Origin of the sequence: Burkholderia sp. AU38729, assembly GCF_020419725.1 — a bacterium.
GTDB lineage: Bacteria > Pseudomonadota > Gammaproteobacteria > Burkholderiales > Burkholderiaceae > Burkholderia.
Map to the genome: position 1 here is coordinate 56,681 of NZ_JAIZQO010000006.1, position 227,389 is coordinate 284,069.

Annotated in this window: 212 protein-coding genes, 3 pseudogenes and 1 other annotated feature; of the genes and pseudogenes, 132 read left to right on the forward strand and 83 right to left on the reverse strand. The window is 67.6% G+C overall.

Annotation, left to right across the window (positions count from 1 at the left end; genetic code table 11):
* Positions 1-149 precede the first annotated feature (149 nt).
* The 13 genes and pseudogenes from LGM56_RS17105 to LGM56_RS17165 form a co-directional block, all read left to right on the forward strand.
* Entirely contained in the window at positions 150-2,444 is a 2,295-nt protein-coding gene (locus tag LGM56_RS17105; protein ID WP_226205913.1) for a TonB-dependent siderophore receptor, read from the forward strand.
* Between the two features lie 107 nt (positions 2,445-2,551).
* Complete coding sequence (locus LGM56_RS36960; protein WP_226205915.1) at positions 2,552-3,217, forward strand: energy transducer TonB; 666 nt, start codon at positions 2,552-2,554, stop codon at positions 3,215-3,217.
* 30 nt (positions 3,218-3,247) lie between these two features.
* Positions 3,248-3,973, forward strand: a complete 726-nt coding sequence (locus LGM56_RS17115) for a MotA/TolQ/ExbB proton channel family protein (RefSeq protein ID WP_319000770.1) — start codon at positions 3,248-3,250, stop codon at positions 3,971-3,973.
* A 1-nt stretch (position 3,974) separates the two neighbouring features.
* A complete protein-coding gene (locus LGM56_RS17120) occupies positions 3,975-4,385 on the forward strand; it encodes an ExbD/TolR family protein (protein ID WP_089498276.1) in 411 nt (136 codons plus the stop codon).
* 17 nt (positions 4,386-4,402) lie between these two features.
* Positions 4,403-5,713: a thioredoxin family protein gene (locus LGM56_RS17125; RefSeq protein ID WP_226205917.1), complete on the forward strand. Its 1,311-nt coding sequence runs from the start codon at positions 4,403-4,405 to the stop codon at positions 5,711-5,713.
* A 25-nt stretch (positions 5,714-5,738) separates the two neighbouring features.
* Complete coding sequence (tldD, locus tag LGM56_RS17130) at positions 5,739-7,205, forward strand: metalloprotease TldD (RefSeq protein ID WP_226205919.1); 1,467 nt, start codon at positions 5,739-5,741, stop codon at positions 7,203-7,205.
* A 62-nt stretch (positions 7,206-7,267) separates the two neighbouring features.
* Complete coding sequence (locus tag LGM56_RS17135) at positions 7,268-9,034, forward strand: ABC transporter ATP-binding protein/permease (protein WP_226205921.1); 1,767 nt, start codon at positions 7,268-7,270, stop codon at positions 9,032-9,034.
* Positions 9,035-9,087: 53 nt separating this feature from the next.
* The gene (locus LGM56_RS17140) at positions 9,088-10,902 is read left to right on the forward strand and encodes an aminopeptidase P family protein (RefSeq protein ID WP_226205923.1); all 1,815 of its coding nucleotides are present in this window, start codon (positions 9,088-9,090) and stop codon (positions 10,900-10,902) included.
* 90 nt (positions 10,903-10,992) lie between these two features.
* Entirely contained in the window at positions 10,993-12,363 is a 1,371-nt protein-coding gene (locus LGM56_RS17145) for a metallopeptidase TldD-related protein (protein ID WP_226205924.1), read from the forward strand.
* 185 nt (positions 12,364-12,548) lie between these two features.
* The gene (locus LGM56_RS17150; protein WP_226205926.1) at positions 12,549-12,911 is read left to right on the forward strand and encodes a Fis family transcriptional regulator; all 363 of its coding nucleotides are present in this window, start codon (positions 12,549-12,551) and stop codon (positions 12,909-12,911) included.
* Between the two features lie 80 nt (positions 12,912-12,991).
* On the forward strand, positions 12,992-14,260 hold the full coding sequence (locus tag LGM56_RS17155) for an NHL repeat-containing protein (RefSeq protein WP_226205928.1): 1,269 nt from the start codon (positions 12,992-12,994) through the stop codon (positions 14,258-14,260).
* 9 nt (positions 14,261-14,269) lie between these two features.
* Positions 14,270-14,488 carry a hypothetical protein gene (locus LGM56_RS17160; protein WP_143060042.1) on the forward strand — a complete coding sequence of 73 codons (219 nt, stop codon included), beginning with the start codon at positions 14,270-14,272 and terminating at the stop codon, positions 14,486-14,488.
* 244 nt (positions 14,489-14,732) lie between these two features.
* Positions 14,733-14,927, forward strand: a pseudogene (locus LGM56_RS17165) (IS5/IS1182 family transposase); the annotation flags it as partial.
* A 1-nt stretch (position 14,928) separates the two neighbouring features.
* Here the strand turns inward: LGM56_RS17165 and LGM56_RS17170 are convergent.
* The 3 genes and pseudogenes from LGM56_RS17170 to LGM56_RS17180 form a co-directional block, all read right to left on the reverse strand.
* Positions 14,929-15,183, reverse strand: a pseudogene (locus tag LGM56_RS17170) (transposase); the annotation flags it as partial.
* Positions 15,164-16,398 (reverse strand): IS3 family transposase gene (locus tag LGM56_RS17175; protein ID WP_226205929.1). Its coding sequence is split into 2 segments (ribosomal slippage): positions 15,164-16,107 and positions 16,107-16,398, totalling 1,236 coding nucleotides; the frame shifts between segments, so codons are not numbered across the junction. The gene LGM56_RS17175 and the pseudogene LGM56_RS17170, both read right to left, overlap by 20 nt.
* Positions 16,001-16,117 (reverse strand) — a sequence feature (AL1L pseudoknot). (Overlaps the previous gene by 117 nt.)
* Before the next feature lie 217 nt (positions 16,399-16,615).
* The gene (locus LGM56_RS17180; protein WP_226205930.1) at positions 16,616-17,842 is read right to left on the reverse strand and encodes an AAA family ATPase; all 1,227 of its coding nucleotides are present in this window, start codon (positions 17,840-17,842) and stop codon (positions 16,616-16,618) included.
* Positions 17,843-18,675: 833 nt separating this feature from the next.
* On the opposite strand from LGM56_RS17180, the gene LGM56_RS17185 reads away from it, so the two are divergent.
* The 6 genes from LGM56_RS17185 (at position 18,676) to LGM56_RS17210 (ending at position 22,393) form a co-directional block, all read left to right on the forward strand.
* Complete coding sequence (locus LGM56_RS17185; RefSeq protein ID WP_264170935.1) at positions 18,676-19,218, forward strand: chorismate mutase; 543 nt, start codon at positions 18,676-18,678, stop codon at positions 19,216-19,218.
* On the forward strand, positions 19,199-19,417 hold the full coding sequence (locus LGM56_RS17190; RefSeq protein WP_179254957.1) for a hypothetical protein: 219 nt from the start codon (positions 19,199-19,201) through the stop codon (positions 19,415-19,417). The genes LGM56_RS17185 and LGM56_RS17190 overlap by 20 nt, the downstream gene beginning before the upstream one ends.
* Entirely contained in the window at positions 19,414-19,959 is a 546-nt protein-coding gene (locus tag LGM56_RS17195; RefSeq protein WP_089498286.1) for a thioesterase family protein, read from the forward strand. Before LGM56_RS17190 ends, LGM56_RS17195 begins: the two co-directional genes overlap by 4 nt.
* A gap of 368 nt (positions 19,960-20,327) precedes the next feature.
* Positions 20,328-20,921, forward strand: coding sequence for a cytochrome b/b6 domain-containing protein (locus LGM56_RS17200; protein ID WP_226206388.1), 594 nt, complete (start codon positions 20,328-20,330; stop codon positions 20,919-20,921).
* 2 nt (positions 20,922-20,923) lie between these two features.
* Entirely contained in the window at positions 20,924-21,715 is a 792-nt protein-coding gene (locus LGM56_RS17205) for a molybdopterin-dependent oxidoreductase (RefSeq protein ID WP_226205932.1), read from the forward strand.
* Positions 21,716-21,778: 63 nt separating this feature from the next.
* Complete coding sequence (locus LGM56_RS17210; RefSeq protein ID WP_089459821.1) at positions 21,779-22,393, forward strand: hypothetical protein; 615 nt, start codon at positions 21,779-21,781, stop codon at positions 22,391-22,393.
* 87 nt (positions 22,394-22,480) lie between these two features.
* On the opposite strand, the gene LGM56_RS17215 is transcribed toward LGM56_RS17210, so the two are convergent.
* Positions 22,481-23,311, reverse strand: coding sequence for an oxidoreductase (locus tag LGM56_RS17215; protein WP_226205933.1), 831 nt, complete (start codon positions 23,309-23,311; stop codon positions 22,481-22,483).
* Positions 23,312-23,414: 103 nt separating this feature from the next.
* Complete coding sequence (locus tag LGM56_RS17220; RefSeq protein WP_226205934.1) at positions 23,415-24,161, reverse strand: glucose 1-dehydrogenase; 747 nt, start codon at positions 24,159-24,161, stop codon at positions 23,415-23,417.
* A gap of 137 nt (positions 24,162-24,298) precedes the next feature.
* Here LGM56_RS17220 and LGM56_RS17225 point away from each other — a divergent pair, with 137 nt between their 5' ends.
* Complete coding sequence (locus LGM56_RS17225) at positions 24,299-25,168, forward strand: LysR family transcriptional regulator (protein WP_089498292.1); 870 nt, start codon at positions 24,299-24,301, stop codon at positions 25,166-25,168.
* Positions 25,169-25,255: 87 nt separating this feature from the next.
* The gene (locus LGM56_RS17230; RefSeq protein WP_089498293.1) at positions 25,256-25,681 is read left to right on the forward strand and encodes a RidA family protein; all 426 of its coding nucleotides are present in this window, start codon (positions 25,256-25,258) and stop codon (positions 25,679-25,681) included.
* Here LGM56_RS17230 and LGM56_RS17235 read toward each other — a convergent pair.
* Positions 25,667-25,861, reverse strand: coding sequence for a hypothetical protein (locus LGM56_RS17235; RefSeq protein WP_089498294.1), 195 nt, complete (start codon positions 25,859-25,861; stop codon positions 25,667-25,669). The genes LGM56_RS17230 and LGM56_RS17235 overlap by 15 nt on opposite strands.
* 190 nt (positions 25,862-26,051) lie before the next feature.
* Between LGM56_RS17235 and LGM56_RS17240 the strand changes: the two genes are divergently transcribed.
* Entirely contained in the window at positions 26,052-27,257 is a 1,206-nt protein-coding gene (locus tag LGM56_RS17240; RefSeq protein WP_226205935.1) for a zinc-dependent alcohol dehydrogenase, read from the forward strand.
* Positions 27,258-27,286: 29 nt separating this feature from the next.
* On the forward strand, positions 27,287-27,610 hold the full coding sequence (locus LGM56_RS17245) for a four-helix bundle copper-binding protein (RefSeq protein ID WP_226205937.1): 324 nt from the start codon (positions 27,287-27,289) through the stop codon (positions 27,608-27,610).
* Positions 27,611-27,619: 9 nt separating this feature from the next.
* On the opposite strand, the gene LGM56_RS17250 is transcribed toward LGM56_RS17245, so the two are convergent.
* Positions 27,620-29,212: an ATP-binding protein gene (locus tag LGM56_RS17250; protein WP_226205939.1), complete on the reverse strand. Its 1,593-nt coding sequence runs from the start codon at positions 29,210-29,212 to the stop codon at positions 27,620-27,622.
* Positions 29,213-29,488: 276 nt separating this feature from the next.
* Here LGM56_RS17250 and LGM56_RS17255 point away from each other — a divergent pair, with 276 nt between their 5' ends.
* The 11 genes and pseudogenes from LGM56_RS17255 (at position 29,489) to LGM56_RS17305 (ending at position 39,340) form a co-directional block, all read left to right on the forward strand.
* The gene (locus LGM56_RS17255) at positions 29,489-29,857 is read left to right on the forward strand and encodes a chemotaxis protein (RefSeq protein WP_226205941.1); all 369 of its coding nucleotides are present in this window, start codon (positions 29,489-29,491) and stop codon (positions 29,855-29,857) included.
* A 187-nt stretch (positions 29,858-30,044) separates the two neighbouring features.
* A complete protein-coding gene (locus LGM56_RS17260; protein ID WP_089498298.1) occupies positions 30,045-30,923 on the forward strand; it encodes a BON domain-containing protein in 879 nt (292 codons plus the stop codon).
* Between the two features lie 191 nt (positions 30,924-31,114).
* Positions 31,115-31,363 (forward strand): annotated as a pseudogene (locus LGM56_RS17265) (response regulator); the annotation flags it as partial.
* On the forward strand, positions 31,317-31,832 hold the full coding sequence (locus LGM56_RS17270) for a hypothetical protein (protein WP_089498299.1): 516 nt from the start codon (positions 31,317-31,319) through the stop codon (positions 31,830-31,832). The pseudogene LGM56_RS17265 and the gene LGM56_RS17270, both read left to right, overlap by 47 nt.
* Positions 31,833-31,987: 155 nt before the next feature.
* A complete protein-coding gene (locus LGM56_RS17275; protein WP_226205943.1) occupies positions 31,988-32,770 on the forward strand; it encodes an SDR family oxidoreductase in 783 nt (260 codons plus the stop codon).
* Entirely contained in the window at positions 32,761-33,372 is a 612-nt protein-coding gene (locus LGM56_RS17280; protein WP_226205945.1) for a D-glycero-alpha-D-manno-heptose-1,7-bisphosphate 7-phosphatase, read from the forward strand. The genes LGM56_RS17275 and LGM56_RS17280 overlap by 10 nt, the downstream gene beginning before the upstream one ends.
* Positions 33,369-34,571 carry a glycosyltransferase family 9 protein gene (locus tag LGM56_RS17285; protein WP_226205948.1) on the forward strand — a complete coding sequence of 401 codons (1,203 nt, stop codon included), beginning with the start codon at positions 33,369-33,371 and terminating at the stop codon, positions 34,569-34,571. Before LGM56_RS17280 ends, LGM56_RS17285 begins: the two co-directional genes overlap by 4 nt.
* Before the next feature lie 3 nt (positions 34,572-34,574).
* Positions 34,575-36,320, forward strand: coding sequence for a carbamoyltransferase (locus LGM56_RS17290; RefSeq protein WP_226205950.1), 1,746 nt, complete (start codon positions 34,575-34,577; stop codon positions 36,318-36,320).
* Complete coding sequence (locus tag LGM56_RS17295) at positions 36,317-37,318, forward strand: glycosyltransferase family 2 protein (RefSeq protein ID WP_226205952.1); 1,002 nt, start codon at positions 36,317-36,319, stop codon at positions 37,316-37,318. Before LGM56_RS17290 ends, LGM56_RS17295 begins: the two co-directional genes overlap by 4 nt.
* Positions 37,315-38,400: a glycosyltransferase family 9 protein gene (locus tag LGM56_RS17300; protein ID WP_226205954.1), complete on the forward strand. Its 1,086-nt coding sequence runs from the start codon at positions 37,315-37,317 to the stop codon at positions 38,398-38,400. Before LGM56_RS17295 ends, LGM56_RS17300 begins: the two co-directional genes overlap by 4 nt.
* Positions 38,390-39,340: a glycosyltransferase gene (locus tag LGM56_RS17305; protein ID WP_226205956.1), complete on the forward strand. Its 951-nt coding sequence runs from the start codon at positions 38,390-38,392 to the stop codon at positions 39,338-39,340. The genes LGM56_RS17300 and LGM56_RS17305 overlap by 11 nt, the downstream gene beginning before the upstream one ends.
* 22 nt (positions 39,341-39,362) lie before the next feature.
* Here LGM56_RS17305 and LGM56_RS17310 read toward each other — a convergent pair whose 3' ends face one another.
* Positions 39,363-40,376 (reverse strand): sigma-54 interaction domain-containing protein, encoded by a 1,014-nt coding sequence (locus LGM56_RS17310; protein WP_226205959.1) that lies wholly within the window; start codon positions 40,374-40,376, stop codon positions 39,363-39,365.
* A 345-nt stretch (positions 40,377-40,721) separates the two neighbouring features.
* On the opposite strand from LGM56_RS17310, the gene LGM56_RS17315 reads away from it, so the two are divergent.
* On the forward strand, positions 40,722-42,089 hold the full coding sequence (locus tag LGM56_RS17315) for a sigma-54-dependent transcriptional regulator (protein ID WP_226205961.1): 1,368 nt from the start codon (positions 40,722-40,724) through the stop codon (positions 42,087-42,089).
* Between the two features lie 14 nt (positions 42,090-42,103).
* On the opposite strand, the gene LGM56_RS17320 is transcribed toward LGM56_RS17315, so the two are convergent.
* Positions 42,104-43,027 (reverse strand): glycosyltransferase family 2 protein, encoded by a 924-nt coding sequence (locus tag LGM56_RS17320; protein ID WP_226205963.1) that lies wholly within the window; start codon positions 43,025-43,027, stop codon positions 42,104-42,106.
* A complete protein-coding gene (locus tag LGM56_RS17325) occupies positions 43,006-43,716 on the reverse strand; it encodes a PIG-L family deacetylase (protein ID WP_226205965.1) in 711 nt (236 codons plus the stop codon). Before LGM56_RS17325 ends, LGM56_RS17320 begins: the two co-directional genes overlap by 22 nt.
* 92 nt (positions 43,717-43,808) lie before the next feature.
* Here LGM56_RS17325 and LGM56_RS17330 point away from each other — a divergent pair, with 92 nt between their 5' ends.
* Entirely contained in the window at positions 43,809-46,139 is a 2,331-nt protein-coding gene (locus tag LGM56_RS17330; RefSeq protein ID WP_413226782.1) for an ATP-binding protein, read from the forward strand.
* A gap of 31 nt (positions 46,140-46,170) precedes the next feature.
* Here LGM56_RS17330 and LGM56_RS17335 read toward each other — a convergent pair whose 3' ends face one another.
* Together LGM56_RS17335 and LGM56_RS17340 are read right to left on the reverse strand one after the other, a co-directional pair.
* The gene (locus tag LGM56_RS17335) at positions 46,171-47,217 is read right to left on the reverse strand and encodes a UDP-glucuronic acid decarboxylase family protein (protein WP_226206390.1); all 1,047 of its coding nucleotides are present in this window, start codon (positions 47,215-47,217) and stop codon (positions 46,171-46,173) included.
* Positions 47,217-48,536 carry a glycosyltransferase family 4 protein gene (locus tag LGM56_RS17340; protein WP_226205969.1) on the reverse strand — a complete coding sequence of 440 codons (1,320 nt, stop codon included), beginning with the start codon at positions 48,534-48,536 and terminating at the stop codon, positions 47,217-47,219. The genes LGM56_RS17335 and LGM56_RS17340 overlap by 1 nt, the downstream gene beginning before the upstream one ends.
* Positions 48,537-48,789: 253 nt before the next feature.
* On the opposite strand from LGM56_RS17340, the gene LGM56_RS17345 reads away from it, so the two are divergent.
* From LGM56_RS17345 to LGM56_RS17375, 7 genes are all read left to right on the forward strand, one after another.
* Positions 48,790-49,203, forward strand: a complete 414-nt coding sequence (locus LGM56_RS17345; RefSeq protein ID WP_226205971.1) for a BON domain-containing protein — start codon at positions 48,790-48,792, stop codon at positions 49,201-49,203.
* A 30-nt stretch (positions 49,204-49,233) separates the two neighbouring features.
* Positions 49,234-50,262, forward strand: a complete 1,029-nt coding sequence (locus LGM56_RS17350; RefSeq protein WP_089434096.1) for an SDR family oxidoreductase — start codon at positions 49,234-49,236, stop codon at positions 50,260-50,262.
* Positions 50,263-50,288: 26 nt separating this feature from the next.
* A complete protein-coding gene (locus LGM56_RS17355; protein WP_069250315.1) occupies positions 50,289-50,588 on the forward strand; it encodes a DUF2795 domain-containing protein in 300 nt (99 codons plus the stop codon).
* A gap of 64 nt (positions 50,589-50,652) precedes the next feature.
* Entirely contained in the window at positions 50,653-51,222 is a 570-nt protein-coding gene (locus LGM56_RS17360; RefSeq protein ID WP_226205973.1) for a hypothetical protein, read from the forward strand.
* A 104-nt stretch (positions 51,223-51,326) separates the two neighbouring features.
* Positions 51,327-52,184, forward strand: coding sequence for an SDR family oxidoreductase (locus LGM56_RS17365; RefSeq protein ID WP_089443837.1), 858 nt, complete (start codon positions 51,327-51,329; stop codon positions 52,182-52,184).
* A gap of 34 nt (positions 52,185-52,218) precedes the next feature.
* Positions 52,219-52,824: a DUF4142 domain-containing protein gene (locus LGM56_RS17370; RefSeq protein ID WP_226205975.1), complete on the forward strand. Its 606-nt coding sequence runs from the start codon at positions 52,219-52,221 to the stop codon at positions 52,822-52,824.
* A gap of 57 nt (positions 52,825-52,881) precedes the next feature.
* Positions 52,882-53,490: a DUF892 family protein gene (locus LGM56_RS17375; RefSeq protein WP_089459846.1), complete on the forward strand. Its 609-nt coding sequence runs from the start codon at positions 52,882-52,884 to the stop codon at positions 53,488-53,490.
* An 86-nt stretch (positions 53,491-53,576) separates the two neighbouring features.
* Here the strand turns inward: LGM56_RS17375 and LGM56_RS17380 are convergent, their stop codons facing one another.
* Positions 53,577-54,857: an NRAMP family divalent metal transporter gene (locus LGM56_RS17380; protein ID WP_226205977.1), complete on the reverse strand. Its 1,281-nt coding sequence runs from the start codon at positions 54,855-54,857 to the stop codon at positions 53,577-53,579.
* On the reverse strand, positions 54,854-55,519 hold the full coding sequence (locus LGM56_RS17385; RefSeq protein WP_226205979.1) for a UdgX family uracil-DNA binding protein: 666 nt from the start codon (positions 55,517-55,519) through the stop codon (positions 54,854-54,856). The genes LGM56_RS17380 and LGM56_RS17385 overlap by 4 nt, the downstream gene beginning before the upstream one ends.
* Before the next feature lie 194 nt (positions 55,520-55,713).
* Between LGM56_RS17385 and LGM56_RS17390 the strand changes: the two genes are divergently transcribed.
* Positions 55,714-56,190: a response regulator gene (locus LGM56_RS17390; RefSeq protein WP_089498318.1), complete on the forward strand. Its 477-nt coding sequence runs from the start codon at positions 55,714-55,716 to the stop codon at positions 56,188-56,190.
* 30 nt (positions 56,191-56,220) lie between these two features.
* Here the strand turns inward: LGM56_RS17390 and LGM56_RS17395 are convergent, their stop codons facing one another.
* Complete coding sequence (locus LGM56_RS17395; protein WP_226205982.1) at positions 56,221-57,432, reverse strand: MFS transporter; 1,212 nt, start codon at positions 57,430-57,432, stop codon at positions 56,221-56,223.
* Positions 57,433-57,470: 38 nt separating this feature from the next.
* A complete protein-coding gene (locus LGM56_RS17400; RefSeq protein WP_226205984.1) occupies positions 57,471-57,740 on the reverse strand; it encodes a DUF4148 domain-containing protein in 270 nt (89 codons plus the stop codon).
* 194 nt (positions 57,741-57,934) lie between these two features.
* Between LGM56_RS17400 and LGM56_RS17405 the strand changes: the two genes are divergently transcribed.
* Entirely contained in the window at positions 57,935-58,828 is an 894-nt protein-coding gene (locus tag LGM56_RS17405; RefSeq protein WP_089498321.1) for a LysR family transcriptional regulator, read from the forward strand.
* Positions 58,829-58,945: 117 nt separating this feature from the next.
* On the opposite strand, the gene LGM56_RS17410 is transcribed toward LGM56_RS17405, so the two are convergent.
* From LGM56_RS17410 to LGM56_RS17420, 3 genes are all read right to left on the reverse strand, one after another.
* Positions 58,946-59,428 (reverse strand): PRC-barrel domain-containing protein, encoded by a 483-nt coding sequence (locus LGM56_RS17410; protein ID WP_089429293.1) that lies wholly within the window; start codon positions 59,426-59,428, stop codon positions 58,946-58,948.
* Positions 59,429-59,519: 91 nt separating this feature from the next.
* Positions 59,520-59,951, reverse strand: coding sequence for a CBS domain-containing protein (locus LGM56_RS17415; RefSeq protein WP_089459853.1), 432 nt, complete (start codon positions 59,949-59,951; stop codon positions 59,520-59,522).
* Positions 59,952-60,030: 79 nt separating this feature from the next.
* Positions 60,031-60,285, reverse strand: a complete 255-nt coding sequence (locus tag LGM56_RS17420) for a hypothetical protein (RefSeq protein ID WP_089498322.1) — start codon at positions 60,283-60,285, stop codon at positions 60,031-60,033.
* A gap of 195 nt (positions 60,286-60,480) precedes the next feature.
* On the opposite strand from LGM56_RS17420, the gene LGM56_RS17425 reads away from it, so the two are divergent.
* The 13 genes from LGM56_RS17425 (at position 60,481) to LGM56_RS17485 (ending at position 70,901) form a co-directional block, all read left to right on the forward strand.
* Entirely contained in the window at positions 60,481-60,786 is a 306-nt protein-coding gene (locus LGM56_RS17425; protein ID WP_226205986.1) for a hypothetical protein, read from the forward strand.
* 184 nt (positions 60,787-60,970) lie between these two features.
* Positions 60,971-61,198 (forward strand): hypothetical protein, encoded by a 228-nt coding sequence (locus LGM56_RS17430; protein ID WP_226205988.1) that lies wholly within the window; start codon positions 60,971-60,973, stop codon positions 61,196-61,198.
* Positions 61,195-61,506 (forward strand): hypothetical protein, encoded by a 312-nt coding sequence (locus LGM56_RS17435; RefSeq protein WP_226205991.1) that lies wholly within the window; start codon positions 61,195-61,197, stop codon positions 61,504-61,506. Before LGM56_RS17430 ends, LGM56_RS17435 begins: the two co-directional genes overlap by 4 nt.
* Positions 61,507-61,531: 25 nt before the next feature.
* Positions 61,532-61,840 carry a hypothetical protein gene (locus LGM56_RS17440; RefSeq protein WP_089498326.1) on the forward strand — a complete coding sequence of 103 codons (309 nt, stop codon included), beginning with the start codon at positions 61,532-61,534 and terminating at the stop codon, positions 61,838-61,840.
* 112 nt (positions 61,841-61,952) lie between these two features.
* The gene (locus LGM56_RS17445; RefSeq protein WP_226205993.1) at positions 61,953-62,462 is read left to right on the forward strand and encodes a DUF892 family protein; all 510 of its coding nucleotides are present in this window, start codon (positions 61,953-61,955) and stop codon (positions 62,460-62,462) included.
* 406 nt (positions 62,463-62,868) lie between these two features.
* Positions 62,869-63,057 carry a DUF3008 family protein gene (locus tag LGM56_RS17450; RefSeq protein WP_039371381.1) on the forward strand — a complete coding sequence of 63 codons (189 nt, stop codon included), beginning with the start codon at positions 62,869-62,871 and terminating at the stop codon, positions 63,055-63,057.
* Positions 63,058-63,103: 46 nt separating this feature from the next.
* On the forward strand, positions 63,104-63,265 hold the full coding sequence (locus tag LGM56_RS17455; RefSeq protein ID WP_006767422.1) for a DUF1328 family protein: 162 nt from the start codon (positions 63,104-63,106) through the stop codon (positions 63,263-63,265).
* Positions 63,262-63,648 carry a DUF3022 domain-containing protein gene (locus tag LGM56_RS17460; protein WP_226205996.1) on the forward strand — a complete coding sequence of 129 codons (387 nt, stop codon included), beginning with the start codon at positions 63,262-63,264 and terminating at the stop codon, positions 63,646-63,648. The genes LGM56_RS17455 and LGM56_RS17460 overlap by 4 nt, the downstream gene beginning before the upstream one ends.
* A 133-nt stretch (positions 63,649-63,781) precedes the next feature.
* Complete coding sequence (gene katE / locus LGM56_RS17465) at positions 63,782-65,887, forward strand: catalase HPII (protein ID WP_413226783.1); 2,106 nt, start codon at positions 63,782-63,784, stop codon at positions 65,885-65,887.
* A gap of 12 nt (positions 65,888-65,899) precedes the next feature.
* Positions 65,900-66,403, forward strand: a complete 504-nt coding sequence (locus LGM56_RS17470) for a DUF421 domain-containing protein (RefSeq protein WP_089498330.1) — start codon at positions 65,900-65,902, stop codon at positions 66,401-66,403.
* A gap of 39 nt (positions 66,404-66,442) precedes the next feature.
* Positions 66,443-67,456 (forward strand): Ku protein, encoded by a 1,014-nt coding sequence (locus tag LGM56_RS17475; protein WP_226205998.1) that lies wholly within the window; start codon positions 66,443-66,445, stop codon positions 67,454-67,456.
* A gap of 24 nt (positions 67,457-67,480) precedes the next feature.
* The gene (gene ligD / locus LGM56_RS17480; RefSeq protein WP_226206000.1) at positions 67,481-70,237 is read left to right on the forward strand and encodes a DNA ligase D; all 2,757 of its coding nucleotides are present in this window, start codon (positions 67,481-67,483) and stop codon (positions 70,235-70,237) included.
* Positions 70,238-70,352: 115 nt separating this feature from the next.
* Positions 70,353-70,901 carry a type 1 glutamine amidotransferase domain-containing protein gene (locus tag LGM56_RS17485; RefSeq protein WP_226206002.1) on the forward strand — a complete coding sequence of 183 codons (549 nt, stop codon included), beginning with the start codon at positions 70,353-70,355 and terminating at the stop codon, positions 70,899-70,901.
* A gap of 134 nt (positions 70,902-71,035) precedes the next feature.
* Here LGM56_RS17485 and LGM56_RS17490 read toward each other — a convergent pair whose 3' ends face one another.
* The gene (locus LGM56_RS17490) at positions 71,036-72,286 is read right to left on the reverse strand and encodes a phosphatidylserine decarboxylase family protein (RefSeq protein WP_226206004.1); all 1,251 of its coding nucleotides are present in this window, start codon (positions 72,284-72,286) and stop codon (positions 71,036-71,038) included.
* 375 nt (positions 72,287-72,661) lie between these two features.
* On the opposite strand from LGM56_RS17490, the gene LGM56_RS17495 reads away from it, so the two are divergent.
* Positions 72,662-73,237, forward strand: a complete 576-nt coding sequence (locus LGM56_RS17495; protein ID WP_226206392.1) for a YbhB/YbcL family Raf kinase inhibitor-like protein — start codon at positions 72,662-72,664, stop codon at positions 73,235-73,237.
* Positions 73,238-73,392: 155 nt separating this feature from the next.
* Here the strand turns inward: LGM56_RS17495 and LGM56_RS17500 are convergent, their stop codons facing one another.
* The 5 genes from LGM56_RS17500 to LGM56_RS17520 all read right to left on the reverse strand — a co-directional run bounded on the left by LGM56_RS17500 (position 73,393) and on the right by LGM56_RS17520 (position 78,444).
* A complete protein-coding gene (locus tag LGM56_RS17500; protein ID WP_226206006.1) occupies positions 73,393-74,049 on the reverse strand; it encodes a hypothetical protein in 657 nt (218 codons plus the stop codon).
* A gap of 174 nt (positions 74,050-74,223) precedes the next feature.
* Entirely contained in the window at positions 74,224-75,123 is a 900-nt protein-coding gene (locus LGM56_RS17505) for a lysozyme inhibitor LprI family protein (RefSeq protein WP_226206007.1), read from the reverse strand.
* Between the two features lie 21 nt (positions 75,124-75,144).
* Positions 75,145-77,016 (reverse strand): hypothetical protein, encoded by a 1,872-nt coding sequence (locus tag LGM56_RS17510; RefSeq protein ID WP_226206009.1) that lies wholly within the window; start codon positions 77,014-77,016, stop codon positions 75,145-75,147.
* 172 nt (positions 77,017-77,188) lie between these two features.
* Positions 77,189-78,019: a hypothetical protein gene (locus LGM56_RS17515; RefSeq protein ID WP_226206011.1), complete on the reverse strand. Its 831-nt coding sequence runs from the start codon at positions 78,017-78,019 to the stop codon at positions 77,189-77,191.
* Positions 78,010-78,444 (reverse strand): hypothetical protein, encoded by a 435-nt coding sequence (locus tag LGM56_RS17520; RefSeq protein WP_226206014.1) that lies wholly within the window; start codon positions 78,442-78,444, stop codon positions 78,010-78,012. Before LGM56_RS17520 ends, LGM56_RS17515 begins: the two co-directional genes overlap by 10 nt.
* Before the next feature lie 112 nt (positions 78,445-78,556).
* Here LGM56_RS17520 and LGM56_RS17525 point away from each other — a divergent pair, with 112 nt between their 5' ends.
* From LGM56_RS17525 to LGM56_RS17535, 3 genes are all read left to right on the forward strand, one after another.
* A complete protein-coding gene (locus LGM56_RS17525) occupies positions 78,557-78,928 on the forward strand; it encodes a hypothetical protein (RefSeq protein ID WP_226206016.1) in 372 nt (123 codons plus the stop codon).
* 113 nt (positions 78,929-79,041) lie between these two features.
* Positions 79,042-79,875 (forward strand): hypothetical protein, encoded by an 834-nt coding sequence (locus LGM56_RS17530; RefSeq protein ID WP_226206018.1) that lies wholly within the window; start codon positions 79,042-79,044, stop codon positions 79,873-79,875.
* A 225-nt stretch (positions 79,876-80,100) separates the two neighbouring features.
* Positions 80,101-80,703: a TetR/AcrR family transcriptional regulator gene (locus LGM56_RS17535; protein ID WP_089434126.1), complete on the forward strand. Its 603-nt coding sequence runs from the start codon at positions 80,101-80,103 to the stop codon at positions 80,701-80,703.
* A 196-nt stretch (positions 80,704-80,899) separates the two neighbouring features.
* On the opposite strand, the gene LGM56_RS17540 is transcribed toward LGM56_RS17535, so the two are convergent.
* On the reverse strand, positions 80,900-81,502 hold the full coding sequence (locus LGM56_RS17540; protein WP_226206020.1) for a LysE family translocator: 603 nt from the start codon (positions 81,500-81,502) through the stop codon (positions 80,900-80,902).
* Positions 81,503-82,248: 746 nt separating this feature from the next.
* On the opposite strand from LGM56_RS17540, the gene LGM56_RS17545 reads away from it, so the two are divergent.
* Genes LGM56_RS17545 through LGM56_RS17560 form a run of 4 tightly spaced genes read left to right on the forward strand, consistent with a single transcriptional unit; the run spans position 82,249 to position 87,851 of the window.
* A complete protein-coding gene (locus tag LGM56_RS17545) occupies positions 82,249-83,862 on the forward strand; it encodes a tryptophan halogenase family protein (RefSeq protein ID WP_226206022.1) in 1,614 nt (537 codons plus the stop codon).
* On the forward strand, positions 83,862-84,947 hold the full coding sequence (locus LGM56_RS17550) for a monodechloroaminopyrrolnitrin synthase PrnB family protein (protein WP_226206024.1): 1,086 nt from the start codon (positions 83,862-83,864) through the stop codon (positions 84,945-84,947). Before LGM56_RS17545 ends, LGM56_RS17550 begins: the two co-directional genes overlap by 1 nt.
* A 58-nt stretch (positions 84,948-85,005) precedes the next feature.
* Positions 85,006-86,706, forward strand: coding sequence for an NAD(P)/FAD-dependent oxidoreductase (locus LGM56_RS17555; protein ID WP_089498344.1), 1,701 nt, complete (start codon positions 85,006-85,008; stop codon positions 86,704-86,706).
* A 23-nt stretch (positions 86,707-86,729) separates the two neighbouring features.
* The gene (locus LGM56_RS17560) at positions 86,730-87,851 is read left to right on the forward strand and encodes a Rieske 2Fe-2S domain-containing protein (RefSeq protein ID WP_226206026.1); all 1,122 of its coding nucleotides are present in this window, start codon (positions 86,730-86,732) and stop codon (positions 87,849-87,851) included.
* Positions 87,852-87,892: 41 nt separating this feature from the next.
* Here the strand turns inward: LGM56_RS17560 and LGM56_RS17565 are convergent, their stop codons facing one another.
* The 14 genes from LGM56_RS17565 to LGM56_RS17630 form a co-directional block, all read right to left on the reverse strand.
* Entirely contained in the window at positions 87,893-89,908 is a 2,016-nt protein-coding gene (locus LGM56_RS17565; protein WP_226206028.1) for a glycoside hydrolase family 3 protein, read from the reverse strand.
* Positions 89,909-90,040: 132 nt separating this feature from the next.
* Positions 90,041-90,967 carry a LysR substrate-binding domain-containing protein gene (locus LGM56_RS17570; RefSeq protein ID WP_226206030.1) on the reverse strand — a complete coding sequence of 309 codons (927 nt, stop codon included), beginning with the start codon at positions 90,965-90,967 and terminating at the stop codon, positions 90,041-90,043.
* Between the two features lie 50 nt (positions 90,968-91,017).
* Positions 91,018-91,743 carry an amino acid ABC transporter ATP-binding protein gene (locus tag LGM56_RS17575; protein ID WP_226206032.1) on the reverse strand — a complete coding sequence of 242 codons (726 nt, stop codon included), beginning with the start codon at positions 91,741-91,743 and terminating at the stop codon, positions 91,018-91,020.
* A 40-nt stretch (positions 91,744-91,783) separates the two neighbouring features.
* Entirely contained in the window at positions 91,784-92,440 is a 657-nt protein-coding gene (locus LGM56_RS17580; protein WP_089498349.1) for an amino acid ABC transporter permease, read from the reverse strand.
* Entirely contained in the window at positions 92,437-93,201 is a 765-nt protein-coding gene (locus tag LGM56_RS17585) for an amino acid ABC transporter permease (RefSeq protein WP_089498350.1), read from the reverse strand. Before LGM56_RS17585 ends, LGM56_RS17580 begins: the two co-directional genes overlap by 4 nt.
* Before the next feature lie 43 nt (positions 93,202-93,244).
* Complete coding sequence (locus tag LGM56_RS17590; protein WP_089498351.1) at positions 93,245-94,069, reverse strand: transporter substrate-binding domain-containing protein; 825 nt, start codon at positions 94,067-94,069, stop codon at positions 93,245-93,247.
* A 49-nt stretch (positions 94,070-94,118) separates the two neighbouring features.
* The gene (locus LGM56_RS17595; RefSeq protein WP_226206033.1) at positions 94,119-95,189 is read right to left on the reverse strand and encodes an ABC transporter ATP-binding protein; all 1,071 of its coding nucleotides are present in this window, start codon (positions 95,187-95,189) and stop codon (positions 94,119-94,121) included.
* Positions 95,190-95,229: 40 nt separating this feature from the next.
* Positions 95,230-96,072: an ABC transporter permease gene (locus LGM56_RS17600; protein WP_226206035.1), complete on the reverse strand. Its 843-nt coding sequence runs from the start codon at positions 96,070-96,072 to the stop codon at positions 95,230-95,232.
* Positions 96,069-96,992, reverse strand: coding sequence for an ABC transporter permease (locus tag LGM56_RS17605; protein ID WP_226206037.1), 924 nt, complete (start codon positions 96,990-96,992; stop codon positions 96,069-96,071). The genes LGM56_RS17600 and LGM56_RS17605 overlap by 4 nt, the downstream gene beginning before the upstream one ends.
* 4 nt (positions 96,993-96,996) lie before the next feature.
* Complete coding sequence (locus LGM56_RS17610; protein ID WP_089434133.1) at positions 96,997-98,094, reverse strand: ABC transporter substrate-binding protein; 1,098 nt, start codon at positions 98,092-98,094, stop codon at positions 96,997-96,999.
* Positions 98,095-98,242: 148 nt separating this feature from the next.
* Positions 98,243-99,715: an aldehyde dehydrogenase family protein gene (locus LGM56_RS17615; RefSeq protein WP_226206039.1), complete on the reverse strand. Its 1,473-nt coding sequence runs from the start codon at positions 99,713-99,715 to the stop codon at positions 98,243-98,245.
* The gene (locus LGM56_RS17620) at positions 99,712-101,406 is read right to left on the reverse strand and encodes a 5-guanidino-2-oxopentanoate decarboxylase (protein WP_226206041.1); all 1,695 of its coding nucleotides are present in this window, start codon (positions 101,404-101,406) and stop codon (positions 99,712-99,714) included. Before LGM56_RS17620 ends, LGM56_RS17615 begins: the two co-directional genes overlap by 4 nt.
* A 624-nt stretch (positions 101,407-102,030) precedes the next feature.
* A complete protein-coding gene (locus LGM56_RS17625) occupies positions 102,031-103,119 on the reverse strand; it encodes an aldose epimerase family protein (RefSeq protein WP_226206044.1) in 1,089 nt (362 codons plus the stop codon).
* Between the two features lie 27 nt (positions 103,120-103,146).
* On the reverse strand, positions 103,147-104,340 hold the full coding sequence (locus LGM56_RS17630; protein WP_226206046.1) for a XylR family transcriptional regulator: 1,194 nt from the start codon (positions 104,338-104,340) through the stop codon (positions 103,147-103,149).
* A gap of 266 nt (positions 104,341-104,606) precedes the next feature.
* Here LGM56_RS17630 and xylA point away from each other — a divergent pair, with 266 nt between their 5' ends.
* The 12 genes from xylA to LGM56_RS17690 all read left to right on the forward strand — a co-directional run bounded on the left by xylA (position 104,607) and on the right by LGM56_RS17690 (position 119,236).
* On the forward strand, positions 104,607-105,929 hold the full coding sequence (gene xylA, locus LGM56_RS17635) for a xylose isomerase (protein ID WP_226206048.1): 1,323 nt from the start codon (positions 104,607-104,609) through the stop codon (positions 105,927-105,929).
* A 4-nt stretch (positions 105,930-105,933) separates the two neighbouring features.
* Positions 105,934-107,412: a xylulokinase gene (xylB, locus tag LGM56_RS17640; RefSeq protein ID WP_226206050.1), complete on the forward strand. Its 1,479-nt coding sequence runs from the start codon at positions 105,934-105,936 to the stop codon at positions 107,410-107,412.
* 125 nt (positions 107,413-107,537) lie between these two features.
* The gene (xylF, locus tag LGM56_RS17645; RefSeq protein WP_089498362.1) at positions 107,538-108,566 is read left to right on the forward strand and encodes a D-xylose ABC transporter substrate-binding protein; all 1,029 of its coding nucleotides are present in this window, start codon (positions 107,538-107,540) and stop codon (positions 108,564-108,566) included.
* 65 nt (positions 108,567-108,631) lie between these two features.
* On the forward strand, positions 108,632-110,191 hold the full coding sequence (gene xylG, locus LGM56_RS17650) for a D-xylose ABC transporter ATP-binding protein (RefSeq protein ID WP_226206051.1): 1,560 nt from the start codon (positions 108,632-108,634) through the stop codon (positions 110,189-110,191).
* Positions 110,188-111,399, forward strand: coding sequence for a sugar ABC transporter permease (locus LGM56_RS17655; RefSeq protein ID WP_226206053.1), 1,212 nt, complete (start codon positions 110,188-110,190; stop codon positions 111,397-111,399). The genes xylG and LGM56_RS17655 overlap by 4 nt, the downstream gene beginning before the upstream one ends.
* A 37-nt stretch (positions 111,400-111,436) precedes the next feature.
* Positions 111,437-111,754: a hypothetical protein gene (locus LGM56_RS17660; RefSeq protein ID WP_226206055.1), complete on the forward strand. Its 318-nt coding sequence runs from the start codon at positions 111,437-111,439 to the stop codon at positions 111,752-111,754.
* A gap of 490 nt (positions 111,755-112,244) precedes the next feature.
* Positions 112,245-113,735, forward strand: a complete 1,491-nt coding sequence (locus tag LGM56_RS17665; RefSeq protein WP_226206057.1) for a sensor histidine kinase — start codon at positions 112,245-112,247, stop codon at positions 113,733-113,735.
* Entirely contained in the window at positions 113,717-115,093 is a 1,377-nt protein-coding gene (locus tag LGM56_RS17670; protein ID WP_226206059.1) for a sigma-54-dependent transcriptional regulator, read from the forward strand. The genes LGM56_RS17665 and LGM56_RS17670 overlap by 19 nt, the downstream gene beginning before the upstream one ends.
* A gap of 377 nt (positions 115,094-115,470) precedes the next feature.
* Complete coding sequence (locus tag LGM56_RS17675) at positions 115,471-116,043, forward strand: hypothetical protein (protein ID WP_226206060.1); 573 nt, start codon at positions 115,471-115,473, stop codon at positions 116,041-116,043.
* 42 nt (positions 116,044-116,085) lie between these two features.
* Positions 116,086-116,634, forward strand: coding sequence for a hypothetical protein (locus LGM56_RS17680; protein ID WP_089498368.1), 549 nt, complete (start codon positions 116,086-116,088; stop codon positions 116,632-116,634).
* A 21-nt stretch (positions 116,635-116,655) separates the two neighbouring features.
* Positions 116,656-117,945 carry an MFS transporter gene (locus LGM56_RS17685; protein WP_226206061.1) on the forward strand — a complete coding sequence of 430 codons (1,290 nt, stop codon included), beginning with the start codon at positions 116,656-116,658 and terminating at the stop codon, positions 117,943-117,945.
* A 37-nt stretch (positions 117,946-117,982) separates the two neighbouring features.
* The gene (locus LGM56_RS17690) at positions 117,983-119,236 is read left to right on the forward strand and encodes an arsenic transporter (protein WP_226206062.1); all 1,254 of its coding nucleotides are present in this window, start codon (positions 117,983-117,985) and stop codon (positions 119,234-119,236) included.
* A 36-nt stretch (positions 119,237-119,272) separates the two neighbouring features.
* Here LGM56_RS17690 and LGM56_RS17695 read toward each other — a convergent pair whose 3' ends face one another.
* Both LGM56_RS17695 and LGM56_RS17700 read right to left on the reverse strand, forming a co-directional pair.
* Positions 119,273-121,378: a TonB-dependent siderophore receptor gene (locus LGM56_RS17695; protein ID WP_226206063.1), complete on the reverse strand. Its 2,106-nt coding sequence runs from the start codon at positions 121,376-121,378 to the stop codon at positions 119,273-119,275.
* Positions 121,379-121,804: 426 nt separating this feature from the next.
* Positions 121,805-122,506: a FadR/GntR family transcriptional regulator gene (locus LGM56_RS17700; protein ID WP_226206064.1), complete on the reverse strand. Its 702-nt coding sequence runs from the start codon at positions 122,504-122,506 to the stop codon at positions 121,805-121,807.
* A 233-nt stretch (positions 122,507-122,739) separates the two neighbouring features.
* Here LGM56_RS17700 and LGM56_RS17705 point away from each other — a divergent pair, with 233 nt between their 5' ends.
* From LGM56_RS17705 to LGM56_RS17750, 10 genes are read left to right on the forward strand one after another with little or no spacing between them, the layout of a single operon-like run.
* On the forward strand, positions 122,740-124,284 hold the full coding sequence (locus tag LGM56_RS17705) for a sugar ABC transporter ATP-binding protein (RefSeq protein WP_226206065.1): 1,545 nt from the start codon (positions 122,740-122,742) through the stop codon (positions 124,282-124,284).
* On the forward strand, positions 124,277-125,308 hold the full coding sequence (locus LGM56_RS17710; protein WP_011549867.1) for an ABC transporter permease: 1,032 nt from the start codon (positions 124,277-124,279) through the stop codon (positions 125,306-125,308). Before LGM56_RS17705 ends, LGM56_RS17710 begins: the two co-directional genes overlap by 8 nt.
* A 42-nt stretch (positions 125,309-125,350) precedes the next feature.
* Positions 125,351-126,298: an ABC transporter substrate-binding protein gene (locus LGM56_RS17715; RefSeq protein ID WP_059587348.1), complete on the forward strand. Its 948-nt coding sequence runs from the start codon at positions 125,351-125,353 to the stop codon at positions 126,296-126,298.
* Positions 126,299-126,325: 27 nt separating this feature from the next.
* Positions 126,326-127,342, forward strand: a complete 1,017-nt coding sequence (locus LGM56_RS17720; protein WP_226206067.1) for an aldo/keto reductase — start codon at positions 126,326-126,328, stop codon at positions 127,340-127,342.
* Positions 127,339-128,214 carry an amidohydrolase family protein gene (locus LGM56_RS17725; protein ID WP_226206069.1) on the forward strand — a complete coding sequence of 292 codons (876 nt, stop codon included), beginning with the start codon at positions 127,339-127,341 and terminating at the stop codon, positions 128,212-128,214. The genes LGM56_RS17720 and LGM56_RS17725 overlap by 4 nt, the downstream gene beginning before the upstream one ends.
* 22 nt (positions 128,215-128,236) lie before the next feature.
* A complete protein-coding gene (locus tag LGM56_RS17730; protein ID WP_226206070.1) occupies positions 128,237-129,247 on the forward strand; it encodes a zinc-binding alcohol dehydrogenase family protein in 1,011 nt (336 codons plus the stop codon).
* Positions 129,248-129,281: 34 nt separating this feature from the next.
* A complete protein-coding gene (locus LGM56_RS17735) occupies positions 129,282-130,463 on the forward strand; it encodes a mannitol dehydrogenase family protein (RefSeq protein ID WP_226206393.1) in 1,182 nt (393 codons plus the stop codon).
* Positions 130,460-131,983: a UxaA family hydrolase gene (locus LGM56_RS17740; protein ID WP_226206071.1), complete on the forward strand. Its 1,524-nt coding sequence runs from the start codon at positions 130,460-130,462 to the stop codon at positions 131,981-131,983. Before LGM56_RS17735 ends, LGM56_RS17740 begins: the two co-directional genes overlap by 4 nt.
* A gap of 55 nt (positions 131,984-132,038) precedes the next feature.
* Positions 132,039-132,320 carry a hypothetical protein gene (locus tag LGM56_RS17745; RefSeq protein WP_226206072.1) on the forward strand — a complete coding sequence of 94 codons (282 nt, stop codon included), beginning with the start codon at positions 132,039-132,041 and terminating at the stop codon, positions 132,318-132,320.
* A 40-nt stretch (positions 132,321-132,360) separates the two neighbouring features.
* On the forward strand, positions 132,361-132,540 hold the full coding sequence (locus LGM56_RS17750) for a hypothetical protein (RefSeq protein WP_226206073.1): 180 nt from the start codon (positions 132,361-132,363) through the stop codon (positions 132,538-132,540).
* Here the strand turns inward: LGM56_RS17750 and LGM56_RS17755 are convergent.
* The 3 genes from LGM56_RS17755 to LGM56_RS17765 all read right to left on the reverse strand — a co-directional run bounded on the left by LGM56_RS17755 (position 132,498) and on the right by LGM56_RS17765 (position 137,898).
* On the reverse strand, positions 132,498-134,459 hold the full coding sequence (locus tag LGM56_RS17755) for a phosphatase PAP2 family protein (RefSeq protein ID WP_226206074.1): 1,962 nt from the start codon (positions 134,457-134,459) through the stop codon (positions 132,498-132,500). The genes LGM56_RS17750 and LGM56_RS17755 overlap by 43 nt on opposite strands.
* Positions 134,460-134,644: 185 nt before the next feature.
* Positions 134,645-136,231, reverse strand: a complete 1,587-nt coding sequence (locus LGM56_RS17760) for a methyl-accepting chemotaxis protein (RefSeq protein WP_226206075.1) — start codon at positions 136,229-136,231, stop codon at positions 134,645-134,647.
* Positions 136,232-136,377: 146 nt separating this feature from the next.
* Entirely contained in the window at positions 136,378-137,898 is a 1,521-nt protein-coding gene (locus LGM56_RS17765) for a sensor domain-containing diguanylate cyclase (protein WP_226206077.1), read from the reverse strand.
* A gap of 360 nt (positions 137,899-138,258) precedes the next feature.
* Between LGM56_RS17765 and LGM56_RS17770 the strand changes: the two genes are divergently transcribed.
* Together LGM56_RS17770 and LGM56_RS17775 are read left to right on the forward strand one after the other, a co-directional pair.
* Positions 138,259-139,554: an MFS transporter gene (locus tag LGM56_RS17770; RefSeq protein WP_089498383.1), complete on the forward strand. Its 1,296-nt coding sequence runs from the start codon at positions 138,259-138,261 to the stop codon at positions 139,552-139,554.
* 62 nt (positions 139,555-139,616) lie between these two features.
* Positions 139,617-140,399: a substrate-binding domain-containing protein gene (locus LGM56_RS17775; protein WP_089499037.1), complete on the forward strand. Its 783-nt coding sequence runs from the start codon at positions 139,617-139,619 to the stop codon at positions 140,397-140,399.
* A gap of 24 nt (positions 140,400-140,423) precedes the next feature.
* Here LGM56_RS17775 and dctA read toward each other — a convergent pair whose 3' ends face one another.
* From dctA to LGM56_RS17800, 5 genes are all read right to left on the reverse strand, one after another.
* Positions 140,424-141,758 carry a C4-dicarboxylate transporter DctA gene (gene dctA / locus LGM56_RS17780; protein WP_226206079.1) on the reverse strand — a complete coding sequence of 445 codons (1,335 nt, stop codon included), beginning with the start codon at positions 141,756-141,758 and terminating at the stop codon, positions 140,424-140,426.
* A 34-nt stretch (positions 141,759-141,792) separates the two neighbouring features.
* The gene (locus LGM56_RS17785; protein WP_089443889.1) at positions 141,793-142,716 is read right to left on the reverse strand and encodes a LysR family transcriptional regulator; all 924 of its coding nucleotides are present in this window, start codon (positions 142,714-142,716) and stop codon (positions 141,793-141,795) included.
* Between the two features lie 171 nt (positions 142,717-142,887).
* Complete coding sequence (locus LGM56_RS17790; RefSeq protein ID WP_226206081.1) at positions 142,888-144,069, reverse strand: fumarylacetoacetate hydrolase family protein; 1,182 nt, start codon at positions 144,067-144,069, stop codon at positions 142,888-142,890.
* A 33-nt stretch (positions 144,070-144,102) separates the two neighbouring features.
* Positions 144,103-145,884 carry an IlvD/Edd family dehydratase gene (locus LGM56_RS17795; RefSeq protein ID WP_226206082.1) on the reverse strand — a complete coding sequence of 594 codons (1,782 nt, stop codon included), beginning with the start codon at positions 145,882-145,884 and terminating at the stop codon, positions 144,103-144,105.
* A gap of 332 nt (positions 145,885-146,216) precedes the next feature.
* The gene (locus tag LGM56_RS17800) at positions 146,217-147,254 is read right to left on the reverse strand and encodes a LacI family DNA-binding transcriptional regulator (protein ID WP_185634173.1); all 1,038 of its coding nucleotides are present in this window, start codon (positions 147,252-147,254) and stop codon (positions 146,217-146,219) included.
* Between the two features lie 297 nt (positions 147,255-147,551).
* On the opposite strand from LGM56_RS17800, the gene LGM56_RS17805 reads away from it, so the two are divergent.
* Positions 147,552-148,898, forward strand: coding sequence for an MFS transporter (locus LGM56_RS17805; RefSeq protein WP_226206084.1), 1,347 nt, complete (start codon positions 147,552-147,554; stop codon positions 148,896-148,898).
* Between the two features lie 188 nt (positions 148,899-149,086).
* Here the strand turns inward: LGM56_RS17805 and LGM56_RS17810 are convergent, their stop codons facing one another.
* Positions 149,087-150,253: a pyridoxal phosphate-dependent aminotransferase gene (locus tag LGM56_RS17810; protein ID WP_226206086.1), complete on the reverse strand. Its 1,167-nt coding sequence runs from the start codon at positions 150,251-150,253 to the stop codon at positions 149,087-149,089.
* Positions 150,254-150,306: 53 nt separating this feature from the next.
* Here LGM56_RS17810 and LGM56_RS17815 point away from each other — a divergent pair, with 53 nt between their 5' ends.
* From LGM56_RS17815 to LGM56_RS17825, 3 genes are all read left to right on the forward strand, one after another.
* Positions 150,307-150,957, forward strand: coding sequence for a GntR family transcriptional regulator (locus LGM56_RS17815; RefSeq protein WP_226206088.1), 651 nt, complete (start codon positions 150,307-150,309; stop codon positions 150,955-150,957).
* 495 nt (positions 150,958-151,452) lie between these two features.
* Positions 151,453-151,875, forward strand: coding sequence for a TadE/TadG family type IV pilus assembly protein (locus tag LGM56_RS17820; protein ID WP_226206090.1), 423 nt, complete (start codon positions 151,453-151,455; stop codon positions 151,873-151,875).
* 118 nt (positions 151,876-151,993) lie between these two features.
* On the forward strand, positions 151,994-153,094 hold the full coding sequence (locus LGM56_RS17825; RefSeq protein WP_226206394.1) for a pilus assembly protein TadG-related protein: 1,101 nt from the start codon (positions 151,994-151,996) through the stop codon (positions 153,092-153,094).
* A 185-nt stretch (positions 153,095-153,279) separates the two neighbouring features.
* On the opposite strand, the gene LGM56_RS17830 is transcribed toward LGM56_RS17825, so the two are convergent.
* A complete protein-coding gene (locus LGM56_RS17830; RefSeq protein WP_143330899.1) occupies positions 153,280-153,570 on the reverse strand; it encodes a hypothetical protein in 291 nt (96 codons plus the stop codon).
* A gap of 280 nt (positions 153,571-153,850) precedes the next feature.
* The gene (locus tag LGM56_RS17835; protein WP_226206395.1) at positions 153,851-154,426 is read right to left on the reverse strand and encodes a DUF308 domain-containing protein; all 576 of its coding nucleotides are present in this window, start codon (positions 154,424-154,426) and stop codon (positions 153,851-153,853) included.
* A 286-nt stretch (positions 154,427-154,712) separates the two neighbouring features.
* On the opposite strand from LGM56_RS17835, the gene LGM56_RS17840 reads away from it, so the two are divergent.
* Positions 154,713-156,188: an HD domain-containing phosphohydrolase gene (locus LGM56_RS17840; protein WP_226206092.1), complete on the forward strand. Its 1,476-nt coding sequence runs from the start codon at positions 154,713-154,715 to the stop codon at positions 156,186-156,188.
* 228 nt (positions 156,189-156,416) lie between these two features.
* Here the strand turns inward: LGM56_RS17840 and LGM56_RS17845 are convergent, their stop codons facing one another.
* The 8 genes from LGM56_RS17845 to LGM56_RS17880 form a co-directional block, all read right to left on the reverse strand.
* Positions 156,417-156,725: an EthD family reductase gene (locus LGM56_RS17845; protein ID WP_089498393.1), complete on the reverse strand. Its 309-nt coding sequence runs from the start codon at positions 156,723-156,725 to the stop codon at positions 156,417-156,419.
* 60 nt (positions 156,726-156,785) lie between these two features.
* A complete protein-coding gene (locus LGM56_RS17850; RefSeq protein WP_226206094.1) occupies positions 156,786-158,267 on the reverse strand; it encodes an MFS transporter in 1,482 nt (493 codons plus the stop codon).
* Between the two features lie 50 nt (positions 158,268-158,317).
* The gene (locus LGM56_RS17855) at positions 158,318-158,914 is read right to left on the reverse strand and encodes a TetR/AcrR family transcriptional regulator (protein ID WP_089498395.1); all 597 of its coding nucleotides are present in this window, start codon (positions 158,912-158,914) and stop codon (positions 158,318-158,320) included.
* A gap of 132 nt (positions 158,915-159,046) precedes the next feature.
* A complete protein-coding gene (locus LGM56_RS17860) occupies positions 159,047-160,519 on the reverse strand; it encodes an NAD-dependent succinate-semialdehyde dehydrogenase (protein WP_226206096.1) in 1,473 nt (490 codons plus the stop codon).
* Between the two features lie 106 nt (positions 160,520-160,625).
* Positions 160,626-161,117 carry an Lrp/AsnC family transcriptional regulator gene (locus LGM56_RS17865; RefSeq protein WP_006749694.1) on the reverse strand — a complete coding sequence of 164 codons (492 nt, stop codon included), beginning with the start codon at positions 161,115-161,117 and terminating at the stop codon, positions 160,626-160,628.
* Between the two features lie 91 nt (positions 161,118-161,208).
* Positions 161,209-162,609, reverse strand: coding sequence for an aspartate aminotransferase family protein (locus tag LGM56_RS17870; protein WP_226206098.1), 1,401 nt, complete (start codon positions 162,607-162,609; stop codon positions 161,209-161,211).
* A 160-nt stretch (positions 162,610-162,769) separates the two neighbouring features.
* On the reverse strand, positions 162,770-163,696 hold the full coding sequence (locus LGM56_RS17875) for a 2-hydroxyacid dehydrogenase (RefSeq protein ID WP_226206100.1): 927 nt from the start codon (positions 163,694-163,696) through the stop codon (positions 162,770-162,772).
* 12 nt (positions 163,697-163,708) lie between these two features.
* The gene (locus LGM56_RS17880; protein WP_089498399.1) at positions 163,709-164,569 is read right to left on the reverse strand and encodes a GNAT family N-acetyltransferase; all 861 of its coding nucleotides are present in this window, start codon (positions 164,567-164,569) and stop codon (positions 163,709-163,711) included.
* 471 nt (positions 164,570-165,040) lie between these two features.
* Between LGM56_RS17880 and LGM56_RS17885 the strand changes: the two genes are divergently transcribed.
* The 14 genes from LGM56_RS17885 (at position 165,041) to LGM56_RS17950 (ending at position 182,881) form a co-directional block, all read left to right on the forward strand.
* Positions 165,041-165,709 (forward strand): haloacid dehalogenase type II, encoded by a 669-nt coding sequence (locus LGM56_RS17885; protein WP_226206101.1) that lies wholly within the window; start codon positions 165,041-165,043, stop codon positions 165,707-165,709.
* A 178-nt stretch (positions 165,710-165,887) separates the two neighbouring features.
* Positions 165,888-167,426, forward strand: a complete 1,539-nt coding sequence (locus tag LGM56_RS17890) for a methyl-accepting chemotaxis protein (protein WP_226206102.1) — start codon at positions 165,888-165,890, stop codon at positions 167,424-167,426.
* Positions 167,427-168,163: 737 nt separating this feature from the next.
* Positions 168,164-169,747 (forward strand): ABC transporter substrate-binding protein, encoded by a 1,584-nt coding sequence (locus tag LGM56_RS17895; protein WP_226206103.1) that lies wholly within the window; start codon positions 168,164-168,166, stop codon positions 169,745-169,747.
* A 79-nt stretch (positions 169,748-169,826) separates the two neighbouring features.
* Positions 169,827-170,780, forward strand: coding sequence for an ABC transporter permease (locus LGM56_RS17900; protein ID WP_226206104.1), 954 nt, complete (start codon positions 169,827-169,829; stop codon positions 170,778-170,780).
* A gap of 30 nt (positions 170,781-170,810) precedes the next feature.
* Positions 170,811-171,767 (forward strand): ABC transporter permease, encoded by a 957-nt coding sequence (locus tag LGM56_RS17905; protein ID WP_089498403.1) that lies wholly within the window; start codon positions 170,811-170,813, stop codon positions 171,765-171,767.
* Positions 171,767-173,653, forward strand: a complete 1,887-nt coding sequence (locus LGM56_RS17910; protein ID WP_226206105.1) for an ABC transporter ATP-binding protein — start codon at positions 171,767-171,769, stop codon at positions 173,651-173,653. Before LGM56_RS17905 ends, LGM56_RS17910 begins: the two co-directional genes overlap by 1 nt.
* Before the next feature lie 199 nt (positions 173,654-173,852).
* Positions 173,853-175,130, forward strand: a complete 1,278-nt coding sequence (locus LGM56_RS17915) for an NAD(P)/FAD-dependent oxidoreductase (RefSeq protein WP_226206106.1) — start codon at positions 173,853-173,855, stop codon at positions 175,128-175,130.
* A gap of 24 nt (positions 175,131-175,154) precedes the next feature.
* Positions 175,155-175,604 carry a helix-turn-helix domain-containing protein gene (locus LGM56_RS17920; RefSeq protein WP_226206107.1) on the forward strand — a complete coding sequence of 150 codons (450 nt, stop codon included), beginning with the start codon at positions 175,155-175,157 and terminating at the stop codon, positions 175,602-175,604.
* 120 nt (positions 175,605-175,724) lie between these two features.
* Positions 175,725-176,459: a cupin domain-containing protein gene (locus LGM56_RS17925; RefSeq protein WP_089498407.1), complete on the forward strand. Its 735-nt coding sequence runs from the start codon at positions 175,725-175,727 to the stop codon at positions 176,457-176,459.
* Between the two features lie 2 nt (positions 176,460-176,461).
* Positions 176,462-177,787 (forward strand): NAD(P)/FAD-dependent oxidoreductase, encoded by a 1,326-nt coding sequence (locus LGM56_RS17930; RefSeq protein WP_226206108.1) that lies wholly within the window; start codon positions 176,462-176,464, stop codon positions 177,785-177,787.
* Positions 177,788-177,920: 133 nt separating this feature from the next.
* Positions 177,921-179,198 carry an NAD(P)/FAD-dependent oxidoreductase gene (locus tag LGM56_RS17935; protein WP_226206110.1) on the forward strand — a complete coding sequence of 426 codons (1,278 nt, stop codon included), beginning with the start codon at positions 177,921-177,923 and terminating at the stop codon, positions 179,196-179,198.
* Positions 179,195-180,652 carry an aldehyde dehydrogenase family protein gene (locus tag LGM56_RS17940; protein ID WP_226206112.1) on the forward strand — a complete coding sequence of 486 codons (1,458 nt, stop codon included), beginning with the start codon at positions 179,195-179,197 and terminating at the stop codon, positions 180,650-180,652. Before LGM56_RS17935 ends, LGM56_RS17940 begins: the two co-directional genes overlap by 4 nt.
* A gap of 75 nt (positions 180,653-180,727) precedes the next feature.
* Positions 180,728-181,915 carry a M20 aminoacylase family protein gene (locus tag LGM56_RS17945; RefSeq protein ID WP_226206396.1) on the forward strand — a complete coding sequence of 396 codons (1,188 nt, stop codon included), beginning with the start codon at positions 180,728-180,730 and terminating at the stop codon, positions 181,913-181,915.
* Positions 181,916-181,996: 81 nt separating this feature from the next.
* Positions 181,997-182,881 carry a GNAT family N-acetyltransferase gene (locus LGM56_RS17950; protein WP_226206114.1) on the forward strand — a complete coding sequence of 295 codons (885 nt, stop codon included), beginning with the start codon at positions 181,997-181,999 and terminating at the stop codon, positions 182,879-182,881.
* Between the two features lie 70 nt (positions 182,882-182,951).
* Here LGM56_RS17950 and LGM56_RS17955 read toward each other — a convergent pair whose 3' ends face one another.
* From LGM56_RS17955 to LGM56_RS17975, 5 genes are all read right to left on the reverse strand, one after another.
* A complete protein-coding gene (locus LGM56_RS17955; RefSeq protein WP_089429382.1) occupies positions 182,952-183,356 on the reverse strand; it encodes a cupin domain-containing protein in 405 nt (134 codons plus the stop codon).
* Between the two features lie 4 nt (positions 183,357-183,360).
* Complete coding sequence (locus LGM56_RS17960) at positions 183,361-183,840, reverse strand: carboxymuconolactone decarboxylase family protein (protein WP_046546535.1); 480 nt, start codon at positions 183,838-183,840, stop codon at positions 183,361-183,363.
* A gap of 199 nt (positions 183,841-184,039) precedes the next feature.
* Positions 184,040-185,041 carry a bestrophin family protein gene (locus LGM56_RS17965; RefSeq protein WP_226206116.1) on the reverse strand — a complete coding sequence of 334 codons (1,002 nt, stop codon included), beginning with the start codon at positions 185,039-185,041 and terminating at the stop codon, positions 184,040-184,042.
* 104 nt (positions 185,042-185,145) lie between these two features.
* The gene (locus LGM56_RS17970; protein ID WP_226206118.1) at positions 185,146-185,646 is read right to left on the reverse strand and encodes an Ohr family peroxiredoxin; all 501 of its coding nucleotides are present in this window, start codon (positions 185,644-185,646) and stop codon (positions 185,146-185,148) included.
* A gap of 301 nt (positions 185,647-185,947) precedes the next feature.
* Positions 185,948-187,513, reverse strand: coding sequence for a PLP-dependent aminotransferase family protein (locus LGM56_RS17975; RefSeq protein WP_226206120.1), 1,566 nt, complete (start codon positions 187,511-187,513; stop codon positions 185,948-185,950).
* Between the two features lie 205 nt (positions 187,514-187,718).
* On the opposite strand from LGM56_RS17975, the gene LGM56_RS17980 reads away from it, so the two are divergent.
* From LGM56_RS17980 to LGM56_RS17995, 4 genes are all read left to right on the forward strand, one after another.
* Entirely contained in the window at positions 187,719-188,462 is a 744-nt protein-coding gene (locus LGM56_RS17980) for an SDR family oxidoreductase (protein ID WP_089498415.1), read from the forward strand.
* Between the two features lie 80 nt (positions 188,463-188,542).
* A complete protein-coding gene (locus LGM56_RS17985; RefSeq protein WP_089498416.1) occupies positions 188,543-189,580 on the forward strand; it encodes a LysR family transcriptional regulator in 1,038 nt (345 codons plus the stop codon).
* A 478-nt stretch (positions 189,581-190,058) separates the two neighbouring features.
* Positions 190,059-190,769, forward strand: coding sequence for a lytic polysaccharide monooxygenase (locus LGM56_RS17990; RefSeq protein ID WP_413226784.1), 711 nt, complete (start codon positions 190,059-190,061; stop codon positions 190,767-190,769).
* Positions 190,770-191,293: 524 nt separating this feature from the next.
* Positions 191,294-192,424, forward strand: coding sequence for a chitinase (locus tag LGM56_RS17995; RefSeq protein WP_319000771.1), 1,131 nt, complete (start codon positions 191,294-191,296; stop codon positions 192,422-192,424).
* 156 nt (positions 192,425-192,580) lie between these two features.
* Here the strand turns inward: LGM56_RS17995 and LGM56_RS18000 are convergent, their stop codons facing one another.
* From LGM56_RS18000 to LGM56_RS18010, 3 genes are all read right to left on the reverse strand, one after another.
* Positions 192,581-193,582 (reverse strand): fatty acid desaturase family protein, encoded by a 1,002-nt coding sequence (locus LGM56_RS18000; protein ID WP_226206122.1) that lies wholly within the window; start codon positions 193,580-193,582, stop codon positions 192,581-192,583.
* A gap of 56 nt (positions 193,583-193,638) precedes the next feature.
* Positions 193,639-194,442, reverse strand: a complete 804-nt coding sequence (locus LGM56_RS18005) for a hypothetical protein (protein ID WP_226206124.1) — start codon at positions 194,440-194,442, stop codon at positions 193,639-193,641.
* A gap of 530 nt (positions 194,443-194,972) precedes the next feature.
* Positions 194,973-195,263, reverse strand: a complete 291-nt coding sequence (locus LGM56_RS18010; RefSeq protein ID WP_226206126.1) for a hypothetical protein — start codon at positions 195,261-195,263, stop codon at positions 194,973-194,975.
* Between the two features lie 107 nt (positions 195,264-195,370).
* On the opposite strand from LGM56_RS18010, the gene LGM56_RS18015 reads away from it, so the two are divergent.
* The 7 genes from LGM56_RS18015 to LGM56_RS18045 all read left to right on the forward strand — a co-directional run bounded on the left by LGM56_RS18015 (position 195,371) and on the right by LGM56_RS18045 (position 199,836).
* On the forward strand, positions 195,371-196,252 hold the full coding sequence (locus LGM56_RS18015; protein ID WP_226206128.1) for an endo alpha-1,4 polygalactosaminidase: 882 nt from the start codon (positions 195,371-195,373) through the stop codon (positions 196,250-196,252).
* A gap of 328 nt (positions 196,253-196,580) precedes the next feature.
* A complete protein-coding gene (locus LGM56_RS18020) occupies positions 196,581-197,054 on the forward strand; it encodes a hypothetical protein (protein ID WP_089498421.1) in 474 nt (157 codons plus the stop codon).
* A 143-nt stretch (positions 197,055-197,197) separates the two neighbouring features.
* Positions 197,198-197,668 carry a universal stress protein gene (locus LGM56_RS18025; RefSeq protein ID WP_226206130.1) on the forward strand — a complete coding sequence of 157 codons (471 nt, stop codon included), beginning with the start codon at positions 197,198-197,200 and terminating at the stop codon, positions 197,666-197,668.
* A gap of 66 nt (positions 197,669-197,734) precedes the next feature.
* The gene (locus LGM56_RS18030; protein WP_226206132.1) at positions 197,735-198,010 is read left to right on the forward strand and encodes a DUF1488 domain-containing protein; all 276 of its coding nucleotides are present in this window, start codon (positions 197,735-197,737) and stop codon (positions 198,008-198,010) included.
* A 180-nt stretch (positions 198,011-198,190) separates the two neighbouring features.
* Entirely contained in the window at positions 198,191-198,625 is a 435-nt protein-coding gene (locus tag LGM56_RS18035) for an Hsp20/alpha crystallin family protein (RefSeq protein WP_226206402.1), read from the forward strand.
* A gap of 257 nt (positions 198,626-198,882) precedes the next feature.
* On the forward strand, positions 198,883-199,533 hold the full coding sequence (locus tag LGM56_RS18040) for a BON domain-containing protein (protein ID WP_089443923.1): 651 nt from the start codon (positions 198,883-198,885) through the stop codon (positions 199,531-199,533).
* A 63-nt stretch (positions 199,534-199,596) separates the two neighbouring features.
* A complete protein-coding gene (locus LGM56_RS18045; protein WP_226206134.1) occupies positions 199,597-199,836 on the forward strand; it encodes a hypothetical protein in 240 nt (79 codons plus the stop codon).
* A 109-nt stretch (positions 199,837-199,945) separates the two neighbouring features.
* Here LGM56_RS18045 and LGM56_RS18050 read toward each other — a convergent pair whose 3' ends face one another.
* The 3 genes from LGM56_RS18050 to LGM56_RS18060 are packed head-to-tail and all read right to left on the reverse strand — an operon-like array spanning position 199,946 to position 202,370.
* On the reverse strand, positions 199,946-200,965 hold the full coding sequence (locus tag LGM56_RS18050) for a TIGR00730 family Rossman fold protein (protein ID WP_226206136.1): 1,020 nt from the start codon (positions 200,963-200,965) through the stop codon (positions 199,946-199,948).
* A gap of 22 nt (positions 200,966-200,987) precedes the next feature.
* Complete coding sequence (locus tag LGM56_RS18055) at positions 200,988-201,323, reverse strand: c-type cytochrome (protein WP_226206138.1); 336 nt, start codon at positions 201,321-201,323, stop codon at positions 200,988-200,990.
* Between the two features lie 45 nt (positions 201,324-201,368).
* On the reverse strand, positions 201,369-202,370 hold the full coding sequence (locus tag LGM56_RS18060) for an Acg family FMN-binding oxidoreductase (protein WP_226206140.1): 1,002 nt from the start codon (positions 202,368-202,370) through the stop codon (positions 201,369-201,371).
* 174 nt (positions 202,371-202,544) lie between these two features.
* On the opposite strand from LGM56_RS18060, the gene LGM56_RS18065 reads away from it, so the two are divergent.
* Positions 202,545-203,534 carry a zinc-dependent alcohol dehydrogenase family protein gene (locus LGM56_RS18065; protein ID WP_226206142.1) on the forward strand — a complete coding sequence of 330 codons (990 nt, stop codon included), beginning with the start codon at positions 202,545-202,547 and terminating at the stop codon, positions 203,532-203,534.
* A gap of 32 nt (positions 203,535-203,566) precedes the next feature.
* Here LGM56_RS18065 and fnr read toward each other — a convergent pair whose 3' ends face one another.
* A complete protein-coding gene (gene fnr / locus LGM56_RS18070) occupies positions 203,567-204,340 on the reverse strand; it encodes a fumarate/nitrate reduction transcriptional regulator Fnr (protein WP_089498428.1) in 774 nt (257 codons plus the stop codon).
* A 337-nt stretch (positions 204,341-204,677) separates the two neighbouring features.
* Positions 204,678-205,325 carry a response regulator transcription factor gene (locus LGM56_RS18075; RefSeq protein WP_089499043.1) on the reverse strand — a complete coding sequence of 216 codons (648 nt, stop codon included), beginning with the start codon at positions 205,323-205,325 and terminating at the stop codon, positions 204,678-204,680.
* 322 nt (positions 205,326-205,647) lie between these two features.
* Between LGM56_RS18075 and LGM56_RS18080 the strand changes: the two genes are divergently transcribed.
* Complete coding sequence (locus tag LGM56_RS18080) at positions 205,648-206,118, forward strand: universal stress protein (RefSeq protein WP_226206144.1); 471 nt, start codon at positions 205,648-205,650, stop codon at positions 206,116-206,118.
* A gap of 48 nt (positions 206,119-206,166) precedes the next feature.
* Here the strand turns inward: LGM56_RS18080 and LGM56_RS18085 are convergent, their stop codons facing one another.
* The 3 genes from LGM56_RS18085 to LGM56_RS18095 all read right to left on the reverse strand — a co-directional run bounded on the left by LGM56_RS18085 (position 206,167) and on the right by LGM56_RS18095 (position 208,553).
* Positions 206,167-207,000, reverse strand: a complete 834-nt coding sequence (locus LGM56_RS18085; protein ID WP_226206146.1) for a universal stress protein — start codon at positions 206,998-207,000, stop codon at positions 206,167-206,169.
* Positions 206,997-207,500 (reverse strand): universal stress protein, encoded by a 504-nt coding sequence (locus LGM56_RS18090; protein WP_226206148.1) that lies wholly within the window; start codon positions 207,498-207,500, stop codon positions 206,997-206,999. Before LGM56_RS18090 ends, LGM56_RS18085 begins: the two co-directional genes overlap by 4 nt.
* 213 nt (positions 207,501-207,713) lie before the next feature.
* On the reverse strand, positions 207,714-208,553 hold the full coding sequence (locus tag LGM56_RS18095; protein ID WP_226206150.1) for a universal stress protein: 840 nt from the start codon (positions 208,551-208,553) through the stop codon (positions 207,714-207,716).
* Between the two features lie 497 nt (positions 208,554-209,050).
* Between LGM56_RS18095 and LGM56_RS18100 the strand changes: the two genes are divergently transcribed.
* Positions 209,051-210,091, forward strand: a complete 1,041-nt coding sequence (locus LGM56_RS18100) for a zinc-dependent alcohol dehydrogenase family protein (RefSeq protein WP_089498433.1) — start codon at positions 209,051-209,053, stop codon at positions 210,089-210,091.
* 70 nt (positions 210,092-210,161) lie between these two features.
* Here LGM56_RS18100 and LGM56_RS18105 read toward each other — a convergent pair whose 3' ends face one another.
* Together LGM56_RS18105 and LGM56_RS18110 are read right to left on the reverse strand one after the other, a co-directional pair.
* Positions 210,162-211,565 carry an MBL fold metallo-hydrolase RNA specificity domain-containing protein gene (locus tag LGM56_RS18105; RefSeq protein WP_089498434.1) on the reverse strand — a complete coding sequence of 468 codons (1,404 nt, stop codon included), beginning with the start codon at positions 211,563-211,565 and terminating at the stop codon, positions 210,162-210,164.
* 348 nt (positions 211,566-211,913) lie between these two features.
* On the reverse strand, positions 211,914-212,102 hold the full coding sequence (locus LGM56_RS18110) for a DUF2964 family protein (RefSeq protein WP_089444038.1): 189 nt from the start codon (positions 212,100-212,102) through the stop codon (positions 211,914-211,916).
* Positions 212,103-212,381: 279 nt separating this feature from the next.
* Here LGM56_RS18110 and LGM56_RS18115 point away from each other — a divergent pair, with 279 nt between their 5' ends.
* The 9 genes from LGM56_RS18115 (at position 212,382) to hutC (ending at position 222,314) form a co-directional block, all read left to right on the forward strand.
* Positions 212,382-213,029: a BON domain-containing protein gene (locus LGM56_RS18115; RefSeq protein ID WP_226206152.1), complete on the forward strand. Its 648-nt coding sequence runs from the start codon at positions 212,382-212,384 to the stop codon at positions 213,027-213,029.
* Positions 213,030-213,072: 43 nt separating this feature from the next.
* A complete protein-coding gene (gene ftsH, locus LGM56_RS18120) occupies positions 213,073-214,986 on the forward strand; it encodes an ATP-dependent zinc metalloprotease FtsH (RefSeq protein WP_226206154.1) in 1,914 nt (637 codons plus the stop codon).
* Positions 214,987-215,221: 235 nt separating this feature from the next.
* Entirely contained in the window at positions 215,222-216,385 is a 1,164-nt protein-coding gene (locus LGM56_RS18125; protein ID WP_226206156.1) for a TIGR03364 family FAD-dependent oxidoreductase, read from the forward strand.
* Between the two features lie 362 nt (positions 216,386-216,747).
* Positions 216,748-217,608, forward strand: coding sequence for a transporter substrate-binding domain-containing protein (locus LGM56_RS18130; RefSeq protein ID WP_039353370.1), 861 nt, complete (start codon positions 216,748-216,750; stop codon positions 217,606-217,608).
* A gap of 92 nt (positions 217,609-217,700) precedes the next feature.
* Complete coding sequence (locus tag LGM56_RS18135) at positions 217,701-218,423, forward strand: ABC transporter permease (protein WP_039353368.1); 723 nt, start codon at positions 217,701-217,703, stop codon at positions 218,421-218,423.
* A 12-nt stretch (positions 218,424-218,435) separates the two neighbouring features.
* Positions 218,436-219,182 carry an ABC transporter permease gene (locus LGM56_RS18140; protein WP_089498439.1) on the forward strand — a complete coding sequence of 249 codons (747 nt, stop codon included), beginning with the start codon at positions 218,436-218,438 and terminating at the stop codon, positions 219,180-219,182.
* A 27-nt stretch (positions 219,183-219,209) separates the two neighbouring features.
* Entirely contained in the window at positions 219,210-220,001 is a 792-nt protein-coding gene (locus tag LGM56_RS18145) for an ABC transporter ATP-binding protein (RefSeq protein WP_089443946.1), read from the forward strand.
* 7 nt (positions 220,002-220,008) lie between these two features.
* Entirely contained in the window at positions 220,009-221,502 is a 1,494-nt protein-coding gene (locus LGM56_RS18150; RefSeq protein WP_226206157.1) for an HAL/PAL/TAL family ammonia-lyase, read from the forward strand.
* Positions 221,503-221,558: 56 nt separating this feature from the next.
* A complete protein-coding gene (gene hutC / locus LGM56_RS18155; RefSeq protein ID WP_089443948.1) occupies positions 221,559-222,314 on the forward strand; it encodes a histidine utilization repressor in 756 nt (251 codons plus the stop codon).
* A gap of 103 nt (positions 222,315-222,417) precedes the next feature.
* Here the strand turns inward: hutC and LGM56_RS18160 are convergent, their stop codons facing one another.
* The 4 genes from LGM56_RS18160 to LGM56_RS18175 are packed head-to-tail and all read right to left on the reverse strand — an operon-like array spanning position 222,418 to position 227,378.
* A complete protein-coding gene (locus LGM56_RS18160; RefSeq protein ID WP_226206158.1) occupies positions 222,418-223,752 on the reverse strand; it encodes an LLM class flavin-dependent oxidoreductase in 1,335 nt (444 codons plus the stop codon).
* A 29-nt stretch (positions 223,753-223,781) separates the two neighbouring features.
* Positions 223,782-225,470, reverse strand: a complete 1,689-nt coding sequence (locus LGM56_RS18165; RefSeq protein ID WP_226206159.1) for a dipeptide ABC transporter ATP-binding protein — start codon at positions 225,468-225,470, stop codon at positions 223,782-223,784.
* Positions 225,467-226,336, reverse strand: a complete 870-nt coding sequence (locus tag LGM56_RS18170; protein ID WP_089498445.1) for an ABC transporter permease — start codon at positions 226,334-226,336, stop codon at positions 225,467-225,469. The genes LGM56_RS18165 and LGM56_RS18170 overlap by 4 nt, the downstream gene beginning before the upstream one ends.
* A 13-nt stretch (positions 226,337-226,349) precedes the next feature.
* Positions 226,350-227,378 carry an ABC transporter permease gene (locus LGM56_RS18175; protein WP_226206160.1) on the reverse strand — a complete coding sequence of 343 codons (1,029 nt, stop codon included), beginning with the start codon at positions 227,376-227,378 and terminating at the stop codon, positions 226,350-226,352.
* Between the last annotated feature and the right edge of the window lie 11 nt (positions 227,379-227,389).

Here is a 227,389-nt window from a genome sequence, read left to right on the forward strand (position 1 = left end):
ACTCGAAAGCATTTGGCTATCGTCGCGATGAAAAATTTCAATAGCACGCGGCTGGTCTTTTTTGCTCCCTGCGTCGTCTTTAGTGGTGAAGCCTGACCGATAGCAACGTCAAGGCTCAATCACATCTTTGCACTGACAGAGAGGGGACAATGAAGCAATTCAAGCAGCCTGTGGCAAGGGCGTTGGCAAGGCATGTGGCGGCCAGTGTCGTCGGCATGGCGAGCATTTCGTTGTACGCGCAAACGTCGATCAATTTGCCCGCGCAGTCGCTTTCCACGACATTGTCGCAGCTCGCTCGCGAGGCCGGCGTCAATATCCTCGCGCCCGACAACATCGTTGCGGGCCGCGCCGCGCCGGCGGTGTCGGGCATGCTGACCGTGAATGACGCGTTGGCGCGCCTGTTGAACGGCACTGGTCTGCGCGTCGAGCAAGTGGACGCCAAGACTTACGTCATCAAGCGGTCCGACCCACCGCCTTCGCCGGGCGCGTCGAAGTCGGGACAGGATTCAGTACTCCCGACGATTACGGTCAGTGAAACCACCGGCAGCGCCAGCCTCGATAAGGGTTTCGTCGCCGATTCGACCAGCACGGCGACGCGCACCGATACGCCGATTTCGCAGACCGCGCAGTCGATTCAGGTCGTCACGAAGGACCTGCTCGACAGCAAGCAGACTCAAACGGTGTCCGAGGCACTCGCCAACGTGAGCGGTGTCACGGTGCAGGACTGGGGTAACGGTGCTCAAGTCAGTGTGCGGGGCTTCACAGCGGCCACGATGAGCAATGGCCACAACGATACGGGGTCCAGCAATTCGCTGGATATTCCGGTGGCCGGCGTCGAAAGAATCGAAGTGCTCAAAGGTGCCGACTCCATTCTGTCGGGAGCCATGGTTCCGGGGGGCGTGGTCAACATCGTGATCAAAAGACCGACCGCCGAAACCGTTCGGCAGCTGACGCTGCAAACGGGCTCCTACGGCGACTGGATGAGCTCGATCGATCTGGGTGGCGCACTGACGAGCGACAAGTCGCTCCGCTATCGGTTCGTCTTGTCCGCCGAGCGAGCCGGGGAGTCCTTCGGCGGTTACGACGGCCAGAGAAACTTCTACGTCGCGCCGTCGATCGAATGGAAATCGGGTAACACGGACATCGTTCTCGGCTACCAGCATCAGGTGGTCAACCGACCGCCGATACAGCTGACACAGCCTCGGGTCGGAGACGACCCGCTGCCGATCCATTCGCGCAGCACGCCATCCCAGAATTCGCTGAGCCAGATGGATACGCTGTCGGTCGATTTCACACAGCAGCTCGGATCGATCTTCAAGTTTGAAAGCAAGGCGCAATATCAGGCGTCGACTTTTTCCCAGCGTGATTTCTATGATCCGATCGGCATCGGATCCGGGAAGACCGTTTTTTTGGGCTTCAATGACCACTCGCGTTCCTACGGCTTCGACCTGGACAATCATCTGCAGGCGAAGTTTTCTTTGGGCCCGGTCAAGCAAACCGTTCTCGTGGGCGTGAGCAACAGCGTCTATTGGACAGATTTCACCAGTTTGCCCATGAAGTTTCTCGTTGCCCCATTCCCGCTGGCTTCGGCACCGCCCATTACCGGGACGTCGCAATATTCGGGCAGCCCCGTCAAATCGTACTCGTCCACGGTCTACTTTCAGGATCAGATTACCTGGGACAGGTTGCATATCCTCGCGAGCATCGCTCGCGGGACGGTATGGGGCACCAATACGGCCTCTCAATCGCAATGGTCGCCGAACCTCGGCATCCTTTACCAGCTCACGGATAACGTCGCCGTTTATGCAAACGCGTTGCGCAGTTTCTACCCGCAATATGGAACGCTTCTGCTGGATGGCAGTGTGCCGCCTCCACAAATCGGGCGATCGGTCGAGGCAGGCTTCAAGTTCAACTTCTTCGACGATCGCCTGAGCGCAACGGCCGACGTATTCAGAACCGCGCAAAGCAACGTCCTGGTTGGCATTCCCGGCACGAATTTCTCCACGCTCGGCGGCGGCATGGTGGTACGCGGCGCAGAACTGAGCGTCACCGGCCGTCTGTTGCCGGGGTTGAACGTTTTCGCGAACTACACCTTCAGCAATCAGCAGCAAATCACGGACGGTGTGAGCGAAGTGCCGCGTCATAGCGGCACGATCTGGATGACCTACGACCTGCAGGGCGAGCGTTTGCATGGGTGGGGCGTCGGTGCGGGCGTCGAAGCGCGCAGCGGCTATCAAGTGTCGAACTCGCGCCTCGGGGTATTCAAGGCTCCGGGGCAAGCGCAGACCGATGCGAGCGTGTATTACCACGCGAAGCAATGGACGGCGACCCTGGGCGTCAAGAACCTGTTCAACCGCACCCTCTATCAGAACCAGATGACTTCAGCGATCGTCGGCCTGCAGCCGGGCCGACTGATTTACCTGACCGGACGCTATAACTTCTGAGGCATGTCGTGGATAGTTCGATCGTATTGCCGTCAAGGTACGCATCCGGCCCCGCAGCAGCGGGCCGGGAGGTTCGTATCGGTTATGGCCGGCCTGTCGCAATGGGCGTGGCGGTGGCGCTTCATGCGTTGCTGCTGGTCGCGTTCTGGAAGGCCGACGTCCATCTCGACCTGCATGCCGGGAAGCTCGCGTCGGCCGGATCGTCGATCAGCGTGACGCTGGTGAACACGCCGCAACCGACCCCGACGCCCGTTCTGCCGCGGCCACCCGTCAAGCCGGTGACGCGCAAGCCGCCCGTGCCGCACCGCGCGCCCGTGCTCGCCACGCATCACGACGCACCGCGTGCGGCCCAGGCGGCGACCCCGCAAGCGCATGAACCGGAACCGCCGGTGCCTACGCCGCCACCCGTCCAACCCGTCGAGACAAGCGCAAAGAGCGCCCCGTCGGCGCAGCCGGCAGCCGCGCAGATGATGGCGCTCGCCGGCGGGCAGGACGCCAAGAGCGTGGCGCACGTTTCATGCGACATCGAGCGGCCGCCGTATCCCGCGCTTGCACGCCGGCTGAATCACGAAGGCAAGGTGGTGCTGCGCGTGACGATCGGCATCGACGGCCGCATCACGGAGGCGACGACCACCGAATCGAGCGGTTTCGAAGAACTCGATACGGCCGCGCGTGCCGCGATGCTCGCCGGGCGTTGCAAGCCGTACCTGGAGAACGGGACGCCGATCGTCGTTCGCGCGCTTCAACCACTTGAATTCAGATTGGACAACTGAGCTGCAAGCAGCTCGTCGAGGAGTACAGCAATGAACTACGGAATCGCAGACATCGTAAATCGTGGCGACACGATCAGTCACGCCATCGCGCTGGTCCTGGTCGTCATGTCGCTGACGTCGTGGGCGGTCATGCTCTACAAGGGCGCGCAACTGATCCGCATGAGAAGGCAGAGTAAAGCCGCCGAGCGCAAATTCTGGCAGGCGGGTTCGATCGAGGAAGGGTGTGCGGCACTGGGTCGCTTCGACCACAGCAACCCATACCAGAATCTCGCGGAGGCCGCGCGTGAAGCATCGGAGCGACATAACGATACGCACCTGAAGGAAGTGCTCTCGCCGGACGACTGGCTGCAGCGCTGCCTGAGCGTGGCGCTCGAAGAGCAGGTTGCCCGAATGGCGAGCGGCCTTGGGGCGCTTGCATCAGTCGGCAGCACGGCGCCGTTTGTCGGCCTGTTCGGCACTGTCTGGGGGATCTATCACGCGCTGCTCGGCATCAGCGAGGCGGGGCAGAGCAGTCTCGCGCAAGTGGCCGGGCCCGTCGGCGAATCGCTGGTCATGACCGCGTTCGGCCTGTTTGTCGCGATCCCGGCCGTGCTCGGCTACAACGCGGTGTCCCGCGGCAATCGCATGATCGTCCACAAGCTCGCGCGCTTCCGCCACGAGTTGCACGCGTATCTGATGAACTCGGACCATCATCGCACGGCTTCCGTGCGCGTGAAGATCGAGCAGAAACGCGTCGCGACGGTCGAGGAGAGCTGACATGGCGTTCTTTGACGACAGCCACGACGACGTCATGAGCGACATCAACATGACGCCGCTCATCGACGTGATGCTCGTATTGCTGATTGTGTTCATGGTGACGTTGCCGGTGATCAATCACGCCGTCAAGCTCGACTTGCCGAGTGCGAACAGCAGTCCGAACGATACGCGGCCCGCGCACGTGAGTTTATCGGTCGACGCGAGCGGCACGGTGCTGTGGGACGAGAAGCCCGTTGAAGCCGATGCACTGGATGCCCGGCTGAATCAGGCGGCGGCCCAGCAACCGCAGCCGGAGATCGAGCTGTATGCCGACCGGGCCGCGCGTTATGAATCGGTGGCCAACCTGCTTTCGGCGGCCCAGCGCGCAGGCCTCGTGAAAATCGATTTCGTCACGCAGCCGAAATCAAAATAAATTTAGGAATATGAACGATGTCAATTCTTGATACGACCGCCGCGACGCTGCTCGACGACGTGTCGGGCGAAACAGCCGTACTCGTGGATTTCTGGGCGCCGTGGTGCGGACCTTGCCGCGCGCTCGCGCCTCATCTGGATCGGCTTGCGAAGGACTATGAGGGGCGACTGAAGATCCTGAAGCTGAACATCGACTCCGAGCCGGACGGCGGCAAGAAATTCGGCGTGCGGGCGATTCCGACGCTGATCTTTTATGCGAACGGCAAGGAGCACGACAGGCTGACCGGACCGTCGACCATACGGATGCGCATGACGATGGAGAAATGGTTCGCGCAATGCGGACTGGAGACGCCGGAATCGGCCGCGAGCGAAGCCGGAAGCGACGAGCCGGAAGCCGCCGCGGTCGATGCACCGGCCGCGGCATGGTGCAGCTTCGGCGGGGATGAAGCGCACAAGGATCGATGCATCAGCCGCTATCACGAGCTTTCGGACGAGCAGCGCGGCAGTGAGCGCGTCCAGGAACCGTCGACGCGGCTGGCAGGCGCCCGGGGGCAGTTCGAGGAGGTTGTCGGGGTACCACGGCAGTTCGGGGACCTCGTCGATTCGATCTGGATGTTCCTGAGCCGAGTCAAGGACGGTGCGGAAGAAGCCGATGCGGCTGCGCTGAAGATCTTCCACGCCATTCCGGTGGGCGCGAATCTCGCACGCGCCGCGACCGACGTTCTCCATGAACTCGTTTACCACTCGCGCTGGGAGATCACGCAGTACTTCACGGCCGAAACCGAGCGCGGCATCGTGTTGCGCATCAAGGCAGCGCACGCGCGTGAGCGCGCCGGCGAGAAGATCGCGGCAAAGGAATGGGAGGTGTTGCAGCGCGCGGCCGTGATGCTGGGCGTGGGCGACGGATCGGCCGACCTTGAGGCAAGCCAGATGCTCGAGGGCTTGGCCGGTCCCATGTCGGACTGGTCGGCCAATGGGAAACTCCACATGATCCTGAAGTACGTGAATCGGGAGCTTCGCCGCAAGGCCGATTGGCGTGACGACGAAGAGCAGAAAATCACCGCGATGCTCGAACGCGCTACGGAACAGGTGCACAGCGAGATCGGAAGCGCGCCGCGCGACGACGCCGCAGCGCGGGCGGCATGGGTGTCGGCCTTCATCGAGCGCCGCGGGGCATTCATTCAACAGTGCCGGGAGCAGGACCCGGACCTCTGGAAGCGATACGACGTCGTCAGCATGGATAGCGTGCGGCAAGCCGCAATCGTCTGTGCGGATGTCGCGGAATCCCTGTTGACGTGGCTGAGCGCGAACGCTCCCCGTTCTGTTTGAACCTCTTTCCTTCCTTCGATTATTCATGATCTCTGTTGATCCCTCCTTGCGCAATCTGATCGTCGCAAAGGACATTCTGCTGACGCCCTACGGCGTCGACGAGAGCCTGCTCACGCGCACGATCGCCGACATCTTCACGCATCGCGTCGACTACGCGGACCTGTACTTCCAGGCACGCCGCAGCGAAGCATGGCGCCTCGAGGAAGGCATCGTCAAATCGGGCAGCTTCAGCATCGATCAGGGCGTCGGCGTGCGCGCGGTCGCGGACGACCGCACCGCGTTCGCGTTTTCCGACGACCTCTCGCCCGCGGCGATCGCGCAGGCGGCCGCGGCCACCAAGGCGATCGCGGCGGCCGGCGGCGGCATGCAGAAGGTGACGGCGGACGCTTCGCTGAAGAGCGTGACGGGTCACGACCTGTATCTGCCGTCCGATCCGCTCGCGTCGCTCGACGCGACGGCCAAGGTCAAGCTGCTCGAGCGCATCGAGCAGATGGCGCGCGGCCGCGACCCGCGCGTCACGCAGGTGATGGCGGGCCTCACCGGCGAATACGACGTCGTGCTGGTCGCGCGCAGCGACGGCGCGCTCGCGGCCGACATCCGCCCGCTCGTGCGTGTGTCGGTCACGGTGATCGCCGAGCAGAACGGCCGCCGCGAGAGCGGCTCCGGCGGCGGCGGCGGCCGCTTCGACTACGGTTACTTCACCGACGACGTGCTGTCGCGCTACGTCGATGACGCGGTGCACGCGGCGCTCGTAAACCTCGACGCGCGCCCCGCGCCCGCCGGCACGATGACCGTCGTGCTCGGGGCCGGCTGGCCCGGGATTCTGTTGCACGAAGCGATCGGCCACGGCCTCGAGGGCGACTTCAACCGCAAGGGCTCGTCGGCGTTCGCCGGCCGCATCGGCGAGCGAGTCGCCGCGAAGGGCGTGACGGTGGTCGATGACGGCACGGTGCCGAACCGCCGCGGCTCGCTCAACGTCGACGACGAAGGCAACCCGACGCAGCGCACGACGCTGATCGAGGACGGCATCCTGACGGGCTACATCCAGGACACGCTGAATGCGCGCCTGATGAAGATGTCCGTCACCGGCAATGCGCGGCGCGAGTCGTACGCGGCGCTGCCGATGCCGCGCATGACCAACACGTACATGCTGAACGGCGACACGGATCCGCAGGAAATCATCGCGTCGGTGAAGAACGGCTTGTATGCGGTCAATTTCTCCGGCGGCCAGGTCGACATCACGAGCGGCAAGTTCGTGTTCTCGGCATCCGAGGCGTACATGATCGAGAACGGCAAGATCACCTACCCGGTGAAGGGCGCGACGCTGCTCGGCAGCGGCCCGGAATCGCTGAAGTACGTGAGCATGATCGGCAATGACCTGTCGCTCGACAAGGGTGTCGGCACGTGCAGCAAGGAAGGCCAGGGCGTGCCGGTTGGTGTCGGCCAGCCCACACTGCGGCTGGACGAGGTCACGGTCGGCGGAACGCATTAAGCCAGGATCGATGCGGCTCGCTTCGACGGACTTTCGCGCCCGATCAATGTACGAATAAAGACATGCTCACTGCCACCACGCAAGCGGACCCGAAGGACTACAGTCTCAACGGCCGCTTCTTTCGACGTTTCATCGACATATCCCGCCCCTACTGGACGAGAGCCGGCGCATCGCGCTCATGGCTGGCGCTCGGCATCTTCATCGCGTTCTCGCTGTTCGAGATCCTGCTTGGCGGCAAGGTCTCGATCCTGACCCGGCAGATGAGTGACGCGCTGGTGGGGCGCCACGAGCTGTCTTACTGGCGCCTGTTCCTGCTCGTGACATCGATCGGCCTGGTCATCAACAACGGCATCCTCAGTCAGTTCTTCGATTTCGTCTACACCCGGCTCGCCATCCACTGGCGCGCATGGATGACGAATGACCTGATGTCGCGATATCTGGGGGCCCGAACGTACTACCGGATCGAACAGGATGGCGACGTCGACAACGTCGACCAGCGCATTCAGCAGGAAACGGGGCCGTTCTGCAACATGGCGGCGATGTTGCCGCGCATCGCCATCTACTCGGCCGGCACGTTGGGCATCCAGGGCTTGCTGCTTCGTCAGATTTCCCCGCTCTTGTTCTACGGCGTCATTGCCTACGGCATCGTTTCCGCCGTGGTGACGTGGCTGCTGTACCGGCCGCTCATTCGCCTGAATTTCGACTTGACCGTTTCCGAGGCCGAGCTTCGCTTCGGTATCCTGCATGTCAGGAGCAATGGCGAGACGGTCGCGCTTTACCGCGGCGAATCCGCCGAGGCGCGCAGCGTGGCGCGTCGGCTGGACAAGGTCGTGGACATCGCGAGGGGCACGGCGCGCTACGCCTTCATCATGCGGTCGACCGAGTCGCTGGTCGGTGTCGTCTGGACGCTGTTGCCGGTCGTCATCCTCGTGCCGCTCTACTTCAGCGGCAAGATCAGTTTCGGCGTGGTGACGCAAGGAACGGCGTCGGCAACGCTGCTGCTTCAGGGCATCCAGCGCGTGACGACGTTCATGCCGATATTCGCGTCCGCCGCGCCCCATGTGGTGCGGCTTGCCCAGATCGTCGAAAAGGCGGATGCGGTGAACGCAGCCCGTGCCGATCGCGCGGAAACCATCGCGTATCAGGAAGGCAACGCGATTCAACTGACGCGTCTTACGCTCCAGACGCCTGGCCGCGAGCGCACGCTGCTGCGAGGATTGAGCCTGGCAATCGGCTGGGGCGAGCACTTGCTGATCATGGGGCAAACCGGCGTCGGCAAGAGTTCGTTGCTGCGTGCCGTGGCGGGACTGTGGCGAACGGGCAGCGGAACGATCACGATGCCGCCGCCGCAGGATGTGTTGTTCCTGCCGCAACGTCCGTACATGCTGCTGGGAAGCCTGCGCGAGCAGATCCTGTACCCGGAGACGGAAAGCACGCATACCGATCAACAGCTCCAGGCCTTGCTGGAGCAGGTCAATCTGCCGGATCTCGCCCGCAGGCATGGGGGATTCAATACGGTGATCGATTGGTCGAGAGTGCTGTCGTTGGGAGAGCAGCAGCGGATCGGCTTCGCACGCGCACTGGCTGCGCGCGCCCGTTACGTGTTTCTCGACGAGGCAACGAGCGCTGTCGACCTGGCCACCGAGCAAGCGCTGTATCGGGCACTCGCGCTGGCCGGTGCAACGTACGTCAGCGTCGGCCACCGCGATTCGCTGCTGGCGTACCACCGGAATGTACTCCGGCTTCAGGCGGAGGGCGCGTGGCAATTGCTGACGGCGGAGCAGATGCAACGAGAAACCGATCGCGTGAAGAATGAAGACGCCGCGTGACGGGCGATTCGGCAACCCTTCGCGGGCGCCATTCCAAACACAAACGAACGTTCATGAATCAACCTCTACCTGACATGACGCCGGCGGCGGCTCGCATTGCGCGACTGCGCGGCGCGATGATCCGCGAGGGGACTGCCGCGTATCTCGTGCCGTCCGCCGACCCTCACCTGTCCGAGTACCTGCCCGAACGCTGGCAGGCGCGCCGCTGGCTGTCCGGTTTCACGGGCTCGGTCGGCACGTTGGTCGTCACCGCGGATTTCGCGGGCCTGTGGGTCGACAGCCGCTACTGGGTGCAGGCCGAGGCCGAGCTCGCCGGCACCGGTGTACAGCTGATGAAGATGACGGGCGGTCAGCAAAGCGCGCCGCACGTCGAGTGGCTCGCGCAGAACGTGCCGACCGGCGCGACGGTCGGCGTCGACGGCGCGGTGCTCGTGGTCGCGGCGGCCCGCGCGCTGACGGGGGCGTTGAACGCGCGCGGCATCGCGCTGCGCACCGATCTCGACCTGCTCGATGCGATCTGGCCCGAGCGACCGGGGCTGCCCGGCGACGCGGTATTCGAGCACGTCGCGCCGCAGGCCGACACGGGCCGCGCGAGCAAGCTGGCCGAAGTGCGTCGCGCGATGCGCGCGCAGGGCGCGCAATGGCATTTCGTGTCGACGCTCGACGATCTTGCGTGGCTGTTCAACCTGCGCGGCACCGACGTCGACTTCAACCCCGTGTTCGTCGCGTACGCGATGATCGGCAGCGATCGCGCGACACTGTTCGTCGCCGACGGCAAGATCTCGCCGGCACTGGCCGCGGCACTCGCGCAGGACGGCGTCGAGGTTCGCCCGTACGATGCCGCGCGCGCCGCGCTCGCGGCGCTGCCCGACGGCGCGACGCTGCTGATCGACCCGCGCCGCATGACGTTCGGCACGCTCGAGGCGGTGCCGGCCGGCGTGAAGCTGATCGAGGCCGTGAACCCGTCGACCTTGGCGAAGTCGCGCAAGACGGCCGCCGAGATCGAGTGCGTGCGCGTGACGATGGAACACGACGGCGCCGCGCTCGCCGAATTCTTCGCATGGTTCGAGCAGGCGGTGAACCGCGAGACGATCACCGAGTTGACGATCGACGAGCAGCTCACGGCCGCGCGCGCACGGCGCTCCGGCTACGTGCAGCCGAGCTTCGCGACGATCGCCGGCTTCAATGCGAACGGCGCGATGCCGCACTACCGAGCGACGCCGGCTTCGCACGCGACGATCGCCGGCGACGGCCTGCTGCTTGTCGATTCGGGCGGCCAGTACACGACCGGCACGACCGACATCACGCGTGTCGTGCCGGTCGGCACGATCAGCTACCTGCAGCGCCGCGATTTCACGATCGTGCTGAAGTCGATGATTGCGCTGTCGCGCGCCCGCTTTCCGCGCGGGATCCGCTCGCCGATGCTCGACGCGATCGCGCGTGCGCCGATGTGGGCGGCCGGGCTCGACTACGGTCACGGTACGGGTCACGGCGTCGGCTACTTCCTGAACGTGCACGAGGGCCCGCAAGTCATCTCGCACTCCGCGCCGGCCGAGCCGCATACGGCGATGGAGGAAGGGATGATCACGTCGATCGAGCCGGGCGTGTACCGGCCCGGCAAATGGGGCATCCGGATCGAGAACCTGGTCGTGAACCGCGAGGGCGAGCAGACGGAATTCGGCGATTTCCTCGCATTCGAGACGCTGACGCTGTGCCCGATCGACACGCGCTGCGTGCTGATCGACCTGCTGCACGACGACGAGCGCGCGTGGCTGAACGCATATCACGCGACGGTGCGCGAGTGCGTCGGCGGGCACGTGAGCGGTGACGCGAAGGCATGGCTGGACGCGCGTACGCAGCCTGTCTGACGAAGCCAGCCGGTTCAACACAAGAGGGAGCGTCACGTCACCGACGGTGACGTGTGACGACACGTCGCAATGAACACGAGACAGTGGAACATGGAAGCCAACCTGAACATGCAATCGAATGAATTTCTGCATACGCAAGACGAATTCAACCAATATGCGGCCGACGTCCTGGCGCACGCCAAGGCTATCGGTGCGACCAGTGCGATGACAAGGATCGCGGAAGGCAGCGGCTTCTCCGTATCTGTTCGGCGTGGTGCAACCAATACCATCGAACACAAGCATAGCAAGGGCGCCAGCGTCATCGTCTATGTCGGCAACAAGCAGGGTACGGCAACCACGTCCGATTTGTCCCCGGCTGCCCTGAAAGATGCGGTCGCTGCCGCCTACCATATTGCCAGCGCCACGGCCGAGGATGCGGCAACCGGGCTTGCCGACGACGACCAGCTCGAACATGCGCCGCGCGATCTCGACCTTTACCACCCGTGGCCGCTGTCGATCGACGGAGCGCTGGAGCTCGCGCGCCGGGCCGAGGACGCTGCGTTTTCGGTGAGCCCGCAGATCCAGAATTCGGAGGGGGCGAGCGTCGATACGATGAACGGACACTTCGTGCTCGCCGCGTCGAACGGGTTTCAGGGCGGCTACGCGTCGTCGAATCACTCGATATCATGCAAACCGCTGGCGGGAAGCGGCAGTCATATGCAGATGGAATCCTGGTACACGTCGGAGCGGCGGCCCCAGGATCTGGCGTCGCCCGAATTCGTGGGGCGTTACGCAGCCGAGCGCGCCATTGCGCGTCTGCAGCCGCGCCCCTTCGAGACCAGAAAGGTTCCCGTTCTGGTGGAGGCGCGGTTGGCGGCGGGATTGCTGATGAATTTCGTCCAGGCGGCGAGCGGCAGCGCGCTGTTCGCGAAAGCGTCTTTCCTGGTCGACAGTCTCGGGAAGGAGATCTTCGCGCCGCACATCCGGATCGACGAGGATCCGCATGTACCGGCCGCGATGGGCAGTGCGCCGTTCGATGGCGAGGGTGTGAGAACACGGAAGCGTCGCGTGGTGCACGACGGTGTGATCGAAGGCTACTTCTTGTCGTCATACGCGGCAAGAAAGCTCGGCATGCAAACGACCGGCAACGCGCACGGCCCGCACGGTCTGTCGTTGCGCAGCACGGCAACCCTGCCGGGCGACGATCTCGACGGCATGCTCGAGCGACTCGGGACGGGGCTGCTGCTCACGTCGATGATCGGACAAGGCATCAATTTGGTGACCGGAGACTATTCGCGAGGTGCCGCCGGGTTCTGGGTCGAGAACGGCAAGATCCAGTACCCGGTGGAAGGCATTACGGTCGCCAGCACGCTGCAGCAGATGTTCAGGAACATCGTTGCGGTGGGAAGCGATACGTTCACGGCTGGCGCGTTGAAGTCGGGCTCGGTGTTGATCGAAGAAATGACCGTGGCCGGACGATGAGCGGTTTCGTCGAGATCGCGGCGGCTCGCAGGGCGTTGCATGGACGATTGCAGAATGGCCTTTCCGTGCTGCGTGGAAGGGGGATAGCCTTCGTCCGGCAATTTCCTGGACGGTGAACCATGCGTGACTTCCATAGCCGGGCTCGCCAATCCAGTCTGAGGAAACGCGCTCGAAAGATCGATTGCATGCCGCTTCCCCGGCATGTCAGGGATAGTCTGGCGCTCGAATATCATCTGCAGCTCGAAGCACTGAAGGCGGGCGTTGGGACGTTGACGTCGCTGCAATTGCTGACAAGAGTGGCACTGGCCGCCGAGATGCTGCGATCGTTGGGGTATGGCGCAGCGGAAACGCGGGGGTTCCATGAGTACGAGGCCGCTGCATGGAATGCGCTTCAGGCTGGGCGGGATGGCGAGATCCAGTTCGATGAGGACAGCTATCGGTTATTCGCCGAGCTGGTGACGAGCCATGATGACCAACTGGCTCGCGCGCCCGTGAGCGCGATCGAGGCCGTCGCGAATCGACTGGAATCGGCCTGTAGCCGGGCGTGACACTGCACGGCCGTCTTTTGGAAGTTGACCATGCAGAAGACATTTTCAATAAGAAATAAATTTATATTGGGGATCTCGCGATGGCAAATATAAATCATTGGATTTTTGCTATTTTATGTTCTTTGTTTTTGGTCGGTTGCAATGGAGATGGTCCGGCAGCTGAAAATTCCACATTGTCGACTTCAAATAAGGCAGCTACTGTATTTGCGGGATCTAAACAATATGGTTCGGTTGACAGTTCTGGAGTCGCGGCGTCATTTAATAGCCCGGTCAATTTGGCCGTCGATACAATGGGAAGTCTCTACGTCGCCGATGCCGGCAACAATAAAATCCGGAAGGTTGCGGCGAGTGGCGTTGTAACGACGGTCGCCGGATCAGGGCAACCCGGTTCGACCGATGGTGCGGGTATGGGGGCGACCTTTGACCATCCATCCGGTGTCGCCGTCGATGCAGGAGGTGCTCTGTACGTTGCGGACACAGCCAGCAATAAGATTCGGAAGATTTCTCCAGCAGGTCTCGTGACAACGCTTGCAGGATCTGGGCAATCAGGTTCGACCGATGGTCTTGGGGGGAATGCGTCGTTCAATCATCCGACGGGAATCGCTGTCGATGGAGCCGGTTCACTCTACGTAGCGGACACGGAAAACAACCTGATCCGCAAGATTACTGCAACAGGTCTTGTGACGACTCTTGCCGGATCCGGGCAAAGAGGTTCGACCGATGGTCTCAGTGGGAATGCGTTATTCAACCATCCCATGGGTATCGTCGTCGACGGAGCGGGTTCAATTTACGTGGCGGACACGGAAAACAGCCTGATCCGCAAGATTACGGCAGCAGGTCTTGTAACGACGCTTGTCGGATCTGGGCACACAGGCTCAGCCGATGGCCTCGGGCGGAATGCGTCGTTCAACCATCCCATGGGTATCGCCGCCGACGCAGCCGATATACTGTATGTAGCGGACACGGAAAGCAACCTGATCCGCAGGATTACGGCAGCAGGTCTTGTGACGACGCTTACCGAGTCTGGGCAGTCAGGCTCGACAGATGGTCTCGGAGCGAATGCTTCGTTCAATCATCCCATGGGTATTGCGATTAATTCATCTGGGATTGCCTATATTACTGAATATGATGAAAATATAATCTACTCGATTAATCTTGGAAGGGGGCGCGCCAAAATCAATTCCAAGAGATTTAATTCATTCCAGATTGATTGCCAGCAGGTCAAGCAAAGCTGCATAGCTCAATGCAGCGAAACAGCTTTGCCGACTCCGGATTATGGATTTGCGTTTTGGAATTGCATGACAAGCTGTATGGATGAGAAAGGATTTTTGTATGGGGTTGATTGCTAGGGGTGAACAATGATTGCCGATCTTGAAACTGCCAGAAAGATAAACGAGTTGATGCTTTCGATGGGGGCATCGTTGAATGAATCAGTATTTCTTGTTGTTGATAACTGCTCGGATGATGATGCTAAGAAATACAAGCTGATGATTGGTAATGTCATGAGTGGCTTGTACGACATACTGGCGCAAATTTATATCGATCACCCAACCCTCAAGCCAAAAGGGTTATTATAGGCATGTCGTTATACACAACGTCCTCGTTGTTAGGGAAACTCTGCGCAATTCGCACCCGTCTTGTGCTTGCAGTGAATCGTCGAGCAGGAGAGCATGTAGCGCATGAAACACGCTGACCTTGGGGCATTGTTGCAAAAATCGGGCGAGCCAGCGGCCGGCTGACGTTTACCCACAACAGCCGGTCCGGCACCCCTTTTAACAATTCGGGGTCCTGTGTAGATTCTCGATTTTTGGCTGCGAGAAGATGCGCAGGGAAAAGGGCAAGACGTGCGAGCCGAAGGCGCGCTATCGTGTCAGGAACTGGTCGACCTGCAACGCCGGCCTGATCAACCGAGGTAACGTCACGATGTGGATCGATGCAGCCGCCCTTGCGGGCATACCCGACACCGAGCCGACCCGCGGCCGTCCGCGTCTGTACAGCGACGCACTGATCCAGGCGCGGTCACCCGCGTGAGTTCGGCCTTCAATCGCCGCGCCTCGGCACTCTGGTCTAGTTCCACCTGCCGCACGACATCTGGCTTATCGAACTTCGCTCGCCAGGCATATAGGCTGTGCGTCGTAATGCCCAAACGCTGGGCCACATCTGCAACCGAATGACCACGCTCGGTGACTTGCTTGACTGCTTCGATCTTGAACTCATCTGAACCGCCCCGGGAATCATGGAGGCTGGTTGGTTTAAGTTGATGCGGGTTCAGTGGTAGCTGTTTCAAGTTGCCGATAGTCGTTTGCCTCAGCTTCGGCGGGCGGGATATAGCCGAGGGGTTCCATCAACCGATGACGATTGAACCAAGCCACCCACTGCAGCGTTGCCAGTTCAACGGATTCTCGCGTTTTCCAGGTGCGGCGATGAATCAGTTCAGCCTTGTACAGGCCGTTGATCGTTTCAGCCAGGGCGTTGTCATAGCTGTCGCCCCGGCTGCCGACCGACGATTCGATGCCCGCTTCGGCCAGCCGTTCGCTGTAGCGAATGCTGACGTATTGGGACCCTCTATCCGAATGATGTATCAAGGTTCCGTCGTCGCCCGGGCGCCGCGCGTAAAGCGCCTGTTCAAGTGCATCCAGGACGAAGTCCGTGGTCATCGAACTGCTGATGCGCCAGCCGACGATACGGCGAGCGAACACATCGATCACGAAAGCCATATACAGCCAGCCCTGCCACGTCGAAACGCAGGTGAAAGCCGAAACCCAGAGCGGGTTCGGCCGTGCCGCCTTGAACTGGCGATTGACCCGATCCAGCGGGCGCAGGGCTATGGCATCAGGAACAGTCGTGCGAACACGCTTGCCTCGCATCACGCCGCGCAAACCCAGTTGCTTCATCAACCGTTCGACCGTGCAGCGCGCCACCGCGATACGCTCCCGGTTCATCTGCTTCCAGACTTTATCCGCACCGTAGACCTGCATGTTGGCCTGCCACACACGCTTGATATCCGGCCGCAGACGTTCATTGCGGATTGCGCGAACAGAGCGCCGCGACGGATCACGAAGCTGCGCGGCATGGCGTCGGTAACCCGACGGGGCAATCCGCAAGACCTTGCAGATCGGCTCGACCCCGAAGGGGTCGCGATGCTGATCGATGAATGCCTTCAGGACTTGAAACGGCGGTCGAGCTCCGCCTGGGCGAAAAACGCGCTCGCGACCTTGAGAATCTCGTTGGCACGACGCAACTCCTTGACTTCGCGCTCCAAGGCCTTGAGGCGCTCGCGCTCGTCTGTGGTCACGCCATCGCGCTCACCGTGGTCGACCTGGTCACGCTTGACCCACTCGTGCAGCGTCTGCGGTGTGCAGCCGATCATCGGCGCAATCGATTCGATCGCCGCCCACATCGACGGATGTTCGCTACGCTGCTCGCGTTCCAGGCGCAACGCGCGCTCTCGGACTTCCGGGGAAAACTTACTTGGCTTCTTGTTCATGGCTCCATTCTCTCAAGAGTTGGAGCCTCCACAAAATCCGGGGCGGTTCAGACAGGAGGTTTTCGCTCAGCACGCCCGCCTTGAAAGTCGCGCCGGTTTCATGAAACGATGGACTTCCCGTGATGTTTTCTAGAGCCGATCACCGGCGCGGTTCAGTTTGGCCAACATCCGAATCGGTGCAACAGATCCGACTGACGAGCGCATCGACGGGTGTCTGTTACTTGCCCGAATCCGGCCATCGCCAAACGGGTCGGTCGAGCTTGTGCTGCCCGAGAATCGTCGTCTCAGAGAATGCCTTTTCCAGGGTGATCTGGCTGAACTCCGTGTCCTCTTCAAGCGCTGACGCCAGCCGTGTCGAATGGGAAACGACCCAGATTTGAGAATACATCGCCGCCTGCCGAATGAGTCGGCCCAGCGCGGGAATGAGATCGGGATGAAGGCTCGCCTCGGGTTCATTGAGGACCATCAACTCGGGCGGCCGCGCAGTCAGCAAGGCTGCACACAACAGCAGATATCGCAGCGTGCCATCGGAAAGCTCGGCAGCCTTGAGCGGGCGGAACAGGCCGTCCTGTCGAAACACGAGCGAAAACAATCCGTCCCGCTCCGTTTCAATTTCGACATGCGCGCCGGGAAAGGCATCGGACACTGCATCGTCGAGTGCCTGATGATCACCGACTTCGAGAATCGTCTGCCACGCCGCAGCGAGATCGCGCCCGTCATGATGGAGAACGGGAGTACGGGTTCCCACATGCGACCGCCGTGCCGGCGCATCCACATCAATTCGAAAATGATCGTAGAAGCGCCAGCGGCGCATCACTTCCCTGACTTCGAATACCTCCGGACTGCTCCGATCGTTGCCGATTTGCGAGAAGAGGCTCTCATAACGGGGCAAGCTGTGTGTTACGGTATCCCAACCGTCGTCCGACCGGCGGTGCACGACATTACCGTCCCGATCAATCAGCATGTTCGAGGACCGAAGGAATGCGCCACTCCAAATCGCTTCGCGCTTGAATTCGGGGTCCAGCTTGAACGCCGAAGGCGATTCGGATGATTCCTGGGCAAGACCCATGGACACCGCGTAGCCGAATGTCATGCCGCCGAAGCCCAGCTTCAGGCGCGGCGCGGGCGTTCCTTTGGCCGGTCTTTGCAGCGGGATCTCACCACGTCGCATCGCCCCCGAGCGGTCCTCCGGCCCTGCCCATACGACCGACTGCAAGCCGCCCTCGGAGGCCAACGGCGCCACGATTCCATCCTGCGCTGTGCTGGCGAGCAACCGCAATGCACGATAAAGATTCGATTTGCCGCTGCCATTCGCTCCAGTGATCAAGTTGAGCCTCGACAACGGGATGACGAGTTCCTTGATCGAGCGGTAGTTGTTGATTGCCAGGGTCTCCAGCATGGTCGAGCGCAGTATCCGGTTTGGGTCGAATGCGGGATGGGGCATGACGCCTCGAACGCATTTGATATTGACGGCGTGTCGCGTGCAGGCCTGAGCGAGTTGAGGCGTCTTCGGTCACAGGTGCGCTTGCAAAACAAATCGATCTCGTGGTCTCTAAATTATTTCTCTATCGAAGATCGTCGGTTGCTCTTCGCTGATGTGAGAGGAAGTTTCACGGCTGGTGACGGCCAGCGCTTCCCCGACCCGCATACGGAACAAAGGATTCGTATGACACTAAAGACGAACGAGCGAAGGATTTAGTACCGTCTCTTTTTTATGTATTTTATATATAGGTATGGTTGTTTAAATAGAAAATATAGATCGTTGATGTGCTGACGAGAAACCGCTTGCATCCGCGCTAAATCGGAAGCCCCTGAGCAAGGCGATGTGCTGCGGTGTAGTGAATCATCCAATCGGCGAAAGCATCGAGGGCGATGCCGCACGCCAGACCATTCAGGAATCTGCCTCGACGCCACTTGCAGCAAGAGGGTTATAACTTCTTGCCTGTGCGGAGGCATCGAACGGCGGCCCTCACGAATCGGAAATCCCTTGCACGTTGGGTCGGTCATTTGACCGATGTGCACCGGTCAAATGTTTTGCGATTCTTCAATGACGGAGAAGATGGCGTAGACACTATGACTTGTAGCGTACGGGAAGGGAAAAACGGCGTGGCCGCGACTGCCACCCAGGAATGGGCGCCAAGGGCGCCGCGACCTGACGAAACGAGGGCATATAAATCCAAGGTCGAGCGTTCGACTCCTGCACCCGATGGAATTGCCCGCGGAATGAAGTTCAGATCCTGGAGATCATGTCTTTTGATAAGTTCACTCGCCACTGTCATGTTATCTACATCGCCGTCGGCAGCGGTACCTCCAGGCAATGCGTCGACGTTAAGCGCGCTGTTGGATCTGACGGCGGCACGGCTACGAATTGCGAGGCAGGTCGCACTGAGCAAGTGGGACTCCGGAAAGCCCGTGGAGGATCTTTCGAGAGAGTCTGCGGTGATCGCTGCCGCGGTAAAGGAAGCGCGAGCCAACGGAGTACCGGCCAAGTTGGCAGTCCATTTCTTCACGGATCAAATTGAAGCCAACAAGCTTGTCCAGTATGCGCTGCTGGCTGAATGGCGGCGCTCTGATCACGCCCCGGATGATGCGCGTGCGGATCTCGAGAAAGAAATACGTCCCGAACTCGACCGTCTCAAAGGCGGGTTCATCCAAGTACTCGCACAATCCGGTGAATTTCGGGACCGTACTGACTGCAGCGAGCGCATTTCTCGCGCAACTCACGAGTACATCGCGACGCACTCTTTGAATTCGCTCTATGCACTCGCTATGGATCGCGCGCTTGCTCGGGTTTGCGAGCGTGACGAGCAACGTCCCTGACAAACGCACCGCGAATCGCGTATCTGTTTCGTTTTGTGTCGTCGCCGCCATTGCCTATGAAAAGTCCGCGGAACGCGCAGCAGAAGTGGTCGCTGCACTCGAAAAGCGTGGCCGGCAAGCCGTCGCCTGCTTCCCGTCCGGTATGGATGCCGTGACGCGCGCGCTCTGCGCCGGCACCGTCAAAACCCGCGATTCATGAATCTACTGCTGCGTTTGTGTCTGACGTTCCTGCTGAGCCTGCGTCGTCAGCGACTGCACATTCTCGACACCTGTGTCACGCCGTTTCGCGTGTGGCCAAACGACCTCGATGTGCTGCGCCACATGACCAATGGCCGCTACTTTGGCATTCTCGATCTGGGGCGGGTCGATCTGCTGCTGCGCTCGCGCGTCTGGCAACGCGTCAATGCGCAAGGGTGGTATCCCGTCGTCACGCTCGAGACGATACGATTTCATCGATCGCTGCATCTGTGGGAGCGCTACGACGTCACGACGCGTGTGATCGGTTGGGACGAGAAGCATGTGTTCCTGGAGCAGGGGTTCAGCCGCGGCGGGACGCAGGTCGCGGTCGGCGTCGTGCGAACCCGGTTCCTGAAGCGCGGCGGAGGTACCGTGCCGACCGACGAACTGCTGGCGTGGATCGGCGTGACGCAGCCTCCGCCCGAACTGCCCGAATGGGTCGTGCAATGGAGCCGAGCCGAGGGCGGGATGGCGATGCATGCGGAATCGGTTCTACAGACTTGACGCACCGCGATGGCAGCCGCTCGCGGACATGCCGTCAGCGGTCGCGATGGCCTTCGTCGGCGCCGGAAGTTTTCCGGCGCGGTGACGGCATGTGGCGGGATAAATCCGCCCCCTTCAACGCGCGCGACGGGCGGGACGTGGTCGACGTCGAAGCGAACCTTCGACTGGCCGGCCCGCGCCGACGGGTCGCGTGGCGGACGACCGCCATTGTTCCCGCCAGCCGCCTGACCGTCGGCTCGACAGGCGTCCGACGGGGTCGGTCGTTCGACCGATACCGCTGCGTCGCGGCAATTGCGATCCTTCTCGTCACGCCCCTGTCACCACGGCATGACGCGTGCACCATCCGCAAGATTACGAGGAAGTTCGCTGTGAAACGTTCGACGATTCATCCGCTGTGGGTCCGTCTTCTCCATTGGATCAATGCCGCCGCAGTCATCGCCATGTGCCTGAGCGGCTGGCAGGTCTACAACGCGTCGCCGATTGTCAGGGCGGTCACGTTTCCGCGTTCCACCACGCTTGGAGGCTGGCTGGGCGGTGCGCTCCTCTGGCACTTCGCGGCGATGTGGATCCTGGTCGGCAACCTGTTCGCCTATCTCGTGCTCGGCATGGCGACAGGGCGGTTGCGCAGGAAGCTGTTGCCGCTCGGCATGCGCGCGCTTCTTTCCGACCTCGCCGCCGCGCTGCGCGGAAAGCTGGTTCACGATGATCCCGCGCAGTACAACGCCGTGCAGAAGTTCGCGTATCTCGGCGCGCTCGCCGATATCGTGCTGCTCGTTCTGTCGGGGCTCGCCATCTGGAAACCGGTGCAGTTTGCTTTCCTGAGGACATTGATGGGCGGATTCGACAACGCGCGCATCGTTCATTTCGTCGCGATGAGCGTGCTCGTCGGTTTCCTTGCCGTTCATGTCGTGATGGTCGCGCTCGTTCCGCGCTCATTGCTCACGATGATTCGAGGGCGCTGATCATGAATGAACCCAAACGTTCGTCGCGGGCCGACCGCGTCTCGCAGCTCGATTCGCGTGCGATCGTCAAGGATGCGCGCAACGCGCTCCAGTCGACGCAACGCCGCCTGTTCGGCAAGCGGATCCTCACGCTCGGCGGCCTGATGCTGCTTTCCGGCTGCGACCTGACCGACGACCAATCGGTCAACACGATGCTGCGCCGCGTGTCTTCGTTCAACGACGACGTGCAGGCGTCGCTCTTCGATCCGCGCAAGCTTGCGCCGACGTATCCGGAGTCGATGATCGCGCGGCCCTTTCCATTCAACGCGTACTACGACATCGACCAGGTGCCGGACGTGGATGCGGAGAAATATCGGCTCCAGCTCGGCGGGCTGGTCAAGGGCAGGCGTACGTGGACGCTCGACGAGCTCCATGCGTTGCCGCAGGAAAGCCAGGTTACGCGGCATATCTGCATCGAAGGGTGGAGCGCGATAGGCAAGTGGGGCGGCGTGCGATTTTCCGATTTCCTGTTGCGCGCCGGCGCCGACACCACCGCGAAGTACGTCGCGCTGCATTGCGCCGACAACTACTGGACGAGCATCGACATGCCGACCGCGCTCCATCCGCAAACGCTGCTGACGCTCACCTATGACGGCCGCGTCTTGCCGGCGAAGTACGGCTTCCCGATGAAGCTGCGCATGCCGACCAAGCTCGGATACAAGAATCCCAAACACATCGTCGCCATCACGGTGACCAACGCATTCCCGGGCGGTTATTGGGAAAACCAGGGATACAACTGGTTTGGCGGCTCCTGAGCCCTTGGCCCTGGACACCTCGCCGGTCACATTCTCGATCGCAACCTCATCAAAGGAGCATTCATGTCCATTCGACTCAAACTCGCCGCCTCCGTCGTCGCGGCGACGCTGGCCGGCACCGCGTTCGCGCAATCCGCCGCGGGCAAGCCCGAGCGCATTCGTGGCGACATCGTCTCGTTTTCCGGAGACAGCCTGAAGGTACATCGCCGCAGCGGCGATACCGTGCTCATCAATGTCGCGGCGTCGACCAACGTGAACGCGGTGAAAGCGATTCAGCTTTCCGATATCAAACCGGGTTCCTATGTCGGCGCAGCGGCCACGCCGGGCGAGAACGGCAAGTTGATCGCGAAGGAAGTGCTCGTATTCCCCGAAGCCGCGCGCGGCATGGGTGAAGGCCACTATGCGTGGGATCTCGCGGCGAACAGCTCGATGACGAACGCGAACGTGGATACCATCGTTCAAGGCACGAGCGGGCGCGATCTCAAGCTTTCGTACAAGGGCGGCAGCAACACGATCAACGTGCCGCCCGACGCGCCGGTCGTGACGCTCATCCAGGCGACGCGCGCCGATTTGTCGGCGGGCAAGAAGATTTTCGTCGTGGCTACGCCGGGCAAGGACGGGGGATACGACGGACGCCAGATCGTGGTCGAGAAGGACGGGGTAGCGCCTCCGATGTAAGCCGGCCGCCGGCGGGCGACTTGTCGTTCGCCGGCGTGTCCGCGATTCGTTTTCTTTCGGGCCGACCGTTGCGTCGGCCCGAGACCGTCAATCGAAGTCGGTCGCGATGGAGCGCGCGCGCCATGCGTCGATGTCCCGGCGGAACGCCTTCAGCTTGCGCTCCGCAATGGCATGGGCACTCGGTCCGATCGGCAGGTGCAACGGTGGATCGTCCGAGTCGATCGCCTGGATGATCACCGCGGCGGCTTTGGCGGGATCGCCTGCCTGATGTCCGTCATTGCTGTCGCGGTAGCTGCGCGCGGAGCCGGCGGTTGCCGAATAGTCGCCGATTTGCTGCTTGGCGACCGTGATCGAGCGCCCCAGGAATTCGGTTCGAAACGGACCGGGCTCCACGATGACCACGCGAATGCCCATCGGTTCGACTTCCTGCGCGAGGGCCTCCGACAGGCCTTCGACGGCAAACTTCGTCGCGTTGTAATAGCCGCGGCCCCCGGAGCCGGCGATACCGGCACCGGACGACAGGTTCACGATCCTGCCACCGCCGGTACGTCGCATCAGCGGCAACGCCGCACGCGTCGTCTCGATGAGCCCGAAGACGTTCACATCGAATAACGGCCGGTATTCCTCCGGCGTGCCTTCTTCGATTGCGCCCATGAATCCATGCCCGGCGTTGTTGACCAGCACGTCCAACCTGCCGAACGCTTCGATCGTCAACGCCATGGCCGCGTGTATCGTCTCCGGCTTCGTCACGTCCAGCGCTGCAACACGCAGCGTGTCCGGATAACGCCGTGCCAGATCGCGTAGCGTTTCCGGCGCGCGCGCCGTTGCCACCACGTGGTCGCCGCGCGCGGCCGCCGCGCGTGCGAGATGCAGGCCGAAGCCGCCGGAGCAGCCGGTGATCAACCAGGTTTTGTTCATGCGTTTCTCCTTCCGCTCGATTCTGCTTTTCAATACGCTCGACAGAGCACGTCAATATGCGCGCCGATGCAGGATCGGCGCACGTTCCCGCGAGCATGGCGCGTCAGCGCATGCCGCCCGACGCGAGAATGATCTCGCCCGTCATCCATCCCGAGTCGTCGGACGCGAGAAACGAAACGATCGGCGCGATGTCCCGCACCTGGCCGATGCGGCCGAGCGGCGTCTGGTCCGCGTTCCACGTCTCGAAGTCCGATCCGATGACGCCGGCGGCATGGGTGCCCTCGGTTTCCACCAAGCCGGGGTTCACGGCATTGACCCGGATGCCGCGCGGGCCGAGCTCCCGCGCGAGCACCCCGGTGATGGCGTCGATTGCGCCTTTCGTGCCGCTGTAGATGGCACTCTCGGCCGGAAGGACGCGCGTGACGTTGGAGCTGATGTTGACGATGCTGCTGCCGTTGCCGAGGTGCGGCGCGGCGGCGCCGGCGACCAGCAGCGGACCGAGCACGTTGATGTCGAATTGCTCGCGGTAGCGCGCCTCGGTGGTTTCCTCGATCCTGGCGAACTGGTAGACGCCGGCGTTGTTCACCACGATGTCCAACCGCCCGAAATGGTCGATGGCTGCGTTGACGAGTGCCTCGACCTCCGCCTTGTTCGTCACGTCGGCGCGCACCGCCAATGCCTTCCCGCCGGCGGCCTGAATGTCCCCGACGACCTGTTCGGCACCGCTCGCGCTGGATGCGTAGTTGACGACGACCTGTGCGCCGTCGGCCGCAAGCTGGCGCGCGATGCCTGCGCCGATGCCTTTCGATGCCCCCGTCACGATCGCGACCTTGCCCTTCAACTTGTTCATGTCTTCACACTCCGCAGAGGTTGGCCCCGAGCGGGGCGGTTCGGTAGATGCAAGTCACCATCGTGAGGCTCACACAATTGTTTGTGAATGGTCGTTCTTGTATATTGAATGTACATTTTTGAACGAAGGTTCATCGCATGGAATGGAGTGATGTCCGGGTGTTTCTGGCGGTCAAGCGGGGCGGATCTTTCGGTGCGGCAGCCCGAAGCCTGGGCGTGAGCCATCCAACGATCGGCCGCCGGATCAAGGCGCTGGAGGATGAATCCGGGCAGGCGCTGTTCCGCAGGACCGCGGATGGGCTGGTGCTCACCGACGCCGGCGATACCGTGCTGAGCCTCGCCGAAGCCATGGAAAACGCCGCGCTGGCGATGGAGCGGCGTCTGGCCGGTCATCACGACCGTCTCGAAGGCATCTTGCGGATATCGTGCGCAGAGTGGTTCGCCGGCTACGTTCTCGCGCCGGTTCTGGCGGAACTGGTGCGCCGTCATCCGGCCGTGGTGCCGGAAGTGATCGCGAGCTACCGATTGCTGAGCCTGTCGCGTCGCGAGGCCGACCTGGCCTTCCGGATCGTTCCTTTCACCGAACCGGACATTGTCCAGCGCCGCATGATGAGCGTTCCGTACGGCCTTTACGGCACGGCGGAAACCGCGCGTGCGTTGCGGCGCGATCCTGCTTCAGTGGGATTGATCGTGATGAATACGGCGCAGTCTCACTTCCCCGACGTCGCCTGGCTGCTCGACAGGTTCCCGCGGTCGCGGCGCGTGTTCACCAGCACGAGCCGAGCCGTTCAGGGCCGGATGTGCGCGGCAGGCATGGGCATGGCGGTGCTGCCGCGACCGCTGGGCGACGCGATACCGGCAGTGCAGCGCATCGAAACGCCGGAACCGCCCCCATCCCGAGACATCTGGGTGGGGTACCACCATGACCTTCGGCATATGGATCGCTTGCGCGCGATGCTCGATATCGCCGATACGATGCTGACCGAATCACCGATTGCCGCGCGCTGAATTGAACTTCGTGGGTGCTCTCGGCCAGATACGGTCATCATCCGCGCCGCGGTGAATGACCGCTTCAATCCTTAACGGGTAAGACACATGACCATCCGTGAATTGATCATCCCGCCGACGATGCAACGTATCGTAGAGCGCGCCGGTTATGTACCGGCCGTGAAGGTTGGGTCCATTGTTTTTTGCGCCGGACAGGTCGGGCGTACCGTTGACCTCGAAGTCATCGCCGATCCCGAAGCGCAATTCCTGGCATGCTGGGAAAATTTGCGCGTGGTTCTGGAAGCGGCTGGGTGCACTTTTGAAGATGTTGTCGATATGACGACATACCACGTGCAGATGGGCACGCATATGCCCGTATTTCGCGACGTGAAGAATCGGGTTTTTCCACGCGGCACATGCGCGTGGACTTCGATCGGCGTGACCGAACTCGCGCATCCCGGCTTGCTGGTCGAGATCAAGTGCGTGGCAGTCAAGCGAGATGCCGCTGCGGCGGGAGCGTCAGCCAATCGCTGAAGGGCGGCCGTTTTCCACGCATTCCCAGCGGTAGGGCGCCCGCGCTGGCGACAGCCGCCAGCCGATACAGCGGTGCCGGACGAACGCGTCGGGGTGGCCGGGCGCGCCGTGTTTTTCGATGTAACCGGGCGCGGCCGCCGCGCGTTCGCGTTGCCCGCCGCCCAGCGGCATGGCGATCATGTCCTTCTCGATGCATTGTCCCAGTCGGATCCCGGCATCGAATCCGCGCGACGATGTCGAATTCGTGGTTCGTGACGGATGAATGCTCTCCGCACCGCGGAGAGCATTCAGGTGATGCCCGTCAGGGCCCACTCCTTGCTCAACGTCCTTCTCGGTATTTCCGAGAACGTTCGAACAAGGAGGGCCTGACATGAAAGCAGTCGTATTTCACGGTATCGGCGACATTCGCATCGACACGGTGCCCGATCCCGAAGTCACCGACGCGACCGACGCGGTCGTGCGCCTGACGGCCAGCGCGATCTGCGGCACCGACCTGCACATGGTGCGCGGCACCCTCGGCGGGATGAAGCCGGGCACGATCCTCGGCCACGAGGGTGTCGGCATCGTCGAGACGGTCGGGCGCGACGTGCGCAACCTGCGGCGCGGCGACCGCGTGCTGATTCCGTCGACGATCGCATGCGGCAGTTGCGCGTACTGCCGCGCGGGCTACACCGCGCAATGCGACGTCGCGAACCCGGGCGGCCCGCGTGCGGGTACCGCGTTCTTCGGCGGTCCGGCCGCGAGCGGCGCGTTCGACGGGCTGCAGGCCGAGTACGCGCGCACGCCGCTTGCGCATGCAAGCCTGATTCGGCTGCCGGATGCGATCGACGACGATCGCGCGATCCTGATGTCGGACATTTTTCCCACCGGCTATTTCGGCGCGCAGCTCGCGGAAGTGAGCGCGGGCGACACGGTCGCCGTGTTCGGCGCGGGGCCGGTCGGCCAGTTCGCGATCGCGAGCGCGAAGCTGATGGGCGCCGGGCGCGTGATCGCGATCGACCGCGTGGCGTCGCGTCTCGAGATGGCGTGCGCGCAAGGCGCGGAGATCGTCGATTTCGCGGAGGACGATCCGGTCGAGACGGTGCTGCGGCTGACGGGCGGAATCGGCGTCGATCGCGTGATCGACGCGGTGGGCGTCGACGCGATGCGCGCGACGCACGGGCCGGCCGCGGCCGATCGCGACGCGGCGCATGCATTCGATGCGGAAGTCGAGGCGATCGCGCCGCACCGCAAGCCGGACGGCCGCAACTGGGTGCCGGGCGACGGGCCGTCGCAGGTGCTGCAATGGGCGGTGCGCGCGGTCGCGAAAGCCGGCACGGTGGCGGTGATCGGCGTGTATCCGCCGGCGGCCCGCGTGTTTCCGGTCGGCGATGCGATGAACCGCAACCTGACGATCAAGATGGGCAACTGCAATCACCGAACGGTGACGCCGCCGCTCGTCGAGCTCGTGCGCAGCGGCGCATTCGACCCGCTGTCGGTGCTCACGCGTTGCGAGCCGCTGACGAATGCGATCGAGGCCTATCGCGCGTTCGACACGCGCGAGCCGGGCTGGATGAAGGTGAAGCTGACGCCATGACGATGCCAACCGAAACCGGGAGGACTGCGATGAACGATCCCTATGACAACTGCATGGCCGCTTGCGACGCGTGCGCCCACGCCTGCGATGCCTGTACGGCCGCGTGCCTCGCCGAACGCGACGCGCAGGCGCTGGCCGACTGCATCGCGCTCGACATCGAATGCGCGCAGCTGTGCCGCTTCGCGTCGGGTGCGATGGCGCGCCGCAGTGTGCTCACGCCCAGCGTCTGCGCGCTGTGCGCGCAGGCATGCGACTTGTGTGCAGCCGAATGCCGGCGGCATGCACACGATCATTGCCGCCGCTGCGCGCTCGCGTGTGAAGCATGCGCGGCGATGTGTCGGGCGGTGGCTTGAGCACGGCGGTCACGGCGTGCGGCGAACCCGGCGCGCGACGCGCTGCAGCAGCGCGTCGAGCACGGCTATTTCGACGGGCTTCACGAGGTGCTCGTCGAAGCCTGCGCGTTCGGTGCGCGCCAGGTCCGCCGCGCTGGCATGTCCCGACAGCGCCACGCAGGTCGTGTCGCGCAGCGCGTCGATCGCGCGCAGTTCGTGCAGGAGCGTGAAGCCGTCGACGTCGGGCATCGTGAGGTCGAGGATCATCAGCTGCGGGGCGTAGTCGCGGGCGAGCGCAACGGCGTCGTGCGCGTTGTAGGCGACGCGCGGCGCGTGCCCCTTCACCTGCAGCAGCACGGCGAGCGTGTCGGCCGAATCGCGATTGTCGTCGACGATGACGATGCGGAGCGGCGTCGTGTCCGTCTGCGCGGACTTGACCGGCCCGCGCACGTCGACGCGGGTCGCGCGCGCCATGCGGTCGATCGGTAGCCGCACCGTAAACGTCGCACCGTGACCGGGCCCGGCACTTTCGGCCGAGATGCGCCCGCCGTGCAGTTCGACGAACGTCCGGCAGATCGCGAGCCCCAGCCCGAAGCCTTCGGCCGGCCGCCGGCCCGCTCCGCTTTCCTGCTCGAACAGGTCGAAGATGGTTTCGAGCGCGTCGCGCGCGATGCCGACGCCGCGATCGATCACGCGGATCGCGACGACCGGCCCCTCGATCGTGGCGCCGACGTCGATGCGTCCGCCGAGCGGCGAGAACTTCGACGCATTGTCGAGCAGGTTGTGCAGCACCTGGACGAGCCGCGCATCGTCGCCGTGCAACGGCACGGCATCGGCCGGCAGATCGACGTGGATGTGCTGCCCGCGCGCGGCCAGCTTCGGCTGGATGCTTTCGACGCCGCGGCACACGATGTCGCGCACGGTAATGGGGCGGTCTTCCAGCTCGAGCTTGCCGGCGGTGATGCGCCCGACGTCGAGCAGGTCGTCGACGAGGCGCGTCAGTTGCGTGACCTGACGATGCACGGCGTCGCGGCACTGCGCGAGCGCGGGTGCCGGGTCGGCCAGGCTCTGCAGCACGCCGACCGAATGGCGCAACGGCGCGAGATGGTTGCGCAGCTCGTGCGCGAGCATCGCGATGAACACGCTGAGCCGGTGCGTCGACGCTTCGAGCTCCTCGAGGCGCTTGCGCTCGGTCATGTCGCGCGTGATCTTGATGAAGCCGCAGAGCTGGTTCGAGTGATCGTGCACGGGCGTGATCGTCACGCTCGCCCAGAACTGCGAGCCGTCCTTGCGCACGCGCCAGCCTTCGTCCTCGAAGTGGCCGTTGGCGGCCGCTTCGGCGAGCCCGAGCGACGGCCGGCCGGCCGCGATCGCGTCGGGCGGATAGAAGCGCGAGAAGTGGTGGCCGACGATCTCCGCGGCGCGATAGCCCTTGATGCGCGCGGCCCCCGCGTTCCAGGTCGCGACGTTGCCGTACGGGTCGAGCATGAACACCGCGTAGTCGGTGATCGACTCGACGACCGTCTGGAACCGGAACTCGGCGAAGCGGTGCAACAGGTCGCGCGCGTCGGATTGCCCGAGCGGCGGCGGAGGCGAGCGAGGATTGAGGTCGTCTTTCATCATCCGAGCGGCTTGTCGAAGACGGGCGGGCAAGCGCCGCCCGGCCGCCGTCGGGCGGGCCGGCGGCGGCGGTACGAATCGGATTGGCACCCCCGAAAGCATAAGGGAACTCAATTCGGCTGATCAATGAGCGCGCATCGGTTGTGCCGATCGCCATTCCGGCCGCGCGCAATCGGTTCCGGTGCGCGGGGCGGCACGCCGATTGCACGCGTTTGCATTCCGCCGGTCGTGCCGCGTTGGCCGGCTGCCCGCGGCCGCGAGCCTTGCAAGGAGATCGACATGAACAGCACGCTGAACCCCGACAACGAACCGTCCGAACCGGACGACGACAATGCCGGCCGCGGCCGCGACGGCCGCGCCCTGGGCCCGAGCGACTCGTCCGACAGCGGCAGCGACACGGCCGGCGCGCGGCGTCATCCGTTCGACGTCGATTCGCCGCTCGACGATCACGCGCTCGAACGCGGCGATGCCGCGCTCGACAGCGATACGGACCGTGCGGGCACCGGTGAGCGCGCGTCGGCGGACGGCGATTCGACGCTCGACGAGGGCGCGGACATCAAGCCGGATCGCACCGAGCGGCTGAGCGAGCCCGGTCGCACGACGGAACCGGATGACGGGGACGAAGCGGGCGATGACGGCACGCCGTGACGCCCGGCACGCAAAAACTGCAATCGCATTGCAGATTCTCGCGTCCGGTAGCCGATCGACGTCGCCAGGCGCGCCGGTCTTCCACCGGCCACGCCATCGGCACGCGACTTGCATTCGACCGGAGCGACGCGCGCCGTGACACGGCATGGGGCCGTGCACGGCGCAGGCGCGCTCAAGGAGGGGCACGATGCAACGACGATATCCCGGACGGCACGGCGAACGCGGTGGCCCGCCCGACTGGCAGGAGCGCAACGAACGCGCAGCCCGAGGCGCCGGCGAGCGCGGCATCCCGGACGATCCGGCGCGATGGCCCGACGCGGGCGACGAGTCGGCGTACCGCCGCTTCGCGAGCGAGGACGTCGGCCCGGAAGATTGGGGCAGCGAATGGAGCGAACGCGCGGCGCGGCCGGTCGGCCAGCGGCGCGGCGAGGCCGATGCGGGCTGGCAGGGCGACTTCCCGCGCCAGCCGGCGCGCGAACGCGATCCCGGCTACGGCGAACGCGACTATCACGCGCAGGGCCGCGACTGGCGGGAAAGCCCGTACCGCGGCGTTCCCCCGGAGTTTCGCGGGCATCACCGGATGGGCGGGTACGACCGCGACCGCGCCTATGGCGATCCGCGCGACGATGCGCGCTACCGCGGCGACGCCCCCGACTTGTCGCGATTCGGCAGCGACGCCGAACGCGACGCGCTGCGCAATCGTCGCGGGCCGAAAGGCTATACGCGATCGGATGAGCGGATCCGCGAAGAGGTGTGCGAGCGGCTCGCGCATGCGCTCGACATCGACGTGAGCGACGTCACGGTGCAGGTGCAGGACGGCCGCGTCGAACTGGACGGCACGGTGCCGGCCCGATGGATGAAGCACGGCATCGAGGACCTGGCCGATGGCTGCATGGGCGTGCGCGACGTCGAGAATCGCGTGCGGGTGCGTCGTGACGAGGGCGAGCACGATTCGGGGATGGTGCTGCATCCCGACCAGCGCACCGTGACGCCGACGCAGCCCGCCGTACTCGATCCCGAGCCGGGCACCGTCGGTCGCGACCGCGAGCGCAAACCGCACCACTGAGCGCGCGTGCACGAACCGGCGCGCCCCGAACCGCGTCGCGCACGCATGATCACGGGAACCGACGATATGCCGCTCGGGCAGTGCTCGTGATCGTCATCGGCACGTGCGGCGGCGGCTTCGTCACATTCGCGATCGATGCGGCATGCACGGCCGTGTTTGCGCGCCGGCGGATGCGCTGCCAGCGGCGTGTCATTCGCCAGATGGACGCCGCGCATGATCGAGAAGGCTGCGCTCAGCCTGAGGGCCTGGCGCTGTCCGGCCACGCGCTCGACCGCGACCGCGACCGCACGCGCGCGGTCGAGGCCGGTTTCCACGCTGACCTGACCCAGCCCGCGGCAACGGCCGACCGGATCGCGCCGTTGCGCGCACTCGCATTTCCCTCTGGAGAAACCCATGTCCCACCCGCCACCCGAAGCGCTGACCGGCCGCCGCGCCGGTAGCGCGTTCGTCGACCGCCAGACCGCGGTCGCCGCGGTCGAACTGCTGCTGCCGAGCCTGTCGGCCGCGCTGCAGAGCGACTTCGTCGGCGACAGCGGCTGCCTGCACATCGTGATCATGGATCCCGCGCTCGGGCCTCGCGACGCGGCGTTCGAGGACGCGATCCTGTACGAGTTCTCGTTGCCCGACCCGAAGGACTGGGACGCCGACTACCGGGCGTATGCGCGCGCGAAGGCGCGGCTGTCGTGGGAAACGGGCCGCGACGGCCACGTCGTGCAGGCGCTCGAGCCATACCGGCTGCGCGCGGGCGATACGAACCTGTGGGGCGGCGTCGCGCTCGGCGGGATCGTAGTCGGCGTGTCGGGCGCGCAGCCGTGGTTCGACGAGGCATTCGCGGGATGCATCGCGCACTGCCTGCGTGCGCTCGCGAAGCGCCGCGCGCAGGCGACGCCGGACGCGCTGGCGATCTGAGCGCGGCCGTGCGGGGCGGTTTTTACAGCAGCTTATAAAAAAGCCAGCGAGCGCTTGCCGGCGCGCGAGGCGGCACGCGCGCCGGCAAGCCGGCACGGTTCTCGCTGTATCTCCTGCATCGACGCTTGTCGCGACAAGCGTCACGGCCAGTCCGGATGCGTCCGGACGTTCGCAAGGAGGTGCAGGTGAACGACGTCAAACACGATTCCGCCGGAGTGCCGCTCGCCGGCCGCGTCGCGCTGGTGACCGGCGGCGGCCGCGGGCTCGGCGAGGCCATTTGCGAAGACCTGGCGCGGCACGGCGCGCACGTGGTGGTCGCCGATCTCGACGGCGACCGCGCGGCCGCCGTCGCGCAGCGGCTCGAACGGCACGGCGGGCAGGCGGTCGGCCGGCCGCTCGACGTGCGCGACGAGGCGTCCGTGCTGCAGGTCGTGCACGACGCGCGGGAAGCGCTCGGCGATCTCGACGTGGTCGTCAACAACGCGGCGATCGACGTGACCGCGCCAATCGACGACGTGAGCGTCGACGCGTGGCGGCAGGTGCTGATGACGAACCTGCTCGGCCCCTACCTGATGTGCCACGCGGCCGTGCCGATGATGAAGGCGCGCGGCACCGGGCATATCGTCAACATCGCGTCGACCGCGTCGAAGCGCGCGTGGCCGAATGCATCCGCCTATCACGCGACGAAGTGGGGGCTGCTCGGCCTGTCGCACGCGCTGCATGCCGAACTGCGGCCGGCCGGCGTGAGCGTGTCGGCGATCGTCGCGGGCGGAATGCGCACGCCGTTCCTGCTCGACCGCTTCCCGGACATCGACGCGGGCACGCTGCAGCCGGCCGAGAACGTCGCGGCCGCCGTGCGCTTCGTGCTGATGCAGCCGCCCGGCACGGTGGTGCCGGAAGTGATGGTGCTGCCGATGAAGGAGACGTCATGGCCTTGACGCGCGAACGGGGGCTGCCCGGGGCCGTGCTGATCGACAAGGACGGCACGTTGCTCGACGACGTGCCCTACAACGTCGATCCGGCGCGCATGCGCCTCGCACCGGGCGCGGCACGTGCGCTGCGCACGCTCGGCGCGACCGGCATGCCGCTGGTGGTCGTCTCGAACCAGCCGGGCGTCGCGCTCGGCCGCTTTACCGAAAACGAGCTTGGCGCGGTCCGCCGGTGTCTCGCCGAATTGTTCGAAGCAAACGGCGCGACGCTGGCGGATTTTTTTTACTGCCCGCATCACCCGCGGGGCAGCGTGCCGGCCTATACGGTTGACTGCGTCTGCCGCAAGCCGCGCCCCGGCATGTTGCGTCGCGCGCTGGCCACGCTGGGCGTCGTCCCCGAATGGAGCTGGATGATCGGCGACATCCTCGACGACGTCGCGGCCGGGCGCGCCGCGCGTTGCCGCACGATCCTCGTCGACTGCGGGCACGAGACCGAATGGCGCACCGGCGCCGCGCGATCGCCGCACCACATCGTCGATCGCGTCGACCGCGCGGCCGACATCGTCGCGCGCGAAGCCGTGCGGCGGCACGGCACCTGGGGCCGGCGATGAACGCCGCGTGGCGTCGCGCGCGACGCATCCTCTGCGTGCGGCTCGACAGCGTCGGCGACGTGCTGATGACGACGCCCGCGTTGCGCGCGCTGAAGGAAAGCGGCGAGGGGCGCCGGCTCACGCTGCTGACGTCGCGCACGGGCGCCGCGCTGGCGGCGCACCTGCCGATGGTCGACGACGTGTGGACCTACGATGCGCCGTGGGTCAAGCACCCCGACGTGCACGGCGATCCGGTCGCCGATCTCGACATGATCGACCGGCTGCTGGCCGGCCGTTTCGATGCGGCCGCGGTTTTTACCGTCTACAGCCAGAATCCGCTGCCCGCCGCGATGATGTGCTGGCTGGCGGGCATTCCGCTGCGGCTCGCGCATTGCCGCGAGAACCCGTACGAACTGCTGACCGACCGCGTGCCGGAAAGCGAACCGGAGTCGCACGTGCGGCACGAGGTGGCGCGGCAGCTCGCGCTCGTGCGCGCGATCGGCGCCACGACGTCGAACTGGCGGATGGCGTTCGAGCCGGGCGACGCGGCGCGGCGTGCGGTGAGCGCGCGGTTGCAGGCCACGGTGCAGCGCATCGGCGGCCCGCGCCGGCCGGGCGCGCCATCCGCGCGCTGGCTCGTCGTGCATCCGGGCGCGAGCGCGGCGTCGCGTCGCTGGCCGGCCGAGCGCTTCGGCGAGGTGGCCGCGAGCGTCGCGCCGCTGTTCGACGGCATCGCGGTGACCGGTAGCGAAAGCGAGCGCGCGCTGGTCGACACGGTGTGCGCCCGCGCGGGCCCGCGCGCGGTGCCGTTGGCGGGCGTGCTGTCGCTCGGCGAACTCGGCGCGCTGATCGAGACGGCCGACCTGCTGCTGTCGAACAATTCCGGCCCGGTGCATCTCGCGGCCGCGCTCGGCACGCCGGTGGTCGATCTCTATGCGCTGACCAATCCGCAGCACACGCCGTGGCGGGTGCCGCACCGGGTGCTGAACGTCGACGTGCCATGCCGCAACTGCTACCGCAGCGTGTGCGACCAACCCGGCCATCCGTGCCTGCGGGAGGTGAGCGTCGACGATGCGGTCGCCGCCGTGCACGCGCTGCTGCGCGGCCGTATGCGCCATGCGCGGCGGGCGGCCGTGCGGGCCGCCATGCACGGTGACGGGCCGGTCGACGCGAGCCCGTCGAACGTGATTCCGTTCTCGCCCGCCATCACGAGGAGCTGACGCATGCCCGAACCGATCCATACGCTCGGCATCAATGCCGCCTTTCACGACAGTGCCGCGTGCCTCGTGCGCGACGGCATCGTGATCGCGGCCGCCGAGGACGAACGCTTCACGCACGTGAAGCATGCGAAGCGCCCGGTACCGTTCTCGACCTGGGAGCTGCCCTACCATGCGATCGACTACTGTCTCGCGGAGGCCGGCATCGTGCTCGCGGACGTCGACCACGTCGCGTATTCGTACGACCCGTGGTTCGAGCTCGACCGCGACACGGCCGAGCCGTCGCTGAGCTTGCCGCTTTCGCCGTCGGCCCACGCGCCGCGCAACGGCGGCGCGTCGCCATGGCATCCGCTGTTCCTGTCGTCGATCGTGAACGCGCCGCGCCAGCTCGCGGACGGTGCGCCGCACCACCTGCAGCGGCGTTTTCGCGGTGTCACGCACGACGGGCCGTTCCGCTGGCATTTCGTCGAGCACCATCTCGCGCACGAGGCGAGCGCGTTTCTCGCGGCGCCTTTCGCGCGCTGCGCGGTGATGACGATGGACGGGCGCGGCGAGCGTGCGACGACGAGCTACGGCGCGTTCGACGGCCGGTCGTACCGGCGGCTCGGCCAGGTCAACCTGCCGCATTCGCTCGGGTTGCTGTACGAACGCGTGACGCGCTACCTCGGCTTCCTGCACTCGTCCGACGAGTACAAGGTGATGGCGCTCGCGTCGTACGGCAAGCCGGTGTTCGCCGACGCGATGCGCAAGCTGGTGCGCTACGACGGCGACGGACGCTACGCGATCCTCGACGGCGATCTCGTTGCGATGTTCGGCCCGCCGCGCGAACGCGGCGGCCCGATCGAGCCGCATCACTGCGACATCGCGCATGCGTTGCAGCGCGTGCTGGAAGAAACGGCATTGCAGGCGGTCGACTGGCTGGCCGCCGGCACCGGCGAGCGGCAGCTCGCGATGGCGGGCGGGGTCGCGCTGAACTGCGTGATGAACGCGAAGATCCGCGATCGCGGCCCGTTCGACGACGTGTGGGTGCAGCCGGCCGCCGGTGACGCCGGCACCGCGCTCGGCGCGGCGCTGTGGACCGACTTCCGGATGCGCGGCGAGCGCGGTGCATGGCGGATGGAGCATGCGTATCTCGGGCCGTCATACGGTGACGACGCGATCGAGGCGTTCCTGAAGGACGCGCAACTGCCGTACCGGCGGCTGGCCGACGTCGCCGCGCAAACGGCCGCGCTGCTCGCGGCGAACCGCGTGATCGGCTGGTTCCAGGGGCGCATGGAGTTCGGCCCGCGCGCGCTCGGCGCACGCTCGATCCTCGCGTCGCCGACCGACCCGGACATGCAGCGCAAGCTCAACAAGATCAAGGATCGCGAGGACTTTCGGCCGGTCGCGCCGGTCGTGCTTGAAAGCAAGGCGCATCACTGGTTCCGCGGCGGACGGCGCACGCCGCTGCGCGCGCCGTTCATGCTGTTCGTGTACGACGTCGCGCCCGGCGCGGAGGCGACGATTCCGGCCGTGCGCCATATCGACGGCACCGCGCGCGTGCAGACCGTCGACGAGGCCCAGCATCCGCTGCTGCACGCGTTGCTGACCGAGTTCGACGCGCTCACCGGCGTACCGGTGCTCGTCAACACGTCGTTCAATACACGGGGCGAGCCGATCGTCTGCTCGCCGCGCGACGCGCTCGAATGCTTCTGGACGTCGCCGCTCGACGCGCTCGTGATCGGTTCGTTCCTGCTGGAGAAACCGAGATGAACGCGCGCGACACGCAACGGCCGCCGGTCGTGTCGGTCGTCGTGCCGACCTACCGGCGGCCCGACCTGCTCGAACGCTGCCTCGACGCGCTGTGCGTGCAGGTGTTCGACCCGACGGCCTACGAGATCATCGTGGTCGACGACGACGCCGCCGGCAGCGCGCGGCCCGTCGTCGAGCGGTGCCGTGCGCGCGTGACCGACGTGCCGGCGATCCGCTACATGACCGCGCCCGCCACGCAGGGGCCGGCCGGTGCGCGCAACGTCGGCTGGCGCAGCGCGTGCGGAGCGTTGATCGCGTTCACCGACGACGACACGATTCCCGATCCGGCGTGGCTGCGCCACGGCACGGCCGCGTTGCTGGCCGAACCGTCCGCGTCCGCCGCCGCGGGCCGCATCGACGTGCCGTTGCGGCCGCACCCGACCGACTACGAACGCGACGCGGCCGGCCTCACGCATGCGGAATTCGCAACCGCGAACTGTTTCGTGCGGCGCGTGGCGCTCGAACGGGTCGGCGGCTTCGACGAACGCTTCACGCGCGCCTGGCGCGAGGACGCGGACCTGATGTTCGCGTTGCGCGAACACGCGGGGCCGATCGTCGACGCCGACGCGGCGTGCATCGTGCATCCGGTGCGCCCCGCGCGCTGGGGCGCGAGCATCGGCCAGCAGTCGAAGGTCTATTTCGACGCGCTGCTGTACAAGAAGCACCGCGCGACCTACCGCCGCCATATCCGGCCGGTGCCGCCGTGGCATTACTACGCGGCGGTGCTCGCCGCGCTCGGCGCGCTCGTGTGCTTCGCGGCCGGGTGGCCGGCGCCGGGCGTGGCATGCGCGGCGGCCTGGGCCGTGTTGACGGCGGCGTTCTGCGTGAAGCGCTTGCGCGGCACGCGGCTCACGCCGTCGCACGTGGCCGAGATGATCGTCACGTCCATCGCGATTCCGCCCGTGTCGCTGTACTGGCGCATGCGCGGCGCGCTTCATTTCCGGGTCCTGTTCCTATGACGACCGAACCTGCCGACTTCGAGCGCGTGCGGCGCCCGGCGCGCATCGCGGTGTTCCGTGCGCTGCAGCTCGGCGACATGCTGTGCGCGGTGCCCGCGTTGCGCGCGCTACGGCGCGGCGAACCCGACGCGCGGATCACGCTGATCGGGCTGCCGTGGGCGCGCGAGTTTGCGTCGCGTTTCTCGGACTACCTCGACGGCTTCATCGCATTTCCCGGTGCGCCGGGGCTCGGCGAACAACCGGTGCCCGACGCAGCCGCCCGTGAAGCGTTCATCGCCGAATGCCGCGCGCGGGATTTCGACCTCGCGATCCAGCTGCACGGCAGCGGCACGCACACCAACGCGATCGTCGCGTCGCTCGGGGCCACGCGCACGGCGGGCTTCGTCCCGGCCGACGGTGGCGCGACCCGGCTCGACCACACGCTCGCGTGGCGGGACGACGAGCCGGAAGTCACGCGTTACCTGGCGCTGATGCGCGCGCTCGGCTATGCGGAATGGGGCGACTACCTCGAATTCCCGCTCGGCGGGCTGGATTACGCGTTGTGGCACGTGCTGTGCGACGAGCATGCGCTCGATCCGGGGCGCTACGTGATCGTGCATCCCGGTGCGCGGATGGCGTCGCGGCGCTGGCCGGTCGAGCGCTTTGCGCTCGCCGCACGGCAGCTCGCGGACGACGGCTGGCAGATCGTGTTGACCGGCACGCGCGCGGAACGGGCGCTGGCCGATGCGTTCGCCGAGCATCTCGCGCGGCCCTGCGTGAACCTGTGCGGCCGCACGCCGCTCGGCGCGCTGGCCGCGCTGATCGGACGCGCACGGCTGGTGTTGTGCAACGACACGGGCGTGTCGCACGTCGCGGCGGCGCTCGGCACGCCGAGCGTGGTCGTCGCGTGCGGCAGCGACACGGCCCGCTGGGCGCCGCTCGACCGCGCGCGTCATCGCGTCCTCGCGAACTATCCGGCGTGCCGGCCGTGCATGTTCGACACGTGCCCGTATGGGCACGAATGCGCGATGGCGATCGGCGTCGGCGACGTGGTCGAGCGGGCGGGCGAACTGCTGGCGGAGGAGAGGCGTCATGTCACGTAAGCGGCTGCGCGTGCTGACCTGGCACGTGCATGGCAATTACCTGTATTACCTGTCGCAGGCGCCGCACGAGTTCTTCATCGTGACGAAGCCGCACGATCCGCCCGGCTATGCGGGCCGCGTCGGGCACCTGCCTTGGGGCGACAACGTGCACGAGGTGCCGGCGGAGTGCGTGCGCGACACCGCATTCGACTGCGTGCTGTACCAGCATCAGAAGCATTACGAGCACGACCGCCTGCGGCTGCTGAGCGACGACCAGCGTGCGTTGCCGACCCTGTTCGTCGAGCACGATCCGCCGCGCGGGCATCCGACCGATACGCTGCATCCGGTGCAGGATCCGAACGTGCTGCTGGTGCACGTGACGCCGTTCAACGCGCTGATGTGGGACAACGGCGTGACGCCGACGCGCGTGATCGAGCATGGCGTGCTGATGCCGGACCACGTCGCGTATCACGGGACGTTGCCGAAAGGCGTGACGGTCGTGAACAACCTGGCGCGCCGGGGGCGTCGGCTGGGCGCCGACCTGTTCGAGGCCGCGCGTCACAGCGTGCCGCTCGAACTGGTCGGGATGGGCTCGGCCGAGCTCGGCGGGATCGGCGAGGTGCCGAACCCGGCGCTGCCGCATTTCCTGTCGCACTACCGGTTCTTCTTCAATCCGATCCGCTATACGAGCCTCGGGCTCGCGGTGATCGAGGCGATGATGATCGGGATGCCGATCGTCGCGCTCGCGACGACCGAGATGGCGCTGCTCGTCCGGAGCGGACGCAACGGCATGGCCGATACGCGGCCGGCCGTGCTGATCGATGCGATGCGCATGCTGATCCGCGATCCCGATCTCGCACGCGAGTGGGGCGCCGCCGCGCGACGCGACGCGTGCGAGCGCTTCGGCATCGAGCGGTTCGTGCGCGACTGGGACGCGGCGTTGCACGACGTCGCGACCTGAGCCGCACGCGTGCCGCGCGGGCTCAGGGCGTCGGTGCGTCGGGCGGGTTCGGCACGTTCGACGTGCCGGTTCCGCGAAACGCCTCCCGTTCCTGTTCGGGCAGGAGCGCGAGCCGGTTGTACAGCGTCTTCAGGCTGATGCCGAGCGCTTTTGCGGTGCGCGGCTTGTCGCCGTTGAAATGCCGCAGCGACGCGACGATGAAGCGCTGCTGCGTGTGCGCGAGCGTCGTGCCGATATGCAGCGTGATCGCGTTGTGACGACATTCGTCGCGCGGCGGCGCACGACGCGGCAACTGCAGCTCGATCTGCTCGTCGGCGAGGATGAACGCGCGCTCGAGCGTATTGCGCAGCTCGCGCACGTTACCGGGCCACGTATAGGCGCGCAACGCCTTCATCGCCTGCATGGACAGCCGCTTTCTCGTGCGGTGTCGCGCATTCAGCCGCTCGACGATCTGCAGCGCGATATCGTCGACGTCGTCCTCGCGCTGCCTGAGCGCGGGCACGTGCAGCGCGACCGTCGCGATCCGGTAGAACAGGTCCTCGCGCAGCCGCCCGCTGCGCACGGCCTCGACCGGGTCGTGATGGGTGGCGGCGACGATCCGCACGTCGAGCGGGATCGATTCGTGGCCGCCGACCCGCACGATCGTGTTCGACTCGAGCGTGCGCAGCAGCTTGACCTGCAGCTCGGCCGGCATTTCGGCGATCTCGTCGAGAAACAGCGTGCCGCCGCGCGCGGCCTCGAACATGCCGACGTGCTGCGCGACGGCGCCGGTGAAACTGCCTTTCTCGTGACCGAACAGGTGCGATTCCGCAATGTCGTGAGGAATCGCGCCGCAATTGACGGGAACGAACGGCCCGCGACGGCGTGGGCTCATGTCGTGCAGGAGCCGCGCGACGATGTCCTTGCCCGCGCCGCTTTCGCCGACGATCAGCACGCCGACGCGCGTGACGGCCACACGCGACACCTTCAGCAACAGGGTCTGGATCGTACGCGAGCGGCCGAAAAGCCGCATGCCGTCATCGACGGATTTCGACATGGTGTGATATCGAGTGGGAAGATTTGACCGAATGCGTCGAGACCAGGTGAAAAAATGACGTGGCATGCGTCACCGTTTTCCTATACCGAGAATACCTGTTATGCCGGCGATGAGACATTGAATCTGCAATGCGGGCCGCGCGGCCGGATAGATTTATTCGATAGGCGGAGATTGCACGACACCATTCTTCTATACTGCTAAGCGTTGCATCCCGGGCAGGAGCGCTCGCCCATCCAGTCATGCGCAGCGCGGCGCGTGCCGCCGCGAAACGAGGCGGAGACGGTGCGCTGCGCGTCCGTCGCGGTTCCGGCCATGCAGGGTCGGGCCGCTTCACGAGGAGCCTCGATGCCCTATGTCCTGATCGTCGAAGACGATGCCGATACACGCACCATGCTTGCGACGCTCGCCCGCACCCAGCAGCTTGCCTGCGATACGGCCGCGACGCTCGAGGAAGCGCGCACGCTCGTGTCGACGCATACCCCCGATCTCGTGCTGTGCGATCTCGTGCTGCCGGACGGCAACGGGATGGACCTGTTCGATGCATTGCCGAAGCGCGCGCACTGTGAAATGGTGCTGACCACCGGCCACGCGAGCCTCGAAACCGCGATCGACGCACTGCGGCGCGGCGCGACCGACTACCTGGTGAAGCCGCTGAACATGCAGCGGCTGAACAGCATCTTCGCGCGCGTGCCGCGCACCACCGCGCTGCATGAAGAGATTGCCGAACTGCGCTCCGAACTGCAGCGTCTCGGCCGCTTCGGCCGCATGCTCGGCAGCTCGCCCGCGATGCAGACCGTCTACGACGCGATCGGCCGCGTGGCGCGCACCGAGGCATCGGTGCTGCTGACGGGCGAATCGGGCACCGGCAAGGAGCTGGCCGCGCAGACGGTGCACGACCTGAGCCTGCGCCGCCGCGGCCCGTTCCTCGCGGTGAACTGCGGTGCGATTGCCGCGAACCTCGTCGAGAGCGAGATGTTCGGCCACGACCGCGGCAGCTTCACGGGCGCGGAGCGCCAGCACAAGGGCTTCTTCGAACGCGCGGACGGCGGCACGCTGTTTCTCGACGAGATCACCGAGATGCCGCTCGAGTCGCAGGTCAAGCTGCTGCGCGTGCTCGAGACGGGGCGCCTCACGCGGCTCGGCTCGACGCGCGAGATCGACGTCGACGTGCGCATCGTCGCGGCGACCAACCGCGACCCGGAGGCCGCGATGGCCGACGGCAAGCTGCGGCCCGACCTGTTCCACCGGATCAACGTGTTCCCGATCCCGCTGCCGTCGCTGCGCGAGCGCGGCGACGACATCCCGATGCTCGCCGATGCGTTCCTGCAGCGCTACAACGAGGAAAGCGGCCGTTCATTGCGCTTCTCGCCCGCCGCGCGCGACGCGCTGAAGACTTATGCGTGGCCCGGCAACGTGCGCGAGCTGCGCAACTTCGTGCAGCGCGCGAGCATCTTCAGCGATACGGAACTGATCGATACGCTGCCGCCGCCGATCATGGACGAGTTGTCGAGCATGGTCGATTCGCATGACGATCGCGTCACCGTGCCGTTCGGCACGCCGCTCGAGGAAGTCGACCGCAAGCTGATCCTCGGCACGATCGCGCAATGCGGCGGCGTGAAGGCGCAGGCGGCCGAGGTGCTCGACGTCAGCCTGAAGACGATCTACAACCGGCTCGCGCAACTGGACGACGATGCGGGAAAACCGGAATCCTGATGGCGCCGCCCCGTTCATGCTCCGTCGCACGCATCCGGACGCGCATCGCGCTCGAGCTGGCGGCGCATGCGTTCCACGTGCGGCGGGATCGTCCGGCGCTCACGCAGGATCCACGCCAGGCCCGCGAACGTGCGCGCGAGCATGCGCTCGCGCCACAGGCGCGGCAGCAGCCGCACGGTGTGCCGCAGCGCGGCCGGGGCCGGCCACCTGAGCCAGGCGGTCCATACCGCGTTGCGGGTGGTGACACGGGCACGCGTGCGCACGTCGCGCTGCGGGGACGGGTCATGGTGAACCGTGAGGCGCGGCGCATAGACGAGCCATCCGCCGGCGCGATACAGGTCGAGCGCGAGCAGCGCTTCCTCGCCGCCGAGAAAGTAGCGCGGATGGTAACCGCCTGCCTGCATGAACGCGTCGCGCCGGAACGCCGTCGCGCCGGCCAGCAAGCCGAGGATCGGGTGGCCGGGCAGCGTGACGGGCGCGTCGAGCGGGCTGTCGGCCATCAGGCGGCAGGTCGGGTCTTCGCGCTGGTCAGCGCCGACGAGCACGCGTGCGGTGACGGCCGCGACGTGCGGATACGCGTCGAGCAGGTCCGCCGCTTGCTCCATCGAACCGGGCGCCCACCATGTGTCGTCGTCGCAGAACGCGACGTGGCGCGTGCGGGCGACGGCCACGCCGAGATTGCGGCCGGCCGCGCCGAGATTGACGGGCGCCTGCACGAGTACGACGTGCGGAAAGCGGTGGCGGATCAGCGCGGCGGTGTCGGCTTGCGCGGCATTGTCGACGACGACGATGACGGGCCGGTCGGGCAGCGACGAGAGCCGGGCCAGCGTGTGCGCGAGCCCGGCCGGTCGTCTGAACGTCAGCACGATGGCGGTCACGCGCGGTTCAGGCGGCGGCGCAACGTGGCGCGCGGGGGTTACGCGAACGTGACGTCGCATTCGAGCCGCCAGTATGTTTCGGGTTCCTTGAGATCGGCGCGCATATGAGGATCGAACAACGCAATCTGGCTCGCATACGCGGCGACCGCGTCGGCTTTCGCGGCGATGGCTTCCGCGCGGTCGCAGGCCGGGGCGCCGGCCGGATGGGCGATCCAGCCGCGCTCGCGCCAGCCGCTCACGCGCCGGGCCATCAGCCCCGCGATCCGGCGGTACGGGACGTCCTCGTAGAAGCGCCACGTGCGCGCCGCGTCGGGCGACGCGCGTGCGCGCTCCAGCAGCGACAACGCGGCTTGCTGCACGTGCAGATGATCGCGGTGGAACAGGCCGGCCGGCGCGAGGACACCGAACCCGGCGTGGGCGTCGATCTCCCGCGCCACGCGCGCGGCAATCGCTGCCGATGCGGCGGGCGTGCCGTATTGATCGTCGAGAAAGTCGAGCCAGACCGGCCGCGCGTCGAGCCGTGCGAGCGCGCGCCGGTCTTCGTCGCGGCGCGCGCGCACGGCTTCGCCGGCGCGCTGGAAACCTGCGCGGCGATCCCACGGCGGCGCCAGCGCATCGCGCGGCGGAATCCCGGCGAACACGGTGACGACGATCGAACCGGGCGCTGCCGCAAGCAGGCGCCCGCAACTGAAGACGGCGTCGTCCAGATGCGGCGAGACGACGAGCCAGCGTGTCGGGGCAGGCGTCACGAGATGATCTCCCTGGTGGATGGCCAGCCGGGCGAGCAGGCATCGTGCCCGGCCGTCGTGGCCCCGAGGGCGCCCGGATGCGCGCGACAGGAATGCGTCCGATGATTGAAATGACCCATCCGCGCGCCGGCAATTACGTGATGGCAGCGATGCTGGTCGCGATCGCGACCGTGCTGCAGGCGCTCGCGATCCGTTTCGGCGGCGTGAACCTGCCGTTCGTGCTGTATTACCCGCTGCTCGCGGCCGCGGCATGGGCGACGTCGTTCCTGTTCGGTGTCGTGTCGACCGTGGCCAGCGGCATACTCGTGTGGACGTTGTTCCTCTCGGATCCCGCGGCCTATACGCAGCCGTTGCCCGCTCGGCTCGTCCAGCTCGGCACGTTCATGCTGGTCGGCGTGCTGGTGTGCGCGCTCGCGGCGATGCTGCGCCAGACGCGGCTCACGAACGATCGTGCGCGCCGGCGCGAGGCGGCCGCGCGGCAGCGGCTCGAAGCCGTGTTGCAGGCGCTGCCGCACGGTGTGATCGCGGCCGATGCGAACGGGCGGCTCACCTACCTCAACGCGGCCGCGGCCGCGCTCGTCGGCTGCCGGCCGGAAGACGCGACGGGGCGGCCCGCGCGCGACGTGCTGCGGATCGTCGACCACGCGGGCCGCCGCGTGCCGACGACCCCGCTCGAACGCGCGCTCGGCGGCGCCCATGCGACCTCCGACCGGCACTGGCTGCAGGCGACGGAGGGCGGCGATCCGGTACCGGTCGTCGAGGTCGCGTCGCCGCTCGGTGACGCGCACGGCAACATCGACGGCGCGGTGATGATCGTGCGCGACGCCAGCGCGGACCGCGCGCGGGTCGACGCGTCGCGTCTTCAGCAAGCGGTCGTCGACGCATCGCCCGACGCGATCGTCGGCGTCGACGGCGAGGGCCGCATCGTCAGCTGGAACCCGGCCGCGCAGCGGATTTTCGGCTACGACGAAGACGACGCACGCGGCCGTTTGCTCGATACCCTGGTGGCGATGCGCTGGCTGCGGCGCAGCCCGCTCGCCGAATCGTTCGACGACCTGAGCGACGCGGTCGGGCCCGTCGAACTGCTGTGTGTCCGGCGCGACGGCCGGCGGTTTCGTGCGACCGTGTCGGCGCGCCGGTTGCGCGGCGACGCGGTCGCGACCATTGCGCTGTCACTGACGCTGCACGAGACCGGTGCGCGGCGCCGCCATGATCTGCGCGCGCAGCGGTCGCTGCAGGGGGCGCGCGATGCGCGCGACCAGGCCGATACGTCGAACCGGTTGAAGGACGAACTGCTGGCCACGGTGTCGCACGAACTGCGCACGCCGCTGAACGTGATCTACGGTTGGGTCGAGGTACTGCGCAATTCGGTCGACCACGCGCTGCAGCGTCAGGCGATCGATGCGATCGACCGCAGCGCGCGCTCGCTCACGCGGATGGTCGGCGACATTCTCGATGCGTCGTCGCTCGCAACCGGCAAGCTGCGGCTCGACGCGGCGCCGGTCGACCTCGCGCGGCTGTTCTCCGACTCGGTCGGCACGTTCCAGACAGCCGCGTCGTCGGCCGGCGTCATGCTCGAATTCGCTTGCGGGTCCAGCACGTTCATCGTGTCCGGCGACGCCGAACGGTTGCGGCAGATGCTATCGAACCTCGTGTCGAACGCGCTCAAGTTCACGCCGGGCGGCGGCAGCGTGCATGTCGGGCTGGCGCGCAACGGCACGCACGCGGTGTTGACCGTCGCCGACACGGGGCAGGGGGTCGCGCCCGAGTTCGTGCCGTACGTCTTCGACATGTTCCGTCGCGCGGACGATTCGCCGGCGTCGTCGCGGCGCGGGCTCGGCCTGGGGCTGTCGATCGTGCGGCATATCGCGGAGCTGCACGGCGGCACCGTGACGGCCGAAAGCGCGGGCCGCGATCTCGGCTCGACGTTCACGGTGACGCTGCCGGCCGGCTGGCAGCCGGCCGGCGCGATGGCGTGGGGGCTCGCGCAGGCGGGCGACCGTCAGGCGCCGCTCGGGCTCGCCGCGCAGCGGATCCTGATCGTCGACGACGACGCGACGACGCGCGCGAGCCTGACGGCCGCGCTGACGACGTTCGGCGCGGCCGTCACGGTCGCGTCGTCGGGCCGCGAAGCGCTCGCGATGGCCGCCGGGCTGCAGCCCACCGTCGTGCTGTCCGATCTCGCGATGCCGGACGGAGACGGCTTCTGGCTGCTCGACGCGCTTCGGCGCGGTGCGGGCAATGGCGACGGCGACGGCAACGGCGACACGCGGAACCTGCGCGTGCTTGCCGTCACCGCGCACGCGGGCCCGGCGGATGAGCGCCGAGCCCTCGAGGCCGGCTTCGACGGCTATCTGTGCAAGCCGGTCGACGTGCGCGAACTGGCGCACAAGATCATGCTCGTGACGAAGCGCGACGACTGACGGACGGCGCGCGCCGGATGCGCCGGCGTCGTCACTGCGCCGGTGCCGGGCGGCGCGGCATATCGGCCTGCGCGAGCAGGTGCGACGCGATCTGCGTGCTGCGCACGAGATCGCCCGGTTGGTGAAGCGCGGCCTGCCGGTGAATGAAGTACCGCACGGTACGCGCGAGCCCGGTGGCGAGCGGCGTGGTCGCGCGCCAGTCGAGGCGCCGCTGCGCGGCTTCGAGGTTCGGCCGCCGCTGGCGCGGATCGTCGGACGGCAGCGGCCGGAACTCGATCGCGACCGTCGCGCCGACGATCCGCACGACTTCGCGCGCGATGTCGAGCATCGCGATTTCGGCATCGCTGCCGAGATTGACCGGCTCGCTCGCGTCGCCCGGCTCATTCATCAGCCGGATCAGCGCGTCGACCATGTCGTCCACGTAACAGAACGAGCGCGTCTGCCTGCCGTCGCCATAGACGGTCAGCGGCGCGTCGGCGAGCGCCTGCGTGATGAAGTTCGACACGACGCGGCCGTCGGCCGGATGCATGCGCGGGCCGTACGTGTTGAAGATGCGCGCGATCCGCACGTCGACGCCGTACTGGCGGTGATAGTCCATGAACAGCGTTTCCGCGCAGCGCTTGCCTTCGTCGTAGCAGGCGCGCAGGCCGACCGGGTTCACGCGCCCGCAGTATTGCTCGTGCTGCGGATGGACGTCGGGGTCGCCGTACACCTCGCTCGTGGACGCCTGCAGGATGCGCGCCTTCACGCGCTTCGCGAGACCGAGCAGGTTGATCGCGCCATGCACGCTCGTCTTGGTCGTCTGGACGGGGTCGCGCTGGTAGTGGACGGGCGACGCGGGGCACGCGAGGTTGTAGATCTCGTCGACCTCGACATAGAGCGGAAACGTCACGTCGTGCCGCATCAGTTCGAAGGTCGGCGCGTCGAGCAGATGCGCGATGTTGTCCTTCGCGCCCGTGTAGAAATTGTCGACGCACAGCACGTCGTGGCCGTCCGTCACGAGGCGTTCGCACAGGTGCGAGCCGAGGAAGCCGGCGCCGCCGGCGACGAGCACGCGTTTGCGATCATGGCCCTTCATCATGCGTTCTCCTTGCGATGGGCGAGCGCGCCCGATGTGATCGACACGGGCGTGCGGCGACCGGTGCCGGCCGACGCGCCGGCGCTGCGCGGCCGCGCGACGTCGCGATAGATGTCGACCAGCCGGTCGGCCACGCCTTTCCACGTATAGAAGCGATGCGCGCGCAGGTAGCCGGCGCGTCCCAGCGCCGCGCACAGCTCGGGTTGCGCGCGCAGCTGGACGAGCCGCGCGGCCAGCGCGGCGGGATCGCGCGGCGGCACGAGATAGCCGGTCTTGCCGTCTTCCACCGTCGTGCGGATGCCGCCGACGTGGCTGCCGATCACCGGCGTCGCGCAGGCCATGGCCTCGACCGGCGTGATGCCGAACGGTTCGTACCACGGGGTCGTGACGAACACGTCGGCCGCGCTGTAGTACAGGTGCAGCGTGTCGCGGTCGCGCCGGCCGACGAAGGTCACGCGATTGGCGATCCCCAGGTCGTGCGCCAGCCCGGCGAGGCGGGCGAGTTCCGGGTCGCGGGCCGGGTCGGGCGTGGCCTGGCTGCCGCCGACGACATAAAGGTGGGTCGGCCGGCGCGGGTCGCGCGGCATGCGGGCCAGCGCGTCGATCACCGTGTCGATGCCTTTGCGCGGCACGAGGCGGCCGAGCTGCAGCACGACGAAGGCATCCCGCGGCCAGCCGAGCTGTGCGCGCGCATCGATGCGCGGCGTCGGCCTGAGTTCCCGCACGTCGAAGCCGCACGGCACGATCTCGATGCGCGCGGCGTCGGCGCGATAGTGCGTCGTCAGGTCGAGCGCATCCTGCGGGCATTCGGCGATCACGCGGTCCGAACGGCGCGCGAGCGTGTCCTCGATCGCGAAGCGCGCATCGGGGAAACCGTCGGCGTCGCCCTGATGCAGCCGGCGCACGCGGCCGAGTGCATGGAAGGTCGTGACGAGCGGGATGCCGAGCTGCCGCTTCACGCGCAATGCCGCGTCGCCCGACATGAAGAAGTTCGCGTGCATCACGTCGACCGGGTCGGGCTCGCGCCGCATGCGCGCGGCCATGCCGTCCGCGAACGCGACCATGTACGGCAGTAGCCGCTCCTTGGGTACGTCGGTCGGTGGCCCGGCCGGTACGTGGATCACGCGCATGTGCGTGCCGATCGGCACGACTTCCGGCAGGTGCGGATTGTCGCAGCGCGTATAGACGTCGACGTCGAGGCCGCGCTCGGCCAGTTGCTTCGCGACGTTCGCGACGTAGATGTTCTGCCCGCCGGCATCGACGCCGCCGATCACCCCCAGCGGCGATGCGTGCTCACTGATCAACGCGATTCTTTGCATGGTGTTGCTCCCGGTATCGGGGCCGCGTGGATGGGCCGCCGTTGCCGGTGGTTCGGCAAGCAGCGTACCCGGTGCATTGCCCGCGAAGCCCCCCGTCGGAATACCGAAAAAATTACAACGGGTTGGATGAAAGGGCGTCTGATCGGGCGAACCTGCGGCGGCGGCGCACCGGCACCGCGCCGGCACCGAGGCACGCGACTTGCGCTGTCCCGCTCACCCGCCGGCTATCCCGGCTCGACGAAAGGAGGTCACGATGAAGGCATTCCCGCTGCAAGTCCGTTCCTTGAGGATCCGTCGTCGCAACGCGATGCGCGCCGGCATGGCGATCGCGATCGCCGCCACCACGACGTGCGCGGTGATCGCGCCGAATGCGTTCGCCGCCGGCGACGACAGTGCCGCGTCCACGTCAACGTCAACGACGTCGTCGTCGCATACGACGACCGGCACGAAAATTCGCGATGCCACGATCACGACCAAGGCGAAGGCCGAGCTGGTCGGGACGAACGGCCTGTCGTCCGGCGACATCCACGTGAAGACGCGGCGCGGCGTCGTGACGCTCACCGGCAGCGTGCCCGAGGAGGCGCAGCGCACGCAGGCCGTCAGCGTCGTGAAACAGGTCGACGGCGTGCAGGACGTGCGCGATCAGTTGACGATCCGGGCCAAGTGACCGCGGCCGCGCCGCACAAGGAGTCCAGCCATGAACTGCATGCTCAAACCGGTCGGCGAGCAGACGATCGTGATCACCGGCGCGACGAGCGGCATCGGTCTCGTCACCGCGCGCAAGGCCGCGCGCCGCGGCGCGAAGCTGGTGCTGTTCGCGCGGAACGAAGCCGCGCTCAATACGTTGTGCGAGGAGCTTCGCCAGCATGGCGATCTCGCGGTGGCGGTCGCGGGCGACGTGGGCAATCTCGAGGATCTGCAGCGCGCGGCCGCCAAGGCGGTGGAGACCTACGGCGGTTTCGACACGTGGATCAACAACGCCGGCGTATCGATCTTCGGCCCGGCTTCCGCGGTGCCGCTCGACGACCAGCGCAAGCTGTTCGACACCAACTACTGGGGCGTCGTGCACGGCTCGCTCGTGGCGGCCGACCACTTCCGGCGCAAGGACGACTTTCACGGCGGCGCGATCATCAACATGGGCAGCGAGGCGTCCGACGCGCCGGTGCCGTTGCAGAGCGCGTATGCGGCGTCCAAGCATGCGGTGAAGGGCTTTACCGATTCGCTGCGGCTCGAGATGGAGGGCGACCACCTGCCGGTGTCCGTGACGTTGATCAAGCCGGCCGCGATCGACACGATGTTCGTGATGCACGCGAAAAACTACATGAACGTCGAGGCGAAGCTGCCGCCGCCGATCTACGACCCGGAACTGGTGGCCGACGCGATCCTGTTCGCGGCCGCGCATCCGCGCCGCACGCTGTTCGTGGGCGGCGCGGCGAAGTTCACGTCGGCGAGCGCGTATCACGCGCCGCACCTGTTCGATCGCATCGCGGCCCGGCTGTTCTGGCGCAGCCAGCGCACGGATCGCCCCGCCCGCCCGCGCGACGACAACGCGCTGTACGAGCCGCGCCATGCGCTGCACGAGCGCGAAGGCATGGACGGGCCCGTGCTGCGCGGGTGCGCCTACAACACGGTGGTTCAGCGGCCGAAGGTGGCGGGGGCGGTCGCCCTCGGTGCGGCGGCGCTGGTGGTCGCCGCGCTGGCGCGTGCGCGCCGCGCGTCGACGTGATTTCGTTCATCCCCAAGGAGATTTCCATGACATCCCGACAGCATACGGGCCACGAATACAGCCACTCGCGCGCGCACGAAGGCGAGCGCGTGCAGCAGGACCATGACAAGGGCGGCCATCAGGGCGGCCATGGCAAGGCGCCGAGCCCGATCGACGTGCAGAAGGCGTTGAAGGGCATGGACTATCCGGCCAGCAAGGCGGCGGTCGTCGAGTGCGCGGAACGCTCGCATGCGGATCCCGGCGTGATCGACATGCTCCGCCGCATTCCCGATCGCGAATACGGCACGCCGGCGTCGGTGTCGAAGGAACTCGGGCGGTTGATGTGAGCGCCGCCCCGTCGCGTCGCGTGCGGTGGCACGCGGCGCCACCCCCGTCACGAGGACCACGACCATGGCGATGATCGTCGCAGGCCGCTTCACGACGTTCGACGAAGCGGAAGGTGGGGCACGTCACCTTTACGAGCGCGCGTTCGGTTCGGACGACGTATCGATCTTCTTCCTGAATCCGGACGGACAGCATGCGCGCTTTCCGATCGGCGGCGACGTCTATGCCGATACGGCGGCGAAGCCGGGCGGGCGCGGCGCGATGATCGGCGCGATCCGCGGGGTGCTGATCGGCATCGTCGTGGGGCTCCTCGTCTATGCGATCGGCGTGCGCTACTGGTTCGTTCCGGCCGCCGCCGCGCTGGCCGGCGCGTATCTCGGCGCCTTCGGCGGCGCGCTGGGCCGCATGCGCGGCGAGCAGGCCGAGGGCAAGGGCACGCTCGCGCGGAGCGAATCGGGCGTGATCCTCGCGGTGCGCGTGGCGCCCGACACCGCCCATACCGCGGAAGACGTGTTGCGCGCGACCGGGGCGTCGTCGATCGAGCGTGTCGAGGGCGACTGGCAGGACGGCGAATGGCGCGACTTCGATCCGGTACGCCGGCCCGGCGAGCCTGCATCGAGCGACCATCCACGCTAAATTTTTATGCCCGTTTGTAGCGTTGCGCGCGCAACGAGGTCGCTGCCGTGCGCGGCACGCCGCTTGCGAGCGATTGACGACACCGTTCAGGGAGGAACGCACCCATGACTACCGCACAGACTCCGCCGCCTCAGAAGCAGGACCACCAGCCGGGCACCGAGCGCGACATGCATCCGCAGCCGCGCGACTCGGCGGCCGACTACGTCGGCAGCGGCAAGCTCGCCGGCAAGGTCGCGCTCGTGACGGGCGGCGACAGCGGGATCGGCCGCGCGGTTGCAATCGGCTTCGCGAAGGAAGGGGCCGACGTCGCGATCGTCTACCTGAAGGAATCCGACGACGCCGCGCAGACGAAGCAGTTGATCGAGCAGGCCGGCCGGCGTTGCGAGGCAATCATGTGCGACGTCGGCGATCGCCGGCAGGCGCACGATGCAGTGGCGCGCACGGTCGAGCGGCTCGGGCGGCTCGACGTGCTCGTGAACAACGCGGGCGAACAGCATCCGCGCCCGGGCGTCGAGGACGTGACCGAGGAACAGCTCGAACGCACGTTCCGCACGAACGTGTACGGGATGTTCTTCTGCACGCAGGCGGCGCTGCCGCACATGAAGCACGGCGGACGCATCGTCAACACCGCGTCGGTGACCGCGTATCACGGCAATCCGACGCTGCCCGACTACTCGGCGACCAAGGGCGCGATCGTCGCGTTCACGCGGTCGCTGTCGGCGGAGCTGGCCGAACGCGACATCCGCGTCAACGCGGTCGCGCCCGGGCCGATCTGGACGCCGCTGATTCCATCGACGTTCACGGCCGAGCAGGTCGCGAAGTTCGGCGCGAACGTGCCGCTCAAGCGGCCGGGGCAGCCGGACGAACTGATCGGCTGCTACGTGCTGCTCGCGTCGGAAGGCGCGAGCTACATGACCGGGCAGACGCTGCACCCGAACGGCGGCTCGATCGTCGGCGGCTGACCGCCGTCTCTCGCCAAATGCAAGGAGGAAGCCCATGAAACGACCCCACTGGACGATCGCGACGTTCGCCGCGGCCGTGCTCGCCGCCGGCGGGCCCGCCCGCGCGCAGATGCCGAGCGAGCCGCCCGCATCGAATTCACAGGTGCCGGGCGGCGTGATCAACCCGTCGTCGGGCGCGGGCGACGCGATGATCGCGAAAGCGCCGCAAGGCGGCGACGCGGAATTCGTCGACAAGGCGGCCATCGCCGGCAAGGCCGAGGTGCAGGCGAGCCAGCTCGCGCTGCGGCAGGCGCAGTCGCCGGACGTGCGCGCGTTCGCGCAGCGCATGGTGGCCGATCACGGCAAGGCGAATGCGCGCCTGAACGAGATTGCCGCGCGCCAGGGCATGAAGCCGCAGGTCGAGCAGATTCAGGATCCCGATGTCGAGGCGCTGCGCGGCAAGCACGGTCGCGACTTCGACACAGCGTACGTCGCGGCGGTCGGCCCGGCTGCACATAGCAAGGCCGTCGCGCTGTTCGAAGGCGAAGCGCGAAACGGGCGGGATCCGCAATTGCGCGAGTTCGCGAGCACCACGCTGCCGACGCTGCGGCATCACCTGAGCATGGCGCAGGCGCTCGAACGCAAGGTGGGCGCGCAGTAACGCGCGCCCGTTCAACCCCGGGCCGCGGGTGCGGCCCGTCTTTTTGGAGAGTCAGTCATGGCCCATCGGCAACCGAAGCATGAAGGCATCCGCGAATTGCTCTGCCAGGCATACGAAACCGAGCTTGGCGGCGCGAAGATCTACGAAGCCGCGCTGCAATGCGCGACCGACGAGGATCTGCACAAGGAATGGGAGAAGTACCACCGCGAGACGCTGCATCACCAGGAGGTGCTGCGCAAGGTGTTCGACACGCTCGGCATGGATCCCGACGCGCAGACGCCCGGCCGCAGCGCGGTGGCGGCCATCGGCAAGGCGCTCGTGCATACGATCGAGCAGGCGCGGAAGCAGGCCGACCCGGCCGTCGCGCAGGTCGTCGCGGCCGAGTGCGTGGTGCTCGCGGAGACCAAGGATCACCTGAACTGGGAGCTGATCGGCTATGCGGCCGACCAGCTGTCGGGCGATGCCGCGAAGACGCTGAAGGACGCGCACGACGAGGTCGAGGCCGACGAGGATCATCACCTGTATCACACGCGGGGCTGGGCGCGCGAGATGTGGATCCAGTCGATGGGCTTCAAGGCGGTGCTGCCGCCGCCGGAAGAAGTGAAGAAGGTCGAATCGGCGGCGGACGCGGCGCGCGCCGAAAAGTCGCGCGGCAAGATGATGTAAGTGCGGCGGGCCGGGCTTGGCGGGAGGCAGTCAGCCCGGCCCGGCGCGACGAAAGTGGCGTGCGCCATGAACGGTCGATGCGCGGTTCAGGTCAGCAGGTCGACGACCATCGTCACGACCGACGCCGCCATCAGCACGACGGCGAGCCAGCCAAAGGTTTTCGACACGATGCCGCTGCCGGGTTGCCCGGCCGCCTCACGCCGCTGCGACAGCAGCATCACCATCACGAGCATCGGTACCGCCGCGACGCCGTTGAGCACCGCGCTCCAGTACAGCGCCTTGATCGGGTCGATCGGACTCACGCACATCGCGATGCCGACGAACACGCACAGGGCCAGCACCGCATAGAACGTGGGGGCACGCCGCACCGGCTCGTTCAGCCCTTCGCGGAACTGCCACGCTTCCGCGCAGCCGTACGCGGCACTGCCCGCGAACGCGGGAATCGCGAGCAGCCCGCAGCCGACGATGCCGAACGCGAACACGAGAAACGCGGCTTCGCCGGCGATCGGCCGCAGCGCTTCGGCGGCTTGCGCGGTGCTGCCGATGTCGTGCCGGCCGTGCTCGAAGAACACCGCGGCGCCGATCACCATGATGCAGAACGACACCGCGTTCGTGACGACCATGCCGAACCACGTGTCGAACGTGACGCGCCGCTCGGTCTCGCTGCGCGTGTCGCGCCCCGTGGATGCCGTTTCCTCGACTTCGAGCGCGGCCTGCCACACGAACAGGTACGGGCTCAGCGTCGTGCCGAGCACGGCCACCGTCGTGGTGGCATACGCATGCGTGAATTCGATCCGGGGCAGCAAGATCGCGTGCAGTACGGCGTGCCAGTCGATCTGCACGAAGCCGAGTTCGAGCACGTAGGCGATCAGCCCGAGCGTCATCCATTTCAGCCAGCGCGCATAGCGTTCGTACGACAGCATGACTTGCAGCGCGAGCGAGGCGACCCCGTAGACCGGGGCATACCAGTAGCTGTGACCGCCGATCACGAGCGCGGTCGCGTCTCCCATCGCCGCGAGATCGGCGCCGACGTTGACGACGTTGACGATCGCGACCATCACGATCAGCGCCTTGGCGAGCCGGTCGGAGTAGTGCTCGCGAATGCCCGCGACGAGGCCCGCGCGGTTGCGGCGCCCGATGAACGCGGACGCGAGCTGCACGGCCACCATCATCGGCAGCGTGACGACGATGATCCACAGCATGTTGAAGCGGAACTGGCTGCCGGCCTGCGCGTAGACGGCGATGTTGCTCGGATCGGCATCGGACGCCCCCGCGAGCAGGCCGGGGCCGAGCCGCCGGTACCACGGTGTCGGAGTGCGCCGCGCGACGCCCGCGGCCGGCTGCGCGTCGTCGCCGGGTGCGCTCATCGGGTGCCTCCGCGTGCGCCGGGCCGGCTGTCGCGATCGAGGTCGCCGTCGCGGTCGGGTGCGCCGGCCAGGCGCGATGCGGTGCGCAACGCGTCGACGAGCCTCCGGTACGCATGCTCGCGCGAATCGGCGCCGCGCGTGCGCAGCACGTACGACGGGTGATAGGTCGCGACGACAAGCAGGCCTTGCGCCGTGCGAATCGGCGCGCGCGCGGCCTCCAGCGTCGCATCGTTGTCTTGCAGCAGCGCGCGCAACGCGGTGCCGCCGAGCGCGACGACGACGCGCGGCCGTACCGCGTCGAGCTCGCGTTCGAGCCAGTAGCGGCACGCGGCCACCTCGCGTTGCGCGGGCGTCTTGTGCAGCCGGCGCTTGCCGCGCGGCTCCCATTTGAAGTGCTTGACCGCGTTCGTCAGGTAGCAGTGCGCGCGCTCGATCCCGGCTTCATCGAGTGCGCGGTCCAGCATGCGCCCGGCCGCGCCGACGAACGGCAATCCCTGGCGGTCCTCCTGGTCGCCCGGCTGCTCGCCGACCAGCATGATCGTCGCGTCGACGGGTCCGGCGCCGGGCACCGGCTGGGTCGCATGCTCCCACAACGCGCAGCGGCGGCATGCGCCGAGTGTCGCCGGTGCGTCGTCGGCGGCGGGCGGCGGATGGCGCGTCATGTGACGACGCCCGTGCGGCCCGGGGCGCGACAGGTCGCCCACGCCGGTGGGGCGAGACAGAAACGAAAGCGCAGCGTGACGCGCATGAAGGGCTCCGGTACGACGATTCGACCTGTACAGCAACCGCCGTTCCGCATCGGCCGGGACGGGCGCGGGGTTTGCGTGGAGGCGGTGTCAACGACAGGAGAAACGCGATGCTTCCCGATCCCGGCGACGATCCGGCCGCGGACGACGTGCTGCTGTGGCGCGCCCCCGACAGCGTGCCGCGGCGCCCGCGTCGCGTGCTGATCGTCGACGACTATCGCGACGCCGCCGATGCGCTGCGCCTGCTGCTCGAGGCGCGCGGCTTCGAATGCCGCGTTGCCGTCGATCCGTTCGCCGTCTGCGCGATCGCGCGCGACTGGCAGCCGTTCGCGGTCGTGCTCGATATCGCGATGCCGGGCCTCGACGGGCTGCAGCTGGCGGCGCGGCTGCGCGGTGATCCGCACACCGGCGACATGCTGCTCGTCGCGTGCAGCGGGTTAGCGTCGCGACGCGATTGCGAGGCGGCGAAGCAAGCCGGGTTCGACGCGCACTGCGCGAAGCCGCTGACGCCGCACCGGCTGCTGGGCTATCTGGACGCGGCGAGCGGCCGCGCGACGCCGGACGGGGCGGTTACACGGTGCTTGTAAAAAAGCCGTCGGGGCGTCGCGGCGCAGGCATCAACCGCCGGTGCGCGTGGCGGCATGTCGGGCCGACCGGCCCGCGACGGCGGCCAGCCCGCCGGCGAGCGCGAGCAGCGCCGCGCTCATCGCGAAGGTCGCGCGGTAGCCGTGCAGGTCGAACAGCATGCCGCCGATCGTCGCGCCGAGCCCGATCGCGAGTTGCACGACCGCGACCATCAGCCCGCCGCCGGCTTCCGCATCGTGCGGCAGCGTCCGGGCGAGCCACGTCCACCAGCCGACCGGCGCCGCGGTGCCGAGCAGCCCCCAGGCGCCGAGCAGGCAGGCGGTGGCCGCCGTGGAGCCGCCGAACACCATCAGCGCCGCCGCAATCGCGGCCATCAGTGCCGGCGTGGCCACGAGGGTCCGGTAGAGCCCGCGTTCCAGCACGCCGCCGATCAGGAACGTGCCCGCGAAACCCGCGACGCCGATCACGAGCAGGAGCAGCGACAGCGTGACGGTGCCCGCGTGCGTGACGGTTTCGAGGAACGGACGCAGGTAGGTGAACAGCGTGAACTGGCCCATGAAGAACACGCTCACCGCCGCCATGCCGAGCGCGACCGGCGGCCGGGCCAGCAGCCTGAGCGCGTTGGCCGACGCGCGGCGCGGCGCGGACTGCATCGACGGCAGGCTGACGAGCTTCCAGCCGAATGCGATCGCGGCGACCGGCACGACGCAGAAGAACGCCCAGCGCCACCCGACGATTCCGCCCAGAAAGCTGCCGAGCGGGGCCGCGACGACGGTCGCCAGCGCGTTGCCGCCATTCACGATCGCCAGCGCGCGCGGCACGTGCGGCGCCGGCACGAGGCGCATCGCGGTGGCGGCCGACATCGACCAGAAGCCGCCGATCGCCACGCCGATCAGTGCGCGGCCGGCGATGAACGCCGCGTAGTTCGGCGCGAACGCGACGAGCGTGCCGGACACGATCGTCAGCAGGGTCAGCACCAGCAGCAGCGGCTTGCGATCGCGCCGGCCGGCGAGCGAGGCGATGAACAGGCTCGTGACCAGTGCGAACGCGCCCGATACGGAGATGGCCTGGCCGGCCTGGCCTTCGCTGACGTGCAGGTCGCCTGCGATCGGCGTGAGCAGGCTGACCGGCATGAACTCGGAGGCGACCAGCGCGAACGCGCCGAGCGACATCGCGAGGACGGCGCCCCATGCGGCCGCACCGTCAGGTGCCGTGCCGCGATCGGGGGTGAAGACGGATGGCATGTCGGGAACCGGATCGGAGAAAGGAGTGGGTCGCGCATTCAGTCGCAACCCGTCGTGGCGCCGTGCACGGCGAGTTGCGTGCGCGCGTCGTCGGCGCGCCCGGCCTGCACCCGGGCCGCGGCGGCCTGGGCGTCGTCGACCCAGCTGCGCGGGTTCATGCGCGCCGGATTGAATCCGGCGGCCTCGTAGCGCCGCAGGTCCTGGCGGACCTGCTCGCGCGTCAGGCCCGGTGCGGATTGCGCGAACGGCGAGCCGGACGCGACCAGCATGGCGATGGCGGCGACGGCGGTGAGAAAGCGGGTAGGCATGAGGTTGGGCTCCGGAATGCGGGTAGTCCGAGCGTCCGGGCGCTGCCGCGACGCATCGGGTCGATGGCTTCGCAGTCTAGTGATTCGTCGCGGATCGATTAAGTAGCGCGGCGCGCTTGGACTCATGAGCCAAACTGATGAATCGCCGCCGGCGGTGCTACGATGGGCGTCCGTCCCGACCGGAGCGTTTCGACATGGCGCGCGAAAATCTGAACGACCTGCTCGTGTTTCTCGCGGTGGCCCGCGAGCGCAGCTTCACGCGTGCGGCCACGCGGCTCGGCGTGTCGCAGTCGGCGCTGAGCCATACCATTCGCGATCTCGAGGCGCGGGTCGGCGTGCGGCTGCTCACGCGCACGACGCGCAGCGTATCGACGACCGACGCGGGCGAGGCGCTGTTCCAGGCGGTGGCGCCGCGCATCGACGAGATCACCGCGCAACTGGCCGCGCTGTCGGATTTCCGGGACAAGCCGGCCGGCGTGGTGCGCATTACCGCCACCGAGCATCCGATCGATACGATCATCTGGCCGAAACTCAGGCAGGTCCTCCCCGACTACCCGGATATCCGCATCGAGCTGTCGGTCGATTACGGGCTGTCGAATATCGTCGAGGAGCGCTACGACATCGGCGTGCGCTACGGCGACCAGGTGGCGAAGGACATGATCGCCGTGCGGATCAGCCCGGACGTCCGGATGGCGATGGTCGCGTCGCCGGCCTATCTCGACGGCCGCAAGCCGCCGAAGAAGCCACAGGACCTGCTCGATCACGATTGCGTCACGTTGCGGCTCGCCACCGCGAAGGGCATCTATGCGTGGGAGCTGAAGAAGGGCAGGAACGACGTGCTGGCGCGCGTGAACGGCCGGATCACCTGCAACACGCAGCCGCACATGGTGCAGGCGGCGCTCGACGGCTTCGGCATCGCGTTCGTCACCGAGGACATCGTGCTCGAGCATGTCCGCGACGGCCGCCTGCGGATCGTGATGCCGGACTGGTGCCCGGTCTTTCCCGGCTACCACGCGTACTATCCGAGCCGCCGCCCGGCGTCGCGCGCGTTTACCGTCGTGATCGACGCGCTGCGGCATCGCGCGTAGCGCCTGTCGCCAGTCGCGTCCGGGCCGCCCCCGCGACGGCCGGCAAGAAAAACGCCCCGCGCGGGCGGGGCGTTCGAAGCGGCTGCGCCGGTGAACCGGCGCAGCGCGATGGCGCGATCAGAGACGGTCGCGTGAGCGCGGATCGTTCAGTTCCTCGGTCGGGTCGGTCAGCCCGAGTTCGTCGCCGGCGCTCCAGTACGGCGTGCTGCCGTAGAACTCGTGCAGCGGTGTCGCCCATTGCGGATCGGCCATCGCCGGCCAGTGGTCCTTGTCGAACCCCGGCGCGTTGCGGATCCGCTCGGACGACACCGACAGCAGGAAGCATTTGCGCTCGGTGTCGAGCGTGAGCGCGCTCCACGGGATCGCGTGCAGCTTGTCGCCGATGCCGAGGATGCCGCCGCTCGACAGTACCGCGTAGGCGACGCGGCCGGAGCGCACGTCGAGCATGATGTCCTTGATCTTGCCGACATCGTCGCCGTCGGTCGTATAGACCTTGTCGCCTTCCAGCGTATCGGCCGCCATCACGTCGGGGCCAGGGCCGGCCGCCGTCGCGGCACCCTTGCCGATGATGCGGGTTTGACCTTGATCGGAAGTCTGCATGGTTTCCTCCAGGCTGCATGGGGCGCGACGGTGCCCGGGGCGGGCCCTGCGGGTCGCGCGGGTGGGTCGGGACGGGGCGAGGGTCGCTCCGTCACGTCTGCTTCGGTTGCGACACGCCTTCGAGCGTGTTCGCGAGATCGTCCCGCTCGGGGCCGGCCATGCGCGTCGCGATGTCCGCGAGCGACAGCATGCCGACCAGCCGCTTGTCGTGATCGACGACCGGCAGGCGGCGCAGTTGCGCGTCCGCCATGTAGTGCTGAATCTCGTCCAGCGAATCGTCGTCGAAACACCATTCGATCGGGCCCGATGCGACTTCGTGGATGCGCGTCTCCGGCGGCTTGCCGGCCGAAATCGCGCGCACCGCGAGATCCCGGTCCGTCACCATCCCGATCAGCCGGTTGTTGTCGCACACGGGCAGCGCGCCGATGTCGTAGCGCTCCATCAGTTGCGCGGCATGACGGATCGAGTCGGTCGGTGCGATGTGCACGACGTCCTGCGACATGATTTCGTTGACGCGATGCATGAAATTCTCCTCACGAATGCGGTAGTGCAATGGATCGAAATGGGCCGCACAAAATCAGCAAGCCACGTGCCGTGCGCGCTCACGCGTCGCCGCGTTCGCGCTTGTCCTGCCACGGCCCCTCGTCGTGCGTGCCGGGCGGCGTGTCCGGCTCGATGCGCGTGACGCCGCCGGTCGCGGGCGGGTCGCTCGCGGGAAACGTGTCCTCGAGCTGCTTGTCGATATGGCGTTCCGAATGGCGCGTGCGCGCGCGGTCGTGGTGCTTGAGCGGCGGCGACGGATCAGGTTGCCGTTCGTGTGCCGGCGCGTCGTGGCCGGTCCGGGTCGAATCCTTCATCGCAAGCCTCCATGTCGATGCCGATGGCGTGTCCCATCCGCAACGGCCATGCCCGGTCTGCGCCGAGATACGCCGATATGCACCGAACGCACGCGGCACGCGACTTGCCGCGAGGGCGATGACGATGTTGATGACGCAGGCGGATGGCGCAACCGGTGCCGGCCGTGTCTACATCTACATCGAGCGGGAGGCACGATGACGATTCCGAAACGACGACTGGGCGTGCGCTACGAGGTCAACATATGCGGCGGCGGATTCGATTCGTTGAAGAGCCATTTCAACGAATGGAAGCATGAACCGCTGATCTACCGGCCCGAGCGCCGGATGTTCGAAGGCAAGGCAGACGTGAGGCCGCTCGGCGGCGAGACGTTCGGCTCGACCGAGCCCGCGCGGTTCGCGCTGCAGCGTGCGTGCGAGCCGTCCGACCCGTATGCGCTCGCCGCGCAGGTGCGCGATGACGGCCGCGAGCTGTGGCTCGTGATGGCCGCTTTCGACGCGTAGCCGCGCCGTTGCAAGATTTGCAGCGGACGGTGTAGCGAAGGCACGGCAGGCCGTTCGCGGCACCCGCGTGCGCGTCGCGGCGGACACGCGGATGGCGAGAACGACGGCATGCGGCTTGCGCACCTTGGGCAGGCGAAGGTCGCGCCCGCTGTCGACCCGCCGACCCCGCAAGGAGGGAGTGCCGATGACACCTGACCCAGCGCAGTGGCTGCAGCGGCCCGAACCGCCGCTACCCGGCATCGGGCCGGATCCGGAACCGCCCGATCCCGACGACGTGCCCCCCGACCTGCCCGAGCCGTACCGGCAACCCGAGGGCGACCCGCCGGGGCATGCGCCGCCCGAGCGCGAGCCGCCCGTGCATACGCCGCCGATGGGCGTGGTATCGCGAGCGCGCACCGAGGCATCGCCATGAGCGTCCGCGTGAAACCCGGCGTGCTGCGCGACATCGCCGAAACGCTCGGCCGCCATTTCGAGGCGCGCGCGATGCCGTTCCATATCGAGGAAAAGCCGCTCGGCGCGCTGCATATCGGCTTTCGCGTCGACGGTCATCCGGCGTCGCTGACCGTGGCGTTCGACGCCGACGCGTTCGCCGCGCTCGAGCAGGCCGGCATCGACTCGCAGCGCCGCGCGCTCACGCGCGTGGCGGTCGAATTCGACGCGATGATGGCGCGTCGCGCCCCGACCGCGTACGCCGGCGATTTCCATTTCAACCGGCTATGAGATGCCGGTCACAGGGAGGATTGCGATGAACCCGATCCGGAAGACGATACGCATGGGCATCCTTGCGTGCGCCGCCGCGTGCGCGCTGGGCGCATGCACGCAACCGGCGAACGGCCCCTACGGCGCCCGCGGGACGCCACCCGACAGCCGTGGCGCACAGTCGACCACGACGATGCCCGACGCGAATACACGTGGCGACACGCGCCCGGCGCCGGGCACCCTGATGCCGCAGGGCGCGGCCGGCGGCGAAGCGGCCGACGGGCCCTCGACCGGCGCGAACGGTGCGCAGGGCGACCGGCCGCTGCCGGGCACGCCGCCGCTGATGCAGTACTGACCCGGCGTCCGTACCTCGCTCACGGCATGCGCGCGGGATCGCGTGCGCCGTGCAGCGCGCCGTCCAATGCGGCGCACGGCATGCCGCCCCGCGATGCGGCCGGAGGAAACCGATGGCGAATCCGCGCGAACACCTGGAAGACTGGCTGCGCGATGCGTATGCGATGGAGCGGCAGGCGGAGATGCTGCTCGCCGCGCAACTGAAACGGCTCGATCACTATCCGCAACTGCAGGATCGCTTGCGCCAGCATCTCGACGACACGATCGGCCAGCAGGCGCTCGTCGAAGCCTGCCTGATGCGGCTCGGCACGACGCCGTCCGCGATCAAGGATCTGGCCGCGCGCGTTGCCGCGTATGGCCGGATCGCGAGCGGCATGCTGGCCGTCGATGAAGTGGTGAAGGGCGCGCTGGCCGGTTACGCGTTCGCGCACGTCGAGATCGCCGCGTATACGGCGCTCGCCGCGGCCGCGCAGGCGGCCGGCGAAGCGGAGATCCACGCATGCTGCGAACGGATCCTGCAACAGGAGCGCAGCCTGGCCGCGTGGCTGCTGCGCCACCTGCCGGCGCTGACGACCGCCTTTCTCGATCGTTCGGCCGTCGATCGCATCGATGCGAAGCGCTGACGGTTGACGATCCGGCATGCTTCACGGCTTACGGAATGCATGTCCAAAACTTGCCGCCGGCTTGTAAATAATCCGCTCCCGCTCGCGGCGACACGCAGCGCGAACCCGCCACGGACGCGCTTCGACGAGCTGGCACGCTCAATGCATGAGGCATGCAGACGGTCAACCGTGAATCGACTCATCGGGCGGCTTTCGAGGCGGGCTTCGCCGGGGCCACGCGGCCGAGGCATCGTTCTTGCGCTTGGCACCGTGGCGAAGGATCGCCGGACGATGACGATTTCGCGAGCCGGCCCGCCGTGCCGCGACGCGGCGTGACGGCCGGGCGATTCGACCGCACTCGACCACGTTCAACCGCGTGCGCGCCACCGCTTGCCGCGATGCGCGCACCCACGAGAGGAGCACGACCATGCCAGCCAAATCGCAGGCCCAGCAACGCGCCGCCGGGGCCGCCCTGTCGGCGAAGCGCGGCGAGACGAAGATGAAGGATCTCAAACCGCCTTCGAAGTCGATGGCCAAATCGATGAGCGAAAAAGAGCTCGAGAAAATGGCTTCCACGCCGGCTCACGGCAAACCGAAACACAAGCACGACGCCTGATCGACGCCGATACGTACCGGCGACCGCTGTCATCCAGGAGGGTTCCATGCTTCGATACGCCATCATCTTCTTCATCATCGCGATCATCGCGGCCGTGTTCGGGTTCGGCGGCATCGCAGCCGGCGCGGCGGAGATCGCCAAGATCCTGTTCTACATCTTCGTGGTGATCTTCCTGGTCACGCTGCTGCTGGGCGTCGTCCGACGATGAGCGTCACGCCCGACCGGTCGCAGCGCATCGCGGAACTCGAGCATGCGCTCGCGAACGGTTTCCCGTCGGCATCGACCGTCGTCGTGCACGCGGACGATGCGTCCGGGCGGCTGACGATCCAGGTGTCGTGGGTGCGTGTGCCGGCCGACGCAAGCGCACGCGACTGGCGGTGCGCGGTCGACCTGCGGTTCGATCCCGACGTGATCGCCCGCTATGCGTCGCTCGACGCGGCCGAACGGCTGCGCGTGCGCACCCATCTCGGCGACCGCGCGCGGCGCGCTGTGGACGCGCGCCAGCCGCGCGTCGAGGACGCCGCGATCGAATGCAACGTCGCGCTCGACGTGACGCGCGCCGAACTCGACGCGGCGTTGCGCGCACCCTGAATGAAGCCACCGCCGGCCGGCGGGGCGGTCGCGCCCGGCCGCGCCGGTTTTCCTGCTGTTCCCGCCACGTGCGTGCCGCAGTCATGCGGCGCGCGCGGCGGATACCCTTCCGAACGCCACGAGGACCCGATCGATGACCCATTCCCCCTCATCCGGCAAGACGCCGCCCGCCCAGCCGCAGGACAGCGCGAAATCGCGCCAGCTCGACGAGCACCGTTCGCGGCCCGACCACGAGGCGCTGCGCACCAACCAGGGCGTGCGGATCGCCGACAACCAGAACACGTTGCGCGGTGGCCCGCGCGGCCCGTCGCTGCTCGAAGACTTCATCATGCGCGAGAAGATCACGCATTTCGATCACGAGCGCATTCCGGAGCGCGTGGTGCACGCGCGCGGCTCGGCCGCGCACGGCGTGTTCCGCGTGTACGAGCCGATGGCCGACTACACGAAGGCCGCGTTCCTGCAGGACCCGGCCGCCGAAACGCCGGTGTACGTGCGTTTCTCGACGGTCCAGGGGCCGCGCGGCTCGGCCGACACAGTGCGCGACGTGCGGGGCTTCGCGGTGAAGTTCTATACCGAAGAGGGCAACTACGACCTCGTCGGCAACAACATGCCGGTGTTCTTCATCCAGGATGCGATCAAGTTTCCCGATTTCGTGCATGCGGTGAAGCCCGAGGCGCCGAACGAGATGCCGACCGGCGCGTCCGCGCACGACACGTTCTGGGATTTCGTGTCGCTGGTGCCGGAGACCACCCACACGGTGCTGTGGCTGATGTCCGACCGCGCGCTGCCCGCGAGCTTCCGCGCGATGGACGGCTTCGGCGTGCACACGTTCCGCTTCGTGAACGCGGCCGGCGCCGAGCGTTTCGTGAAGTTCCACTGGCGGCCCGTGAGCGGCGCGTATTCGCTGCTGTGGGACGAGGCGCAGCGGATTGCCGGCCATGACCCGGACTTCAACCGGCGCGACCTGTGGATGGCGATCGAGCGCGGCGACTATCCGGAGTTCGAACTCGGCGTGCAGATGATCGATCCGGCCGATGCCGACAAGTTCGACTTCGACCTGCTCGACCCGACCAAGCTGGTGCCGGAAGAACTCGTGCCGGTGCGGCCGATCGGCCGGATGACGTTGAACCGCAATCCCGACAACTTCTTCGCGGAAACCGAGCAGGTCGCGTTTCATCCGGGGCACGTGGTGCCGGGCATCGACTTCACGAACGATCCGCTGCTGCAGGGGCGCCTGTTCTCGTACACCGATACGCAATTGAGCCGGCTCGGCGGCCCGAACTTCCACGAGATCCCGATCAACCGGCCGGTGTGCCCGTTCGCGAACAACCAGCGCGATGCGATGCACCGGCAGACGATCAACGTCGGGCAGGCGTCGTACGAACCGAATTCGACGAGCGGCGGCTGGCCGCGCGAGACGCCGCCCGCGCCGGTCGGCGGCGGCTTCGAGACCGTGCACGAGCCGCTCGAGGGCGACAAGGTGCGCGTGCGCAGCGAGACGTTCGCCGATCATTTCTCGCAGCCCGCGCTGTTCTACCAGAGCATGACCGAGATCGAGCAGCGGCATATCCGCGACGCCTACTGCTTCGAGCTCGGCAAGGTGACGCAGCCGCACATTCGCGAGCGGGTGGTCAACGACATCATCGCCCGCTTCGACGCGGGGCTGGCCGCGCAGGTGGCCGAACGGCTCGGGCTGCCCGCGCCGCACGGGGGCGCGACGCCGGCAGTTGCGCAGCGTTCGCCCGCGCTGAGCCTGATCGGCCGCGCGAAGCCCGGCATCCGGTCGCGCAAGATCGCGCTGATCGCGACCGGCGGCACGAGCGAGGCGCTCGTCCAGCAGGTGCGCGATGCGCTGCTGGCCGCGCACGCGGTGCCGACGATCGTCGCGCCGACGCTGGCGCCGATCGGCAGCATCGTGCCGCAAGCGACGCTGGCCGGCATGCCGTCGGTGATGTTCGACGCGGTGTTCGTGTGCGGCGGCGACGGCGACGGCCGCGACCTCGCGCACAGCGCTGACGCGCGGCATTTCGTGCGCGAAGCGTTCAAGCACCTGAAGCCGATCGCGGCCGTCGGGTCGGGGCGGCAATTGCTGAGCGCCGCGCACTTGCCGGATCCGGCCGAAGGCGTGTGCGTCGGGCAGGCCGTCGATCTCGACGCAGTCCTGAACGACCTGTCCGACCACCTCGGCCGCCATCGCGTCTGGGCACGCGAGCAGCAGGCCGCCGAGTTGCCGGCCTAGCGCCACGCGATCATGGACGTCGTCGTCGCGCTGTTCGGACAGGGCCGGATGCTCGACCCCGGGCAGATGGTGCTGCGCTCGATCGTCGTGTTCGGGATCGCGCTGGTGCTGATCCGCATCGCCGGGCGGCGCGCGTTCGGCCAGCGTTCGCCGTTCGACTACGTGGTCGGGATCCTGCTCGGTGCGATCCTGAGCCGCGCGGTGGTCGGTGCGTCGCCGTTCGTCGCGACGGTGGCCGCGTCGCTCGCGATCGCGCTGCTGCATCGCGTGATCGGCCTGGCCTGCTTGCGCTCGCGCCGGCTCGAGCGGCTGCTGGTCGGCGCGGAACGCGAGGTGTATCGCAACGGCCGCTTCGACGACGCGCAGATGCGCGCGGCGCTGATCACGCCGACGGACGTCCATGAGAGCGTGCGTCAGGCGCTCGGCGCGGACGACCTGTCGGACGTCGACGCGGCGATCCTGGAGCGCAACGGCCACGTCAGCATCGTGCGGCGCAGCCGTTCCCGAAAGCCCTGACGGTTGCGTGCGGCGACGGACGCCGCAAGGAGGACATCGATGACACGCATGATCTGGAAAGGCGCGATCAGCTTCGGGCTCGTTCACGTGCCCGTGCAGCTGTTCCCGGCCACGCGCACCGTGAAGCCGTCGTTCCGGCTGCTCGACAAGCGCTCGATGGACCCGGTCGGCTATCGGCAGGTCAACAAGCGCACCGGCAAGGAAGTCACGCGCGAGGACATCGTGCGCGGCTACGAGTACGAGAAGGAGCGCTATGTCGTGCTGACCGACGACGAGATCCGCGCGGCGAACCCCGAGTCGACGCAGACCGTCGACATCGTCACGTTCGTGGACGCGGACGCCGTGTCGTTCCTGTATCTCGACACGCCGTACTACCTCGTGCCCGACCGCAAGGGCGAGAAGGTCTATGCGCTGCTGCGCGACGCGCTGAAGGACAGCGGCAAGATCGGCATCGCGCACGTCGTGATGCGCGACCGCCAGCATCTCGGCGCGCTGATTCCGGTCGGGCCGCTGCTTGCGCTCGATACGCTGCGCTGGCAGGAGGAACTGCGGCCGCTCGACGAACTGTCGGTGCCGGCCGACGACGCGAAGCGCGCGGGCGTCAGTGCGCGCGAACTCGCGATGGCGAAGAAGCTGATCGACGACATGTCGGGCTCCTGGACGCCCGACGAGTATCACGACACGTTCCGCGACGACATCCTCGAGCTGGTCGAGCGCAAGGTGCGCGCGGGCCGCATCGAGGAAATCGAGGATCGCCCCGCGCAGGCGGCGCGCACGGCGACCAACGTGGTCGATCTCACCGAGCTGCTCAAGCGCAGCCTGAAGGGCGGCGGTGGTGCGCGTGCCGCGCGCGCGGACGACGACGAGGAAGACCGTGCGCCTTCGCCGTCGCCATCGACGGGCGCGCGGCGCAAGCCGGCGGCGAAAACGTCCGCGAAAGGCACGGCGAAGACGCCGGCGAATGCAGCGGCGAAGCGCGCGGCCGCGAAGCACGGTGCGACCGGCACGCACGCGGCGAAGAAGACCGCCGTGCGCCGCAAGCACGCCGCGTGACGATGCGGGAAGGAGGGTGACGCGATGGCCGGCAAGCTCGAACCCTATCGCCGCAAGCGTCGCTTCGATGCGACGCCGGAACCCGAGGGGGCGCACGGGCGGCGGCGCGTGCGCGCGGATGCGGATGCGAGCGTGGAGAAAGCGCATATAGCGCATACAGCGCATCAAGCGCGACCATCGGCGCGCACTGCCCGGCCGCTGCGCTTCGTGATCCAGGAGCATCACGCCCGGCGGCTGCACTACGATTTCCGTCTCGAACTCGACGGCACGCTGAAGTCATGGGCGGTGCCGAAAGGGCCGAGCGTCGACCCGTCTGTGAAACGGCTGGCCGTGCACGTCGAGGATCATCCGCTCGAATATGCGTCGTTCGAAGGCGAGATCCCGGCCGGCCATTACGGCGCGGGCTCCGTTATCGTGTGGGACGAGGGCACCTGGACGCCCGACGGCGGCATCGCCCGGGCGCGCGACGGCTACCGCGCGGGCAAGCTGACGTTCCGGCTCGACGGCACGAAGCTGCACGGCGGCTGGGCGCTGGTGCGCAGCGGGCGGCAGCAGGGGCGCCAGGAGCAATGGCTGCTGATCAAGGAACGCGACGACGACGCGCGCGATGCTGCGAGCTTCGATGTCGTCGCGCAGCAGCCGGGCAGCGTGCATGACGGCCGGACAAAGGCGGCGCGCAAGGCGCCTGCCCATCCGCCGCCTGACGGCGGGGCGCGCACGACGGCGCTCGATCCGTCGCAGGTGGAAGGCGCGGTGCGCGCGGCATTGCCCGAGCGCGTGACGCCGCAACTCGCGACGCTCGTCGATGCCCCGCCCGCTCACGATGATTGGCGCTACGAAGTGAAATTCGACGGCTACCGGATCCTGGCCCGGATCGCGGGCCGCGGTGCGCGACGGCACGTCACGCTGATGACGCGCGAAGGTCGCGACTGGACGTCGAAGCTGCGCATGCAGCGCGACGCGCTCGCGGCGCTCGAGGTCGAGAACGCGTGGCTCGATGGCGAGGCCGTCGTCCTGGGCGAGCACGGGCTGCCCGATTTCCAGGCGCTGCAGAACGCGCTCGGCGCGGGCCGTTCGGACGCGGTGACGCTGTTCGTGTTCGATCTGCCGTTTCTCGACGGATACGACCTGCGCGATGCGCCGCTCACCGCGCGGCGCGCGCTGCTCGAACCGTTGCTCGCCGGTAGCGACCCCGCGCGGCTGCGCTACTCGCCCGATCTCGGCGACGACGTCGCGTCGCTGATCGCGAGCGCGTGCGACACGGGGCTCGAAGGGCTGATCGGCAAGCGCGCCGATTCACGCTATCGCGGCGGCCGCTCGTCCGCATGGATCAAGCTGAAATGCCGGCGGCGGCAGGAGTTCGTGATCGGCGGCTATACCGAGCCGTCGGGCAGCCGGCACGGCTTCGGCGCGTTGCTGCTCGGCGTGTACGAACCGGCCGCGGGCGGCAAGCAACCACGCGGCAAACCGCCGTTGCGCTATGTCGGCCGGGTCGGCACCGGGTTCGATACGCGTCTGCTCGACCGGCTCGCGGCGACGCTGCGCGAGCACGAACGCGGCACGACGCCGTTCGATCCGCCGCCGCGCGAACGGTCCCGCACGCGCGTCCACTGGGTCGAGCCGACGCTCGTCGCCGAATGCGAATTCGCGGAATGGACGAGCGACGGCATCGTGCGGCAGGCGGCGTTCATCGCGCTGCGCGAAGACAAGCCGGCGCGGCAGATCGTCCGCGAAGTGCCGCGGCCAACCGAAACGGAGGCGACGATGAACGAAACCCGCACGGCGCATGGCGCATCCTCGCATGCCCCGCAACCCGATACGGCGCACGGCCGCAAGCATGGCGCGCGAGCGTCCGCGTCTGCCGACGACACGCAGCGCGCGGCCGCCGCCGATCGTGTCGGCCGCGTGCGCATCACGCATCCCGATCGGGTGCTCGATCCGCACAGCGGCACGCGCAAGATCGACCTCGCGCACTACTGGCAATGGGTCGCGCCGTGGCTGCTGCCGGACCTGAAGGGCCGGCCCGTGTCGCTCGTGCGCGCACCGGGCGACATCGCCGGCGAACTGTTCTTCCAGAAGCATGCCGAGCGCCGCGAGATCCCGTTCGTCACGCAGCACGAAGGGCTCGATCCCGGCCACGGGCCGCTGCTGTCGATCGACAGCGTCGATGCGCTGCTCGGCGCCGCGCAGATGGGCACGGTCGAGCTGCACACGTGGAACGCGCACGCGTCGAACATCGAGCGGCCGGACCGCATCGTGTTCGACCTCGATCCCGATCCGGCGCTGCCGTGGCGCGCGATGATCGACGCCGCGCAGCTCGTGCGCGGGCTGCTCGACGAGCTGGGCCTCGCGTCGTTCTGCAAGACGAGCGGCGGCAAGGGGCTGCACGTCGTCGTGCCGCTCACGCGGCATGCGGGCTGGGACGACGTGAAGGATTTCTCGCGCGCGGTGGCGCAGCACGTCGCGGGCGCGCTGCCCGACCGTTTCACGGCGACGATGGGGCCGCGCCACCGGCGCGGCAAGATCTTCGTCGACTACCTGCGCAACGGCCGCGGCGCGAGCACGATCGCCGCGTATTCGGTGCGCGCGCGGCCTGGCATGGGCGTATCGGTGCCGCTCGACTGGGACGAGGTGCCCGCCACGACGGGCGGTGCGCAATGGACGATCGACACGCTGCGTGAACGCCTCGATGCGTTGAAACGCGATCCGTGGGAAGGCTATGCGAACGCGCGGCAGCGCATCACCGCGTCGATGCGCGCGCGGCTGGGGGCTGAAACGTGAATGCGTCAACGCCGACGCGGCAGACGGCGGGTGCGTCCCGTGGGCGGAAACGGCACGCCGCTTGCTGCGAAACCGGCGCGGCACGACGTGTGCCGCGTCACTGAAGGAGAGCTTCATGAGCGGAAGGCTGGTTCATTGCAAGGTGGCGATCCTCGCGGTCGACGGCTTCGAGGAAGCCGAACTCGTCGAACCGCAGCGCGCGCTCGCGGCGGAAGGCGCGCAGGTCGACGTGATTTCGGAGAAGCCCGGCGAGATCCAGGGCTTCAGGCACGTCGACAAGGGCGCGCGCGTGAAGGTCGACCGCACGTTCGACGACGCGCGCGAGGGCGATTACGACGCGGTCGTGCTGCCCGGCGGCGTCGTGAACGGCGACGCGATCCGGATGGTGCCGGCCGCGCGCGAGTTCGTGACGGCGGCCGTCGGCGCCGGCAAGCCGGTCGCGGCGATCTGCCATGGGGGCTGGCTGCTGGTGTCCTCGGGCCTCGTGGAAGGCCGCACGATGACGAGCTGGCCGAGCCTTCAGGACGATATCCGTCATGCGGGCGGCAAGTGGGTCGACCAGGAGGTCGTCCGTGACGGCCCGTTCATCACGAGCCGCAAGCCGGACGACCTGCCGGCCTTCAACGGCGCGCTGATCGATTCCCTGGCGCCACGGGCGGCGTGACCCGCGTCGTGCGACGCCATTCGCCGTGTCACGCTGACCGACGTCCACCGACGTTCCGCGGCATTACAAACCGTTGAAAACATTGCACCGACAACCGGCGTGCGTCGAGCCTGCGAGCCCGACGCACGTGCGATTCACCGTGCGATCGCGACCGGTGAATTGACGGCCACGACAGCGGTGTCGTGGTCGAACGGCGGCGCATGCACGAACCGGTCGATCACACCGGCTTCGAACAGCAGGCAACAGGTCGATCCGCCGAACTGGAAGTATCCGATCTCGTCGCCCTTGTCGACGCGCTGGCCCGGCACGACGTCGATCACGCAGGACGACACGTCGCCCATGCCGACGAACACGGCGGCCACGGTGCCGATGCCGGGATCGTCGCAGGCAATCGCGACCACGGCGCGCGTCGCGACCGCCGTCGTGTACCCCTGGGAGTCGTTCAGCCCGGCCGGGTCGGGGCCTTCAGCCTCGACGATCGAATAGTAGGTGCCGTGGACCCGGTACGCATGCGTGACGACCCCGCGCACCGGTGCGTGCCAGCGATGGTAGTTGTACGCGCTGAGATACGCCTGGTACAGGTCGCCGCCGACGAAGCGCTCGGCGAGCGACAGCCGGGCCGGCGTGAAGATGTCGCGCAGCGAATACGGCTGCGCCTTGATCCAGAAGCGGTCGCGCAGCTTCACGTTCGATTCGACGTGGTACGGCGCGGCCTCGCACGCGCTGACGATCACGTGCGGATCGTCGGGCGCCGCGACCGGGCGCGCGCCGTCGCGAAAGCGCCGCGTGAAGAAGTCGTTCCACGACGTGAAGCCCCCGTGCGGCTGGTCGTCGCGATACTGGAACTGCGATAGCCCGATGCGCTTGCTCGCCGCGTCGCAGAACCAGCCGTCGGGCGCCGACGTGTCGAGATGCGCGCGCGAATGCGGGCCGCCCAGGAAGCCGCACCATACGTTCAGCACGTTCTGCAGATGCGCGTTGACGGCGGCGTCGCGAAACAGCGCATGGCCCGACGGCATGCACATCGGCCAGTCGAGAAAGGCGTTGATCGGGCACACGATCAGGCTCGCGTCGCTGAACGGCGGCGTGTAGGTCATCAGGTGATCCAGGACGGTCATCAACTCGTCGATGGACGTATAGCCGAGCCGGCGGCCTGAATCGACCGCTTCATCGATCGCGCGGACCAGGGTCATGCGCAGCACTGCATGATCGTCGAACAGCCGCGCGAGTTCCTGCACGGCCGGCGTACGCAGCCGGTCGCCGGCATGCGCGCGGGCCTCGGCCGCGATTTTTTCGCGGAACGCGGCCATGTGCGCTTCTTCGCGGGCCATCCATTCGCCGAGCCGATGGCGCTCGGGCGGCGGCGGGTTGAGGTCGGTCGGCATCGTTGTCTCCGGGCGATGATCAGGAACCGATGCAAGGAGCAATCCGCCTGCCCGGTGGGGGCATCGATCTTGCGGATCGAGTGCGCGCCCATGGCATGCCGCAAGCGCGACGAGCCGCTCCGGCATGCATTCGCGGATTGTTCTGTTTCACGCAACATGCTTATGTTGTCTGCCGACCTACTGCCGGATTCACGATGAACCTAGGATGTGCCGCGTAGGCTGTCGCACAGGCACCAGGGTGAGCCCCGTCATGGGTGCGACTCATGGTTGAAGTGCGAGCCTTGAATCCGCGTCGACGATCGTTGCATGCACGGCATATCGCGTGTCAATCCGGTCGTGCGAAACATCACATCGAATTTCTCTCAGGATCCCGCCATGAGATTGGGTATTTTTCTGCGATCGAGTATCTGCTCCACGGTACTTTTCGCAGCCGTGCCCGCAGTTGCTTTTGCTGATCCGCTGACGGTAACGGTTGACGATCTCGACCATGACGGTCGGTTCACGAATGCTCAGGTGTACAACGGATTTGGATGTCGTGGCGACAACGTCTCGCCTCGCGTCTCGTGGGCACACGTTCCGGCTGGCACCAGCAGCATCGTCGTCACGATGTACGATCCTGATGCCCCGACCGGGGGGCTCGGCTGGACGCATTGGGAAGTCGTCAACATCCCGCCTTCGGAAACGTCGATTCGGAAAGGGGCATCGGGCGATGTGCGGCTCATGCCGGTGGGCGCGCTCGAGACGCTGACCGATTTTGGCGAATCCAGGTACGGTGGGCCATGCCCGCCGCAAGGCGAATCTCATCGATACATCGTGACGGTATCCGCGTTGTCCATTCCGCGTGTCGACGTGAAACCGACGTCGAGTCCGGCGGTCGTTGCCTATCAGATGCACGGAAACATCCTTGGACAGGCACGATATATCGCGACTTACCACCGATCGTCGAATTGACCGTGAGCGCCGGTTCGCTCGTGGGACGATGTTCCGTTTGAGGGGCCGCAGAGGAAAGGCTGAGGCATTGGCCGACCGCACCGCCACGATTCCACGATCAATGAACTGCGATGGGTTTCCGGGTGAACCGGCCGGCGCACGGCATGCGGTTTGCCCTATCGCACCAGTACCGCCTTCACGCAGGCGGGGCCCAGCGGCTCGCCGTTGTCGGAGAACGCCCTGACTGGGTAGACCCTGATATCCATGCGTGGCCGCTCGAAAGCATCGAAGACCCACCGCCCATGTTCGCCGTAATGGGTGCGGCGACTGAACCCCATTGACTCCAGTGCCTCCGTGAATTGAGCGAAGGTGGGTTCACACGTCGTCAGCGGAGAAGCCTGCGTACCGGGAATCGGATCAAATATCAGATCCACACGCGGGCCGGTATCACCGACCGTTACCCGCTGGAGACTGAATGCCCAGTTGCCCGGCAAGCGTTGACCATAGCCGAACTGATCCTTGCCAATCGCCGTGGTCTGCACGCCGAAGAGGCGGCGTACCGTGTCGGGCGTGATGTCGGTAACCTGGCCGCTTGCCCGAATCAGCGCCAGCATGCGTTGCAGCGCTTGCGTCGTGCTCAGGTCGGCTGGCGCCTGGGACGCGATAGGCGATTTGCCTGCGGAGTCCGGCGTGGCCGCGTCCGCAGGCTGTCCGTACACGCTGCCAAACGGGAGGCAGACACTCAATGCCGCCACGATGATCCACCGCGTGACGAACCTGCTATCGGTGTGCCGGACTGAAAGTTCGGGAGTGCTGCGTCGGGGCGGCGTCATGCTGAATCCTTGTGGCGGGTGATGATGGGTAAAGGAACCGCTTCGCACTCCAGATGGCCAATTAGAGCGGACTGATTCGGGTCATGTGCGAGGAGGCTTCGCACCGGCAGAATCGTGCATGTCTTCAGCCCGCGTGGGAATGAACATCGCCAACGCACCCGATGCGCGCGGTTCTCAGCGTGCCGCGCGAGGGTAGCGGCTGTCGGTCAGGCAGGCGCGTAGCCAGCCCGTGTCTTCCGTGCCCAGTTCGGCTTCGGCATCCAGCTTGGGCAGGGCCGTTGGCGTCAAGGCCGGGCGGCCTGGATGGAGATTCCAGCCGGCGGCCGCCTTGCGCGTCTCATCCACATCCGGACACGGGCTGCCGCCTTCGGAGCCGTCGCCGCACGCCGCAACGGTTTCCAGCCTGCCCTGGACGACGTTGCCGACCAGGCGCGTCTCGTAGTAGCCGCCGCTCGCCCAATCGTCCTGCAGGGTGCAGATCCTGTCCTGGTTCTGATAGCGGCGTTCGCTGAAGCAGCCATAGCTCAGTTGACCGTCGTGAGGCAGGAAGTCGCATCGGGTCTCGAATCCGGCGAACGGGCCACCCGTGAATTGCGTCAGAAAGGTGCGCTGCGCAAGGGCCGTTTCAAGCAGGCGCGGCGCGGCCTTGCCGCGTTCACTCAAGGTCTCGGTGCGCTGGCGGATCGCCTGCAGCAGGCTCGCCCGCAGGGCCTTGGCATTCGGTGCGCCGGGGAAATCGACCGGATCCGCGAAACGCTTGTCACGCGCCGCGAGCCAGCGTTTCTGACTGCGGACCAGCATCGCGCGCAATTCGCTATCGTTGCCCGCCTGCTGCATGACGGCCGTATAGGCTTTGCCCATTTCCGCATCGGCGGCCTTGAGTTTTTCATCGGCACAGATCGTGTGCTCGACGCGGTTGCCGGCCTTCTGGCAGTCGATTGCATGTGCGGAAGCTGCGGTGAAGAGCAGGGCGACACAGGCGACGTGATGGAGGATGGGTTTCATGCTGGTTTCCGTGCCGATTCGGTTGTTCGAAGCCTGGGTGAGGCCGCGCTTCAGGTTTTTGGCGGTCATGGCGATGATCGGGGCGTGCGCTCAACGCACGCCGAGCGAATAGTCCTGACCGTACACCGAGCGAAGTTCGCCCGGCTTGCCCAGGAGCTTGAGCGGGCGATACCTGGCGTTGGACAGGATGCGCGTGGCGCGCGGGTAGAACCCCGGGTCGGATGCCAGGCCCTGCACGTGCGCCATGTCGGCCGGGATGCGTGTGAGGGTATAGCGCGTCAGGTCGCACTGGATCTGGCCGCTGACGATCTCGCAGGCTTGCTTGTCGTAGTCCGCGTTGGGCGGCGTGGGGTACAGCCCGTCGATCACGACGGCTTCGCCCGCCGCGACGCTGAACGAAGCAAACTCGCGCTTGAGCCGGGTCGAGACCGCCAGCCCGTCCACGGACTTCTCCCGGGTGACGGTCTTCCATCCCGCGGGCTCGGTCATTTCCGATACCGTTCTCTTCTCCGTCGCCCAGAATGCGCAGCCGCCGCTCTGGACGAAGACCGACGAGCAGTACGTATCCGTGACCTCACGGTCGCGAAACTGCGCGTTGAACCATTCCTGCGACTGGATGAAGTCGGTGTTCTTCTTGGGCAGCAACGCGATCTGCCCCAGCGGCGAACGCCCCGGCTTCTGCTGGGTGCCGAGCTGCGACATCGCGTTGGCGGTCGTCTCGTAGGTGTTGCCGGCGACCGTGTAGGTACCCGGATTGACGATGTAGACGAAGTACTGCGCGTTGCCCGCCACGAAGGTCGAGACATAGCCGTGCAGCCCCACCTCGTTGAAGGGTTCGTCCGGCCCCACGCGTATCACGTCACGGGCGTTGGCCTTGTTTTGCCAGATGGTGGTGGCGGTCACGTCGGTACGGAATGCCCATTTCTTCTCGTTGACGGCTTCGTCGCCGGTGTACTTTCTGTCGAGGTTGATGGCGGGCACGATCACGAGGGACTTGCCGGCCACCACGGCGCGGTTGATCAGCCAGTCGATGCCGGCGTGCCAGCGTTCCAGCTTGCGCTCGCGGGGCAGCGCCGGCGGCTCTTTCGATTCGCCCGGCGGCGCCGCGGTGGCGGCCGCGACGAGCGAGCAGATTTCCTTGCGCAGCGTGTCGTCGTCCATCTCCTGCTTCGGGTTGAGTCGGGCGACGACGGAGATCACGCCCAGCGACTCCTCCAGCATGAAGCGGATCGGGAACGCGCGCTTCTCGCCCTGGTCCGGAAGCGGCTGGACGAGCGTGACTTCGGTCAGCGTGCCGTGCCGTTCGTTCGACGTCACGCTCAGGTTTGCCGCGGTGGCCGCTTGTGTCAGCCGGGCGGCCGCGTCCGCCGGGTTCAGCGCCTTGATCGGCAACCAGGTGGTGTAGTGGCGGCCGGTGACGCCATCCAGCGCGGGGCGGAAGTTGTACGTGCAGGTGGTAAAGGCGGGCGCGCCCGGAAAGGCGTCGCCGGACGACGCGGGCGCCGTGGCGGCCACGCCGGTGCTGGCTGCGCTGCGGCTCATGTCGACGCGGCCGAGCATGCCGCACATGCCGCCCCGGATGGCTTCGGGTGCTGCCTGCATGCCCGCGGGCAACGTCGTCGCCACGGAAAGGGTTTTCAAGTCCTGATTGGCCTTCAGCGTGATGGCGAATCCGCGGGCGCGGTCACTTTGCTGTTGCTGGATCGTCAGCTGGCCGGTCGAACCGGTGTAGTGCTCGTCGCCGATCAGGAAGCCGTCGCCCGCGGCGATCTGCTTGAGTTGCGCGATGGCGTTGCGTGCATCCAGGCCCGGCACCGTGGCGAACGTCGAGAAGCGTGTGCCGGCACCGGTGTCGGCTTCACGCTTGAAATTGTCCTCGCAGCCGGCCGCCGCCGCCGCGTGGTGCCAGCCGAGACCCAGCATGAGCCCAAGGAAGGTCAGGCGCAGGCGTGTGGAATTCATGATGGTGCTTCCCCCGTGTAGTGATGGCGTCAAGCCGATGTCTTCCATTCGATCAGCAGTCCGGATGGGCGGTGATGCGCCCGAAACTCGCCGCGTCGGCCGCCTTTGCGGCGCCAGGCAGGCGCCGGCATGCACGGCTCGTGCGGATGCCCTTGCGCCGAAGCGCGCCTGCTCAGGCGTCGGCGCGCTTGCACTTCATGCTCGCGATACGTTGATCCGGCCGGGTGCGGTAGAACACGAAGTTCGTCGCCCCCGGGCCCTGATTGCCGCCCTCTTCATCGACGTAGGTTTCCGCAAACACCGGCACGGCGGCGTTGGCGATGCTGACCCGGAAGAACACGTTGTTTTGTGTGTTCGGCGCGGTGGTGCCGTAGTCGAGCGCGCATCGGCCGGCGATGCGCTTGACCGTGGCGCGGCGGCCGAGCTGGCGCAGCAGGATGTCCTGCGTGTCGTCGCTCGGGTAGAACTTGCGCAGCGCGATCGACAGGACGGTGGTCGCGTTGCCGTTGAGGACGACGCCGACGTGGCCTTCGTTGTCCGTTTTGATGCCGGCGTCCTCGCCGACCTTGCCGTCCGGCACATCCACGTCGCCGAAGCCGGTGAGCAGCGTGCTGCCGCTACGGTAGTGCGTGGTCTCGGGGGAATGGCCGTCCGGATTGCCGAGCGGCTTCGCATCGGTCCATTGCACGCCGGGCAGGTTGTCGAACGCCGGCCAGGTTGCCGGCTTCGCCGCGCCGAATACGCCCAGCAGCGTTTGCAGCGGCGATGCAGGGGTCGTTTCCGGCACATGGACGGCCGGCAACGACACCGCGGATGCCGGATCCGCCGTCGGGTTGGCGGGCGGCATGGCGCGCTTGCACGCGCTCAGGCCGATCAGCAGGACGCCGGCGGATAGCGCGCACCAGACGGCGGGCGGGGGGCGCATGGGCAGGCGTTGCATGTGGCGCTCCTGGTTGGCGCGGCGGCCTGGGTAAGGCAGCCGACGACGGGCGATCAGCGGCACTTGACGTCGTAATCCGTGACGGACGGGAAGTCCCTCAACTCGGACACCGCGCGTGGCGCGCAGGCATGCGTTTGTGCGGCGGCCGGCACGGTGAGCGCAAGGCCAGGTAGCCGGCCGGCGCCGACCAGGCCCTTCGTTGCGAACGACGCGAACGACGCGAACGATGCGGCGAGAAGCGGCAGAACGGCGGCACGCGGCATGGCGGAAGATCCGGAGAGATCGGTGGAAGCGGGCGTCAAGGGACGACGCACATAGGTCTGCCTGTCGCCGGCATGTCGGGCGTGTATTAACCGCCGAATAGCACTTTTATGAAACGTGTTCATTTCCCAAATATTAGGATCGGAAAATATATCGAGAAGTAGAAACACGGCGATCGTTGTGCGTGCGCCGATTGCCTCGGTCTTGCTGATCGCGATTCTAGTCAAAGTAGATCGACTAGTATACATTCATCATATCGTTCTTCTCGCGTCGTCAAGCTGTGGACCGGATGCGAAACGGTGCAGGGGCGCCGAGTGTGGCTTGCGCAGGAATTTCACGATGACACGGACAGCCAGTATCGATGAGATCGCCCGTAGCCTGAACGGGTTGGAGCCACCCTGGCTGCCGGCCTATGACATGCGCGCCTATGCAGCAAAGGTGGATTCGGAGTGCGGATATAGCTCGGAAATGATGGTCGCCCTCGAGATCAATACGCGAATGTTCGAGGAAGTCGTTGCGTACGTGCATTTGTGCGGCGCGTTCGCATCGCTGCATCCATCCACGGCGCGGCAGTACGAATGCGTGCGCAACGACTCGGCCGAAATCGACGATGTGCTTGCACACCATGCGACCGGCGCATGTCCTACGTACACGGGGTTGCTGGCGTCGTTCGTCGACCGGGGCGTCGTCGTGCGACGTGCGCCTGGTTGAGGTGCCGCCCCAGTAACGGCTTCGTGCCGCTTTCCTTTCGACTGCGACGCATCGCATTCGCAGTCGCGATCAGGACCCAGCTCAAGATGACCACGCCTTCCGGACACCCTGCCATGCAGACAAGAACCATCAAGCAAGCCACTGCTTTGTTCGCCTGGGTCAACCGGGCGACCGCCGACCGGTCGCGTCGATGCGCGTCGGCTGTTTGCGCGACAGCCGGGCTATTGCTCGCCGCCAGCATGTTTTCCGGGTGTGCGCCGCTGTCGGCGTCCGCGCCGGCCGATCCTCAACAACAGGCTGTCGCGGAGCAGCGGAATGCGAATGCGTTGTATAGCCGGAAGGTGTTGGCATACAAGCCGATGTTCGAGAATCCTGGCGGCTACGGTCGAGAGCAGATACTGGATGCGTACGAGGCAGTCCTCCAGCAGTACTCCGCCGCTGCGATCGTGTATGTCCGCATCATCTATCCCGACGCTCGACAGACGCTTCCACCTTCGCTGCAGCCATTGCCGGCGCCGTCGGGGCCGGTCACGCTGGCGGTCGTCAATCGCGACTACGAACACGTGCTCGGCATGAGCGCTGCGTTGTGGGAGATGGATATGGCGGCGAACTTTGGCCGGCCGTCGAAATTGCCGATACCGAAATACAACGGCCCGGTGCTGATCATGCCGCCGTTGCCGCCGTTTCCACCGCTGCAGGATGTTCGCGATCCGAAGTTCGCCCGGCTTGTGACGATGACGAAGAAAGTGGACGACGCGCAGAAGGCGGATCTGGCACGAGAGCACGCCGCGATCGAGCAACAGTATGCGGAGCAGGCCGCGTGGCGGGCACGACACCCCATGGGGCAGTATGACCACCTCGACCCGAGGACCGGGCTGCCGTACGCGCCCCCGCCCCAGGAGACGCAGCGATGGTGCATGATGGGCGGCGGCCGGGTGCCTTGCTGAAACCGCTGCGCGCAGCGGCAATGGTGGCATCCGTTTCCGACGTGGGGCCGTCTGCTTCAAAACCCGTGCTCGTGTCGGCCTGCGTGACGCTGTTCGCGGGCAGCGTATCGGTCGCGCATCCTGGTCAACCGGTATCCGGCAGCGGGCACACGTGCCCGACAGGCTGAAGGGAACGGTGCGGGCGGCGGTGCTAAGATGCCCGCCCTGTAGTCAGGAGATGCATGAATGCGCGCGAGCAAACGCCAGCAGGTGGTCGACAAGGCAGGTGAGTTGTTTTCCCTCCATGGCTTTCATCCGGTCGGCATCGACCGGATCATCGCCGAAGCGGACGTTGCCCGCATGACGCTCTACCATCACTTCGCCGGCAAGGACGATCTGATCAAGGCCGTGCTGGAGCAGCGCTACACCTTCATCATGGAGAGCATCGCCGCGAAGCTCGACCCCATGCCGCACGCCGCTGCGCGCCTGAAGGGGATTTTCGACTGGTACGGCACCTGGTTCAGCAGCCCGGCGTTCGCGGGCTGCCTGTTCGAGCGTGCGCTGGCCGAGTTCGGCGCGACCTGCCCCAAGGTGACCGACGTGGCGGTGCGCTATCGCGACGACTTGCTGGCCCTCATGGAGCAACTGCTCGCCGAGATCGTTCCGCGTCGCCGGGCACGTCAGCTGGCAGGCGTGTACGTGATGTTACTGAGCGGGGCGACCGCGGATGCGCGTGCGATCGGGGATTCGCAGGCTGCCGCAAGGGCCTGGCAGGCGGCGGAGATGTTGCTGAACGAGTCCAGGGTCGCAGCGGAAAGCACGCGTAAAGCCCGTAGCCGTCGTGCTTGATCGTTGGGGCCCCCGTTTAGCCTTGGCACAACGTCGGCCGTAGCGAGTACGAATACGGGCCGACGCTGTCAAGCATGCGGCGAATGCGGTGCCAGGTACGCCCGGCATCCATGCCGATCGGTTCCTCAAGAACGCGCCGTGATTTCTTCACTGTGTTTTACCGAAGGCAAGAAGGTAAACGCGCGCCGCGGCCGCCTCATCGATTGAGCACGGAACTGGCCAGCGTTGCCGCGAACGTCAGCAACACCAGCGACGAGCACCGCAGCACGATGGAAGCCAGTCGACCTTCCGAGCGGTTCATGACCAGCAGCCGCCCCGACCGGGACCATATCAGTCCGATCGGAATCAGGGTGATCAGAAATACACCGGTCGACATCAGGAAAATGTCGAGCGACCTGAACGCCGCCTCCGGAAAAATGGCGCTTGAAAACAACAAGGCCTTGGGGTTCATCAAGGTCGCAACGAAAAGTGCTCGGAACCCCAGCGGCGGCGAGTCGGTGGCGTCAAAGTCGGCGCCTTTGAACCACATGTTCACGGCGAGGTAGAAGATGAACGTGGCGCTGAGCAACTTGACGCAACTGACGATCCACGGATATTGCGTCGCCAACGACCACAGAAAGAATCCCCATACGGTGATGGCTATCACATAGCCTGACGCCTCCGCCGCGACCAGCCGGCACGCCCCACGCAGATTCAGCTTGAGCCCGGCAGACAGCAGCAGCGTGTTGGTCGGCCCGGGGACCAGCAGCACAAGGGCCGCGTAGAACGACATTTTCAGCATGGGACTCAATGTCAACATGGGCTAACCTCGTTTTTCCAACGATGGGCTCGGTGCAAGTGTCGATGACTGGCGACGCGTGAATCTGCATGGGTTGCCGGAAGGCGACCCCGGCAGGGCTGCGCCGGTAACGTAGAAAGTGGCAGGCAAGGCGACGGTGTCGCGCCCATCATTGTCAGGGTCAAGTCGCTTCCCGGCATACCTGCCGGATAATCATAAGTCGCGAAAAGTGTCACTGACAACGCTTGTTCCTCGCGTTTGGTATTCCGAAACTCCGCGAGCGATTGCTTCGTCCGCTCATCATCGTATATGAATCCTGGACATGATTTATCCGGTTCGAAATTAATATCTGCGAACCTGGAATTGTCGTTGTTATTGGTCCGTAAATTTGAAGGTTCCAGGTCGAACTTACCGCGATAAATATATTCACGTATCAATGACGTAATTTTTGCGTGGTCGTGTTCGAGAATGTAATGTCGGCCACCGATGCGTCTGGCAAGGCAGTGCGAAAAATAGGGATAATTTAATGACAATGCACGAATCATTGAATTGATGACAAATATAGTATTCAGTGTGACGCGCTTTTCATGTTGGCGTGCGTCGTATTCAGTATTTGGATCGCGCAATGAAATATTGAATAAGGCAAATAAAAATACTGTCAAATATGCCAGTTTAATTTAATTAATCGACGGCCTATTCTAAATGCGGATCAATTGAGCACCATCGCAGAAGTCCATTCGGGTTTTAAATCCTATGGGAAGCGCGTCATGAGCAATCCGATCAAGCATATCGTCATCGTGGGCGGCGGCACCGCGGGCTGGATGTCGGCCTCGTACCTCGTCCGGGCACTCCAGCAGCAGGCGAGCATTACGCTCATCGAGTCCGAGGCGATTCCCCGGATCGGCGTGGGCGAGGCGACCATCCCCAATTTGCAGAAGGTATTCTTCGACTTCCTCGGGATACCGGAGCGGGAGTGGATGCCCCAGGTGAACGGCGCGTTCAAGTCCGCCATCAAGTTCGTGAACTGGCGGAAGTCGCCCGACCGCTCGCGCGACGACCACTTCTACCATTTGTTCGGCAGCGTGCCGAACTGCGACGGCGTGCCGCTGACCCATTACTGGCTGCGCAAGCGCGAGCAGGGCTTCCAGCAGCCGATGGCGTACGCGTGCTACCCGCAGCCCGAGGCGCTCGACGCCAAGCTGGCGCCGTGCCTGCTCGACGGCACCCGCCAGATGCCCCACGCGTGGCACTTCGACGCGCACCTGGTGGCCGATTTCCTGAAGCGCTGGGCCGTCGGGCGCGGGGTGAAGCGCGTGGTCGACGAGGTCGTGGAGGTTCACCTGAACGAGCGCGGCGATATCACCAGCCTGTCCACCAAGGAGGGTCGAACGCTGGAGGCGGACCTGTTCATCGACTGCTCCGGCATGCGGGGGCTCCTGATCAACCAGGCGCTGAAAGAGCCCTTCATCGACATGTCCGACTACCTGCTGTGCGACAGCGCGGTCGCCAGCGCGGTGCCCAACGACGATGCGCGCGTGGGGATCGAGCCGTACACCTCCGCGATCGCGATGAACTCGGGGTGGACCTGGAAGATTCCGATGCTGGGCCGGTTCGGCAGCGGCTACGTGTTCTCGAGCAAGTTCACGTCGCGCGACCAGGCCACCGCCGACTTCCTCAACCTCTGGGGCCTCTCGGACCAGCAGCCGCTCAACCAGATCAAGTTCCGGGTCGGGCGCAACGGGCGGGCGTGGGTCAACAACTGCGTCGCGATCGGGCTGTCGTCGTGCTTTCTGGAGCCGCTGGAATCGACGGGGATCTACTTCATCTATGCGGCGCTTTACCAGCTCGTGAAGCACTTCCCCGACACCGGGTTCGATCCGCGGTTGAGAGACGCGTTCAACGCCGAGATCGTCTACATGTTCGACGACTGCCGGGATTTCGTCCAGGCGCACTATTTCACCGCGTCGCGCGACGACACACCATTCTGGCTCGCGAACCGGCACGACCTGCGGCTCTCGGACGCCATCAAGGACAAGGTCGAACGCTACAAGGCGGGGCTGCCGCTGACCACCACGTCGTTCGACGACGCCACGTACTACGAAACGTTCGACTACGAATTCAAGAACTTCTGGCTGAACGGCAACTACTACTGCATCTTTGCCGGCCTGGGGCTGCTGCCCGACCGGTCGCTGCCGCTCTTGCAGCACCGGCCGGCGTCGGTCGACAAGGCCGACGCGATGTTCGCCCGCATCCGGCGCGAGGCCGAGCGTCTGCGGGCCAGCCTGCCGACGAACTACGACTACCTGCGGTCGCTGCGTGACGGCGACGCAGGGCGGGCGCGCAGCCGGCCCGGGCCGGTCGCGGCGCCGGAGACCTTGTAGTGGAGCGCGTCCTGGGCCGGGCACGCGCATTCGCGGCCACGCACGCCGCGGTGGCGGCCTGCGATCCGCTGCGCGCGCGGGCGCTCGTGCTGCAGCTGCCGGCCCTGAATCGCAAGAACGACGTGCCCGGCATCGTCGGCCTGTTGCGCGAGTTCCTCCCGGCGCGCGGCGTGCCGTCCGGCTGGGGCTTCGTCGAAGCCGCCGCCGCGATGCGGGACATCGGGTTCTTCCTGGGGTCGCTGAAGCGGCACGGACACGAGCCCGTGGACGCGGTGCCCGGGCTCGAACCGGTGCTGCTCGACCTCGCGCGTGTGACCGACCTGCCGCCGCGCGAGACGCTCCTGCATGTGACGGTCTGGAACCCCGCGACGGCCGACGCGCAGCGGAGCTACACCGGGCTCGGCGACGAAGCGCACCTGCTCGAGAGCGTGCGCATCTCGATGGCGTCCCTCGAGGCGGCCATCGCGTTGACCGTCGAGCTGTCCGACGTGCCGCTGCGCTCGCCCGCGTTCGAGGAAGGGTGCGTCGAGCTGGCGGCCCATCTTCAGAAAATGGTCGAATCGATCGTCTACGCGTACCGCTTCATCTCGCCGCAAGTCTTCTACGACGAGCTTCGCCCGTTCTACGAACCGATTCGGGTCGGGGGCCAAAGCTACCTCGGCCCCGGCGCCGTGGAAATGCCCCTCTTCGTGCTGGAGCACGTCCTGTGGGGCTCGCAATCGGAGCACCCGGCCTATCGGGAATTCAAGGAGACGTACCTGCCCTATGTGCTTCCCGCGTTCCGGGCGGTCTACGCCCGGTTCGCCGGCCGGCAGGCGCTCGTCGACCGCGTGCTCGGCGAGGCGCAAGCGGCCCGCGTGCGGGGCGAGCCCGTCGAGGCAGGGCTGGCGGCCCTCGAGCGGATCTTCGAGATCCTGCTGCACTTCCGCGCGCCTCACCTCAAATTGGCGGAGCGGACCTACGCAGCCGGGCAAACCGGCCCGACGATCGGTAGCGGCGGGTACGCGCCCAGCATGCTCGGCGATCTGCTCATGCTCACGCGCGACGCGCGGTCCCGCCTCCACGCCGCGCTCGCCGAGCCCTGATACCTGACGCCTGACGTGCTTGGCCATGTGTTCCATCTCACCCGGAGAGCTTGCCCCCATGACTCAGAAGAGCACTGCAAACGAGCGCGATAACCATCATTTCGACGTGATCATCCTCGGTTCGGGCATGTCCGGCACCCAGATGGGGGCCATCCTGGCCAAACAAAAGTTTCGTGTCCTGATCATCGAGGAGTCGTCGCATCCGCGGTTCACGATCGGCGAATCGTCGATCCCCGAGACGTCCCTGATGAACCGCATCATCGCCGATCGCTACGGCATTCCGGAGCTGGACCACATCACGTCGTTCTATGCGACGCAGCGTTACGTCGCGTCGAGCACGGGCATCAAGCGCAACTTCGGCTTCGTGTTCCACAAGCCCGGCGAGGAGCACGATCCGAAGGAGTTCACGCAGTGCGTCATTCCCGAGCTGCCGTGGGGGCCGGAGAGCCATTATTACCGGCAGGACGTCGACGCCTATCTGTTGCAAGCCGCCATCAAGTACGGCTGCACGGTTCGCCAGAAGACGAGCGTGACCGACTACCACGCGGACAAGGACGGCGTCGCGGTGTCCACCGCGCAGGGCGAGCGGTTCACGGGCCGGTACATGATCGACTGCGGGGGGCCCCGCGCGCCGCTCGCGACCAAGTTCAACCTCCGCGAGGAGCCGTGCCGCTTCAAGACGCACTCGCGCAGCCTCTACACGCACATGCTCGGGGTCAAGCCGTTCGACGACATCTTCAAGGTCAAGGGGCAGCGCTGGCGCTGGCACGAGGGGACCTTGCACCACATGTTCGAGGGCGGCTGGCTCTGGGTGATTCCGTTCAACAATCACGCGCGGTCGACCAACAACCTGGTGAGCGTCGGCCTGCAGCTCGACCCGCGCATCTACCCGAAAACGGATATCCCCGCGCAGCAGGAGTTCGATGAATTCCTCGCGCGGTTCCCGAGCATCGCGGCGCAGTTCCGCGATGCGGTGCCGGTGCGCGACTGGGTCAAGACCGACCGCCTGCAGTTCTCGTCGCGCGCGTGCGTCGGCGACCGCTACTGCCTGATGCTGCATGCGAACGGGTTCATCGACCCGCTCTTCTCCCGGGGGCTCGAGAATACCGCGGTGACCATTCACGCGCTCGCGGCGCGCCTCATCAAGGCGCTGCGCGACGACGACTTCTCCCCCGAGCGCTTCGAGTACATCGAGCGCCTGCAGCAGAAGCTGCTGGACCACAACGACGACTTCGTCAGCTGCTGTTACACGGCGTTCTCGGACTTCCGTCTGTGGGACGCGTTCCACCGGCTGTGGGCGGTCGGCACGATCCTCGGGCAGTTCCGGCTCGTGCAGGCCCACGCGAGGTTTCGCGCCTCGCGCAACGAGCGCGACCTCGATCACCTCGACGACAACGCGCCGTATCTCGGCTTCCTGTGCGCGGACATGGAGGGGTACTACCAGTTGTTCAATGACGCCAAGGCCGAGGTCGAAGCCGTGAGCGCCGGGCGCAAGACGGCCGGGGAGGCCGCCGCGCGGATTCACGTCCTCATCAACGAACGGGAATTCGCGAAGCCGATGTTCGGCTTCGGGTACTGCATCACCGGGGCCAGGCCGCAGCTCAACAACTCGAAGTACAGCCTGCTGCCGGCGATGAAGCTGCTGCACTGGACGCAGACGAGCGCGCCGGCCGAGGTGAAAAAGTACTTCGACTACAACCCGATGTTCGCGCTGCTCAGGGCGTACGTCACCACCCGCATCGGCCTGGCGCTGAAGTAGCCGGCCGACACTGCCACGACAACATGGACGACGTTCAATATCAATTGCATCCAGCGGATGCCCGGGAGCAACCGTCGGGGGCATACGACGCGACCACGCGCGTGGCCGCGAGCTGGTACGTCGCGATGCGTTCGGACGCCCTCAAGGACAAGCCGCTGGAACTGACGCTCTTCGGCCGGCCGTGCGTGGCGTGGCGCGGCGCGACGGGGCGGGCCGTGGTGATGGACCGCCATTGCTCGCACCTCGGCGCGAACCTGGCCGACGGGCAGGTCAGGGACGGGTGCATCCAGTGCCCGTTTCACCACTGGCGGTACGACGAGCAGGGCCAGTGCGTTCACATTCCCGGCCACAGTACGGAGGTGCGCCGGCTGGAGCCCGTTCCTCGCGGGGCGCGCCAGCCGACGTTCGTCACCGCCGAGCGATACGGCTACGTGTGGGTCTGGTACGGCGCGCCGCAGCCGCTGCACCCGCTGCCCGACATCGCCGCGGCCGACGTCGACAACGGCGACTTCATGCACCTGCACTTCGCGTTCGAGACGACGACGGCGGTCCTGCGGATCGTCGAGAACTTCTACGACGCGCAGCACGCGCACCCGGTCCACGCGCTGCCGATCTCGGCCTTCGAGCTCAAGCTCTGCGACGACTGGCGCCCGTGGCCGGAGGTCGAGCCGCTGGCCCGGGCGGGCGCGTGGTTCGGCGCCGGGATCGACTTCACCGTGAACCGCTACTTCGGGCCCCTCGGCATGCTGTCGCGCGCGCTCGGCCTGAACATGTCGCAGATGAACCTGCACTTCGACGGCTACCCCGGCGGGTGCGTCATGACCGTCGCGCTGGACGGAGACGCCAAATACAAGCTGCTCCAGTGTGTGACGCCGGTGAGCGACGGCAAGAACGTCATGCACATGCTCATCTCGATCAGGAAGGCGGGCGGCCCCCTGCGCCGCGCGATCGACTACGTGCTGTTCGGGCTGCAGACCAGGCAGGCCGCGGGGTACGACGTCAAGATCTGGAACGCGATGAAGCCGGACGGCGGCGGCGCGTACAGCAAGTACGACAAGCTCGTGCTCAAGTACCGCGCGTTCTACCGGGGCTGGGTCGACCGCGTCGCCGCCAGCGAGCGGCAACACGCGAATCGGCGGCCCTAGTCGATGCCGGCTCCGATCGGCGAGCCGGCATCGGCGACGCATCAATACGTGAGACCGAATCCGAACGGATACAACGGATGCGCGGTATCGTGCGGCACGTCTTCCCGCTGCGCCGCGACCTCCGCCATCGACGACGGCAGCTCGAACGGCAGCTTCCCTTGCGGTTGACCTTTACCGGTCAGCACGTCGAACAGCGCGGCATCGGTCACGCCGAAATTGGCGAGGATCGCGGTGGCCTTGTCCTGCACGTTGGTCAGGATGGCCGGGCGATCCATGTACACCGAGACGATCGACTTCGGCGCAAGCGCGGCCTGCTTGATGGCTTCGTAGTCCGCACTGCCGTCGACGAACGCGAGACTGCCCTCATGCTGCATCGAGCCGAACATATAGTTCGGGTGCAGCGTCTGATAGGGCGTGCTCACGCGGAGAATCGCGACGTCGGCGGCTTGCGGCGTATCGACGACCTGATAGCCGTATTGCCGTGCGACGGCGGGATCGATGCCGTACAGCCAGACTTTCTTGCCCGCTGCCGCCATCGGCAGCAGCTTGCCGTTGTTCTGCAGCAGCACCATCGAGCGGCGCTGCGCATCGAGCGCCTGGGCCTGGAAGTCGGCATTTCCGACGATCTTGCCGGCCGCGTCCGCATCGACATACGGATGGTCGAACAGGCCCTGCTGGAATTTCTGCAGCAGGACGCGATAGGCCGACTCCGACAAGCGCGCTTCCGACAACTGCCCGCGGTTGACGGCGTCGATGAGGTCGCTCGGATCGTCGTCGCCGCCGAACTGGTCGATGCCGGCGTTGACCGCACGCGCGAAACGCTGCACGCGGGTCGCGCCCTCCATCCCCCAGGGCATGCCCAGTCCGACGAACGACGGCGCGCCCGACGACACGCCGTTGATGCAGTTCGCGTCGCAGTCGTCGGCGATCAGCCAGTCGGACAGGATCACGCCCTTGAAGCCGTATTTTCCGCGCAGCAGGTCGGTCAGCAACGCCTTGTCGTAAGCGCCGCCGACGGGCTCCAGCGTGATGCCGTCGACCGTCACCGTCATGTCCGGTTCGGAATAGGTCGGCATGACCGAGCCGACGTTGGCGGCGAATGCGCCTTCGAACGGCTTCAGGTGATAGGCGAAATTGTTGCCCGGATAGGTCGCATAGCGGCCGTAGTAGTTGTGGCTGTCGAAGCCGAGTTTCTGCGCGCCGTATCCGGCCCAGTGCTTGACGACGGCGATGACGCTATTCGCCTGGATGCCGTTGGTGCCGCCCTGGAAGCCTTCGATATAGGCCTGGACCTGCGTGCGGGCGAGATCGGCGTCCTCGCCGAACGTGCCGTTGATGCGGGCCCAGCGCGGCTCGGTCGCGAGATCGGCTTGCGGCGAAAGCGCTTCGGTGATGCCGACGGCGCGATACTCCTGGCGCGCGATATCGCCGAAGTTTCGCGTGAGCGCCGCGTCTCCCATCGCGGCGAAGCCGAGCGTTTCCGGCCATTGCGAGAAACCGCTGCTGCCTGCGCTGGCGCCGAGCGTGTACTGGAAATGATTGCGCGGGTCGGAGCTGATCGTCACCGGGATGCCGAGCCGCGACTGCTCGGCCAGCGTCTGGATCTGGTTGGCCTGGACGGCCATGGTGTGCGCATCGGCACTCATGCGCGTGATGTAGGTGTTGACGCCCCGCTGATCGATGAGCGTCTTGAGCGCGGCCAGGTCGTAAGCGGAGCCGGTGCCCGCGCCGGTCGTGTCGTTCAGCACCGGTGCGGTGCCGTGCATCATCAGGCCGGCTTTCTCGGCCAGCGTGAGACGGCCGACCAGGTCCCGTGCACGCACTTCTGCGCTCAGCCGCCAGTCTTCGTAGGGTTCGAGCTGGCCGCTCTTGTCCATGTCCTTGAATTTGAGGCCGTCCTGGGTGATCAGGTTCAGCGTCGTGTAGCCGAAGTCCTGCTGCGTGACCGGCGTGGACGAGGAATCGACGCCGCCGCAGGCAAACAGCCCCAGGGTGAGCGCGGTGCCCGACGCGGCCCATGCCGAGCGGTGGATGGCTGATCTCGTGATGCGTTGCATGCTTGTCTCCTGAATCGGATTTTTTTGGCGCGGCCGTGATGCATGACGCAGGGCCGCCGGCCACTTTACCGAGCTGTTTCAGGAGACGTTTTGCCGCCGGGTGCAGTTTTTGCCCCGCCGGGGCGCGATGTGTCAGGCGGCGGGGGGCGTCGAGGGTTCGGGGCGGGCAGGCGCGCCGCCCGACGCGCCCTTGCGTTCGTCCGCGATCCAGCCGCCGAACAGCTGGATCTTCTGCTGCTGTTCGGCACCGTCCGGATACACGAAGTAGTAGCCCATCCCCGTCGGCAACGAGAGGTCGAACGGCATCACCAGCCGGTGCGCCGCCACGCTTTCGTCCGCGAGCGTCCGGTCGCCGATCGCGACGCCGTAGCCGTCGATCGCCGCGTGGGTCGCGAGATCCAGCGTTTCGAAGCTCAAGCCGCGCGTCGAGTCGACGTGCGGCGCGCCCGCATGGTCGAGCCACCGCTTCCAGTCGCGATGATCGCGGGTCGGATGCAGCAACGTGTGACCGGCCAGGTCGTCGACACTCGCGAGCGGCTGCCGCGCCGGCAGGCTCGGCGCACAGACCGGCGTGAGCCGTTCGTCGAACAACGGGATCGCATGCATGTCGGGGCCGGCGCCGGCTGCATAGATCACCGCGGCGTCGAACGGCTCCATGCGGAAGTCGACCTGATGATCCCAGGTGGTGGTGATCTGCACCTGCAGTTCGGGATGCTCGGCCTGGAACCGCATGATGCGCGGCAGCATCCACTGCATCATGCAGGTCGGCACCTTCAGTGCGAGTTCCGTCCGCCGGCGCGACAGGCGCATCGACACCTCCTCGATGCGCGCGAAGCTTTCGCGCACGGTCGGCAACAGGAGTTCGCCTTCGGCCGTCAGCGTCAGCCCCTTGGGCGTGCGCTTGAACAGCGCGAACTGATAGAAGCTCTCGAGCGCGAGGATCTGCCGGCTCACGGCCCCCTGGGTCAGACACAGGTGCTCGGCGGCACGCGTGAAGCTGCCGTGACGGGCAACGATGTCGAACACCTGCAGCGCGTTGAGGGAGGGAAGTCGTTTCATCGGAAGAGTCGGGGGTGGAACGGGCGCGCGGCGGCGCGCCACGGTATCGCTCAGTGCAGGATCTTCGCGAGGAAGTCCTTCGCGCGTTCCGATTTCGGATTCGAGAAGAAATCGTCCTTGCGGTCGTCCTCGACGATCGCCCCCTGGTCCATGAAGATCACGCGATGGGCGACCTTCTTCGCGAAGCCCATCTCGTGCGTGACGACCATCATCGTCATCCCTTCCTGCGCGAGTTCGACCATCACGTCGAGCACCTCGTTGATCATCTCGGGGTCGAGCGCGGACGTCGGCTCGTCGAACAGCATCGCGACCGGGTCCATCGACAACGCACGCGCGATCGCGACACGCTGCTGCTGGCCGCCCGACAGCTGGCCCGGGAACTTGTGCGCGTGCGCCTTCAGGCCGACGCGCTCGAGCAGCTTCAGGCCCTTCTCGTTCGCCTCGTCCTTGCCGCGGCCGAGCACCTTGACCTGCGCGAGCGTCAGGTTCTCGGTGATCGACAGGTGCGGGAACAGCTCGAAATGCTGAAACACCATCCCGACCTTCGCGCGTAGCTTCGACAGGTTCGTCTTCCTGTCGCCGACCGACTGGCCGTTCACGAGGATCCCGCCCTGCTGGAACGGCTCGAGGCCGTTCACGGTCTTGATCAGCGTGGATTTGCCCGAGCCCGACGGGCCGCACACGACGACCACTTCGCCTGTCCTGACCTCGGTCGTGCAGTCGGTGAGAACCTGAAACGGGCCGTACCACTTCGAAACGTTGCTGATGGAAATCATGGAAGTTCCTGGATCGTAATGAAGCGCGCGCGGCGCCGGTTCAGCGTGCCTTCGCGACGCGATAGCGACCTTCGAGCACGCGGGCATACCACGTCAGCGGGAAGCACATCGCGAAGTAGAGCAGCGCGACCATCGCGTAGATCGGAAACGGCTTGAATACCGCGTTGGTGATGATGTTGCCCGTCTTGGTCAGTTCGGTCAGCCCGATGATCGACGTCAGCGCGGTGCTCTTGACAGCCTGCACGAGGAAGCCGACGGTCGGCGGCAGCGCGATCTTCCACGCCTGCGGCCACACCACGTAGCGCAGTTGCTGGGTCCACGTCATGCCGAGGCTGGCCGCCGCGTGCCACTGGCCGCGCGGCACCGCGTCGACGCAGCCGCGCCAGATGTCGGTCAGGTACGCGCTGGCGTTCAGCGTCAGCACGACCGACGCGGCCACCCACGGCGTCACGTCGATGCCGACGAGCGGCAGCCCGAAGAAGCCGAGGAACAGCTGCATCAGCAACGGCGTGCCCTGGAACACCTCGACGTACAGGATCACGAAACGACGCAGCGCGGCCGACGCCGAGACGCGCATCGCCAGCAGCGCGAACCCGGCGACGCCGCCGCCGACGAACGTGATCAGCGACAGCAGCAGGGTCCAGCGCGCGGCGAGCAGGAGGTTCCATGCGATGTCCTGGAAGGTGAATTCGATCATCGTGCACGCTCCGTCGACAGGCGGGTTTGAGGGGAACGGGCCCGCCATGCGAGGCGGGCAAGACAGCCGCGCCGAGGCGCGGCCGCCGCGCCGCGCTGCATGCGGCCCGAGAACAGGCGCCGGCCGACACGATTGAGCAGCATGCGCAGCGCGATCGACAGCAGCAGGTAGATCGCGGTCACGACGATGTAGATCTCGAACGCACGGAAGTTACGCGACTGGATGAAGTTCGCCGCGTAGGTCAGGTCGGGCACCGAGATCTGCGAGACGACCGCCGAGCCGAGCATCACGATCAGCACCTGCCCGAGCAGCGCCGGGTACACGTTCGCGAGCGCCTGCGGCAGCACGACGTGACCGAACACCTGGCGGCCGTGCAGCCCGAGCGCGCGCGCCGCCTGCACCTGCCCGTGCGGCACCGATTCGATGCCGGCGCGCAGGATCTCGACCGCGTACGCGCCGAGGTTGACCGTCATCGCCAGCACGGCCGCCTGTACTTCGTCGATGTGCACGCCGATCCCGGGCAGCCCGAAGAAGATGAAGAACAGCTGGACCAGGAACGGCGTATTGCGGATCAGCTCGACATAGGCCGCGACGAGCGTGCGTGCCCAGCGCGGGCCGGCGAGCGCGACCCACGCGCCGGTGGTGCCGATCAGGCCGCCCAGCACGGTGGCGGCCGCGGTGAGGCCGAGCGTCACGCCGATGCCGCGCGCGAGCAGGCCGGCGTACAGGCCGAAATCGCTGAAGTCGAACACGTAAGTCATCGCGATGCCTTTCGTCGTGAATGCGGGGCGGGGGCGGCGCGCATCACAGGTCGGCCGGCAGGGCCGCGTGCAGCCACTTCTGCGACAACGCATTCAGCGTGCCGCTCTTGCGGGCGCCGGCGATCGCATCGTTGACCTTCTGCATCAGGCGCGGCTCGTTCTTGTTCAGGCCGACGTGATCGGGCGAGCTGAACAGCGAGAACTTCTGCTCCGGATCGATCGACGGATGGCGCGCGATGATCGTCGCGCCGACGTCGTTGCCGACCACGAGCAGTTGCGCCTGCCCCGACAGGAACGCGGCGATCGCGCCGTTCGGGTCGTCGAAGCGCTTGATCGTCGCGCTCGGCGGCGCGACCTTGCTCACGCTGAGATCCTCGAGCGTGCCGCGCGCGACCGCGACCGACTTGCCGGCGAGATCGGCGTTGCCCTTCACGGCCAGCGATTTCGGGCCGAACACCGCGAGGTAGTACGGCGCATACGCATTCGAGAAATCGATCACCTTCGCGCGTTCCGGCGTCTGCCCGACCGACAGCAGCATGTCGGTCTTGCGGTCGGCGAGATAGGCCATCCGGTTGTCGCCGGTGACCTGCACGAGTTCGACTTTCGCGTTGAGTGCGCGGCCGATCAGGTTCGCCATGTCGATGTCGTAGCCTTGCGGCTTCATGTCCGGGCCGATCGAGCCGAACGGCGGGTAGTCCTCGAATACGCCGATGCGCACGACGCCCGATTTCGCGATCGTGTCGAGCGCGTCGGCATGCGCGAGCGGCGCGAACGCGGCAAGGGCCGCGGTGCCGGCGCAGGCGCAGAGGAGGACGGTACGGGCGAGCAGGCGCTGCACGTGACGGGTGGTTTGGGACGTTGCGTTCATGGTGAGATCCTCGTTGCTGGGCTGGACTGCGCGGGAGAAAGGCAGGAAATCAGGCGCCGCGGGCGGCGATGAGCTTGCAGGCATGGGCGGGCAGTTCCGCGAGCACGGGCATGCCGACGTGGAGGTCGGGCGTTTCGCGCGGCGTCGTCGCGGCCGTCAGCGTGAAGCCGCGGCAGTCGATCGTCGCTTCGATCGACGCGCCGACGTCGCGCACGAACGTGATCGTGCCCGCCAGCGTATTCGGCGCCGCGGCCGGCTGGCCCGGGCGCACGCAGACATCCTCGGGACGAATCAGCAGGCGCACGCCATCGGTCGCGCGCGGCGTGTCCGGCATGCGCCGGATCGCGAGACGCTGCCCGCCGGGTAGCACGATGGCGTCGTCGCCGTCGCACGCGACCGGCAGGATGTTGCCGAGGCCGATGAAGTCTGCGACGAATTCGTTGACCGGATCGCGATAGATGTCGAGCGGCCGGCCGACCTGCTGGATCCGGCCTTTGTCCATCACGACGATCTCGTCGGCCATCGTCATCGCTTCGCGCTGGTCGTGCGTGACCATGATCGTCGTGATGCCGAGCCGTTGCTGGAGCAGCCGGATCTCGACCTGCATCGCCTCGCGCAGCTTCGCGTCGAGTGCCGACAGCGGTTCGTCGAGCAGCAGCAGGCGCGGCGACGATGCGATCGCGCGTGCAATCGCGACGCGCTGGCGCTGCCCGCCCGACAACTGCGTGACGAGCCGGTCGGCCATGTGCGGCAGCTGGATCAGCTCGAGCAGCTCGGCCACGCGCCGCGCCTGCGCGGCCTTGTCCGTCTTGCGCAGCCGCAGCGGATACGCGATGTTCTGCGCGACCGTCATGTGCGGAAACAGCGCGAGCGACTGGAACACCATGCCGAAGTCGCGGCGGTTGGCGGGTACGTGCGTGAGGTCGCGGCCGGCGAACGTCAGCGTGCCGGCGGTCGGCGTCTCGAGGCCGGCGATGATCCGCATCAGCGTGGTCTTGCCGCAGCCGGACGGGCCGAGAAAGCAGACGAGCTTGCCGTCCGGCACCGACAGGTCGACGTGATCGACCGCACACGCCTGGTGGAAGCGCTTCGTCACGTTCTGGAGGATGAGCTGGGTCATGAGGGTTCCTTGCACGGGCGAGGGCGGGGCGGTGCGCGCGTCAGAGCGCGACACCCTTGTCGCCGACGAGTTTTTCGAGCATCCAGATCAGCGCGAAGTCGATCGCGACGGTGAACACGGCGAAGCAGAACACGGTCGGGTCGAGCGACGAGACGGTGCGGCTGTAGAGCCAGACCGGCAGCGTCATCGTGTCGATGCTGTACAGGAAGAACGTCACCGTGAATTCGTTGAACGACACGATGAAGGCGAACAGCATCCCGGCGAGGATGCCGGGCCGCATCAGCGGCAGCACGACGTCGACGAGCGCGCGGCGCGGGCTCGCGCCCATCAGGCACGCCGCTTCCTCGAAATCGGGGCCGATCGACGCGACCGACGCCGCGCAGTTCTTCACCGTGAACGGCAGCGTCAGGATCACGTGCGCGACGACGAGCCGCACGATGCCGAGTTCGACCGGCAGCGCGTTGAACACGATCAGCAGCGCGAGGCCGAGCATCACGAGCGGATAGACGATCGGCAACGCGACGAGCTGCTCGACGAGCGTCTTGCCGCGAAAGCGGTAGCGCGACAGCGCGTAAGCCGCGGGTACCGACACCGCGGTCGCGATCAGCATCGTCGCGACCGCGACGACGAGGCTCGTCGTCAGCGCGGCGCCCATCGATTGCGCGCTGCCCGCATCGGACGACACGAACGTCTGCCACGCGGCGCGATACCAGTGCAGGCTGAATTCGCGCGGCGGGAATTCGAGCGTGCCCGATGCGCCGAACGACATCGTGATCATCGTCAGGATCGGCAGCGACGCGAGCAGCAGCACGAGCGTCGCGAGCGCGCCGGTCGCGCGTCCGAGGCGGCCGGGCATCGGCGCACGGAGGAGCAGGGCGTTCATCGGTTCACCTCGCCGGCACGTTGCAGGGTGCGCACGAGGCGCTGCGACACCGCCATCACGACGAGCGTCGCACCCATCAGCACGACGCCGGATGCCGACGCGGCGGGCCAGTTGAGCAGCGGCGCGACCTGGTCGTGCACGAGCACGGCGAGCATCGGCACGCGCCGGCCGCCGAGCAGCAGCGGCACCGCGAACGCGCTGGCGTTGTACGCGAACACGAGCAGCGCACCGGAGACGAGGCCGGGCATCGCGAGCGGCAAGGTCACGTGCCGCAGCGTCTGCCAGCGGCTCGCGCCGAGCGTCGCGGCGGCTTCGTCGTAGGCGCGGGACACCGCGCGCAGCGCGCTCGACAGCGGCAGCACGGCGAGCGGGAACGCGGTCTGGATCAGGCCGAGCAGCACGCCGTGCTCGCGGTACAGCAACTGCAGCGGCCGCCCGATCACGCCGCCGGCCAGCAGCGCGCGGTTGAGCAACCCGGCCGGGCCGAGCATCACGAGCCAGCCATAGCCTTGCAGCAGCAGGTTCACGAGCAGCGGCAACAGCACGCCGGCGAGCAGCAACCGGCGCGCGAGCCGCGATTCGGTGCGCGCCATCGCGAGCGCCACCGGGATCGCCAGCAGCACCGCGCACACCATGCTCTGGAACGCGAGGCGCAGCGTGAGCGACAACGACGTCGTGAAGTACGGGTCGGCGAGGTCGAGGTAGTTCTGCAGTGTGAAGGTCCGCCATTCGTCGCCGGACACGCCGACGCTCATGCGCAATACCGTGACCGTCGCGGCGGCGAGCACCGCGAGGAACGCGAGGATCGGCGCGAGCAGCAGCCAGGGCGGCACGCCGGGCAGCGCGGGCGCATCGGCGCCCGCGCCGGCCGTGCCTGGGGCGGCTGGCGCGGCGTCTCGGGGAGAGGGCAGGGAGGCCATGTCGTTACGCCGAGAAGAGGCCCGTGTAGCGCTTGATCCACGCCGGCTGCACGGCCGCGAGCGCCTTGTCGTCATGCAGCACGGCTTTCTCCGCGATCTGCTGCGGCGACGGCACGAACGCGCGGCTTTCCGCGGGAATCACGGCCTTGCCGTTCACGGGGCCGTTCAGCACGTCGGCCGCCATCCGGCCCTGCACGCCGGCGTCGAGCGAATGATTGATGAACGCGTGGATCAGGTCGAGGTCGCCCGGGTGCGCCTTCGGAATCACGGTGAACATCAGCTGCGTCGCGAAGCCTTCCTTCATCCCGTACGTCACGCCCATCTTGTAGTCGGGCTTGCGGATCTGGTCCGGGAAGAACGCGGGCGAATAGATGCCGCCGAGGTCGAGCGAGCCCGTGCGGAACAGGTCGGCGACCTGGTTCGGGTTTTCGCCGAGGGTCATCACGCGGTCCTTCAGTTGCGCGAGCTTCCGGAATCCCGGATCGATGTTCTGCTGCGACCCGCCGGCCAGCTTCGCCGCGATGATCGCGAGGTCGACCGCTTCGGCCCACTCGGGCGGCGGCAGGAACAGGCGGCCCGCATACTTCGGATCCCACAGCGCCTCGTAGCTCGACGGTGCGCTCTTCACGGTCGCCGTGTTGTAGATCAGCCCGTCCGACCACAGCAGGTAGCCGATGCCGAAGCCGTTCGCGCCGGTGCGGTACTGCGGCGCGACGTCCTTCAGGTTCGGCAGCCGGTTCAGGTCGGGCTTCGCGAGCAGGCCCGCTTCCGCAAGACCGGCCGCGCCGACGCCGGCCAGCGTGATGACGTCGTAGGTCGGCCGCTCGCCCGCGGCCTTGACCTTCGCGACCATCCCCGACGTGCCGTCCGCGCGATCGGCGATCACGCGCGCGCCGGTCTGCTTGCTGAAGCTCTCCGCGATGTTGCGCAGCGCGGCCGCGCCGGTATCGTCGGACCACGTGAGCAGGCGCAGCGTCTTGCCTGCGAAACTGCTCGTCTGTGCCTTCGCAGTACTGATGAATGGCATCGGAAGGGCGGATGCAGCGAGCGCCGTGCCGAGGGTTTTGATCACCTGCCTTCTGCCCGCCTTGAAGTGTTGCATGGCCGTCTCCTGATGAACGATGCCGGGTGGTTCGATGCCGGGCGCCGACTGCGGCGCGGGGTGTGGATGAACTGTAGGGAGGTCAAATTTCCGCAACAAACGAAATATCCGCATGCGCGGCATGACATAAACGCATGGCCCGGAGACCTCAGCCGGCCGGCATCATGACCTGCTTGATCTCCTGAAAGGCGGCGAGCCCGAACGGGCCGAGTTCGCGTCCGATGCTGCTGCGCTTGTAGCCGCCCCATGAGGTTTGCGGATAGATCAGCTGCGGCGTGTTGATCCACACGACGCCCGCCTCGAGCGCGTTGGCCACCCGCCTGGCGCGTGCGGTGTCGCGCGTAACGACGGTGGCGACGAGCCCGTATTCGGTATCGTTGGCGGCCGCGATCGCATCGTCCTCGGCGTCGAATGCGCGGACACACAGCACCGGCCCGAAGATTTCTTCACACCATAGCGGGCTGTCGGCCGGCACGTCGGCGAACAATGCCGGCCGGATGAAATAACCGGGGCCGTCGAGTGTGTTGCCGCCCGCAACGAGCCGCGCGCCGTCGGCCCGGCCCTGCGCGATGTGGCGCTTCACCCGTTCGTATTGCGCGCGATTCGTCAGCGGGCCCATCTGCACGCCGGGGGCGAACGGCGGGCCGACGACGGTCGCGTCGATGCGCCGTGCGACGCGCGCGATCAGTTCATCGGCGAGCGGCGCGGCGACGAGCACGCGCGAGGTCGCCGAACACATCTGCCCGGCGTTGAACAGGCCGCCGCCCGTGACGAGTTCGACCGCGCGATCGAGATCGGCGTCGTCGAACACGATGATCGACGACTTGCCGCCGAGTTCGAGGCCGACGCCCTTGATCGTGTCGGCGGCCGTCTTCATGACCTGCACACCGACGGCGGTGCTGCCGGTGAACGACAGCTTCGCGACGCGCGGATGCGCGCACAGTCGGGCGCCGACGTCGTGGCCGGTGCCCGTCACGACGTTCAGCACGCCGGGCGGCAGCCCCGCTTCGGCGGCGATCGCGACGAGTTCGAGCTCGGGCAGCGGCGTGATCTCGGACGGCTTCAGCACGACGGTGCAGCCGGCCGCGAGCGCGGGCGCGAGCTTCCACGCGGTCGTCACCATCGGGAAATTCCACGGCACGATCAGCGCGGCGACGCCGGCCGGCTCGCGTCGGATCCACGCGCGATGGTCGGCATCGGGCAGCGCGATCTCGGTTTCGCCGTCGGTGTCGAGGCGCTCCGCGAGGCTCGCGTAGTAGTCGAAGGTGGCGATCACGTCCGCGACGTCGATTTCGGCTTCGGCGAACGGCTTGCCATTGTTGAGCGACTGCAGCGTGGCGAGCCGCGTGCGGCGTGCGTCGACGCCGCGCGCGATCGCGCGCAGCAGCGCCGCACGCGTGGCGCCCGTCGTGCGTTTCCAGCCGGCAAACGCGCGTGACGCGGCCTGCACGGCGTGCTCGACATCCGCGTCGCCGCCTGCGCTGACGTTGGCGAGCACGGCTTCCGTCGACGGATCGACGACGGGCAACGTCGCGCCGTCGACGCTCGCCCGCCAGGCTCCGTCGATGAAGTGGCGCGTGTGCAGCGGCGGATCGAACGCGAGAGCGGGTGTCGTGCTCATCGCTGCACCTGTGCGAACCAGGCTGCCTCGTCGATTTCGATCACGGTCGGGATCGCGCGCGCCGCGGCGTCGCGCAGCGCGGCGGCCAGCGCGCCGGGTGTCGCGGCCGTGTGCGCCGCGCAGCCGAAGCCGCGTGCGAGCGCCTGGAAATCGGGCGTATACGGATCGACGCCGACCGGCGTGATGTCGCGCGCCACCATGTATTTGCGGATCTCGCCGTAGCCGCGGTTGTTCCAGACGATCACGATCACCGGCAGCCGCGCCTCGACCGCGCTCGCGAGCTCCGGCAGCGTGAACTGCAGGCCGCCGTCGCCGATCAGGCACACGACCGGGCGCGCGGGCGCGGCGAGCTTGGCGCCGATCGCGGCGGGCAGCCCGTAGCCGAGCGTGCCGTAGCCGGTCGACGAGTTGAACCAGCTGCGCGGCGCCGCTGCATCGTGGGTGAAGTTGCCGACGTAGACGGGGCTCGTCGAATCGCCGGCGATGATCGCGCCGGGCAGCGTGGCGACGATCGTATCGATCAGCCGCGCCTGCGACCGCGCGGCGCCGTCGTGCATCGACGCGATCGCGGCGCGCACGTCGGCCACCCGCGGCGCGCCCCAGTCGGCGTCGGGTGTCGGGGCCGGCGTTTCGTGCAGGCGGGTCGACAGCGCGCCGAGCGCCAGCTGGGCATCGCCGGCGATGGCGATCTCGGCGCGGGCGTTGCGCATCAGCTGTTGTGCGTCGATGTCGATGCGGATCAGCCGGCCGTCGATCGCGAAGCCGCCGTCGAACGTGACGTCGTAATCGGTTTCGCCCAGCTCGGTGCCGACGGCGAGCACCACGTCGGCATCGCGGATCGCCGCACGGGTGGCCGGCAGCGACTGGGTCGAGCCGATCAGCAGCGGGTGGCCGGCCGGCAGCAGCCCCTTCGCGTTGATCGTCAGCGCGACCGGCGCGTGCAGGCGTTCGGCGAGTTCGCGCAATTCCGCCGCCGCGTGGATCGCGCCGCCGCCGGCGAGGATCAGCGGCCGGCGCGCGTGCGCGAGCAGGCCGGCGGCCGCGGCGAGCGCGTTCGCATCCGGCGCGGGCCGCGCCGGCAGCGCGGGCAGGGCGTCGGACAGCGCGGGCGCCGGCATCACGATCACGTCGAGCGGAATCTCGATATGCACGGGCCGCGGCCGCGCGCTGGCGAACACCGCGAAGGCGCGCGCGAGGACCTGCGGCAGGTCGGCCGCGTCGAGCAGCGTGTGCGAGAACGCGGTGAGTCCCGCGAACACGTCGCGCTGGGACGGCAGCTCGTGCAGGCGGCCGTCGCCGCGGCCGAGTTCGCGTCGCGCGTTGACGCTCGAGATCACCAGCATCGGGATCGAATCCGCATAGGCCTGTGCCATCGCGGTCGCGATATTGGTCATCCCCGGCCCGGTGATGATGAAGCAAACGCCCGGTCGGCCCGTGACGCGTGCATAGCCGTCGGCCATGAAGCCGGCCCCCTGTTCGTGGCGCGGCGTCACGTGGCGGATCGACGATGCAGCGAGGCCGCGATAGAGCTCGACGGTATGCACGCCGGGAATGCCGAACACGCATTCGACGCCGTGGCGCTCGAGGAGGTCGACGAGCGCTTCGCCGCAGGTGCGCGGGCGGGGATGGCAGGGCGCTGGCGTGGCCTTGCGGGCCCCGGCGAGGGAGGAAACGGTGGCGGGATGGTTCATGGATCGTGGTGTGCCGATTGGGGAGGGTGAGTGGCCCGTACCGCAAACGAGGGGGCATGGTGCGGATTGTCGGCGTCGATCCGGGGTGCCAACAATCGATTAGTTTTCATGCGCGGCATGAGCGCCGTGCATGGCGGCGTCGAATCGCGGGGCGGGTAATGGACTGCGGGTTTTCACGGCAGCGCGGGTTGCAACGCGCGTCGTACGGACCTCCCGGCGCTGCATGACGGCGTCGACTAGTCTTGCGCGAAACGGGCGCGAAACGGGCGCGAAGCGAAGCGGTGCCCGCCGCTCGGCGCGGGGTGTCGCCCGCCCGATGAGCCACGAGCGGCGGGTGCGCGGATTGATGCAGGCGGACGAGCGGGCACATGGCGCAACCGGCGCAACCGGCGTCTTGCGCGGCGATTCTTCCGACGAGGGCGGCCCCGGGCGCGCCGCGCACGCGATGCCAGTCGGCATGCGAATCGTGTAGTTAACCTGAATATCCGCGGGGCGTGGCGCGTAATATTTTGATGTCGCCCCGTGGCTGGTAGCGGGTTTTACGCGCTGCGCCCGATGCGGTTCCGGGAATCCTCCCGGTGCGCGGTTCCGCCGGGAATGCCAGGCCGTGCTGTCCCGCGCCCGCTATGCCTGAACGGCCACCCGATACCGGGTGGTCTGTCGATAGACGGCGTCCGGATGAAGGATCACGGCGCCGCTCAGGCCGGCCATGTTCACCTGGTTCGGAAAGCCGCCCGCCTCCAGGCACAGCGCCGCGTGTGGCGTGCAACGTGTGCCGCCGCTCACGCGCAGGCCATCGAGATAGTTGCCCGTATAGAGTTGCAGGCCCCGCTGATCGGTCGACACGATCAGCTCGCGGCCGCTTTCCGGATCGTAGACGCGTGCAACGGGCCGGGCCTCGTGCGCGCCGTCGCCCAGGACGAAGCAGTGATCGAAGCCGCGCGCGCGGGCCAGTTGCGCGTTCGGCCAGTCGAGGCGCGCGCCGATCGGCGCGCTGTGCCGGAAATCGAACGCGGTACCCGTCACGTCGGCCGTGCCGGTCGGGATCAGCGCCTCGTCCACTTCAAGGAACGCGTCGGCGTCGATCTGCAGCAGATGGCCGCGCACGTCGCTGCCCGGGCGCCCGTTCAGGTTGAAGTAGCTGTGATTCGTCAGGTTCAGCGGTGTCGGTGCATCGGTCCGCCCCGTATAGTCGATCGTCAGCGTGCCGTCGTCGTCGAGCGTGTAGCGAACCTGCACGGTCACGTTGCCCGGAAAGCCTGCGTCGCCTTCCGGCGAATCGAGTCGAAGCGTCAGCCCGCCGCAGTCGTCGATCACGTCCCAGCGCGCGCGATGAAAGCCGTTCGCGCCGCCGTGCAGCAGGTTGCCGTTCTCGTTGCGGTCGAGCGGGTAGCCGATGCCGTCGAGTTCGAACCGCGCACCGGCGATCCGGTTCGCCCAGCGGCCGACCGTCGCGCCGAGGTAGGCGCCGGATTCGAGGTACTCGGCCGGCGTGTCGTGCGCGAGCACGATATCGGCAAGGCGCCCCGTGCGGTCGGGCGCGAGCCACGACACGACGGTCGCGCCGAGGTCGCTGATGCCGACGCGCATGCCGTGCGCGTTGCGCAGCGTGTAGCGTCGAACGGGCTCGCCGTCGGGCAGCGTGCCCCACGGCTCGGAAGGCACGCGCGCCGCGCCGTGCGTCAGATGGGAGGAATCGGTATCGATGTGCATGAGTGGATGTCGAATGGGCGACGGGCGTCAGTTCGTGGCGGCCGCACGTTCCTGGTATTCGCGCGGCGTGCAGCCCAGCTCGCGCCGGAACACCGCGTACATGTATTGAAGCGACGTGAACCCGCAACGGATCGCGACTTCTGCGCTCGACGCTTGCCGGCCGGCGAGCAGCGCCTGCGCGGCTTCGAGTTTGTGGCGCAGGATTTCCTGGTGGACGGTGCGCTGCAGTTCGCGCCGGAAGTGCTCCTCGAGCAGCGAACGCGACACGCCGACGTAGTCGGCAACCTGTTCGGTCTTGATCCCCTGGCACGCGTACTGGCGAATGAAATGCCGCGCGCGCATCACGTGCGGGCTCGCCAGCGGCTGATGGCGCGTCGATTCGAGCACGTTGATGCCGACCGGCGGCACGAGAATGCGCTGCCCGGGAAAGCGCGCGCCGCGCAGCATCCGGTGCAGCAGGTGCGCGGCGGTACGGCCCATTTCCTCGGTGCCCTGGATCACCGACGACAGCGGAATGCGCGTCAGCGTGCGCGTGAGCGGATCGTTGTCGATGCCGATGATCGCCACCTGTTCCGGCACCGCGATGCCGGCGATCAGGCAGGCCTGCAGCAGGTGCCGCGCACGCGCATCGGTCACGGCGATCACGCCGACGGGTTTCGGCAGCGCATGCAGCCAGTCGATCAGCTGCTCGATCGCGTGATTCCAGCCCGACGCGCTCGTCGACAGCCCGCGGTAGATCGGCGCATCGAGCCCGTCCGCGCGCGCGAGCCGGTCGAAGGCGAGCTCGCGCTGCTGCGCCCACCGGTTCTCCTGCGCGATCGGCAGGCTGTACATCGCGAAGTGCGCGAGCCCTGCGCCGATCAGGTGCGTATAGGCGAGCGACACGAGCTTCGGGTTGTCCGTCGCAATATAGGGGACATCGTCGGGATACTGGGCCGGATCCTCGTACGACGAGCCGACCGCGACGACCGGCAGCGGCGAGCCGGCGAGCGCGCTGGCGACGGCGGGATCGTCGAAATCCGCGATGATGCCGTCGCCGTCGAAGCGCTCGATGCCGGTGAGCCGGCAGCGGAAGTCGTCTTCGAGGAACAGGTCCCACACGACGCGCGTCGTGTGCAGGTACTGGCCGATGCCGCTGATGATCTCGCGGTCGTAGACCTTGTTCGCGTTGAACAGCAGCGCGATGCGATGCGGTGTCTGGGCGGAAGGGACGCGTGTCATCTCGATCTCGGGGCACCTGCGTCGAGGGGCGCGGTGCCGTTGTCTCCGGGGCGCACCCGGGTCGGCGGCGCGCGGTGTCTGGTGTTTGGCGATTGTAGGGCGGAACGCGCGCCGCGCGCAGCGGCTGGCAAGAAACATTAAGCGTGCTGCGCAATTTCGCAATTGCCGCCCGGCAGGGGCGCGGGCACGATCCAGCCTACCGAATTCGGCCGCGTGCGCCACCCCGACGCACGTTGCGCTGCAACAAGACCCAGCACGGAGACGCCATGTCGTATTTCGAACACATTCCCGCGATTCGCTACGAAGGCCCGCAGTCGGACAATCCGCTCGCGTACCACCATTACGACCCCGAGCGGCGCGTGCTGGGCAAGACGCTCGCCGAGCATCTGCGGATCGCGGTGTGCTACTGGCACACGTTCGTGTGGCCAGGGCACGACATCTTCGGGCAGGCCGCATTCCAGCGGCCGTGGCAGCAGCCGGGCGACGCGCTCGAACGGGCGCGGCTGAAGGCCGATGCGGCGTTCGAGTTCTTCACGAAGCTCGGCACGCCGTTCTATACGTTCCATGACACCGACGTCGCCCCGGAAGGCGACAGCCTGCGCGAATACGCGGCGAATTTCGCGCGGATGGTCGACTATCTCGGCGAGCGTCAGCAGGCGAGCGGCGTGCGGCTCCTGTGGGGCACCGCGAACCTGTTCTCGCACCCGCGCTTCGCGGCCGGCGCCGCGACGAACCCGAACCCCGACGTGTTCGCGTGGGCCGCGACCCAGGTGTGCCATGCGCTCGACGCGACGCACCGGCTCGGCGGCGAGAACTACGTGCTGTGGGGCGGGCGGGAAGGGTACGAGACGCTGCTCAATACCGACCTGAAGCGCGAACGCGACCAGTTCGCCCGCTTCCTGTCGATGGTCGTCGAGCACAAGCACCGGATCGGCTTCAAGGGCGCGCTGCTGATCGAGCCGAAGCCGCAGGAGCCGACCAAGCACCAGTACGACTACGACGTCGCGACCGTGCATGGCTTCCTCGTGCAGTACGGATTGCAGAACGAGATCCGCGTGAACATCGAGGCGAATCACGCCACGCTCGCCGGCCACTCGTTCCATCACGAGATCGCGAATGCGTTCGCGCTCGGCGTGTTCGGCAGCGTCGACGCGAACCGCGGCGATCCGCAGAACGGCTGGGACACCGACCAGTTCCCGAACAGCGTCGAGGAGCTGACGCTCGCGTTCTATGAAATCCTGCGTCACGGCGGCTTCACGACCGGTGGGATGAACTTCGACGCGAAGGTGCGCCGCCAGAGCATCGATCCGGAAGATCTGTTCTACGGCCACGTCGGCGCGATCGACGTGCTCGCGCTCGCGCTCGAACGCGCGGCGGTGCTGGTCGAGAACGACCGGCTCGACGCGCTGCGCCGGCAACGCTATGCGCGGTGGGACGACGCGTTCGGCCGCAAGATCCTGTCGGGCGACTATACGCTGGAGTCGCTCGCGGCCGATGCGCTCGCGCGCGGGGTGAACCCGCAGCACGTGAGCGGCGCGCAGGAGCGCTGCGAGAACATCGTGAACCAGGCGATCTACGGGCTGCGCTGACGCCATGTACATCGGACTCGATCTCGGCACGTCGGGCGTGAAGGCGGTGCTGCTCGACCGCGACGGTGCGGTGCGCGCGAGCGCGAGCCGCCTGCTCGCGGTGAGCCGGCCGCAACCGCGCTGGTCCGAGCAGGCGCCGCGCGACTGGTGGGATGCCGCGTGCGGCGTGCTGGCCGCACTCGTTTCGGATGCGCGCGCGGCGGGTATCGAGCCGCGCGACATCGACGCATTGGGGCTGACCGGCCAGATGCATGGCGCGACGCTGCTCGATGCGCGCGGTGAGGTGTTGCGCCCCGCGATCCTGTGGAACGACGGCCGCGCGGACGCCGAGTGCGCGGAACTCGAACAGCTCGCGCCCACGCTGCGCGCGGTGGCCGGCAACATCGCGATGCCGGGTTTCACCGCGCCGAAGCTGCTGTGGGTGCGCCGTCACGAACCCGACGTGTTCGCACGCATCGCCCACGTGCTGCTGCCGAAGGACTACCTGCGTTACCGGCTGACCGGCGCATTCGCGACCGATCCGTCGGATGCCGCCGGCACGCTGTGGCTCGACGTCGCGAAGCGCGACTACGACGACACGCTGCTGGCTGCCTGCGGGCTGTCGCGCGCGCAGATGCCGGCCGTGTTCGAAGGCAATCGCGTCACCGGCACGCTGCTGCCGGCCGTCGCACGCGCGCTCGGGCTGCGCGAGATCCCGGTGGTGGCCGGCGGCGGCGACAACGCGGCCGGCGCGGTGGGTGTCGGCATCGTGCGGCCCGGCGATGCGCTGCTGTCGCTGGGCACGTCGGGCGTTTATTTCGCGGTGTCCGACGGGTTCCGCGCGAATCCCGAATCGGCGGTGCACAGCTTCTGTCACGCGCTGCCGCAGACGTGGCACCTGATGTCCGTGATGCTGAACGCGGCAGGCTGCGTCGACTTCACCGCGCAACTGGCCGGTTACGACGGCGTCGCGGCGCTGCTCGACGATGCCGAGACGCATGCGCGCGAGAGCCGCCCGTGGTTCCTGCCTTACCTGAGCGGCGAGCGTACGCCGCACAACGACGTGAATGCGAAGGGCGTGTTCTATGGGCTCACGCCCGACACACAGCGTGCGGATCTCGCGAACGCGACGCTCGAAGGCGTCGGCTTCGCGCTGCTCGACGGCATCGATGCGATGCATGCGGCCGGGCTCGCGCCCGACAGCATCACGGTGATCGGCGGCGGCTCGCGCAGCGCGTACTGGACGCAGATGCTCGCCGACCTGAGCGGCCGTGCGCTGACCTTGCGCGCGGGCGGCGAGGTGGGGCCGGCATTGGGTGCGGCGCGCCTCGCGTATCTCGCGCTCGAACCGGATGCGCGGCTCGACGACGTGTGCCCGCAGCCGCCCGTCGTCGCGGTGCGCGAGCCGGACATGGCGCGCCACGCGTGGTATCGCGACGTGCGGCGGCCGACGTTTCGCGCGTTGTATCGCGCGCTCGAACCGGTGTTTGCCACGGGCGCTTGACGGGCGGATCGCTGATGCGATGCGCGTCGCACGATGCCGTGCTTTGCAGTGACTCGATGCGGGCGGCGCATTCCGGCGGCCTCCCGCGGTTCGTGAGGTGGTTCCATAACAAGGAGTCTGGAGACATGAAAACCGTGACGCGTCGTACCGTATTGAGTTCGCTTGCCGGCGCCGCTGCGCTGGCGCTGTTCGCGCTGGGCGCACCGCTCGCGCATGCGAGCAAGGACAAGCCCGAAATCGGCTTCTGCATCGACGACCTGCGCGTCGAGCGCTGGTCGCGCGATCGCGACTATTTCGTCGCGGCCGCGACGAAGCTCGGCGCGAAGGTGTCGGTGCAGTCGGCCGACGCGAGCGAGGAGCGGCAGATTTCGCAGATCGAGAACCTGATCTCGCGCGGCGTCGACGTGATCGTGATCGTGCCGTTCAACTCGAAGACGCTCGGCAACGTCGTCGCCGAAGCGAGGAAGGCCGGCATCAAGGTCGTGTCGTACGACCGGCTGATCCTCGACGCGGACGTCGATGCGTACATCTCGTTCGACAACGAGAAGGTCGGCGAGCTGCAGGCGCAGGGCGTCTACGACGCGAAGCCGAAGGGCAATTACTTCCTGCTCGGCGGCGCACCGACCGACAACAACGCGAAGATGCTGCGCGAAGGACAACTGAAGGTGCTGAAGCCCGCGATCGATCGCGGCGACATCAAGGTCGTCGGCCAGCAGTGGGTGCCCGAATGGAGCGCGTCGACCGCGCTGCGCATCACCGAGGATGCGCTGACCGCGAACAACAACAAGATCGATGCGATCGTCGCGTCGAACGACGGCACGGCCGGCGGCGCGATCCAGGCGCTCGCCGCGCAGCATCTGGCCGGCAAGGTGCCGGTATCCGGGCAGGACGCGGATCTCGCGGCGGTCAAGCGCGTGATCGCCGGCACGCAGACGATGACCGTCTACAAGCCGCTCAAGCTGATCGCGAGCGAAGCCGCGAAGCTCGCAGTCGATCTCGCGAAGGGCACGAAGCCCGCGTTCAACGCGCAGTACGACAACGGCAGGAAGAAGGTCGACACCGTGCTGCTGCAGCCGACGCTGTTGACCAAGCGCAACGTCGACGTCGTCGTGAAGGACGGCTTCTATACCCAGGCGCAGCTGGCGAGCCAGTAAGCGTACGACGGACGTGACGCCCGGCCGCCGCGACGGCGGCCGCGCTGACTGCGAGGCAAGAACGAATGACGGAACCCTTGCTGACGATGCGCGGCATCGTCAAGACCTTCGACGGCGTGAAAGCGCTCGACGGCATCGATCTCACCGTGCGGCCCGGCGAATGCGTCGGGCTGTGCGGCGAGAACGGCGCGGGCAAGTCGACGCTGATGAAAGTGCTGTCGGGTGTCTATCCGCACGGCACGTGGGACGGCGACATCCGCTGGGAAGGCGCGCCGCTCGCGGCATCCGGCGTGCGCGACACGGAGCGGGCGGGCATCGTGATCATCCACCAGGAGCTGATGCTCGTGCCCGAACTGTCGGTGGCCGAGAACATCTTCCTCGGCAACGAGATCACGCTGCCGGGCGGGCGCATGCACTTCGCCGCGATGGTCCGGCGCGCCGAGGAACTGCTGCGCGAATTGCGGATCGACTCGATCAACGTCGCGCAGCCGGTGATGAACTACGGCGGCGGCCACCAGCAGTTGATCGAGATCGCGAAGGCGTTGAACAAGGACGCGAAGCTGCTGATCCTCGACGAACCGTCGTCGTCGCTGAGCGCCGCCGAAACGCGCATCCTGCTCGACATCGTGCGCGACCTGAAGCGGCGCGGCGTCGCGTGCGTGTACATCTCGCACAAGCTCGACGAGGTCGCGGCCGTCTGCGATACGGTCACCGTGATTCGCGACGGCCGTCATGTCGCCACCGAGGCGATGCGCGCGCTGACCACCGACCGCATCATCGCGATGATGGTCGGCCGCGAGATCCGCGACCTGTATCCGCGCGAGCCGCACGAGATCGGCGAGGTCGTGCTGGAAGCGCGGAACGTGACCTGTCGCGACGTGACGAACGCGCGCCGCAAGCGGGTCGACGACGTGTCGTTCAGCGTGCGGCGCGGCGAGATCCTCGGCGTCGCCGGGCTCGTGGGCGCGGGCCGCACCGAGCTGATGCAGGCGATCTTCGGCGCGTATCCGGGCGCGTGCACGGCGACCGTGCTGATGAGCGGCCGGGTGCTGTCGATCCGCTCGCCGGCCGACGCGATCCGCGCCGGGATCGCGATGGTGCCCGAGGACCGCAAGCGCCACGGCATCGTGCCGCAGCTCGGCGTGGGCCACAACATCACGCTGGCGGTGCTGCGGCGCTTCGCGGCGCGCGGGCGGATCGACGCAGCCGCCGAACTCGATGCGATCCGCACCGAGATGCAGCGACTGTCGGTGCGCGCCGCGCATCCGTTCCTGCCGATCGCGAGCCTGTCCGGCGGCAACCAGCAGAAGGCGGTGCTCGCCAAGATGCTGCTGGCCGAGCCGCAGGTGCTGATCCTCGACGAGCCGACGCGCGGCGTCGACGTGGGCGCGAAGGTGGAGATCTACCGGCTGATCTTCGCGCTGGCGCAGCGCGGCGTCGCGCTGATCGTCGTGTCGTCGGAGCTGCCCGAGGTGCTCGGGCTGGCCGATCGCGTGCTGGTGATCGGCGAAGGCGAGCTGCGCGGCGATTTCGTCAACGACGGCCTCACGCAGGAACAGATTCTCGGCGCCGCGCTGAAGCCCGCGCGACTGCCCACCGAACCCACCGCAGCGAGTGCGACATGAATTCCGAACTTTCTTCCTCGACCCCGGCGACGCCGGCCGCCGACGCGCAGCGTTCCGCCGGCCGCCCGGCGCGGCTGCCGCTTCGCCAGATCTTCGCGCGCTACAAGCTGCTCGCGCTGCTGCTGGCGGTCGTCGTGATCTGGACGTTCTTCTCGGTGCTGACGGACGGCGCGTTCGTCACGCCGCGCAACGTATCGAACCTGCTGCGGCAGATGTCGATCACTGGCATGCTCGCGTGCGGGATGGTGTTCGTCATCATCGCGGGCGAGATCGACCTGTCGGTCGGCTCGCTGCTCGGGCTGCTCGGCGGCGTCGCGGCGATCCTCGACGTCAACCGCCACTGGCCGGTCGCGGCGACGATCCCGGCCGTGCTCGCGCTCGGCGTGCTGATCGGGCTGTTCAACGGCTGGTGGTCGACCTACCGGCGCGTGCCGTCGTTCATCGTCGGGCTGGGCGGGATGCTCGCGTTCCGCGGGATCCTGCTCGGCGTGACGGGCGGCTCGACGATCGCGCCGGTATCGGACGGCTTCGTGTTCATCGGGCAGGGCTATCTGCCGCGCCTGGCGGGGGACGGCCTCGCGATCCTGCTGTTCGCGCTCGTGTTGCTGCTGGTGGTGCGGCAGCGCGCGACGCGGCGGCGCTACCGGCTCGCGGTCGCGCCGCGGTGGCAGGACGTCGCGAAGGTCGTCGGCGCGGGCGCGGTGCTGTTCGCGTTCGTCGCGACGCTCGACCGTTACGGCGGTATCCCGGTGCCCGTGCTGCTGCTGCTCGTGCTGCTCGGCGTGTTCTCGTGGATCGCGACGCAGACCGTGTTCGGGCGGCGCATCTACGCCGTCGGTTCCAACCTGGAGGCGACGCGGCTGTCGGGCGTCGACACCGACCGCGTGAAGCTCGCGATCTTCGCGCTGATGGGGCTGATGTGTGCGTTTGCCGGCCTGGTGAACACGGCGCGGCTCGCTGCCGGGTCGCCGTCCGCCGGCTCGATGGGCGAACTCGACGCGATCGCCGCGTGCTTCATCGGCGGCACGTCGATGCGCGGCGGGTCGGGCACCGTCTACGGCGCGCTGATCGGCGCGCTCGTGATGGCGAGCCTCGACAACGGCATGTCGATGCTGGACGTCGACGCGTACTGGCAGATGATCGTCAAGGGCGCCGTGCTGGTGCTGGCGGTGTGGATCGACGTGGTGTCGCGGTCGAACCGGCGGTGACGCGCCGGTCGGTCGCGAGTCGACAACGAGGAAGACCATGGAACGAAACACGATGCGCGTGCCGAAGGTGGCCGTGCTGGCGGCCGGGCCGTTCGCGATGCCGGACGACGGTTCCGTGCTGGGCCTGGCTGACCCGCGCGACCGGCAGGTGATCGCGGATGCATTGCGCGCGCTGCTGCGCGAGCGTGCCGAAGCGCTCGCGTTCGCGACGCGCATGGCCGACCAGTGCGGCAGGCCGCGGCCCGATGCGGCCGATTTCGCGCTGACCGACATCATTCGGCTCGTTCGTATCGTCGAGCGGATCGAGCGGGACGGTTTGGCGAAGCGCGCTGCCGTGCCCGTGGACGCACGCTGACGGGAGAGGCGGCCGACGCGGCCAACGCGCCAGCCGAAAACCGATTGCGCCGCGCACGCCGCGCGGTCGACGTTCAACGCGGCGAATCGAATCGCACGCCGATTGGGGGCGAGGATTCCCCGCGTCGCGGGCTGACGCGGCCGTTGCCAGATAACGCGTCATTGACCCGCCCGCTCCCGACGCGCACCCTGCGCGGTCGCCGCCGCCTCCCGCCGCTGTGATCGTCTGCGTTCGGGATGGCATGACTTGCGGCGGCCGGAGCGGGTGCAGCAAGGTGCGAACGGAAACGACGCGCATGGGGGCTCGACGGGAAACGTCGGGCTGGACGCTGGACGGAAGGCCGTCCGGCGCCCGAGGCTTTCGCCCGGCTTTCCGGGGCGAGCCGGTGCCGCCGGCCCGGCAGGACCCCCGTGCGCTGCATGGCGAGCGTGGCGGCTTCGCACGACAGGCGATACGCTATGCTGTCGTCCTCAGTCGCCAGCCCGATCCGATGAAGCGTCCGTCGTTTTCCACCCAACTCGTCATGCTCTGGGCACTCGTCGCGGCGCTGTGCGCGACGCTGGTCGCGGTCGTCTGGATCACCGCGAGTTCCGCCGAGAGTCAGCAGGTCGCGAGCGCGAAGGCTGCCGGCGCGTCGGCCTGCGAAGCGGTCGCGTCGCGTTACAGCGCGTCTTCCGCGTCGCCGGGCGCCGGGCCCGCCCCGGAGCTGATGCATGCGATCCTCGACATCGTGCTTTCCCGCGCCCCCGACATGGAAGGCGGGTTCTGGATGCCCGGCGCCGCGCCTGCGGCGAGCGGCTTTCTCGCGTATTCCTTTCCCACCTACCAGGGCAGCGGCGTCAAACACGACGTACCGGAAGCGGAAACGCCGCTGATCCTCCGCACGCTGCGCGCCGCGGCGGCGACGCATGCCGCGACCGCGAACGTCGTCGAAGGTGCGCAGGATGCCGTGATCGCGGCGGCCTGCCCGGTACGCGGCGGATCGGGCCTGTACGTGTGGATGCTGACGCGTGCGCGCCCGCCGCTGGGCCGGCACGGCGAGTTGCTGGCCACGGGCCTCGCGGCCGTCCTCGCCGTGATTCTGGCGATCGCGGCGGCGCTGGCCGTGGCGCTGCGCCGATGGAAGCGCAATCTCGCGCGGATCGAGAGCGGGCTGGGCCCCGACGGTCGCGCGCATCATCTGCCGTACGTCGGCGAGCCCGATCTCGACCGCGTCATCGATGCGTTCAACGAGCGGGCGCGGCGCGCGAACCTGCTGCAACAGCAGGCCGACGAACTGCGCACGCGCCTCGCGCAGGCCGAACGCTTCGGCATGCTGGGCAAGCTCGCCGCGCAGGTCGCGCACGAGATTCGCAATCCGATGGGCGCGATGCGGCTGAAGGCGGAAAACGCGCTGGCCGGCGATGGCAGGCGGCAGCAGGACGCGCTGCGCGTGATCCTCGCGCAGATCGAGCGCATCGATGGGCAATTGTCGAGCCTGCTCGCGCTGACGCAGCCGGTGCGCCCGCATGCGACACGGGTCGACGTCGACGCTTGGCTCGCGCAGGTCGTCGACGCGCACCGCGAGCTGGCGCAGCGGCAAGCGATCGACCTGACGCTGTCGCTCGCGGGGCAGGGCGAACGGCTGGCATGGCCGTCGGATCGTCCTGCTTTCGATCCCGACCAGATGCGGCGGGCGCTCGACAACCTGCTGCTCAACGCGCTGCACCACGCGGGCGACGGCGGCGCGGTCACGCTCGCCGCCGAGCGGCGCATGTTCGCCGGGCGCGACTGGCTGTGCCTCACCGTGTCGGACAGCGGCCCCGGCGTGCCGGCCGCGCAGCGCGAGCGGATTTTCGAGCCGTTCGTGACGGGCCGCGCGGACGGCACGGGCCTCGGTCTTGCCGTCGTCCGCGAAGTGGCGGCGGCGCACGGCGGGCACGCGCGCCTCGACGGGGGCGCCGCATTCGTGATTGAAATTCCATGGCAAACATCCTCATAGTCGACGACGACGCGGCCTTTCGCGACAGCCTCGCCGAAACGCTCGCCGATCTCGGTCATCGGGCGGTCGAGGCCGCCTCCGGCCGCGCCGCGCTCAGCGCGCTGCGCGATGGCGGGGGCGTCGAATGCATCTTTCTGGATTTCCGCCTGCCGGATCTGGACGGGCTGGCCGTGCTCGCGCAACTGCGCGACGATCCCGCGCTGGCCGCGATTCCGGTCGTCATGCTGACGGCCCATGCGACCAGCGACAACACGATCGAAGCGATGCGGCTCGGCGCGTTCGATCACCTGACGAAGCCGATCGGGCGTCGCGACATCGCGCAACTGCTCGAACGCATCGTGTCGGCGAATCAGCCGCCCGCGCGCGCGCCGGGCGACAGCGATTTCGCGGGCGAGCCGTCGGCGGACCGACCGCGGCTGCTGGGCGTGAGCGCCGCGATGCGCGACGTGCAGAAGCAGGTCGGCCGCGCCGCGATGAGCGACGCGACCGTGCTCCTGACCGGCGAGACGGGCACGGGCAAGGAGGTGGCCGCCCGCGTGCTGCATGCGGCATCGGCCCGGCATGCGGGGCCGTTCGTCGCCGTCAACTGCGCGGCCATTCCGGCCGACCTGCTCGAAAGCGAATTGTTCGGGCATCGTCGCGGTGCGTTCACGGGCGCGCATGCCGATCGTGCGGGGCGGCTCGTGGAGGCCGATGGCGGCACGCTCTTTCTCGACGAGATCGGCGACATGCCCGCCGCGATGCAGGCGAAGCTGCTGCGCGCGCTGCAGGAGCGCCAGGTGACGCCGCTCGGCGCGGATCGCGCCACGGCGATCGACATTCGCGTCGTGGCCGCGACGCACCGCGACCTCGCCGCGGCCGTCGCGGACGGCACGTTCCGCGAAGACCTCTTCTATCGGCTGAACGTCATTCCGCTGCACCTGCCGCCGCTCGCGGAGCGTGTGGCCGACATCCTTCCGCTCGCCGCGCATTTCCTCGGCAGCGCGGCAGGCATGCGCGCGCTGCATCTGACGAACGACGCCCAGCGCGCGCTGCTCGATCACCGCTGGCCGGGCAACGTGCGGGAACTGCGCAACGTGATGGAGCGGGCGGCCGCGCTCGCGCCGGGGCCGGCCATTGGCGCGGCCGATCTCGGTCTGGCCGCCGGGCCGGCGCGCGAGCCGCACGCCGATGCGGTGCCGGCGCACCTGCTCGACATGCCGCTGCCCGATGCACTGGCGACGGTCGAGCGCGCGGCGATCCTGCGCGCGCTCGAGCGCGCGAACGGCAACCGCGCGGAAGCCGCGAGGCAGCTCGGGATCGGCCGCCAGTCGCTCTATGCGCGCATGGCGAATCTCGGGATCGAGCGCGGCGACTAGGCTAGTCTCGCCGTTTCGACTGTCGGGAATGCCGACATCCGGCGACGCGACGTGTCGGGAAATCCGACAGGTTTCGCGCGCGTCGTCGTTCGGCGCACGGCCACGCGGGGCGTCGCGGGTTGGCACGGGTATTGCGGATATCGATGCATCGCAACCCGTCGCCGGAGCCCGTCATGAAGTCGTACCTGCCTGTCGTTCGATCGCGGCCGCGGCGCCGTGCCGCCGTGCGCCGCTCGTCTCGCATGCTCTGCGCGGCCGCGCTCGTTGCCGTCGCAACGGTCAGCGTGGCGCAGGTGCCGCCCGCACCGCGCGCGGAAGATCCGGCCGGCGCCATGCCGCCGCCTGCTCCTCCTCGGCCTCGCGCGCTGGTGCCTGCCGTGCCCGGAAACGACACCGCACGGCATGCGCTGGTGTCCGGCACGCTGTCGCGCCTGACGATCAATCCGGAAGGCACCGTCGACGGCTTCGTGCTCTCCGACGGCACGCTCGTCCGCCTGCCGCCGCATCTCGGTTCGCAACTGACGGCACTCGTGAAGACGGGCGACCGCGTGACGGTCGCCGGCGAACGACGCATCGACGATGAAATCCGTGCCCGTGTCGTCCGCAATGACGGCACCGGCGCGTCGCTGTCCGATCAACCGCCTGCGCCCGTCGCGCCGGTGCCGCCCATGCTGCGCGGCGTCAACCTCGCCCGCCTGAGCGTGTCCGGCGTCGTGCGCCGCGTGACGCGCGCGCCGCGCGGCGAGCCGGACGGCGTGATGCTCGACAGCGGCGCGATCGTCAAGCTGACCGTTCCGGCCGCCCAGCAATTCGGCGCGCTGCTCGTCCCCGGCGAGCGCGTGGCCGCGGTCGGCTACGGCACGCGCAACGCCTACGGCGAAGCGCTGCAGGCGACGGCGTTCGGCGCGCCGGGCCATGTCGTGAATCTCTATGACGATGTCGCGCGCTGAGCGCGCGCCGCTTTTCCTCAATCCATCGAAAGGAGTCCTGCCATGCATTGGATCGATCCCGCCTGCCTGCCCGAAACGCGCGGCCGCGTCACGCAGTTCCTGCTCAATCCGCACGGAGACATCGACGGCCTGATCCTGAACGGCGACCTGCAGGTGCACGTGCCGCCGCATCTGGGCCACGAACTGGTGCGCCGTGTCGCGGTCGGCGACCGCATCCGCGTGCGGGGCGTCAAGCCGCGTCGCGCCGAGATGATCGCGGCCGTGCAACTGACCGGCCGCGACGGCGTCGACATCGTCGACGACGGGCCCGCGCACGCTGCGCCGGCGAAGCCGACGCACCCCGCTCGCACTCCGCTGGAATCGAGTGGCGAAGTCGCGTTTGCGCTGCACGGCCCGAAAGGCGAGTTGAACGGCGCGTTGCTGACGAGCGGCGTCGCGTTGCGGGTGCCGCCGCATGCGGCTGAAGCGCTGCACGATTATCTGCGTCCCGGTGTCCATGTGCAGGCGTGGGGGCACGGCGTCGTCACGCCGCACGGCACGACGCTCGACGTGAGCGAGATCGCCGAGCTCGTCGATGCGGATGCCGAATGATCGTGCGACCGTGAGGCGGCCATGAGAGCGGCACGCGCGCTCGAAGCGCTCAACTTCTTCCTGGCCGACGTGCAGGCCGGCATCGGCCCGTTCATCGGCGTCATCCTGCTGTCGCGCGGCTGGGGCGCCGATGCGATCGGCTCGGTCATGACGCTGGCCGGGTTGGCCGCGATGGCAGCGACGCCGTTGGCCGGCGCGCTCGTCGACACGGTGCGCGCGAAGCGGGCGCTGATCGTCGTGGCGACCGCGGTGACGGCGCTGGCGTCGCTGGCGATGAGGTTCGTCCACGGCTATCCGGCGGTGGCGGCGTCGCAGGTCGTGGCGGCGGTCAGTGGCGCGGTGCTGGCGCCGGCCGCCGCGGGCGTGACGCTCGGCATCGTGCGCCGGCAAGGTTTCGACCGGCAGTTCGGGCGCAACCAGATGGCGAACCACGCCGGCAACGTCGCCGGTGCGGCGCTCGCCGGGTGGCTCGGCTGGCATGTCGGATTCGACGCGGTGTTCGCGCTGGTCGGCGTATTCACGCTCCTCGCCATCGCGAGCACGCTGGCGATTCCCGGGCACGCGATCGATCATGCGTCCGCACGAGGTCTCGATCCCGCCGGTGCCGCACCGGGAACGGATGCTGCGCATCCGCATGCGTCGGATGCGGCGCCGGCATCGGCATCGGCGTCCGCATCGCCGTCGCGCGTCGGCGGCCTGCGCACGCTCGCCGACAACCGGCCGCTGGTGCTGCTCGGCGCATCGCTCGCGCTGTTTCATCTCGGCAACGCGGCGATGCTGCCGCTCTACGGGATGGGCGTCGTCGTCACGCATCGCAGCAACGCGAGCGCGTTCACCGCCCAGACGATCGTCATCGCGCAGTGCGTGATGATCGCGGCGGCGTGGCTCGCGCCCCGGCTGATTCGCGCGCACGGTTACTGGCGGGTGCTGCTGTTCTCGTACATCGTGCTGCCGGTGCGCGGGCTGGTCGCCGCGGCGTGGCTGAGCGAAGCGGGCGTGTGGCCGGTGCAGGTGCTCGACGGCATCGGCGCCGGCCTGCAAAGCGTGGTCGTGCCCGCGCTCGTCGTTCACCTGCTGCACGGCTCCGGCCGCGTGAATGCCGGGCAGGGCGCCGTCGCGACCGCGCAGGGCATCGGCGCGGCGCTCAGCCCCGTGCTGGGCGGCGTGCTCGCGCAGCACTTCGGCTATCCGGCCGCGTTCGTCGTGCTGGGCGCCGTGTCGACGGGCTCGCTCGCGCTGTGGCTCGGTCATGCGCGCGCGCTGGGCCGCGTGTGCGGCAAGCCCGCCGATCTATCGGCGACATCGTCGTGAAGGCGATGTCGATTTCCATGCCTCCGCCTACTTACCCATGAATCCTGTTTCGCTTGCCTGGCTGATTTCCGCGCTCGCCACCGCGGGCGTCATCACGCGTCCGTTCGGCTGGCCCGAGGCCATCTGGGCCGTGAGCGGCGCGCTGCTGCTGGTCGTGTTGAACCTGTTACCGGCTGCCCAGGCGCTGGACGCCGTCGCGAAAGGCGGCGACGTGTACCTCTTCCTGACGGGCATGATGCTGCTGTCCGAGGCGGCCCGTCGCGAGGGGCTGTTCGACTGGGTCGCGACGCATGTCGTCAATCTCGCGCAGGGCTCGCCGCGGCGGTTGTTCGCGTTGATCTACGGGGTCGGCGTCGTCACCACGGTGTTCCTGTCGAACGATGCGACCGCCGTCGTGCTGACGCCCGCGGTGCTTGCCGCCGCGCGCCGCGCGAAGGCCGACCCGATGCCGCTGTTGTACAGCTGCGCGCTCGTCGCCAATGCCGCGAGTTTCGTGCTGCCGATTTCGAATCCGGCGAACCTCGTGCTGTACGGTGCGCACATGCTGGCGCTCGGCGCTTGGCTCGCGCACTTCGCGGCGCCGTCCGTCGCGTCGATCGCGTGCACGTTCTTCATGCTGCGGATCGTGCAGCGGCGTGCGTTGTCCGGCCGTTGCGCGTCCGGGCTGCCGGTGCAGCCGCTGACAAACGGCGGCCGCATCGCGCTGGCGGGCATCGCCGCAACGGCCGTCGTGCTGATGGCGGTGTCGGTCGCCGATCGCCCGCTCGGGTTGCCGACCGCGCTGGCGGGCGTCGTCACGGTCGCATGCGTGGCGATGCGGGATCGCGCGGCCTGCGTGCCGATCGTGCGCGCGATTTCATGGAGCGTGTTGCCGCTCGTCGCGGGGCTGTTCGTCGTTGTCGAGACGCTCGACCGGACCGGCGCGGTGCCCGCGCTGGCGGGCCTGCTGCACCTGCTGATGCAAAGCGGCGAGCACGTCGCCGCGGCCGTGGCCGGCGTCGCGGTCGCGCTGGTGTCGAACGCGGTCAACAACCTGCCCGCCGGGCTGATCGCGAGTTCGACGATCCACGCCGCGCACAGCCCGCAGACGGTGGTCGACGCGATTCTGATCGGCGTGGATCTTGGCCCGAACCTGTCGATCACCGGTTCGCTCGCGACGATTCTGTGGCTGGCGGCGATCCGGCGCGAAGGGCTGCAGGTCGGTTTCCGCGCATTCCTCGCGGTCGGCGCGTGCGTGATGCCGCCTGCGTTGCTGCTCGCGCTGGGCGCGCGGTTCGTGGTCGGCGGCTGACGCGCGATGCGCGTCGCGTCAGCCGTCCCGGCCGCGCTAGAACGAGTACGCGAGCGACGCGAACAGGCTGCGCGGCGCGCCCGGCGTGACCCACAGGCTGTTGTACGAGCTGACGTAGGTGGTGCGGTTGAACAGGTTGTTCAGCACGACCGACGCGCGCAGGTGCTTGTTGACCTGCACGTAGCCGTTGAGCTGCACGGTCGCGTAGGCCGGCAGCTCGAAGCCGTCCTGCGTGTTGGCCGTGTTGCCGGCGCGGCGGCCGACATAGATCACGCCGGCGCCGGCGCCGGCCTTGTCCGCGAACGGCAGGGTCGTCTCGTACATCAGCAGCGCGCTGCCGCTCAGCCGCGGTATGTCGACGAGCCGCGCGCCGGGCGTCAGCACCGTATCGCGCGTGACCTCGGCATCGACGTACGCGAGGTTGACGAGGCCGCGCAAGCCGTGGCCCAGGTCGCCGCTCCATTCGAATTCGACGCCGCGACTGCGTACTTCGCCGGCCGCGCGCGAGAAGCCGGCATTCGCCGGATCGGCGGTGAGCACGTTGCGCTTGGTCACGTAGAACGCCGCAACGGTCGTGAGCGAGCGCGCGCCCGCCCATTTCGCGCCGGCTTCGTAGCCGTGGCCTTTCTCGGGATCGAACGCGTTGCCGCCGACGTCCGCGCCGTTGTTCGGCCGGAACGAATACGCGGTGTTCGCATAGAACGACCACGCGGGGCTCATTTCATACACGACGCCGAGACGCGGGCTCACCGCGGTCTGCAACTGGCTCGTCGTCACGCCCTTCAGGCGGTTGTCGATCGACTGGTGGAAACGATCCCAGCGCAGCCCGGCCAGGATCTTCCAGTGCGGCCCGAACGCGAGCGTGTCCTGCGCGTAGACGCCTTGGCCGTCATCGCGTTCGAGCAGGTTGGTCGCGGTACGCAGCGCGGGCGCGGGCTGGCCGTAGACCGGATCGAAGATGTCGATCGCATACGGCGCGGCGGCGCTCGGCGTCGAGCGCGCGACGAACTGGTCGTAGTTGAAGCGATACGCATCGACGCCCATCACGAGCGTGTGGCCGATGCCGCCGGTGCGGAACGTGCCGGTGGTTTCGAGCCGGCCTTGCAGGTCGTTCGAGTGAAACGCGACCTGCCGGTAGCGGCGCCACAGCGTGCGGCCGTCCGGCTGCAACGAGAATGCCTCGGACGAGCGCCCCGACAGGTCGGTGTTGCGTTGCGCGACGCCGGCATTGATCGACCAACTGGAATCGATGCGGTGCTCGAGCGTGAACTGATGGCCCGTGTTGCGCACGTCGTAGTCGCCGTCGCGCGGCTCGCCGAGAAAGCGCGACGCGGGGATCACGCCAAGCTGCCCGTTGACCGCCAGCACGCCGCGGTCGAGCGGCGCACGCTGGCGCGCGCTCTCGAATTCGTAGTGGAGCGTCGTGTCCGCGCCGATGTCCCACGTGAACGACGGCGAGAACAGGTAGCGCTTGCTCGACACCGTGTCGCGAAAGCTGCCGTTGTTCTCGTTCATCGCGACGAAGCGGTACGCGAGCGTTTTCGTGACGGGGCCGGTCGAGTCGAGCGTCTGGCGCAACGCGCCGTAGCTGCCGGCCGATACGCCGATGGTGTTCGCGCGAGCGAACTGCGGCTGCTTGGTCGTATAGCTGATGATCCCGCCCGGGTCGCCGCGGCCATACAGCGCGGACGCCGGCCCCTTGAGCACTTCCATGCGCTCGAGGCTGACCGTGTCGCGCGGCACGCTCATCCCGCGATTCCACGAAAAGCCGTTGACCAGGTAGTCGGTGCCGGACGTGCCGCCGTCGCCGGCGAAGCCGCGCACCGCGTAGTTGTCCCACAGGCCGCCGAAGTTGTTCTGGCGCGACACGCCCGCGACCCAGTCGTACAGATCGTCGCCGCGCGTGGCGGCCACCGTCTGGATCAGCTTCGTATCGACGCTGCTGACCGCGAACGGAATCTCCATCACGTCCGCCTCGCTGCGCGTCGCGCTCGTCGATTCGCGCGTGCGGAACGGCGCCGTCGCGCGTTGCGCGGACACCTCGATGGCGGGCAGCGCCGTCTCCTGCGCGTCGGCGGCGCCCATGCCGGCGGTGCCGACGACGATGGCCATCGGTGCGGCCGCCCAGTTCCTCCTGCTCATACCCGTCCTTTTCCTTGTTGTGTCGTTCGCGTTCGGGCACGGCGGGCGGCCTTGCGCCGGCATCTGTGTTCCAAACAGTACATTTGCGCGGCAATTTAATGCAAATGAGAGGCATTTGCAATCGTAATTTTGAGATGGGGTGGGTACATGAGGACGGGCGGTGCGGCGGCGGTCGCGGAACGCGCGGAATCGGGTTTTTCCACGACGCCAGGGAGCGGCGGTTCTTCGTCCAGCGGAAAGCGGCGACCGGCAATGTCCGGTTCGTCGCGTCTTGCGTGGTTCGATCAGGCAGGCCGACGTCGAGCGACGTCACGCCCGCGCGGGCTCGAATCACGCATCAGCGGATTTCATGGAGGTCGGCACCGTTCATCCCATGACGCCGTGCGTCGTGGTGCGACGACGAGCGTGCCGGCGCCCGTGCGTGGGTCAATCCGGATCGGCTTTCAGCCCACCCTCGATCCACCGCGCTTCGGACGCGCGAAGGTGCGCGCGGATCGCCGTCTGGGCCGCGATCGGATCGCCGGCCTGCAACGCGACGAGCACGTCCTCGTGCTCGCGCACCGCGGCGGTCCACGTCTGCGGATTCTCCGCGTGGCCGCGCATCGCGGTCGCGATCGGATCGTGGCGACTGTCGAACAGCTCGCCGACGAAGCGGGTGAGCACCGAGTTGCCGGCCGCTTCCGCGATCAGCATGTGGAACTGCCGGTCGGCTTCGACCGGGGATTTGCCGGCCTCCGCCAGCCGCTTCATGCGCTGCACCGTGCGGCGCAGCCGCTCGAGCATCGCGGCCGTCATCCGTGCGGCGGCCAGCGCGGCGACGCTGCCTTCGATGGCCGCGCGCGCCTGCATCAATTCCGACGGACTGTCGCCGAGCGTGGCGATCGGGCCGACTGCGTCGGCCGCCGTGTCGCGCACGTACACGCCGGAGCCCATGCGGATCTCGATCTGGCCGCCGATTTCCAGCGCGATCAGCGCCTCGCGAAGCGACGGGCGCGAGACGCCGAGCGTCAGCGCCAGCTCGCGCTCCGGCGGCAGCCGCTCGCCGATCGCGAATTCGCCCTGACGAATCAACGCGACGATCTGGGCCGCGACGGATTGGTAAAGCCGCTTGGGTTCTGTCGATTTCATCCGATGGAGTGGGATCAATGCGCTTTGGGCGCAAGCGCGTGTCGCGGAGTCTATCACGCCTGCCGCATCGCCCCGCGTGGCGGCGAGTTCATTCCGATGTCCGGGTTTTCACTGTTGGTAAGATCAGATTGAAATAGTTAAATTGGCTTGACCAAAATAGGTTTGGTTGCTGTAATTCATCCGAATTGGACTGACCAGGGAGTGCCGAGGTCGATCCACCTCAAGGAGACGCAATGGCAATGCCTCGCAATCTGCCCGGTCAGGCCGCGCACGACGCAGCGGACCGGGAGATCCTGCGCCTGGACGGGATTCGCAAGCGCTTTCCGGGCGTCCTCGCGCTCGACGGGATTCGCCTCGACCTGCGCCGCGGCGAGGTGCATGCGGTGTGCGGCGAAAACGGCGCGGGCAAATCGACGCTGATGAAGATCATCAGCGGCCAGTACCTGCCCGACGACGGCGTCGTTCACTATCGCGGCGCGCCGGTGCAATTTCGTTCGGCTTCCGAAGCGCAGGCGGCAGGCATCTCGATCATTCACCAGGAACTCAATCTCGTCCCGCACCTGAGCGTGGCGGAGAACCTGTTCCTCGCACGCGAGCCGCGGCGCGGGCCGTTCGTCGATACGAAGCGCATGAACGCGGATGCGGCGCGCTGCATCGCCCGCATCGGGCTGAACGTGGCCCCGACGACGAAGGTCGGCGTGCTGTCCATCGCGCAGCAGCAGATGGTCGAGATCGCGAAGGCGCTGTCGCACGACGCGCGCGTGCTGATCATGGACGAGCCCACGTCGTCGCTGACGGAAGCGGAAACGGTGCAGCTCTTTCGCATCATCGAGGAGCTGCGCGCCGACGGCGTGGCGATTCTGTATATCTCGCACCGGCTCGACGAAATGGCGCAGATCGTCGATCGCGTGACGGTGCTGCGCGACGGGCGCCACATCTCGACGGACGAGTTCGCCGACGTGAGCCTTGACGACATCGTCGCGCGCATGGTCGGACGCACGCTCGACGACGCCTATCCGTCACGGCAATCGGTGCCGACCGACGAGGTGCTGCTCGACGTGCGCGACCTGCGCCGCGACGGCGTGTTCGGGCCGGTGTCGTTCGCGCTGCGGCGCGGCGAGATCCTCGGTTTCGCGGGCTTGATGGGCGCCGGGCGTACCGAGATCGCCCGCGCGATCTTCGGCGCCGATCGCGTCGACGGCGGCACGATCGCGCTGCACGGGCGGCCCGTGACGATCCGCTCGCCGCGCGAGGCGATCCGGCACGGCATCGCGTATCTGTCGGAGGACCGCAAGAAGGAGGGGCTCGCGCTGCCGATGCCCGTTGCGGCGAACCTCACGCTCGCGAACGTGCGCGGCATCGCGTCACGCTTCGGATTCCTGCGCTTCGACGACGAGCTCGCCGTCGCGCGCCGCTACGTGCAGGACCTCGCGATTCGCACGCCGTCGGTGCACCAGCGCGTGCGCAACCTGTCCGGCGGCAACCAGCAGAAGGTCGTCATCGGCAAGTGGCTGTACCGCGGCTCGAAGATCCTGTTCTTCGACGAGCCGACGCGCGGCATTGACGTCGGCGCGAAATTCGCGATCTACGGGCTGATGGACCGGCTCGCCGCCGACGGCGTCGGCGTGGTGCTGATCAGTTCGGAATTGCCGGAGCTGATTGGCATGACCGACCGGATCGCCGTTTTTCACGAAGGTCGATTGACCGCATTGCTCGACACGAAACACACCAGTCAGGAGGAGATCATGCACTTTGCGTCGGGGCGTTCCCATGCTTGAAATGACATCCGATCGAAGCCAGGCCGACGAACGGGCGGCGCGACAGCGGCGGCGCGACCTGATCCAGAAGTTCGCGGCGCTGGGCAGCCTCGTCGTGCTCGTGTTCGCGTTCTCGATATCGAGCGCCGCGTTCTTCTCGGTCGACAACCTGATGACGGTCGGCCTGCAGGTCACGTCGATCGCCTACCTGGGCGTTGCCGCCACCTGCGTGATCATCACGGGCGGCATCGACCTGTCGGTCGGCTCGGTGCTCGCGCTGGCCGGCGTCTGCGCGGCGCTGCTGGTCAAGGCCGGCGTGCCGGTGCCCGCCGCGATGGCGGCCGGCATCCTGGTCGGCGCGCTGTGCGGGCTCGTCAACGGCATCTGCGTGACGCAGATGGGCCTGCCGCCGTTCATCGCGACGCTCGGCATGATGCTCGTCGCGCGCGGCATCGCGCTGCAGATCACCGGCGCGCGGCCGGTATCGGATCTCGGCGACGCGTTCGGTGCGCTCGGTAATGGCGCGCTGCTGCGGATCTCGCGCATCGGCGCGGACGGCTTTCCCGACACGACCTTTCCCGGCATTCCGTATCCGGTCGTGATCATGGTCGTGCTGTTCGTCGTGGTGTCCGTGCTGCTGTCGAGAACGTCACTGGGCCGCCACATCTACGCGGTCGGGTCGAACGCGGAAGCGGCCCGGCTGTCGGGCGTGAACGTGCAGGGCGTGAAGCTGTTCACCTACGTGCTCTCGGGCGCGCTCGCCGGCGTGACCGGCTGCGTGCTGATGTCGCGGCTCGTCACCGGGCAGCCGAACGAAGGCGTGATGTACGAGCTCGACGCGATCGCCAGCTCGGTCATCGGCGGCACGTCGCTGATGGGCGGCGTCGGCACGATCTCGGGCACGGCGATCGGCGCGTTCGTGATCGGCGTGCTGCGCAACGGCCTGAACATGAACGGCGTATCGAGCTTCATCCAGCAGATCATCATCGGCGTCGTGATCCTCGGCACGGTGTGGATCGACCAGTTGCGCAATCGCCGGCCCTGACCGGCAGCAAGCAGTCCCTACCCACGAGAAGCGGAGCGAGACATGAACAAATCCATCCTGCTGGCGGCATCGGCGTGCGTGTTCGCGGTATGCGGCAGCGGTGCGTATGCGGCGGGCGGCGAGATCGCGGTGATCGTCAAGACGGTCAACTCGAACTACTGGCAGAACGTGCAGAAAGGCGCGAAGGCGGCGCTCGACGGCGCGAAGGGTTACACGATGACGTTCCAGGGCCCGGCGGCCGAGTCCGACATCAGCGGGCAGGTCAACATGGTCGACAACGCGGTCACGCGTCACGTGGCGGGCATCGTGCTCGCGCCGTCCGATCCCGATGCGCTGGTGCCCGCGATCAAGAAGGCGTGGGAAGCGCACATTCCGGTCGTGCTGATCGACTCGGCGATCGCGGATGCCGGCAAGCCGTATTACCAGGCGTTCCTGTCGACCGACAACGAGAAGGCGGGCGCGCTGTGCGCGAAGGCGCTGATCGACCGCGTCGGGCAGTCGGGCAAGATCGCGATCATGTCGTACGTGCCGGGCGCGGGGTCCGAGGTCAGCCGCGTCGGCGGGTTCCGCAAGTACATCGAGAGCCATTCGAAGCTGCAGGTCGTCGGCCCGTACTACTCGCAGTCGCAAATGGCGACCGCGCTGAACCAGACGACCGACGTGCTGTCGGCGAACCCGGACCTGAAGGGCATCTTCGGCGCGAACGAGCCGACCGCGGTCGGGATGGGCCGCGCGCTGAAGCAGTCGGGCAAGGCGGGCAAGGTGGTGGCGATCGGGTTCGACGGCAACGAGGACCTGCAGGGCTTCGTGCGCGACGGCACCGTGCAGGCGATCGCCGTGCAGGGCTCGTGGCAGATGGGGAACCAGGGCGTGCGCACGGCGCTCGACGTGATCGAGCGCAAGCCCGCGCCGAAGCTGATCGACACCGGCGTCGTGATGGTCGACAAGCAGAACCTCGATTCGCAGGCGGCGAAGAATGTCCTGTACTGATCCCTTTCCCGCATCCAGTCACGCCTCATGAACGCACACGATACGCGCACCTTGCCGCGCAGCGGGCTGACGGTGTCCGCACTCGGCCTCGGCTGCTCGCAGCTCGGCGGCCTTTATCGGCCGATGTCGGCCGCCGACGCCGCCGCGCTCGTCGACGCCGCGTGGGCGGCCGGCCTGCGCTACTTCGACACCGCGCCGTATTACGGCTACACGCTGTCCGAGCGGCGCGTGGGGGCGGGGCTCGCCCAGCGCGAGCGCGGCGCCTTCACGCTCAGCACGAAGGTCGGGCGGCTGATGCGGGCCGACGCGAGCGTGCGGCCGGGCGACGACGGCTGGGCCGAGCCGCTGCCGTTCCGGCCGGTCTACGACTACAGCTACGACGGGATCATGCGCTCGCACGACGACAGCCGGCAACGGCTCGGGCTCGCGCGGATCGACATGCTGTACGTGCACGACATCGGCGCGATGACGCACGGCGAGCGTCACGCGCACTACTGGGACCAGTTGACGCGCGGCGGCGGGTTTCGCGCGCTGGATGCGCTGCGTTCGGGCGGCGAGATTGGTGCGTTCGGTCTCGGCGTGAACGAATGGGAAGTCGCGGCCGACGCGCTGAACGAAGCGGCGCTCGATGCGGTGCTGCTGGCCGGCCGCTATACGCTGCTCGAACAGACGGCGCTCGAGCCGCTGCTCGACGCATGCGCCCGTGACGGGACGGCGATCGTGATCGGCGGCGTGTTCAATTCCGGCCTGCTCGCCGGCAACGGCAAGTTCAACTATGCGGACGCGAGCGCCGACGTGATCGACAAGGCGACGCGGCTCGGCGCGCTGTGCAACCGCTTCGACGTGCCGCTTCCCGCCGCGGCGTTGCAGTTTCCGTTCGGCCATCCGGCCGTCGTGTCGTGCGTGGTCGGCGCGCGCAGCGTGGCTCAGCTGGCGCAGAACATCGCCTGGTTCGAGCGCCCCGCGCCGGCCGAGCTGTGGGAGGCGCTGCGCGACGAAGGGCTGATCGCGGCGCACGCGCCGGTGCCGGGAGCACGCGCATGACCGCACGGATCGACGCCCATCAGCATTACTGGCGCATCGGCGCGCGGGCCGGCTGCTGGCCGCCGGCCGAACTCGCTGCGATTCACCGGGATTTCGGCCCCGCCGAGCTGGCGCCGCTGCTCGACGCCGCGCGCATCGATACCACCGTCCTCGTGCAGTCGCTGCCGAGCGAAGCCGACACGCGCTTTCTGCTCGATCTCGCGGCTGAAACGCCGAGCGTCGGCGCGGTGGTCGGCTGGCTCGACCTGAAGGCCGGCGACGCACCGGCGCGGATCGCGGCGTTTGCGTCCGCGCCGAAGGCGCGCGGTTTGCGACCGATGCTGCAGGATCTGCCCGACGACGCGTGGATCGACGATCCGCGGCTGGATCGCGCAGTCGCCGCGATGCTCGAGCACGAGCTGCGGTTCGATGCGCTGGTGATGCCGCGCCATCTCGATGCGCTGCATGCGTTCGCGCGACGCCACCCGGATTTGCCGATCGTGATCGATCACGGCGCGAAGCCGTTCATCGAGCGCGGCGAGATGCAGCCGTGGCTCACGTCGATGCGTCGACTCGCGCACCTGTCGAACCTGCATTGCAAGCTGTCCGGCCTCTGGACGGAGGCGGGGCCGTCGGCCGGCCCGGATGCGGTGCGCGCGCGCACGCGGCCGTATGTCCAGGCGCTGGCCGACCTGTTCGGGCCGACGCGCTTGATGTGGGGCAGCGACTGGCCGGTGCTGCGGCTGGCGTCGGCGTGCGGCGGCTACGGCGAATGGCTGGCCGCATGCGAGGACGATGGCGCGCAGTCGCTCGGCGCCGCGGCGCTCGACGGCCTGTTCGGCGGCAACGCGCGCCGCTTCTACCGGATCGACACCGCACGCCACGACGAATGAACCCGAACGAAAGGAAACCGACATGCTCAGCGTGATTTGCGAATCCCCCGGCGTGCTGCGCGTGCAGCAGCGCGAGCTGCCCGTGCGCGGCAGCGGCGAAGTGCTGTTGCGCGTGCAACGGGTCGGCATCTGCGGCACCGACCTGCACATCTTCACCGGCAACCAGCCGTACCTCGACTATCCGCGCGTGATGGGCCACGAGTTGTCGGCGGTCGTCGTCGAGGCGGAACCGGAGTCGGGGCTCGGCGCCGGCGACGCGGTGTACGTGATGCCGTATCTGTCGTGCGGACACTGCGTCGCCTGCCGGCACGGCAACACGAACTGCTGCGTGAACATCAAGGTGCTCGGCGTGCATCGCGACGGCGCGCTCGCCGAATACCTGAGCGTGCCCGCGCAGTTCGTGCACAAGGCCGACGGCATTTCGCTCGACCAGGCGGCGATGCTGGAGTTTCTCGCGATCGGCGCGCATGCGGTGCGCCGCGCGGATATCCGTGCCGGGCAGCGCGCGCTGGTCGTCGGCGCCGGGCCGATCGGCATGGCCGCGATGATCTTCGCGAAGCTGCGCGGCGCCGACGTCACGTGCCTCGACACGCGCGCCGACCGGCTGGCGTTTTGCCGCCAGCATCTGGCGGTCGATGTGGCGGTGGAGGTGGGGGAAGGGGACGCGGCGCGTCTCGCGTCGTTGACGAACGGCGAGTATTTCGATGCGGTGTTCGACGCGACGGGCAATCTCGATGCGATGAACCGCGGGTTCGAATTCGTCGCGCACGGCGGCAAATACACGTTGATCTCGATCGTGCGCGGGCACGTCGCGTTTTCGGATCCGGAGTTCCACAAGCGGGAAACCACGCTGCTCGCGAGCCGCAATGCGACGGCCGAGGATTTCGCGACGGTGCTCGACGCGATGCGCGCGGGGCGCATTCCCGACCGCGCGCTGAACACGCACCGGATGCGGCTCGACGAGGTGCCGGACGCGCTGCCGCGTCTGCTGGATGCCGGGCAGACCGTCGTGAAGGCGCTCGTCGAATGCTGATCCGTCGAATCCGGCACGCGGAGCGCACGACATGGTGACGCCGCCGATCCTGCAGTTCGGCACGAGCCGCTTCCTGCTCGCGCACGTCGACCTGTTCGTCTCCGAGGCGCTGGACGACGGCAACGCGATCGGCGGCATCGGCATCGTGCAGACGACCGGCAATCCGGCCAGCCGCGCCCGCATCGACGCGCTGCGCGCCACCGGCCGCTATCAGGTGCGGATTCGCGGGCGCGACCGCGGCGGCGTGGTCGACGAGGTCGTCGAGTGCCGCGCCGTGCAGCGCGCGTGGGACGCCGAGCGCGACTGGGCGGACATACGCGGCGCCGCGATCGACACGGTGCGCGTCATCGTGTCGAATACCGGCGACGCAGGCTATCGCGCCGACCCACGCGACGCCGCGGACCTGCTGGCCCACCCGGAGCACGCACCGCACGGCTTTCCGGCGAAGCTGCTCGCGCTGCTGCATGCGCGCTGGCAGGTGCGACCCGATGACGGCGTGTCGATCCTGCCGTGCGAACTGGTGACGAACAACGGCGACACGCTGCGCGACATCGTGCTGGGCCTGGCACGCCAGTGGCGGCTGCCCGACGCGTTCTCCGACTATCTGGGCAACCGCTGCACATGGGTCAACTCGCTCGTCGACCGCATCGTGTCCGAGCCGCTGCATCCGGTCGGCGCGATCGCGGAGCCCTATGCGTTATGGGCGATCGAACGGCGTGCGGGCATGATGCTGCCATGCGAGCACGCGCAGATCGTCGTCACCGACGATTTGCGCAGCCACGAGCGCCTGAAGCTGTTCTTCCTCAATCTCGGGCACAGCTGGCTCGCGGAGCAGTGGCTCACGGCGGGGCGCGACGCAGCGCAAACGGTGCTGGGCGCGATGAGCGATGCGCGGCTGCGCGACGGGCTCGAGGCCGTGTGGCGCGATGAAGTCGCGCCGGTATTCGTGGCGCTGGGCTTGCGCGAAACGGCCGAACGCTACGTCGACAGCGTGCGCGAGCGCTTGCTCAATCCGTTTCTCGCGCATCGCATCGCCGATATCGCGGTCAACCATCGCGAGAAGGTCGCGCGGCGGATCGCGCCGCTGCTCGCGCTCGCGGATTCGCTCGCGTTGCCGGCCGAACAACCGCGGTTGCGGCAACTCGTCGCCCGCCATGAACCGGCGGCCGGCGCTCCGGCGGCCGGCATCGCAATGACAGGGAGAAAGGCATCGTGAAGCAACCGGCAATCGTGATCCTTCACGGCAACGACAACGTCGCCGTCGCACTCGATGCGCTGGCGCCGGACGTGCCGATCGACGTGCGCGGCGCACCGCTGCAACCCGCGGACGCGATACCGGCCGGCCACAAGGTCGCCACCGCGCCGATCGCGCGCGGCGGCGCGATCGTCAAATGCGGGCAGCCGATCGGCGTCGCGCTGCGCGACATCGCCGCGGGCGAGCACGTGCACGTGCACAACGTCGGGATGCCCGATCGGCATGCACACGACGGCGCGCCTGCCGACGGCGCGCATGAGGTCGAGACGGATCGCCGCGATACCTTCGACGGCTTCGTGCGGCCCGACGGCAGCGTGGGGACCCGCAACTACGTCGGCGTGATCGCCAGCGTCAACTGTTCGGCGAGCGTGTGTCATGCGATTGCCGATGCCTACCGGCACGGCACGCTCGATGCGTTCGGTCACGTCGACGGCGTCGTCGCGATCACCCATCAGAGCGGCTGCGGCATGTCGGCGACCGGGGACGGCATCGAGCTGCTGCGACGCACGCTCGTCGGTTACGCACGCAACCCGAATTTCGCCGGCGTGCTGCTCGTCGGCCTCGGCTGCGAGGTCAACCAGGTCGGCGCGCTCGCGCAACGGCTCGATGCGGCGGCGCCCGGCACCGTGCGCACGCTGGTGATCCAGGACGAAGGCGGCGTGCGCGACACCGTGGCCAAAGGCGTGTCGATCGTGCGCGAACTGGTGGAGGCGGCCGACGGCGCGCGTCGCAGCGCCGTGCCGGCCTCGCGGCTGACGGTCGGCCTGCAATGCGGCGGGTCCGACGGCTACTCGGGCATCACCGCGAACCCGGCGCTCGGCGCGGCCATCGATCTGCTGGTCCGCAACGGCGGCACCGCGATCCTGTCCGAGACGCCCGAGATCTACGGCGCCGAGCATCTGCTGATCGCGCGGGCGGCGTCGCGCGACGTGGCCGAGCGTCTGCTCGGTCGATTGCAGTGGTGGGCGCGCTACGTCGCCGACAACGGCGGCGAAATGAACAACAACCCGTCGCCCGGCAACCTCGCCGGCGGCATCACGACGATTCTCGAGAAGTCGCTCGGCGCGGTGTCGAAGGGTGGCCGCTCGCCGCTGCGCGCGGTCTACGACTATGCGGAGCCGGTACGGCAAGCCGGGCTCGTGTTCATGGATACGCCGGGTTACGACCCGGTGTCGGCCACCGGGCAGATCGCCGGCGGCGCGAATCTCGTGTGCTTCACGACGGGCCGCGGTTCGGTGTTCGGCTCGAAGCCGGTGCCGACGATCAAGATCGCGACGACGACCGGCCTGTTCGAGCGGATGCGATCGGACATGGATTTCGACAGCGGCGGGATCGTCGCCGGTTCGCTCTCGGTCGGCGAAGCGGGCGAGCGGCTGTTCCGGCTGATGCTCGACGTCGCGTCCGGGCGGCCGTCGCGAAGCGAGGAGAACGGTATCGGCGACCGCGAATTCGTGCCCTGGCTGCGCGGCGCGGTCATGTGACGCGCGACGCGGTGTACGGCCGCCCGCGCAATCGGACTGGTAAGGAGACGTTGCGATGGAAACCATCATGCGCAAGCCGGCGACCGGCGAAGCCGGCCGCGGCGATCAACTGTCGGAACTGGAGAAGGGCTTGCTCGGCGAGGCGCTGCGCTTGCTCGCCGAGACGCGGGCGCGGGCGCTGGAACTCTGTGTCGAGGTGAACCGGCGACAGGGCGGCGCCACGCCGGATGTCCACGACTTCAACCTGCCGACGATCATCGAGCTGCAGCGGCGCTTCGGCACGCGGTCTTGCCCGTCGGGCGAAGCCGGTACGGCGGCGCCGGCCTGCTTTGCGTGAGGCCAGGCTCGGGCCCACGCCCAAGACGAAGCCCAAGCCCATGCCCAAGACGAAGCCGAAGCCCAAGCCCAAGCCCAAGCCCAAGCCCAAGCCCAAGCCCAAGCCCAAGCCCAAGCCCAAGCCCAAGCCCAAGCCGCCCGTGGGCGGCGCCGTTGCGGGATCGATCTTCGCCGCCGACTACGCCGCCGACAGCGTGACCGACACGCCCGTCGCGGTATAAACCGGCGTGGCCTTGAACCCGTCGACCGTCACCGTCGAGAACTTCGCGGCGGCCGCCGCGCCGTCGATCAGCGCGATGGTGTCGCCGGCCTTCGGCGTATAGCCGTTCACGAATTTCACGTGCAGCGTGCCGCCCGTGACGGTGAGCGGGCCGCCCACGCGCAGGCGTCCGCCGCCGTTGCCGTCGATGTCGAGTTCGAGCGTCGTGTTGTCGAGCTGCGTATAGCGGGTCGCGATCGTCACCGGTGCATTGGCCGCGATCTTCACGCCGCCGCCCGAGCCGACGTACACGTCGCCGTTGCCGAACGCCGTCGTCGACGCGGCCGCGAGCGTGCCGCCGCTCACCTGCGTGCCGCCCGTGTAGCGGTTGTTGCCCGCCAGCGTCAGCGTGCCGCTGCCTTGCAGCGTCAGCTTGCCGGCGCCCGCGACGTCGTTGCGCCACAGGTCGGCCGCATTGAGCCCGCCCTGCGACGCATCCATCGACACGATCACGTTGCCGTTGAACGCGCCGTAGCCGTCGGCGGCCGCGAACAGGTTCAGGCGGCCCCAGCCTTCCGCATCGTCCATGACCGGATAGCCGGACGGCACTTCGGTCGTCTTCAGCACGACGCGCCGCTGGTCGGCGCTCAGGTACGGGAAGCGCGTCTGCAGCAGGATCTCCGCGCCCTTCGGCACGACCGGCGGCGCGTCCGTCGATTCAATCGCGGCGAAGCCGAACGTCATGCGGCGCAGGAAGGCGGCCTTGTTCGTCGTGTAGTCGGCGAACCGGTCGGTGGCCGTCGTACCGGAGTGGGCGAATGCGGAGAAGGTCGTGGCGCTCGTCGCCGTCAGTTGTTGCAGCGTTTGATGGGCTTGCGTGTACGCGGCCTGCGCGTCGCTGGCGTACGCGGTCAGGTTCGCCGCGCTGACCGCCAGCGCGAGCATGCGGCCGCCGATCACGTCGAGCGGCGAGTGCATGCCGGCGAGGATCCGGTTCTCGCCCAGTTCGAGGCCGCGGCTGAGCATTTCCTGGAAGCGTTCCGGCACGAGCCACGCCATCGTCGTCGCATCGCGCACAGCCTCGGCCGTGTGGCCGCTGATGAAACCGCCGTCGGTCGCGGGCGTCGTGCTTTCCGCCGGCACGAGCGTCGGCGCGACCACCACGCTCGTGCTCCAGCGGTACGGGCGCGCATATTTGAAGAAGCGCTTCGACGGTTCGGTCGACGCGTTGTTGCCCATTTCGTTGAGCAGGTCGACAACTTTCCCGAAGCTGGCGTTGCCGCTGCTGCTGCCGACGCCGACGTTGTTGCCCGAGTCGTTATAGAGCACCGTCGTCGCGTCGGACGGAATGCTGGTGATGCTGGTCGTCTGCTGGGCCGCGGTGCGCCACGCGGCGGTGAGCGGGCCCATGCCGTCGGTCACGCTGAAGCCCTTGCCGCGCCGGTCGTCGTAGTACGCGGCATCAGCCTGCTGCGGCGTGCGGGCGGTCGTCGCGTTGACCACGTATTGCACGTTGGCCGACAGCACCGCATCGTTCAGGATCGTGCCGCACGACACGCCGCTGTTCGGCAGCCCGGAGCAGGTCGACGGCGAGATGGCCGGGAACGTGCCGTTCGCTGGCGCGCTCACGCCCGCATCGACCAGCATCGTCGCCGGTTGCCAGAGATCGAGGAAGCGGCTCAACACGCGCACCGCGGCGTTGGTCGACAGCGTCGCATAGCGTGCATCGCCGCGCTGGTTGGTCGCGACGTTGTCGACGAACGCGGGCGCGCTCGGGATCGGCGCGCTGTCGACGAAGCCGGGGTCGGCGGGCGGCGCGGGAACGGCCGCCGCCAGGGTGCTGGTCGACGTGACATCATCGCCGCCGCCGCACGCAGCCAGCACGATCGCACTCGACAAGGCTGCGACGTGCAGCGGAAAACGGCTTCGTGACGCAAACATGCAAGACTCCATCCTGATGGTCGAAGATGGCGAATTGTGGTGATGGATCGTTACGCGGCCGTTACGGAATTGTTTCGCATCGGATGCAATGCGCGCGAATTCCCACTATCTGGTTAATTTCGGGTGCTGAGCATGTCGGGCGACGGATTCGATGCGTCCATCGAGGGCACACGCACGGCGGGAGGCTATGCGCCGCCCACCCGCGTGTCGAGCCGGAACAGCGATACCGCGTCGGCAAGCCGGCCACCCTGTTCCTCGAGCGACTTCGATGCGGCGGCGGCCTGTTCGACGAGCGCCGCGTTCTGCTGGGTGACTTCATCCATTTGCGTCATGGCCAGATTGACCTGCTCGATGCCGCGGCTCTGCTCGTTCGATGCGGCCGCGATCTCGCCCATGATGTCGGTCACGCGCGCGATCGCATGCGTGACCTGGGTCATCGTCTCGCCCGCGTTGTTCGCGATCTGCGAGCCGTCCTGGATTTTCCGGACCGATTCCGAGATCAGCTCGCGAATTTCCTTCGCGGCGCTCGACGAACGCTGCGCGAGACTGCGGACTTCGCTGGCCACCACGGCAAAGCCGCGGCCCTGTTCGCCGGCGCGGGCGGCCTCCACGGCCGCGTTGAGCGCGAGGATGTTGGTCTGGAAGGCGATCCCTTCGATGATCGCGGTGATCTCGGCGATTTTGGCGGAGCTGGCGCTGATGTCCGTCATCGTGTCGACCATCAGGCCGACTGCCGTGCTGCCGCGCTGGGCGACTTCCGACGCGTTGTTGGCCAGCCCGCTTGCCTGCTGCGCATTGTCGGCGTTCAGGCGCACGGTGGAGGTCAGTTGCTCCATGCTCGATGCGGTCTCCTGCAGTGACGCGGCTTGCTGTTCCGTGCGGGAGGAGAGGTCCTGGTTGCCGGACGCGATTTCGCCGGCGCCCGTCGCGACATTGCCGGATGCCGTGCGGACTTCCGAGATCAGGCGGGTCAGGTTCGCCTGCATGTCGCGCATGGAAGCCAGTACGCTGCCGGCCGGCGCGGCACCGGTCGACGATTCGGTACCGAGGTCGCCGGCGGCGATCCGGCGTGCGATCTCGCTGAGCACGGCAGGCTCCGTGCCGAGCGCGCGCAGCAGGCCGCGGGTGATGAAGACGCCCAGGATCGCGGCGGCGGCTGCCGCCGTGATACACATGACGATCAGCATCAGTCGTTGTGATGCATAGCGGTCGGCCGATTCCGTCACCAGTTGCTCGCCTTGCGCGCGGGCGAACGTCGCATAGGCGTCGGTGGCGCTGACAAGCCTGGCCAGCAGCGGCCGACACTGTTCGTTGATCATCGTGATCGCCTGATCGCGCCGGTTGTTCGCCGCCGCGTCGACGATGGCGCGCGCCACGGGGCCGTACTGCGCCTCGACCGCGCCGATTTGCCGAACCAGTTCGCGGGCCTTGTCGGTCGCGCCGCTCCCCTCGCGCACTGCATTCGTCAGTTCGCCCAGCAGCGCGCCGACGTCGCGGTCGGCCTGCAGCGCCGCGTCCTTCTCGATGTCCGCGTCGCGCGGTGCGGTCGCCAGCACCTGGTTGCGGGCGGCGATCGCACGCCGGTCGACCGCGACGCGAACCTTGTCCGCCAGGATGGCACGGGCGTTGGTGCCATTGACGTAATGGTCGAATGCCGCGTTCGCATTGCCGAGCGATACGATGCCCAGCATGGAGACGAGCAGCACCATGCACGTCAGGAGACTGAACGCCAGGGTCAGCTTCGTGCGAACCGTTAATCGTCGATTATTCATGTGAGCAGTCCAGTTTCATTGATATCAAGTAGCGTTCCTTATTATCGGATTGGTACATGAACAATTTAGGACTGTTGTCCGACGCAATCGTTTGCGTAGAGGTCGCTGCCGAAAAAGATGCTGGCCACGATCCGTGGCCGATCAGGTCAAGCCACGCGAGCGTGTTGCTCCGTTTCCGCGCAACACACGCGGTTGCGGCCTTCGCGCTTCGCACGATAAAGCGCCATGTCCGCCTGATGCGACAGCGCGTGCACTGACGGAGGGCGCGCGCGATGGCCGGTCGCGCAGCCGATGCTGACGGTGAACGCCGGCACGGTGTCCGCGAACCCGTCGAGCCGGTTGCGTTCGACTTCGCGGCGAATCGCCTCCGCGACCTGCGCGGCTCCGCTTTCGTCCGTATCCGGCAGCACCGCGACGAACTCCTCGCCGCCGTAGCGCGCGGCGAGATCGCCGCGCCGTCGCGTGTGGGTGCGGATGCATTCGGCGAGAACGCGCAGCGCCGTGTCGCCCACCGCATGGCCGTGCCGGTCGTTGTACTGCTTGAAGTGGTCGGCATCGATGAACAGGATCGACAGGCTGCCGTTGCTGCCCCGCTGCAGCCGTTCCCATTCGTCGCCCAGCGCGATATCGAGTGCGCGGCGGTTGCACAGGCCCGTCAGCGGATCGGTCCGGGTGAGATCCATGAGCAGCGTCTGCTTGCGCAGGTTGTCCCGCAGCGCAAACGCGAGCAGCCAGACCACCGCGCAGAAGAGTGCGCTGATCACGGTGGCGGACACGCCTACCGTCCACGACAGGCGCGTGATGCTCGCCAGCACGTCGCGCTCGGCCGGCGCGACGACGGCGATCAGCGGCGTGCCCGGCACCCGCTGGTACGTATACAGCCGCATGATGCCGTCGATGGTCGAACGAGCGGGGTAGAAGCCCGACTCACTGTGCACCATCCGGTCGAAGGCTTTCGAGCGGCGCAGGTGGTTCATCTGGTTGTCGTTCAACGACGGATTTCGCGCGAGGATCGTGCCGTCCGCGCGCAGGATCGCGCTGACCCCGTTCGGCCCGACATCGAGACCGGACAGGAGCTGCTCGAAATAGGCGATGTCGAGGGCGACCACCGCGATGCCGTTGAACGTATGGTCCGGCCGGTCGATCCGGCGCGACAGCGCGATCGATTCCTTGCCGCCGCGCGAGCGTGCGCGATAGGCCTCGGACACGTAGAGGCCGACGTTGTCGGCATCGCGATGGACCTTGAAGTAGTCGCGATCGCTGAAATCCCAACGATGGGTCGTGCCGCAGCAGCCGTCGATCAACTGGCCGCGCCGGTCGGTCACGCCCATGCCGGTCACGTATTGCGCGGCGGTGCGCTCGAACAGCAGGTCGTGCCGCAGCCCGGCATCCATGCGCCGCACCGCGGGCTTGCCGAGATCGGACGCGAGCGCGACCAGCGCGTTGTTCGACGTTTCGACGGTGCGCGCGATCTGGCTCACCAGCACGGCGGCGACGTTGCGCGACGTCTCGTGCGCGTGGTCGATCACTTCGCTGCGCCCGACCCACAGGGTCGCCGCGCTGATCCCGAGCGCCGCCAGCGACATCAACGTGCCCAATGCCCCGACGACAAGGTGGTTGCGTCCGGCCCAGTCGGCGATTTTCTCGATCGAGGTGGTTGCGGCCATGCTCGTGCTCGTGTGGGATGCCGGCGGCAGTGGGGCCGGCGCGGGTCAAACCTGGGTTAACGGCACGGTTAACAGAAAATCGAGGCCCTGCAGGGCCGCCCGTGGGCGCGAGCGATCGCACACGGGAGCGCAAACGTATGCGAGGCCGCCTGGCTGTTCCTGTCAAGCCCTGCATCGGGCGTTCGCCGCGCCCGGAACGATGTGCGGCGACACGCGCCGCCGCCACGTCGATTGATAACCCTTCGACATCAATCCTTCCAAAAATTGCACTTATCGTTTGCCCGGCGACGAGCGAACATGCCGGAAAACGACAATCGATCCACCCCTCCCGCGTATTTCCGGATTTTCAGGAGACACCCGATGCACCCCTCGTCCAGCCTTCCGAACGCCCGTTCGAAGGCCGCTGCGGTTTTCCGCGTCACCGCCGGGAATTTTCTCGAGCAGTTCGACTTCTTCCTGTTCGGCTTCTACGCCACGCAGATCGCCAACGTTTTCTTTCCCGCGCAAAGCGAGTTCGCATCGCTGATGATGACCTTCGCCGTGTTCGGCGCCGGCTTCCTGATGCGGCCGCTGGGCGCCATCGTGCTGGGCGCGTATATCGACGATGTCGGCCGCCGCAAGGGCCTGATCGTCACGCTGTCCATCATGGCGAGCGGCACCGTCCTGATCGCGTTCGTGCCGGGCTACGCGACGATCGGCCTGCTGGCGCCCGCGCTCGTGCTGCTCGGGCGGCTGCTGCAGGGCTTCTCCGCCGGCGCGGAACTGGGCGGCGTCTCGGTGTATCTCGCCGAACTGGCGACGCCCGGCCGCAAGGGCTTCTTCACGAGCTGGCAATCCGCCAGCCAGCAGGTCGCGATCGTCGTCGCGGCGGGCCTCGGCTTCGCGCTCAATCAATGGCTGAGCGCGTCGGCCATCGCCGCATGGGGATGGCGCGTGCCGTTCTTCGTCGGCTGCATGATCGTGCCGTTCATCTTCATGCTGCGCCGTAACCTGGAGGAAACCCAGGAGTTCAAGGCGCGCAAGCATCGCCCGGGCATGAAGGAAGTGTTCGGGACGCTGGTGCAGAACTGGGGCGTCGTGGTGGCCGGCATGATGCTGGTCGCGATGACCACCACGAGCTTCTATCTGATCACGGTCTACGCACCGACCTTCGGCAAGACGGTGCTGCACCTGAGCACCGCCGACAGCCTGCTCGTGACGCTCTGCGTCGGCGTGTCGAACTTCGTGTGGCTGCCGATCGGCGGCGCGCTGTCCGACCGGATCGGCCGCCGGCCGCTGCTGGTCGGCATGACGGTGCTCACCGTCGTGACCGCCTACCCGGCGCTGTCGTTGCTTGCTCACGCGCCGTCGTTCGTCAACATGCTGCTCGTCCTCCTGTGGCTCTCGTTCATGTACGGGATCTATAACGGGGCGATGGTCGTGGCGCTCACGGAAGTGATGCCGGTGCAGGTGCGCGTCGCCGGCTTCTCGCTCGCGTACAGCCTCGCGACGGCCGTGTTCGGCGGCTTCACGCCGGCCATTTCGACCGCGCTCATTCACGCGACGGGCGACAAGGCCGCACCGGGCTACTGGATGAGCTTCGCCGCGGTGTGCGCGCTGCTGGCGACGTTCGCGCTCTATCGTCGCCGCACGGCGACGCTGACGCCCGCGCATTGAGGCCCCGGGCCATCCGGAATGCTTGCCAACCCAGACGAATCCGCACGACCACGACCATGATCATGAGAAACCTGCTCCCGAAATTTTGCGCGGCCGCGCTCGTCCTGGCCACGGCAGTGGCCGCCAACGTGCAGGCCGCCGAACTGCACGTGATGAGCTCGGGCGGCTTCACCGCCGCCTACAAGCTGCTCGGCCCCCGGTTTGCATCAACGACGGGTAACACGCTCGATACCGCGCTCGGCCCGTCGATGGGCAAGTCGCCCGAGGCGATTCCGAACCGGCTCGCGCGCGGCGAGCCCGCCGACGTCGTCATCATGGTCGGCTATGCGCTGGACGACCTGATCAAGCAGGGCAAGGTCATCCCCGGATCGCGCGTCGAGCTGGCCGACTCGCGCATCGGCGCGGTCGTGCGCGACGGCTCGGCAAAACCCGACGTCGGTTCCCCCGAAGGTCTCAAGCAGGCGCTGCTGCACGCGAAGTCGATCGCGTATTCGGACAGCGCGAGCGGCGTCTACATCGAGCGCGAGCTGTTCAAAAAACTCGGCATCGAGGATCAGGTGAAGTCGAAGGCGAAGATGATTCCGCGCATTCCGGTGGCATCGGTCGTCGCGAACGGCGACTACGAGATCGGCTTCCAGCAGGTCAGCGAGCTGCTGCCGGTCAAGGGGGCGACCTTCGTCGGCAAGATCCCCGAATCGCTGCAGTCGGTCACGCGCTTCGCGGCCGGCATCCCCGTCGGCGCGCAGCATCCGGCTGAAGCGAAGGCACTGCTCGACTATCTTGCGTCGCCCGACGTGCAGGCCGACGTGAAATCGACCGGGCTGGATTCCGTCCCCGCTCATTGAGCCTGATCGACGGGAAGGTTGGCGTCAGACCGCCTTCCCGTCACCGTCGCCGCCGGCCTCCGTGGCGGCACTCTCCGCATCGACCCCGTTCGGGGCGACCGGCCCCCCGGCAGCGAGCCGCTGCGCAAGATGCGTGCGATCGCATGCGCCTTCCCACATCGACACGAAGATCACCGCGCACGCATTGCTGATCACGCTCGTCAGCGCACGCGCCTCGGACATGAAACGGTCGATGCCGACCAGTAGTGCGACACCGGCGACGGGCAGGTCGCGCATGACGGCGAGCGTGGCGACCAGCGCCACCAGCCCGCTACCGGAAACACCGGCCGCGCCCTTGGAGGTGAGCAGCATCACGGCGAGCATCACGGCGATCTGGGACGCGGAAAGGGGCACGTCGCACGCCTGCGCGATGAACAACGCGGCGAGCGTCAGATAGATCGCGGTGCCGTCCAGGTTGAACGAATAGCCCGCCGGCAGCACGAGCCCCACGACACCCTTGTCGCACCCGAGCGATTCCAGCTTGACGATCAGGCGCGGCAGAACAGGCTCCGACGAGGATGTCGCGAGGACGATGAGCAACTCTTCGCGCAGGTAGCGCAACAGCCGCCACAGCGCGAAGCCGTGCAGGCGCGCGAGCGGCGCGAGCACCAGCGCGACGAACAGCGCGCAGGCCGCATAGAAGGACACCGCCAGCTTCGCGAGCGAGCCGACCGAACCGATCCCGAAGCGGCCCACCGTGAAGGCCATCGCGCCGAATGCGCCGAGCGGGGCGAGCCGCATGATCATCGCGAGCACGCGAAAGACCACCTGGGCGACCCCGTCGATCAGCGCAAGAACGGGCTGCCCGGCCCGCCGGTGCGCATTCAGCGAGAAGCCGAACAGCAGCGACAGCAGCAGCACCGGCAACACCTCGCCTTGCTGGAACGCGCCGAGCATCGTCTCGGGGATCACGCTCAGCCCGAATGCCACGAGCCCGCGCGGCTGCGCCTCCTTCGCGTACTGCGCGAGGATGCTCGCATCGAGATGGTGAACGTCGATGTGCAGGCCGGCGCCGGGACGCAGCACGAACGCGATGACGAGCCCGACGGCGAGCGCGACGGCGGTCAGCAGATAGAAGAGCGCCAGCGCGCGAACGATCGTGCGGCCGATGGCCTTCCCGTTCGCCAGTGACGTGATGCCCGAGACGATCGTGCAAAAGACGATCGGCGCGATGGTCATCCGCACGAGCCCGACGAACGCGTCGCTGAGCGGTTTGAGCGCCGCGCCCGCGTCAGGCCATACGTGACCGACGGTCACGCCGAGCAGCATCGCGAGCAGGACCTGCACGTAGAGCGATTTGAGCAGCCTGGCCAACCTCACGGAACGGTCTTCCTTCGTGTCGCTTGTGTCGTTGTCACGCCGAGGCATCGCTGCTTGCGATGCCGTCGCGCTTCGCGTCGACGATCATCCGGTGAAACGCCTCGGCGGCCGGCGTGAGCGGCCGTCCGCGCCGCTTGACGATGCCCACCCGGCGTTTGACGACCGGCTCGACGAGCGGCACGCTCGTGAGAATCGGATGGTCGTGCCCGGGCATCGCCATCGAGGGCACCGCGGCGACGCCGAGCCCCGCCTCGATCAAGCCGAGCAGGGTCGTCACGTGGCGCGCTTCGCACACGCTCGGCCCACGCGGCGCCACGGCGGCCAGCGCCTGGTCGAGCAACAGACGGTTCCCGGAAGTCTTGTCCACCGACACGTAATCGTGCTCGTACAGTTCGTTCCAGGTCACGCGCTTCTTGCGCGCGAGCGGATGGTCGCGGCGGCACGCGGCGACGAAGCGTTCCTGGAGCAGCATCTTGAACTCGATGTCGGCTTCCTGGCTGCCCATGAAGCTCACGCCGAAATCGGCTTCGCCGCTGATGACGGCGCCCAGCACCTCGTTCGCGCTCGCGTCCAGCAGCTTGACCCGGATGCGCGGAAAGCGCCGATGATAGCGCGCGATGATGGCCGGCAGAAAGTAGTAGGCGACCGACGGCACGCACGCGATGGTCACATGGCCCAGGCGGCTCGACGACACGTCGCGAATGCCGAGCAGCGCCGCGTCGAGATCGTCGAGCAGTTGTTCGGCGCTCTGGGCGAACACGCGGCCGACCGTGGTGAGCGCGACGCGACGCGTGGTGCGCTCGAACAGGCGCACGCCCAGCGCTTCCTCGAGCTTGTCGATCCGGCGGCTCAACGCGGGCTGCGAAATGCTGACCGATTCCGCGGCCTTTCGGAAGCTGCCCGTTTCCACGACCGCGCGAAACGCCTGCAAGTCGTTCAAGTCGAAGTTGATCCCCACGGGCGCGTCTCCGCATCTCAGATGGGGCGTATTTTGCATGATTTCGCCGGGCGGCCGCATCGGCGCGGCATGCATCCGCGCCACCCTTGATCGCAACCGCGTGCGCGAGGGTGCGGTCTTGCCGCCGATCCGCCGCGCGTCGATGTCGATGGGGCGTCGCGGCCCCGGGCGTTACGGCGCAAGCAGGCCGCGTGCGGCCAGATTCGCATACAGCGCGCGCACGCCGAAGGTCCACGGCGCGATCTCGGTGCACAGCCGCACGGTGTTGACGAGTGCGCCGAGTGCGGGCGTTGAGAGGGTGACGCGGTCGCCCAGGTGATGCGTGAATCCGCTGCCGGACGCGTCGCGGTCCTGGATCGGCGAAAACATCGTGCCGAGGAACAGCATGAAACCGTCCGGATACTGGTGATGCGCGCCGCAGGTCTGCGCGACGAGGTCGAGCGGGTCGCGGCTGATCTCGCGCATGTGGCTGATGCCGTCGAGGACGAAGCCGTCGTCCGCGCCTTCGACGCGCAGCGACACGCTGGCCTGCCGGACATCGTCCAGTGTGAAGCCGTCATCGAACAGCCGCACGAACGGGCCGATCGCGCACGAGCCGTTGTTGTCCTTGCATTTGCCGAGCAGCAGCGCCGAGCGGCCTTCGATGTCGCGCAGGTTCACGTCGTTGCCGAGCGTCGCGCCCACCGGCCTGCCGCCGCTGGAAACCGCGAGCACGATCTCCGGTTCGGGGTTGTTCCAGACCGACACGGGCAGCAGGCCCACGTCTGCCCCGAAGCCCACGGCGGACATCGGCTGCGCCTTCGAGAACACCTCGGCATCGGGGCCGATGCCGACTTCCATGTATTGCGACCACGCGCCGCGGCGTTCGAGTTCCGCCTTCAGACGCAGCGCGGCGTCCGAGCCCGGCACGATCTTCGACAGATCGGTGCCGATGGTGGCCGCGATGGTCGCGCGCACGTCCGCTGCTTTCACCGGGTCGCCGCCGGCCTGTTCCTCGATCACGCGTTCGATCAGGCTGACGGCGAAGGTCACGCCGCAGGCCTTGATGGCCTGCACGTCGCACGGCGCGAGCAGGTGGGTCGCGCCGCGCGTGCCGTCGAGCGCCGCCTGCAGCAGCGGCTCGACGCGACCGAGCGATTCGCCGGGCGTCGTGCGCGCGAGGGCGGCGGCGTCGGCGCGGTCGAACAGGTCCGCGGTGGTCGGTACGGTGCGCGAGATGTCGATCACTTCGCCGTCGCGCACGGCAACGACGCTCGGGCCCGCATGGGCGCCGTCGTGCCGCCACACACGGCCGATCAGCAGCGCTTGCGCCAGATCGTGCGGCAGGCAGTCGGAAACGGAAAGAGTACGCATGGTCGGCTCGGCAAGGGTCGTGGGCAGGGAGGGTCAGTGCGAATGGCGCGGGTTGCCGCGTTGTTCGATCACCTTCAGGTACAGCGTGGCGGGCTCGAGGCAGCCGCCGGTGGACAGCTGGCCGACGAACTGGCGATAGAGTGCCTGCCACGGCGTTTGCGCCTGCGGCACCGTGAAGCTCGCCGTCTCGCGACGGCGCGCGAGTTCATCCTCGTCCACGAGCACGTCGACGCTGCGGCGATTCAGGTCCACGCGAATGCGGTCGTTCGTGCGCAGCAGCGCGAGGCCGCCGCCGACCGCCGCCTCGGGCGACACGTTCAGGATCGACGGGCTGGCCGACGTGCCGCTCTGGCGCCCGTCGCCCAGGCAGGGCAGCGAGCTCACGCCGCGCTTCACGAGTTCGGCCGGCGGCGCCATGTTGACGACTTCCGCGCTGCCCGGATAGCCGACCGTGCCGCAGCCGCGAATCACGAGGATGCAGCGCTCGTCGATGTTCAGCGCGGGATCGTTGATGCGCGCGTGGTAGTCCTCGGGGCCTTCGAACACGATTGCGCGGGCCTCGAACGTGTTCTCCGCGCCCGGCTCGGCCAGATAGGTCCGGCGGAACGCTTCACCGACCACCGACATCTTCATGATCGCGCTGTCGAAGAAGTTGCCCGACAGCACCATGAAGCCCGCGCCATGCTTGAGCGGTGCATCGGGCGTATGGATCACGTCGCGGTCGGCGTCGGGCGCGGTGTCGGCGATCTCGCCGATCGCGCGGCCGGACACGGTCAGGCAGTCGCGCCGCAGCAGGCCGGCCGCATCGAGCTGGCGCAGCACCGCGGGCACACCGCCGGCGCGGTGGAAGCTCTCGCCGAGGTATTCGCCGGCCGGCATGCAGTTGACGAGCAGCGGCACGGATTCGCCGAGGCGTTGCCAGTCGTCCAGGCTCAGTTCGACGCCCATGTGGCGCGCGATCGCGATCAGGTGCGGCGGGCAGTTGGTCGATGCGCCGAGTGCGGACGCGACGACGATCGCATTCTCGAACGCCGCGCGCGTCATGATCGCCGACGGGCGCACGTCTTCGCGCACGAGCTCGACCGCGCGCTTGCCGGTGGCGTACGCCATCTGGCCGCGCTCGCGGTACGCGGCGGGGATGCTTGCGCAGCCCGGCAACGACATGCCGAGCGCCTCGGCCAGGCTGTTCATCGACAGCGCGGTGCCCATGGTGTTGCAATGGCCGATCGACGGCGACGAAGCCGTGGTCAGCTGCATGAAGCCTTCGTAGTCGATCTCGCCGGCGGCGAGCAGGTTGCGCGCATGCCAGATCACCGTGCCCGAGCCGACGCGCTTGCCGTCGTGCCAGCCGTCGAGCATCGGCCCGCCCGACAGCACGATCGCCGGCAGGTCGACGGTCGCGGCCGCCATCAGGCAGGCAGGCGTGGTCTTGTCGCAACCGGTGGTCAGGACCACGCCATCCAGCGGGAAGCCGTGCAACACTTCCACCAACCCGAGGTACGCGAGGTTGCGGTCGAGTGCGGCGGTCGGCCGGCGGCTTTGCTCGGCCAGCGGATGCACGGGGAATTCCATCGGAATGCCGCCCGCGTCGCGGATGCCCGCCTTCGTGCGCTCGGCCAGTTCGATGTGGTGGCGGTTGCACGGCGCGAGGTCGCTGCCCGTCTGCGCAATGCCGATCACGGGGCGGCCCGACTGCAACTCCTCGCGCGTCAATCCGTAGTTCATGAAGCGCTCGACATAGAGCGCGGTCATGTCGGCATGCGCGGGATCGTCGAACCATTCCTGGCTGCGCAGGCGGCGCGGGGGCTGTGACATGGCGGGCTGTCTCCGAAGGGCCTCGTTCATTGTTGCATGCCGGATTGGTACCGGTAACATCGAGTGGATGTTAGCACGGGGTTTTTGCGTGGCGGAAGGGAATTTTGTGTGCGGGCGGCGGAGGGGACGGAGAAAGCGCGGCGCGCGATGCACAGGTTTCGATCCAGTCGAACGGCACCGTATCGACGCACATCGGCCGTCAACCCGGCCTTTCGTTCGTGCGATGGCGGGGCGGCGTAAGGGCAGGGGAGCGGTGCGCAATCGCGTCGTTCGCGCGCGCCTCGAGCGCACGCCGGTTCCCGCCGGGCGCGACCGGCCCGGTCGCCGGCCCGTCACGCGCTTTCGCGCGCGACGATCGTGTAGTCGATACGGATGCTTTGCGAATCGACCGGCTCGCCGCCGTCGCGCGCCTGCAGTGCCGCCAGCAGCGCCTCGCCCGTGCGCAGGCCGATGCCGTATGCGTCGACCGATACGGTCGTGATGGCAGGGTGGCAGCACGTCGCCACTTCGAAGTTCCCGAAGCCGGCCACCGCGATGTCCTCGGGCACGGACAGGCCGCGCCGGTGGCATTCCATGATCGCGCCGAATGCCGACATGTCGCTGACGCACATCACGGCATCGGTGTCCGGCCACTGCGCGAGCAGGGCCGCCATCGCGGGCCCGCCGTGGCTCATGGTGATCGGCGATTCGCCCAGCCGCACGATGCGCGGCTCACCGAGTTTCAGCGCCTTGATCTCCGCCTGGTATCCCTTGAGCCGGTCGAGGCCGCGCCGATCCAGCTCGCTCGCGCCGCCCAGAAAACCGATGCGCCGGTAACCGCGCTCGGCCAGATGCCGCACCATCGCACGTGCGGCGCGCACGTTCGAGAAGCCGACGGCGGTGTCGATCGGATGAGTGGGCAGGTCCCACATCTCGACCACGGGAATAGCCGAGCGTTCCAGCACCTTGCGTGTCGCATCGGTGTGCTGCGCGCCCGTCAGCGCGATGCAGCGCGGCTGGTGCCGCAACATCGAGCGCACGAGCCGTTCCTCGCGTTCGAGATCGTAGTCGGTGTCGCCGAGCAGCAACTGGAGGCCTTCGGGTTCGAGCGCGTCGGTCAGGCCGCGCACGGTGTCGGAGAAGTTGGAGCTCGACAGCGACGGCACCAGCACCGCGACGAATTCCGATCGCCCCGACGACAACGCGCCGGCGGCCGCGTCGGCCACGTAGCCGAGCTGGTCGATCGCCGCGCAGACCCGCGCGCGCGTCTCGGCGGCCACGCTGTGGCCGGCGAGCACGCGCGACACAGTCATCTTCGATACGCCGGCGAGGCGCGCTACGTCGGACATGCGGGGCGGCCCGGCAGGCCGGACGGCGGTGGGACTGGGCATCGGAATCGCGATCGGACGGAAGCTGGAAAGGCTCCATCATACCGGTGCCGCAGCCGCGTTCATGCGTGCCGCGCCGCCCCGTCGCGGTGATGCGCGCACTAGGGAAACCACGCGTTCGCCGGCGCTTGTACGCGCCGGTTGACGCGTGCTACCTTCCAATGCGTTACCGGTATCAGTGCGTCGATTGCTCCCCGCTGCCTCATCGGCGTTTTTTTTGCCACGGAATGTTATCGGTAACATCGATGTGTCGAAGAACCGCCGGTACGAAGAAGACCTACACAATCAGGAGACAGACCGATGCCATCCATTACGCAGGCCGCTGCCGCCCCGGCCGCGGCCGATTCATCCGACGATGCCCTGTATCGCAAGGTGATGCGGCGCATCCTGCCGTTGCTGCTGCTCTGTTACGTCGTGGCCTATCTGGATCGCGTGAACGTGGGCTTTGCGAAGCTGCAGATGCTCGACGACCTGAGCTTGAGCGACGGCGTCTATGCGCTCGGCGCCAGCATTTTCTTCTGGGGCTATTTCCTGTTCGAGATGCCCAGCAACCTGTTGCTGCACCGCTACGGCGCGCGCTTCTGGATCGCGCGGATCATGATCACGTGGGGCATCGTGTCGTCGTCGATGGCGTTCATCGTGCCGCTCGCGCAGTTCTTCCACGTGCAGACGTCCACCATGTTCTACACGTTGCGCTTCCTGCTGGGCCTGTGCGAAGCCGGCTTTTTCCCGGGCGTCATCCTGTACCTGAACTACTGGTTTCCGGCGCGCCGCCAGAGTGTGGCCATGTCGGGATTCCTGGTCGCGATCCCGCTGAGCCTGACGCTCGGCAGCGTGGTCTCCGGCTGGCTGATGGAGCACACGCACGGTCTGTCGGGCATGAGCGGCTGGCAATGGATGCTGCTGCTCGAAGGGCTGCCGTCGATCGTGGTGGCGTTCGTCGTGCTGGCCTGCCTGGGCGACGGCCCGAAGTCGGCGAAGTGGCTGTCCGGCGACGAAAAGGCACGGCTGGCGCGCAACCTCGAAACCGAAGCCGCGCACAAGTCGCACAGCATCGGCGCCGCGCTGCGCAGCCCGCGCGTCTGGCTGCTCACCTTCATCCTGCTCACGTTCAATACCGGCTTCTACGGGCTGGCGTTCTGGCTGCCGTCGATCATTCGCGCGTCGGGCGTGCAGAGCCCGCTGCATATCGGCGTCCTGACCGCCATTCCGTACCTGACGGCCATCTTCGCGATGGTGTGGAACGCGTCGCACTCGCGCAAGACCGGCGAGCGCCGCCTGCACGCGGCGATTCCCGCGCTGATCGGCGGGGTCGGCCTGATCGCGAGCGCGGCGTTGGCGCACAACGTCGCGCTGTCGATCGTATTCCTGACCATCGCGACGTGCGGCATCCTCGCGCTGATGCCGATCTACTGGACCTTTCCGGGGCAGATACTTTCCGGCACGGCCGCGGCGGCCGGCATTGCGCTGATCAACTCGGTGGGCAACCTGTCCGGGTTCACGGGCTCGATGATCACCGGTGTTGCCAAGCAGATGACCGGCGACATCAACAACGGCACCTATGCGCTGGGCGCGTGCCTGCTGGTCAGCTGCGTGCTGATCGCGTTGATTCCGCGCGACGTGCTGCAGCCGCCGGCAGGGCGGTAGGGCGTTCGGCCGGGCCGGGCATCGCGCTGCCCGGCGTTGGATGTCTCACGGCACGTGGGATCGTCACAAGCGGGACTTTCGGCAAAAGCGGGACCTCGTGTGAGTTCGCTCGACCCTCACACGCGGCATGCCGGATGCCTCGAGCCACGGACACCTGGCGCACGACCCGGTTGTCTCGTAGGCGGCCGTCATGCGTCCTCCAGTGCGACGCGCACCTTGTTTCCGAGCGTGCGCAACCGTTCGACCGGTTCGTTCGAGAACACGAAACGGACATACTGCTCGCCGTGTGCGACGCCCCATCCGGTCATCGCCGTCACACATACGCCGCGGCGCAGCAACCGCTCCGACATCTGCGATCCGGTCAGGCCCCCGTCGGAGACACGCAGCAGCATCGACCAGCCGCCCGCCGGCATGCCGAACGGGAGCCCGGACAGTTCGGCGGCGATCGTGTCACGCCGCCTTTCGAGTTCGCTCACGTAGCCGGGCAGATCGGACGCAGAATGTTCGAGCGCGACCGCCGCAGCCTCCTGGGCAATGCCGACCGGTACCACGACATTGGCGAGCGACACGGCCACCAGATCGGGAATCAGCCATTCCGGCGCGACGATCCAGCCGACCCGCCAGCCAATCATGCGCAGCTCCTTCGACGCCGCGCCGACCGTCACCGTCCGCTCGGCCATGCCGGGCAGGCCGGCGGGATGGATGACCATGCGTCCATCGAACAGCAGCCGCTCCATCGCACTGTCGAGGATCAGCAGCAGATCGTGCTGCACACACAGGCTCGCGATCAGTTGCCAGTCGGACGCATCGAAGACACCGCCCGAAGGCATCGACGGCGACATCAGCAGCATGGCCCGCGTTTTCGGGCCGATTGCCGCCCGCAGCGCGGCCTGATCGAGCTTCCATTCGCCGCCCGGCGTGAAGGCAAACGGGACTTGCCGCGGCACGCCGCCCGCCAGGCGGATGCGGTTCAGCAGACCCGCGTAGGTCGGATCGGTGACGATCACTTCGTCGCCGGTCTCGACGGTGGCAAGCAGCGTGTTCAGAATGCCGGAGAGCCCGCCCGCCGACACCACCACCTGGTCGGCCGTGAAGCGCTGCCCCGAAAGCGCCGACACGTGGGCGGCAGCGCTCGCGCGCAGCCGATCCTGACCGACGAATGGCAAATAGGAGTTGGCCGAGTCTCGCTCGATGGCCTCCCGGGTGAAGGCGAGCGCCTCTGCAGTGGGCGGGATGTCGGTATCGAGATTTTCGAGCCGCAACAGGTCGACGTCGGCATGATCGGCGATCGAACCCATGCGATCGACCCCGATGCCGGCAATGTGCTGCAGACGCACAGGACGGTGGTGGCGCATCGAGCCTCCGATTTTGTTACAATTTAATAGATAATATATGCATGGTGGTCGGCATGAACTTTGAAGTCAAGGACGATCGCTCGCTGGCCGATCGGATCGCTGCCGCCTTGGCGGACCGCATCATCTCGGGCGTCATCGCGCCGGGAGAGTGGCTGCGCCAGGACCACATCGCGGCAGAGTTCGGCGCGAGCCATGTGCCGGTACGCGAGGCGTTCAGGCGGCTGGAAGCGCAGGGGCTGGCCGTGGTGGAACCGCGAAGGGGCGTGCGGGCGGCGCCGCTCGAGCCGGCGGACGTGCTTGAAATGGCCAAGATGCGCGCTGCTTTCGAGGCGCTGGCGCTGCGCGAGGCGATGCCCGCTCTCGACGCCCGTGCGCTGGAGGAACTCGATGCGATCCTCGATCAGGAGTCGGCGGCGCGCGGTATCGCCGTGCTCGGCACGCTGAACCTCAGGTTTCATCGCGCATTGACCGCGCGGTGCGGGATGCCGCGGCTCATCGACGCAATCGGCGACATGCATCGGGCCAGTTCGCGGCATCTGTACGCGACGTGGCAGCAACTCGACTGGCAGGATCGCTCGAACGACGAGCACCGAAACATCGTCCGGGCGATACGCGACGGCGATGTGGACGCAGCGTGTGCTGCGCTGTCCGCGCATATTCTGGCGGCGGGGGATGCGCTGGCTGAGGCGTTGCGTAGCCGGTAGGCGCGCGGGGGCAAGCTGGTGTCGTCGAGTGGTCGCAAAGGCCAGGTTTGGGAATGGCTGCATCCGACGAATGCCGAGGCTGCGCGATCGATGCTGCAACGCTATCGCCGCAGGCGAGACGGCGGCCGAGCCAACCTGACTCTTGGCCTCCTGTCCGGCCGGTGGCAGAGACGCGTTGCAGGCCCATAAGCTGCGTCGGTGTTTCACAACTGAATCATTCGCGCCGATCTTCCCCCATTCCGTGTGCATCCGCTTGCAGGTGGGTTGCGCCGTCGACTGCGCGTCGACGCTTCACGGTTCATGTCTGAAACATTTCCCCCCTCTCACGCCTTCCTTCATCGGTGTCGCAAGACGCTGTCCCCGCGCGTCAACCGTGTGCGACCGATGGTGCGCAATTTGCTTGTTCGCTGACCGTGCATGGGGGAACGCATGCGGGAAGAAGCAATGAGAGCGCGTCGAACATCGCGTCAGTTTCTTATACGGGGAACAAGAATCATGAATCGACGACACTGGAAGCAGCAGCGGGGCGTTGCGGTTGTTGAATTCGCATTGGTGCTCCCTTTGTTGTTGTTGATCCTGTTCGGCATTATCGAATTCGGTCTCGTTATGTTCGATCAGGCCGTCATAACCAACGCGAGCCGCGAAGGTGCGCGAGCCGGGATCGTTCTGAAATCCCCCAAAGCTTCCACGACGGATATTCAGAATGTCGCGCTCAATTACTGCCAGACTCACTTGATCAGCCTGGGTAGCGCGTCAAAGCCTACCGTTGCCGTTCCGTCGGGGCAGGGCGGGAGTTTCGGCACACCGCTAACGGTGACGGTCACGTATAAATTCACCGGCCTGGCTCTCGGGTCGTGGATCGGGCCATTGACCAAGCTGCTGACCTTGACAGCGACCACCGTCATGAACAACGAGTGAGGAGCCGGCCATGGATCACACTCGTTTCCGAGGTGGGCGGTCATCGCGCACGTGCAGACATTCGAAGTACGCTGGCCTCGCTTCGAAGCGCCGCCGGGATCAGCGAGGTGCGGTAGCGATTACGGTCGCTTTCTTGCTGACGATACTGCTCGGTTTTGGCGCCCTGGCGATCGACGTCGGCTATCTTTTTGTCGTGCGCAACGAGCTTCAGAATGCCGCCGACGCTGCAGCGTTGGCCGGTGCGCCATGTATCTATCCGCGAGCGCAATGCGGCAACACGAAGTCGACGGCCCCCGATTGGGCCACGGCGCAGGCGCAGACGGTACAGAGCGTTTCGTTGAACAAGTCGTCAAATATGACGCTGGTCGGATACGCGACCGATGTGACGTACGGCTATTGGGACGTGACGGGAAGCGTCAAGGGTCTTCAAACCACCAAGCCGGCGTCGCCGGCCGTCGGCGAGCCGGCCGTGCAAGTCGTCGTCACGCGTTCGGGAACGAAAAACGGTGGCGGCGTTCCTTCCTTTCTGGCGAAGGTCTTAGGTTTTCAGTCGGTACCCGAGAGCGCGGTGGCTGTCGCGGTCATTTCGGATCCCGGCAATGTCGGCGCCGGCGCGCTCTTCCCGGTTGCGATGACGAAATGCATGTACGACCAGTATTGGGATTCGACGAACGGAAAACCCAAGGTCGCAACCTCCACGACGCCGCCTGGCCCTGGTCAACCCAATCAGGTCGCCGGTCAGCCGTACACTTTTTACGTGACCTCGTCCTACCATGCCGGGCCTTGCGAGGCGAGTCAGTGGACGACGTTCGATACCACCGCCAATGATGTGCCGACGGTGCGGAACCTGATAGCCAGCGGCAATCCGAATCCGGCAGCGGTCGGCTCGCCGAGCGGCGTTTGCTCGACCGCTGACAACACGTGCACGTATATCCAGCCCGGCACGAAGACGACACTGTATTCGTCCGTCAACGCGTGCAGTGCGGCCGGCACGAAGGCCTGTGAATATGTGCTGATCCCGATTGTTCAGGATCTCACGACGTCGTCCTACGAGCGGATTCTGGCATTTGCATGTGTGCACATTGACGGCGCGAGTGGCGGGAGTGCGAAATACATCCAGATGGAGATGAGCAACAATCCGGACAAATGCCAGGCGTCAGGGGCGGGTGGCATCGGGGCCAACTACGGCGCGTACTCGCCTGCGCGCCTGGTCGAATGAGCGAAAGGAGATCACCGACATGTCGATCGGCCCGGGCACCGGTGAGCGGCCGTTCGATCCGCAACGACAAACGATGATTGCCGCATGCCCCATCCAGTGCCTGTATGCAGGGTATGCATGAAGCTTGACCGAATGCCGCCGCCAGGCCCGCGCGGCGGTTCAATCACCGAAACTGCCGAGCGCGCTTACGCCGCCTTGGCTGCCGCCTCCTTTGCGAGCAGACGTTGCGCCTGCGTGTCACCTTTTCCTGCTTCCTGCGCGGTTTGAACCGAGGTCTCCGTTGCTTCCGCCAACATCGCGCGCGCGGCGCTGCTGATGTTGACCGTATACGACGACGTGGACGTGCTGGTGCTTGATCCAGCGGCCGAAGAAGCGGTTGCGCTCGCGGCCGGAGCCGTCGACGCCGACCCCGAAGTCGATGCAACCGACGGACCCGGTGCCTGCGCAGTACTTTGACTGATTGCCTGGATGGACATCTGACTCTCCCGATAGAAAAGGTGTGTACTGCGTTCCTTTTATCGGCGTCGATTCATGAAACATGAGCAGTATATTTTTTCCGTTTGTAGCCGTTCTTAATCATCTGTTAAGAAATGGCGACAATCGGTCTCTGCTGCGTCTCCAGGTCAGGGCCATTGGGTGAGCCGGTTGCTTTCGATTATTACGCATGCGGTGGCGACGTCCGATCAAGAACGGGCTCATCAGGCCCGGATCGACTCCGCCGACCCGTGGCGTGACATCTTCATCTCGATCGACGACTCACGACGCGCTGCGTCGCGCCCGCCGCAACTGCAGCCACAGTGCCGATATCAGGAAATAGGCGGCCCCTACCGCCGCGTAGCCCGCGATCTTCACGATGGCGGGCGGCATGGACGCGTGGCGCTGCGCGATGAACAGCACGCCCGCGAGCGCGGATTGCGCGCCGCTCAGGATCATCGCCCACTGCGCGCCGACCTGCTTCCAGCGACGCAGCGCCGTGCCGAGCTGCAGCAAGCCGGAAAGAATCGCCCAGATGCCGAACACCGCGAGCACCGCATGCATGCCGGCATTCAACGCAGGAAATACCGCCAGCGTCGTGGCCGCGCTGATCGCGACGTTGACCGCCTGGGTGCGGTTCGTTGCCGCTCCGCCGCTGCGGGCGAGGTCGACGAAATTGGCGAGCGCATCCCAGGCCGGATAAACGATCAGCAGGATCGCTGCGCCGGCCGCGCTCTGCCGGCCGACGGAAAATGCCAGCGCGACCCACAGCAGCGAGAATATCGCCCGGGAAAAGTAGTACCGTTTCAGCCATTGCGCGTCGGCAGGGGCACGGAAATCGGGGGAGTGATCAGCCATTTGCATTCCTTCGTATATCGGATCGTCGTTTCGGACGGCGTGCAGCGTGTCCACCGTGCGAATGCCGTGCCGACCGGATCTCCAGTGCACCGAGTATCGCGATCGTCGCGGCCGCCCGCCATCGGTCGGATGTCCGATGGCGAAGGCGCGCCCGTCGCGCACCGGGCAACGGCCGATATCGCTTCCGGCCGAATGCGGCGGGCAGCCGATCCGCACGCGCATGCACGGCGCGACGTCGTCGCGTATGATCGTTTTCCCGTTCTCGTGAATGCCCGCGCCCCATCCGATGCCCGACGCCGAAGCCCGTCACACCCCGTTGCGCATATTCGACGCCGTCCGCGCGCTGGCCTTCATCGGCGATCTCAGCATGGGGCAGCCGACCGATCATTCGCTGCGCACCGGCTGGCTGGCGGCACAGCTCGCGAAGGCGGCGGGATTCGACGCGTCGGTGTGCGACACGGCCCGAGAAGTGGCGCTGTTGCGCTGGTCAGGCTGTACCGCGAACGCCGCGGGTTTCGCTCAGACGTTCGGCGACGATGTCGCGATCCGCGCCGCCATGCTCGAGAACCGGCCCGGCCTCGCCGAAGCGGTCGGCCGCGCCGGCGCCGCGATGATCCCGCTCGCGCAAATCCATTGCGAAGTGTCGGGCGAAGTCGCGCGAATACTGGGCCTGTCCCGCGCCACGGAAACCGCGCTGCGGCACATTTTCGAAAGCTGGGACGGCAACGGGCTGCCCGCACGGCTCGCGCGGGAACAGGTGCCGGCCGCTGTGTCGATCGTCACGCTCGCGGGCGATCTCGACGTATTCAGTCGCACGTACGGCATCGAGCAGGCCATCGAATGGATTGGGCAACGCGCGGGCGCACGCTATCCGGGCTTGCTCGTCGAGGCGGCCGCGCACGATGCCGCGCGCTGGCTCGCGGCGCTCGATCACCTGTCGCCCGACGGTCTCGATGCCGCATTGGCCACGCCCGATATGCAAGGTGCGACCTGCGCCGAATTGATCGCGGACGTCATCGATCTGAAACTCCCGTGGATGACCGGATTCTCGCGCTCGGTCGCCGTGACGGCGGCCGCGTGTTACGAGCGCCTGTCGCCGGATGCGGCCGCGCGCGAACGCGTCTACCGCGCCGGGCTGATTCATGGCATCGGCAGGGCCGCGGTGCCGAACGACGTGTGGAACCTGCCGACGCGGCTGCCTGCGAGCGCATGGGAAAAGGTGCGGCTCGTGCCGTACTGGACGGAGCGCGCCGGCAGGCAGACCGGCGCGCTCGGTGAAGCGGCGGTGCTTGCGTCGTATGCGTACGAGCGGCAGGACGGTTCGGGTTATTTCCGCGGCGTGCGCGATGCTGCGCTGACGCTGGAAGCGCGCGTACTCGCGGCATCGCTGGCGTGGGTCGCGTTGCGCTCGGCCCGCCCGTGGCGAGCGGCGCTCGACGATGCGGCCGCCGCCGGCCAATTGCAGGAAGCAGCGGCGCGCGGCCGGCTATGCGGCGACGTGGTCGCGGCGCTCGTCACGGGTGGCGCGCCTGCGGCCCGGCGCATGGCCGCTCGCGCGTCGCACGACGGCCCGCGCCTGTCGCCACGGGAAATCGACGTCCTGCGGGCGATCTCCCGAGGGGCGAGCAACAAGCAGGTCGCGCAGGCGCTCTCGATGAGTCCGAGCACGGTGCGCACCCACGTCGAGAAGGCGTTTCGCAAGCTCGAATGCTCGACACGCGCCGCGGCGACGCTCAAGGCATCGGCGATGGGGTTGCTTTGACGCGATCCGCGACGCACGAAGCACGAAGCACGAAGCACGAAGCACGACGCACGACGCACGACGCACGACGCACGAAGCACGACGAGCATCCGTGAATGCATCGACCCACGACCCGGCCGACATGAGGTTCAAGGTTCGCCGGTTCTGCCGTGTACGTCGTGAATCAAAAATCGCGTTGCGCCATTCAGGTAGGCCAGTCGTTCGTCGGCCCCCCGCGACCGGCGGTATTCATTCGACGCGCGAGAACACGTCCGTGATGTAGCGATCGGGCGCGATATCGGTGAACGCGTCGATATCGGCCATGATGGCGGCCGTCTCCGCGGACGCGAACGCGGCGTCGAGCGCTGCCCGATCCGTGAAGCGGCACATGGCCACGACGGCCACTTCGCTATCCTGCCGTGCGGGGAAGAACGCATCGACGTATTCGAGCCCGTACGGTTTCCACGCCTTTTCCACCAGAGGAATGTGCTGCTCGACGTAGTAGCGGGCATCGAATCGCGCACCCGTCGCGCGGCGATAGGAAACGACGAAAACCATGACGAACCTCCGGGTTGGACTGATGCAACGTTGAATGTCGATACGGGCGATCTCGGGCGATCACGGTCGTTTGCGCGCCGGGCCGAAGGCCGGCTGGCCGGCGGAGCGCACCGACGACGGCGCGGCCGGTGCACGTGCCAGTGAGATGCCCAGCGCGGCGCCGACGGCGAGGAACACCGAGATCGACAGGAGTGCGACGATAAACGCGTGTGCAATGGCTGCGGGATCCTGGCGCGCGCCCAGCACCGTATAAAAAATCCCGCCGATGATCGCGACGCTGAGCGACGTGCTGACCTGCAGGGTCGAGCTGGCGATACCGGCGATCATCCCCGACACCGCCGGTGCGACGCGCCCCGTCACCATGCGCATCAGCGTCGGCAGCGCGAGACCTTGTCCGAACCCGATCACGAAGAGCGCGGCGGCGAGCGGCACGGACGCGAGCGGCATCCCGATCGGCGTCGTGTCGATCAGGCAGGCGAGTCCGACGAGCCCCGCGATCTCGAGGCCCATGCCGAGCGGATTCACATAAGCGCCGATTGCACGCGTGCACAAGGGCGTCGACAGCGGGCCGAGCAGAAACCCCACGCCGAACGGCAGGAACACGAGGCCCGCGCTCAACGCGTCGACGTGCAACGCATTCTGCAGATACACCGAGAACAGCAGGAAGAACGCGCCGATCGCGTACAGCAACAGCGCGATCAGCAACGCGCGGCCGAGCCCCGGTGCGCGCAGCGCGGCCGGATCGAGCAGCGGTGCGCCGCCGCGGCGGCCCAGCCGGCTCTCGTAACGCCAGAAGCCCCACGCGAGTGCCGGCGCCGCGATCAGCGATGCCCAGGCCCACACGGGCCAGCCCGCCTCGCGCCCTTCGATCAGCGGCACGATCAACGCGCCGAGCGTCAGCATCGACAGCGCGGTGCCGCCGAGGTCGAGCTTGCGCGCATGCTGCGCACGCGTTTCCTTCAGCAGCGGAATGCCGAACACGACGACCAGCATCGCCAGCGGCAGGTTGACGAGGAAGATCGTCCGCCAGCCGAGGTTCAACAGGTTCAGCGAGATCAGGATCCCGCCCAGCGCTTGCCCGATGACGGCGGCGAGGCCGAAGACCGCGCCATACAGGCTGAGCGCGAGCGGCTTTTCCGATTCGGGGAAGATCGCCTGGATCGACGCGAGCGCCTGCGGCGCCATGATCGCGGCCGTCACACCCTGCAACGCTCGCCCGGCGATGAGCATCCCCGGGGAACCTGCGAGGCCGCACAGCGTCGATGCGATGGCAAAACCGATCAACCCGAGGAAAAACACGCGGCCGCGACCGTACAGGTCACCCAGCCGCCCGCCGGTGATCAGCGTCACCGCGTACAGGCCGGCATACGACGAAATCACCAGTTGCTCGGCGGACGACGACGCGCCCAGCTCCGCGCGAATCGACGGCAGCGCGACATTGACGATGAAGAAATCCAGCGGTGGCAGAAACGCGCCGACGAGCAGCACCGCAAACATGGCCCACCGACGCGGGTCGGGCGATACGGGATCATTCCGTGACATGAACGGTTCTCCATACGGAACCAATCGGTTCCAAAGTGGGTAAAAAAATTTCAATCGAGAACGCGCATCGTGCGGTCGACCAGCGCGAGCATGTCGGCCTCGGACACGCCGGTCTTGCCCAGCACGCGCATGCCCTCGACCTGGCAGACGAGCAAACGCGCCAGCACCTGCTCGTCCTGCTCGGCGATCTCGCCGCTTGCCTGGCCGCGCACGATCGTGCCGGCATAGAGCTGCTGCAAGCGGCGGAACATGCGCCCGGTACGCTCCGCGACATCCGCGTCGCGTGCGGCCAGTTCAGTGGTCATCGCGACCGCGAGACAGCCCCGCCTGCCGGCCTCGCCGACGGACAGGCGCGCATAGCGCAGCAGCGAGTCCCGGATGGCGTCTTTCACGGTGCCGGGTTGCGACAGGATGTCCGCGGTTGCCTTGAGCCCGTCGGCCATATACAGGTCGAGCGCCGCCAGCAGCAGCGCCTTCTTGTCGCCGAAGGCCTTGTACAGGCTGCCGCGCGACAAGCCCGTGCCGGCAATCAGGTCGGGCAGGGACGCGCCTTCGTATCCGTGGTCCCAGAAGACAGCCATCGCGTCGCGCGCGGCATCTTCAAGTTCGAATTCGCGTGGGCGGCCCACGCCGGCGGAATTGGCCATTGATCGGTTTCGCAAACGATGCGGTGTCCAGGAATGGATCGCATTATAAGAACCGATCGGTTCCTATGTCAACGCGCGTTTTCAGGCCGGGCAGCGCGAGGCCGCCCTCGCGGACGGCTCGCGCCCGTCCAATCAATCCAGCCCGCCCTGGCACAGATACTTGATCGACAGGTAATCGTCGAGCCCGTAGCGCGAGCCTTCGCGGCCGTAGCCCGATTCCTTCACGCCGCCGAACGGCGCGGCCTCGCTCGCGAGCGCGCCTTCGTTGATGCCGACGATGCCCGTTTCGAGCCGCGCCGACACGCGCGCGATGCGCCGCACGTCCTGCGTGTAGAAATACGCGGCGAGGCCGAACGGGGTGTCGTTCGCGGCGTCGATGGCGTCATCCTCGGTGTCGAACCGGAACAGCGGCGCCACCGGGCCGAACGTTTCCTCGCACGTGAGCTGCATGTCGGCGCTCGCGTCGGCGAGCACCGTCGGCGCGTAGAAGTTCGGCCCCAGCTCGGTCAGGCGCTTGCCGCCCGTCAGCACGCGCGCGCCGCGTTCAACGGCATCGCCGACGTGCCGCGCGATCTTGTCCACCGCGCGCGCGTTGATCATCGGGCCGATCTGCGCGGCCGGGTCGGACGCCGGCGCGACCTTCAGCGCGGCGACGCGCGCCGCGAGCTTCGCGGCGAACGCGTCGTACACGCCGGCCTGCACGTAGATGCGGTTCGGCGATACGCACGTCTGCCCGCCATTGCGGAACTTCGCGGCCATCAGCCCGTCGACCGCGGCGTCGAGCTCGGCATCGTCGAACACGATGAACGGCGCATTGCCGCCGAGCTCCAGTGACAGCTTCTTCAGCGTCGCGGCCGAATCGCGCGCGAGCAGCTTGCCGACGGCCGTCGAGCCGGTGAACGTGATCTTGCGCACGCGGCTGTCGGCGAGCCAGTCGGCGGCCGCGTCGATGCCGCGCTCGCGCGACGCCGTGATCAGGTTCAGCACGCCCGCCGGCACGCCGGCTTCCTGCGCGAGGAACGCGAGCGCGAGCGCGGTGAGCGGCGTGTCCTCCGCGGGCTTCGCGACGACCGTGCAGCCGGCCGCGAGCGCCGGGGCGATCTTGCGCGCGATCATCGCGAGCGGGAAGTTCCACGGCGTGATCGCCGCGACGACGCCGATCGGCTCCTTCACCGCACTCAGCCGCTTGCCGCGCTGCTGCTGCGGAATGATGTCGCCGTACGTGCGCGTCGCTTCCTCGGCGAACCACAGCACGTACGACGCGCCGTACGCGACCTCGCCGCGCGCTTCCGCGAGCGGCTTGCCCTGTTCGCGCGACATCAGTTTCGCGAGATCGTCGGTATGCGCGACGATCGCCGCGTGCCAGGCTCGCAGGATCGCCGCGCGGTCGCGAGCGGGCGTCGCGCGCCAGGCGGGCAGCGCGCGTACCGCCGCATCGGTTGCCGCGCGCGCGTCGGCGGCGCCGCTGTCGGGTGCATGGGCAACGGTGTCGAGCCGTGCCGGATCGGTCACGGGGAAGCGGCTGCCGTCGAGCGCGTCGCGCCACGTGCCGTCGATCAGGTTGGCGGAGCGCAGGAGTTCGGTGCGGGTCAGCGAAAGCGGCATGGCAGGTCCTTGGATGAAGCGGTTCGACGACGGCGGCGCGGCACGCGCGCGACTGTCCCGTACGGACAGCGACGCTGCCGTATTCGCGGGGGCCGCGCGCGGTGCGTCAGTGACGTTCGCCGAACAGCGATTCGAGCGGGTAGTGCCGTTTGACGAACGGCGATTTGATGATCACGTAACTGAAATACTTCTCGATGCCGATGTTCTGCTCGAGCAGCCCTTCGACGATCGTCTGGTAATGGCTCACGCTGCGCGTGATGAACTTCAGCAGATAGTCGTAGCCGCCGCTCGCGAGGTGGCATTCGACGATCTCGTCGACGTTGCGGATCGCCGCGACGAAGCGGTCGAAATCCTCGCGTCGATGGTCGGCCAGCGTGACTTCGGTGAACACGACCTGCACGTCGCCGAGTTTCTCGAGCTGGATGTGCGCGCCGTAGCCGCCGATGTAGCCGGCCTTCTCGAGCCGCTTCACGCGGATCAGGCAGGGACTGGGCGACAGCCCGACCGCATCGGCCAGTTCGACGTTGGTCATGCGGCCGCGCTTCTGCAACTGGGAGAGGATGCGCAGGTCGATGCGATCCAGCTTGCTGTCCGTCATGTTCACGTGAGTCGGGAGTCGGAAAAATGGAATGTCCGGTTACTTTAGAGTCGAAAGATATCCGCTACAAGCCCGGCTTTCCCTTGGCCCGTCAGGCCGGCTGCGCGTGCGCGGCATCGAGCGCGCGCTGTACGCCCGAATCGGCCAGCACGTCGTCGAGCGTCTTGCGCACGCGCTCGAACAGCAGGTCGAACTCGCCCGCGGTGAAGCTCAGCGCCGGCGCGAAGCCGAGCACGCCGTCGCCGAACGCGCGGAAGACGATGCCGTTCGCATAGGCGGCCGCCGCGATCTTGTCCGGCACGTTCAGCGCCGCATCGAAGCGCGTCTTGTGCGCCTTGTCGGCCACCAGTTCGAGCGCGCCGAGCAGGCCGACCGAACGCGCGTCGCCGACGAGCGGATGCGCGCGCAGCGCGTCGAGGCCCGCGGCAAAGCGGGGCGCCATCGCCTGGCCGTTCGCGAGCAGCCCGCCGTCGTGATAGAGCTTCAGCACCTCGAGGCCGATCGCCGCGCTCACCGGATGCGCGGAATACGTATGGCCGTGGCCGACCACCGGCGAATCGGCGCGGCTGCCCGCGATCCCTTCGTAAATCTCGTCGGACATCAGCACCGCGCCCATCGGCGCATAGCCGGCGGTCAGCCCCTTCGCGACGGTCATCAGGTCAGGATCGACCTGTTCGGCCTCGCACGCGAACAGCGGGCCCGTGCGGCCGAAGCCGGTGATCACCTCGTCGGCGACGAACAGGATGTCGAGGCGCCGGCACGCATCGCGCATCGCCTTCAGCCAGCCGGCCGGCGGCACGATCACGCCGCCGGAGCCCTGCACGGGCTCGCAGAAGAACGCGGCGACGTTGTCCGCGCCGAGTTCGGCGACCTTCGCTTCGAGCGCGGCGACCGACGCGGCGATCAGCGCCTGCGGATCGCTGCCGAGCGGATGGCGATACGGGTAGGGCGACGGAATGTGGTGCTGATCGGCACGCGGCAGGTCGAAATGGCGATGGAACGCCGGCAGCGCGGTGAGGCCGGCGCCGATCGACGACGAACCGTGATAGCCGCGCTCCAGCGCGATCATCTGCTTTTTCGACGGGCGGCCGGTCGCGTTGAAATAGTGCGTGATGAAACGGATCGCGGAATCGACGGCATCCGAGCCACCGAGCGTGAAGTAGACGCGGTTCAGCGACGGCGGCGCGAGCGCCGCGAGCCGCTCGGCGAGTTCGATTGCCGGCTGCGAGCCGAAATGGAAATAGCCGGTTGCGTACGGCAGCTTGGCCAGCTGGTCGGCGGCGGCTTTCACGATGCTGTCGCGGCCGTAGCCGACGTTCACGCACCACAGGCCGGAGAACGCGTCGAGCAGCGTATGGCCGGCGGCATCGCGCAGGAACACGCCGTCCGCGGATTCGAGCACGGTGACGCCGCGCGCTTCGTGCGCACGGTAATTGACGACGGGGTGGATCAGGTGTTGACGATCAGCTTCGATCAGCGCGGCTTGGTTCATGGCAGGCAGGACTCTCGTCAGGTGTCAGCGGTGAGGTCATGCTAACGGGCGAGAAATCCGGATGCGTCTTCAATTTGCGGCCCGAAACGTATGCGCGCGGCGTTTGCACGGGGCGCTTCGGCATTTTCTGCTGCGCGTCCCGCGCGGCCGGACATCGACGTCAGTAGCCGCGCGCGCGATCGACGACGCCGATCATCGGCTGGCCCGCGCGATGGCGCGCGAGGTTCGCGAGCACCGCATCGACCGCGGTGTCGGGCCGTGTCGCGCTCGCGATGTGCGGCGTGATGCGGATGCGCGGATGGGCCCAGAAGGGATGGCCGGCCGGCAACGGTTCGGGGTCCGTCACGTCGAGGATCGCGCTGTCGACGCGGCCGCTCGCGAGCGCCGCGAGCAGCGCGGCTGCATCGAGCTGCGGGCCGCGCCCGACCTGCACGAGCGACGCGCCTGCGGGCAGCGCATCGAACACGCGTGCGCCGAGCAGCCCGCGCGTGCTGTCGGTGAGCGGCAGCAGGCAGATCAGGATGTCGGTGCGCGCCAGGAATGCGTCGAGCGCCGCGTCGCCCGCGTAGCACTCGATGCCGTCGAGCGAGCGCGGCGTGCGGCTCCAGCCGGCGCACGGGAAACCGAAGCGCCGCAGCGTATCGAGCACGGCCTGGCCGAGCGTGCCGAGGCCGAGTACGCCGACGCGCCGCGACGCGGCCGCCCGTACGGGTTTCTCGTGCCATACCTGGTCGCGCTGCTGCGCGGCATAGTCGAACAGGTCGCGATGGATCGTCAGCACGGCCTGCGTCACGTATTCGACCATCCCTTCGACGATGCCCGGCTCGATCATCCGTACGACGGGGATGTGCGACGGCACGCGCGACAGGTCGAACTGGTCGATGCCGGCGCCGACCGAGAACACGACTTCGAGATTCGGCAACAGCGCGACCGGATCGTCCGGCGGCTGCCAGGCGGCGAGATAGCGGACGGCCGCGGCGTCGCCGAGGTCCGGCCAGATCCGGAACGGCAGATCGGGCGCCCGTTGCGCGAAGCGTGCCGCCCACTGCGCGCCGCGCACCGGGTCGGCCTTGTAGAGAAAGCTCATCGTGTGTCCCGTTCAGCCGAGCGCCTGGCTCACGATCGCGAACGCGCGCAGCGCCGGGTCGCGCGCGGGCGTCGCACCGCGCGCCATCGTGACGACGGTATCGACGCGCGGCAGCCCGAGCCCATCCAGCCAGTCGGACAGCCCGCTGTCGCTCGGCAGGTCGACCCGCACGAACATCCCTTCATTCAACGCGAGCCAGTGACTGATCAGCGCCTGCGCGCGCAGCGCATCCGGCGCGATCACCGGGCCGATCACGTGGCCCGGGCCGAAGCGGCGGAACAGCGCGAAGCCGAGCAGCTCGCCGTCGCGATCGAGCGCGATGCCGTTCGCGACGTCGAGCAGCGCGTCGGTCACCGCGCCGCGCTCGTAGCCGGCCGCGCGCGACGCGAGCGCGGCGAGGCGCGGCCCGTCGTTGGTGCCGAGCGGGCGCAGGCGCTCGCCGGGCGGCAGCGAGATCAGCGGCGGCCGGAACGCCGCGCCCTGATGCTGGTTGATCGTATCGATCGGCGCGAAGCCGAACGCCGCGTACAGCGGCTCGCGTCCCGGCATCGCATGCAGAAAGACGGTGCGGGTGCCGAAGCCGTCGAGCGCGCGGGCAAGGAGCTCGCGCTCGATGCCGCCGCCCGCGCGCTCGGGCGACACGATCACCATGCCGAGCGCCGCGTGCGATTCGCCGAGGCGCCAGCCCAGCGCGGTCCCCACGACGCCGGTCTCGTCTTCGGCGACGATGCCGCCGCCGAGCTGGAGCACGAAGCGCCAGTCCTCGAGCCGGTGCGGCCACTTGACCGCCTCCGACAGCCGATGGGCGGCGGGCAGGTCGGTGTCGGCGAACGGGCGATAGGTGAGCGTGCGGGAAGGGTTGAGGTCGGACACGCCGGACTCCGGATGGGTGGAAATGACGCAGTCACTCTGCCAGCGCGGGTGCGGCGCGGATAGGACGATTCGCCTGTTTTCCGGCGCCGACGGGCGCGCCCGCGAGATCGACGCAAACCCGTTCGATCGACGCGGACGAACGCGTGGATCGTGCTGGCGCGGCCGGTCAATCCCGCCACTCCTGCTGTGGGAGCACCACTAAGATAAATGCACGGCGGCGCTGCCGCCTGCCGGCGGGCCGCACGGTAGGCGAGCCCGCTGCGGCAGCACGGCGGCCACCGGCCGGCCCCGCCCAGCCGCGCCGCGCCCGATCGCGCCGCAGATCGTGCTGCATGTGCCGGGCAACTTGCGGCGATTGTGCGCTTTGAGCGGCGCCGAACGATGCGCGAACGACTTTTTGCCCTGATTCAATTTCGTTGAACCCAGCCCATCCCCGGCCTTGCCGGGGCTTCACACCGACAGGACGTCACCATGATCCAGTTTGAACCGAAGTACATCACCTTCGACTGCTACGGCACGCTGACCCATTTCCGGATGGCCGAGACGGCGCGCGAAATCTACGCGGACCGGCTGTCGCCGGCGACGATGGAGGCCTTCGTGCGCGCGTTCGCCGCCTATCGGCTCGACGAGGTGCTGGGCGCATGGAAGCCGTACCGCGACGTCGTCGTCAACGCGATTCGCCGCACCTGCGCGCGGGTCGGCGTGACGTTCGACGAGGCCGAGGCCGAGCTTTTCTATCAGGCGGTGCCGACGTGGGGCCCGCACCCGGACGTGCCGGCCGGGCTGTCGCGGCTGGCGTCGAAGTACAAGCTGGTGATCCTGTCGAACGCGATGGACGAGCAGATCATGAGCAACGTCGACAAGCTCGGCGCGCCGTTCCATGCGGTGTTCACCGCGCAGCAGGCGCAATCGTACAAGCCGCGCATGCAGGGCTTCGAATACATGTTCGACAAGCTCGGCTGCAAGCCCGAGGACGTGCTGCACGTGTCGTCGAGCCTGCGCTACGACCTGATGACGGCCGAGGATCTCGGGATCAGGCACAAGGCGTTCGTGAACCGCGGCCACGAGCCGGGCACGCCGTTCTACAACTATTACGAAGTGTCGGACATCGGCCAGCTCGCGACGCAACTCGGCCTGTAAGCCGCTAGCGCCGGCCGATTCGTCGATCGTCGCGACGGGACGCGGCCGCGAGGCCGCCGGGGCCCGTCGCGCGTTCGATCAGCGTACGCAACGAGGGTAATTACTGATATCGAGTCGTTCAAGGCGGGGCCGCCCGGGCCGATATATGTACCGAACGGTTAATATTTCGAGGCCCCGCATGAAGTTGTCCACCAAACTGCTGATGCTCGTCGCCGCGGCGCTGCTCGGCGTCGTCCTGCTCGCCGCGTGGTCGCTGCACACGCTGCGCGACGCGCTGATCGACAGCCGCCGCGAGGAGATCGTCATGCTGCTGACCAAGGCCGAGCATCTGGTCGATTCGTATCGTGCGATGCAGACGAGCGGCACGCTCACGCAGGAGCAGGCGCAGCAGCAGGCCAAGGCCGCGCTGGCGGCGCTCAACGCGAATTCGAAGAGCTACTTCTGGGTCACGACGTCCGACGGCGTCAACCTGGTCCACCCGAACGCGAAGTTCATCGGCACGCGCGCGAAAGGCAACCGCACGACCAGCGGCCTGACCGACAGCGAGGCGTACCGCGCGGGCATGGCGCAGTCGCATTTCGCGCTCGTCGACGTGCTGATCAAGCGCAGCCCCGACGCGGACCTGGAGCCGAAGCTGCAGGGCGTGGTCGCGATTCCGGACTGGGACTGGTGGATCGGCACCGGATTTTTCTACGACGACATCAACGCGGCGTTTGCCCGGCTCGCGACGGTGCTGGGCGCGATCACGCTCGTCATCGCCGCGGCGCTCGCGGCCATCGCATGGGGCGTGCTGCGCAGTGTCAGGCGCACGCTGGGCGGCGAGCCCGCGCATGCGACGCAGATCGCCGCCCGCATCGCCGCCGGCGAACTGGACGTGCGGTTCGATACGGCGCACGCCGCGCCCGGCAGCCTGCTCGTCGCGCTCGGCGACATGAAGGCGCGGCTGACCGACACCATCGCCGAGATCCAGACCACGACCCACTCGATCGCCACCGGCACCGGCGAGATCGCCCAAGGCAACCTGGATCTGTCGCAGCGCACGGAGCAGCAGGCCGCGTCGCTGCAGGAAACGGCCGCGAGCATGGAGCAGATGACGTCCACGGTCAAACAGAACGCGGACAACGCACGCCAGGCGAATGCGCTCGTGGGCCAGGCGAAGGCGGCGACCGAACTCGGCGGCGCCGCCGTGCAGGCGGTCGTCGAAACGATGCGGCAGATTTCGGACGGGTCGGTGCGGATCGCCGACATTACCGTCGTGATCGAAAGCATCGCGTTCCAGACCAACATTCTCGCGCTCAACGCCGCGGTGGAAGCCGCGCGGGCCGGCGAGGAGGGGCGCGGGTTCGCCGTCGTCGCGTCGGAAGTCCGCTCGCTCGCGCAACGCAGCGCCGCGGCCGCGAAGGACATCAAGGGATTGATCGACGCGTCGGTCGAGCGGGCCGGCAGCGGCAGCCGGCTCGTCGAGACAGCGGGCGAGCGCATGACGGAGATCGTCCGGTCGATCGACCGCGTGGCCGACATCATGGGCGAGATTTCGGCGGCATCGGCCGAGCAGAGCACCGGCATCGAACAGATCGGGCTGGCGGTCGCGCAAATGGACGAAGTCACCCAGCAGAACGCCGCGCTCGTCGAGCAGGCGGCTGCGGCCGCGTCGTCGCTGGACGAGCAGGCGGCGCGCCTGCGGGCCGCGGTATCGGTATTCCGCCTGGCTGCGTGACGGCTGCGCGCCGTCCGCCCGCGGCCGGCGCATCATCCTGCCTGATCGCCTGATCGCCTGATCGCCTGATCGCCTGATCGCCTGACTGCCTGCGGTGCGCCGCGCCGGCACACGCCCTGCGTGCGCGCCGACATGCCGGTGATGGACACGTCGCCGCCTGGCGGCGCGGTGCCTGATGGCGGCACGGCCCCGGTTTCCGGGCAGTCCCGTCATCTTCCCGCCTTCCCCCAAAGCCGTTCCGATCGAGCGGCATTCTTCTGAACTTTCCCACCCGACGTGCCGTCGCGATCCCCGCTGCCGACGCCCGTGCGTGCGGCGATTCGCCGTGACGTACCGCTCGTTTCAGCCGTCGTCGGCAGGCGCGCACGCGTTCGATACAAACGTGCGGTTTGCGTGAGCCAAACGCGCGCCGGATGCCGAACGGGCAATTTTGTCGGCGCAATCTGCGGCGGCTGCGGCCTTACGATTTCCTGCATCGACACGGGTTGGGCAGCCGCCGCGACACACCGCCGGGCACAGGGCGACACGTACGCGCACGCAGCAAATCATGCTGCGCAGGCTACCCAAAACGGTCGATTCGTATCGTGCGGGCCGCCCGAATCGCGACAAACCGCATTTTGGCGATGCTTAAATGAATTGCATGACGACGTTGCGACCGCCACCAGCACGCGGGCGCGGCGGGATTCGAGAACACGCTGGACCCACGACCCCACTTTCCACAGTCAGGAGCAGTTCGGATGAGCGACGATATCGACAATGGCGGCAAGGGCGGCTTCACGCGCCGCGACATGATGAAGGTCATGGCGGCGGGCGGCATGATGGCCGCCGGCGCCGGCGGACTGCTGATGACCCCCGGCGCTGCGTTCGCCGCGCCCGCGCCGAAGCGCGGCGGCAAGATCCGGGTCGCGAACGAAGCCGGCTCGACGGCCGATACGCTCGACCCGGCCAAGGGCTCGACGGGCGCGGACTACACGCGCTTCTTCATGTTCTACAGCGGCCTCACGCAGCTCGACGCGAGCCTGACGCCGCAGATGAACCTCGCCGAGTCGCTGCAGACGACCGATGCGAAGACCTGGATCATCAAGCTGCGCAAGGGCGTCACGTTCCACGACGGCAAGCCGGTCGGCCCGGCCGACGTGGTGTTCTCGCTGATGCGCCACAAGAACCCGGCCACCGCGTCGAAGGTCAAGACGCTTGCCGAACAGTTCACGGATGCGAAGGCGAGCGGCCCCGACGAAGTCACGTTGACGCTCGCCAGCGCGAACGCGGACCTGCCGGTGATCCTCGCGACGCCGCAGCTCGTGATCGTCAAGGACGGCACGACCGACTTCTCGACCGGCATCGGCTGCGGCCCGTACAAGCTGAAGTCGTTCAAGCCGGGCGTGTCGACCGTCGGCGTGCGCAACGACAGCTACTTCAAGCCGGGCAAGCCGTATCTCGACGAGATCGAGCTGATCGGCATCAGCGACAGCGCCGCGCGCCTGAACGCGCTGCTGTCGGGCGACGTGCACCTGATCAACGCGATCGATCCGCGCTCGACGCAGCGGGTCTCGTCGACGCCGGGCTATGCGCTGAAGGAAACCAAGTCGGGCCTCTATACCGACCTGATCATGCGCAGCGACAACCCGATCGTATCGAGTCCCGATTTCGTCGAAGGGATGAAGTACCTGTTCGATCGCGAGCAGCTCCGCACGGCGGTGTTCCGCGGCTACTCGGTGATCGGCAACGACCAGCCGATTCCGCCGGGGCACCGCTACTTCAACGCGTCGCTGCCCCAGCGGCCGCACGATCCGGACAAGGCGAAGTTCCTGCTGCAGAAGGCCGGTGCGCTGGGTGCCGCGCTGCCGCCGATCTATGCGACGTCCGACGCGAACGGGTCGATCGAAATGGCCGTGCTGCTGCAGCAGGCCGGCCAGAAGATCGGGCTGAACCTGCAGGTCAACCGCGCGTCGCCCGACGGCTACTGGTCGAACCACTGGATGAAGCACCCGCTCACCTTCGGCAACATCAACCCGCGCTCGAGCGCCGACGTGCTGTTCACGCAGTTCTTCAAGTCGGATGCGCCGTGGAACGAGTCGGGCTGGAAGAACGCGAAGTTCGACCAGTTGCTGCTCGCCGCACGCTCGGAAACCGACGACGCGAAGCGCAAGCAGATGTACGGCGACATGCAGGTGATCGTGGCGCAGCAGGGGCGGGTCGGCATTCCGGCGTTCATCAGCTTCCTCGACGGCTACGACAAGCGGCTCGCGGGCCTCGGCTCGATCCCCACCGGGCCGATGATGGGCTTCACGTTCGCCGAGAACGTGTGGTGGAACGCATGACGTTGTCGTCGGCCGCCGTCGCGCGGCCGGTGCGGGCCACCGCGCCGGCCACGCGCGGGCTTTTCAGGAGTGCCGCCCCATGAACCGAATTCTCATTGGCCTGATCGGCCGGCGCATCGCGGTCACCGCGCTGACGCTGCTGATCGTGTCCGCGATCATCTTCACGATCACGAACCTGCTGCCGGGCGACGCCGCGCAGGCCGCGCTCGGCCAGTCGGCGACGCCGGAGACGGTCGCCGCGCTGCGCCAGCAGTTCGGTCTCGACATGCCGGCGCACGTGCGTTACGTGCACTGGCTCACCGGCCTGTTGCACGGCGATTTCGGCCGGTCGCTGTCCGGCGACATGCCGGTGTCGGAGCTGATCGGCGGGCGCCTGCCGAAGTCGCTCGCGCTCGCGGCGATCACGACCGCCGTGTCGGTGCCGATCGCACTGCTGCTCGGCATCCTCGCGGCCGTCAAGCGCGAGTCGGTGATCGACCGCGTGATCAGCCTCGGCACGCTGTCGCTCGTCGCGACGCCGGAGTTCCTGATCGCGACGGTCGCCGTGCTCGTGTTCGCGGTGAAGCTGCGCTGGCTGTCCGCGTTGTCGTACAGCGGCCCGATCGAAAGCCTGCACGATTTCCTGCGTGCGTATGCGATGCCGGTGCTGACGCTGTGCGCGGTCGTGATCGCGCAGATGGCGCGCATGACGCGCGCCGCGGTGATCGAGCAACTGAGCGCGTCGTATGTCGAGATGGCCGTGCTCAAGGGCGCGAGCCCGGCTCGCGTCGTACTGCGCCATGCGTTGCCGAACGCGATCGGCCCGATCGCCAATGCGATCGCGCTGAGCCTGTCGTATCTGCTCGGCGGCGTGATCGTCGTCGAGACGATCTTCAACTATCCGGGCCTGGCAAGCCTGATGGTCGACGCCGTCAGCAACCGCGATTTTCCGTTGGTCCAGGCGTGCACGCTGATCTTCTGCGTCGCGTACCTGACGCTCGTGCTGTTCGCCGACCTGTGCTCGATCGTGTCGAACCCGCGACTGCGAACCTGAGCGTTCCGTCCTTCTTCCGAGATGCCGCCCATGCACCCGACCGAACCCGTTCAACGCAGCAGCGCGCTGCCGCCATCCGGCGACCCGCCCGTGGGGCGGGGCAGCGTGCCGCCTGCCGCGCCTGCTCCCGACGAGCCGCGCAAGCGCCGCGGCGTACGCATCGCCTTGACCGCCGGCGGCCGCGTCGGCCTGTCGATGGCCGGCCTGATGCTGTTCATCGCCGTGTTCGCGCCGCTGCTCGCGCCGCACGACGTCGGCGCGATCGTCACGCCGGACGTGTTCGCGCCGTTCAGCGCGAAGCTGCCGTTCGGTTCCGACTTCCTCGGCCGCGACATGCTGAGCCGGATTCTGTACGGCACGCGGCTGACCGTGCTGCTCGCGCTCGCCGCGGTGCTGCTCGCCGCGGTGACCGGCACGACGCTGGGGCTGCTCGCGACCGTGTCCGGCCGCGCGGTGGACGAGACGATGAGCCGGCTGCTCGACGCGCTCACGTCGATTCCGTCGAAGATGTTCGCGCTGATGTTCGTCGCCGCGTTCGGCTCGTCGCTGCCGCTGCTGGTGCTCACCGCCGCGGTCAGCTACATGCCGGGCTCGTACCGGATCGCACGTGCGCTGGCGGTCAACATCAGCACGCTCGAATTCGTGCAGGTGGCGAAGGCGCGCGGGGAAAGCGCGCTGTACATCGCATGCGTCGAGATGCTGCCCAACATGATCCATCCGATGCTGGCCGACACCGGGCTGCGCTTCACGTTCGTCGTGCTGCTGCTGAGCGGCCTGAGCTTTCTCGGGCTCGGCGTGCAGCCGCCGTATGCGGATCTCGGCTCGCTCGTGCGCGAGAACATCGCGAGCCTCGGCGACGGCTCGGCCGTCGCGATCATGCCCGCGGTCGCGATCGCGATCCTGACGGTGGGCGTCAACCTGTTGATCGACGGTTTGCCGCATCGCGGCCGCCGCAAGGGCGCGGCTGCCGCCGCGGGAGAACACTGATGCGGGATGAATCGACTCCGGAATCGACGCCGCTCGTCGAGGTGCGCGGGCTGCGCGTGGTCGGCGGCCGGCCGGGCGGCGCGGAAACGACGATCGTCCACGACGTCGACTTCGACATCGGGCGCGGCGAGGTGCTCGCGCTGATCGGCGAATCGGGCTCCGGCAAGACGACGATCGCGCTGTCGCTGATGGGCCATGCGCGCGCGGGCTGCCGGATCGCCGGCGGCTCGGTGAAGCTCGGCGGCACGGACGTGTGCACGCTGAGCGCGCAGGCATTGACCGCGCTGCGCGGCCGCAAGGTCGCGTATATCGCGCAGAGCGCCGCCGCCGCGTTCAATCCGTCGCGCACGATTCTCGACCAGGTGATCGAGAGCGCGCTGATCCACAAGACGATGACCAGGCGCGATGCGCAGGCGAAGGCGGTCGAGCTGTTCCGCGCGCTCGCGCTGCCCGAGCCGGAGACGATCGGCAGGCGCTATCCGCATCAGGTGTCGGGCGGGCAGTTGCAGCGGTTGATGGCCGCGATGGCGCTGATCACCGATCCGGAACTGGTGATCCTCGACGAGCCGACCACCGCGCTCGACGTGACCACGCAGATCGACGTGCTGCAGGCGTTCAAGAGCGTGATCCGGCGCTGCGGGATGAGCGCGGTGTACGTGTCGCACGATCTGGCCGTGGTCGCGCAGATGGCCGATCGCATCGTCGTGCTGAGCGACGGCGTGATCCGCGAGACGGGCGCGACCGAACAGATCCTGCATGCGCCCGCGCATCCGTACACGCAGAGCCTGATCGCGGCGGTCACGCCGAACGATGCCGAACGCGACGCGAAAGCGGCGAGCGCCGCGCCGGCGCCGCTGCTCGACGTGCGCGGCGCGATCGCCGGCTACGGTGGCCGGACCGCGAAGGGCTGGCCCGCGAAGGTGATCCTGCACGAAGTCGACCTGCGCATCGGGCGCGGGCAGACGGTCGGCGTGATCGGCGAATCGGGCTCCGGCAAGACCACGCTCGCGAAGGTGATCGCGGGCCTCGTGCCGGCGACGGCCGGACAGATCCTGCTCGACGGCGAGCCGCTCGCGCTCGATATCGGCAAACGCTCGAAGGAGCAGCACCGCCGCGTGCAGATCGTGTTCCAGAACGCCGATACCGCGCTCAACCCCGTGCATACCGTCGAGCGCACGCTGGCGCGGCCGCTCGCGTTCTATCACGGGATCCGCGGTGCGCGGGCCCGGCAGCGCGTCGCGGAGCTGCTCGAACTCGTGCGGCTGCCGCAGGCGGTAGCCGGGCGACGCACCGGAGAATTGTCCGGCGGGCAGAAGCAGCGCGTGAACCTCGCGCGCGCGCTCGCGGCCGAGCCCGACCTGATCCTGTGCGACGAAGTCACGTCGGCGCTCGATACCGTGGTGGGCGCGGCGATCATGGACCTGCTGCGCGACCTGCAGGCGAAGCTCGGCGTGTCGTACGTGTTCATCACGCACGACATCGCGAAGGTGCGCGCGATCAGCGACGACATCGTCGTGCTGTACGCGGGCCGTCGCGTCGAAACCGGCAGCCGCGACGCGCTGTGCGCGCCGCCTTATCACCCGTATTCGCATCTGCTGGTGTCGTCCGCGCCGGAGCTGCGCGCGGGCTGGCTCGACGATGCGGCCGAGCGCTGCCACCGGCCGCTGGTGCCGATCGGCGAGCGCGAGCACGAGGCCGAGCTGTGTCCGTTCCTGTCGCGCTGCGCGATGCGCGTGGACGGCGTGTGCAACCGCACGGCCCCGTCGCTGCGCACGCTCGAGAACGGCGCGCAGGTGCTGTGCCATCGCAGCGAGGAAGATCTCGTGCGCTTCCAGGCGGAGCCGGTGCCGGCGGGCGGCGCGACGGTGCAGCCGGTACGGCTGTGATGCGCGCCATCGTTCGTGCATCGCGCCTGCCCGCGCCGGCGATCGACGTTGCGCATAGTGTGCTGCGGCAGGCGCGCAAAACGGCAAATGACGCGTGTGGCGCGCGCGAATACGCGGCAACTGCGCTTTTTGATAGTGATTAAATGATTCTCATTGGACGGTCGCCGATCGTCGTCGCCGGAATGCTCGAGAAAATTCGATGAAACTGGAATCGTACTGGCTGGATACCCGTCCCGCGTTTCGCGCCAGCAGCGAAGGGCCGGTCGAAGGGCGTGCGGACGTAGTCGTGATCGGCGGCGGTTTCACCGGCTTGTCGGCGGCACTTGCGCTCGCGCAGCGCGGCGTGTCGGTGGTCGTGCTCGAAGCCGCGCAAGTCGCCGGCGAAGCGTCCGGCCGCAACGGCGGCCAGTGCAATACCGGTGTCGCGCAGGATTATGCGTCGCTGGCCGCGCGCATCGGCGTCGAGCAGGCGAAAGCGTTCTATCGCGCTTATGCAAGCGCGGTGAAGAGCGTCGAGACGATCGTCACCGAACAGGCGATCGACTGCGATTTCCGGCGCGCGGGCAAGCTCAAGCTCGCCGCGAAGCCGCAGCATTTCGCGGGGCTCGAAAAAACCTTCGACGCGTTGCGGCGCGACGTCGATCCGGACATCGAACTGATCGAGCCGTCAAGCATCCGCGATGAAATCGCGTCCGACGGCTTTTATGGCGGACTCCTGCAGCGCAACGGCGCGCAGATGCACATGGGCAAGTTCGGCGTCGGCCTCGCGCAAGCAGCCGTGCGGGCCGGCGCACGCGTGTACGAGCACGCGGCCGTCACGCAGCTCGACCGGCTGGACGGCGAGCGTCACCGGATCACCAGCGCCCGCGGCACGATCGTCGCCGACCGCGTGCTGGTCGCGACCGGCGCATCGCAGCACGGGCCGTTCGCGTGGTTCCGGCGGCGCATCGCGCCGGTCGGCAGCTTCATCGTCGTGACCGAGCCGCTGCCGGATGCGCAGTTGAACCGGCTGTTTCCGCATCGCCGCGCATACGTGACGTCGCGCCAGATCGGCAACTACTTCCGCGTGACGCCCGATAACCGGCTGCTGTTCGGCGGCCGCGCGCGCTTCGCGATGTCGAGCCCGCGCTCCGATGCGAAAAGCGGCGACATCCTGCGTGCGGGCATGGCCGGCTATTTCCCGGAACTGGCGAACGTGCGGCTCGACTACTGCTGGGGCGGGCTGGTCGACATCACCGCCGACCGGCTGCCGCGCGCGGGCCAGCATGACGGGCTTTATTACTCGATGGGCTACAGCGGCCACGGCGTGCAGATGTCGGTGCACATGGGCCGCGTGATGGCCGACGTGCTGTATGGGGCGGCCGCGTCCAACCCGTGGCGCGAACTCGACTGGCCGGCGATACCGGGCCATTTCGGGCACGCGTGGTTCCTGCCGGTCGTCGGCGCGTATTACCGGATGCAGGATTTCCTGCACTGAAGCGAGCGCCCGGGAGAATTCGATATGACAGTGCAATTCATTGGCTCGATTGGCTCCGTCGGCTCGCCGCGTGTGGCGCAGCCCGTGTCGCCCGCGATCGGCGACGTGCTGCGCACGATCGATGCATCGTTCGCGCAGCCGCTGAACCTGGACACGCTCGCGGCGGTGGCCGGGCTGAGCGTGTCGCGTTTCACCGCGCGTTTTCGCAGCGAAACCGGGCTGTCGCCGCACCGGTATCTGTGTCTCGTGCGGATACGGCGGGCGCAGGACTTGCTGCGCGCCGGTCTCGCGCCGTCGGTCGTCGCGACCGACGTCGGCTTCTTCGACCAGAGCCATCTGTGCCGGCATTTCCGGCGCGTACTCGGGATCACGCCGCGCGATTACGTGGTCGCCCGAACGGGCGGCGCGCCGGTGCGACCGCCATCGGCGCGCCTGCGCAGCGAACGCCGCGACGCGTCGTGTCACGCGGCGTAGGCGCACGCATGGACGACATGCCCCGCTGAGGATGTCCGGCACAAGCGCCGGCGAACGACGATTTCCGATATCGCGTGACCGCTTTCGAACGAATCCGTCACGCACTGCACAGGAGCAGAAATGACCGCAGTTTTCGTGTTGCACCGGGCTGACGGCGCACCGTCTTCCACCGCATTCCGCAAGCAGGCGTTCGGCGCGAGCGATCCGTTCGCGTCGCATCGCGAGATTGCGTGGGAAGGCCCCGACGCGATGGCCGCGGGGCGGATCGTTTTCGTCGGCGAACTGGACGTGGCGAGCTTTCCGCACATCGAAACCCTGGCCGTCATCCAGGGCGAGCTGACGCTCGAAGCGGCCGGGGCCGCGCCGCTGGTGGTCGGCCCGGGGCAAGGCGCCGTCATCGGCGGCGGCACCGCACTGCGCATCGCCGCGCAATCGCCGGTACTCCTGACGTTCTGCGCGGCAGCGTGCGCGCAACCGACGAAACGCGGCGTCTTCGCGCTGCGCGCCGACGCCGACTTCAAGCCGTCCGCCACGCTGCCCGCCGAGGCGCTGCTCGGTCCCGCGCCGCAATGCCGCAGCGACAACGTGTTCACCGACGACGGCGCCGGGTACTGCGCGGGCACGTGGGATTCGACGCCGTATCACCGGATCGTCCGGCCGCATCGCGCGAACGAGTTCATGTTCCTGCTGGACGGCGGCGTAAGGTTCGCGGCGCCCGACGGCAGCGTGCAGTCGCTCGGTACCGGCGACGCGCTGTTCGTGCCGCGCGGCGCGTCGATCGGGTGGGAAAGCAGCGAACGCGTGGCGAAGTTCTACGTGATGCAGAACGTCAAACCTTCCACCGAACGAGACTGAGCATGTCCCCTCCGCTGCGCCATATCGAAACCTTGTCCACGCCGCCGGCCGCGGCCGACGTCGTCGTGATCGGCGGCGGCATCATCGGCGTCTTCACCGCTTATTACCTGGCCCGCCGCGGCATCTCGGTCGCGCTCGTCGAGAAGGGGCGCATCGGCGCCGAACAGTCGAGCCGCAACTGGGGCTGGTGCCGCCAGCAGAACCGCGATGCGCGCGAGTTGCCGATGGCGAGCAAGAGCATCGATCTGTGGGAACGCTTCGCGGCCGAATCCGGCGAAGACACCGGCTTTCATCGCTGCGGGCTGCTGTATCTCAGCAATGACGAAGCCGAATTGTCCCGCTGGGCGAGCTGGGGCGAATTCGCGAAGACGGCGGGCGTGACCACCTACATGCTCGACAGCAAGCAGGCCGCCGAGCGCGGACGGGCAACCGGGCGGCAGTGGAAGGGCGGCGTGTTCTCGCCGACCGACGGCACGGCCGATCCGGGCAAGGCCGCGCCGGCCGTGGCTGCCGCGCTGATGAAGCTGGGCGGCAGCGTCCACCAGCACTGCGCGGCGCGCGGCATCGAACTCGAAGGCGGACGCGTCGCGGGTGTCGTCACCGAAGCCGGCGTCATCAAGACGCGCACGGTCGTGATGGCCGGCGGCGCCTGGGCGTCGTCGTTCTGTCGCCAGCTCGGCATCCGCTTTCCGCAGGCGTCGATCCGCCAGTCGATCCTGAGCGTGGCGCCCGTCGACACGCCGCTGCCCGATGCGATGTACACGTCCGGCGTGTCCATCACGCGCCGCAGCGATGGACGCTATGCACTCGCGATCAGCGGCCGCGCGCGCGTGGACCTGACGCCGCAGTTCCTGCGCTTCGCGCCGCAATTCGTGCCGATGTTCGCGAAGCGCTGGCGCAACCTGCTGCCGGGCGGCCTCGAAGGCGTGCGCGGCGGCCATGAAACGCTGAAGCGCTGGCGCCTCGACGCGCCGACGCCGATGGAGGCCGTGCGCATTCTCGATCCGAAGCCCGACATGCCGACCGTCACCGAAACGTACCGCCGCGCGGCCGAACTGTTGCCCGAACTGCGCGACGCGAAGATCACGCACGCGTGGGCCGGGTTCGTCGACAGCACGCCGGACGGCGTGCCGGGCATCGGCGAAGTGCCGGGCGTGCCGGGGCTGATCCTCGCGGCGGGCTTCTCGGGGCATGGCTTCGGGATCGGGCCGGGCGCCGGGCACCTGATCGCCGATCTGGCGTCCGGTGCGCAACCGTTCGTGGACCCGGCGCCGTACCGGCCCGGCCGGTTCAGCGAGTCCGCCTGGGGCAAGGTCGCCGATTTCTGATGCAACGCCGTCACATGGATGAGAGGCCGCCTGTATCCGACGCGCGTCGAGCCCGGCCGCCCGCGAGCGGCAGGATCGGGGCAGCGAACGTTCGCCGGCCCGGCAGTGCGATGCGACAGCTTGGGAGTGCCTGATGCGTTTCAGTTCGTACTGGCTCGATACGTCGGAGCCATTCGTGAGCCACTCGCCGGAGTTGCCCGACGGCAGTTGCGACGTGGTGGTGGTGGGCGGCGGGATCACCGGTTCGGCCGCCGCGCTGGCGCTGGCCAAGAAGGGCGCGCGCGTGATCGTCTGCGAGGCGGGCACCGTCGGGCAGGCGGCATCGGGCCGCAACGGCGGCATGTGCAACAACGGCTTCGCGCAGGATTACGCGTCGCTGTCGCAGCGCCTCGGCACGGAACTGGCCAACCGGCTCTATCTCGCGTTCGACGCGGGCGTCGACACGGTCGAGCGGCTCGTCAACGAAGAGTCGATCGATTGCAATTTCGCCCGCACCGGCAAGCTGAAGCTCGCGGCGAAACCCGAGCACTACGACAAGCTCGCGCGCAGCCACGCATTGCTCGCGGCGAGCGTGGACCCCGATACGCGCCTCGTGACGAAGGCCGAGCTGCGCGACGAGATCGGCTCGGATCGTTATCACGGCGGGCTGCTGTTCGGCAAGAGTGCGGGGATGCATGTCGGCCGTTATGTGCGCGGCCTGGCGCGAGCGGCCCAGGCGCGCGGCGCGCACATCGTCGAGCAGGCGCCGGTGCTGGGCCTGAAGCGGCAAGCAGGCGGCGCGTACGCCGTGCAAACACCGCTCGGCGAGATCCGTGCGCGTCAGGTGCTGCTCGCAAGCGGCATTTCGCACGTCGGGCCGTTCGGCTGGATTCGCCGCAGGGTCGTGCCCGTGGGCGCCTTCATCATCGTCACCGAGCCGTTGCCGTGCGAGTGGCTCGACCGCTTGCTGCCGACGCGCCGGATGGCCACCGACACGAAGAACTTCGTCAACTTCTTCCGAACGACGCCCGACGGCCGTCTGCTGTTCGGCGGCCGCGCGCGGTTCGCCACGTCGAACCCGCGTTCGGACGAAAAGAGCGGCGCGATCCTGCGGCGTCAACTGGCCGCCGTGTTTCCCGAGCTGGCCAGCGTGCGCATCGACTATTGCTGGGGCGGGATGGTCGACATGACGGCCAACCGGCTGCCGCGCGCGGGCGAGCGCGACGGCGTTTACTACTCGATGGGCTATAGCGGCCACGGCACGCACATGGCCACGCTGATGGGCACGTTGATGGCGGAAATCATGGACGGGCGCGCGGAGCTCAACCCGTGGCAAGGCTTCGACTGGCCGGCCATTCCCGGGCATTTCGGCAAACCGTGGTTCCTGCCGTTCGTCGGCGCCTGGTATCGACTCAAGGACACGTTGAAATGAATTCACCTGTTGTTCACCTGATGCAAGCCGGCCGGCTCGATCGCTTCTTCATCGACGGCGACTGGGTGTTGCCCGACGGCGGCGACCGATTCGCCGTCGTCAGCCCGTCCACTGAAGACACGCTGGGCGAAATCCCGCTCGGCAGCGCACGCGACGCCGACCGCGCGGTGCAGGCCGCGCGCCGCGCGTTCGAACGCTGGTCCGCAACTTCACCGCGGGAACGCGCCGCGTTGCTCGACCGCGTGCATGCGTTGATGCTCGAGCGTGCCGAACTGTTCGCCACGGCGCTCGCGCTGGAAATGGGCGCGCCGATCAGCTACGCACGCGCCGCACACGTCCCTCTCGCCGCCGAACATATCCGCGTCGCACGCGACAACCTGGCGAACTATGCGTTCGTCAGGCAACGCGGCACGACCGCGGTCGTGCGCGAGCCGATCGGCGTCTGCGCGCTGATCACGCCGTGGAACTGGCCGATCTACCAGATCACCGCGAAGGTCGGGCCGGCGCTCGCGGCCGGCTGCACGGTCGTGCTGAAGCCGAGCGAGCTGTCGCCGCTCAGCGCGCTGCTGTTCGCGGAAGTGATCGCCGATGCAGAGGTGCCTGCCGGCGTATTCAACCTCGTGAGCGGCAGCGGCGACACGGTCGGCGCCGCGCTGTCGTCGCACCCGGAGGTCGACATGGTGTCGATCACCGGATCGACGCGCGCCGGCGTGCTGGTCGCGCAGGCGGCGGCGCCGACCGTCAAGCGCGTCGCGCAGGAGCTCGGCGGCAAGTCGCCGAATATCGTGTTGCCGGATGCGGACCTGTCGCGCGCGATCGCGCCGGGCGTGGCCGCCGCGTTCCGCAACATGGGGCAGTCGTGCAGCGCGCCGACCCGCATGATCGTGCCGCGCGCCGTGCTCGGCGCGGTCGAGGAACTGGCTGCTGCGGCGGCGCGCACGCTGGTCGTTGGCGATCCGTTCGCCGAGGCCACGACGCACGGGCCGCTCGCCAACCGCGCGCAGTTCGGGCGGGTCGCGCAGATGATCGACGCGGGCATCGACGAACGCGCGAAGCTGATCGCCGGCGGCCCCGGCCGGCCTGCGGGGCTCGATCGAGGCTTTTATGCGCGGCCGACGATTTTCTCCGACGTGCGTACCGACATGACGATCGCGCAGCAGGAGATCTTCGGCCCGGTGCTGGCGATCCTGCCGTACGACACCGTCGACGAAGCGGTCGCGATCGCGAACGACACGGTCTACGGGCTCGGCGCGCACGTGCAAGGCACCGACAAGGCGCAGGCCCGCGCGGTGGCTGCCCGCATCCGCGCGGGGCAGGTGCATCTGAACTACCCGGCATGGGATCCCCAGGCGCCGTTCGGCGGCTACAAGCAGTCGGGCAACGGCCGCGAGTACGGGATCGAAGGGATGGAGGAGTATATGGAGATCAAGTCGATCGTCGGCTTTTACGACTGACCCGGCCGCCGCGCGCGGTTCGCGCCGGCGGTACAGTTGGAAGCCCGCTACTTTCCGAAGGTGCCGAAATTGGAACTGGATAACCCCGTCATTCCCGACCCGTTGCTGCAAGCGCATCACGCGCACTGGGCGAAGCTGCGCCGCGACCTGCATGCGCATCCCGAGTTGCGATTCGAGGAACACCGGACGGCCGACGTCGTCGCGAGCGAGCTCGAAGCGCTCGGCTATGCGGTGTCGCGCGGGCTGGGCGGCACGGGCGTCGTCGCGAGCCTGCCGGGCGCCGATCCGGCGCGCGGGATCGTGCTGCGCGCCGACCTGGACGCGTTGCCGATCCACGAAGCCAACGATTTTGCGCATGCATCGTGCACGCACGGGATCATGCACGCGTGCGGCCATGACGGCCATACCGTGATGTTGCTCGGCGCCGCACGCGTGCTGAGGGAACTGCCGCAGTTGCCCGGCAGCGTCCATTTCGTGTTTCAGCCGGGCGAAGAGGGCGGCGCGGGCGCACGCAGGATGATCGACGACGGGCTGTTCGACCAGTTCCCGACGGAGGCGGTATTCGGCATGCACAACTGGCCCGGGCTGCCGGCCGGCCATTTCGGGTTGCGCACCGGGCCGATCATGGCGGCCGGCTCGCGCTTCAGGATCACGGTGACGGGCAAGGGCGCGCACGCGGCCCAGCCGCACCTGGGCATCGATCCGGTGCCGCTCGCCTGCTCGATGGTGCTGCAATGTCAGACCATCGCCGCGCGGCACAAGGATCCGGTGGATCCCGCGGTCATCTCCGTCTGCATGTTCCATGCGGGCACGACGGACAATGTGATTCCGGACACCGCCGAGCTGCGCGGCACGATCCGCACGCTGTCGTCGGCCTTGCAGCAGAAGCTGCAGCACGACGTGCGGCTCGCGTGCGAGGCGCTGGCGAGTGCCTATGGCGCGCAGGTCGACGTGGAGTTTTTCCAGTACTACCCGGCGACGGTCAACACGCCGGCCGAGACGGCGCTGTGCGAGGCGGTGATTCGCGACACGTTCGGCGACGCGCGCGTCGACCGCGACGTGCCGCCGAACATGACGTCCGAGGACTTCGGCTTCATGCTGGAGGAACGGCCGGGCGCTTACGTGCTGATCGGCAATGCGCAGGACGGCGCGAGCGCACCGGCGCTGCATCACCCGAAATACGATTTCAACGACGAGATCATTCCGGCTGGCGTCCGCTATTGGGTCGCGTTGGCGCGGCATTACTTCACGCGATCGCGATGATGCGCGCAGCCGGCATTGAAGTCGGGCCGCGGTGCGCGACGACACTTTTATAAAGACTGCTTGATGAAACAGGACAACGATATGAAGGATACCGACACGATGCCGGCGCTTCGCTACCGGCGCTTCACCGCCGCGGACGTCCCCGCGGCCCATGCGCTGACCGTCGCGCTTCGCTGGCCGTTCAGGGCGGAAGACTGGCAGTTTTCCGCTGACACGTCGACCGCGTTCGCGGCCGAGGAAAACGGCGTGGTGATCGGCACGGCGATGTGCTGGAAGTACGGTGCCGATCGCGCGGCAATCGGGCATGTGATCGTGTCCGACGCGCATCAGGGCCGAGGCATCGGCCGCAAGCTGATGGAGCTGCTCATCGACGAACTGGGGCCGCGCGTCACGTTCCTGCATGCGACGCCGGCCGGCCGGCCGCTGTACGAGAAGCTGGGTTTCAACGTGTGCGGCTCGCTCGGCCAGTATCAGGGGAACGTGGTGCGGCCGGCCGACGTGGTCCTGCCCGAAGGCGTGCAACTGCGTGCCGGATCGCCGGCCGACTGGCCGCGCCTCGTCGAGCTGGACGCGCGCGCGTCCGGCCTCCAGCGCGATGCGTTGATGGCCGCGCTGTTCCAGCGCGGTGAAAGCGTCGTGCTCGAACGCGATGGCGAGGTGGTCGGGTTTTCGGTGCTGCGGCGCTTCGGGCGCGGCGACGTGATCGGCCCGGTGGCTGCGCCGCGCGCAAGCGACGATGCGTATGCGAAGGCGCTCGTCAGCCATTGGCTGACGCAACGGGAAGGTGAGTTCGTCCGCATCGACGTGCCGGACGGGACCCGTCTGCCGGACTGGCTGGCCGAACAGGGTTTGGCGCGGGTCGATACGTGTTCGAAGATGGTGCGCAACGCGCCGGCGTCGGCGCACGAAGGGCCGGCCGATCCGATCTGCGGACAGTACGCGCTCGTCAGCCAGGCGATGTTGTAGTCCGCGGCGACGCCCGCGGGATCGCCTCGCGCACCCGGCCCGGCGTTGCCGGGCCCAGGCGGCGATCGCTTTACTTCACCGGGGTGAGAACCGGCGCGCCCTTGTTCTTGAGCAGCATCACGACGAATTTCGCCGGCTTCGTGCTGCTGGCGTTTCGTCCGACCGTGTGCACGTCGTCCGGTCCTTCATGGTACGTGTCGCCGGCATGGAGCGTGACCGTTTTCCCGCCGTTCAGGCCCATCACGATGCTGCCGTCGAGCACGTAGACGAAGGCGTGAGCATCGTGGCGATGCACGGGATCGACGGCCCCGGGCGGATAGTCCACGACGATCATTTCCACTTCCTTGCCCGGATACTCGGGCAACGGTTCCGTGGTCAGTTGCGTCACCGTGGCGTGCGGGGCGGCGGCGGCCGGCTGAACGGGGGCCAGGAGCGACAGCGCGAGCGGTGCCAGCGCGAGCATGAGGCGTTTCATGTCGTTACTCCAGGTTGGCCTTGTCGAGCCCGAACATCTTGTCGAACGAGCCGGGCACGACGCGGAAGGCGACGTTCAGCCGGTTCCAGCAGTTGATGGCGCCCACGAGGAAGGTGAGATCCGACAGTTCCTTCTCGGAATAGTGGCCCCGCACGCGTTCGTAGAGCTCGTCGGGCACACCGTGCGACGGGATCTGCGTCAGCGCTTCGGTCCAGGCGAGCGCGGCGCGCTCGCGCGGCGAGAACAGCGTCGACTCGCGCCAGATCGCGACGTGATGCAGGCGCAGTTCGCGCTCGCCGTGGATCTTTGCCATCTTGGTGTGCATGTCGACGCAGAACGCGCAGCCGTTGAGCTGCGATGCGCGAATCTCGACGAGCTCGCGGATCGGCGTCTCGATCGTCGTCTTCTGAAACAGTCCGTCGAGTTCGACGAGCTTCTTGGTCAGCTCCGGCGATTGCTGGAAGTAGTTGATACGTTGCGTCATGATCGGTTCTCCTGAAATGTGGAATCGCGACTGCCGGCCCTGCATGTGGCGCCCCACGCACGGCCTGCCTGACAACATCGTAATCGCGGGCCCCGCGGGCCAGTAGTGCCCGGCAGGTGCGCATTCTGTTGCCGCTTCGGCACCAATCCATGTCGGGGGCGCGGTCGATCTCAACCGCGGCGGAAAGGCGCACGGTTCACTACAGCGCGATGACCGTGTCGCCGCACGGCGCGCCCGCGGGTTCGGCGAGCATCGCCCTGAGATCGCGTTCGATCGTGCCGCACAGCGTCGAAATGGGCACGTCGTTCGCGCCGCCCTCGAACGGGTTCTCGGTGCTCTCGCCGACCTGGTCGAGCGAGGTGTACATCCACGACACCGCGACACTGCACGGCACCACCAGCCAGACCATGTAGCCGTGCATGAAGCCGCTCACGCCGTCGTTCAGCCGGTTGAACTCGTTCAGCAGACCGAACGGCAAAGACAGGCAGAAGAATCGGACGAACAGCGAGCTGACGGTCGCGTATTGGCGCGGATACGGGAAATTCTTGAAACGCTCCGCGCGCGACTGGAGGTCGGTGAAATCCCCGATCGTCTTGTGCAGGTCCATGTAGAAGCTCGTCTCGAGGCGGCCGGCCGTGTGCAGCGTCGCGAGCGTGCGGCGTTGCAGGCTCAGCACGAACGTCGCGATGGAGGCGGACGCGCACGCCTGGGCCGCTTCGGACGGCGACAGGTACGCCGGGAGCAGTTCCCGGATGTCCTGTTCCCACTCCGGCACGCGATAGTACCGGCGGTACTCCGCGTTGTAGCGCTTGTTCGTGCTTTCCCAGACGCGCGGGCGGCGCAAGTCGTAGCGCAGCGCGGTGAGCCACGCAAGGTGGCGATAGACGAGGGTACGCGCGATCTCTTCGTCGCCGACGAAGTCCTGCACGACTTGCCCCCAGCGACGGCTTTTGCTCAGGATGCCGATCCAGATGTCCAGCGCGTCCGCGGCGCGGTTGTACGTCTGGACATTCTTGAAGCCGACGATGAACGACGTCGCGGTGCCGAGCAGCGCCACGATCGTCAGCGGGATCGACAACCATCTGACCGAAAAGAACGTGTACAGGACGACCGGGACGGCCCCGAAAACGAGGAGCTCGTAAACTTTCCAGCGCGTCCAGATCAGGAATTCCGCCAGCTTGTAGGATTTTCCGAGATGCATGTCTTTGGCCTCATCGAGGACTCAGCGGGGCGCGAGACGCGCAGCGGCGCGGCCACGCACGAGGCGACGGCGGCGAAGGCCGCCGCCGCACGACGCGCGTCGGGTCAGTCGACGACGGTCACGACATTCACGGCGCCTTGCCTGGCCATCTTGGCGTACGGGCACAGGCGCTCCGCGGCGCGCACCCGCTCTTCGGCGACGCTGCGCTCGACGCCGCGCATCCGGACGCGAACCTCGAAGATCAACGCATGACCGCCGTCCATCGGATCACGGCCGAACGCAACCCGCACCTCCACCGCGGTCTCGGCCGGCGCCGTGCCGGCGCGTTGTTCGAGCAGGTTCAGCGCGCCATGAAAGCACGCGGCGTAGCCGGCGGCGAGCAGCTGTTCGGGATTGGTGCCGCCGCCCGGGCCGCCGAGTTCGGCGGGCAGGCGCAGCTCGAGGGCAAGGCTGCCGTCGTCGGAGCGGACGACGCCCGACGCGCGGCCGTGTCCCGTCTCGCCGCCGGTCACGGTGACGCTCGTCGTATAGAGCGGCTGAAACGCGTGGCCCCGATACCGGTCGAGGAGGGAAAGCGGAGGGGCCTGGAGCTTCTGGTCGTCCATGATGCGTGCTCGAGTTCAGCGCCGCTTCGATTCCCGGTCAGTCGTGTGTCGAAGCGTGTGGCGAACGGGGCGGCGCGGCCCCGGGCAGATAGCGTCGCCAGGCACGCGTGGCGCGAACGATCGCACGAGCGCTGCGGCGATCTTCCGGTGCGGTGCGATCCCTGGCGGGTCTCCGGGAAAAGACGCCTCCATGCTAGAGGAGCACGATCGGCGGCGGTATGGCCGTCCCGGGCGATTCAATGTTTCCCTTCGGGCACCAATCGGGATCGCGACGCGACGCCCGGCCGTTGCGCGCCGCGCGTCAGCGGTCCAGGCAGGTGCGCAGCGTTCGCGCGTGACGTTGCGCTTCGTCCGCGTCGACGATGTTCGCGAACCCGATGACGAGGCCGCGCGGCGTTTGCCGCGTGTGGCTGTTCGTATACCAGATCGACAGCGGCAGGACCGCCAGGCCGGCGTCGCGCGCGCGGGCGGCGACGGCGACGTCGTCGACCGGTCCGTCGGGCCCGTCGGTGAACTGCACCGCGAACTGGATGCCACCCGCCGGCAATTCGACGATCAGCCGCTCGCCGAACGCCTGCCGCAGCGCGTGCACGATCAGCATGCGGCGCTCGCCGTACAGCGCGCGCATCCGCTTCAGGTGCCGCGCGAAGTGCCCCTGCTCGATGAAGTCGGCGAGGGCCGCCTGCAGGAGGGGCGGCGAACCGGCATTCATGCTGCATGCCACGCGCTCGACGCGCTCCACCGCGCGCTCGGGCACGACCGCGTAGGCGAGCCGCAGGCCGGGATACATCGCCTTGCTGAAGGTGCTGCAATAGATCACGTGATCGCGTCGGTCAAGGCTCTTCAGCGCCGGCAGCGGACGGCCGAGATAACGAAACTCGCTGTCGTAGTCGTCCTCGACGATCCACCCCGACGTCCTGGCGGCCCAGTCCAGCAGCGCGATGCGGCGGGACAGCGACAGCGTATGCCCGAGCGGGCTCTGATGCGACGGCGTCACCAGCGCGAAGCGGGCCTGCGGGTCCAGTTGCATGCCGCGCGCGACGTCGATCCCTTCGTCGTCCACCGGCACGGGGACGAGCTGCACGCCGGTCTCGGACAGGAAGCCGCGGGCGAGCAGGTAGCCGGGATCCTCGAACCACACGCGGTCGTTCGCCCGTGCGAGGCTGCGCAGCATGAGTTCCAGCGTGGCGCGGTAGCCGCCGGTGACGAAGACCTGGTCCGGCACGCAGGTCACGCCGCGCGACAGCGTCAGATAGGTGGCGATGTGTTCGCGCAGCGGCCGGTAGCCGGCCGGATTCGGATAGCCGAGCAGCGCGCGTTCGCCGCTGCGTGCGCGCAGCGACACGAGCCGGTGCCAGACCTTGCGCGGAAACGCGTCGAGCGCCGGGAGCCCGGGCTGCAACGGGCTCGGCTCGCCGCTCAGCGCGACGGCGATCGGCTGCGGGCGCCGCGGCGGCTGGAGGTCGGCGGGCGGGATCGACGGGGCTGACTGGGCCAAAGGGGTCGAAGGGGCCGGCGTCGACGCCCGCGGCGGGGCCGCCGGTTCGCCGGGCCGGTTCGGCGGGGTACCGGTGCGCGGCGGCGACGCCCGGGTCAGCGAGATCGGCAAGGACGGCGAGACGAACGTGCCTGCCGCGCCGCGCATCTGCAGATAGCCCTCGTCGACGAGGATCGTGTAGGCCTGTTCGACGGTGCCGCGCGCCGTGTTCAGTTGCGTCGCCAGGCCGCGCAGCGCGGGTACGCGGTCGCCGGGGCGCAGGTGGCCGGCGGCGATCGCGGCCCGGAACCGCTCGCAAATCTGCAGATAGAGCGGCAACTGGTGCTGCCGGTCGATTTCGATGGTCAGCGGAAGAGTGGGCTCGGACATCGCGGCTTCTCGGGTAACGCACGCAGGGACAGGATCGGATCCAGCTTGGACTAGTCCGATCGCCGATTCTTGGCACTGATGGATAGGACATGATTCTTCCACAATTGCGTCACGCGATGCGACGGTCTTGACCGCCTCCTCCGGATCCGGCACCCGTCACGCCCGGTCGCATTCCCGTCAAATCCAATCGTCAGGAGATTGTGCGATGAAAATCGTTGTCATCGGTGGTTCGGGCCTGATCGGCTCGCGTGTCGTCACGTTGCTCGCCGAAGCAGGTCATCAGGCGCTGGCCGCCTCGCCGAGCACCGGCGTCAATACCGTCACGGGAGAGGGGCTGGCCGATGCATTGACGGACGCGGATGTCGTGGTGGACGTGACGAACGCGCCGTCGTGGGAGCCGCAGGCGGTACTGGATTTCTTCCGCACGTCGGCACGCAATCTCGGCAAGGCCGAAGTGGCCGCGGGCGTGCGCCATCACGTCGCGCTGTCGATCGTCGGCTGCGACCGGATGCCGGAGAACGGCTATTTCCTGGCCAAGGTCGCGCAGGAGCAGGCGATCGAAGCGGCGGGCGTGCCGTACACGATCGTGCGCGCGACGCAATTCATGGAATTCATCGGCGGCATCGCGGACTTCAGCACGCAAGACGGCACGGTCCGCATCGGCGACGGCCTGTTCCAGCCGATCGCCGCGGAAGACGTGTCGGCGCTCGTCGCGCAGATCGCGCTTGGCGGCCCGCAGAACGGCACGGTCGAGATCGCGGGCCCGGATCGCGCGCCGTTCGCGGAGATCGTCGCGCGCTACCTGAAATCGGTCGGCGATCCGCGCGCGGTGGTGACCGATCGCGAGGCCCGCTACTACGGCGGGCGCGTCGAGGAAACCTCGCTGGTGCCGCTCGGGAATGCGCGACTCGGCCGCATCGGCCTCGACGCGTGGTTGGCGCGACGCTGATTCGCGTTCGCACGTGTGACGGTTCGCAGGCGCCCGCGGATCGCGGGCAATCGGGATGATTGGCATGGGGGCAGCGGAAAATGAATCATTCGGAACCATCGGAGTACGGCGTGCGGCGCGACCTGGCCGGTCGCGCCAATGCCTTGTCGGCGAGCTTTGGTGCGAGCTATGCGGGCATCCTGGCATTCGTTGCCGTGGCGAGCGAGGGCAGCTTCACCAAGGCCGCCGAACGGCTCGGCGTCGGGCGGCCGGCCGTGAGCCGGAACGTCCAGAAGCTCGAGGCGCAACTGAGCACGCGGCTGTTCCAGCGGACCACGCGCACGACCGAACTGACGTGCGAGGGCCGGCGCTTCTACGAGAACTGCCATCAGGGCGTGGCGCAGATCGTGGAAGCCATGAACGACATGCTCGAGTTGCGGCAGGGGCCGCCGCGCGGCCTCATTCGCATCAGTTCGGCCGTGGGCTTCGGCCGGAAGATCGTGGCGCCGCTGCTGGCCAAATTCGCGGACGCGTACCCGGACATCGATATCGACCTGCTGCTCGACGACCGGCCGATCGACCTGGTGTCCGAGCGGATCGACGTGTCGTTCCGCAACGGGCGCATCGAGGATTCCAGCATCATCGCCCGCCAATTGATTCCGATGCAGATGGCGCTCTGCGCGGCGCCGTCGTACGTGGCGACGCACGGGCTTCCGCAGAGCCTGGACGACCTCGACCGGCACGCGTGCATTAATTTCAGGTTCGCGAGCGGACGCCTGTTCGAATGGGAGTTCAATGTCGACGGCCGCCCGCGGAAGTACCTGCCGACCTCGCGCCTCACGTTCAACGACGCGGACCTGGTATTGCGCGCGGTGCTGAACGGCGCGGGCATCGCACAGTTGGCGGGCTACCAGATCCGCGACCATCTCGCATCGAAGGCGCTCGTCGTCGCGCTGGCGAAGCATGTGCCGGAAGATCGCGGCCATTACATCTGCTATCTGAGCCGACAACACCTGCCGACGCGCATCCGCATCTTCGTCGATTTCATGACCGAGCAGATTCGCGCGCTCGACCTGAACTGCATGACGCAGTTCAATCGGGACCTCACGGTTGCTTCGTCGACGGGATTGGCTGCTTGAAGAATTAAGGGCTTGGGGAAAGCGGGCGGCCCGCCGGCTTCCATGGAAATCGTCCACCGGCCACGATTTTTTCATCGGTCGAAGCAACGACGAACCACGCAGTGCAAGTCGAGTGCGCAAAGCCGCCCGCCGAATGATCGATAACGGTGTCTTAATGAATGGGCGGTTTATTCAATGTCGTGCAATTAAAGCCTGGACAAAACCGGCTGAAATTAAAAACGAATCAGGCGTTTGATCGAAATTAAAAAACTATCAATACGGGACGTTTATTTTTCAGGTTTTAGCGGATAAGGTTCGGTTCGGTGAAAGTGATTTGTCAGAAAACGCGGCGATTCATCATCGCGTGCCGCGGATTCATCGGGTTGCCGCTTTTGCCGATCAGTGTGCGCGACGACGTGTCGACAGGAGCCCCTGCCGGGGATCCTGCGGCGGGCCCGACACGCGCATATCCGTTCCGACATCGATGTCATGAGGGCCCATGAACAAGATCATCCGCAGATACGTTGCTTCCGTGATGCCACGCTCGTTGACCGGCCTGGCACTGCTGGTCGCGGCGGCCGGTGCTCACGCGCACGGCCGTTTGACCGAACCGCCTTCGCGTATCGTGCTGTGCACGCAAGGGCAGAATCCGAACTGCCACGTCGACGCCTGGCACGCGAACGCGATGGAGAACGGCAAGTTCTTCCCCGCGACGCAAAGCGGCCTGTCCGATCCGTTCGCGTCGGCCGACGCGAAGAATGCCGCACCGCCGCCGGATGGCGAAATCGCCGGCGCCAGCACGAATGGCCCGCTGCCCGTGCTGAACGAGCAGTCGCCGAGCCGCTGGCAGAAGATCCCGCTGCGGCCGGGCGCGTTGCAGAATTTCAAATGGGAATTCAGCGCCGTGCACAAGACGCGTCGCTGGAACTACTTCATTACGCGCGCCGACTGGAACCCGTCGGAAAAGCTGACGCGCGCGCAGTTCGAGCCCACGCCGTTCTGCACGATCCAGAATCCCGGCCAGCCGTACTGGGATCCGAACGCGAACCTGGTGCCGCAGCAGCCGACCATTCACCAATGCCGGTTGCCGGTGCGTAGCGGTTACCACGTCATCCTGGCGGTCTGGGAAGTCGCGGATACGGCGATGGCGTTCTATCAGGTCGTCGACGCGACGTTCACCAACGGCGATACGACCCGCAGCCCGTTCTGATACCGCTGCAACCTGACGCGCCCGGCGATGCCCGGGCGTCATGAATGGAAGAGCGCCGCTCAGGAGCGCCGATGCGCTCGCCGACCGACCGGGCAGTCTCCAGCCCGGCTTGCCGAAGCAGCCCCATCATTGCCTCTCCGCCCACCCGCGCGACGCCGTCGTACGGCCGGATCGCATCGCCTGAATTTCGTCGCCTTGAACAATCGGTCGGATGGCTGCGAGCTATCCGTTTGAATTGTCGAATCGCGACAATTGCAATAGGGCGATGCGATCGCGTGAATATTTCGGGTTTCGATATTGATGGAAATAATCGATTCCAGGGTTGATGCCTGATGATTATGTAGTATAACAAATCGAAGTGCCGGCGCTGAATTGAAGGATCACTACATCGGCCGTCGAATTGTTTCTCGTCGTTGAGATAAAGACGGAATCAATATCGGAATTTGTCTTCAAGTGGCAATTTGTCAGGTTGATTTCTTTTGAATTCGACCTGGGCGGAGCGTTGTCAATCGAAAGGGGAAATCATGAGCCAGACCGGAATCGAGGGCATGAAAATGAAGCGCAACCAGCACACCGGAATCATGCGGCGATCGACCTTGAAGGGCGTGCTGGCGCTTTTGCTGGCAGGGTCGTTTTTAGGCGCCGGCACCGGCGCTGCCGCGGCGGGGGCATCGGGTACCGGCACGGCGCCGGCATTCGTCTATAGCCCGTACAAGGACGCGACGATTTCGATGAACTGGAACACCAACGTCATCTCGACGAACGTCACGGGGCAGCTGAGCCCGGTGCTGTCGGTGCTGCCTACCGGTGTCCGTACGATGACGCTCGCGTTCGCGACCGGTGAATGCGGCAGCGAGAACTGGGCGGGCGTCGACGGCGGCGCAATGGCGGCTGCCAATGTGCCGCTGTTCACCGCGGCCAATGTGAATTACGTGATTTCCACCGGCGGCGCGGCCGGCATGTTCACGTGCGGGACGGATGCGGGCATGGCGGCCTTCATCGATCGTTATGCATCGAGCAACCTGATCGGCATCGATTTCGATATCGAGGGCGGGCAGACGCAACAGGTGATCAACGATCTCGTCCAGCGCGTGGCCGTCGCCCAGCAGAAATATCCCGGCCTGCGCTTCAGCTTCACGTTGGCGACGCTGGCGCCTTCCCAGCAGGGCGCGACCACGGCCAGCTCGTGGGGCGCCAGCGCCCCCGACAGCTTCAACATATACGGCGACTGGGTCATGCAGGCGATCCAGGCGGCCGGCCTGAAGAACTACACCATCGACCTGATGACGATGGACTACGGGTCGGCTAGCGCGGGGAACTGCGTGGTCGCGAACGGCACCTGCCAGATGGGACAGTCGGCGATCCAGGCCGCGATGAACCTGCACGATCACTGGGGCGTCCCGTACAACCAGATCGAGCTGACGCCGATGATCGGCGGCAACGATGTGGTCGGCGAAACCTTTACGCCGGCGGACGCGGACACCGTGGCGCAGTTCGTGAAACAGAATGGTCTCGCGGGTGTCCACTTCTGGTCGTTCGACCGTGACGTCGATTGTCCGCCCGGCGCCGCATCGTCGACGTGCAATTCGATCGGCGGTGTCGGTACGCTTGGTTATACGAACCGGTTTGCCAACGGCCTGGCGCCCGGTAAATGAATGAAGCCGGGCAGGGAGGAGACCATGCGGGCCGCTCGTATGATTGCGACGACGTTTCGCATGGTCTCCGATTTCCTCGACCGGCAACCGGAGGCATCGCCGTTGTCGAGGGCCGTGCCGGCGGCACTCGACGGATGCGCTCGCCAGGGCGGAGCGTCAGCGTCCACCCTGGGACGATGCGCCACGCTTGTCGAAGAAGTGCCCCATCAGTTCGAGCAGCGGCCGGCGTCGCTTGGTCACGGCGAATGCCCACTCGTGGGTCTGGCGCGGCGCCTCGGCCGTCGAGACGGCATCGAGCAGCCGTTGTGCGCGAGGCAGGTCGTACCACGGCAACCACGGGTACGCATGATGGGCGACGTGAAGGTTGAAATTCAGGATCACCCAGCGTGACCAGAGGGGAACGTTGGCGCAGCTGTGCGACACCACGTCCTGCTCCCAGAGCGGCGGGCGTGCCGCGTCGTCGGCCAGCAGCGGGATCTCGGCGTGATGCGGAAGGTTGAGCAGCTCGACGGCCATCAGCAACACGACCCACAGGATCGTCGAGAACGCGATGAGGCTGCCGAGCACGCCCGCACGATACGCCAGCGCGCCGACCGCCGCGTAACCGGCCAGGTAGATCACACTGAATGCGATCTCGGTATTCGATTTCGCGCGATGCGCAGGCGTGTCGCGGTGCAGGAACGGTGCGATCCAGTGGCTGAGGAAATGATTGAATGCCATCATCGGGATCCAGTGCCGCCAGATGAATTCGAGCGTGCGCGCGCCGCGTTCCGTCATCACGGAAAACTTCTGGATCATCTTGCGATTCTCCGGATCCCGTGTCGGGTGCGCGGTCCACGCGTGATGGCCCAGATGCGATCTGCGCCGCGGCAGGTACGGCAACCCGATGATCCATCCGCAGAGATGGCCGATGGCCTCGTTGCACGCGCGCGAACGCGATGCGGCGTTGTGCAGTGCCTCGTGCAAGATCAGATAGAGGTGAATCAGCGCGAGCGTGGCGAGGACGAGCGCGGCGATGCGTCCGGGCCCGCCGGCGAGCCAGAGCACCCACGCGGCGGCAAGCAATGCGACATCGGCGAACCAGAGCGCGAGCGTCAGGTGTCCGGTGGGTCCGTTCGGCAATGTCGCCTTGACCGAGCGCCATTCGTCTTGGGTCATGTGCTACCTCGATTGAGTGGATTGATGGGGGGCGCGGCGCGTGGCCGGCGTGGATCTCAGGTGGACAGGATGCGTTGGCCGATCTCGCGGTAGGCGGCATCGAGCACGTCGATGTGTGCGTCGAGTCCGTTCTTGCTCGCGAAGCCGTTGTCGCGCCGGGCGAGCAGCAGGCAGTCGTAGCGCGCGCCGCGGCTCCAGTGCCACGCCGGCAAATAGGCCGTGATCCGGAAGCCGGCTTCGAGCATCGCCTTGACCAGCGTCAGCTTGTCGGCGAGCACGATCGCGCCGACATAGGCCGTCGTGCCGCGCCGTTTCAGGAAACGCAGCAGGTCGGCCGTGACGTCGCGCTCGGTCATGAACGGGCCGCCTGCATGCTGGCAGAGATAGATCGCATCGGCCCGCTCGTCGACACGAAACGTGAAGTCGTCCGAGCACTCGTACCCATGCCCCCAGAAACAGGTGTCGGGATACGGTGCCGGCGTTCCGGCGACACCGAGCGGTTCGAAGATCGCGCTGCGCAGAACGTCGGATTCGCGGAAGATCGGCGAGAGCGGCAGGCAATGCCTGAAGCGCGGCGAGCGGAATGTCTCGAGCGCGATGACGTGATGTTCGCGCACGCCATGCGCGCTGTCGGGTGACCCGTCGTGTCCGACCACGACGCCGTCGAGATGACGCAGCAACGCACGCAGCGCGATATCGGTGCGGGCAATTGCGAAGGCCAGATCGTGATCCGCGGCCGGCAGCGTGTCGATCGCGGATTGCATCAGCGCCGACAGGACGCCCAGGTGACGATGGTGCCGGGAAATCATCGCGCGGCCGTATTCCCACGAGCGATTCTGCGCGTTGTAGCTGACGCTCATGCAACCGATCGTGGCGTGCGTTTCCTCTTCGGCGACAAACCACAGTTCCGATTTGTTCGAGACGGCGCGCCTCACGTAGCCCGCATCGAGACACGGGTGCGACGAGTCGCCGTATTCCCGTTCGAACAGCGCGCAGATTCCCGAAGTGTCCGACACCGTTCCGCGGCGTATCCGGAGTGGTCGGTGGCGGGCGCCGTTGGGCTCGACGCGGTTCCCGCCCGCGGTGCTGCCATCAATTGAATTCATCGCCTTGCTTGCCCTGGTGAGGGTGAGTGGTTGCGCGAATCGAGAGGCGACCCGCGCATCGTCGGCGACGACTTTAATTATCCTTACGTTTGATTGTCAAACAAATTCAATCGATTTATTCATTGTTGATTTCATTTGAATGATGAGGGTGATGGTTGTCGAAAACGAGCGTGACGTCATGAGGACAATGGCGGAAATCGGCTTGTGTGGCGGGTCTCGGGAAGGGTGCCTCACGTCGCCTGAAAATGGATTGAAGAGATGAAGGCGGCATCCGCAAATCTTCTTCAGGAATTGAATAATTCATCGGAGTGGTTGAAGTGCTGTAAATAGAAATATCGTGACATCGGTTCCATTTTCTGTTCTGAAAAACAAAGTCGTTTTATTTTTGCTTTTGATGCGTTATAGGTTTCCAATGTAAAAACGCCGATTTCGCCGGCTTCGGTCGCCGCGCGTCGACGGTGCTCGACCATCACGAAGTTGACGGCTTGCCGGCGCCCACCCTGCCCACAAAAATCGACAAATCGGAACAGATGGGCGCAGTGTTCCCGCCTACCATCCGCACGTACCTCGCGCATTCGCGCACCACCGCAGTATCGGCAGAGGCATCGTCCGCGTTCCGCTGCACGTGTTTCCCTCGCACCCTCGCATCCTGACAAGCCGCCCAACAGGCAAAGGATTCGCCATGTCCGCAAGATCGTTCGCTTCATTCGTGCTGGTGCTGCTGCTCGCGGCATGCGGAGGCGACTCCGATTCGTCCGCTCCCGCCAGCGCATTCGCGGCCACCTCCGTGCGGGCATCGCAGGCCGCCACGTGGAAACCGCTCGTGCCGGGCACGAGCTGGCAATGGCAGATCGACGGCAACCGGATCAACGAGACGGTGCTGGACGGCGTGAACAACCCGCGCAAGATGTTCGACGTCGACATGGAGCTGACCGATGCCGGCACGATCCAGCGCCTGAAGGCGAAGGGCATCTATGTCGTCTGCTACATGGAGGTGGGCGGGCGCGAGGACACCCGTGGCGACGCCGGCAAGTTTCCGGACAGCGTGCTCGGCAATCCCGTCGAAGGGTATGAGGATCACGAACGCTGGCTGGACATTCGCCAGACCGCGATCCTGATGCCGCTGATGCTGGCGCGGCTCGACCAGGCGAGGAAAAAGGGCTGCGACGGCATCGAGCCGGACCTCGACGACAGCTATCGCCAGGAAACCGGCTTTCCGCTGACGCGTGACGACCAGCTGCGGTACAACACGGCGCTGATTGCCGCCGCGCACGATCGCGGGATGTCGATGGGCCTCAAGAACGGCTCGGGTATCGCTGCCGCCATGGCGAAAGTGGCCGACTGGGCGCTCAACGAGCAATGCAACAGGTTCCACGAGTGCGGCGACTACGCGAGCTTCATCGCGCTGAACAAGGCCGTGTTCAATGTCGAGTACACGCGCCCGGACGGCATGACGCTCGCGGCGTTCTGCCCGGCGGACAACCAGGCCAATTTCGACGGCATTCTGAAACTGTCGAGTGACACGCTGGCGGCGCTGCCGCGTGCCGCGTGCCGGTTCGAGTGAACGGCGGTGCGCGTCGCTGCGTCCGATCGCACCGGCCGCGATGACGACACGGGCATCGCGACTGCGCACACGGACGGGGGCGCGCGCGCAGGCATCGGTGCGGCATCGACAGCATGCCGGTTCGCGGCCCGTGTCGCCCGGGCCGGCCATTGACGCAGGTCAACCCCATTCCTCATGCAAGCCATACAGTCGAGTCGAACGCTCGCGCGATGCCGCACGCGACTGCGCGCCGGATGCGGGATGGCGGCGGCGACGGGGCCGGACTCGCGGCGGGCGTGTTCATGCCGCCCGCTGGCGGGCGGAACGCGATGCGTTGCGGGGCAGGGTGATGAACCAACGGTTATGGGCGCTCGGCGTGCTGCTTGCATTGAACGCGTGCGCCGGCGCGCAACGGAACGCGGCCTTCCGGTCGACGGAAACGCAGTTGTTCGCGACGCGCCAGGCCGCGGTGCTGCAGTGTTCGACGCCTGCCGAATGCGACCGTGCATGGCACTTCGCACGCCGCTATGTCGAAGCGCATTCGTCGACCCGGATCACGCGCGCCGATGCGGAGACGATCGAAACGGCGGCGCCGTTTCTGGCCGGAGAAGTATATCTGTGGGCCTCCCGCACGGCGTCGGGCGGCGCGTCGGTGATCCGGCTCAAGGCGATGTGCAGGGGCATGTACGACAGCGATGGCGGCCCGGGCTGGCGGTACGACGCGTGCGCGACGAAGATCCTCGACATCGAGCGGGGCTTCCGGTCGTACGGGAACCCGGCGCGTTCGTCCGACGCGCCGACTGCGCCGGTCGTGCCGCGATGATCCGGCGTCGCGCGCTCGCTCGCGTGCCGGTTGCCGCGTGATTCCGAACCGTTGACCTCCGTCAACGCCTGTTTCCGGCGAACGCCGATGATGAAAACCAGGCCGAACGCCGCCGGCGCATCGGGTCATCCAGCGAGGTCGGTATGTACACGAACATCATGGTCGCCGTGGACGGCAGCCCTTCGTCGCAACGCGCGCTCGACGAGGGCTTGAAGGTGGCGCGCTCGTACGGTGCGCGCCTGTTCGCCGTTTTCGTCGTCGACAAGTCGCTGATGATCACGTTCGGCGGACGGATGGACCCGGATGCATTGCTCGACGAGATCCGGCGCGATGGTGCGTCGGTCCTGCGACACGTGGAACGAACCATCGCGCACGCGGCAGTCAATGGCGAGACGGAACTCCTGGAGACCGAGATCGGCGAGAGTGTCGCCGAACGGCTGCAGCGCTACGTCGCCGAGCGGTCTATCGATCTCGTGGTGGTCGGCACCCACGGGCGGCGCGGGGTCCGACGGCTGTTCCTCGGCAGCGTCGCCGAACGGTTCCTGCGCGGATCGAGTTGCCCGGTCCTGCTCGTGCGCGGCAGCGACGCCGCACCGGCCGCGGCGGCAGCTTAGGGCCGCCATGCACGGGGGCGCCGCCAGCCGGCGCCTGCCCGTGCGCAACCTGCCGAGGTGAGCATCATGCAGATCTCCTTTCCTTCCGAACATCCGACGTATTGCGGCCTGGATCCGGCGCTGACCTTTCCGGCGCTGGTCGAAGGCCGCCGCGTGCATTGCGCGATCACCGCTGCGGCGCTGGAGGATCACTTCCGCGCGGCGTCGCCGCGCGAACAGGATCTGGTGGAGGCGTTCGCCCGCCACCGGCCCGCGATCGAGCGCGCCGCACGCTGCCTGCTCGAGGAGATGGGCGGCCGGCCGATCCTGCTCCACAGCGGCTATTTCCGGTTCTGCGCGTGAACGCCCGCGGCCGTTGACGCGCATCAAGCGCGTGCCGATACGGGCAGTTACGCTGGAATCCTGATGATCGTTCGTCCGTTGCGCGGCACACGGTGCCGCGCCAATCCGGTCTTCGTCATGGCGTCGCGCGAGTGGGACGAACGCGCGGCCCGCCTGTCTATCGTTGAAGGAATACGAACCATGCGCAATGTCACGCGTTACGATCCGTTTTCGATCGAACCCGTCGCCGACCTGTTTCAGGGGCTGTTCAGGCCGCTCCGCGGGATGACGCTGACGGACGAGCCCGACCTGGCCTCGATGAAGATCGACGTGACGGAAAGCGACAAGGCGTACACGGTCAACGCGGAACTGCCGGGCGTCGCCAAGGACGACATCGACGTCCAGGTGACGGGCAGCACCGTGTCGATCCACGCGAAAGTCGCGCGCAACCAGGAACAGAAGGAGGGCGAACGCGTGATCCGCCGCGAGCGCTACAGCGGCGCGATCAGCCGTTCGTTCTCGCTGTCGGGCGAGATCGACGACGCGAACGCAACGGCGACTTACCAGGACGGCGTGCTGTCGCTGACGCTGCCGAAGAAGGCGCCGGTCGCGCAGAAGAAACTGGCCATCAGCTGATCGGACGGCCGGCAGCGGGCGATGCGGGCACGCGTCGTCCGAACGGAGCTATCGGCGCGCGGCGCGATCCGCGCGCCGTTTCATTGAGGCGGTCGCGCGAACGCCTGCGCATTCGATCCGGCGCCGCCGGCGAAGTAGCGCTCCGTCTGCGCGTCGGGCGGCGTCCGTTGACCTGCATCAGCGCTCCCTCGCCGCGCGTGTGCAAATCTGGAAACGTGCGGCGCACAGGCGCGCCGCGGCTCACGGGAGTGCAGGCGATGAAGACCGACAAGCAGTTGAAGCAGGACGTTCAGGACGAACTGGAATCCGACCCGGCGATCGACGCGACACGTATCGGTGTCGAGGTCGTCAACCGGATCGTGACGCTCTCGGGTCATCCGCCGAGCTATGCGGAGAAACTGGCGATCGAGCGGGCGGCGAACCGCGTGGCCGGCGTCAAGGCGCTCGTCGTCGACATGACCGTGCATCTGCCGGACGACGACGTCCGCACCGACGAGGACATCGCGAACGCGGTGCGTTCGGTGCTGCACTGGACCGTCGGGCTGCACGACGACGCGGTGAAGGTGCAGGTCGAACACGGCTGGATCACGCTGTCCGGCAGGGTCGAATGGGCCTATCAGAGCCATCTGGCCGTGCGGGCGATCTCGCAGATGCGCAGCGTGACCGGCGTGACCGACCATATCGCGGTGCAGGGGGCGATCGGCTCGGCCGACATCGGCGGCAACATCAAGCGCGCGATCATGCGCCATGCGGAGCGCGAGGCGAAGCACATCGCGATCGAGGTGCGCGACGGCACGGTGCGGCTGTCCGGCAAGGTCGGCTCGTTCTCCGAGCGTAAGGCCGTGCGCGGGGCGGCATGGTCGGCGCGCGGCGTGCGCGCCGTCGTCGACGACCTGGTCGTCGAGTAACGCCGGCAAGCGGCAACCGGCGACCGGCGACCGGATGCGCGGTCCGCGCGGAAGGGGAGTCAAATGACACTGTCAGGCGAGGTACACGATGCGGACTGGTCGGTGGCGGTCGAGACGATCGCCACCGGAACGGGCGGCTACCGTTGCAGGATCCACTTGACGCTGATGTCGCCGGACGGCGCGTGCGAGCGCACGTTCGCGCACAGCCGGACCCGCGACACCGAGCGCGAAGCCGCGATCGACGGGCTGCGCGCCGGGATGACGTGGGTCGAGTTGAGGAAGTCGAACATGTTCACGATTTGAAGTCCGGGGCGGTCGTGAACGCGTTGCCTGAGTGGCGATGTTTCGTTCGTCATCCGATGCAGTCGATGCCGCATCGCGTGTGCGCCGACGTGCGTGACCGTCCGACCGATCACGGGCGGCGTGCGGCGGCGCGGCGCGAGCGACGGGTGCGCCGCCGCGCATACCAGCCGCCGATCGCGCGCCAGATGTCGGGGGCGGATTCGCAGTACGTGAACAGCTCGAGATCGCGGCGGTCGATCATCCCTTCGTCCGCGAGGAAGGCCAGGTCCACCGCGCGGCGCCAGTACGCTTCGCCGACGAGGATGACCGGCAACGGCGGGATCTTGCGCGTCTGCAGCAGCGTCAGGACTTCGAACAGCTCGTCGAACGTGCCGTAGCCGCCGGGGAAGAATACCGCCGCCTTCGCGCGTTCGAGCAGGTGTAGCTTGCGGATCGCGAAATAGTGAAACCGGAAGCAGAGACCGGGCGTGATGTACGGGTTCGGCGCCTGTTCGCGCGGCAGCTCGATGTTGAAGCCGATACTCGGCGCGCCGCGCTCGTACGCGCCACGATTGGCGGCCTCCATGATGCCGGGGCCGCCGCCGGTGACGATGGCGAGCCGCGCGGTGCGCGTGCACCGGTCGGCGTGGCCGACGATGCGCCCGAGTTCGCGCGCGACGCGGTAATACACGCTGTGCTCGACGAGCTGGCTCGCCATTGCGACGGCGTGACGCCGGCCCGCATCGTGCGGCCGCGCCGCGAGCAGGTGATTGGCTTCGTTCAGCCGCGCGTTCGCGACGGCAGGGGCAACGATGCGCGTGCTGCCGTAGATCACGACGGCATGGCCGATGCGTTCGTTCTGCAGGCGTTCCTCGGCCTTCCAGTAGTCGAGTTGCAGCCGGATGCCGCGCATGCCCGCGCGCTGCAGGACGGTGGCATCGTCGTCGGCGGGCGTGCGGTTCGGGCGGTTGGCGAGACGCGGCGCGCGATGCGGGATGCGCTGGACGCGGTCGTCGCCGACGATCGCATCGGGCCGCGTGCGTGCGCGTTTGCCGGGCGCGGCCGCCGGCGTCGGGCCGGCTGCGGTACGTCGGCGCACTCCGCCTCGACGAGCGATACCGGCGGGAACGCGTTTGACGACGGTCGACATGAGCGGCTGGCTGGCGGGCCGGTTACTGGCTGAGCACCCACTGCACGAGCTGGTGCGCATCGTCGGCGGACAGCGGGCCGCCGCGATCCTCGGCGGACGGCATCGGCGTGTCGCCCCAGTGCACGCGGCCGCCGACGCGCAGCTTGCGTTCCAGTTCCGGCGCGGCCGCCGGATCGCCGCGGTAGCGCTGCGCGATGTCGTGGAACGACGGCCCGAGGAACGTCATGTCGGACGTATGGCAGAACATGCAGTGCTGCGCATTGACGAGATCGGTCGGCTCGGGCACGGCCGTTTGCGCGGCGGCAAGGTGCGCCGCCGTGACGGTCACGCAGAAGGCGGCGTCACGCAGAAAGCTCATGATGTTTCCTCATCCGGATCAGAAAGGCAGCGCCGCCGGGCGCGCTCACGAAACGACATCATCGAGCGGGCGGCGCGGCGAGTGCGGCGTATGCGGGCCGCGCCCAACCCGCAGCAGCAACTGCGGCTCGCCGTGCAGCCCGAGCATGTGACGCAGATGGGCGCGCAGCCCGGCCGTCTCGATCGGCTGGTTCAGGTACGACGCGGTATAGCCTGCACGCGTCGCGACGAGCAGGACGCGCTCCAGCGCCTGTCCGGCGGCGAGCCACGCGTCGCGATCGTCGCGAACGGTCGAAATGCAGACGACCAGCGGCGACGCGCCGACGAGCTGGTGATGCAGCGCGGCCAGCCCGTTGCCGAGATCGAAGGTCCGCACCGCCATCGTCACGACGGGCGCCGCGAAATCCAGCAGCGTCGGCACGCCGGCCGCGAACGCCGGCATGCCGTCGGCGTGCCGGCGTGGATCGATCCAGCTCGCCAGTTCGCGCCTGAAGCGCGGGTCGGCGAACTGCTGCTGATCGGCCTCTGCAACCAGCTCGGCCACCCGTGCGCGGTGCGCGATCGAGTCGACGCAGGTGATCTCGGCGCCTTCCGCGACGCCGGCCGCGATCAGCGCCTGCTGAAGGTCGTCCGGCACGGCGGTCGAGTCGAACGGCGCGCGCGTCGTGACGCGCTCCGGAATCGCATCGAACAGCGCGCCGAGCGACGCGTCGGAATAGCCGTCGTCGCACACCCGGACCAGCGCGAGCAGATCGGGATCGATATCGGACGGAAACGGGCTGATCGTGTGGGCGAGCCCGGCGTGATCGAGCGCGACGCGCAGGTTGAGCAGGGCCGCACCGCAGCTGATGATCAGTTCGCGATCGAACGGATCGATGACGGGCAACGCACGGACACGATCCGCGCAGACCGCGATCGTGGGACCGTCGACGATGAACCGCCACGGCTGCGAGTTGTGGCTGGACGGGGCCTGCACCGCGTAGGCCAGCAGCGACCTCAGATGCGCTTCAGGGTGGGCGCTTGCGGCTAGTGGGGGAACGGATACCATTCGATCATCTCCTGGTCGCCACACGTCGGGCGTGATGCCACTTCATCGTGTCAGCAACCGCCCGTCCGCCGTTGACCCACATCAAGCGTCCGTCACCGGGCCGTGCGTACGCGACGCGCAGCGACTAGCGTGGAGAGGTGAAGCGTACGCGCCGGCGCGCGCGAGGAGGCGAGCATGCTTGCGATGATGTTTGACGGCACGACACCGCATTTGCGCGAGGCGCGCGTGCCGGACCCGTTGCCGGCGGCAGGCCAGTTGCTGATCGACGTACACGCATGCGGCGTATGCCGGACGGACCTCCACGTCGTCGACGGCGAGCTCGCGCATCCGAAACTGCCGCTGATCCCGGGGCACGAAATCGTCGGCACGGTGCGCGCGCTCGGCGCGGGCGTGACGGGCTTCGCGGTGGGCGAGCGCGTCGGTGTGCCATGGCTCGGCTCGACGTGCGGCCATTGCGCATACTGCGCGACCGGCCGCGAAAATCTGTGCGACAGTCCGGGATTCACCGGCTATACGATCGACGGCGGCTACGCAGAGCGCACCGTCGCCGACCACCGCTATTGCGTGCATCTGCCGCAGCGCTACACCGATCTCGAAGCCGCGCCGCTGCTGTGCGCCGGCCTGATCGGTTATCGAACCTTGCGCATGGCGGGCGATGCGCGGCGCATCGGCATCTACGGCTTCGGCGCGGCGGCGCATCTCGTCGCGCAGGTCGCGCATGCCGAGGGGCGCAAGGTGTTTGCGCTGACGAAGCCCGGCGATACCGTGGCGCAGCAGCTGGCGCGTTCGCTCGGCGCCGCGTGGGCCGGCGACAGCGACGAAGTGCCGCCCGAGGCGCTCGACGCCGCGCTGATCTTCGCGCCGGTGGGCGCACTGGTGCCGGCCGCGCTCCGCGCCGTCGACAAAGGCGGGACCGTCGTGTGCGGCGGCATTCACATGAGCGATATCCCGGGCTTTCCGTACGCGTGGCTGTGGGGCGAGCGCCGCATCGTGTCGGTCGCCAACCTGACACGTGCGGACGCGGTCGAATTCATGCGGGTCGCCGAGGCGACGCCGCTGCGGGTCGAGGCCGTGCGCTACGCGCTGACCGATGCGAACCGCGCGCTCGACGATCTGCGCACGGGCCGTTTGTCCGGGGCGGCGGTACTCGCGATGCGCGGCTGATGCGCGGGCCGCGCGCGCAGTGCGCGGCGAGGTCAGATTCGCCCGAGGCCTTCCGGATCGACGATGCGGATCTGCTTGCCTTGCGCGGCGACGAGCCCCTTGTGCTGGAACTTCGACATCATGCGGCTGACCGTTTCGAGCTTCATCCCGAGATATTCGCCGATCTCGTCGCGCGTCATCCGCAGCACGAATTCGGCGGCCGAGTAGCCGCGCGCCTTGAAGCGCGTGGACAGGTTCAGCAGGAACGCGGCCACGCGCTGTTCGGCGGTCATCGTGCCGAGCAGCAGCATCAGCGCGGATTCGCGGACGATTTCGCCGCTCATCATCTGGTACACGTGATGCTGCATCGGCCGGACTTCGCGGCACATCTGCTCGAGCTGGCCGAACGGAATGATGCAGACGGTGCTGTCCTCGAGCGCGATCGCGTCGCCGTTGTGGTGCCCGGTGTGCACGCCGTCGAGCCCGAGCGATTCGCCGACGATCTGGAAGCCGGTGATCTGCTCGTCGCCGTCGCGATGCATCACGATGGTCTTGAACGATCCGGTCCTCACCGCATAGATGCTGTTGAACGCATCCCCCGCGCGAAACAGCGTTTCGCCGCGCCTGACGTGCCGCGTCGTGCAGATCATCGCGTCGACGCGCGCGAATTCGTCAGGAGAAAGGTCGGTCGGCATGCAGACGGTCCGCAACGCGCACGTCGAGCAACGGGACGCGGCGCGCTTCGGTTGGTCCGCCCGGTCGACGGAATGCAGCGGGATGTACGGGCGTAACGGCGTGGTCGGCGAAACTTCGGCAGGGCGCTGCATGATCGGCTCCAGTACGTTCAGGACGGCGACGAGCCGCCGTGGGCGGGATCGCGCGGGTGGTAGCGCCCGCGGCCCTGACGGTTGTCGCACTCATGGTGAAGAACCGCGCCGGACGAGCCGGCAGACCTGTCCCGACGGCGAGTGCCGCCTTTGCTCCGCGACGCGCGTACTTGTTTTTCTTGATCTGGAGTATGGAGGTTGCGCGGCGTCAAGAAAATCAGCAGCCATTGAAGATGCAGTAGGTCACATGGAAGTGATGTAGGCGGTTTCCTACACGGGTGCGGCATTCTGTCCGGGCGCGACGCGCGGGCGCACCGGTCGTGCGCCCGCGCCGCCGTCAGAGCTCGTCCGGGTCGTCGAACAGCTTGTGGCGCATCGCATAGCGCACGAGCGCCGTGTCGTTCGGCATTTGCATCTTCTCGAGAATCCGCGTCTTGTAGGTGCTGACCGTCTTGACGCTGACACAGAGCGCTTCCGCGATTTCGGAGATCGACTCGCCGATGGTGACGCGCCGGAACACGTCGAATTCACGGTCGGACAGACGCTGGTGCGGCAGCAGATCGGTCGGCTCGTTCAGGCTCTGCGCGAACTGCTCGGCCATGGTCAGGCTGACGTAGACGCCGCCCGCCGCGATCTTGGTCAGCGCCGCGATCAGTTCGGCGCTCGCGCTCTCCTTGGTCATGTAGCCGGATGCGCCGGCGCGGAACGCGCGCACCGCATATTGCTGCTCGGCGTGCATCGTCACCACGAGGATCTGCAATGCCGGCTTCTCGTCCTTGATCTGCCTGATGAGTTCGACGCCGTTGCGGCCGGGCATCGACAGGTCGAGCACCAGGACGTTCGCGGGGGTATCCCGCACGCGCGCGATCGTGGACGTGCTGTCGCACGCTTCACCCGCGACCTCGAAGCCGCTGGCATTCTGCAGGATGTGCCGCAGACCGTCCCGGACGAGGGCGTGGTCGTCGGCAATGAGTACCCGGATCATGACAATCCCTTCCTTGCCGGATCACGTGGCGCGGGCCACGCGGCGGCATGCGTCGATCATCGTCGCGGACCGGCGCGCTCGATCGTTCGATGGTGGCCGACGCCGATGACCGGACGATGTCCATCGTCGTCGGGGCGGGATCGGCACGGGGTTCGGTGCGTCGATGCCCCGAAATTGTGCGCCGGTCGCCGGCATTCGCCAATCGGGATCGATGCGGACTGCCGCCGTCGCGTGGACTTGACCGGCATCAACCGGATCGCGTCGGCCGGGCCCAGACTGGTTCGGCAAGCCGGTCGATGCCGGGCAACGACAGGGAGGCGTCATGTACGCACGGATCTTCGCAGCACTGGACGGCAGCCGCGGTTCGCGGCTGGCGCTCGACGAGGCGATCGCGCTCGCCCGCCATTCAGGCGGCCTGATCGTCGCCGTGTGCGTGGTATCGGACGCGCCACGACGGACGGACGTCGACCGCGGCTACCTCGACCAGCGCGATCCGGCGCGGCTGGATGCGGACAGGGCCGCGATCGCGGTGGCGGATGCAGAGGCCGCGTTTCGCCTGTGCGGCGTGCGCGGCATCGCGCAAACGATCGACGCGTGCGGCGACGCGGTGTCGTCCGTGCTGGCGCGCGCTGCCGCGGAATGCGACGCGGACCTGATCGTGATGGGCACGCATGGTCGCCGCGGCGTGCGCCGCGCGGTGCTCGGCAGCGTCGCCGAATCGCTGGTGCGCACTGCCGACCGGCCGGTGCTGGTCGTGCGTGAGGGGCGGGGCGCGTGTGCGGCCGTGTTGTGACGGAAGTGGGCAGCCGCAGGCGGCTGCCCCGTCGTCTTGCGTGCGGCGTCAGTGCGACAGCAGTACCGGCACCGTCATCGTCTCGAGGACGGTGCGCGTCGCACCGCCCAGCACGCGTTCGTGCATGCGCGCATGGCTGTACAGGCCCATCACCAGCAGATCGGCATGCAGGTCGGTCACCCGGTTCAGCAGCGTCGCGCCGACGCCGACCGACCGGTCGCGCGGCGTCGTCGAGAACGACGCGCGCACGCCATGCCGTTCGAGATACGCGGCGACGTCGACGCCCGGCGGCGTCTTGTCCGGATCGGGTTGGCCGTGCACGACCGTCTCGACGTTGACGAAGCGCGCGCGGGCCAGCAGCGGCAGCGCATCGGCCATCACGCGGGCCGCTTCGCGCCCGCCGTCCCAGCCGATCAGCACGTTCTCGCCGATCGTTCGCACGTCGCCCGCGTAGGGCACGACGATCGCCGGACGGCCGCTGCCCATCACGACATCCTCGACGAAATGGCGCGCCACGTAGGTCATGCGATCGTCCGGGTCTTCCTGGCCGAGGATCAGCAGGTCGGCGTGGCGTGCGTGCAGAATCGCGGCGGCAGTTGCGTCGCCGGCCGGCGCCTGCCACTCGACGCTGCGTCCCGCGCGCTCGGCGGCCATCAGGAACTTCTCCTCGGCCTCCTTGCGCCGCTGATCGCACAGGCGCTCGTAGACGGCCAGCTTCAGCGGCTCGTCGGGCCGCCGCAGCGGTTCGAAGAGATCCTGGCAGACCGCGTAGAGGCCGATCAGATGTGCATTCCAGCGCGCCGCGAATTCGAGTGCGAGGTCGACGCGGGTCGCGCAGCGCGCGCTGTCGTCGAGGTGGACGAGCAGGGTCTTGTAGCTCATGACGACTCCTTTTCGGTTGAGGCCGCGACGGTCTCGGCGGGTTTGCCGGACGGGCAGCCCGCCGGAATCATCAGCACCGGGCACGTGGCCATCCGCAGCACGCGTTCGGCCACGCTGCCGAGGAAGAGGCGCTGAACGCCGCGCCGGCCATGCGTGCCCATGATGATCAGGTCGGCCTCGATTTCGTTGGCAAGACTGACGATCCGGTGCGGGATGTCCTCGCCCGCCGGCGCGACGTTGGAGATCTGCGGCGTGCCGGCAACGTCGCGCGCCTTCAGGCGTCGCGCCGCGTCTTCGGTGACGCGCAGCCCTTCTTCACGAAAGGCGTCGACCAGGATCGACGGATCGTAGCCGTACATGTCGTAGGCCGGCACCAGGAAATCGACGACGTAGACGGGAGTCAGCCGCGCACCCGTCTCCGACGCGATGGCCAGCGCGGCGTCGAGGGCACGGGACGACGTGTCGCTGCCGTCGAGCGCAACCAGAATGTTCGAGTACATGGCATGTCCCTTGAACGGAGGTGGATGAAATCATCATCGGCGCGTGCGCGCCGCTCGCGCTGATCTGGATCAAGCGTCGCGGTTGGCGCGGTGCGCGCGGCGATCCACGCTGCGTGGGTCGTCTCGACGGCTACCGTGACCGCGCTCGACGCGGACGACACGACCTGCGCGTGGCCCGCGTTCGCATTCGCGTGCGCGTCCGCATCGGCCGGTTCAGTGCGACATCAGCACCGGGAGCGTCATCGACGCGAGCACCGTGCGGGTGGCGCCGCCCATCACCATCTCGCGCCAGCGCGGATGGCCGTACGCGCCCATCACGAGCAGGTCCGATCCCGTTTCGTAAGCGCGCGACAGCAGCGTGTCGCCGACCGACGCGCCGGCACCGGTATCGATGTCGAGCACGTTCACGTCATGCGCGTGTCGCGCGAGCATCAACGCGGCATCGGCGGCGGGAACGCGCGTGGTCGCCGCTTCGGCGTCGCCGTCGACCACCGCGGCGACCGTCGTGCGCTTCGCGTGCTCGAGGAAGGGGAGCGCATCGTGCGCGGCACGGGCCGCTTCGCGGCTGCCGTCCCAGGCGACGAACACCCGTTCGCCGATCGACGGGAATTCCCCGATGTACGGCCAGAACAGCACGGGGCGACCGGCGGACAGCACGAGGTTCTCCGGAAACTGGTCGTCGATATAGGTTTCGGGATCGTTCGGGTCGCTCTGGCCCGCGATCACGAGGTCGGCAAGACGCGCGGCGCGCGGCACCGCGACGTTCGCGCGATCGTCGGCACGAACCCAGGCGGCCGGCACTTTTGCGCGGGCGGCTTCCGCATGGAACAGGCGCTCCAGCGCGGCGAGCCGCTCATCGCGCCGCTCGCGGTGTTCACGGAAATAGTCGGCGGAACCGGCCATCACGTAGAACGAATGCGGCTCCGGCGTGTAGACCGCGAACAGGCCGGTGAGATGTGCACCGAAACGCCGGGCGAGACGCAACGCGAGTTCGAGGCGCGAATGCGCGCGGGCGCTCGTATCGAGGTGTACGACCAGGCTTTTGTAGCTCATCGGAATCGCTCCATCGACGGGTCATCCGCCAGTGCAATCCAGTCTACGAAGCAGGGTGTCCGCGCGCTTGACTCAGATCAACGGCAATTGCGCGCTGCGGCCGCACAGTGAAACGGTCGCGGCGTCGATCATGGGTAGGGGGCGTCAGGGCGGCGGCCGGACCTTCGATCGGATCGAAGGCGGGACCGCGATGCGCTCCGCGCGTCGATGTCGCTGAACGACGTGTGCCGTGCGGGTCGCGATCTCGCGTGGCGGATGTGTGCGCCAAACCGCGACTCGGGGCATGCACCCCTTGCGGGGTGGGTTCGCGGCAACTCACGCACCTGTTGCCTTCGGCGAATCGACCCGGCAGGCGAGGCGCGACGAGACGAACGCGGGCGCCGCCATCGACCGCTATCTGCGCGAGGCCGTACGTACCGGTGCAGTTCAAGCGTGCACGCGTGGCATTCGGCTTCCGTCACGAACGTACCTGTCACCCTTTTGATGGAGGAATCCTAATGAAAGCACTCGTCTACCACGGGACCGGGCGCAAGGCGCTCGAGGAGCGGCCCATGCCGGAGCTGCAGTCGCCCACCGACGCGCTCGTGCGCGTGACGCGCACGACGATCTGCGGCACCGACCTGCACATCCTCAAGGGCGACGTCCCGACTTGCGAACCCGGCCGCATTCTCGGCCACGAAGGCGTGGGGATCGTCGAGCAGGTCGGCGCCGCCGTCGATGCGCTGAAGCCGGGCGATCACGTGTTGATCTCCTGCATCTCGTCGTGCGGCCGCTGCGAATATTGCCGGCGCGGCCTGTATTCGCACTGCACGACCGGCGGCTGGATCCTCGGCAACCGGATCGACGGCACGCAGGCCGAGTATGTGCGCATTCCGCATGCGCAGACGAGCCTCTACCGGATTCCGCCGGGCGCGGACGAGGAGGCGCTCGTGATGCTGTCGGACATCCTGCCGACCGGGTTCGAATGCGGCGTGCTGAACGGCAAGGTGCAGCCGGGCTGCTCGGTCGCGATCGTCGGCGCGGGCCCGATCGGGCTGGCGGCGCTGCTGACCGCGCAGTTCTACTCGCCCGCACGGATCATCATGATCGACCCCGACAGCAACCGGCTGGACGTGGCGCATCGCTTCGGCGCGACCGATTGCATCGACGGCCGCACCGGCGACCCGGTGGCGGAAGTGATGAAGCTGACCGACGGCGTCGGCGTGGATTGCGCGATCGAGGCGGTCGGGATTCCGGCGACGTTCGAGATGTGCACGTCACTGGTGGCGCCGGGCGGCGTGGTCGCGAACGTCGGCGTGCACGGGGTCAAGGCCGACCTGCACCTCGAGAAGCTGTGGGATCGCAACATCTCGATCACGACCCGGCTCGTCGACACGGTCAGCACGCCGATGCTGCTGAAGACCGTGCGCGCCGGGCGCCTCGATCCGAAACGCCTGATCACGCACCGGTTCTCGCTCGACGACGTCGAGCGCGCGTACGACACGTTCGGCCGCGCGGCGCAAACCCACGCGCTGAAGGTCATCATCGAAGTCGGTTGATGGCCGGGTCGCGCGCGGCGGGAACCGGCAGGCGACACCCGGTTCCCGCCCCGTCCCGTGGGACACGCCGTCAGGAGGAAAGCGCGGCCGGCTCGCGCGTGTCGCCCGATTCGACCGCATCGAGATCGACGCACTGCGCATACACCGGCACCTCGCACGGCCAGTGCAGCCGCTCCGCGATGCGCCTCCGCATCGCGTCGGCCGCGGCCGGCTCGCCATGCGTGACGAAGGTTCGCACGGGCGCGCGCTGCATCGTACCGAGCCAGCGGAGGATCTCCTCGTAGTCGGCATGCGCGGAGAGCGTCGTGATCGACTCGACCTGCGCGCGCACGCGCACGTACTCGCCGTGGATCTTCAATGTCGGCTCGTGCGCGGCCAGCGCCGCACCGCGCGTGCCGGCCGCCTGGTAGCCGACCAGCGCGATCGTGTTGCGCGCATCGGGCGCGTAGCGGCTCAGGTGGTGCAGCACGCGGCCGCCGGTGGCCATCCCGCTGCCGGCGATGATGACCATCGGGCCCTGATGGTCGGCAATCGCCTTCGACTGCTCGACCGAGCGGATCATCGTGGCCGCGTGGCCGAGCGCGTTCGCTTCGGAAGGCGTGAGCCGGTGTTCGAGGATATGGTGACGATAGATCTCGGTTACGTCGGTGGCCATCGGGCTGTCGACGAATACCGGCACGCGCGCCATCCGGCCCGACGCCTTCAGGCGCGCGATGGTGTGCAGGATCTCCTGCGCGCGGCCGACGGTGAAGCACGGCATCACGACCACGCCGCCGCGCGCGAAGGTCTTGTCGAACAGCGCGGCGAGTTCGCTCTCGGGGTCCGATTGCGGATGCAGCCGGTCGCCGTACGTCGATTCGACGACCAGGTAGTCCGCATGCGCGGGCGCCAGCGGCGGCTGCATGATCGGGGCGTGATAGCGGCCGAGGTCGCCCGAGAAGGCCAGCACCTTGTGATCCCAGTGCATCACGACGCTCGCCGCGCCGAGAATGTGCCCGGCCGGCAGCAGGCGGAACGCGAGCCCGCCGCCGAGCGCCGTGCATTCGTCGAACGCGACGGGCTTCAGCAGGTGCAGCGCGCGCTGCGCATCGTCCAGCGTGTAGAGCGGCTGCGCTGGATGATGCTTCGAATAGCCGTGGCGGTTCGCGAAATCGGCTTCTTCCTCCTGCAGCCGCGCGCTGTCGCGCAGCATGATGTCGCAGAGTTCGGCCGTGGCCGCCGTGCAGTACACCGGTCCGCGGAACCCTTCGCGCGCCAGCACCGGCAGATAGCCGGTATGGTCGATATGCGCGTGCGTGAGCACGACCGCGTCGAGCGTGTCGGGTGCGACCGGCAACGGGCTCCAGTTGCGCAGCCGCAGGTTTTTGGTGCCCTGGAACAGGCCGCAATCGACCAGCACGCGCCGGTTGCCGTGCTCGACCAGGTACTTCGACCCGGTCACGGTTTCGGTCGCGCCGAGAAATGTCAGTTTCATGGATCGCCTCACGGGAGTGGACGGAGCAGTGAGTCGATTACAGCGCGGATGCGCGCGCGGCGATTGATGGAAATCAGGGATTGCCGTATCCGTATCCGTGCTCGGTCCGGCTCGGGCGAGGTTCGTTCTTCGGCCGTTGCGGCTCCGGGTTGACGTCAATCAACGCCTGGGCAGGACGGCGGCACCGCCGCGTGTCAGCCCGCGTCGCTCCGACCGCCGAGTGCGACGATCGTCATTAGCACGGGAACGCGAAGCCGGCGGTCAGCGCGGGGAGCGTCGCGCTGTCGTTCATGTTCGGCTTGAACGCGAGGCGGAGGATGCCGTTCATGATGGGCGATGCCGGCGGTATCACGGGCGGTCGCCCGGGGCGAGATTCAGCAGGACGACGAACGAGAGGATGCTCAGGATCAGCGTGACGATCGCGTACCTGAATACCCGTTCGTCAAACAGCATCCCGTGGATGATGCCGGCCAGCGATGCGAGCGCGATGAACACGCTCAGCGTCGCGAGCGCGATGCGGTATTGCCTGCGGTTCATGATGGTCTCCTGGCGCGTGGCTGCCGTACGGTTGCGAAACGCGCGGGTTGTCGCGGGTTTCGCCGCGTCTGGCGTCATGATCGCGTCGCGCGTTGCCGCACGGTTGATCTGCATCAACGGACGCATCCGGCATTCGCGCGCCCGGCAGCCACGGCCGCCGGCACGTCGTTGGTTGATCCTCGTCAAGCCGCTGCCGCCACCGTGCGCGATGCTGAAGCCGGTGCAGCCCCATCGCCGATCGCGAATGTCGCGACCGGTCCGGGGCGACGGGAGACCGACATGAAGTCCGATGCAGCACTCAAGCAGGATGTCGAGCAGGCGCTGTTCTGGAATCCGGCGATCGACGCGCGACGGATCGACGTCGACGTGCGCGATCGGATCGTGACGTTGCGCGGCACGGTCGACAGCTGGGCCCAGAAGCTCGAGGCGCAGAAAACGGCGCTGCATGTCGAGGATGCGCGCGCGCTCGTGCTCGAACTGAACGTCACGCCGCCCGCGAACGCGTGCGCGGATCAGGAACTGGCGATCGCGATCACGTTCGCGCTCGGCTGGCAGGAGGCGCTGCGCGATCACAGGATTCGCGTCGAGGTTGACAACGGCTGCGTGACGCTCGACGGCGAAGTCGATCATGCATACCAGAGTCGGGCGGCGGAAAAGATGGTCAGCCGGATGATCGGCGTCGTCGGCGTCGCGAATCGCATCCGGGTGCGAACGGACCACACGGTGCCGGACGTCGGCACCCGGATCGCCGAAGCGCTGGCGCGTCGCGCGCAGCGCGAATCCGCCGGGATCTCGATTGCCGCCGACGACGGCATCGTCACGTTGACGGGCAAGGTCGCGTCGCTCGCCGAAAGGCGCGCCGCGTGCGGTGCGGCCGCGTCGGTCAGGGGCGTGCGCGAGGTCGTCGACCGGCTGACCGTTGCATGACGATGCATGAGCAGGCCCGCGCCCGCGGTGCCGGTTCGACGCCATGAAAAAATCATTCGATTACTCCGCGCTGCTGATCCCGTTCGCGTTTGCCGTGCTGGTGGCATATCAGCTGCTGATGGCCCATCCGGCCACGACGTCGATCTCGTACAGCGATTTTCACCGCCTGGTCGACGCGCGGCTCGTCGACGATCTGGACATCGGCCCGTCGTCGATTTCGGGCGTGCTGCGCATGCCGCAGGCCGGTGCGAACTTGCCGGCATCCGACGCGGCCGCCGTGAAGAAGGCGGGCCCGCCGTGGCGCTTCACGACGAACCGGGTTTCCGACGACCGTCTCGTCACCGACCTCACGGCCGCCGGCATCCGCTATCGCGGCGCGCCGGATTCGGGCTGGCTCGAGACGCTTGCCGGATGGCTATTGCCGGTGATCGTCCTCGTGACGTTCTGGAGCTTCATGATGCGCCGGCCGGGCGGTGTCCGTGACCTGAGCGGCATGGGCAAAAGCCAGGCGCGCGTGTACGTGCAGCAGGAAACCGGCATCACGTTCGACGACATCGCCGGCATCGACGAGGCGAAGGCCGAGCTGCAGCAGATCGTCGCGTTCCTGCGCAACCCCGAACGCTACCAGCGGCTTGGCGGCAAGATCCCGAAAGGCGTGCTGATCGTCGGCGCGCCGGGCACCGGCAAGACGCTGCTCGCGCGCGCGGTGGCCGGCGAGGCGGCCGTGCCGTTCTTCACGATCAGCGGCTCGGCGTTCGTCGAGATGTTCGTCGGCGTGGGCGCGGCGCGCGTGCGTGACCTGTTCGAACAGGCGCAGCAGAAGGCGCCGTGCATCGTGTTCATCGACGAACTCGATGCGCTCGGCAAGGCGCGCGGCGTCGGCCTGATGTCCGGCAACGACGAGCGCGAGCAGACGCTCAACCAGCTGCTCGTCGAGATGGACGGCTTCCAGGCCAATTCCGGCGTGATCATCATGGCCGCGACGAACCGGCCCGAGATCCTCGATCCCGCGCTGCTGCGGCCCGGGCGTTTCGACCGCCACATCGCGATCGACCGTCCCGACCTGAATGGCCGAAAGCAGATCCTGGCCGTGCACACGAAGCGCGTGAAGCTGGCCCCGGAAGTCGACCTCGCCGAGCTGGCGCAGCGCACGCCGGGCTTCGTCGGCGCGGATCTCGCGAACGTCGTCAACGAGGCCGCGCTACATGCGGCCGAACTCGGCAAGCAAGCGATCGGCATGGCCGACTTCGACGAAGCGATCGACCGCGCGATGACGGGCATGGAGCGCAAGAGCCGCGTGATGAACGACGAGGAAAAGCGGACCATCGCGTACCACGAAGCCGGGCACGCGCTCGTCGCGCAAAGCCGCGTGCATTGCGATCCGGTGAAGAAGGTGTCGATCATCCCGCGCGGCATCGCGGCGCTCGGTTATACGCAGCAGGTGCCGACCGAGGATCGTTACGTGCTACGCAAGAGCGAGCTGCTCGACCGGCTAGACGTGCTGCTCGGCGGCCGGGTGGCCGAGGAGATCGCGTTTGGCGACGTGTCGACCGGCGCGCAGAACGATCTGGAACGAGCGACCGCGCTGGCGCGCCACATGGTCATGCAGTACGGGATGAGCGCGAAGCTCGGGCTCGCGACGCTCGACGATGCGACACCGCAGGGCGGTTCGCCTGGCGTGTGGACGCCGGGCGACGGCCGGTGCAGCGAACACACCGCGCAGTTGATCGACGAGGAGGTGCGCGCGCTGCTCGAAGACGCGCACGTGCGGGTCGCGGCGACGCTCGGCGAGCATCGCGACGCGCTCGAACGGATCGCGCGGTGCCTGCTGCAGCACGAGTCGATCGATCACGACACGCTGGTGGCGCTCATGACGCCGCCGGATGATCGCGGCGCGGCGCCCGAGCCGGCGCGAGCCGATGCGGAGCCGGTAGCGGCGGCAGACACGTCGGCCTGATCCGCCACCGGCTACCGGCCACCGGCGATCGTCGTGTCGTCAAGTGGCAAAATTGGCCAATTCATGCCTTTTTGTGGCTTTTCATCCGAATGTCATCCCGCGTCGCGATAGTGCGGAATCGTGCGCCAGTCCCGGTAACGAACGATGCGAGCCGGTCGGTTCGCGTCGCACGCGGAAATACGTCCAGGGGACGCGGCAAGCAGCAACCGATACGCTCGCCCTGACAGGGCGGCGCATGTCATCTCGACACAAGGAACGTGCAATCGTGAACGCCATCGCAGCGGCAGACGCTTATGACGTGATCATCGTCGGCGCCGGCATCGTCGGCCTCGCCCATGCTTATACGGCGGCGCTCAAGAGGCTGCGCGTCTGCGTGATCGAACGCGATGCCGCATGCGTGGGCGCGTCGATCCGCAATTTCGGCTTCGTCACCGTCACCGGGCAGCACGCCGAACACAGCTGGCGACGTGCGCGGGCGAGCCGCGAGGTCTGGGCGGACGTCGCGCCGCAAGCCGGCATCGACGTGCTTCACAACGGCCTCCACCTGATTGCGCGTCGCCCCGAGGCGATGCATCTGATCGACGCGTTCATGCAGACCGGCATGGCGGACGGCTGCCGCGTCATGATGCCCGGCGAGGCAAAGGCCGTCGCGCCGGAGCTGCGGCTGGATGGCGCACAGGGCGTGCTGCACAGCCCGCATGAACTGCGCATCGAGCCGCGTACCGCTATCCCGTTGCTCGCGTCCTGGCTGGCGGAACGCTTCGGCGTGGCGTTTCGTTACGGCGAGATGGTGCATGAGGTGCGCACGCCGACCGTGCGTACGTCGCGCGGCGTGTTGCACGCGGAGCGCGTGATCGTCTGCGGCAATGCGGACAGCCGTCACTTGGTCGGCGACTGGTTCGCGCGGCACGCGGTGCGGCTGTGCCAGTTGCAAATGCTGCGCGTGCGGCCGCGCCGCCCGCTGACACTGCGCGCCGCGGTGATGAGCGACCTGAGCCTGCTGCGTTACGCGGGTTTCGCGGCGCTGCCCGCTGCCGACGCATTGCGCACGCGCCTGAAGGCGGAGGAACCCGTGTGCCTCGGTTACGGCATCCACCTGATCGTGGTGCAGAGCGCCGACGGCAGTCTCGTGGTGGGCGATTCGCACGAATACGGCGCCGCACCGCTGCCGTTCGCGACGCAGGAGATCGACGCGCAGATCCTGCGCCTGCTGCACGAGACGCTCGATGCGCCGGAACTGGACATCGTCGAACGCTGGACCGGCAGCTACCCGTCGGCAGCCGGTGTCGATTGCGTGATCGAGGCGCCGGATGACGGCACGCGTGTCGTCGTCGTGACGAGCGGCGCCGGGATGAGCACGGGCTTCGGGATCGCGCAGGACGTGTTTGCCGCGTGGTGAGGGCGGGGGCCTGCGCGTCGCGCAGTCGCCGGGTTCGCGGGATGCTGTTGCGCGCGATGCGCCTGCCTGCATGACGGTACGATTCGTCGGCTGTTTTAGTGTGTTTAGCGAAACATTCGAATCACGAATTTGTCTAGTCATCCTGATCGAAAGATCAGATGAAATGCACCATGTTCGTGCCGGGAATCACCACCGCGACGCACGGCAGAGCCCCGGAATTAGGGGATTTCCCGCGTTTTCCCGGTTTTTTTTTGATCAACGCTTGTCGCTCCATTTTTCTTCTTGCATGCTTGTATAGACAAATTCCTGAGGCCGCTTGCATGACCGAAGGGATGACGATCTTCAACGCAAGGAGAAAACTCGTGAACGGCAAGCGCATCAAGTGGGCAGTCAGGACGATCGGCATCATCGCGGCGGCAGCGGCCACGCTTTCCGCGCCGGTGCAGGCGAAGGAATGGAAGACGGTGACGGTGGCGCTCGAGGGCGGCTACGCGCCGTGGAACCTCACGCTGCCGGGCGGCAAGCTCGGCGGCTTCGAGCCCGAGCTGCTCGCCAACGTGTGCGAGCGGATCAAGGTGCAGTGCAACATGGTCGCGCAGGACTGGGACGGGATGATCCCGGGGCTGCAGGCCGGCAAGTTCGACGTCCTGATGGATGCGATCTCGATCACGCCGGAGCGCGAGAAGATCCTGCTGTTCTCGCGTCCGTATGCGGCGACGCCCGCGACGTTCGCCGTCACCGATACGAAGATCCTGCCGAAGGCGGCGCCGGGCGCGCCGATCGTCAAGCTGTCGGGCGACGCGAATGCCGACAAATCGACCGTCGACGCGCTGCGCAAGCAGCTGAAGGGCAAGACGATCGGCATCCAGTCGGGCACCGTCTACACGAAGTTCATCAACGACAGCTTCAAGGACATCGCGTCGATCCGCGTGTACAAGACCTCGCCCGAGCGCGATCTCGACCTCGTCGCCGGCCGCATCGACGCGTCGTTCGACGACGTCACGTACTACGCGGCGAACAACACGAAGAAGGACACCGCATCGATCGTGCTCGCGGGCCCGAAGCTCGGCGGCCCGATCTGGGGGCCGGGCGAAGGGCTCGCGTTCCGCAAGCAGGATGCCGACCTGAAGACGAAGTTCGATACGGCGATCGGCGCCGCACTCGCGGACGGTACCGTGAAGAAGCTCGCCGACAAGTGGTTCAAGACCGACGTCACGCCGTAAGCGCACGTCCGGCCGCCGCCGCGCAAGCGGCATGAGCCGCGCGCGGCGGCGCGCATCCTGCCGATCCACTCAACGCTTGCCGGGAGGCACGCATGGCGATCCTTGAAATGCTGGGCTTCGGAACCGAAGGCTGGGGCGGCGTGCTGCTGCTCGCCGCGCTGATGACGGTGGCGCTGACGCTTGCCGCGCTCGCGGTCGGCGCCGTGATCGGCGCGGGCATCGCGGCCGCGAAGCTGTCGCGCTATCGCAGCGCCCGCCTGCTCGGCGACCTGTACACGACGGTGTTTCGCGGCGTGCCCGAACTGCTCGTCATCTACCTGTTCTATTTCGGCGGCTCGACGCTCGTCACGGCCGTGGGCCAGTGGTTCGGCGCGGAAGGCTTCATCGGCGTGCCGCCGTTCGTGATCGGCGCGCTTGCGGTGGGGATGATTTCCGGCGCGTACCAGGCCGAGGTGTATCGCGCGGCCGTGCTCGCGGTGTCGAAGGGCGAGCTCGAAGCGGCGCGCTCGATCGGCATGCCGCGCAGCATGGTGCTGCGGCGCATCCTGATTCCGCAGGTCCTGCGCTTCGCGTTGCCCGGCATCGGCAACGTGTGGCAGTTGAGCCTGAAGGATTCGGCGCTGATCTCGGTCACCGGGCTCGCCGAGCTGCTGCGCACGAGCCAGATCGCGGCGAATTCGACCCACCAGTATTTCGTGTTCTTCGTCGCGGGCGGTGCGCTCTACCTGGTCATGACGGGGCTGTCGAACCGCGTGTTCAACCGGGCCGAGGCGATCGTCGGCCGGTCGTTCCGCCGCAACTTCGCACGCAACTGACGGAGCGCGTCCATGTCACTCGATTTCGACTTCCTGTTCGACACGCTGCGCCAGCTGCTCGCGGCGGTACCGACCACGCTCGGCCTGTTCTTCGCGTCGCTCGTGCTCGGCGGCCTGCTGTCGCTCGTGATCGTCACGATGCGCGTGTCGCCGCGCTGGCTGCCGAACCGCTTCGCGCGTGCCTACATCCTCGTGTTTCGCGGCTCGCCGCTGCTGATCCAGATGTTTCTCGTGTACTACGGGCTCGGCCAGTTCGGCGTGATCCGCGAGAGCTTCATGTGGCCGCTGCTGCGCGAGCCTTACGTGTGCGCGGTGCTGTCGCTCGCGCTGTGTACGGCCGGCTACACGGCCGAGATCCTGCGCGGCGGGCTGATGGCCGTGCCGGTCGGGCAGATCGAGGCCGGCTATTCGATCGGCCTGTCGGGCTTCGCGCTGCTGCGCCGCGTGATCGGCCCGATCGCGCTGCGTCAGTGCCTGCCCGCGTATTCGACCGAAGCCGTGCTGCTGGTGAAGTCGACCGCGCTCGCCAGCCTCGTGACCGTGTGGGAGGTGACGGGCGTCGCGCAGCAGATCATCCAGCAAACCTACCGGACGACCGAGGTGTTCGTGTGTGCGGCCCTCATCTACCTGGGCCTGAACTTCATCGTCGTCCGCCTGCTCGGCGCGCTCGAATGGCGGCTGTCGGGCCACCTGCGCGCGCCGAAGTCGTCCGGCGCACCCGCGGCCGACGCACGCAATGCGCGACGTGTCGCATCCTGACCGCGTCCTTCCTTCCAGGAGAAATCGATGAACTCTGCTGCTCCCGTCGCCCTGTCGGTCAGGAACATCCACAAGTCGTTCGGCGATCACCACGTGCTGAAGGGCATTTCGCTCGACGCGCACGAAGGCGACGTCATCTCGATCCTCGGTGCGAGCGGTTCGGGCAAGAGCACCTTCCTGCGCTGCCTGAACCTGCTCGAAACGCCCGACGACGGCTCCGTCGCACTGGCCGGCGAGGAACTGAAGATGAAACGCGCGCGCGACGGCAAGCTGCATCCGGGCGACCGGCGCCAGGTCGACCGCATTCGCTCGCAGCTCGGGATGGTGTTCCAGAACTTCAACCTGTGGTCGCACATGACCGTGCTCGACAATCTCGTGGAAGGGCCGCTGCGCGTGCAGAAGCGCAGTCGCGCGGAAGCGGTCGAGGAAGCGGAGGCGCTGCTCGCGCGCGTCGGCCTCGCGGACAAGCGCGGCTACTATCCGGCCCATCTGTCGGGCGGCCAGCAGCAGCGGGTCGCGATCGCACGGGCGCTCGCGATGCATCCGAAGGTGATGCTGTTCGACGAACCGACTTCCGCGCTCGATCCGGAGCTGGTCGGCGAGGTGCTGCGCGTGATGCGCTCGCTCGCGGAGGAAGGGCGCACGATGCTGGTCGTCACGCACGAAATGGGTTTCGCGCGGCACGTGTCGAATCGCGTGATGTTCCTGCATCAGGGCGAGGTCGATGCGGACGGGACGCCGGGCGAACTGTTCGGCGGCCAGTGCTCCGAACGCTTCCGCCAGTTCGTGTCGAGCCATCATGACCGTGCCGCGAACTGAGGCCGCCATGACCGTATTCCGTTCGGCCCGGCCGCTCGACTGGCGGCAGATCGCGGCGGTGGCGGCCGGCGCGCCGCTCGCGCTGACCGACGACGCGCGCGGGCGTGTCGTCGCGGCGCGCGAACTCGTCGACGCCATCGTCGCGCGCGGCATTCGCGCGTATGGCGTCAACACGGGCGTCGGTGCGCTGTGCGACGTGATCGTGTCGCCCGCGCAGCAGGGTACGCTGTCGCGCAACATCCTGATGAGCCACGCGGTCGGCGTCGGTGCGCCGCTCGGTGCGGCGGAAACGCGCGCGATCATCGCGGCCGCGATCAACAACTACGCGCACGGGCATTCCGGCGTGCGGGCCGACATCGTCGACCAGCTGGTCGCGCTGCTCGAGCACGATTGCCTGCCGGAAGTGCCGGCGCACGGGTCGGTCGGCTACCTGACCCACATGGCGCACGTCGCGCTCGTCTGTATCGGCCACGGCCACGCGCGTCATCGCGGCGAACGCGTGCGTGGCGACGAAGCGTTGCGCCGCATCGGCCGCGAGCCGCTGTCGCTCGGCGCCAAGGAGGGGCTGAGCCTCGTCAACGGCACGCCGTGCGTGACGGGGCTCGCCGCGCTCGCGCTCGCCCGCGCGGAGCGGCTGCTCGACTGGGCCGACTGGATCGCGGCGACGAGCTTCGAGAATCTCGGCGGCCAGCTCGCCGCGTTCGATCCGGCCTCGCTGGCGCTGCGCATTTCGCCCGGCATCGGGCACGTCGGCGCGCGCCTGCGAGCGATGCTCGCCGACAGCGCGATGCTCGCCGCGGCGAACGGGCGGCATACGCAGGATCCGCTCAGCCTGCGCACGATTCCGCACGTGCACGGCGCGGCGCGCGACGTGCTGGCGGTCACGGCGGAAGTCGTCGACCGCGAGCTCGCGTCCGTGACCGACAATCCGATCGTCGCGGGCACGCGCGACGCGCCGGCCGTCCATTCGCAGGCGCATGCGGTCGGCGCGGGCATCGCGCTCGCGATGGACAGCCTCGCGGCCGCGATGGCGCAGGTCGCGGCGATTGCCGAGCGGCGGCTCGACCGGCTCGTCAATCCGCTCGTGAGCGGGCTGCCGGCGTTTCTCGCGGCACCGGGCGGCACGTGTTCCGGGTTCATGATCGCGCAGTACACCGCGGTCGCGCTGGTGGCGCAGAACCAGCGGCTTGCCGCGCCCGCGAGCCTCGACGGCGGCATCACGTCGGGCCTGCAGGAAGATCACCTGTGCCATGCGACGCCGGCCGCGCTGAAGGCGCTCGACATCATCGAGAACACCACACGTGTGCTCGCGATCGAGTTGCTGGCCGCCGCGCAGGCGTACGATCTGCAGGAAAACGAAGCATCGCGGGCGGCGCCGACCGACGCGCTGCGGCGATACGTGCGCGAACGCGTGCCGGCGTATCACGACGACCGGCCGCTCGCCGACGACATCGCGAGCGCGGCCGCCATCGTCGCGGGCGTACCGCCGTCGTTGGCGTGACGCAGCGGCGGGGCGGCGGTCGGCAGGTCATCCCATCTTCATTCGATCGAGGGCGCATGAACGAAGCGGAACGATACACGGCGGCCCGGCCGGGGGCGGTACCGGGCGACGACGTGCCGGCGCGCGCGCTGCCGGCCTACCAGCAGATCAAGCGCTACGTGGTGGAGCGGATCGCGAACGGGGACTGGAAGCCCGGCGGCGCGATTCCGACCGAGGCCGAACTGGTCAAGGAGTTCGGCGTGGCGCGGATGACGGTGTCGCGTGCGCTGCGCGAGCTGACCGCCGAGCGTGTGCTGACCCGCATCCAGGGCGCGGGCACCTTCGTCGAGCGCCGTCATTACGAATCGACGGTGCTCGAGATCCGCAACATCGCGGACGAGATCGCCGAGCGCGGCCATCGGCACAGTGCGCGCGTGATGACGCTCGAAAGCAGTGAGGATCCCGAAGCGGTGGAAGCGCTCGGGCTGCGCACGGGGCCGGTGTTTCATTCGCGCATCGTGCATTGCGAGGAGGGCGAGCCGATCCAGTTCGAGGATCGCTACGTCAATCCGGCGCTGTTTCCCGCGTATCTCGAGCAGGATTTCACGGTCGAGACGCCGAACCACTACATGGTGAGGCTCGCGCCGATCCAGCGTGCCGAATTCCGCATCTACGCGCAGAAGCCCGATGCGCAGGTGCGCCGGCACCTCGTGATGGAAATCGGCGAACCGTGCCTGCTGCTGCGGCGGCGCACGTGGGTCGGCGGGCAGGTCGCGACGTCGGTGCAGCTGTGGCATCCGGCGTCACGGTTTCATCTGGCGGGGCGGGTGTAGCCAAGGGGCGGGCCGCTGCTGCCGTTCGACGTCTTCGCCCGAAGGCGTTCGTCGGGGCGGGGCGCGCACCGGCTGCCCGATGCCCGCTCCGTGCGGCCGGCATTCAGGCCGCTTGCGCGTGCCGGTTGACCGGGTACGCGAGCCCGAGATGCTCGCGCAGCGTCGCGCCTTCGTAATCGCGCCGGTAGACGCCGCGTTCCTGCAGGATCGGCACGACCTTCGTCGCGAATTCCGTGAACGCCGTCGGCGTGCCGCCGCGCACGATGAAGCCGTCGGTGGCGCGCGCATCGACCCACGCCTGCAACCCGTCCGCCACCTGCTCGGGCGTGCCGGCGAACGCGGGGCGCGGCGTGGCCGCCTCGAGCGCGACCTCGCGCAGCGTCAGGCCGCGCTCGGCCGCGTCGCGCTTGATCGTGTCGGTGGTGCTGCGGAACTGGTTGCCGCCGAGCTCGCCGAGATCCGGGAACGGCGCGTCGAGCGCGTATTGCGTGAAGTCGTGGTGATCGAAGTAGCGGCCGAGATAGTCGAGCGCGTTGTCGATCGTCACGAGCCGCGCCGTGTCCTGATACTGCGCCTCCGCGTCGGCGGCCGATGCCGCGACGATCACGCTCGTGCCCTGGAACACCTTCAGGCTGTCGGGTGCCCGGCCGCGCGCCGCGAGCCGCTTCTGCACGTCCGCATAGAACGCCTGCGCGAGCCGGATCGTCTCCTGGCGCGTGTAGATCGCATCGGCATGCTCGACCGCGACCCCCTTGCCGTCGTCGGACGCGCCGGCCTGGAACAGGATCGGGCGCCCCTGTCGCGAGCGGCCGATGTTCAGCGGCCCGGCGACCGAGAAGAATTCGCCGGCGTGATTCAGCGTGTGCAGCTTGTCCGGATCGAAGAATACGCCGCTCGCCTTGTCGCGCACGAACGCGTCGTCTTCCCACGAGTCCCACAGCCCCTTCGTCACGGTCAGGAATTCCGATGCGATCCGGTAGCGCAGCGCATGCTCCGGGTGCCTGTCGCGCGAGAAATTCTTCGCCGAGCCTTCGAGCGGCGACGTGACGACGTTCCAGCCGGCCCGGCCGTCGCTCAGGTGGTCGAGGCTCGAGAACTGCCGCGCGACGGTGAACGGATCGCTGTACGACGTCGACAGCGTGCCGACCAGCCCGATCCGCTCGGTGACGAGCGCGAGCGCCGACAGCAGCGTGAGCGGCTCGAAGCGGTTCAGGAAGTGCGGGATCGATTTCGCGTTGATGTGCAGGCCGTCGGCGACGAACAGCAGGTCGAATTTCGCGGCCTCGGCCTGTCGCGCGAGCTCGCGCACGAAGCTCACGTTGATGCTTGCGTCGGCGACCGCGTCCGGATGCCGCCACGCGGACATGTTGCCGGACGCGCCCTGGATGATGGCGCCGAGATGGATCGGGCGGGAGGTAGCGGAAGTCGGTTGGCTCATGACGGGCAGGAACGAGAGAGGGGCGGGTGTCATGCGAACGCGGCGCGCGCGGGCGACGGGCGCGCGTCGGGCAGCATGGGCAGCGCGTCGAGCAGCGACGCGGTGTACGGATGCGACGGCGCGGCGAACACCGTGCCGACCGGGCCGCTTTCGACCACGCGGCCGCGCCGCATCACGAGAATCCGGTCGGCGACGTGATGCACGACGCCGAGATCGTGCGAAATGAACAGCATCGCGGTGCCGTGCTCGGCCTGCAGGTCGGCGAGCAGGTCGAGCACCTGCGCCTGGATCGACACGTCGAGCGCGCTGACGGGTTCGTCCGCGACGAGCAGCGCCGGATTCGGCGCGAACGCGCGCGCGATCGCGACGCGCTGCCGCTGGCCGCCGGACAATTCGCGCGGATAGCGGTCGATGCAGCCGGCGCCGAGCCGCACTTCGTCGAGCAGCTGCAGCACGCGGCGGCGGCGCGCATCGCCGCGCACGCCGATCGCGTCGAGGCTTTCGCCGATGATCTGGCCGACCGAATAGCGCGGGTCGAACGAACTGTACGGGTCCTGCGCGATCAGTTGCAGCCGTGCGCGGCGGGCCCGCCGTGCGGCTTCGGACACGCCGCTCCACGGTTCGCCGTCGAGCGTGACGGTGCCGTGCTCCGGCTCGATCAGGCCGAGCACGATCCGCGCGATCGTCGATTTCCCGGAACCGGATTCGCCGACGATCCCGAGCGTCTCGCCGCGCGCCAGCACGAACGACACGCCGTCCACCGCGACAGGCGCGTCGTGGCTGCCGTAGCGCTTCGTCACCGCGTCGACGGCGAGCACTTTCACGCGGGCGTCGATCCGCTTGGGCGGCAGCGGGATGCGCGCGGCCGCGGCGTCGACATCGGCCTGCGGATCCGCCGCGAGCCGGAACCCGCGCGACGCGGGCGTCGGAATCGCGGCGAGCAACTGGCGCGTGTACGGATGCGCGGGCGCGGTCAGCACGTCGCGCGCCGGCCCCTGTTCGACGACCTGGCCGGCCCGCATCACGAGCACGCGATCGGCGAGTTCGGCGACGACCGCGAGATCGTGGCTGATCAGCAGCAGCGCATCGCCGGCCTCGCGGCGCGCGCGCAGCAGCGACAGGATCTGCCGCTGCACGGTCATGTCGAGCGCCGTGGTCGGCTCGTCGGCGATCAGCAGCGATGCACCGCCGGCGAGCGCGGTGCCGATCAGCACGCGCTGCCGCAAGCCGCCCGACAACTGGTGCGGATACTGCGGCAAGCGCCGTTCGGGCTCGTCGATGCCGACCGAGCGCAGCAGGTCGGCGCTGCGCGCGTGAACGTCGCGCCGCCGCGTATCGTGCAGCGCCTCGGCGACGAGATCGCGCACGCGCCACAGCGGATCGAGCGACACGAGCGCGTCCTGCAGCACGTAGCCGATCCGGCGGCCGCGAATGGCGCGCCAGTCGCGTTCGCGATGGTGGCGCGCATCGGTGCCGGCGATCTCGAGGCGTTCGGCGTCCACCACGGCGTGCGGGCCGTTCAGCCCGACGAGGCTGCGTGCGGTGACCGACTTGCCGGAACCCGACTCGCCGACGAGCGCGACGCATTCGCCGGCATGGACGACGAGGTCGAGCGGCCCGACGACGGGGCGCGTGCCGCGCGGGCCGCGGAACCCGATCGTCAGGCGTTCGACGTGGACGAGCGGCGTGGCGTGCGGTGCCGGTGCGAGGGTCGTCATGTCGTCTCCCGGCGTTCGAAGCGAGCCTGCCAGTAGCCGCCGAGCGCATTCACGGCGACGACGGCCGCGGTGATCGCGAGGCCGGGCCAGACCGCGATCCACCACGCGTTGTACAGGTAGTTGCGGCCCTCGGCGAGCATCAGCCCCCACTCGGCGGCGGGCGGCTGCGGCCCCATGCCGAGGAAGCTCAGCCCCGAAGCGCCGATGATCGCGGTGCCGAGCCCGACGGTCGCGAGCACCGGCACCTGCGCGATCGCGTGCGGCAGTACGTGGCGCCACACCAGCACCGCCGGCGCGAGGCCGAGCGTGCGTGCCTGCTCGACGTAGCCGGAGCCGGCGACGACGAAGGTCTGCGCACGCACCACGCGCGCGAAACGCGGCACCGACGCGACGCCGAGCGCGAACACGAGGTTCGTGGCGCCCGGGCCGGTAAACGAGATCAGCATCAGCGCGAGCAGCAGGTCGGGGAACGCGGACACGACGTCGAGAAAGCGCGAGATCAGTTCGTCGAGCCAGCCGCGCGCGAGGCCCGCGAACAGCCCGAGCGCGGTGCCGAACAGCGTCGCGACCGCGATCGACGCCGCGCTGATCGACAGCGAGTAGCGGGCGCCGTAGACGACCCGCGAAAAGATGTCGCGGCCGAGCTGGTCGGTGCCGAGCCAGTGTTCGGCACTGCTGCCGAGCTGCGCGGCCAGCGGATCGGCGGCCAGCGGGTCGTAGCGCGCGAGCCAGCCGGGGGCGATCACGGCGGCCGCATTCAGCAGCAGGTAGACGGCCGCGAGCGCGAGGCCCGGATGGCGGCGCAGCCAGCCGGCCGCGCCGATTGGCGCGCGCGGGCGCCACGGCAGGTCGAGGGGCGTGGACATCGGTGTCTCCGGTTCAATGCCGTGCGCGGCGGTCGCGCAGGCGGGGGTCGATCAGCAGGTAGAGCAGGTCGACGGCGGTGCTGAGCGCGACATAGATCGCCGCCGACAGGATCGCGATCGCGAGGATCACCGGCATGTCCTTCGACAGCACCGCGTCGACGGTGATCTTGCCGAGGCCGGGCCGGCCGAACACCTGCTCGGTGATCACCGCGCCGCTCAGCAGCCCGCCGACGAGCCAGCCGGCGAGCGTGACGGCGGGCAGCGCCGCGTGGCGCAGCGCGTGCCGCACGCGCAGCGCGAGCCCGCCGATGCCCCACGAGCGCACCGTCAGCGCATACGGCTCGTCGAGCGCGCGCTCGATGCCCTGGCGCAGCACGCGGCCGATCACCGCGCCCTGCGCGAGCCCGAGCGACAGCGCCGGCAGCACGAGCGACGCAAAGCCGCGATCGCCGGCGACCGGGAACAGCTTCAGCGTGAAGCTGAACACGAACAGCAGCATGATCCCGAGCCAGAACGACGGCGTCGACGCGAGCAGCAGCTCGACGCCGGACGCCGCCCGCCCGGCCCAGCGGCGGCCGGCCGTCAGCACCGCGAGGCCGACCGCGAACACGAGCGTCACGACGAGCGCCGCACCCGTCAGCTTCAGCGTCGGCCACAGCTGGCCGATCACGAGCGGCGCGACGTCGGTGTTCAGGATGTAGGAGCGGCCGAAGTCGGCGTGCAGCACCCGCCACAGGTAGTGCAGGTATTGCAGCGGCAGCGGTTCGTCGAGCCCCCATTCCCGGCGGATCGCGGCTTCGATCTGCGGTGTGCTCAGCTGCTCGCCGATCAGGATGCTGACGATGTCGCCGGGCGCGACGTGCACGGCCGCGAACGACAGCGTGATCGCGGCCCACAGCACCAGTACGCCGGTGGCGAGCCGCGTCGCCACCGGCGAGCGCAGCACGCGGCGCCACGCGGCCGGCGACGAGGCGGGCGGCGCGGCGGGCGTGGGCGCCGCGGCGTCTTGAACGGAAACAGGGACGGCGCTCGGATGGTTCATGCTCGGCTTCT

Excerpts from the sequence above, each read along its gene's own strand:
- LGM56_RS18000 (WP_226206122.1), bottom strand. The coding sequence starts at position 193,582 with ATGACCCAAGACGAATGGCGCTCGGTCAAGGCGACATTGCCGAACGGA.
- LGM56_RS17870 (WP_226206098.1), bottom strand. The coding sequence starts at position 162,609 with ATGAACCAAGCCGCGCTGATCGAAGCTGATCGTCAACACCTGATCCAC.
- LGM56_RS17545 (WP_226206022.1), top strand. The coding sequence starts at position 82,249 with ATGAGCAATCCGATCAAGCATATCGTCATCGTGGGCGGCGGCACCGCG.
- LGM56_RS17195 (WP_089498286.1), top strand. The coding sequence starts at position 19,414 with ATGAATCTACTGCTGCGTTTGTGTCTGACGTTCCTGCTGAGCCTGCGT.
- LGM56_RS17280 (WP_226205945.1), top strand. The coding sequence starts at position 32,761 with ATGGCCTTGACGCGCGAACGGGGGCTGCCCGGGGCCGTGCTGATCGAC.
- LGM56_RS18005 (WP_226206124.1), bottom strand. The coding sequence starts at position 194,442 with ATGAGCGTCAGCTACAACGCGCAGAATCGCTCGTGGGAATACGGCCGC.
- LGM56_RS18105 (WP_089498434.1), bottom strand. The coding sequence starts at position 211,565 with ATGAAACTGACATTTCTCGGCGCGACCGAAACCGTGACCGGGTCGAAG.
- LGM56_RS17590 (WP_089498351.1), bottom strand. The coding sequence starts at position 94,069 with ATGAACGCAACGTCCCAAACCACCCGTCACGTGCAGCGCCTGCTCGCC.
- LGM56_RS18060 (WP_226206140.1), bottom strand. The coding sequence starts at position 202,370 with ATGGTATCCGTTCCCCCACTAGCCGCAAGCGCCCACCCTGAAGCGCAT.
- LGM56_RS17210 (WP_089459821.1), top strand. The coding sequence starts at position 21,779 with ATGTCCATTCGACTCAAACTCGCCGCCTCCGTCGTCGCGGCGACGCTG.
- LGM56_RS17910 (WP_226206105.1), top strand. The coding sequence starts at position 171,767 with ATGCGGGATGAATCGACTCCGGAATCGACGCCGCTCGTCGAGGTGCGC.
- LGM56_RS17555 (WP_089498344.1), top strand. The coding sequence starts at position 85,006 with ATGACTCAGAAGAGCACTGCAAACGAGCGCGATAACCATCATTTCGAC.
- LGM56_RS18125 (WP_226206156.1), top strand. The coding sequence starts at position 215,222 with ATGTCATCTCGACACAAGGAACGTGCAATCGTGAACGCCATCGCAGCG.
- LGM56_RS17980 (WP_089498415.1), top strand. The coding sequence starts at position 187,719 with ATGAAAATCGTTGTCATCGGTGGTTCGGGCCTGATCGGCTCGCGTGTC.
- LGM56_RS17690 (WP_226206062.1), top strand. The coding sequence starts at position 117,983 with ATGAATCCTGTTTCGCTTGCCTGGCTGATTTCCGCGCTCGCCACCGCG.
- LGM56_RS17865 (WP_006749694.1), bottom strand. The coding sequence starts at position 161,117 with ATGACGGACAGCAAGCTGGATCGCATCGACCTGCGCATCCTCTCCCAG.
- LGM56_RS17320 (WP_226205963.1), bottom strand. The coding sequence starts at position 43,027 with ATGCGACGTCACGTTCGCGTAACCCCCGCGCGCCACGTTGCGCCGCCG.
- LGM56_RS17680 (WP_089498368.1), top strand. The coding sequence starts at position 116,086 with ATGCATTGGATCGATCCCGCCTGCCTGCCCGAAACGCGCGGCCGCGTC.
- LGM56_RS17105 (WP_226205913.1), top strand. The coding sequence starts at position 150 with ATGAAGCAATTCAAGCAGCCTGTGGCAAGGGCGTTGGCAAGGCATGTG.
- LGM56_RS17475 (WP_226205998.1), top strand. The coding sequence starts at position 66,443 with ATGACACGCATGATCTGGAAAGGCGCGATCAGCTTCGGGCTCGTTCAC.
- LGM56_RS17890 (WP_226206102.1), top strand. The coding sequence starts at position 165,888 with ATGAAGTTGTCCACCAAACTGCTGATGCTCGTCGCCGCGGCGCTGCTC.
- LGM56_RS17695 (WP_226206063.1), bottom strand. The coding sequence starts at position 121,378 with ATGAGCAGGAGGAACTGGGCGGCCGCACCGATGGCCATCGTCGTCGGC.
- LGM56_RS17970 (WP_226206118.1), bottom strand. The coding sequence starts at position 185,646 with ATGGACGACCAGAAGCTCCAGGCCCCTCCGCTTTCCCTCCTCGACCGG.
- LGM56_RS17730 (WP_226206070.1), top strand. The coding sequence starts at position 128,237 with ATGCTCAGCGTGATTTGCGAATCCCCCGGCGTGCTGCGCGTGCAGCAG.
- LGM56_RS17900 (WP_226206104.1), top strand. The coding sequence starts at position 169,827 with ATGAACCGAATTCTCATTGGCCTGATCGGCCGGCGCATCGCGGTCACC.
- LGM56_RS17245 (WP_226205937.1), top strand. The coding sequence starts at position 27,287 with ATGAACGATCCCTATGACAACTGCATGGCCGCTTGCGACGCGTGCGCC.
- LGM56_RS18100 (WP_089498433.1), top strand. The coding sequence starts at position 209,051 with ATGAAAGCACTCGTCTACCACGGGACCGGGCGCAAGGCGCTCGAGGAG.
- LGM56_RS17450 (WP_039371381.1), top strand. The coding sequence starts at position 62,869 with ATGCCAGCCAAATCGCAGGCCCAGCAACGCGCCGCCGGGGCCGCCCTG.
- LGM56_RS17160 (WP_143060042.1), top strand. The coding sequence starts at position 14,270 with ATGATTGCCGATCTTGAAACTGCCAGAAAGATAAACGAGTTGATGCTT.
- LGM56_RS17375 (WP_089459846.1), top strand. The coding sequence starts at position 52,882 with ATGGCCCATCGGCAACCGAAGCATGAAGGCATCCGCGAATTGCTCTGC.
- LGM56_RS17460 (WP_226205996.1), top strand. The coding sequence starts at position 63,262 with ATGAGCGTCACGCCCGACCGGTCGCAGCGCATCGCGGAACTCGAGCAT.
- LGM56_RS17715 (WP_059587348.1), top strand. The coding sequence starts at position 125,351 with ATGAACAAATCCATCCTGCTGGCGGCATCGGCGTGCGTGTTCGCGGTA.
- LGM56_RS17685 (WP_226206061.1), top strand. The coding sequence starts at position 116,656 with ATGAGAGCGGCACGCGCGCTCGAAGCGCTCAACTTCTTCCTGGCCGAC.
- LGM56_RS17345 (WP_226205971.1), top strand. The coding sequence starts at position 48,790 with ATGAAGGCATTCCCGCTGCAAGTCCGTTCCTTGAGGATCCGTCGTCGC.
- LGM56_RS17965 (WP_226206116.1), bottom strand. The coding sequence starts at position 185,041 with ATGCATCTCGGAAAATCCTACAAGCTGGCGGAATTCCTGATCTGGACG.
- LGM56_RS17435 (WP_226205991.1), top strand. The coding sequence starts at position 61,195 with ATGAGCGTCCGCGTGAAACCCGGCGTGCTGCGCGACATCGCCGAAACG.
- LGM56_RS17380 (WP_226205977.1), bottom strand. The coding sequence starts at position 54,857 with ATGAGCGCACCCGGCGACGACGCGCAGCCGGCCGCGGGCGTCGCGCGG.
- LGM56_RS17750 (WP_226206073.1), top strand. The coding sequence starts at position 132,361 with ATGCCCAAGACGAAGCCGAAGCCCAAGCCCAAGCCCAAGCCCAAGCCC.
- LGM56_RS17930 (WP_226206108.1), top strand. The coding sequence starts at position 176,462 with ATGTCCCCTCCGCTGCGCCATATCGAAACCTTGTCCACGCCGCCGGCC.
- LGM56_RS17330 (WP_413226782.1), top strand. The coding sequence starts at position 43,809 with ATGCGTCCGATGATTGAAATGACCCATCCGCGCGCCGGCAATTACGTG.
- LGM56_RS17490 (WP_226206004.1), bottom strand. The coding sequence starts at position 72,286 with ATGCCGACCGACCTCAACCCGCCGCCGCCCGAGCGCCATCGGCTCGGC.
- LGM56_RS17835 (WP_226206395.1), bottom strand. The coding sequence starts at position 154,426 with ATGGCTGATCACTCCCCCGATTTCCGTGCCCCTGCCGACGCGCAATGG.
- LGM56_RS17215 (WP_226205933.1), bottom strand. The coding sequence starts at position 23,311 with ATGAACAAAACCTGGTTGATCACCGGCTGCTCCGGCGGCTTCGGCCTG.
- LGM56_RS17580 (WP_089498349.1), bottom strand. The coding sequence starts at position 92,440 with ATGATCGAATTCACCTTCCAGGACATCGCATGGAACCTCCTGCTCGCC.
- LGM56_RS18035 (WP_226206402.1), top strand. The coding sequence starts at position 198,191 with ATGCGCAATGTCACGCGTTACGATCCGTTTTCGATCGAACCCGTCGCC.
- LGM56_RS18175 (WP_226206160.1), bottom strand. The coding sequence starts at position 227,378 with ATGAACCATCCGAGCGCCGTCCCTGTTTCCGTTCAAGACGCCGCGGCG.
- LGM56_RS17150 (WP_226205926.1), top strand. The coding sequence starts at position 12,549 with ATGCCGCTTCCCCGGCATGTCAGGGATAGTCTGGCGCTCGAATATCAT.
- xylA (WP_226206048.1), top strand. The coding sequence starts at position 104,607 with ATGTCGTATTTCGAACACATTCCCGCGATTCGCTACGAAGGCCCGCAG.
- hutC (WP_089443948.1), top strand. The coding sequence starts at position 221,559 with ATGAACGAAGCGGAACGATACACGGCGGCCCGGCCGGGGGCGGTACCG.
- LGM56_RS17410 (WP_089429293.1), bottom strand. The coding sequence starts at position 59,428 with ATGCAGACTTCCGATCAAGGTCAAACCCGCATCATCGGCAAGGGTGCC.
- LGM56_RS17830 (WP_143330899.1), bottom strand. The coding sequence starts at position 153,570 with ATGTCCATCCAGGCAATCAGTCAAAGTACTGCGCAGGCACCGGGTCCG.
- LGM56_RS17540 (WP_226206020.1), bottom strand. The coding sequence starts at position 81,502 with ATGTTGACATTGAGTCCCATGCTGAAAATGTCGTTCTACGCGGCCCTT.
- LGM56_RS17670 (WP_226206059.1), top strand. The coding sequence starts at position 113,717 with ATGGCAAACATCCTCATAGTCGACGACGACGCGGCCTTTCGCGACAGC.
- LGM56_RS18140 (WP_089498439.1), top strand. The coding sequence starts at position 218,436 with ATGTCACTCGATTTCGACTTCCTGTTCGACACGCTGCGCCAGCTGCTC.
- LGM56_RS17310 (WP_226205959.1), bottom strand. The coding sequence starts at position 40,376 with ATGTCGAAATCCGTCGATGACGGCATGCGGCTTTTCGGCCGCTCGCGT.
- ftsH (WP_226206154.1), top strand. The coding sequence starts at position 213,073 with ATGAAAAAATCATTCGATTACTCCGCGCTGCTGATCCCGTTCGCGTTT.
- LGM56_RS17180 (WP_226205930.1), bottom strand. The coding sequence starts at position 17,842 with ATGCCCCATCCCGCATTCGACCCAAACCGGATACTGCGCTCGACCATG.
- LGM56_RS17120 (WP_089498276.1), top strand. The coding sequence starts at position 3,975 with ATGGCGTTCTTTGACGACAGCCACGACGACGTCATGAGCGACATCAAC.
- LGM56_RS17575 (WP_226206032.1), bottom strand. The coding sequence starts at position 91,743 with ATGATTTCCATCAGCAACGTTTCGAAGTGGTACGGCCCGTTTCAGGTT.
- LGM56_RS17510 (WP_226206009.1), bottom strand. The coding sequence starts at position 77,016 with ATGAATTCCACACGCCTGCGCCTGACCTTCCTTGGGCTCATGCTGGGT.
- LGM56_RS17760 (WP_226206075.1), bottom strand. The coding sequence starts at position 136,231 with ATGAATAATCGACGATTAACGGTTCGCACGAAGCTGACCCTGGCGTTC.
- LGM56_RS18085 (WP_226206146.1), bottom strand. The coding sequence starts at position 207,000 with ATGAGCTACAAGACCCTGCTCGTCCACCTCGACGACAGCGCGCGCTGC.
- LGM56_RS17405 (WP_089498321.1), top strand. The coding sequence starts at position 57,935 with ATGGCGCGCGAAAATCTGAACGACCTGCTCGTGTTTCTCGCGGTGGCC.
- LGM56_RS17990 (WP_413226784.1), top strand. The coding sequence starts at position 190,059 with ATGAACAAGATCATCCGCAGATACGTTGCTTCCGTGATGCCACGCTCG.
- LGM56_RS17455 (WP_006767422.1), top strand. The coding sequence starts at position 63,104 with ATGCTTCGATACGCCATCATCTTCTTCATCATCGCGATCATCGCGGCC.
- LGM56_RS17585 (WP_089498350.1), bottom strand. The coding sequence starts at position 93,201 with ATGACTTACGTGTTCGACTTCAGCGATTTCGGCCTGTACGCCGGCCTG.
- LGM56_RS17240 (WP_226205935.1), top strand. The coding sequence starts at position 26,052 with ATGAAAGCAGTCGTATTTCACGGTATCGGCGACATTCGCATCGACACG.
- LGM56_RS18160 (WP_226206158.1), bottom strand. The coding sequence starts at position 223,752 with ATGAGCCAACCGACTTCCGCTACCTCCCGCCCGATCCATCTCGGCGCC.
- LGM56_RS17790 (WP_226206081.1), bottom strand. The coding sequence starts at position 144,069 with ATGCGTACTCTTTCCGTTTCCGACTGCCTGCCGCACGATCTGGCGCAA.
- LGM56_RS17395 (WP_226205982.1), bottom strand. The coding sequence starts at position 57,432 with ATGCCATCCGTCTTCACCCCCGATCGCGGCACGGCACCTGACGGTGCG.
- xylG (WP_226206051.1), top strand. The coding sequence starts at position 108,632 with ATGACGGAACCCTTGCTGACGATGCGCGGCATCGTCAAGACCTTCGAC.
- LGM56_RS17625 (WP_226206044.1), bottom strand. The coding sequence starts at position 103,119 with ATGCACATCGATACCGATTCCTCCCATCTGACGCACGGCGCGGCGCGC.
- LGM56_RS18110 (WP_089444038.1), bottom strand. The coding sequence starts at position 212,102 with ATGAACCGCAGGCAATACCGCATCGCGCTCGCGACGCTGAGCGTGTTC.
- LGM56_RS17360 (WP_226205973.1), top strand. The coding sequence starts at position 50,653 with ATGGCGATGATCGTCGCAGGCCGCTTCACGACGTTCGACGAAGCGGAA.
- LGM56_RS17665 (WP_226206057.1), top strand. The coding sequence starts at position 112,245 with ATGAAGCGTCCGTCGTTTTCCACCCAACTCGTCATGCTCTGGGCACTC.
- LGM56_RS17390 (WP_089498318.1), top strand. The coding sequence starts at position 55,714 with ATGCTTCCCGATCCCGGCGACGATCCGGCCGCGGACGACGTGCTGCTG.
- LGM56_RS17705 (WP_226206065.1), top strand. The coding sequence starts at position 122,740 with ATGGCAATGCCTCGCAATCTGCCCGGTCAGGCCGCGCACGACGCAGCG.
- LGM56_RS17355 (WP_069250315.1), top strand. The coding sequence starts at position 50,289 with ATGACATCCCGACAGCATACGGGCCACGAATACAGCCACTCGCGCGCG.
- LGM56_RS18115 (WP_226206152.1), top strand. The coding sequence starts at position 212,382 with ATGAAGTCCGATGCAGCACTCAAGCAGGATGTCGAGCAGGCGCTGTTC.
- LGM56_RS17820 (WP_226206090.1), top strand. The coding sequence starts at position 151,453 with ATGAATCGACGACACTGGAAGCAGCAGCGGGGCGTTGCGGTTGTTGAA.
- LGM56_RS18045 (WP_226206134.1), top strand. The coding sequence starts at position 199,597 with ATGACACTGTCAGGCGAGGTACACGATGCGGACTGGTCGGTGGCGGTC.
- LGM56_RS17955 (WP_089429382.1), bottom strand. The coding sequence starts at position 183,356 with ATGAAACGCCTCATGCTCGCGCTGGCACCGCTCGCGCTGTCGCTCCTG.
- LGM56_RS17505 (WP_226206007.1), bottom strand. The coding sequence starts at position 75,123 with ATGACCGCCAAAAACCTGAAGCGCGGCCTCACCCAGGCTTCGAACAAC.
- LGM56_RS17470 (WP_089498330.1), top strand. The coding sequence starts at position 65,900 with ATGGACGTCGTCGTCGCGCTGTTCGGACAGGGCCGGATGCTCGACCCC.
- LGM56_RS17745 (WP_226206072.1), top strand. The coding sequence starts at position 132,039 with ATGGAAACCATCATGCGCAAGCCGGCGACCGGCGAAGCCGGCCGCGGC.
- LGM56_RS17655 (WP_226206053.1), top strand. The coding sequence starts at position 110,188 with ATGAATTCCGAACTTTCTTCCTCGACCCCGGCGACGCCGGCCGCCGAC.
- LGM56_RS18015 (WP_226206128.1), top strand. The coding sequence starts at position 195,371 with ATGTCCGCAAGATCGTTCGCTTCATTCGTGCTGGTGCTGCTGCTCGCG.
- xylB (WP_226206050.1), top strand. The coding sequence starts at position 105,934 with ATGTACATCGGACTCGATCTCGGCACGTCGGGCGTGAAGGCGGTGCTG.
- LGM56_RS17235 (WP_089498294.1), bottom strand. The coding sequence starts at position 25,861 with ATGATCGCCATGCCGCTGGGCGGCGGGCAACGCGAACGCGCGGCGGCC.
- LGM56_RS17595 (WP_226206033.1), bottom strand. The coding sequence starts at position 95,189 with ATGACCCAGCTCATCCTCCAGAACGTGACGAAGCGCTTCCACCAGGCG.
- LGM56_RS17445 (WP_226205993.1), top strand. The coding sequence starts at position 61,953 with ATGGCGAATCCGCGCGAACACCTGGAAGACTGGCTGCGCGATGCGTAT.
- LGM56_RS18165 (WP_226206159.1), bottom strand. The coding sequence starts at position 225,470 with ATGACGACCCTCGCACCGGCACCGCACGCCACGCCGCTCGTCCACGTC.
- LGM56_RS17525 (WP_226206016.1), top strand. The coding sequence starts at position 78,557 with ATGACACGGACAGCCAGTATCGATGAGATCGCCCGTAGCCTGAACGGG.
- LGM56_RS17340 (WP_226205969.1), bottom strand. The coding sequence starts at position 48,536 with ATGCAAAGAATCGCGTTGATCAGTGAGCACGCATCGCCGCTGGGGGTG.
- LGM56_RS17995 (WP_319000771.1), top strand. The coding sequence starts at position 191,294 with ATGAGCCAGACCGGAATCGAGGGCATGAAAATGAAGCGCAACCAGCAC.
- LGM56_RS18145 (WP_089443946.1), top strand. The coding sequence starts at position 219,210 with ATGAACTCTGCTGCTCCCGTCGCCCTGTCGGTCAGGAACATCCACAAG.
- LGM56_RS17600 (WP_226206035.1), bottom strand. The coding sequence starts at position 96,072 with ATGAACGCCCTGCTCCTCCGTGCGCCGATGCCCGGCCGCCTCGGACGC.
- LGM56_RS17950 (WP_226206114.1), top strand. The coding sequence starts at position 181,997 with ATGAAGGATACCGACACGATGCCGGCGCTTCGCTACCGGCGCTTCACC.
- LGM56_RS18040 (WP_089443923.1), top strand. The coding sequence starts at position 198,883 with ATGAAGACCGACAAGCAGTTGAAGCAGGACGTTCAGGACGAACTGGAA.
- LGM56_RS17275 (WP_226205943.1), top strand. The coding sequence starts at position 31,988 with ATGCGTCCGGACGTTCGCAAGGAGGTGCAGGTGAACGACGTCAAACAC.
- LGM56_RS17155 (WP_226205928.1), top strand. The coding sequence starts at position 12,992 with ATGGCAAATATAAATCATTGGATTTTTGCTATTTTATGTTCTTTGTTT.
- LGM56_RS17985 (WP_089498416.1), top strand. The coding sequence starts at position 188,543 with ATGAATCATTCGGAACCATCGGAGTACGGCGTGCGGCGCGACCTGGCC.
- LGM56_RS17300 (WP_226205954.1), top strand. The coding sequence starts at position 37,315 with ATGACGACCGAACCTGCCGACTTCGAGCGCGTGCGGCGCCCGGCGCGC.
- LGM56_RS17185 (WP_264170935.1), top strand. The coding sequence starts at position 18,676 with ATGTTATCTACATCGCCGTCGGCAGCGGTACCTCCAGGCAATGCGTCG.
- LGM56_RS17565 (WP_226206028.1), bottom strand. The coding sequence starts at position 89,908 with ATGCAACGCATCACGAGATCAGCCATCCACCGCTCGGCATGGGCCGCG.
- LGM56_RS17700 (WP_226206064.1), bottom strand. The coding sequence starts at position 122,506 with ATGAAATCGACAGAACCCAAGCGGCTTTACCAATCCGTCGCGGCCCAG.
- LGM56_RS17115 (WP_319000770.1), top strand. The coding sequence starts at position 3,248 with ATGAACTACGGAATCGCAGACATCGTAAATCGTGGCGACACGATCAGT.
- LGM56_RS18010 (WP_226206126.1), bottom strand. The coding sequence starts at position 195,263 with ATGCGCGAGGTACGTGCGGATGGTAGGCGGGAACACTGCGCCCATCTG.
- LGM56_RS17125 (WP_226205917.1), top strand. The coding sequence starts at position 4,403 with ATGTCAATTCTTGATACGACCGCCGCGACGCTGCTCGACGACGTGTCG.
- LGM56_RS17810 (WP_226206086.1), bottom strand. The coding sequence starts at position 150,253 with ATGCGCCACCACCGTCCTGTGCGTCTGCAGCACATTGCCGGCATCGGG.
- tldD (WP_226205919.1), top strand. The coding sequence starts at position 5,739 with ATGATCTCTGTTGATCCCTCCTTGCGCAATCTGATCGTCGCAAAGGAC.
- LGM56_RS17270 (WP_089498299.1), top strand. The coding sequence starts at position 31,317 with ATGTCCCACCCGCCACCCGAAGCGCTGACCGGCCGCCGCGCCGGTAGC.
- LGM56_RS17795 (WP_226206082.1), bottom strand. The coding sequence starts at position 145,884 with ATGTCACAGCCCCCGCGCCGCCTGCGCAGCCAGGAATGGTTCGACGAT.
- LGM56_RS17370 (WP_226205975.1), top strand. The coding sequence starts at position 52,219 with ATGAAACGACCCCACTGGACGATCGCGACGTTCGCCGCGGCCGTGCTC.
- LGM56_RS17260 (WP_089498298.1), top strand. The coding sequence starts at position 30,045 with ATGCAACGACGATATCCCGGACGGCACGGCGAACGCGGTGGCCCGCCC.
- LGM56_RS17495 (WP_226206392.1), top strand. The coding sequence starts at position 72,662 with ATGAGATTGGGTATTTTTCTGCGATCGAGTATCTGCTCCACGGTACTT.
- LGM56_RS17530 (WP_226206018.1), top strand. The coding sequence starts at position 79,042 with ATGCAGACAAGAACCATCAAGCAAGCCACTGCTTTGTTCGCCTGGGTC.
- LGM56_RS17440 (WP_089498326.1), top strand. The coding sequence starts at position 61,532 with ATGAACCCGATCCGGAAGACGATACGCATGGGCATCCTTGCGTGCGCC.
- LGM56_RS17485 (WP_226206002.1), top strand. The coding sequence starts at position 70,353 with ATGAGCGGAAGGCTGGTTCATTGCAAGGTGGCGATCCTCGCGGTCGAC.
- LGM56_RS17725 (WP_226206069.1), top strand. The coding sequence starts at position 127,339 with ATGACCGCACGGATCGACGCCCATCAGCATTACTGGCGCATCGGCGCG.
- LGM56_RS17765 (WP_226206077.1), bottom strand. The coding sequence starts at position 137,898 with ATGGCCGCAACCACCTCGATCGAGAAAATCGCCGACTGGGCCGGACGC.
- LGM56_RS17885 (WP_226206101.1), top strand. The coding sequence starts at position 165,041 with ATGATCCAGTTTGAACCGAAGTACATCACCTTCGACTGCTACGGCACG.
- LGM56_RS17975 (WP_226206120.1), bottom strand. The coding sequence starts at position 187,513 with ATGTCCGAGCCCACTCTTCCGCTGACCATCGAAATCGACCGGCAGCAC.
- LGM56_RS17225 (WP_089498292.1), top strand. The coding sequence starts at position 24,299 with ATGGAATGGAGTGATGTCCGGGTGTTTCTGGCGGTCAAGCGGGGCGGA.
- LGM56_RS17875 (WP_226206100.1), bottom strand. The coding sequence starts at position 163,696 with ATGAGCTTTCTCTACAAGGCCGACCCGGTGCGCGGCGCGCAGTGGGCG.
- LGM56_RS17255 (WP_226205941.1), top strand. The coding sequence starts at position 29,489 with ATGAACAGCACGCTGAACCCCGACAACGAACCGTCCGAACCGGACGAC.
- LGM56_RS17940 (WP_226206112.1), top strand. The coding sequence starts at position 179,195 with ATGAATTCACCTGTTGTTCACCTGATGCAAGCCGGCCGGCTCGATCGC.
- LGM56_RS17775 (WP_089499037.1), top strand. The coding sequence starts at position 139,617 with ATGAGAAACCTGCTCCCGAAATTTTGCGCGGCCGCGCTCGTCCTGGCC.
- LGM56_RS17905 (WP_089498403.1), top strand. The coding sequence starts at position 170,811 with ATGCACCCGACCGAACCCGTTCAACGCAGCAGCGCGCTGCCGCCATCC.
- LGM56_RS17605 (WP_226206037.1), bottom strand. The coding sequence starts at position 96,992 with ATGGCCTCCCTGCCCTCTCCCCGAGACGCCGCGCCAGCCGCCCCAGGC.
- LGM56_RS17420 (WP_089498322.1), bottom strand. The coding sequence starts at position 60,285 with ATGAAGGATTCGACCCGGACCGGCCACGACGCGCCGGCACACGAACGG.
- LGM56_RS17560 (WP_226206026.1), top strand. The coding sequence starts at position 86,730 with ATGGACGACGTTCAATATCAATTGCATCCAGCGGATGCCCGGGAGCAA.
- LGM56_RS17145 (WP_226205924.1), top strand. The coding sequence starts at position 10,993 with ATGGAAGCCAACCTGAACATGCAATCGAATGAATTTCTGCATACGCAA.
- LGM56_RS17285 (WP_226205948.1), top strand. The coding sequence starts at position 33,369 with ATGAACGCCGCGTGGCGTCGCGCGCGACGCATCCTCTGCGTGCGGCTC.
- LGM56_RS17845 (WP_089498393.1), bottom strand. The coding sequence starts at position 156,725 with ATGGTTTTCGTCGTTTCCTATCGCCGCGCGACGGGTGCGCGATTCGAT.
- LGM56_RS17315 (WP_226205961.1), top strand. The coding sequence starts at position 40,722 with ATGCCCTATGTCCTGATCGTCGAAGACGATGCCGATACACGCACCATG.
- LGM56_RS18075 (WP_089499043.1), bottom strand. The coding sequence starts at position 205,325 with ATGATCCGGGTACTCATTGCCGACGACCACGCCCTCGTCCGGGACGGT.
- LGM56_RS17960 (WP_046546535.1), bottom strand. The coding sequence starts at position 183,840 with ATGACGCAACGTATCAACTACTTCCAGCAATCGCCGGAGCTGACCAAG.
- LGM56_RS18090 (WP_226206148.1), bottom strand. The coding sequence starts at position 207,500 with ATGTACTCGAACATTCTGGTTGCGCTCGACGGCAGCGACACGTCGTCC.
- LGM56_RS17535 (WP_089434126.1), top strand. The coding sequence starts at position 80,101 with ATGCGCGCGAGCAAACGCCAGCAGGTGGTCGACAAGGCAGGTGAGTTG.
- LGM56_RS17415 (WP_089459853.1), bottom strand. The coding sequence starts at position 59,951 with ATGCATCGCGTCAACGAAATCATGTCGCAGGACGTCGTGCACATCGCA.
- LGM56_RS18050 (WP_226206136.1), bottom strand. The coding sequence starts at position 200,965 with ATGTCGACCGTCGTCAAACGCGTTCCCGCCGGTATCGCTCGTCGAGGC.
- LGM56_RS17915 (WP_226206106.1), top strand. The coding sequence starts at position 173,853 with ATGAAACTGGAATCGTACTGGCTGGATACCCGTCCCGCGTTTCGCGCC.
- LGM56_RS18030 (WP_226206132.1), top strand. The coding sequence starts at position 197,735 with ATGCAGATCTCCTTTCCTTCCGAACATCCGACGTATTGCGGCCTGGAT.
- LGM56_RS17400 (WP_226205984.1), bottom strand. The coding sequence starts at position 57,740 with ATGCCTACCCGCTTTCTCACCGCCGTCGCCGCCATCGCCATGCTGGTC.
- LGM56_RS17250 (WP_226205939.1), bottom strand. The coding sequence starts at position 29,212 with ATGATGAAAGACGACCTCAATCCTCGCTCGCCTCCGCCGCCGCTCGGG.
- LGM56_RS17610 (WP_089434133.1), bottom strand. The coding sequence starts at position 98,094 with ATGCAACACTTCAAGGCGGGCAGAAGGCAGGTGATCAAAACCCTCGGC.
- LGM56_RS18020 (WP_089498421.1), top strand. The coding sequence starts at position 196,581 with ATGAACCAACGGTTATGGGCGCTCGGCGTGCTGCTTGCATTGAACGCG.
- LGM56_RS17805 (WP_226206084.1), top strand. The coding sequence starts at position 147,552 with ATGCCATCCATTACGCAGGCCGCTGCCGCCCCGGCCGCGGCCGATTCA.
- LGM56_RS17335 (WP_226206390.1), bottom strand. The coding sequence starts at position 47,217 with ATGAAGGGCCATGATCGCAAACGCGTGCTCGTCGCCGGCGGCGCCGGC.
- LGM56_RS18170 (WP_089498445.1), bottom strand. The coding sequence starts at position 226,336 with ATGTCCACGCCCCTCGACCTGCCGTGGCGCCCGCGCGCGCCAATCGGC.
- LGM56_RS18150 (WP_226206157.1), top strand. The coding sequence starts at position 220,009 with ATGACCGTATTCCGTTCGGCCCGGCCGCTCGACTGGCGGCAGATCGCG.
- LGM56_RS17660 (WP_226206055.1), top strand. The coding sequence starts at position 111,437 with ATGGAACGAAACACGATGCGCGTGCCGAAGGTGGCCGTGCTGGCGGCC.
- LGM56_RS17755 (WP_226206074.1), bottom strand. The coding sequence starts at position 134,459 with ATGTTTGCGTCACGAAGCCGTTTTCCGCTGCACGTCGCAGCCTTGTCG.
- LGM56_RS17800 (WP_185634173.1), bottom strand. The coding sequence starts at position 147,254 with ATGCCCAGTCCCACCGCCGTCCGGCCTGCCGGGCCGCCCCGCATGTCC.
- LGM56_RS17855 (WP_089498395.1), bottom strand. The coding sequence starts at position 158,914 with ATGGCCAATTCCGCCGGCGTGGGCCGCCCACGCGAATTCGAACTTGAA.
- LGM56_RS17935 (WP_226206110.1), top strand. The coding sequence starts at position 177,921 with ATGCGTTTCAGTTCGTACTGGCTCGATACGTCGGAGCCATTCGTGAGC.
- LGM56_RS17710 (WP_011549867.1), top strand. The coding sequence starts at position 124,277 with ATGCTTGAAATGACATCCGATCGAAGCCAGGCCGACGAACGGGCGGCG.
- LGM56_RS17430 (WP_226205988.1), top strand. The coding sequence starts at position 60,971 with ATGACACCTGACCCAGCGCAGTGGCTGCAGCGGCCCGAACCGCCGCTA.
- LGM56_RS18135 (WP_039353368.1), top strand. The coding sequence starts at position 217,701 with ATGGCGATCCTTGAAATGCTGGGCTTCGGAACCGAAGGCTGGGGCGGC.
- LGM56_RS17840 (WP_226206092.1), top strand. The coding sequence starts at position 154,713 with ATGCCCGACGCCGAAGCCCGTCACACCCCGTTGCGCATATTCGACGCC.
- LGM56_RS18095 (WP_226206150.1), bottom strand. The coding sequence starts at position 208,553 with ATGAGCTACAAAAGCCTGGTCGTACACCTCGATACGAGCGCCCGCGCG.
- LGM56_RS17385 (WP_226205979.1), bottom strand. The coding sequence starts at position 55,519 with ATGACGCGCCATCCGCCGCCCGCCGCCGACGACGCACCGGCGACACTC.
- katE (WP_413226783.1), top strand. The coding sequence starts at position 63,782 with ATGACCCATTCCCCCTCATCCGGCAAGACGCCGCCCGCCCAGCCGCAG.
- LGM56_RS17295 (WP_226205952.1), top strand. The coding sequence starts at position 36,317 with ATGAACGCGCGCGACACGCAACGGCCGCCGGTCGTGTCGGTCGTCGTG.
- xylF (WP_089498362.1), top strand. The coding sequence starts at position 107,538 with ATGAAAACCGTGACGCGTCGTACCGTATTGAGTTCGCTTGCCGGCGCC.
- LGM56_RS17860 (WP_226206096.1), bottom strand. The coding sequence starts at position 160,519 with ATGCCGCTTTCGCTGACCCGCACCGAACTCCTGCGCTCCGCCAACCTG.
- LGM56_RS17925 (WP_089498407.1), top strand. The coding sequence starts at position 175,725 with ATGACCGCAGTTTTCGTGTTGCACCGGGCTGACGGCGCACCGTCTTCC.
- LGM56_RS17220 (WP_226205934.1), bottom strand. The coding sequence starts at position 24,161 with ATGAACAAGTTGAAGGGCAAGGTCGCGATCGTGACGGGGGCATCGAAA.
- LGM56_RS17135 (WP_226205921.1), top strand. The coding sequence starts at position 7,268 with ATGCTCACTGCCACCACGCAAGCGGACCCGAAGGACTACAGTCTCAAC.
- fnr (WP_089498428.1), bottom strand. The coding sequence starts at position 204,340 with ATGCAGCGCCCTGCCGAAGTTTCGCCGACCACGCCGTTACGCCCGTAC.
- LGM56_RS17815 (WP_226206088.1), top strand. The coding sequence starts at position 150,307 with ATGAACTTTGAAGTCAAGGACGATCGCTCGCTGGCCGATCGGATCGCT.
- LGM56_RS17205 (WP_226205932.1), top strand. The coding sequence starts at position 20,924 with ATGAATGAACCCAAACGTTCGTCGCGGGCCGACCGCGTCTCGCAGCTC.
- LGM56_RS17895 (WP_226206103.1), top strand. The coding sequence starts at position 168,164 with ATGAGCGACGATATCGACAATGGCGGCAAGGGCGGCTTCACGCGCCGC.
- ligD (WP_226206000.1), top strand. The coding sequence starts at position 67,481 with ATGGCCGGCAAGCTCGAACCCTATCGCCGCAAGCGTCGCTTCGATGCG.
- LGM56_RS17305 (WP_226205956.1), top strand. The coding sequence starts at position 38,390 with ATGTCACGTAAGCGGCTGCGCGTGCTGACCTGGCACGTGCATGGCAAT.
- LGM56_RS18055 (WP_226206138.1), bottom strand. The coding sequence starts at position 201,323 with ATGAGCTTTCTGCGTGACGCCGCCTTCTGCGTGACCGTCACGGCGGCG.
- LGM56_RS17500 (WP_226206006.1), bottom strand. The coding sequence starts at position 74,049 with ATGACGCCGCCCCGACGCAGCACTCCCGAACTTTCAGTCCGGCACACC.
- LGM56_RS17920 (WP_226206107.1), top strand. The coding sequence starts at position 175,155 with ATGACAGTGCAATTCATTGGCTCGATTGGCTCCGTCGGCTCGCCGCGT.
- LGM56_RS17850 (WP_226206094.1), bottom strand. The coding sequence starts at position 158,267 with ATGTCACGGAATGATCCCGTATCGCCCGACCCGCGTCGGTGGGCCATG.
- LGM56_RS17770 (WP_089498383.1), top strand. The coding sequence starts at position 138,259 with ATGCACCCCTCGTCCAGCCTTCCGAACGCCCGTTCGAAGGCCGCTGCG.
- LGM56_RS17230 (WP_089498293.1), top strand. The coding sequence starts at position 25,256 with ATGACCATCCGTGAATTGATCATCCCGCCGACGATGCAACGTATCGTA.
- LGM56_RS17630 (WP_226206046.1), bottom strand. The coding sequence starts at position 104,340 with ATGACACGCGTCCCTTCCGCCCAGACACCGCATCGCATCGCGCTGCTG.
- LGM56_RS17425 (WP_226205986.1), top strand. The coding sequence starts at position 60,481 with ATGACGATTCCGAAACGACGACTGGGCGTGCGCTACGAGGTCAACATA.
- LGM56_RS17570 (WP_226206030.1), bottom strand. The coding sequence starts at position 90,967 with ATGAAACGACTTCCCTCCCTCAACGCGCTGCAGGTGTTCGACATCGTT.
- LGM56_RS17350 (WP_089434096.1), top strand. The coding sequence starts at position 49,234 with ATGAACTGCATGCTCAAACCGGTCGGCGAGCAGACGATCGTGATCACC.
- LGM56_RS17140 (WP_226205923.1), top strand. The coding sequence starts at position 9,088 with ATGAATCAACCTCTACCTGACATGACGCCGGCGGCGGCTCGCATTGCG.
- LGM56_RS17720 (WP_226206067.1), top strand. The coding sequence starts at position 126,326 with ATGAACGCACACGATACGCGCACCTTGCCGCGCAGCGGGCTGACGGTG.
- LGM56_RS18065 (WP_226206142.1), top strand. The coding sequence starts at position 202,545 with ATGCTTGCGATGATGTTTGACGGCACGACACCGCATTTGCGCGAGGCG.
- LGM56_RS18025 (WP_226206130.1), top strand. The coding sequence starts at position 197,198 with ATGTACACGAACATCATGGTCGCCGTGGACGGCAGCCCTTCGTCGCAA.
- LGM56_RS18080 (WP_226206144.1), top strand. The coding sequence starts at position 205,648 with ATGTACGCACGGATCTTCGCAGCACTGGACGGCAGCCGCGGTTCGCGG.
- LGM56_RS17290 (WP_226205950.1), top strand. The coding sequence starts at position 34,575 with ATGCCCGAACCGATCCATACGCTCGGCATCAATGCCGCCTTTCACGAC.
- LGM56_RS17615 (WP_226206039.1), bottom strand. The coding sequence starts at position 99,715 with ATGAGCACGACACCCGCTCTCGCGTTCGATCCGCCGCTGCACACGCGC.
- LGM56_RS17365 (WP_089443837.1), top strand. The coding sequence starts at position 51,327 with ATGACTACCGCACAGACTCCGCCGCCTCAGAAGCAGGACCACCAGCCG.
- LGM56_RS17620 (WP_226206041.1), bottom strand. The coding sequence starts at position 101,406 with ATGAACCATCCCGCCACCGTTTCCTCCCTCGCCGGGGCCCGCAAGGCC.